Origin of the sequence: Sphingomonas sp. DG1-23, assembly GCF_030730875.1 — a bacterium.
Lineage (GTDB): Bacteria > Pseudomonadota > Alphaproteobacteria > Sphingomonadales > Sphingomonadaceae > Sphingomonas.
In genome coordinates this window covers 53770-276574 of sequence record NZ_JAVAMA010000002.1, presented here as the reverse complement: position 1 = coordinate 276574, position 222805 = coordinate 53770, and the positions used below count along the sequence as shown (strand labels likewise).

Sequence of the window (222805 nt, the reverse complement as noted above, 5' to 3'; positions counted from 1 at the left end):
TAGGGGCGTCTCCACGCTCGCCGAGCAATGCGCCAGCCTCGTCGGGCGCGTCGACGAAGCGGTGAAGGAGGTCACCGAGGAGCGTGAGAAGTTCGTCTACCTCGCCGGCATCGGCCTTATGACTGAATTCATCTTCCACGAGCTCGACCGATCCGTCGGACACACCCTGCGACTGCTGGGCGAGGCCAGGAAGGACGATAGCGGGGCGGCGCTGCGATCGCTCGAGGCGCAACTGCAGACGCTGCAGAAGCGAATATCGGCCTTCGACGAGCTGACCGGGGAGAAGCGCCAGTCGAAGACCATTTTCGAGCTGTCGGACGTTGTGAACGACGTGGTGGCGAGCCACCGCAACGAGTTCTCGCGCCACAACATCGACCTCGTCACCGACATCTCGCCTTGGCGCGTCAAGGCCAATCGGGGAATGGTGATTCAGATCCTCGAAAACCTGCTCGCGAACTCGGTTTATTGGCTGAAACAGCAGACAAAATACGAGACCGGCTTCAAGCCGCGCATATGGGTCCGCATCGATCCCCAGGAACAGGTTCTGACGGTTGAGGACAATGGGCCGGGCGTTGCCCCCGAACGCCGCGACCTCATTTTCCAGCCGTTCATCACCTCGCGCCCCGCGTCGCAGGGTCGCGGTCTCGGGCTCTACATCTCGCGCGAGCTCGCGCATCATCATGACTGGCAGCTCCAGCTCGACGCTGACGTGGGTCGGCAGAGGAAGGGACGCCTGAGCCGGTTTGTCTTGGACATGAGCGTCTAGCATGGATCAGGCGGCACGGATCGTCACGGCAATCAAGCAGGGTGGCATCAGTAAAGTGGTCGTGATCGACGATGCATTCGATCCGCCCGGCGTTGGTGACGACGATGCGGGTCCGCTGCTCGATCTCCTGACGAAGGACGACCACGCCTGGGCGCGAAAGCGGTCGAAGGTATCCGACGAGGAGGCAGCCGCCGCAGCCGATGCGCTGATGCGGACGGAATACAGCGAGGAAGCGCTGGTCGGGGTCGTTGCGAAACTCTATGCGCGCTTCGTCGAGAAGTTCGACAAGCGCTTCGACCCCGCTGGGCGCTTCGACGTCCTGAAGGGTTCGAACCTCAGTTATGTCCGGCCGCTGCTGAAGCTGCTCGGCCAGTGCCCGGGCCTGAGCGTCGTACGGATCGGGTCCAACGACCAGACCGCCGAACTGGCGGGCGACGATGCCCAAGTGGTGTTCATCGACTACTACCTGGACCGACGCTTTACGCCCGAATCCGATCCCGACGGCCCCGAAGGCGCCGAAGCGCGCGGCGCTTCGCTGCGCGCCCTACGAGCCGTGCTCGACGCGCAGCCTGGAGCCGGACCGTCGGTGATGCTTATGTCGTCCCACGCCGTTGCCGGCCGTGCGGACGACTTTCGACGCGAGGTGCGAGACGCGAAGCGCCCGATCTTCGCGAGCCGCTTCGCTTACATGGCCAAGGACGACCTCAAGGAGGACGACGGCGGAAAGATCGACGTTGAGCCGGCGGCGGCAGACGCGCTGCTCGACATGGCGCAGCGCCATCTCTTCGCCGGCGCCGTCGAGGATGCACTCACGCATTGGAAGGACGGTGTCGACGCGGCCATCGGAAGCGTGTGGCGGACCATCACCGAGCTCGAGCTGAAGGACTTCGCGTATCTGTCCCGCTTCCGGCTCGCTGAGGAGGGACAGCCCCTGAGTTCCTATCTGGAGTGGTTCTTCGGAGAGGTGCTCGTCGATGCCGTCGCCCGCAACGTCAAATGGGAAGAGGCGAGCTGGACGGTGTTGGACGACGCGGCGGCAAAGGGGAAGCCGGGAAGCCAAATCGAAGGCGCCTTCGACGGCGCGACGGAGGGCGTGGCGGAACTGTTCTACCGTGCCCGGGTCGACGCGCGACCAGAGCGCGAGGGACAGGACATGCGCGTCGGTGACATGTACGTCGGCGGTGACGCAGGCGAGGTGCTCGCGGTCATCACGCCCGAATGCGACCTAGTTGCGCGTCCGCCCCACGGACGCCGCTCCGCGCCGCGGCTGACACTTGTGGTCGGCAAGCTCAACCCCCTCTCCGGGCCTGACACCTCGGTTGCAGACTTCCTGATCCATGATGGCGCGATGTCGAATGTGACGTGGAACGTGAAGGACATCCGCACCGTCGAATACGGGGACGTCGGCAAGGAAAACGGCTATCGCTTAATAGGGACGCTGCGCCCGCTGTACGCATACGAACTTCAGCGCCGGGTGCTCAACGAGTTCGGGCGCGTCGGGCTCGCCGTCGCGCCGGCCATGGCCGTAAACGCCAAGGCGGTCGTGGTGGTGCGCGGCAAGGACGGACCGATCCGTCTGGAGCCCGGCGCGGACAACGATGCATCGTGCGCTGTGATACCAAAGCGCGGTGGCAGCGACCGGCCCCGAATTGTGTACCGGCGCAGCTTCGCAAACGAGATTCTCACCCTGCTGGCCTCCAGCGGCGCCAAGGTTCACGATAGCGCACAGGGTGAAATGAAGGCCCTCCTTAAACCGGAGCAGGAAATTGCCTTCTTGGAAAAGCTCTGCCGCGCCGGTCAACAGGACGGCGAACTGACCTACGGAGTACTGAGCACGCTTGGGCCTGAGGTCGCGGGAACGAAGGCCCCGTGGTGTCAAATAATTGTTTCCATGAAACAGCCGGTTGACGACGTTGTCGACAACCCTGGATAACCCGTGAGGCCATCGCCTCCGCTCTTCACCCAGTAGCTAATTCGTCGCCGGCATCAACGAGCGTCTGCTTTCGGCAGATCCTCAGCCGGGGTGAACGGCGGCTATGGGGCGCGAAGCGGTCGATCTCGCTCTAACGACGCTGCCCCTGCATTAATACCAGTATGGCGATTTGAACGAATGGTCGTCGTCATCGCCAAAGAGCCGCGCTTCCTCAAAACGGTGCTCCAACCCCTCCGCTGAGAATGCCTGCTCACGTGCTGCCAGTTCGTCGCGCGCCCAAGCCAAGAACACCGCGACGCGTCGCGATCCGCTATTGGTCTCGATCGCGTCGAGCCCGCGCAGCAGTCGGCGCAAGCGGTCGAGATCTGCTATGTCTGCCAAGACCGCTTCCAACCCCTCCCGCCGTCTGTCTTCGATGAACTTCGCCCGCAGCGGCTGCTCGCGGACGCGTTTCTCCTCCAGCCGCACACGCTCCGCTTCCTCCCGTCGCATGCGCTCCTCGCGCTTCGCGACAGCGAGCACGGCTAGCGCCACCGAGATATCCTCTGCTAAGCTGTCGAGCCGCTGCACCTTAGCGTCGCGGAAGGTGCTTCGAGGTCCCTGCCGGCCGAGAACGTGAACCGACTCCATCTCAAATCCGATCTGACCAGTGCAGACGTAATCCCATTCGTCGAATATCGGACGCATCTCGAACTCCCAGTGCCGGTGGGGATTCCGGTACCGACGCTCGGCCTTCCTCTCCCAGGCGTCCATTTCCTTCTGCTCGTTCGCCGTCAGCACGTGCTTTACGCGCTTTACCGTCTCCGTGACGCCCACCGAGATGGTCTCGCCATCTCCGAAGAAGCCCGCCCCTATCTTGGTTGCCTGCAGGATAAAGCCCTGCGCTGCCGCCGCTGCAACAATCCGCGAGAGGATTGTCTCCAGGCGATCGACAGAGGCGGGTCCGATCTCGCACCGGATCAAGCCTGCCCCGGAAACCTCGATGACACCCTTGGCTGACGGCTTAGCTTTGCGCAGAGTTGCGATTGTCTGCGCAACGATTGGATCGGGGACGGCATCGGCGTCAGCTTCAGTGGACAACCCGCTCACCCGCAACCGCGCCTCTTCGCGTATGGTTGCAATGGTGCTCGGTTCGGAACCCAGCACAGGAGCCGCGATCACGATACGGTCGGAGACTCCCGGGCCGCTGTCTGGAAGAGGTGTCTGTTTGACGGGCTTGCCCGCCTGCTTCTTGGCCCACCATCCGAGCGGCGGCGTTGGAATGTCGTGCTTACGGCAGATCTTGTGGACCGCGACGTCCGAAAGAGCGAAGTCCTTAGCAACATGCGTGATCGGCTTTGACCACACCAACTCGTAGAACGCCTGCCTGGTGAATACGCGCGCCACGACGTCCTCCTGCAAGTTTAGATTGGCTCGCGCAATTGGCTTCCAATCGTTCTCTAGGTCAGTCCGGCAAAGGCAACTTTTTGCCCGGTCCTAGCTGCCGTAATCGCAAACTTCGGCGCCGTCCCACCGGTCGATGCGAAGCAGACACGGAATAAACTGCCCCGCGTGAAAGCGGCGTGGACACACTCGCATTCACTGCAATGCGATAGGCTGATCCCAGGACGCATTGCCCAACCTTGTTAGCTTGGGCGGTCGGGGAACAGCCCGGGCATCCAGCGCGATGCGAGCGCTGCGGGAAAGGCGATGCGCAGCGGCGCGCGAGAACTTTCCGAAACCAGCACTCCCATGTCGACAAGCGTGGCGGCCACCCGGCGGGCCTGACGGTCGCCCGTACCGACGATCCCCTCGAGTTCGCCGCGCGGCAGCTCGCCGCGATACAGCACCGCGTCCAAGACATTCGCCGCTTTAGCCGGCAGGTTGCCGAGCGCCGCTTCCTCGCCCACCCATTGATGAATGCGCGCGCGCAGGCGGTCCGGTTCGACGAGGCGCGCCATGAACTCGACCTGGTCGATGCAGATCTGGAGGAAATAGGCGGTGAAGCGGGCAAGCTCCTCCTCGCTTAATGCGCCGCGGCCATCGAGATCGTTGCGACGCGGCAAGTCGCAGGCAGCGAGATGCTGTTTGTAGCGCTCGGCGGTGCGCCCCAGCCCGCGCGCCACCGACCAGACGCCGCCAGTATCAAGCGCGTCGAGCATCATCGCGTGCGACATCAGCCGAGCGACGCGGCCATTACCATCGAGAAAGGGGTGGATCCACACGAAGCGGTGATGCGCGGCCGCGACCGCGACGATGGCATCGCTGCGGCCGAGCCGGCCATAGGCCCATTCGAAATGCTCGACGAAGCGCGGCACAGCGCCGGGACTGACCGCGATATGGCGTCCGACCTTGACGTCACGCTCCCGCAAGCGCCCGGGCTCGACACGGACCCGCTCGCCATCGGGCATTTCGACCCAGAGGAGATCTTCCGGGAGTTCGGCGCAGAAGCGCCGATGCGTCTCTTCGAGTCCCGCGCGAGTATGTGCCCGGCCGGCAAGCCCGCCGTCGTCGATCCACTGCTGGACCGCAATGTGCGCGCGCGCCTCAATCTGCAGGTCTCGTTTGACCGGATCGGCGCTAAGATCGCCGCGCAGTGCGCGCTCGATGTCGATCGGGTGGGTGTCGTGCCCTTCGATCAGGTTGCTGTAATAGCAGTTCATCGCTCGCACGAGCTGGGCGAGCGCGGTCCGAACGCCGACCGGCAGGCTCGAGCGAAACGCGGCTGCTTTAAGCGCGAGGTCGACCGCAAGATCGCGCACCTCGCCGAGGCGCGGTGACCCATCGCCGATCCGCATCGGCTGCATCGAATCGATTGTTTCACCGCGATCCTGTGTCATTGAAATGTCCGCTTTGGAGTCCAGTTCAAAGAGTTTCACAAACCGCAGAATTTAGCCATATGGTGGCGAAACCAGCCTATACAACATCCTATCAAATGTCCGATTCAATGTCCGGTTAGTTCACCCCTAGGCTTCTCAATCGTACTTGACAAGTGCGCCCCAATGACCGCTGTCCTAAGGACAGCGGTCATTGGGGCGCAGGCTCGTAACGCAGCTTGACAGAATCGACGACTGGGGCGATGTCCTTAGGACATCGCCCCAGTCGTCGATAGTATTGGTATGAACCCCGCAGCATCGATCCTTGTGCAGATGGTGCGCGACACCGGCCGCGCCATTGCGTCCGAGTGGGATATCTTCCTACTGGCGCGGCAGCTCTTCCTCGAGCGGGGCTATCGCGGCACGCCGATCCCGCCGCGTAATCGCCACCTCTCCGCGCGCCGCGCGCGCAAATTGCTGTCGGAAGCGACCTGGGATCCCACCTATGCATTGGGCGGGCAGCCGCCGAGTGACCGGCTGATCCGCGACAAGGACTTCCAGTCGCTGCTCTACACGGTGTGTGACGGCGATGCCGCGCAAGTGATGCTCGACGCCGATCCCTTTTGCTATCTCTCGCATGCCAGCGCACTTGCCGTGCATCGCTTGGCTCCTGAAACGTCCAAATTGCAGGTTTCGACTCCAGAGCGCGGGCTTTGGTCGGCGCAAGCGCGTGCCGAAATGACTGCCGCGCTCGGCTTCGAACTCGAGGACGCCGACGAGGACGACCTGCCCTTCTCGCTCACCCGGCCACAACCTCACGCCCAGATCCGCGGCATGACGGTGCACCGTCACGAAACCCGCACTCCACTTTCCCGGGACCAGCTAGGGCCAGGCCCGATACGTGTCACGCCGATCGGCGTGAGTTTTCGTGACACACTCGCCGCGCCGGGCTGGTGCGGCGGAATGCCGGCCATGGTCGAGCTCTGGCGCACCCATGCGACCAGTCACCGTGACGCGATCATCGAGGCGATAGCCGCGAGCGACGAGAAGATCGTCCGTGTGCGGGCCGGATATCTGCTTCAGGAAATGCTCGGGATCGAGGATCCTCGGATCGACGCCTGGGTGTCCGACGCGCAGCGCGGCGGTTCGCGCAAGCTCGACCCTAGCGCACCCTATGCACCCCGTTTCTCGGCGCGCTGGATGCTCTCGATCAACGTCGACGATGCAGCTCTCCCCGCTACCACGCTCGGCTGAGCCAACTCGATGATGTCGAAGCCGAGCCAAGCGCTCGTCGATTGTTCTCGCAACTGCGCGCGTCCGACTATGACTCAGAGTTGGAGCGCGTTGTCGGCGCCCATGACCATCCCTCACGCGCGAGTGCGCCGCTGATCCAGGCAGCAACAATGCCCGGCTCGCCACTGCAGTACCATTCGATATAATTGCCTTCCTCTCGCACCCAAGTGACGAGATCGCCCGCCGCGCGAAAAGAATAGGAGACAATCTGGTCATCGGATCCGTGCCATTCGACATTGGTGAGCGCCGACCATAGGTCGACGCCGCAGGCTCCATCGGACCTCACCCGATCACCGATTGCCCGATCAACGACAGCTTCAAACTGCTTGCGGGCCCGATAAGCTCGGCTGCTGGGGATACCCTCGAAATCTTCTCTACTGAAAAAGGGAATATAGCCTCCATCGAACATTTGCTGGCAACCGCCCTGCTGTTTCGTCGAACCAACGCTCTCGAGATATCGGCGGCGTCGCCGAGCGGTTGCAACGATCAGGCGGCGAGCCTCGTCGCGGCGGACACCGGATCGATTGCAGATGTAGATCGGGGATCGCCCAACTTTCCATCTGTCCGACCGATCGCGTTATACCGTGCTATAAGCAACCGAATTTCCGGCGTCGCATGGTAGAAGGCGTCCGAAAGCTGCGTCATCAAGGGTGACCGCCCTCCCCTTGTAGCAGCCTCCGCCACGTAACCCGCAAGGATATTGAACGGCGAATTGAACTGCCCGGTCAGTTCCCCGTTCGCCCAGGAGCATCGCAGGAACACGAGACTCAACACTTGCTGCTTCATCTCATCGGGAAGGTTTGCGAGTTGCAAATGCGCCGTCCGACCCATGTCCAGCAAGGCAAGGCCATCGCGCAGCAAGGCGCCGGAGGTGCCTGGTGAAGGATCGCGCTGCCGAAGCGCTGTCACTCGACCGGCAGGCAACTCCTCCCCCGACCGAGCTTGCTCGAGCTCAGCACGGATGTCCTCGAATAGCGGCCTGTCGCACCGCAGCGTTCTCAGCAAATCGACGAAATGCTCCTCGAGCACCTCCTGTCGAACGAACCGCTCGGGGCATTTTCCGCGGAAACCCGAGCACCGATAGTAGATGTATTTCCCCTTCTGGATCTGCGCGACCAGCGCGCAACCGCAATGTCCGCACTTGACCAGACCTGTGAACGGGAAACGACGCGGTTTTGCTCGCGTATTGCTGGCACTCCGTCCATCAAGGGTCTGCTGAACCGCTTCCCAGGTGTCGGCCGAAACGAGCGGCTCGTGGATGCCCTGATAGGTTTCTCCGCGCCACTCGAACGAGCCCGCGTAAAGCCGGTTTCGCAGCATATGATGAACGGTGCTGACGCCGACGGGTCGGCCGCTCTTTCGGTAGCGCATGCCGGCGTCCCGGGCCTTGGCTGTGACGTCCTTCAGCGAATAGAGTCCCGTGGCATACCAATCGAATATGCGTGCTACGATCGGGCCGAGTTGCGGATCGGCGACAATGACGTTCCTCCCCTGCCCGTTTCTGATGTTGAGATAACCAATCGGCGCGAAGCTCGGCCAATGCCCCTGCTGCGCCTTCTCGATCATGCCTTTGCGCGTCTCTTCGGAAAGGTTGTCGATATAGGCCTTGGCCATCAGCACCTTGATGCCATGGACAAACTTCTCGGAAGACCGACAGCCCTCGGACATCACGACGTTCTCTTTGACGAAATGCACCTCGACGCCGAGATCGTCGATGATCGCCCAGTCCTTCAGGTTGCGATAAAGCCGATCGGTCTTCTCGACGAGAATGATCCGAACGTCCGGGTGCCGCTTGAGATAGCGGAGCATGTTGCCGAAAGCGGTCCGGCCACTCTTCCGAGCCGTTTCCACATCAACGTGGCTTGATACGACGACGATGCCGTTCAACGCCGCATAGTCCTCCAGCAGCTTGACCTGAGCAGGTATGGAATAGCCTTCGCGCTGCTGGTCGGGGGTCGAGACCCGGGCATAAAGGACCGCTTCGCGGACACTGAGGTTAGGGTTGTTCTTACGATGTTTGTAACGGCTAACTGCACTTCTCGGACGCGCCAACGTATACTCCTGTTGCGGTTTCCCTCCCTTTCCGAGGGACGCGCTCTTGAGCAGAAGCGTCCGTTTGATGCGATAGCGTAATGACCTTCAACGTCGCTGATGCTTCGCTTCGACGATGCTGACCGCGCCTGGCAGCGAATTGCCGTCCATTTCGTCCGAGATCAGCACAACCGGCACTTCAGTGCCCTTGCTGTTGAAGGTGAGCCGGAGCCGACGTAATCAGTGCGACGGATCGGAGAAAACCGGCGGTGCCGCGCTTTGATCGGGTTCTGAACTGCCGGTTTGACCGGATGTGCCACAGGCTCGATTGAAGCTACGCGGTTGGGACGACACTGGTCTCGGTCTCTGAGGATTTCAGAGCCCGGCTCTTTGAATGGTCGAGTCGATCAACCCGCCTTCGGAGTTGCCGCGCGATAACGGCCATAGCCGACCTTCACGAGCAAGCCCTCGTCGCACATGCGAGCTAAATAGCAGCGGTGAACGCCGATATCGGTGAGGTCCTTCGTGCGAACCTCACCTCGTTCTCGAGCGAGGGCGACAGCACGCTTTCTCAAAGAAAGCCTCGGCCCTCCCGCCAGTCTAATGCGCTCTGCCCGGTCACGATCACGCTTTCGTGTGCCTTGTGCCGGCTCTCGTGTAGATGAGATTGTGGCTTCGGAAGCAAATGCAACAGATTCATCGGCCAGTCCTGTTAATGAATTTCTTGCGACGGCGCGGTACCGCGATATGGTCTTTCTTGACTCTTCGGATGAAAATAGCAGAATTATTCGAAATGTATCCTGAATAGGGAGCCACTTCACATTCTATAGCGCCAGTGCTCCGATCGCGGCGCGCACCTCCGGCACCAGTTCCGCTTCGAACCAGCGATTGCGCACCAGCCAGGGCTGGTTGCGTGGCGACGGGTGCGGCAAGGGCAGGAAGCCGAGCGGCAGATAATCGCGCCACGCCCGAACGGTATCCTCCAACCGGGCTTTGCGCCCGTCGCGCAGATAATGGGCCTGCGCATAGCTGCCGATCAGCAGCGTCAGCCCGATCGCGGGCAATTGCGCCGCCATCCGATCGTGCCAGCGCGGCGCGCATTCCCGGCGCGGCGGATTGTCGCCCGATCGCCCCTTGCCGGGATAGCGAAAGCCGATCGGCAGGATCGCCACCCTGGCGGGGTCGTAGAACTGCGCGGCGGTCAGCCCCAGCCAATTGCGAAGCCGATCGCCCGAGGCGTCGTTCCACGGTATCCCCGTCTCGTGCACCTTGCGCCCGGGTGCCTGCCCGACGATCAGCAGGCGCGCAGCTTCGCCCGCCTGAACCACCGGACGCGGACCGCACGGCAAGTCGCCGCAACCGGTACAGGCGCGGATTTCCGCGAGCAGGTTCGCCAGTTCGCACATCGCCTAGAGCAAGCGTGGCTGTTCGGGCGGATAAGTGATGGCACTGCCCTGAACGCGCGCGAACGGCGTCAGCGCGTGCATCCGCCAGCTCGTCTCGGAAAGGATCTCGACCGCCGGCACATTGCGCACTTCGAGCGCGTCGGCGACCAGCGAGCGGTGACATCGCCATGGCACCGCTTCGGCGCACATGATCGCGGTGCGCTTTTTGCCGCCCATCTCGACCAGCGCATCGACGGTGGCGACGAAAGGCTCTGTCTGCATATAATCCGCATAACCGCGAAAGCTCTTGTTGCGCCAACCCGCGTTGGGGGAGTCGCGATGCGCGTGGCGCAGGCCGCCCAATGCCGGCATCGGCACATAATCGATGCCCGCCTCGGCGAGACTCGCGCCGAGCGCATCGGCGTTGAACTGAGGGTTGTGCCGCGACCGCGGCACGGTGCGAACGTCGCCCAAGGTCTCGATGCCATAGATTTTCAGCAGCGCGGTGAAGCGGTCGATCGGCAGCGTCGAATGCCCGACCGTGAAGATTGCGCCATGCGGGAACCCGGCGTCCCCGGGTGGCGATGGACCGCTCATGAGGTCAACTGGGTGAATGCGAAATGGTCGCGGATGCGGCGATTGAAATAGCTGCCTTTCGAGATCGCCTTGCGCATGCCTGCGGCGATCCGCTCGGGCACCTGGTGATAGGCGTAGCGCTTGCCGCTCACGAAGGTCACGTCGAGCCGCTGCTCGGCCTCGTCATAGTCCCATCTGCGGATCACGCTGGAAGGCATCCCCTTTGAACGCACGACGAGTCGCGGCGTTGCGCTCCGGGGCCGCCCCTGCGATGTTCGTCCGATGCGCGATCTCGACACTTTCATCGCCGGCCTGCCCAAAGCGGAGCTCCACCTCCATATCGAAGGCAGCCTCGAACCCGAGCAGATGTTTGCCTTTGCCCGGCGCAACGAGGTGACGATTCCTTATGCCTCGGTCGAGGAGGTGCGCGCCGCCTACGCCTTCTCCAACCTGCAGGATTTTCTCGACATCTATTATGCCGGCGCCGACGTGCTGCGCACCGAGGAGGATTTTCGCGACCTCGCATTGGCCTATTTCGATCGCGCCGCGGCGGACGGCGTCGTCCATGCCGAGATCTTCTTCGATCCCCAGACCCACACCCATCGCGGCATTCCCTTCGGCGTCGTCGCCAACGGCCTGCTCACCGGCATGGCCGAGGCCGAGGCGAAGCACGGTCTCACCTCGAAACTGATCCTCTGCTTCCTGCGCCATCTCGACGAGGAGGACGCGTTCAAGACGCTCGGCCAGGCCCAGCCGTGGATCGATCGCATCGCGGCGGTCGGGCTCGATTCGTCCGAAGTCGGCCACCCGCCCGCCAAGTTCGAGCGCGTCTTCGCCGCCGCCGCCGCGATGGGGCTCAAGCGCGTCGCGCATGCCGGTGAGGAAGGCCCGCCCGAATATGTTCAGGAAGCGCTCGATCTGCTCCATGTCGACCGGCTCGATCACGGCAATCGCAGCCTCGAGGATCCGGCGCTGATCGCGCGCCTCGCGCGTTCGGGGATGACGCTCACCGTCTGTCCGCTGTCGAACGTCAAGCTCTGCAACGTCGCCTCGATCGAGGCCCACCCGATCGATCGAATGCTGCGCCTCGGTCTGCGCGCAACGGTCAATTCGGACGATCCGGCCTATTTCGGCGGTTATGTCGGCGATAATTATCGCGCCATCGCGCACGGCCGGGCGCTCGACCGCGACGATCTCGTCACCTTGGCGCGCAACAGCTTCCTCGGCTCGTTCCTGCCCGATGACGCAGTGGCGGCGCACCTCGCCCGGCTCGACGCCTATGTCGAGGCGCAGGCGTGAGCGCGATCGTCTTCTCACCCTACAGCCATGACGACATGGTCGCGGGCATCGAGGCGCTCGCCGGCGCGATGGAGACCGAGGGCTGGCGTCCGGCCTTGCTCGTCGGAATCGGCCGCGGCGGGCTCGTCCCGGGCGTGTATCTTTCGCATCGCATGGACCTTCAACTCGTCTCGATCGACCATTCGGCCGGCATCGCCTCGTTCGGCGCGGCTTTGGTCGCCGTGCTCGCGGAGCGCACCCGCGCGGGCGACCAATTGCTGTTCGTCGAGGACATCAACGACAGCGGCAGGACGATCGGCGACATCCGCGCCGCGCTCGCCGCGCAGGGCGCGGTCGCCGCCAATATCCGTTTCGCCGTGCTGATCGACAACAAGGTCTCCGCGCAGCAAGTCGATTATCGTCATCGCGTGATCGACCGCAGCGTGAACAAGGACTGGTTCATTTTCCCTTGGGAAGCGATGGCGCCGCGGGAAAAGCTCGCCGAGGAAGCGATGGAAGTGCCGGAGCGAATCGCCTGATGCGTTCAGCCTCCGTCAATCGCCGCGGGCGCACCATTCACCGCATCTGCGCATGGGAGCCTTTCGCCGCCCATGCGCGTTCGAACTGACGATCGGCATCCCCGCCCCTCGCCATAACTACCGGAGGAACCATGCTAAAAAGCATAACGAGGCGCCCGCGCATCATCGCGCTGGCCGCAGCCCTGGCGGGCAGTGCCGCACTTGCGGGCTGCATGACCGCGACCCCGTATCAGCCCGCCACCAACGCGTCGCGCACCGGCTTCTCGGACGAGCAGATCGAGAGCAACCGCTTCCGCGTCAGCTTCGCGGGGAACAGCCTCACCGCGCGTGAGACGGTCGAGCGCTATCTGCTGTATCGCGCCGCCGAGCTGACCGTGCAGCGCGGCTTCGACCATTTCGTCCTCGTCACCCGCGATACCGAGACCCGGACCGATACCTATCGCACCCCGGGCGCCTTTGGCGGCGGTTTCTACGGTGGCGGTCCATGGGGCTATTGGAGCCCGTCATGGCGCTTCTATCGCGGCCCGCGCTGGGGCTGGCGCAGCTACGATCCGTTCTGGGACGACCCCTTCTGGCGCTCGCGCGACTGGGATTATCGCACTGTCCGCCAATATGAGGCGATGGCCGAGATCGTGACCGGCCGCGGACCCAAGCCGGGCGACAATGTCCGCGCCTTCGACGCCCGCGAAGTGCTCGAACGCCTCGGCCCGTCGATCAAGATGCCCGAAACGCGGTAGCCTTTAACTCCTCCCCGAGCTTGCTCGGGGAGGGGGACCGCGCCCGAAGGGCGTGGTGGAGGGGCGCCGCGAAGCGGCGTGTACTGCAACTCGAAGCGAGCCCGCGCCTGCGGCGCGGCCCCTCCACCAGCCTGTGGCTGGTCCCCCTCCCCGAGCAAGCTCGGGGAGGAATTTTATCTTAAGCCGTCAGCGCGCCGTGGCAGTGCTTGTACTTGCGTCCCGACCCGCACGGGCACGGCGCGTTGCGGCTGACCAGCCCTTCCCATTGCGCCGGATCGGTGCCGAGGTCCGCGCCCGAGGGCTGCGGAATCCCCATCTGCGGCAGCTGGTTGAACACCAGTCCCGCCGCACCCGCGTCATAGTCGCCGCTATCGTCCATGCCGGTCAGCGGATCGATATGGGTGGTCAGGAAGTCGGGCAATTCAGGCAGATCAGGCGGCGGCGCCATGCGGAACTGCGCGAAGGCGAGCGTCCGGGTAACGTCCTCGCGGATATTCGCCAACATCCGCTCGAACATCGCGAACGCCTCGTGCTTATATTCGTTGATCGGCGTCTTCTGGGCGTAGGCGCGCAGATGAACGACCTGGCGCAGCGCGTCGAGCATCGCGAGATGCTCCTTCCAATGGTGGTCGAGATTCTGCAGCAGGATCGATTTCTCGATCTGGGTCCATGTCTCGGGCTCGAGCTCGGCGGCCTTTGACTCGACCAGCTCGTCGGCCATCTGGCGAACGCGCTCCTCGACCGCTTCGGGCTCGAGACCGTCCTCGGCGGCGATCCATTGATCGATCGGCGCTTCGACCGCGAGCGTCCCCAGAACCTTTTCCTTGAGTCCCGCCACGTCCCACTGCTCGGGATAGGAGTTTGGCGGACATGCCTCGCCGACGATCGAATTGACCGTCTCGAGCCGCATGTCGGTCACCACGTCGCCCACCGTGTCGGCGTCCATGATGTCGGCGCGCTGCTCGTAGATCACCTTGCGCTGATCGTTCATCACATCGTCATATTCGACGACCTGCTTGCGGATGTCGTAGTTGCGCGCCTCGACCTTCTTCTGCGCGGTTTCGATCGCCTTCGACAGCCACTTGCTGCCGATCGCCTCGCCATCCTCGATATTGTTGCGCATCATCTTGGCGAACAACGTGTTCGAGCCGAAGATGCGCAGCAGATCGTCGTCGAGGCTGAGATAGAAGCGCGACAGGCCGGGATCGCCCTGGCGCCCCGAACGGCCGCGCAGCTGGTTGTCGATGCGGCGGCTCTCGTGGCGCTCGGTGCCGAGCACGAAGAGCCCGCCCGATTCGATCACCCGCGCCTTTTCGGCCGCGATCTCGGCCTTGATCTGCTCGATCGCGGCGTCGCGCGCCGGACCTTCCTCCAGGCCTTCCAGCTCGTCATGGATGCGGAATTCGAGATTGCCGCCCAGCTGGATGTCGGTGCCGCGGCCCGCCATGTTGGTCGCGATCGTCACTGCGCCGAGCCGGCCCGCCTGCGCGACGATGCCCGCCTCGAGCTCGTGGTGGCGGGCATTGAGCACGGCGTGCTCGACGCCTTCCTTTTTGAGGAATTCGGAGAGCAATTCGCTCTTCTCGATCGAGACCGTGCCGACCAGCACCGGCTGGCCCTTGGCGGCATGCTCGCGGATCTTCTTGGCGATCGCGGCGAACTTCTCTTCGGTGGTCTTGTAGAACTCGTCTTCCTCGTCGACCCGGCTGATCGGCAAATTGGTCGGGATGGTGACGACGTTCATCTTGTAGATGTCGTAGAATTCGGGGGCCTCGGTCGCGGCGGTGCCGGTCATGCCCGCGAGCTTGGGGTACATGCGGAAATAGTTCTGGAAGGTGATCGAGGCGAGCGTCTGGTTCTCGGGCTCGATCGGGACGCCTTCCTTGGCTTCCACCGCTTGGTGGAGCCCTTCCGACCAGCGCCGGCCGTCCATCATCCGGCCGGTGAACTCGTCGATGATGACGACCTTGTCTTCCTTGACGATGTAATCGATGTCGCGCTTGAACATCACGTTGGCGCGCAGCGCCTGGTTGAGGTGGTGGACCACCTGGGTGTTCTCGAAATCGTAGAGATTGGCGCCCTGGAGCAGCCCGGCGGTCTCCAGCATCCGCTCGACCTTCTCGGTGCCGTCCTCGGTCAATACCACGGTGCGCTGCTTCTCGTCCTTCTCGTAATCGATCGGAGCGAGCTGCTTCACGATGCCGTCGACGCCCATATAGAGCTCGCTGCGGTCGTCGGTCGGGCCCGAGATGATCAGCGGCGTACGCGCCTCGTCGATCAGCACCGAATCGACCTCGTCGACGATCGCCATCGCGAACGGCCGCTGCACCATCGATGCGCGGTCATACTTCATGTTGTCGCGCAGATAGTCGAAGCCGAACTCGTTGTTGGTGCCGTAGGTGATGTCGGCGGCATAGGCGTCGCGGCGCTGCTGGTCGGTCAGGTTCGGAATGATCACGCCGGTGGTCAGGCCGAGAAAGCCATAGACCTGCGCCATCCATTCGGCGTCGCGCTTGGCGAGATAGTCGTTGACCGTGATGACATGGACGCCCTCGCCGGGCAGCGCGTTGAGATAGGTCGCGAGCGTAGCGACCAAGGTCTTGCCTTCGCCGGTGCGCATCTCGGCGATCTCGCCGCGATGGAGCACGATGCCGCCGATCATCTGAACGTCATAATGCCGCTGACCCAGCGTCCGCTTCGCGGCCTCGCGCACCGTGGCGAAAGCCTCGGGCAGGATCGAATCGATTTTCTCGCCGTTCGCCAGCCGCTCGCGGAACTTGACGGTCTGCGCGGCGAGATCCGCGTCGGCCATCGCCGAGATCGCGGGTTCGAACGCGTTGATCTTCTGGACGATCGCGCCGAGCGACTTGACGTAGCGTTCGTTCGAGGAGCCGAAAAAGGTCTTGGCAAGGCCGCCGAGCATGACTGTTTCCCGTGTATATAAGGTGGTCGGGCGGACGCAGCACGCATGGCCGCACCCGCATCAAACGAAAATGGGGCAAGAGCGGTCCCTCGGGACCGCGCAGGGCTTATTCGAGCCGACGCTCGAAGCGCTGCTCCGCGCCCGGAAGCGCCGCCGCTTCCGAAACCGCCCAGAGCTGGCCTACCGTCGCGATGCCGTCGGCAAGCGGATGCACCGGGCGCGCCGCGCTGATGCGCTGGCCGACCGCCTGAACGACCTCGGCCGCCCGAACCACCGCGACGTCCTGAACCCCGCGCACGCCGCGATCGCCCGAACCGCTACCGGTCAGGCTCGCGAGCAACGCAGTCAGGAGAAGCAGCAGGTTCAAAGAAGCGGTCTCTAGCGACAGAAGGCTTGCGACATAGTGCGCCGAGTGCCGTTCGTCTAATCCAAATCGCGCACCTATCCGGGTTTGAAATCGGCGGCGAAGCCCACATTTACCATTCGGGTGTCCGGTTGAGTAACCAGCCCAGCACGATATGGTGGCTTGCTGACGTCGCGTCGCGCCTGCTCGCAACCGAGCTTGTCCAGCGCGTCGCTCCCGCTCGTGGTCTCGAGCGAGCACTCCACGACTGCGCCGTGGTCCCCGAAACGAACGCGCACGAGCGCCGGTTGCCGGTATGCGGCGGGAACCCGGTTCAATGAGATGGTCAATTCGAACGGGCGCTGCACCTCTTGAGCAAGCCGCAAATAGTCTCGGCTCGATTGGGGCAGGATCCAGAGAAAGCGGCTTTTGAACGTCGCCGGGATCGGGGTCCCTGCCGAGTCACGTGCCGGCCGGAACGCCGCACGCTTCCGGAGCAACTCGCAGCTCCGCTGATCGAGCGCCCAAAATCCCGACGAGATCAGGATCCGACACGCGATCACTTCACCCGTGACGTCAACGTCCAGGCGAAAGACGACCACGCCGAACTCCTTACGGGCGACGGAGGCCATCGGATAGTCCGTATCGGCGATCCATGTTCCGGGAGGGGTACGCGGCGACAAAGGCTTCGCCACGCGCGGCACTTGGCCCGATTGCAGCGCCGTCATCAGCGTCATCGCCAAAATCATTGATCTTTCCCCCTGCTTGCCCGAAGCAGCCGCACCCTATCAACAGGCCGCTTCATGTCCACCGAACGCTCCCCGCTCGCATTGCCCTTCCCCGATCTGCCGTCGATCGCCGGCGTCACGCCGCGTGTCGCCCGCGCACAGTACAAGAATTGGGATCGCTGCGACCTGACCTTCGTCACGCTCGATCCCGGCACCGCGGTGGCCGGGGTGCTGACCAACAGCAAATGCCCCTCGCCCGAAGTCGAATGGTGCCGCAAGGCGCTGGTGCTGGGGCAAGCCCGCGCCCTGGTGGTCAATGCCGGCAATTCGAACGCCTTTACCGGCAATCGCGGCCGCGCCGCGGTCGAGGCGATCGCCGCGCGCACCGCCGCGCATCTCGGCTGCGCGCCTTCGGACGTGTTCGTCGCCTCGACCGGGGTGATCGGCGTGCCGCTGCCGATCGACAGGGCCGAGGCGGGGCTCGACGCCGCTTTCGCCGCCGAGCCGTGCAGCTGGGAAGACGCGGCAGCGACGATCATGACCACCGACACTTTCGCCAAGGCGGCAATGACGACCGCTATGGTCAACGGGCGCACGGTCAACCTGGTCGGGATCATCAAGGGCTCGGGGATGATCGCGCCCGACATGGCGACGATGCTCGGCTTCGTCTTCACCGATGCCGCCGTGGCTCCCGAATTCCTGCAATCGGCGCTGAGCGCAGCGAACGGCGCGACCTTCTCGTGCATCACCGTCGACGGCGACACCTCGACCAGCGACACGATCCTCGCCTTTGCCACCGGCACGGCGGGTAACGCGCCGCTGCGCGATGACGACGACGCAGGCGCCGACGCTTTCCGCGCCGCGCTCGCCGATCTCTGCCACCAGCTCGCCTTGCTCGTCGTCCGCGACGGCGAAGGCGCGCAGAAATTGATCGAGGTCACCGTAGAAGGTGCCGAGAGCGACCGCAGCGCGCACCGCATCGCGATGTCGATCGCCAATTCGCCGCTGGTCAAGACCGCGATAGCCGGCGAGGACGCCAATTGGGGCCGTGTGGTCATGGCGGTCGGCAAGGCTGGCGAGCCTGCCGAGCGCGACAAGCTCGCGATCCGCTTCGGCGCGACGCAGGTGGCGCAAAGCGGCCTCGCGGTCGAGGGCTATGACGAGGCTCCGGTCGCCGCGCATCTCAAGGGCCGCGAAATCGAGATCGGCGTCGATCTCGGCCTCGGCGACGGGCGTGCCACCGTGTGGACCTGCGATCTCACCCACGGCTATATCTCGATCAACGCCGATTATCGCAGCTGATCATTGCCTCTCGGCGCGCGCCCGATCATAAGGCGCGCCGCCGCGCGGGCGGCCAATGACAGGAGGCCGATATGGCACATAAGACTCACCGCGATGACCTTCCTTGCTTTCGAGGTCACGAGTAAGCGCCGCAAGGGTTATCCCTCCGAGACGCATGTGAAGCGCGGGTTGCGTTTCGTGCATGGCGATATCGAGCTGATCGAGAAGCTCGGCCGAAAGGATCCCTGCCCCTGCGGATCCGGAAAAAGCTTTCAAGCGCTGTTGTCTGCGCTCATCCCGGTTTCGACGGGGCCGAGCGGCATGACTATTGGCGCGATTAGGCCTTGAACTCCGGTCCGGCCATTGCGCCGGACCGGATAACGGGCCTGCAGGAAGGGAGACGGCAATGGAAGGCGGATGCCTGTGCGGCGCGGTTCGTTACCGCCTCATGTCGACGCCCTATGATGCCGGCTGGTGTCATTGCCGCACCTGCCAGCTGAACTCGGGCAGCCCGGCAATGGCCTTCGCCACCGTGCCGGTCGGCGATCTGGTGTTCACGCAGGGCGCCGAGCTGGTCGGCAAGGTGGCGTCGAGCGATTTCGGCCATCGCCGCTTCTGCACCCGTTGCGGCACGCCGTTCCTGATGCAGGTCGATCACCAGCCCGAGACGGTGGATTTCAGCATCGCCACATTGGACGCGCCCGACGCGGTGACGCCGGGCTTCCACATCTTCTACGACGCGCGGATCGCATGGGCCGAAGCCGGCGACGATCTGCCGAGGCATGTGCGCTTCCGGCCTGACACGCGCGGGCTGCAGGGCTGAAGTTCCTCCCTCGCACGGCGGAGAGGATTCCAGCTTCGATTAGCGATCCGCTTTCGCCGCCACCTTCAGCGTCGACACGGGCTCGTCCTGCCGAACCGCCTCGCCGATCAAAATCAATGTCGGCTTGCCTTCGGTCACGGCCTGCACTGCGAGCGGGAGCAGATCGAGGCGGGTGCGCAGGCAGCGTTCGCTCGCCAGGCTGATATCGCAGGCGATCAGCACCGGCGTTTTCGGGTCGAGCCCCTGCGCGATCAGATGACGGCTGATGTCGGCCGCTGCGGATCGGCCCATATAGAATGCCGTGGTGCAGCCGGGATCGGCGAGTTGCGCCCAGTCGAGATCGAGCGGCTCGCCGGCGCGGGCGTGCGCGGTGACGAACTGCACGCGCCGCGCCAGTCCCCGAAGCGAAAGCGAGATGCCCGCCGAGGCGGCTGCGGCGCTGGCGGCGGTGACGCCGGGGCAGATCCGCGCACGCACGCCGATCTCGGCCAGCGCCGCGACTTCCTCCATCGAGCGGCCGAACATCGAAGGATCGCCGCCCTTCAGCCGCACCACGCGTTCCCCCGCGAGCGCAGCCTCGACGAGAAAAGCGTTGATCGATCCCTGATCCTTCGAATGCCGGCCCGAACGCTTGCCCACCGGCACCTTACGGACATGGGCGGGAATTAGCGCGAGCACGCCCTCGCCCACCAGCGCGTCGTAGAACACCACGCTCGCCGCGCGGATCAGGCGCTCCGCCTTGCGGGTGAGCAAATCGGGGTCGCCGGGCCCCGCGCCGACCAGCCATACTTCGCCCGGTTCGATCTCATGCATTGGCGGCGCTCCGGTTCTGCTCGATCAGCCGGCGGATCGCCGGGCGGCACGAGCCGCAATTGGTCCCCGCCGAAAGCGCGGTTCCGACGGCTTCGACGCTGGTCAGCTGTTGCGACACCACGGCCTGGACGATCGTCTTGAGGCCAACGTCGAAGCACAGGCAGACGATCGGTCCGCGATCCTCGCGCGCGCCGGGCGGGGCACCCGCCAGCACCGCCGGTCCCACCGCGGCCGCGCCGATCTGCGCGATCAGCCAGTCGCGCGACGGCAGCAGACCCTCACGTGTGACGAACAATGCCGCGGCGAGCTTGCCGTCCTGCAGCACGGCGAGGCGCCGCGATCCGCGCGCCCGGTCCAGCGCCTCGATGCGCTCGCCCTTGGGGAGCAATGCGTCGAGTTGGGCCGGATCGCCCTCGCCGGCGAGTTCGTAAAGCAGCCCGCCCGGCACACGCACTCGCGTCGCCCACAAGCATTCGGGCTGGCGTAGCTCGCCCGAAGCGAGCAGAAAGCCGCGCCACGCCACCGCGACCGGCGCGATCGCGGCGGGAGTCGATTTGAACCCGGGCTGTCCCGAGTGCGGATCGACCAATGGCCGCGGCAATAGTCCAGCGCGCCCGCCGGTCGATTGCTGGTCGGTCCAGTGGATCGGGACGAACAACTCGCCGCGCCGCTGTCCGGTGCTGAGAGCGACGCGAAACACACTGTCGCCCTGCGGAGTCGACACACGGGCCACCCCCCTATCCTCGAGACCCAGTCCGGCGGCATCCTCAGGATGCACCTCCACCAAAGGCTCGTCGCGATGCCGGGCGAGCTTGGGGCTGAGCCCGGTCCGCGTCATCGTGTGCCAGTGATCGCGGTAGCGCCCGGTGTTGAGCGTCAGCGGCCATTTGGGCAGCGGATCCTGCAACGCCATCTGGCGGACCGGCACCAGCCGCGCCTTGCCGTCGGCGGTCGGGAAGCGACCTTCCGCGAACGGCTCGCCGCCCCAGCGAAACGGATCGAGCGAATCATACGCGCCGTTGCCGATCGCCACCTGCGCGCGCAGGTCGAACAGCCGCGCACCGTCGTTCTGATAAGCCGAGAGCCGGGCATGCTCGCGAAAAATCTCGGCAGGCCGGTCATAGGGGAAGGCCGTCCGCCACCCCATCCGCCGCCCGACCTGGGTGACGATCCACCAGTCGGGTTTCGCCTCGCCGGGCAGATCGAGCATTGCGCGTTGCCGGCTGATCCGCCGCTCCGAATTGGTGACCGTGCCGTCCTTCTCGCCCCAGGCGGCCGCCGGCAGGCGGACATGCGCGAACTTGCTCGTGTCGGTCTCGGCGATCACGTCCGAGACCACTACGAACGGGCACGCCGCCAGCGCCTCACGCACCCGGCCCGCATCGGGCATCGACACTGCGGGGTTGGTCGCCATCACCCACAGCGCCTTGATCCGCCCCTCTCCGACCGCACGGAACAGGTCGACCGCCTTGAGCCCCGGCTTGCACGCCATGTTCGGCGCGGCCCAGAATCGCCCGACCCGCGCGACATCGTCCGGCGCGAAACCCATATGCGCCGCCAGCGTCGAGGCGAGCCCGCCGACCTCGCGCCCGCCCATCGCATTGGGCTGGCCAGTGATCGAGAAAGGCGCCGCGCCGGGCTTGCCGATCCGGCCGGTGGCGAGATGGACATTGATGATCGCATTGACCTGATCGGTGCCGCGCAGCGACTGGTTCACCCCTTGGCTGAACAAGGTGACGGTGCGCGGATGCGCGGCGAACAACTCGAAGAAGCGCCTGAGGTCGGCGGGCGGCAGATCACACGCCTTCGCCACCGACCACAGGTCGCTCCCCTCTCCAACCTTGTCCCAGAAGTCGTCGGGTACGCTGACGCTGCGGGACAGGAAGGTCTCGTCGATCAGTCCGTTGATGCGGCAATGCGCGAGCAGCCCGTTCATCAGCGCCACGTCGCTGCCGGGCTTTACGGCCAGATGCAGGTCGGCCTCGTCGGCGGTCTCGGTGCGGCGCGGATCGATCACCACCAGCTTCGCGCCCGCGTCGCAGCGCGCGCGGATGCGCTGATAGACCACCGGATGACACCACGCCGTATTCGAGCCGACCAGCACGAACAGGTCGGCCGCGTCGAGATCGTCGTAGCTCGCGGGCACGACGTCCTCGCCGAACGCGCGCATGTGCCCGGCGACTGCGCTCGACATGCACAGCCGCGAATTGGTGTCGATGTTCGCCGAGCCGATGAAGCCCTTCATCAATTTGTTGGCGACGTAATAATCCTCGGTGAGCAATTGCCCCGAGACGTAGAAAGCGACGCTGTCGGGGCCGTGCTCGGCGATCGTCTGGCGAAACCGCTTCGCCACCAGATCGAGCGCCTTGTCCCAGCTGGCCTGGCGTTTGCCGATCATCGGGTGGAGCAGCCGCCCCTCGAGCCCGACGGTCTCGCCGAGATGGGTGCCTTTGGAGCACAGCCGCCCGTGATTTGCCGGGTGTTCGGCATCGCCCTTGATCTCGACCGACCGCTCCCCGGTGCGCGTCGCGACAATGCCGCAGCCCACGCCGCAATAGGCGCAGGTGGTACGCACCTGTTCGCCGACCGGGAGGGGCTGCGGCACCGCGGGGGGACCTAGGCTGCGAGACTGGCGAGCGCTTCGCGGCGCCCGATCAGGATGCGGCCGCCATCGACCTTGACCGGGATCACCGGCGTGCAGCCTCGATCCTCGCCAAGCACTTCGCCGGTCAGCAGCGAGATGCGCCAATTGTGCAGCGGGCAGGTCACGCTGGTGCCGTGGATGATGCCCTGGCTCAGCGGCCCGTGCTTGTGCGGGCATTTATTGACCAGCGCATGGACATTGCCGTTGGCGGTGCGGAAGATCGCGATCTCGTCGCCGCCGCGCACCGGCAAGGTGCGCGCGCCCATCACCGGAAGCTGATCGACCGGGCCCACGTCGAGCCAGTCTGCGGTCGTGGTCATCAATCGGCTCCCAATATGGCGAAGGGCCGGATCTCGGCCAGGTGTTTATGCAGATGCGCGTCGGCGCCCGCGGCGCGCTCGGCCCAGGGGTCTTCCTGGCTGAAGCTCTGCGAATGGAGGAAGCGCGCGGCGAGCGCGTCGCGGTTGGCGGCATCGTCGACCACGCGTGCCTTGACATAGTCGACACCGACCCGCTCGATCCACGGCGCGGTGCGCTCGAGATAGCGGGCCTCCTCACGGTAGAGCTGGATGAAGGCCGCGCAATAATGCAACGCCTCTTCCTCGGTCGCGACCTTGCACAGGAAGTCGGTGGCACGGACCTTGATGCCGCCATTGCCGCCGACGCTGAGCTCGTAGCCGGAGTCGACGCAGACCACGCCGAAATCCTTGATCGTCGCCTCGGCGCAGTTGCGCGGGCAGCCGCTCACCGCGATCTTGAACTTGTGCGGCATCCAGCTGCCCCACGTCATTCGCTCGGTCTTGACGCCGAGCCCGGTCGAGTCTTGCGTGCCGAAGCGGCACCATTCGGAGCCCACGCACGTCTTCACCGTGCGCAGCGACTTGCCATAGGCGTGTCCCGAGACCATCCCCGCGGCGTTGAGGTCGGCCCAGACCGCGGGCAGATCCTCTTTCTTGATCCCGAAAATGTCGAGCCGCTGACCGCCGGTCACCTTGACCATCGGCGCGTCGTATTTCTCGACCACGTCGGCGATCGCGCGCAGCTCCTTGGGGCTGGTGATCCCTCCCCACATCCGCGGCACGACCGAATAGGTGCCGTCCTTCTGGATGTTGGCGTGCATCCGCTCGTTGACGAAGCGGCTCTGCTCGTCGTCCCGATATTCGCCCGGCAGCGCGCAGAGCAGATAGTAATTGAGCGCCGGACGGCAGCTCGAGCAGCCGTCCGGGGTCGACCAGTGCAGCTTCTGCATCACTTCGGGGATCGAGCGCATGTCCTGCGCGACGATCTCGCGGCGGACATCGTCATGGCCGAAGCTGGTGCATTTGCACATCGTCTTCGGGCCGGCCTCGACTTCATCGCCGAGCGTCAGCGCGAGCAGGGTCTCGACCAGTCCGGTGCACGATCCGCAGCTCGCCGAGGCCTTGCAGCCGCTGCGCACCGCGTCGAGGCTGCACGCCCCCTTTTCGATGCAGGCGATCACCTGCCCCTTGGAAACGCCGTTGCAGCCGCAGATCTCGGCATCGTCCGAGAGCGCCGCAACGGCCGCCTTAGGGTCCGCCTGCCCACCTCCGGAGGCGAAGGCCTGGCCGAAGATCAGCACGTCCCTGAGTTGGGACACGTCCTCCTGCTTCTTGAGCAGATCGAAATACCAGCTGCCGTCGCCGGTGTCGCCATAGAGCACCGCGCCGACCAGCCGGTCGTCCTTGATCACCACGCGCTTATAGACCCCACGGCTGGCGTCGCGCAGGACGATGTCCTCGGCGCCGTCGCCGCCCGAGAAATCGCCCGCTGAGAAGACGTCGATCCCCGAGACCTTGAGCTTGGTCGAGGTGACCGAGCCCTTGTACCCGCTGTGCCGCTCGACCAGCCCGTCGGCGAGCGCGCGGCACATCTCCCAGAGCGGCGCGACGAGGCCATAGACCTGCCCGGCATGCTCGACGCACTCGCCGACCGCGAGGACATTGGCGTCGCTGGTCACCATATGATCGTCGACCTGGATGCCGCGGCCGACTGCAAGCCCGGCTTCACGGGCCAGTGCGGTGCTCGGCCGGATGCCCACCGCCATCACCACCAGGCTGGCGGGGATCACCCGGCCATCCTTGAGCTTGACCCCCTCGACGGCGTCGGTGCCGAGGATCTCGGCAGTGTCGGCGCCGGTCAGGATCGTCTGGCCGCGTGCCTCGAGCGCCGATTTGAGCAGCCACCCTGCCGCCTCGTCGAGCTGGCGCTCCATCAAGGTCGGCATCAGATGGAGCACGGTGACCTTCATGCCGCGCAGCGTCAGCCCGTGTGCGGCCTCGAGTCCGAGCAAGCCCCCGCCGATCACTACGGCGTCGCCGCCCTTGCCGGCTGCGGCGAGCATCGCATCGACGTCGCTCATGTCGCGGAAGCTGATCACGCCGGGCAAATCCTTGCCCGGCACCGGGATGATGAACGGATCTGAGCCGGTGGCGATCAGCAATTTGTCGTAGCCGAGCGTACGGCCGCTGCGCGACGTGACCGTCCGGCCTGCGCGGTCGATCGCCACCACCGGATCGCTCGCGATCAGTTCGATGCCGTTGTCGCGGTACCAGTCGAGCCCGTTGATCACGATCTCGTCGAAGGTCTTCTCGCCGGCGAGCACCGGCGACAGCATGATCCGGTTGTAGTTCACATGCGGCTCGGCGCCGAAGATCGTCACCCGGTAACGCCCGGAGTCCCGCGCGAGCAGTTCCTCGACCGCGCGGCATCCCGCCATGCCGTTGCCGACCACCACCAGATGCTCGCGGCGCACGGGCACCTCGGGCGCCCCTTCCGCCGTTTCGCCGGTCCAGCCTTCGCCAATCAGCTCCATGCCCAAGCTCCAAAACGCAAAAAGGCCGCCATGCGGGTCGTCGGAGAGATCCGACGCCTGCATGGCGGCCTTGCCATTCACCCTGACCGGCGGTCGCCGGTCGATGCACCGCCGGTTCCCGACCCTGGGAGCGGCAGCTATGTCCCGTACGGACTACATTGCCCGTTCACCCGCATGATGCTGGTTTGCGTGCCGCACATCAAGTGCGAATTTTGCATCGCAGCAAATTCCGCTGTCCGCGACCGTCATCCCGGCCTTGGGCCCGGATCTACCGGGAGGCGAAAGAGAAGCAGGAGAATCCAGGACTTCCGGTTCGGTGACGTGGACCCCGGCCCAAGGCGGGGTGACGAAAAGGTCACAAAACCCAATCGAGCTGGAGCCAGAGCTTGCGCGTGTCGGTGAGCAGCCGGTCCGCCGCATAATCGGCATAGCGCACCGACAAGATGGTCTTGCCCAGTTTGCCGCTGACGAGCATGTCGATCTCGTCGCCATAACGCCGCACCAGCCGGTCGCTGTCGAAGCGGTGATACGCCGCCTGCAGCGTCACGCCCGTGAATGGGCCCAGCGCCTTCCAGCCATAGCCGATATTGGCATAAAGGTCGCGGATACCGTCGGGCGGCGTGACAGTGAATTTGTCCGCCCAGCCCTGGAATTTGAAAACCGACCCGAGCGGCGTCTGGAAGCTGGTCAGCGCCACGCCCTTGTCGGCGCCGAGCACTTCATAGCCCGCCCCCAGCTTCCAGCCGCGCAGCTCGAGCGACCCGTCGGCCAGCCAATAGCGCGCCGCATAGTCATTGGGGTTGCGGTGATAATCGGTTTGCCGCGCATGGCTGAGTTGCCATGCCGCCTTCACGCCGCCGCCGAGCGGCCGCGCGCCCGCCAGCCGCACGCCATAGCTCTGGCTCGACAGCCGATAGCCCTGCACCGCCGCTTCGTCCTGATCGACCAGATAGGCGAAGCCGGTGAGCGTGCCGACCGGTGTCGCATAGCTCAGATTAGCGAGGATGTTGTCGCCCCCCACGCCCTGCTGGCGCGCGCCATTCCCTTCGACGCCCCAGATCGTGCGGACATCCCAGACATAGCTGAGATCGAGCTTGAGCCCCTTCAGCGGAGTGATTTCGGCGCGCACCGCGTCGAAGGTCTGCGCGCTCTGGCGGATACCCGCATTGCCGACGAAGCGCTCGTCGTCGAGCATGATCCGCTGCCGCCCGGCCGTGAAGGTCAGCGGCCCCGAGCGATACTGGATCTGCGCGCGATAGAGCGCGACATTCTCCGGATCCGCGACCAGGGGCCGTGTCGCCGCGCCGTGGAGCCCGTCATAATAGGCATCACCCACCGCCATATTGCCCTGCGCCTCGGCGAGCGCGCTCCAGCCGCCTTTCGAGACTTGCACACCGGCACGAACGCGCACCGTGACCGCGTCGGAATCCTGTGCCAGTCCGTCCTGTTCGACATGCTCGTGACGTGCACGCACTTCGGCGAGCGGCTTGATCTCCTGCGCGCAAGCCGGCGCCGCAGCAGCCAATGCGGCCCCCGCCAACAATATCGACTTCATCTCGATCCCCCTCAACGGGACGGAGGCGAACCCCCGTCCCTCGCGGTTCAGATACGCGCGCCGCTGGTCCAGGTCGAGCGCCAGCGCGTCTTGACCAGATTGAGGCCGGCAAAGGCGACCAATGCCAGCGCCGCGAAGATCAGGAATCCGCTCGAAAAGCTTCCCGTGAGTTGCTTCGCGACGCCCAGCGACGAGGCGAGGTAGAAGCCGCCGATGCCGCCGGCCATGCCGACCAGTCCGGTCATCACGCCGATCTCGGCATGGAAGCGCTGCGGCACGAGCTGGAACACCGATCCGTTGCCGGTGCCGAGCGCGAGCATCGCGAGGACGAACAACGCCAGCGCGCTCGCCACGGTCTGCGCCATGCTGACCCCGGCCAGCGCCAGCGCTGCGACGACGAACACCGCCGACAGCGCCTTCACTCCGCCGATCCGGTCGGCCAGCGCCCCGCCCAGCGGCCGCACCAGCGATCCGGCGAACACGCAGGCCGCGGTGCAATATCCCGCGGTGATCGTAGTCAGCCCGAACCGGTCGGTGAAATAGATCGGCAGCGATGCCGCCAGCCCGACGAACCCGCCGAAAGTGACCGCGTAGAACCCCATCAGCCACCACGCATCGGGCAGCTTGAGTGGCTGGAAATAGGCCGTCAGCTTCTTGGGCGCAGGCGCATTGGGCGCGTCCTTCGCCATCAGCATATAGGCGACGAAGACCAGGGTCAGCGGAATGCAGGCGAGCCCGAGCACCGAATTCCACCCGAAGATCTTGGCGAGCGTCGGCGCGAACAGGGCGGCGAGCACCGTACCCGAATTGCCCATGCCCGCGAGCCCCATCGCCTTGCCCTGATGCTCGGGCGGATACCAGCGGCTGGCCAGCGGCAGCGCGATCGCGAAGCTCGCCCCGGCAAAGCCGAGGATCACCCCCAGCGCCAACGTGCCGGCAAAGCTGTTCACGCCCATCGCCCACGCCGTGAACAGTCCGACGATCACGATGATCTGACTGATCGCGCCGGCGCGCTTGGGCCCGATCCGGTCGACCAGCAGCCCGTTGACGACGCGCAGCAGCGCGCCCGCGAGGGTGGGCGTCGCCACCATCAGGCCCTTTTGCGCCGCGGTCAGCTGCAATGCTTTGGCGATGTCCGGCGCGAGCGGCCCGAGCAGCACCCAGACCATGAAGGCCAGATCGAAATAGAGGAATGCCGCGATCAATGTCGGCGTGTGACCCGATTGCCAGAAGCTCGACTTTGCCTGTGCCGGCCGCGGATCCACGTCCGCGCCGCCGCCCGCATAATCGAAGCCTTCGCGCATCAGTTCTGCAATCTTCATCGCCCGAACTCCCCGCGTGCCGGAGGCACGTCCTCAACGCTGTGCCAAAGGCACGAAAAAAGCCGCCTCCGGCCTCCCGCGCATGCAGGGACCGGACAGCGGCTTTGCTGATGGTTTTGCGAAAGGACCGGCCCGGCGCTGGGATGGCCTTCCATGGACGCGCTACGGCGCGCGTCAACCTATAGCTTCATCAACCGGAAACATTTCGCAAGTGCAAAAAACTTACCCGCGATTCCCGCGCAAGTGCAGCAAGTATCCCGGCAGATCGTCCGGATCGAACACCGCGCCGTCGAAGAAGCGGTCGGGGCCGAGAGTCAGCGCGCCCTGATGCGTCCCGACGCCGAGCGGCGCCGCGAGCGCGCCCTCCAGCTTCATGCTCGCGCCGGGCATCGGCAGCCCTGCTCCACCCAGCGCGCGCCGATAGATGTCGGGACGAAACACATCCGCCGCCTGGCGCTCGGTCGCAGGGTCGGCCTCGACCATCCCCCAGCGCACCAGTTGCGAATAGATCCACAGTGCCTGGCTGCGCCACGGAAACCCCGCAGCTTCGCGGTGGAACAACAGGAAGTCGGGGATGTCGACCGGAGCATCGCCGCGGCGCAGCACGAGCCGCCCGCCCAGCGCCGCCATGATCCATTCGGCGGGTTGGCCGACATGCTCGGGCCGTTCGAGCAAGTGCGCGAGTTCGTCGCGATTAGCCGGGTCGTCGCACCATGCCGCCGCCTGCGACACCGCCACCAGCAGCCGGTCGACCGTCTCGGGATTGGCCTCCATCCAGTCGGTGCGCATCGCCAGCACCTTCTCGACCCCGCGCCGCCAGATATCGACGCCGGCGGCGACGATTTCGCCAAGCCCTTCGGCCACTGCGGCGGTATTCCATGGCTCGCCGGCGATGAATCCGTCGATCTCGCCCAGCCGCAACGCCTCGACCATGAACGAAGGCGGCAGCACGCGCAGATTGACGTCGCGATCGGGATCGACCCCGGCAAAGCCGAGCCAGTAGCGCAACATCAACGCATGGCTGGAGAAGCGATGCACCACGCCGATCACCGGCTTGCGCCTGTACAGCCCGATCGCATTGGCGAAGTCATGCGCCACGGCTTCGGGATCGTGCACGCGCTTGGCCGGATCGGGATCGAGCGCCTCGGCGAATGCGCGCGCCATCACCAGCGCATTGCCGTTGACGTTGAGCTTGAACGGCGCCGAGAGCGCCGCCGGATGCTGGCTGAGCCCGAGATTCACCGCGATCGCCAGCGGCGCGAGCATGTGCGCCGCCTGCACCTGGCCATAGACCAGCCGGTCGCGGAGCGTCGCCCATGAGGTGGTGCGCACGAGGCTCAGGTCGATCCCCTGCGCCTCGGCGAAGCCCCTGGCGCGGGCAACCACCAGCGGGGCGCTGTCGGTCAGCGGCAGGAAGGCGATCGACAGCGGCGTCATTGCAGCCCTCCCAACAGGCCATGGGCGGTGATCAGCGCCTCGGCGACATCGGCGATGCGCTTGCTTTGGCTCATCGCGGTGGAGCGCAGCAGCGTGTAGGCCTCGGGCTCGGTCAGCCCGCGGGTCTGCATCAATATCGCCTTGGCGCGATCGATGACCTTCCGGTCGGCCAGCGCGGTGCGTGCCTCGTCGAGCTCGGTCTGCATCCGGGCAAAGGCATTGAAGCGGCGGATCGCGAGATCGAGGATCGGCTTGACCCGGTCTTTGCGAAGCCCGTCGACGACATAGGCCGAGACTCCCGCATCGATCGCCGCGCCGATCATCGTCTCGTCGGACTGATCGACGAACATCGCGATCGGCCGGGCCAGCGCGCGGCTCACCGCGAGCATTTCCTCCAGCGTGTCGCGGCTCGGGCTGCCGAGGTCCATCAACACCACGTCGGGCGCCATCCGCTCGATCTTGGCGACGAAGGCGCCCTGCGGCGGCACGACATGGATGTCGTCATAGCCCGCGTCCCGCAGCCCCTCTTCGAGCACGGTCGCGCGCAATCCGCTGTCGTCGACGATCACGATCCGCAAAGAAGCATTCCCCAGGAGCCGGGGTCTAATGCAGGCCCCCGGCGCCGCCGGTCAATCGTCGATCGAGCGCTTATGGGTCTCGGGCAGCAGGAACAGCCCGAGCACCAACGTCACCACTGCCGCGACCACCGGATACCACAGCCCGTAATAGATATCCCCGGTCGCCGCGACCATCGCGAACGCCGTCGCCGGCAGGAACCCGCCGAACCAGCCATTGCCGATATGATACGGCAGCGACATCGAGGTGTAGCGGATGCGGCTGGGGAACAGTTCGACCAGCATCGCCGCGATCGGCCCGTAGACCATGGTCACCAGCAGCACGAGCGCGGTCAGCACCGCCACCACCATCGGCTGGTTGATCGCCGCCGGATCGGCCCTGGCGGGATAGCCCGCTTCGGCCAACGCCGCCTTGGCGGCATCCTGGAAGTCGGCGATGCCGATCGTCGCCACGGCGTCCTCGGTCAGTTTTTCCTTGCGCGGATCATAGACCGGCACCTGCTGCGCTCCGATCTGGACCGTCGCGGTGGTCCCCGCCGGCGCTTCCACGTTGCGATAGGCGACGCCCTGTTTGGCGAGGAATGCCTTGGCGATGTCGCAGCTGCTGCGATCGAACTTGTTCTTGCCGATCGGATCGAACTGGAACGAACATTCGGCCGGATCGGCGGTCACCGACACCGGCGCGCTCCGCTGCGCGTGCGCCAGTGCGGGGTTGGCGGCTTCGGTGAGCAGCCCGAACAAGGGGAAATAGCTCGCGGCGGCGATCGCGCAGCCGGCGAGGATGATCGGCTTGCGCCCGATCCGGTCGCTCAGCCAGCCGAAGAATACGAAGAACGGCGTGCCGATCGCCAGCGCGATCGCGATCAGGATGTTGGTCGTCCAGCCATCGACCTTGAGCGTCTTCTCGAGGAAGAACAGAGCGTAGAATTGCCCGGTGTACCAGACCACTGCCTGCCCCACGACCGCGCCGAACAGGGCGATCAGCACGAGGCGCAGATTGTTCCACTGGCCGAACGCCTCGGTCAGCGGCGCCTTCGAGGTGGTGCCCTCGTCCTTCATTTTCTGGAACACCGGGCTCTCGTTGAGCTGGAGCCGGATCCACATCGATACGCCGAGCAGCACGATCGAGACGAGGAACGGCACGCGCCAGCCCCAATCGGCGAACGCCGATTCGCCGATGATCCAGCGCGTTCCGATCACCACCAGCAACGCCGCGAACAGCCCGAGAGTCGCAGTGGTCTGGATCCAGCTCGTATAGAGCCCGCGCTTGTTGTTGGGCGCGTGCTCGGCGACATAGGTCGCGGCACCGCCATATTCGCCTCCCAGCGCGAGCCCCTGCGCCAGCCTGAGGACGATCAGGATCACCGGTGCGGCGACGCCGATCGACGCGTAGCTCGGCAAGAGGCCGACCGTGAAGGTCGAGAGGCCCATGATCGCCATCGTGACGAGGAAAGTGTTCTTGCGCCCGACCAGATCGCCGATCCGCCCGAACACCAGCGCGCCGAACGGCCGTACCGCGAAGCCCGCCGCGAACGCCGCCAGTGCGAAGATGAACCCGGTGGTCTCGTTCACGCCTGAGAAGAATTTGGCCGAGATGATCGTCGCGAGGAGACCGTAGAGATAGAAATCATACCATTCGAACACCGTGCCCAGCGACGATGCCGCGATCACCAGTTTCTCGTTCTGCGTCGCCTGGTGGTGGTCGGGCTGCCCCGCGCTCTCGGCCATGAATCGCTCCCCTCTTGTTATCGTTACCCAACCACAAGCCGGCGCAGCTGCAAACCCCTTGCGCTTCACAGCGGCGGCGCATGCGCCTAAACGGGCGGGATGATCGATCGCTTCTTCCTCGCTCACCCGCGCAGCGTCGGTGAGAGCTATGGCGAGCACGCCGCCACTGCGTCGCGCTTCGGCATCACCATGATGATCGGGGGCGCCGCCTGCCTCGTCCACGCCGTGTTGCCCAACCTGTTCGTCCGCACCGCGAGCGACACGGTCAAGAAGCTCTACGCCCAGATGAAGGCGCGCCAGCCCGCTTTCTCGCAGGAACGCCCGGCGTTCCAGCAGCCCGAGTGGCAGATCGAATACGAAATCTAGCCGCGTGATCGAGCATGTCGCCATCATCGGCGCGGGGTTTTCGGGCACGCTGCAGGCGATCAACCTGCTCCGCCACAAGGGCCCGCGCGCGACGCTGATCGAGCGCGCGCCGGTCGCCGGCACCGGCCTCGCTTACGGCGCCGCGCATCCGAGCCATGTGCTCAACGTCCGCGCCGGCAATATGAGCGCCTTTCCCGACGATCCGTCGCACTTCGTCCGCTGGCTCGAGGCGCGCGGCGTGGCGGAAGCGCCCGCAGCGTTCATCCCGCGCGTCACCTACGGCGAATATCTCCGCGAATTGCTCGAAGCCGCGCTCAAGGATCCGGGCGGCCGGCTCACCCTGCTCCGCGATGAGGTGCAGGACGTCGAATTGAACGGCGGCGTGAAGGTCCGGGTGCGCGGCAGCACCCTCGAAGCCGACGCCGCGGTGCTCGCGGTCGGCAATCTCCCGCCGCACGACCCTCCCGGCCTCGACCCCGAAAAGCTGTCGGCGCAGCGCTACAAAGGCGATCCGTGGCACGCCTCGGTCCCCGAGAATCTCGCCGCCGACGACACCGTCCTCGTCATCGGCACCGGCCTGACGATGATCGACGTCGTGCTGCTGCTCGATGCGCGCGGCTTCCGCGGCAAGATCATCGCGCTCTCGCGCCGTGGCCTGCTCCCCCGCCCGCACGGCCCCGGCGCCGACTGGCGGAAGATCGACGAACGTCCGGCCATCACTGCCTCGCGCCTCCTCCAGTCGGTCCGCAGCCGCGGCGACTCGGTCGGCTGGCGCAACGCCGTCGACGAACTCCGCCCGTTCACCCAGGCGATGTGGGGCAATGCCAGCGAGGCCGAGCGCGGCCGCTTCCTGCGCCACCTCCGCCCATGGTGGGATGTCCATCGCCACCGCCTCGCGCCGGAGGTCTACGCCCGGCTGATGGCCGTGATCGAGCGCGGCCAGCTCGAGGTGATCGCCGGCAAGACCCTCGGCTTCGACGAGCGGCCCGACGGCATCCATGTCCAGCTCCGACGCCGGGGCGCGGACGCGGTCGAGACGCTGCTCGCCCAGCGCATCGTCAATTGCACCGGCCCGCTCGGCGACCTCGCCCGCACCGAGGAGCCTTTGCTCCAGAAGCTCGCGGCGCGCGGGCTGATCCGTCCCGACGCCGCGCATCTCGGCATCGACGTCGACAATCAGGGCCAGACGATCGCCGCCGACGGCCGCGCCAATCCGGACCTCTACGCGCTCGGCCCGATGACGCGCGGTGCTTTCTGGGAGATCGTCGCGGTCCCCGACATCCGCACCCAGACATGGAACGTCGCCCGCCGCCTGTCCAACGCGCACTGGGTGGGCGGCGAAGGGCTGTAATCTCCGGTGCTCCTGCCAAAGCAGGAGCCCAGGGTTACTGGCCGCATCGCCCGCGGCTCCGGTTCCTGCTTCGCAGAGCATCGATGGTATCAATTGACACTATCTACGCCACCGCGGTACAATCCCGTCATGACCGATCCCGCAAATCCGCCCCATAACCCTCTGGGCCTCAACGGCTTCGAGTTCGTCGAATTCACTTCGCCCGACCCCGAGGCGATGGCGCGCCAGTTCGAGCAGCTCGGCTTCGTGCCGACGCACCGGCACCTCAGCAAGAACATAACCCGGTTCAAGCAGGGCCGCATCAATCTGATGCTCAACCGCGATGCCGACGGCCGCGTCGCGCAGTTCCGCAACGAACATGGCGCCTCGGCCAGCGCGATGGCGTTCCGCGTCGCCGATCCGGCCAGGGCAATGGAATGGGCGCTCGCCCACGGCGCCCAGCCGACCGACGAGGACGACACCGTCATCACCGGCATCGGCGGCTCGTATCTCTATTTCATTCAGGACGGCACCGATCTCTACGCCGACTGGGCCGAGATCCCCGGCTGGCAGGAAGCCGAGGCGGAGAACAATGTCGGGCTCGACCTGCTCGACCATCTCACCCACAATGTCCGCCGCGGCCAGATGCGGGTGTGGTCGGAATTCTACAAGACGCTCTTCGGCTTCGAGGAGCAGAAATATTTCGACATCAAGGGGCAGGCCACCGGGCTGTTCAGCCAGGCGATGATCGCCCCCGACAAGGCGATCCGCATCCCCTTGAACGAGAGCCAGGACGATGCCAGCCAGATCGAGGAATTCATCCGCGAATATCATGGCGAGGGCATCCAGCATCTCGCGCTGACCACCCCCGACATCTACGACACCGTCGAGCGCCTCCGCGCCCGCGGCGTCCGCCTGCAGGACACGATCGAGACCTATTTCGAGCTGATCGACAAGCGCGTGCCCGGGCACGGCGAGGACGTCGAGCGGCTCCGCAAGAATCGCATCCTGATCGATGGCAGTGTAGAGAATGGCGAGGGCCTGCTGCTCCAGATCTTCACCGAGAACATGTTCGGGCCGATCTTCTTCGAAATCATCCAGCGCAAGGGCAATGAAGGCTTCGGCAACGGCAATTTCCAGGCGCTGTTCGAGAGCATCGAGCTCGACCAGATCCGTCGCGGCGTGATCAAGGTCGACGCGTAAATCCCTCTCCCAGCGGGAGAGGGAGGGCGCCGCGAAGCGGCGGAAGGGTGAGGGCGACGCGGTACGTCGCTCACCCTCAACCTCCCACCCGGCTGCGCCGAGCGGCCCCCTCCTTCTCCCGGAGGGAGAAGGGTTTTAGGATCACTTCTATGACCGACTATTTCCCCGGCTTCGGCAACCACGTCTCGACCGAAGCCGTCCCCGGCGCGCTCCCCGTCGGCCGCAACTCGCCCCAGAAACCCGCCTTCGGCCTCTATGCCGAGCAGCTCTCCGGCACTGCGTTCACCGCGCCGCGCCACGAGAATCGCCGCTCGTGGCTCTATCGCCTGCGCCCGAGCGCCGAGCATCCGCCTTATGTGCGCTACGACGGCGCGAAGCACTTCGCCCCCGGCACCGTGGCGGAGCCCCTCGCCCCCAACCGCCTGCGCTGGGACCCGATCGCCGATCCGGCCACACCCACCGACCTGATCGACGGCATGACCACCATGCTCGCCAACCGCGATCCCGCCGATCTCGAAGGCGTCGCGGTCCATCTCTACGCCGCCAACAGGGACATGGACGCGCGGATCTTCGTCGACGCCGACGGCGAATTGCTGTTCATCCCTCAGGCCGGACGCCTCCAGCTCCTCACCGAGCTCGGCCGGATCGACGTGGCCCCGGGACAGGTCGCGCTGATCCCCCGCGGCGTGAAGTTCCGCGCCCTCCTCCCCGACGGCGCGGCGCGTGGCTATGTCGCCGAAAATCATGGGAGCCTGCTCCGCCTTCCCGATCTCGGCCCGATCGGCGCCAATGGCCTCGCCAATCCGCGCGACTTCGAGACCCCGGCAGCCTGGTTCGAGGATCGCGACACGCCGTTCGAGATTGTGCAAAAGTCGTTGGGAAGCCTGTGGACGACCACGCTCGACCATAGCCCGCTCGATGTCGTCGCGTGGCACGGCAATCTCGCGCCGTGGCGCTATGATCTCGCCCGCTTCAACACTATCAACACGGTGAGCTTCGATCATCCCGATCCGTCTATCTTCACGGTGCTGACCTCCCCCAGCGACGTGCACGGCCGCGCCAATATGGATTTCGTGATCTTCCCGCCGCGCTGGATGGTCGCCGAGGACAGCTTCCGCCCGCCCTGGTTCCACCGCAACGTGATGAGCGAGGCGATGGGGCTGATCACCGGCGCCTATGACGCGAAGGCGGAGGGTTTCGCGCCGGGCGGGCTCTCGCTGCACAATCTGATGGCCGGCCACGGGCCGGACCTCGCCAGTTGGGAAAGCGCGAGCAACGCCGAACTCAAGCCGCACAAGATCGCGGGAACCATGGCATTCATGGTCGAGACCTGCTGGCCGTACCGGCCGACGCAATTCGCGCTGGATCGCGCCCAGCCCGATTACGACGCCGCGTGGAAGGGGTTTCCCAAGGCGGTATTGCCGAAGTGATGGGCTGCCCCCTCCAATTCCTCCCCGAGCAAAGCTCGGGGAGGAACTGATATGAGCCGCCTCACCGCCACGCCTGCCGGCGTCTCGCTCGGCCCGCTCGCCCTTGTCCCGGACAACAGCGCCCGCAATTTCGTCCTCGAACTCCGCGCCGGCCGCTTCCATGGCTTCGTCGTCCGCAAGGGCGATGTGGTCCATGGCTATGTCGATATCTGCGCGCACATGGCGCTGCCGCTCGCGCAGCAGCTCGACGACTATCTCACGCCGGATGCGAGCCTGATCCAGTGCAGCTGGCACGGCGCACTCTATCGGATCGAGGACGGCGTCTGCGTCGGCGGACCCTGTGTCGGGGCTCGCCTCCAGCCTTGGCCGGTGAAGCTGGAAGACGGAATGATCGTTACCGCCTGAAGCCTTGTGATCCACCGCGGAATCGGCGAAAAGCGCGGCAAATAGGACAGTATTACTGACACGTCCTCAAGGAGAGGCAGAATGGAACCCACGCTCGATTTCGGTCTCGGCGACACCGCCGACATGATCCGCGACACCACCGCGCGCTTCGCCAAAGAGCGGATCGAACCGCTCGCCTCGAAGATCGATGCCGAGGACTGGTTCCCGCGCGAGCTCTGGCCGGCGATGGGTGAACTCGGATTGCACGGCATCACCGTCGACGAGGAATATGGCGGGCTCGGGCTCGGCTATCTCGAGCATGTCATCGCGTGCGAGGAAGTCAGCCGCGCCTCGGCCTCGATCGGCCTTTCCTACGGCGCGCATTCGAACCTGTGCGTCAACCAGATCAGCCGCTGGGCGAGCCCCGAGCAGAAGGCGAAATATCTCCCCAAACTGATCTCGGGCGAGCATGTCGGCAGCCTCGCAATGTCCGAGGCGGGCGCAGGTTCGGACGTCGTCTCGATGAAGCTGCGCGCCGAGAAGACGGCGAACGGCTATGTCCTCAACGGCACCAAATTCTGGATCACCAACGCGGCCTATGCCGACACGCTCGTCGTCTACGCCAAGACCGGGGAGGGATCGCGCGGGATCACCACCTTCCTGATCGAGAAGCATATGCCCGGCTTCTCGATCGGTCAGAAGATCGACAAGATGGGAATGCGCGGCTCGCCCACCGCCGAGCTGGTGTTCAACGATTGCGAGGTGCCCGAAGAGAACGTCATGGGCCCGCTCAACGGCGGCGTCGGCGTGCTGATGTCGGGGCTCGATTACGAGCGTACCGTGCTCGCCGGGATCCAGCTAGGCATCATGCAGGCCTGCCTCGACGTGGTCCTCCCCTATCTGCGCGAGCGCAAGCAATTCGGCCAGCCGATCGGGCATTTCCAGCTGATGCAGGCCAAGGTCGCGGACATGTACGTCGCGCTCAACAGCGCCCGGGCCTATGTCTACACGGTGGCGAAGAATTGCGACGCCGGCCGCACCACCCGGTTCGACGCGGCGGGGGCGATCCTCCTGGCATCGGAGAACGCGGTGAAGGTCTCGCTCGAGGCGATCCAGGCGCTGGGCGGCGCGGGCTATACCAGGGACTGGCCGGTCGAACGCTTCGCCCGCGACGCCAAATTGCTCGACATCGGCGCAGGGACCAACGAGATCCGCCGGATGCTGATCGGCCGCGAATTGGTGGGGGGGTGATCCCCAATTTCCTCTCCCTTTGGGAGAGGAAGGGAGCCGCGCAGCGGCGGAAAGGTGAGGGCGACTCGCGCGGCTCGCCCCTTCACCCTCACCCTTCCCACCGCTTCGCGGCGGGCCCCTTCCCGCTCCCGGAGGGAGCGGGAGATTATTTGAACAACCCCAGATCGATCGCCTCGCCCATCCGCGTCTCGCCGCGGCCGTCGGGGTGGAGATTGTCCCCGCCCTGCAGTTCCGCCGCCAGCCGCGTCGGGTTCGCCGGATCGGCCACGACCTTCTCCATGTCGATTACCGCGTCGAACGCCTTCGCGCTGCGGATCCAGTCATTGACCTTCACGCGCATCGCCTCACCTGCCGGGGTCTGGTAGCCCGCGCCGACATAAGGCAGGATCGTCATCGCATAGATTTTGATCCCGCGCGCGTGCGCCCGCAGCGCGAGCTGCTTGTAGCCCGCGATGAGCTGGTCGGCGGTGATCGTCGGACGCGCTACGCCGTTCGCTTCGCGCCCCGAATTGCCGATGTCGTTGATCCCTTCGAGCAACACGACATGGCTGACGCCCGGCACCGCCAGCACGTCGCGGTCGAAGCGCGCCAGGGCGCTCGGGCCGGTGCCGTGCGCGAGGATGCGGTTGCCCGAGATCGCCTGGGTCACCACGACATGCGGCTTGCCCGCCGCCGCCAGTCGGCGGCCGAGCACGTCGCCCCAGCGGCACCGCGGCATCGCATCGTTGGCGCAGCCGACATTGTCGGTGATCGAATCGCCGAACGCGATCACCAACGGGCGCGGCCTGTCGCTCTGCACGTCGAGCCCGGCAATCAGCGGGCGCAGCCGCCACTTCTCGGCCGGCACGAAATCTTCGTCAGTATGGTCGCCCGGCTGCGAGATCAGAGTCTGTTCGCCGACCACGTCATGGACGGTGTTGGGTTGCGCCGCCTCGGGGAAGAACAGCGAGACCTCGACCACATCGAACGCCTTGACCGGCAATGCGACCGGATCGCTGACCAACGGCGCGCCTTCGGGCACGCGCACCGATCCCTGCCCGTCAAACGTCACTCGCACCGCCCTGCCCCCCGGGAGCCGCAGCGTCGCCGCGCCGATGGTCAGCGCCGATCCATAATCATTGGCCAGCCGCAGCCGGAGCTGCCCGCCGCCCACGCCGACGCGCACCGCCGAGCGGATCGTGACGTTATCGAGCGTCTTCACCTGATCGGCGGGCGCCTGCCACATGCTCGCGGTCCATGCCCGCGTCCAGCGATCGCCCGCCGGTGCTGCCGCGACCAGCACCAGCGCCGCCGCGGCTGCGACGATCTTCATCCCCCGCATCCCTCTCTCCCTTGTTACCAGACCTTCACCCGCTGCTCGGGCGTCAGGAACAATTTCTGTCCCGCGGCCACGCCGAACGCCGGATACCAGGCGTCGAGGTTGCGCACCGTCTGGGCGCGCCAGCGCGCCGGCGCATGGGCATCGGTGGCGATCCGCCCGCGCAATGCCTGCTCGCGCGATTTGTCGCGCCACGCCTGGGCATAAGCGAGGAAGAAGCGCTGGTCGCCGGTCAGCCCGCCGATCACCGGCGGCGCATTGCCGCCCAGCGACGCGCGGTACGCTTCGTACGCCGCAGTGAGCCCGGCGACGTCGGCGATGTTCTCGCTCAGCGTCTGCTGGCCCTTGAGGTGCAGCCCCGGCAGCGCCTCGTACGCGTCGTATTGGGCCGCCAGCGCCTTGCCGCTCGCCTTGAAGCGCGCGAGATCGGCGGGAGTCCACCAGTTGCGCAGGCTGCCGCTGGCGTCGAAATTCGCGCCGAGATCGTCGAAGCCATGGCTGATCTCGTGCCCGATCACCGCGCCGATCGCGCCGTAATTGGCCGCGGCGTCGGCGCCGGGATCGTAGAACGGCGCCTGCAGGATCGCCGCCGGGAAGTTGAGCGCGTTCTGCAACGGCAGATTGACGGCGTTGACCGTCTGCGGAGTCATCCACCATTCGCCGCGGTCGACCGGCTTGCCGAGCTTGGCGAGCTGGTGACGATATTCGGCGAGCTGGGCGCGGCGCAGATTGCCGACCGGATCGTCGGCCTTCACCTCGAGCGCGGCGTAGCTTCGCCACGTCTCGGGGTAGCCGATCCCGACCTGCATGCCCGCGATCTTCTTGCGCGCCTCGGCCTTGGTCGGCTCGGCCATCCATGGCAGCGCCGCGACGCGCTTGTCGAACGCGGCGAGGATGCCCTTCACCATGTTCTGGATGTCGGCCTTGGACGAGGCGGGGAAGAAATCCTTCACGTAGAGCTGGCCGACCGCGTCGCCGAGCCACGCGTTGACCGAAGCGATCGCGCGCTTGTCGCGCGGGCGCGGCCTGGGCTGGCCGTTGAGCGTATGGCTGAAGAATTCGAAATGCGCCTGGTCGAACGCGGCCGGCAGCACGTCGCTGACGTCGTCGAGCCGGTGGAAGGTCAGCCAGTCCTGCCACGACTGGAGTGGCTCGCTCGCGACCAGTTTCGCCATCGCCGTCACGGTCTGCGGGTGCCAGACGATGAAGTCCTGCTGCCCACCCAGCCCCGCCGCGGCCCAGAAGGCGTCCCAGTCGATCCCCGGCGCCTTCTTCGCAAAGTCGGCCTTCTTCCACGGATTGTTGGCCTTGTGGATGTCCTGGCTGGTGACGATGTCGGTATGCGCGCGGGCGATCTTGCTTTCGAGTTCGAACACGCGCTGCGCCCGGGCGTCCGGCTCGGTGATGTTGGCGAGGCTGAGCAGCTTGCCGATATAGGCGCGATACTGGTTGCGGATCGTCGCCATCTCGGGCTTGTCCGACAGATAATAATCGCGCTCGGGCAGGCCGAGCCCGCCCTGCAGCAGATAAGGCACATTGGTGTCGGGACGGTCGAGCGCCTGGCTGACGAACAGCCCGAACAAATTGCTCGTCTCGAAATTGGTCGCGTTGAGCGGATCGACATCGGCGCGGATATTGGCGCCGAGCATGGTCGACAGCGCCTTCTTGTCCTTGAGCGTGGCGATCGAATCCATCTCGGCGCCCAGCGGCGCCAGCCCGCGCTGCTCGATCGCGGCGGTGTCGGTCCAGGCATTGTACCAGTCGGCGATGCGGCGCTGATCGGTGCCCGGCGCGGCATTGGCCTTGAGCGCGGCCTGGACGATCGCGGCGTTGTTGGCCTCGGCCTTGTTGAACACTTCGAGAAAGGCGCCGGTGCTCGAACGGTCGGCGGGGATCTCGGTCCGCGCGCGCCAGCCGCCATTGGCATATTCGTCGAAATCGTCGCCGGGCTTCACATTCTTGTTGAGCCCCGCGACGTCGACTCCGATTCCCGCACCGGACTGTGCGGCATGGTTGCCGGGGTTGCTGCCGCCGGGAGTGCAGGCGGCGGTTGCGAGAAGCAATGCGAAAAAGGCCGCGCGAGTCGTCACCTTTAGGCTCTCCTGGTCAAGTCGAACGCCGTGGGTGCTACTCCGCCAGCGCCGCACGCGCCAGTCTTCCCAAGCGGCGGCACGCGGTGTAGGCAGGGCAAAACTAGGACAGGAAGGATGCCCTAATGAGCGCTCCGGTGCTCGACAGCAAGGTGTCGCGCGAAGGAGCGGAATTCGGCGCCCGCGCCGCGCATAACCGCGCATTGGCAGCACGTTTGCGCGCCGATGTCGCCAACGCCGCGCTCGGCGGCTCCGAAGCTTCGCGCGAACGTCACACCAGCCGCGGCAAGCTGCTCCCGCGCGAACGCGTCGAACGGTTGCTCGATCCGGGCAGCCCGTTTCTCGAGATCGGTCAGCTCGCCGCCTGCGACATGTACGACGGCGAGGTTCCCGGCGCGGGGATGATCGCCGGGATCGGCCGGGTCTCGGGCCGGACCTGCATGATCGTCTGCAACGACGCCACGGTGAAGGGCGGCACCTATTATCCGATGACGGTCAAGAAGCATCTCCGCGCGCAGGAGATCGCCGAGGCCAACCGGCTGCCGTGCATCTACCTCGTCGATTCGGGCGGCGCCAATCTGCCGCACCAGGCCGAGGTCTTCCCCGATCGCGATCATTTCGGCCGGATCTTCTTCAATCAGGCCAATATGTCGGCGCTCGGCATCCCGCAGATCGCCTGCGTGATGGGCAGCTGCACCGCCGGCGGCGCCTATGTCCCCGCGATGAGCGACGAGAGCGTCATCGTCCGCAACCAGGGCACGATCTTCCTCGCCGGCCCGCCTTTGGTGAAGGCGGCGACCGGCGAAGTGATCAGCGCCGAGGATCTCGGCGGCGGCGACCTGCACGGCCGCAGATCGGGCGTGGTCGATCACGTCGCCGAGAATGACGAGCATGCCCTGACGATCGTGCGCGACGTGGTCAGCCATCTGCCCGCCGATCGCACGCCGGACGTGAAGCTGCTCGATCCGCGCCCGCCGAAACATGCGCCCGAAGAGCTGTACGGCGTCGTCCCCGAAGATGTCCGCGCCCCCTATGACGTCCATGAGGTCATCGCCCGGCTGGTCGACGGCAGCGAGTTCCACGAGTTCAAGGCGCTCTACGGCACCTCGCTGGTCTGCGGCTTCGCGCATATCTGGGGAATCCCGGTCGGGATCATCGCCAATAACGGCATATTGTTCTCGGAGAGCGCGCAGAAGGGCGCGCACTTCATCGAGCTCGCCTGCCAGCGCCGCATCCCCCTGCTGTTCCTCCAGAACATCTCGGGCTTCATGGTCGGCGGCAAGTACGAGGCCGAGGGTATCGCCAAGCACGGCGCCAAACTGGTCACCGCCGTCGCCACCGCCACCGTTCCCAAGATCACCGTGCTGATCGGCGGCAGCTTCGGCGCGGGCAATTACGGCATGTGCGGCCGGGCCTATAGCCCACGCTTCCTGTTCAGCTGGCCCAACAGCCGGATCAGCGTGATGGGCGGCGAGCAGGCGGCGAGCGTGCTCGCGACGGTCCACCGCGACGCCGAGAAATGGACGCCCGAGGAGGCCGAAGCGTTCAAGGCGCCGATCCGCCAGCGCTACGAAGACGAAGGCAATCCGTGGCACGCCACTGCGCGGCTTTGGGACGACGGCATCATCGACCCCGCGCAGACCCGCGACGTGCTCGGGCTGGCGTTTGCGGCAACCTTAAACGCCCCCATCCCCGAACGCCCCGCCTTCGGCGTATTCCGGATGTGATGAAGAGCGATGCACCCCCAATTCCTCCCCGGAACGGGGAGGGGGACCGCTCGCCGCAGACGAGTGGTGGAGGGGGCCCACGTCAACCCAAAATCCTGCAAGCGCCGATCAAGGACGTGAAACGGGCTCGCGCAGACCGCAAACAGATGTCGTTTCCCGAAGTGCTGCTTTGGCAACAACTGCGCAAAGAGCCCGGCGGATATCGTTTTCGCCGCCAGAACCCGCAGCTCGGTTACCGCCTCGATTTCGCCTGCCTGGAAACGCGTCTCGCGATCGAAGTCGACGGGGAATTCCATGGCCGCGGTGATCGTCCGGAGCGCGATGCGACCCGCGACGCTCGCCTAGCCGAGATTGGCTTTGCCACCCTGCGTATCCCCGCTGCCGATATCCTTAAGGACATGGACTCGGTGGTCACCGGCATCGTTGTCGCCTGCCGAGAGCGGGGCCCCCTCCACCGTCCTTCGGACGGTCCCCCTCCCCGTTCCGGGGAGGAATTTTGATGTCTCGCCTGCACCAATTCCTCCCCGGAACGGGGAGGTGGCAGCGCGCAGCGCTGACGGAGGGGGCCTATCCCGCACCCTCCATAACCTTCACGATCATGAGAGTGCTTCCTATGCGCCATCTCACCAGCCTTGGCCTCGCCCTCCTCGCCCCCCTCCCCGCGCTCGCCCAGACCACCCCCGTCGCGCCGATCGTCAAGGGCACCGCTTTGCCCCCGCCCGGCACCGAGGAGGTCGCGGTGCTGGCCCCGATCAACGGCATCTTCGCCGCGATCGCCAGCCGCGACGGCCAGGCCGCTATGCCCTTCGTCCGGCCCGAGGGGCGCGCCACCGCCACCGGCAACAAGCCCGACGGAACGCCGGTGGTGAACAGCCGCAGCTGGGCCGATTTCGCCGCCGGCCTCACCGCCGGCCCCGAGCGCTACGAAGAGCGCATGCCGGCTCCCGCGATCGAAGTCGACGGCGACATTGCGATGGCATGGGGCGACTATGTCTTCCTGATCGACGGCAAGGTCGCGCATTGCGGCGTCAATCATTTCGATCTCGTCCGCGAGAGTGGCGCATGGAAAGTGCTCAACGTCACCTGGTCGCGCCGCACCACCGGATGCCCCGGCCAATGAGCCGCGACACCTTGTTCCTGCTCGATACCGAGTTCGCCGATCCCGCGTTCGGCGGCTCGCGCACCTTCTACTGCAAGGATTGCATGACGGTCGAAGGTCTGCTCGCCGCGTTCCCCGAGCGGATTGCCAACCTTTCGGTTGTCCGTGTGCCCTGGCCCCGCCCGCGCGCCGCCGTGATCGCCGCGATCGGCGAGGCCAATCAGAACCTTCCCGCGCTCGTCTGGGACGGCGGCTTCGCCAATGAGATCGAACCGCTGCTCGCCGCGCTCGCCGCGCGCCACGGCTTTCCGGAGCGGCATCCATGAAGGCTGGAAATGTAGGATTTCCTCTGCTTCGGTCGTCCGGCGCGGCAGGTTGTCAACCGCCCGGCCCACACGGGTATCGTGTCAAGCAGTGTCAGCCCAGGTGTCAATCTACCCGCAGCCGACCGGCCGGATTTTGGATGCAGAATTGATGATCGTTTCTCTCCTCATCGCCAATCGCGGCGAGATCGCCTGCCGGATCATCCGCACCGCGCGGGCGATGGGGGTGCGCACCGTCGCGGTCTATTCGGACGCCGACGCCAATGCGCTCCACGTCCGCCAGGCCGACGAAGCGGTGCATATCGGCCCCTCTCCGGCGCGCGAATCCTATCTGGTCGGCGACAAGATCCTCGCCGCGGCGAGGGCGACCGGCGCCGAAGCGATCCACCCCGGCTACGGCTTCCTCTCCGAGAATGCCGATTTCGCCGAAGCGGTTATTCAGGCCGGGCTGGTCTGGGTCGGGCCCCACCCCGACAGCATCCGCGCGATGGGGCTCAAGGACGCCGCCAAGGCGCGGATGATCGCCGCCGGTGTCCCGGTCACGCCCGGCTATCTCGGCGAGGACCAGACGCCCGAACGACTGCAGGCCGAGGCCGATGCGATCGGCTATCCGGTGCTGATCAAGGCGGTGGCGGGCGGCGGCGGCAAGGGCATGCGCCGCGTCGATGCTGCGCAGCAATTCGCCGAAATGCTGCAATCGTGCCAGCGCGAGGCCGCCTCGTCGTTCGGCGACGATCGCGTGCTGATCGAGAAATACGTCCTCAGCCCGCGCCACATCGAAGTGCAGGTGTTCGGCGACACGCACGGCAATGTCGTCCATCTGTTCGAGCGCGACTGCTCGCTCCAGCGACGCCACCAGAAGGTGATCGAGGAAGCCCCCGCCCCCGGCATGGACGAGGCGACTCGAGAGGCGATCTGCGCCGCCGCGGTGCGCGCGGCCAAAGCGGTCGACTATGTCGGCGCCGGCACGATCGAATTCATCGCCGACGCCAGCGAAGGCCTGCGCGCCGACCGCATCTGGTTCATGGAGATGAACACCCGGCTCCAGGTCGAGCATCCGGTGACCGAGGAGATCACCGGCCAGGATCTGGTCGAATGGCAGCTGCGCGTGGCAAGCGGCGAACCGCTGCCGAAGCGGCAGGACGAACTCGGCATCAACGGCTGGGCGATGGAGGCGCGGCTCTATGCCGAGGATCCGGCGAAGGGCTTCCTGCCGAGCACTGGAAAACTCGACTATCTCTATCTCACTGACGAAGCGCGAATCGAGACCGGAGTCGCCGAGGGTGACACCATCTCTCCCTTCTATGATCCGATGATCGCCAAGCTGGTCGTGCACGGCGACGACCGCGAAGACGCCCGGACGGCGCTGGCCGACACCTGCGCCACAACCTGCTGCGCGCCGGTCCGCACTAATGCGTGGTTTCTGCGTCGGCTCGCCGAGCATCCGATGTTCGCCGCGGGCGATATCTCGACCGGCTTCATCGGCCAGTTCGCCGATGATCTGACGGCGCCGCCGGAGCCCAGCCCGCTCCTGCTGCAGGAAGTCGCCGAGCGCCTCATCTTCGACAATTGGGACGAGCCTTCGCAATGGGTGCCCCGGACGCTTGACTTTGAGCGCGGCCTCATTGGCTTCCGTCTCAATCGCCCACCCGAGACGCGCGTCTCGCTCTACCTGAACGGCAAGCCGCTGCCCGTTTTCGCTTATGACCTTGCGCTCTACGACGGCGCTACGACTTACGAAGTCAGCACCGGCGCGTCGCACGGCCCGCGTGACGCGACCTATTTCGAGGGCGGCGCAGCCTTTATCTTTACGCGGTTCGCGGACGTGTCGGGCACCGCCGCTGCAGGCGACGGCGCCCTCCTCGCCCCGATGCCCGGCCGAGTCACCGCCGTCGATATCGCGATCGGCGACACCGTCGCCAAAGGCCAGCGCCTCGTAACGCTCGAGGCGATGAAGATGGAGCATGGCCTCACCGCCCCGTTCGACGGCGTGGTTGCCGAGCTCAATGCCGAGGCTGGTGCACAGGTTTCGGAAGGCAGCCTGCTCGTCCGTATCGAGAAGCCGGAATGACTCACCTCCCCGTTCGTGCTGAGCTTGTCGAAGCACCGCTCCCTTCGAGCGATCGGGATGACTCGCCCTTCGACACGCTCAGGGCGAATGGACGCGGAATGACCGACCTCATCCTCCGCGAAGCCACATCCGGCGACCTCCCGGCTATCCTCGCGCTGCTCGCCGAGGACACGATCCCCGCGGACCGCGAGACCGACCCTACCGACCAGCGCTACCGCGCTGCGTTCGACGCGATCGCCGCCGACCCCAATCAATTGCTCGTCGCTGCCGAGCTTGGCGGCCGCGTCGTCGGCACGCTCCAGCTCAGCTTCTTGCCCGGCCTGTCGTTCCGCGGGGCGTGGCGCGGCCAGATCGAGGCCGTGCGTATCGCCAGCGACGTTCGCGGGCGCCGCTATGGCGAGGAGCTCATCGCCTGGGCAGTCGAACGCTGCCGCGACCGCGATTGCTTCCTCGTCCAGCTCACCTCTTCCAACGCGCGCACCGACGCGCATCGCTTCTACGAGCGGCTAGGCTGGACGAAGAGCCACACCGGCTTCAAGCTTAAACTCAGGGAACCGCGCTGATGGCCGGACGCTTTTTCGACGAATGGCAAATCGGCGACCGGGTCGAGCACAGCCTGCGCCGCACGGTCACCGAGACCGACAACCTGCTATTCTCCACCCTCACCCACAACACCCAGCCGCTCCACATCGACGCCGAGGCCGCGCGCGCCAGCGAGTTCGGCCAGATCCTCGTCAACGGCACCTTCACCTTCAGCCTGATGGTCGGGATCACGGTGGGCGACACCACGGCGGGAACGCTCGTCGCCAATCTCGGTTACGACAGACTCGTGATGCCCAAACCCGTTTTCCTCGGCGACACGTTGCGCGCGTCGTCCGAAGTGACCGAACTTCGCCCGAGCAAATCGCGCCCGGGTCAGGGCATCGTCACGTGGCGGCATCAGATGCACAATCAACGCGACGAGCTGGTCTGCGAATGCCTGCGCTCGGCCTTGCTGCGGAGCCGGCCGGCAGCGTGAGGCACGAGGCCGACATCGTCGTGATCGGGGGCGGCGCGGCCGGAGTCGCGGCGCTGCGCACGCTTGCCGATGCCGGCCGCGATGCGCTGCTGCTCGAAGCCGGCAGCCGGCTCGGCGGACGCGCGCATACGGTGCACGTCGCGGGCCTGCCGCTCGATCTCGGCGCAGGCTGGCTGCATTCGGCACCCAAGAATCCGTGGGTCGCCATCGCCGAGGCGCGCGGCTTCACCGTCGACCGCTCGCGACCGCGCTGGGGCGAGCAATGGCGCGAACTGGGCTTCTCGCCGGCGGAGCAACAGGCGGCATGGTCCGCCTTCACTGCCTTCATGCAGGCGATGCGCAGCCCGCCACCGAGCGACCGCGCCGATGATCTGATTCCCGCCGGCAGCGAATGGGCGCCATGGCTCGATGCGCTGTCCGGCTTCATCAACGGCGCGCCGATGCGCGAAATGTCGGTCACCGACTGGCTGGCCTATGACGAGGCCTCGCTCGACACCGACTGGCGCGTCGCGGAGGGGTATGGCGCGCTGGTCGCGTCGCACGCAGCTGGCCTGCCGGTGGCGCTTGCCACGCCGGTCAGTGCGATCGACGTCTCGGGCAAGCAGCTCCGCATCGAGACCCCGCACGGCGCGATCATGGCCAATGCCGCGATCGTCACGGTTTCGACCAACGTCCTCGCCAGCGGCGCGATCGATCTGCCGGGCCATGATGCAATCCTCCACGCCGCGTCCCAACTCCCGCTCGGGCTCGCCGACAAATTGTTCTTCGCGCTCGACGGCGGCGAAGAGATCGACGCGAATGCGCATCTGCTCGGCAATCCGCGCAGCGCGGTCACGGGGACCTATACGCTGCGCGCGCTGGGCCGGCCGGTGGTCGAATGCATGCTCGGCGGCGAAGGCGCACGGGCGCTGGAGAAGGAAGGCCTCGACGGCGCGGCTGCCTTCGCGCTGGACGAGCTCATCAGTCTGCTGGGCAGTGACTGGCGCAAGCGGCTGCGCTTCGTCGCGGGCTCGGCCTGGGGCCGCGCCGATCATATCCTCGGCGGCTACAGCCATGCGCTGCCCGGCAAGGCCGAGGTGCGCGGGGTGCTCGCGACTCCGGTCGACCCGCGCATCCGCTTCGTCGGCGAGGCCTGCTCGCCGGGCGAATTCTCGACCGTCCACGGCGCCCACAACACCGGCGTCGCGGCAGCGCAGGCGCTGCTGGGCTAGGCGGCGCGGCGCCCGGCGGGCTCGGGATTGGAGAATTCCATCTCCTGATCGATCCCGCCATATTTGAGCGCCATCAGGTCGAGCGTGTAATTCTGATGCACCCGCCACGGCTTGCGGTTGCCCTGCCGCGGCAGCTGCGACGCGGCGCGCTGGACATAGCCCGAGGTGAATTCGAGGAACGGCGCTTCCTCGACCGGCGCCGACAGCCGCGGAGTCACCTGGCGCATCCCGCGCTTCTTCATCGCGTTGAGCAGGCGGGTGACGTAATTGGCGGTCAGGTCCGCCTTCAGCGTCCAGCTGGCATTGGTATAGCCGAACGAGATCGCGAAGTTCGGCACGTCGGAGAACATCATGCCCTTGTAGGTCATGTGCCTGGCCGGCTCGAACGGCGTGCCGTCAATGGTGATCGGCATCCCGCTCAACAGCTGGATCTCCAGCCCGGTGGCGGTGACCACCAGATCGGCCGCGAGTTCCTCGCCCGACGCCAGCCGGATCCCGGTTTCGGTGAGGCGATCGATCACATCGGTGACGACGCTCGCTCTGCCTTCGCGGATCGAGGCGAACAGATCCGCGTCGGGGATCAGGCACAGCCGCTGGTCCCATGGATTGTAGCGCGGAGTGAAATGAGTTTCCACGTCGTGCCCGGGCAATTCCTTGCGCACCATGTCGACCAGCGTCTTCTTGGCCTTGTCCGGATGCTTGCGCATGGCCCGGAAGAAATATTGCTGGAGCAGCACGTTCTTCCAGCGAGTCAGGCCGTACGCGGTCTTCGCGGGCAGCTTGCTGCGCAGCCAGTTTGCGACGCCGTCCTCGGATGGCCGTGCGACGATATAGGTGGGCGAGCGCTGAAGCATCGTTACCGACGCCGCCTGCCTGGCGAGCTCGGGGACCAGAGTCACTGCTGTCGCGCCGCTGCCGATCACGACGACGTGCTTGCCGGCATAATCGATGTCGTCGCTCCAGAATTGCGGATGGACGATGCGGCCCTTGAAATCCCCGACGCCGGGGAAATCGGGGGTGTAGCCGCGCGCGTAATTATAATAGCCGCTGCACATGAACAAGAAGTCGCAGGTGAAGCGGACTTCCTCGCCGTCGCGATCCGCGATCACCGTCCAGCGCGCATCCGCGCTCGACCAGTCGGCGCTCTTGACGCCGTGGCGATAGCGGATGTGGCGATCCACGCCATATTCGCGCGCGGTCTCGTCGAGATAGCGCAGGATCGCCGGGCCGTCGGCGATTGCCTTGGCCTCGGTCCACGGCTTGAACGAAAAGCCGAGCGTGTACATGTCCGAATCCGAGCGTATTCCGGGATAGCGGAACAGATCCCATGTCCCGCCGAGCCGATCGCGCCGCTCGAGGATCACATATTTGCGATCCGGGCTGTTCGCCTGCAGATGATAGCCCGCACCGATGCCGGAAATCCCGGCCCCCACCACCACGACGTCGAAATGCTCGCTCATCCGGTCCCCTCCGGCGAGTTGCTTACACCAATGTAAATAACCCTGCCAGCGTCAATAATCGCGCGAGTAACGCAGGCTGACGCTCGACCCGCCGAACGATCCGGTCTGCGAGAGCAGGCTCAATGCGCGGGTGAGCGCGATCTCGAGCTGGGTCGCCGTGAAACCGCGGGCATCGGTGATGATCTCGATATAGATGTCGTCGGTGATGTATTTGCCCGCGGCGAGCGACGTGCCCCGGCCGCTTGCATCGTCGGCGCCGAGGATCCGCAGCCGATCGATCCCGGTCGCCGATTTGAGCTTGCCCAGCGGATTGAGCCCGCCGCCGGTCCCGCTCAGCGAATTGACCGCCGCGGCGAGCTGGATCGCCTCGGTTGCCGAGAGATTGGTCACGTTGGTGCCGAAGAACAGCCGCGCCAGCACTTCCTCCTGCGGCAGGCTGGGGTTCGAGGTGAACGCGATCTGCGGGCGCTGCGCGGTTCCCGACACGTTGAGGATCGCAGTGACCCCCTCCGCGGTCGTGGTCGCCGCGATGTCGATCGTCGGGTTCGAGATCTGGCTTCCCTGGAAGCGGATCGTGCCGCGGGTGATGTCGAAGCGACGGCTGGCGAAGCTGTAGGTGCCGCGCTCGATCTCCATGGTCCCGCGTACCACCGGCGCCGCGGTGGTGCCGCCGACGACGATGCGCGCGCTCCATTCGGATTCGAGGCCCATTCCCGACACGAAGATCCGGTTGTCGGCATTGATCCGCAGATCGAGGTCGAACAGTCCGGCGGCGCGTGCCGGCGCCCTGGGCGCGGTCTGGCCGTTGTCGACCAGCTGGCTCTTGCGGCGGATGCCGGTGAGTTCGGGAATCTCCGCGGCGCCCTGACGGATGATCTCGTATTTCGCTTCGGGAATCGTCAGCCGGCCCTCGATCCTCGAAACCTGCGGATTCTTGGTGATCGTGATCTTGCCGGTCGCGGTGGCGCCCAGCGCGTCGCTGCGCGCCAGCCGGGCATTGTTGAAGTCGGCGGTGAGGCTCATCGGATAGCCGTTGGCGGCGGACAGGCCGATCCGTCCTTGCGCGGTCACCGTGCCGTCGCCGGCGCGGCCACTCGCTTGCTCGAGGATCAATTCGTCGTCGGAGAAACGCCCGTCGATCTTCAGATTGGTGATCTGGGTGCCATAGGTCTCGTTGCCGTAGGTCAGGTTCTCGCCGCGCACGACGCCGACGAGCCGCGGATCGTTGACCCGTCCCGAGAAATCGGCGGCGATGCCGATCGGCCCGGTCAGATGCTGGTTGCTCAGGCCGGCCAGCGAGAAAGGCACCGCAGCCGGGCCGTTGTAACGGATTCCGCCCGAGAGCGGCGCCTCGGTCAGCCGCGTCGTCCAGCTGCCGGCGCCCGGGCCCAGCGGCCGCATCGTCGCCACGACGCGACCGATCGTAGTGGTGCCGCGCCTGATCAGCGCACGCATGTCGCCGCCATCGGGCAGCAATTTGCCGACGAAATTGACGTCGACCGGAGTCGACACCGTCGCGAGGCTCGAGCGGGTGAAATCGTCGATGTCGAGCCGGGCATCGGCGCTCGGGAAAGCGCTCGCATTGGGCTGGGCGAAGTCGATGCTGCCGCTGGCGGTGCCGCCGACGCCGATCCCCGGCAGGAAGCCGTTGACCACCGCGAGGTCGAGCTTGTCGAGCCGCGCCTGCAGCGCGATGCCATTGCCATAGCTGCCGGCCAGCCGCGCGCTGCCCTGATCGAAGTCGATCCGGGTGGGCAGCAGGCGATAGGTGTCGCCGGCAATATCGATCCGCGCCGGATTGACGGTGTGGAACCTGATCCCGCTCCCCTGCCCCTGCAGCGCCACCAGCCATTGCTTCGGCGACAGCCGGACATTCGCGGCAATCTGGAACGGAACCCCCGACGATCCGGTCGCGACTGCCTGGGCGGTGCCACTGCCTCCCTTGTAATCGATCTTCGCGCGCGCGGTCTTGAGCACGAAATCGCCGCGCCGCAGATTGGCGATCTGGGCGTCGGCGAGGATTTCGGGCGTGTCGGTGAGGAGAATGCTGGCCGAGACCAGCGCGCGGCCGATGGTCAGCCCTGCGTCACCCGGAATCGTCGCATTGAGAGCGCGCGCCTGCAGGTCGGCACGCTGGAACTTGCCTTGCGCGGCGAGTTCGGCGCTGCCGGTGACGCCCGATCCGGCGAAGCGCAAAGTCCCCGCAAACGGCCCGGCGCGGGTCTGCTGGAGCTTGCCGCTGATGTCCATGCCGGCGAAGCGCGCGGTATTGACGTCGACCGCCAGCGTCGCGCCGTTGCGAACCAGCACGTCGGCGGTGAACGGCCCGTAATCGGTGCCGCCGCTGGCGATGATCGCATAGGCATTGCCGCGCCCGCGCACTCGCGCCTCGAGATTGACGAGCCCGACGCCCAATCCGGGCTTCGCGGCGCGCAGCAGCACTTGCGGCGCCAGCATCGTGCCGGTCACGCGGGCGCTGAGCGGGCCGTAGACGGTCGAGACCGCATCGGCGTTGATCAGGATCGGTCCCGCCGGATCGTAGCGGCCCGAGCCGCGCAGGATGCGGAATTGCGGCGCACGCATGCGGATGTCGTTGACCGCGATGATCCCCTTGGGATCGAGCGTCACCCGCGCCGACGCCGTCGCATTGCTGCCGAGGAAATCGCGCACGCTTTCATTGCTCAGCTTGCGCGTCTCGGCGGCGACGTGGCCGCGAATGCCCCAGCCGCCGCCGGGCGCCGCGAACAGCTCGGCATCGGTCTTGAGATTGACCACGCCGACGCCGTTGATCGCATAATCATTGATCCGGCCCTTGATCGCGCCGGTGTAGCGCCCGGTGCTCATGTCGGCGGCGATGATCGCCGTGGCGTCGACCCGGTCCGAGCGCAGCCGCAGATTGTCCGACAGGATCTGGCTGCCCGAGATGGCGAGATCGCCGGCCACGGTGAGGTTGGTGACCAGTCCGCCGGCCGCGGCATTGAGTCCGCTCACCCGTTTCGCGCGGGCGCGGACCGGCACGAGGATCCGGTCGGCGTCGACACGTGCGCGGCCTTCGGCATAAAGCTGCTCGACCACGGTCTCGCCGAAGCCCAGGGAGGCGGCGCTGATCTTGTAATCGACCACCGGCGCGTTGAATGCGCCGTCGAGCGCGAGCGACGCGCGCACCGAACGGCCGTTGAGATTGGGCGCGATCGCGCCGGGGGTGAGCAGCATCGCGTCGACATTGAGGTTGCCAAAGCGATTGCGGCCGAGATCGACGATCCCCTTGGCCTCGACCGAGAGCGCCTTCGAATGCAGCTTCAGCTCGCCGTTCGCGGCGCGATCGCGCCACACCGCGTCAAGCGCAACGTCGAGCTGGGGCGCGGCCAGCCGCTCGACCGGCCCCTGCATGTACACGCCGGGCCAGGTCGGACCGCGCACCTGGAAGCGACCATTCTGCGCGGCGACGACGAGATCGGCGAGGCGCCGCCCGCCGAGCGTGCCGGTCGCCTGTCCCCGCCAGTTCGCCCAGCTGCCGCGGCCGCCGACGGTAACCGCCAGCGGCCGGTCGAGCCCGGCAACGCCGGTGACGAACCCGCCCACCGGCCCGTTGAGCTGCATGTCGATATCGAACTTGTTCGCCTCGGGAACCGCGTCGAGCTTGACCACCAGAAGGTCGCCGCCCGGCACGCCCGGCGCCGAGATCGTCCCCCCGTCGAGCGCAAGCTGCGCGCGCCCGCCGGCGATATGCGCCGTGCCCTTCAGCCGGCCGATATGACGCTGGCCGGCCACCGCGGGCGCCATGTCGATCCGCGCCACGTCGAGACGGGCGATGTCGATGTCGAGATCGGGCAGCAGCGGTCCGCTCGGATCGGTCGAAGGCTTGAGCGCGGGAAGCCGCAACAGCTTCACCTCCGGGCTGGTCAGGCTGCGGATGTCGACATGGTTCTTCAGATAGGCGAACGGCCGCCAGTCGAGCGCGATTTCCTTCGACGTGGCGAACACGCCTTGGGTGTCGCGCACCTCGACGTCGCGCAGCACCAGCGCGCCGTAGAGCGAGCCGTCGATCCGGCCGATGCGGAAATTGAGCCCCGAGGCGAGCGTCAGCCTGCTCAATTGCTGTGCGACGAAATTACGGCCCGGCTGGGTGTTGATCCCGATCGCCAGCAGCCCGGCGAGCAGCGCCAGCGCGCCGATCGCGATCGCCCCCCATTTGGCCACGCGCTGCCAGACCGGCGGTCGCTCGACTACGACCTGCTCGACGGCGTCGACGGCTTCGGGTGCGGGGGGCTCGGTCGCCATCAGAACGCCTGCCCGATCGAGATGTAGAGCGCGATCTTCGATTCGCCCGGCTTGCGCGCGATCGGCGTCGCCACATCGACCCGCAGCGGGCCGAAATTGGTGTAGAGCCGTCCGCCGATCCCGGCGCCGAAGCGCATGTTCTGCCCGGTCGGGTACAGCCCTTCATAGACCTGGCCGGCATCGACGAACGGCACGATGCCGAAATTGCCGAAGCGATAGCGCGCCTCGAGCGCAAATTCGTTGAGGCTGCGCCCGCCGACCGGGCGCCCGTCGGGCGAGCGCGGCCCGAGCTCCTGATAGCCGAAGCCGCGGACCGATCCGCCGCCGCCGGCATAATAACGCCGCGAGGGCGGCAGATCGTTGCGCGCGATCCCGGGGATCGAGCCGACCCGGGCACGACCGGCGATCACGATGCTCGACGAAACGGGGTAATAGGCAGTTCCTTCGAGCATCAGCCGCGCATAAGGCCGCGCCGCGCCGCGCACCGAAGTCTCCGGGCTGACATTGGCCTTGATCCGGAAGCCGCGGGTAGGATTGAGCAGATTGTCCGACGTGTCATAGCCGACGAAGCTCGGCAGCGCCGCGATCAGCCAGGTGCCGCGGTCGCGCGCGCCCTTGTTGAAATTATACTGGTCCTCGTTCGAGCCGACCAGTTCGGCGCCGTAGAAATAGGTCCAGCGCTTCTGCCAGATCGGCGTCGAGTCGCGCGACCAGCGCACCGCCAGCGTGCCGGTATAGGATTCGAACGCGGCATAGTCCGAATGGTTGACGCCGGCCTGAATCTGGAAGGTGCGATCGCGCTGCCCCGCGTTCGAGCGGCGAAAGGTCCCCGAAACGCCCTGCTCCTGCGTGCCGAGCACCGCGCTGGCGATCAGCGCGCCTTCGGGCGGGAACAGATTGCGGTGGGTCCAGCTGCCTTCGGCGCGGAAGCCCTGCCCGGTGCTGTAGCCGATCTCGCCGGCGAGCGTGCGCGGCCGGCCGCGATTCTGGGTGACGCGCAGGTCGACGACTTCGGTGCCGTCGGGCCCGGACCGGCCGGTGCGGATCGGCTCGACCGCGACGGTCGAGAACAGGCTGGTGGCGATCAGCGCCTCGCGCAGATCGTCGACCTTGCGCGCGTCATAGATCTGGCCCGGCTTGTATCGCCGCAGAAGCTCGATGTGATCGACCTCGAACACCGGGCGACGCCCCTCGGTGACGATCGCGCCGAATACCGAACGCGGGCCGAGCTCGACCGGCAGGGTATAGTCGCCGCGCTGGGTTTCCTCGTCGAGCAAGATGTCGCGCTCGCCGAGCTTGATGAACGGATAGCCCTGTTGCGGGAGGCGCAGGCTGACATTGGCCTCGGCGCCCTGCACACGCTCGGCCTGGATCGGATCGCCCGGGTTGAGGTTGAGCTCCTTGTCGAGCAGCCCCGCGGGAACGGTGGGGTCGCTGACGATCTTCACTTCGCCCAGCCGATAGAGATTACCGGGGGTGGCGGTGATCGTGGCGCGAAGATTGCCCGAATTCTTCGGATTCTGCTCGACCGTCGAAACCGCGGTGCCGTCATAATAGCCGAGCGACTGCATCAGCCGGAGCGCGAGCTTCTCGTCCTCGCGCGCCCGCGCCGCGACCATCGTCGCGTTCGCCGCCTTGCCGTCGCCATCCTCGAGCGCCGAGAGATCGCGGAACCGATCCTCCAGCCCGATCTTGTCGAGGCCTTCCACCACCGTGGAATAGCGTATCGACGCGATCTTCTCTTCGTCCACGCCTTCGATTTTGACCGGCTCGACCTTGAACTGGGCGAGCGGGGTCAGCGGCTCGGCGAAAGCCGGATCCTCGGCGGCCGGCGGCGGAAAGCTCTCGATCTGGCTGGTCACCGCACCCGGGGTCGCGGGTTGGGTGACCGGCGGCTTGTTGCCGAAATCCTGCATCGGCTCGAGCGGCGCATTGATGTCGTCGCTCAATTTGGGGAGCGCGGCCTCGAACTCGGCATCGGGAACGATCGTCTCGTCCTGCGGCGCGGTCTGCACGGGTTCGGAGCTGGGCAGCGACGCCGGCGCGCCCTGTCCCGGCTTCGGATCCGATACCTGCGCGCACGCGAGGCCGGGCAGGAACGCACTCCCGGCCAGCGCGGCAATCCACACCGCTTTCACCCCTTTTCGCACGCGCCTCCTCGGGAGCCGCGATCCCCGGCCCTCTCGCATGCGTAACGACCGATTTGCGCTTTGGCTCCCCCTTTACGCGATTCGCCAGCAAATTCAGCGGCTAGCCGAGCTTTGCGCGGGCCCGGAAGCGGTGGAGCAACGGCTCGGTATAGCCATTGGGCTGTTCCACCCCTTCGAAAATCAGCGCGCGCGCCGCCTGAAAGGCCAGGCTTTCCGCCTCGCGGCCCGCCATCGGCCGGTAGAGCGAATCGTCGGCGTTCTGCGCGTCGACCTTCGCCGCCATTCGCCGTAGCGCCGCCTCGACATCGGACGTGCTCGCCACCTCGTGGAGCAGCCAGTTGGCGATGTGCTGCGACGAGATCCGCAGGGTCGCACGGTCCTCCATCAGCCCGACATCGTGCACGTCGGGGACCTTCGAGCAGCCGACACCCTGATCGATCCAGCGCACGACATAGCCGAGAAGGCCTTGCGCATTATTATCGAGCTCCTGCGCGACCTCCTCGGCCGACCAGTTGCGCCCCTGTGCCACCGGAATGGTCAGCAAAGGCGCGAGACCGGGCACCGGTTCTGCTGCGATCGTGCGTTGGCGGGCGAACACGTCGGTACGATGATAATGCAGCGCATGGAGCGTCGCGGCGGTCGGCGACGGCACCCACGCGGTGTTCGCTCCCGCTTCGGGGTGCGCGCCCTTCTGCGCGAGCATATCGGCCATCCGGTCGGGCGCGGCCCACATGCCCTTGCCGATCTGCGCCTTGCCCGACAGCCCGCAGGCGAGGCCGATTCGGACGTTGCGATCCTCATAGGCCTTGATCCAGCTGGTGGCCTTCATCTCCCCCTTGGGCACCATCGCGCCGGCGCGCATGCTGGTGTGGATCTCGTCGCCGGTGCGATCGAGGAAACCGGTGTTGATGAAGGCGATGCGATCCTTGACCGCGTGGATGCACGCCGCGAGATTGGTCGAGGTGCGCCGTTCCTCGTCCATCACCCCGACCTTGATCGTGTGCCGCGCCAGCCCGAGCAGATCCTCGACCGCGTCGAACAGCCGATTGGTGAACCCGCATTCCTCGGGCCCGTGCATCTTGGGCTTGACGATGTAGATCGATCCGGCGCGGCTGTTGCGGAAGGTGCCGAGCCCGCGCAGGTCGAACAAGGCGATCAGGCTGGTGACGATCGCGTCGAGAATGCCCTCGGGTGCCTCCTGCCCGTTCTCGAGCAGCACCGCCGGGGTGGTCATCAGGTGGCCGACGTTGCGGACGAACAGCAGCGAACGCCCGGGCAGGCCGCCGCGATCGGGGTTCAGCTGCCGGGTCACCGTCCGCCCGCCCTTGTCGAAGCGTTCCTCGAGGTCGCCGCGCATCAGGCCGAGCCAATTGGCATAGGCCGCGACCTTGTCCTCGGCGTCGACCGCTGCGATCGAATCCTCGAGATCGACGATCGTGGTGAGCGCCGCCTCGAGCAGCACGTCGGCGATGCCCGCAGGATCATCGCGCCCGATCGGATGGTCGCGATCGACCCCCACCTCGATATGCAGCCCATTGTGACGATACAGCCACGGCGCGACTTGCTGCGCGGGATCGCGAAGCACCGGCTCTCCCGTCAGATCGGCCCAGCTTCCTTCGGCGAGCGGTACCGCCTCGTCGAGAAACGCCTTGGCGGAAGCGATCACCTGTGCGCCGCGTTCGCGATCGTAACCGCCCGGTTTCGCCACCCCCGGCAGTGCGTCGGTGCCGTACAACGCGTCGTACAGGCTGCCCCAGCGGGCATTCGCCGCATTGAGAACGAACCGGGCATTGAGCGCAGGCACCACGAGCTGCGGCCCCGCCATCGTTGCGATCTCGGCATCGACATGGGTCGTGCCGATCGTGAACGGCGCCGGGTCGGGCACCAGATAGCCGATCTCGCGCAGGAATGCCTCTTGCGCCCGCGGATCGGCGGCACGGGCCGGATTCTCGGCCGACCAGCGGTCGATCTCGGCCTGAAGATCGTCGCGTCTCGCCAGCAACGCGCGGTTCTCCGGGGCGAAGCGCGCGAAGATGTCCGCTGCGCCCGTCCAGAACGCCCGCGCCTCGATCGCAAGATCGGGCAGCACGCGCGTCTCGACGAAGCGTGCGAGCGCCTCGCCGACCTTGAGCCCCGCGCGATCGAGATAGACGGACATGCAGATTCCTCCTGGCAGCTTCGCAACGCGCCTGGGGAGGGCAAGCGCGACCTATCGGGCGCGGCGTCGCTAATCAACCCCGCGATCGAGCGCGATCGCCGCGGCCTCGATCCGCTCGAGCATCGCGCGCAACTGTTCGCGCTCGGCGTCGGACAAGGTTTCGAAGATGCGCCGCTCGAATTCGAGCGCCTTGGGCGCCACCTGCTCGTAGAGCGCCCAGCCCTGCTGCGACAGCGTCAGCAGATGCGAACGCTGGTCGTCGGGATTGGCGCCGCGCTGGATCAGCCCGCGCTCGGCGAGCGCGATCGCGGCGCGGCTCACCGTCACCTTGTCCATCCGCGTCCGCCCGCACAAAGCCTGCTGGCTCATCGCGCCGCCCTCGGCGAGCACCGCGACCAGCCGCCATTCGGGAATGCGCAGCCCAAACAAGGTGCGATAGGCGCTGGCTACGGCGTCCGACACCGTGTTCGAGGCGATCGAGAGCCGATACGGCAGGAATTCATCGAGCTTGAGCGTCTGCGCCATCACCATACCGTGCTGCCAACATGCCGTCGCCGCAAGCGACAACGTTGTACGATTGCAATTTGTGCAATGATACCGGTATCACTTCGCACTTGCAACATAACCCGCTGCGCTGCAGAAAGATCGGGCCTTTCAGGCATCCTCTCCTAAAACTTTCAAACGGCCGCCCCTCGGGGCGGCCTTTTTTTTGCGCATTCCTCCCCGAGCTTGTCTCGGGGAGGGGGACCGCGCGAAGCGTGGTGGAGGGGCCGCGTCGCAGACGCGAGGCTGGGTCATCCGCGAGTACGTCACCACGGCGCCCCTCCACCAGCCTGCGGCTGGTCCCCCTCCCCGAGACAAGCTCGGAGAGGATTTCATTTCATCTGCCGCCTGATCGTCGCCCAAGTCGCCTTGCCGTATGGCGGCCTCATCCCCGCGAGCTTCGCCACGTCGAGCCGCGGCTGCCTGTAGATGCTGCGCGCATGGCTGAAGGTGCGGAAGCCCGCCTCGCCGTGATACGCCCCCGTCCCCGACGGGCCGATCCCGCCGAACGGCAACTCCTCCTGGCTGACATGGAAGATCACATCGTCGAGCGTCACCCCGCCCGAGATCGTCCGGTCGAGCACGCGCCGCCGCTCGTCGCCGTCGCTGCCGAAATAATAGAGCGCGAGCGGCCGGTCGCGCCGGTTCACTTCGGCCACTGCGTCGTCGATGTGCCGATAGCTGCGCACCGGCAGGACGGGGCCGAAAATCTCTTCCTGCATCACGATCATGTCGTCGGTCGCGCCGCGGATGATGTGGAGCGGCATTTTCCGCGAATTGGACGCGGCGAAATCCTCGCTCGCCGGATTGACCGCGATCACCTCGGCCCCCTTGGATCGCGCATCCTCGACCCATTGGTGCAGCCGTGCATGGTGCCGGTCGTTGATCACCGCCGTGTAATCGGGGTTGGCGAGCAGGCCCGGATACATCGCCGCGGCGGCGCGGGTCAGCCCCGCGACGACTGCATCCTCTTTCTCCTCGGGCACCAGCATGTAATCGGGGGCGAGACAGATCTGCCCGGCGTTGAGCATCTTGCCCATCACCACTCGCCCGGTCGCCTGCGCGATGTCCGCCGAGCGCCCGACCACCACCGGCGATTTGCCGCCGAGCTCGAGCGTCACCGGCACCAGATTGTCGGCGGCGGCATGCAGGATATGCTTCGCGATCCCCGTCGCGCCGGTGAACAGCAGATGGTCGAAGGGCAATTCGGCAAAGGCCTTGCCCACCTCCGGCCCGCCGCTGACAAAGGCGAGTTCCTCGGCGGCGAAATAACGCGGCGCCAGTTCCTCGAACAAGGCGGCGACAACCGGCGTGAACTCGCTGGTCTTGACCATCGCACGGTTGCCCGCGGCGAGCACCCCGGCAAGCGGGCTCATCACCAGATTCACCGGGAAATTCCACGGCGCGATGATCCCGACCACGCCCTTGGGCTGATATTCGATCCATGCGCGCCCGCCGAGCAGCCCCAACGGGAACATCGCGGCCTTGCGCTCCGACTTCGCCCATCGCGCGACATGCTTGCGCGCGTGGCGGAGCGGCCCGACCGACGCGGCGATGTCGGTGATCATCGATTGTTCGCGGCTGCGATGCCCGAAATCCTCCGAGAGCGCATCGCAGAGCCGCTCCGCATTGTCGGCGACCATCGCGACCGCGCGCGCGAGCCGGTCCCGGCGCATTTCGAGCGAAACCGGCAGCTCGGCCATGAACGCAGCACGCTGACGATCGAGCAATTCGCGCATCACCGGGGCTCCGTGAATTGGGTAGTCACGACAATCTCATCCGGCGCAGGGTGCGGCGTCAATGTCTGGCCGATCCATATCGTGAACGCGGCAGCGGCGAGCATCACCCCGAATGGCAATCGGTCGGTGGCGGTGACCCTGCGGCCGCCCAGATAAAGCCCGAGCACCGCTGCCAGCCCAATCAATGCGGCGGCGAGCAACACCAGGGGCAGCGCCTGCCAGCCGAGCCAGCAGCCGATCGCGCCGAACAATTTGGGATCGCCCCCGCCCAGTCCCTGCCGCCCGCGGATCAGCCGGTAACCCGCCGCGATCGCCGCCAGCGCCGCATAGCCGCCGATCCCGCCGATCAGCCGCACATCCATGGCCGGCGCGATTCCGAGCAGCCCGGTGGCCAGGCCCACCGCCGCCAATGCGCCAGTGAGCAGATTGGGTAGCCAGAACGCAGCGAGGTCGAGCGTCGCGAGCGCCAGCAACAGCCAGCCGAACACCGCGCCGGTGACGCCCTCCAGCCCCGGCGCGGCCAGCCCCGCCGCCACCCCGACCGCGCACCCGACGGCTTCGGTGGCGATATGGCCCGGATGGATCCCCGCACCGCAGTCCCGGCAGCGGCCGCGCTGGAGCACGAAGCTGATCACCGGCACCAGTTCGCGCGCGGCGAGGCCCTTGCCGCATCCGTCGCATTGCGAACGTCCCCGGAGCGCCGATCGCCCCTCCGGCCAACGAATCGCCACCGTCGCGATGAAGCTGCCGAAGACCAGCCCGAGCGCTCCGAGCAGCACCGGCCACAGCCAGGCGTCAATCGCCATCATGCGGCGGCCGCTTGCGGATCAGGTAGCGATAGACGCCGAAGACATTGATGCAGAACAGGACGAGGTTTTGCGTCCAGAGCGGCTCGTCGTCGGACAGGAAGGCGCCGCTGATCCAGCAAATGCTCGACGCGACGAACAAGGCGAAGCCCCAGCCGGTGACTCGCCGGCCGAAATCGAGCGACACCATGAAGGCGGCGATGATGCCGCTGATCGATGCTGCCCATTTGAGGATGTCGACGAGCGTCATGCGGTTGCTTCCTTGGGGCTGGGTCACGGCTTTTGCAAACGGCCGCGCGGATCACTAGATCGCCCCCAACAAATGAGAGGAAAACAATGTCCGCCGACGACATCGTCATCGCTTCCTATGCCCGCACCCCGATGGGCAGCTTCCAGGGCTGTCTGACCGGCGCGAGCGCCACCGATCTCGGTGCCACCGCAGTCGGCGCAGCGGTCGAGCGCGCCGGGCTCAAGGGCGACGCGATCGAGCGGATCTATATGGGCTGCGTGCTCCCCGCCGGCCTCGGCCAGGCGCCCGCGCGCCAGGCGGCGCTGGGTGCCGGGCTGCCGCATCACATCGAGGCGACGACGATCAACAAGATGTGCGGATCGGGGATGCAGGCCGCGATCATGGCCGCCGATGCGCTCGCCGCGGGCTCGGTCGACCTGCTCGTCGCCGGCGGCATGGAGAGCATGACCAACGCGCCCTATCTCTCGCTGCGCCACCGCGGCGGCGCGCGGATCGGGCATGACGTGCTCAAGGATCACATGTATCTCGACGGGCTCGAGGACGCCTATGAGCCGGGCCGTCTGATGGGCAGCTTCGCCGAGGAGACCGCGCAGGAATATCAGTTCACCCGCGCGGCGCAGGACGCCTTCGCGATCGCCTCGCTCGAACGCGCACAAAAGGCCCAGCGGTCGGGCGCGTTCGATCGCGAGATCGTCCCCGTGGAAGTGAAGGGCCGCAAGGGCACCGCCACGGTCACTTTCGACGAGCAGCCGGCCAAGGGCGATCTCGCCAAGATCCCGACGCTCAAGCCCGCTTTCTCGAAGGACGGCACGATCACCGCCGCCAACGCGTCTTCGATCTCGGACGGCGCCGCGGCGCTGGTGATGACGCGGCGGAGCGTCGCCGACCGGCTCGGGCTCAATCCGGTCGCCCGGATCGTCGCCCATGCCGCGCACGCCCATGCCCCCGCGCGCTTCACCACCGCGCCGGTGTTCGCGATGCGCAAGGCGCTGGAAAAAGCCGGCTGGCAGATCGGCGACGTCGACCTGTTCGAAGTCAACGAGGCATTCGCCTGTGTCGCGATGATCGCGATGCACGATCTCGGCATTTCGCACGACGTGCTCAACGTGCATGGCGGCGCCTGCGCGCTTGGCCACCCGATCGGCGCCAGCGGCGCGCGGGTGCTCGCGACCTTGCTGTCGGCACTGGAAACCAACGGCCAGAAGCGCGGACTCGCCTCGCTCTGCATCGGCGGCGGCGAGGCGACCGCGATGGCAGTGGAGTTGCTCGATTGAAGCCAGCACATTGGCTCGGCGCCGCCGCGATCTGCCTCGCCGCGCCGGCCTCGGCCGGCCCGGCCGGCTGGCCTGATCTCGCGCCGATCCGGCTGCGCGCCGGGATCAACCAGGTTCCCGACATTGCCGGCGACGGCAAGCCTGGGAGCATCCGTCTCGACTGGCACGACAATGGCAATGCGTGGAGCTACGACATCTTCACCGTCAAGGTGAACGGATCGGTCGCGACGGTCGAAGGCAAAGACCGTTTCACCGACAGTCCGCACACCGGCGAGGACGTCATCGCCTCGGTCCGCTTCGCCCGCGGCGCGCATCGCGGCCGCGCAACCACGTTCGCGCTCATCTCGCATCGCGACGTGGTCGAGAGCGTGCCCGATCCCGCAGTCACCACGATCACGCTCTATGCGCTCGAACGGAACAGCGGCGCGGGCGCGCGCTACGTCTTCACGAGGGTCGCGCAAATGACTCCGACGCGGCGCTATTGCCATGCCGATATGGCGCTCAATACCGAGCTCGGCTTTCCGCTGACCAAAAGCTATGACGGGCTGCCCTCGATCGACGGCTGCTGAGCGGACGGGGCCTTGAACCACCGTCATCCCGGAAGCCGATTTTCTTCAAATCTGGGATTTGATCAGAAAATCGAGCTGTCCGGGATCCACCGGGAGGCAAGCATCCAGCGTAGAGGTGGATCCCGGACTGAACGCTTTCCAGCGTAAAACCTGCGGTTTTCCGGGAAAGCCTAACATCCGGGATGACCAAATGGGCTGATGGATCGAGACCTCAGTCCACCACTTCGCCCGGCTCGACGCCCCAGATGTGCGACTGCTCGATATAGCCGGCGCGGCCGCCGACGTCGAAGCGGCACCAGTTGCTCGCGCATTTGCTGATCCGCCCGACCACGCCGGGCTCGACCCGCCAGTTGATGTGCGCGTCCGGCTGCGGCGCCGAGCGAAGCTCGGTCACCGTGCCAACGACGATCGCAGTGCGGCGCTCGTCGAGAAAGTTGCGCAGCATCCAGCCCTGGGTGCCGCCGGGGTCCTCGACCTTGCGCCACTCCCCATAGATGTCGAGCACCTTGAGCGGCAGATCGCGCCTTTTGTAGAGCCAGCTCGCCGGATAGTTGCGCCCGGGGCCCGAGCGCAGATGCGCCTTGTCGACGTCGATCGACACCCAATAAGGCGGCTTGCGCTGCGCGAACGCAGGCACTGCCAACGCCAGCGCCACGATCCCCGGCACTATCCAACCGCCCAGCCGCATTCGATCCCCCTTCATCGTTTCCGCTGATACTGCGGTGATGCCCCGCGCTTCAACCCGTTGACTGCGCGCGCCGCGAGCGCCAAGCCGCCCTGAATGGCACAGACTGCGCGCCCTTCCCGCCCCCGCGTGACCGTCACCCGGACGCTGCCCGATTCAGTCGAGACGCGGATGGCCGAATTGTTCGACGCAGCGCTCAATCCCGACGACCGGCCGATGGACCGCGCCGCGCTCGCCGCCGCGATGGCCGATACCGACGTGTTCGTCCCCACCGTCACCGACCGGATCGACGCCGAACTGATCGCCGCGGCGCCCGACCGGCTGCGGCTGATCGCCAATTACGGCAACGGCGTCGGCCATATCGATCTCAAGGCCGCGCGCGAACGCGGCATCACCGTCACCAACACGCCGGGGGTGCTGACCGAGGACACGGCCGACATGGCGATGGCGCTGATCCTCGCCGCGCCGCGCCGGCTGATCGAGGGCGACAAATTGGTCCGATCGGGCGAATGGACCGGCTGGCGGCCCACCGGCATGCGCGGGCACCGCATCGGCGGAAAGAAGCTCGGCATCCTCGGCATGGGCCGGATCGGCCAGGCCGTGGCGCAGCGCGCCCGCGCCTTCGGCCTCCAGATCCATTATCACAATCGCCACCGCATCCCCGAAGTCGCCGAGGCCCAGCTCGGCGCGATCTTCCATGCCGATCTCGATGCGATGCTCGAGGCGGTCGACATCTTGACCATCCACACCCCGCACACCGAAACCACCGGCGGATTGATCGACGCGCGGCGGCTCGACCTGCTCGGCCCCCAGGGCTGGCTGATCAACACCGCGCGCGGCGAGATCGTCGATCCCGCGGCGCTGGTCGCGGCGCTCGAGGGCCGGCGGATCGCCGGCGCCGGGCTCGACGTCTATGCGAACGAGCCCGCGGTCGATCCGCGGCTGGTCGCGCTCGACAATGTCGTGCTGCTTCCGCATCTCGGCTCGGCGACGTTCGAGGGCCGCGAGGCGATGGGCGTCAAGGTCATCGCCAATATCCGCTCGTGGGTCGACGGCCATCGCCCGCCCGACCAGATTCTCGACGGCTGGCTCTGATCTTCGGAACCGCCCGCTTCCTGGACCGGTTCTCCGCCGCAAAGGAGAATCGCGATGAAGAAATACGGCTACGCCTGGATCACCCTCGGCTTCTTCCTCGTGTCGCTGGCGCTGCACTGGGTGTTCGGATGGAGCAGCTATGTCGACGAAGCCCGCGAGCACGGCCAGGTCGCCGAGACGTCGGGCTATCTCCACGAGATGCTGCGCGACACGTTCGAGAACTGGCAGTCCGAATTCCTCCAGTTGCTCTGGCAGGTCGTCGGGCTGGCCTACTTCCTCTATGTCGGATCGCCCTCGTCGAAGGAGAATGACGACCGGATGGAGGCCAAGGTCGATGCCTTGCTCCGCCTGCAGGCCGGCACCGGCCGCGGCCAGGAGATCATCGACGAGCTCGACGATCGCTATCTGCGCGCCCATGGCCACGCCAAGCCGCATGCGCACGGAGCCGATCCGGTGGTGGGCAGCGGGAGGGAGTAAGGCGGCAGATCAAGTCCTCCCTCGCGCAGCGGGGGAGGTGGCAGGCGTAGCCTGACGGAGGGGGCTTGGCCGCACGCACCTCGCTGGTGGAGAGGCCCCCTCCCCCCACTTCGCGAGGGAGGATTAGAACCTCAATCCCCCGTCAAAATCCGGTCGACGAGCTGCTTCACCGTCGGCACGAAGCCGTTCGAATAGAATGGATCGCGCTTGAACTGGTACGCGCCATGGCCGGCGAACATCAAATTCTCGTGCACCGGGCCGCCATGCGCGATGTCCTGCAGCGTCTTCTGGATGCAGAAGCTGCGCGGATCGGCGAGGCGGCCGGTCGAATTGGTCTCCGTATCCGCCCAGGACGAGAATTGGCACTGGCTGAGACAGCCCATGCAATCGGCCTGGTCCTTGCGGATAATTCCCTTCTCCTCCTCGGTGACGAAGACGAGCGTGTTGTCGGGCGTCTTGAGCGCCGAGGTGAAGCCCAGCCCGAACCATTCGCGCGCGCGCAGCAGATCGTTGCGGGTCACCCAGAAATTCTTGCCCTTCACGCCGACGTCGAGCTGGAAGGTGTGATCGCCGGCATGCTCGGTCGAATAGGCGATCTGGCGCTCGCTGCGCGCCTCGAGACTGCGCAGGAACGGATTGCGCACCGCGGAAGAGTAGAAGCCGGTCGGCGAGAAGCGGTGGAGCAGGATGTCACCCTCCTCTAGCGTCATCAATTCGTTCTTCCACGCCTCGGGGATCGGGCTCTCCTTGGTGAGCAGCGGCCGCGTCCCGAACTGGAACGCGATCTTCCCCAGCTCGGGATTGTCGATCCAGTCGTTCCAGTCGCGCAGATACCAGACGCCGCCCGCCATCACGATCGGCACGTCGTCCGAAATGCCGCCCTCGCGCATCGTCGCGCGCAGGTCGCGGACGCGCGGATAGGGATCCTGCGGCACCAGCGGGTCCTCGGCGTTGCTGAGGCCATTATGGCCGCCGGCGAGCCACGGATCCTCATAGACCACCGCCGCCAGCCATTCCGCCGCCTTCGAATAAGCCCGCTTCCACAGGGCGCGGAAGGCGCGGCCCGAGCTGACGATCGGCAGATAGCTCACCCCGTAGGACGCAGTGATCTCGCTCAATTTGTACGGCATGCCCGCGCCGCAGGTCACCCCGGCGACCATCCCGCGGGTGCGCTCGAGCACCCCGTGCAGGATCCGCTGCGCGCCGCCCATCTCCCACAGCACGTTGATGTTCACCGCGCCCTTGCCGCCGGCGATCTCGAATGCCTTCTTCACCTGGGTGACGGCACCCTCGATCGCATATTCGACCAGTTCTTCATGCCGCTCGCGGCGGGTCAGTGCGCGATAGATTTGCGGGATGATCTTGCCCTCGGCGTCATAGCTGTCGGCGTTGACCGCGCTCACCGTGCCGATGCCGCCCGCCGCCGCCCAGGCGCCCGCGCTCGCATGGTTCGTCGCCGCGACACCCTTGCCACCCTCGACCAGCGGCCAGACTTCGCGGCCGTTATAGTTGATAGGTGTCAGACCCTTGAACAAATTGACCTCCGGTAGAAATTTTGGCGGGACGCTATACGCAACGGGGATCGGACGCGAGCGGCAATCATCACCCTAACACACCCGGCCGTCCCATCGCCGCACCATAGAGCCGGGCATAGCTGGCGACCATCTGGGCCTCGTCGAACAACGCACGGGCGCGCGCGCGGTTCTGTTCGCCGATATAACGCATCGAATCCGGATTGCGCACCAGGGTGTCGATCCGGTCGCGCAGGTCAACCTCGTGATGGCGCGGCGCGAGGAACGGCTCGTTCTCCGGCGACACCATCACCGGGATGTCGCCCACCCGGGTCGAAACCACCGCCAGCCCCGCCGCCATCGCCTCGAGCACCGAGATCGGCGCCTGCTCGCTCCTCGACGACATCGCATAGATGTCGAACAGCCCCATATAGCGATGCGGCTCGGGGACGAAGCCGGGAAGGATCAACTGATCCTCGATCGCCATCGCCTCGGCCTGGTCGATGATGTTCTGCCGCTCGGGCCCCTCGCCGAGGATCACCAGCTTGAACCGGGCATTGACCCCGGCGCAGGCGCGGACCAGCATCGGCAGGTCCTTGACCGGGCGCAGCCCCGCGACGCAGCCGATGATGAATTCGCCCTCGCGCTTGTTCTGGAGCTGCGGGATCAGCTTCGGATCAGGCTTGTTAGCATAAAGCGCCGTCGGCACGCCGTTGGCGATGCGGTGGATGCGCGCCGCCGGCTGGCGCCAATGCTTCAGCGCCACGCGCTCGAGCACATGGCTCGGCACGACGAGCGCGTTGGCGGCGGGGAGCGCGATCCGGCGATACATGTTGCGCACCGGATTGAGCCGCTCGGCCTCGTCCTGGTTGAACCCGTCCTCGTGATGGACGATCGGCGGCAGCCCCTTGCCGAACACCCGCGCCGCCATCACCCCGTCGATCGCGCCCCAATTATAGGTCAGCACCAGATCGAAGCGCCGCATGAACCGGGCGATCTCCTCGTAGCGCTTGACCGAGGGCCGGCCGGAAAGCGGCGGCGGATTCTGCGCGATCTCGTATTTGATGCCTTTGGCGATCGCATCGCGCGCGCCGAGCTGATCGGGCATCGCCGAGACGATCGTGTGCCGCGCGCGATCGCCGAACGCGTTCATCAGCCGGACGGCACGCGCTTCCTTGCCGCCATAGTTGAAGGTCGAATGGAGGTGGAGGATATGGATCGACATGCTCTAAATCTCCCCTCCCGCTTGCGGGAGGGGTCGGGGAAGGGGCTGATCGGAGGTCATGACGCGCGGCTTCATGCCCTCCCCTAACCCCTCCCGCAAGCGGGAGGGGAATTAGACGGCAATCTTCGCCAACAGACGCTCGATCCCCGCCACCGCCTCGGGTTCGTCGAGCGTCGGCGCATGGCCGACCCCCGCCACCGTGACCAGCTCCCCCTCGGGCAACCGCGCCAGCATCTTCTCCGCGGTCGCCGCGCTCAATATGTCGGAGCGCTCGCCGCGGACGATCAGCACCGGCTTGGCCTTCATCGCATCGATCGTCGGCCACATGTCCGGCCCGGTCTCGTTGCCCGGCACCCGGAACGGCTCGGCGATCTTCATGTCGTAATCGAGCACGATCCGCCCCGAGCTGTTCACCCGATACAGTCTTTTGGCCATGCGCAGCCAATCCTCGGTGCCGAAGCCCGGATAGACATCGGCATTGCTCTCGGCGACCGCGCGCGCGGCGTGCATCCAGGTCGGGTGCCAGATCGCCTTGCCGACATAGCTGCGGATCCGCGCCAGCCCGCCCGGATCGAGCTCGGGGCCGACATCGTTGAGCACCGCGCCGGCCAGCTTGGCGCCGTCGGTCGCCGCCAGCAGCATCGTGACCAGCCCGCCCAGCGACGTCCCCACCGCGACGAACCGGTCGATGGCCAGCTCGGCGAGCAGCGCCTCGACGTCCTGCAGATAAGTCAGCGGGACATAGGACATCGGGTCCTTGGCGTACGCGCTGTCGCCGCGCCCGCGAAACTCGACGAGCAGCACGCGCCGCGCACCCGCCAGCCGGATGGCGAGGCCCTCATAGTCGCGGGCGTTGCGGGTCAGGCCGGGAAAGCAGAGCACCGGCGGCTGGTCGTCCGCCCCGGCATAATCGCGGTAATGCAGCCTCAGGCCGTCTTTCGACCACCAATAGCCATCCACATAGTTGCGCCGCTCGCCCATCCGTCCCCATATCGCCGCATGGCTTTCACTCCGCAACAGGCGATCCTCGAACTTGGACCCGCCTTCTACGATCCGGTCACCGCCGCCCGCTTCCCCGAAACGATCCTGCGCTTTCGCAACGATCGCGCGGCGGCCGAAATCGGACTCCACGACCTGGGCGACGAACAATGGATCGCGCATTTCGGCCGGTTCGAGCCTTTGCCCGGCACCCTCGATCAGCCGCTGGCGCTGCGCTATCACGGCCACCAGTTCCGCGTGTACAATCCCGAGATCGGCGACGGCCGCGGCTTCCTGTTCGCGCAAATGACCGACGATCGCGGCCGATTGATGGATCTCGGCACCAAGGGTTCGGGCCAGACTCCGTACAGCCGCTTCGGCGACGGCCGGCTCACCCTCAAGGGCGGCGTCCGCGAGATCCTCGCCACCGAGATGCTCGAGGCGCTCGGCGTCGAGACCTCGCGCACCTTCTCGCTGATCGAGACCGGCGAGGCGCTCGAGCGCGGCGACGAACCTTCCCCGACGCGCTCGGCGGTGCTCGTCCGGCTCAACCACGGCCATATCCGCATCGGCACCTTCCAGCGGCTCGCGTACGGGCAGGACGTCGAGAATCTCGCGCGGCTGACCGACTATGTGCTGCGCCATTATTTCGGCGAGGAGCCCGGCGACGATGCCCCCCAACGGCTGCTCGGCCATGTCGCCGCGCGCACGGCGCGCATGGCGGGGCAGTTCATGGCGGCGGGCTTCGTCCATGGCGTGCTCAACAGCGACAATATCAACGTCACCGGCGAGAGCTTCGATTACGGCCCATGGCGCTTCGCGCCGAACTGGGCGCCGGGGTTCACCGCCGCTTATTTCGACCAGAGCGGTCTTTACGCCTTCGGCCGCCAGCCCGAGGCGATTTATTGGGATCTGATGCAGCTCGCCAGTTCGCTGCGGCTGATCGCCGAGGAAGCCCCGCTGATCGAGGCGATGGAGATCTTCCCCGAAATCTTCCAGCGCACGGTGGCCGAGGCGATGCTGTGGCGGCTCGGCGTGGTGCCGCGCGGCCCCGAACACGATCGCCCGCTGATCGGCGCGATCGAGCGCGCATTGGTCGAGACCGAAACCCCGATCGACCTTTTCTATTTCCATGGCTTCGGCGGCACCCTGCCGGAGCGCTTTGGCGCGCCCTTCGCCGAGCTTCGCGCCCAGCTCGCGCACTATGCGCCCCGCAAGCCGCGCGATCATCCTTATTGGTCCGATGCGGCGCCGTGCGCGATGCTGATCGACGAAGTCGAGGAAATATGGGCGCGGATCGCGCAAGGCGACGATTGGGCGCCGCTAAATGGCAAGGTCGCCGCGATCCGACGGATGGGCGAGGCTTTGGCCTGAATAATCTCCCTCGCGCAGCGGAGGAGGTGGCAGCGGAGCTGACATAGGGGGTGTCTCCGCGAATACAGCGCTCGCGGCAAGGCCCTCTCCACCACTTCGTGTTCCTCCTCCGCCCTTCGCGAGGGAGGATTTGTGCGGGACCGATCGGATCGCAGGGGGTTGGCAACCCTTCCCCCTTTCGGGCAAGAGCTAGCCATCATTCCGGGGATTCAAAGCACAACATAATGCCGGGAACGGAAATCATCTCGACCGAGCCGGCGACGGGCGCCGTGCTGTGGCGTCAGAAGATCGGCGATGTCGATGCCGAGGTCGCGCATGCGCGGCGCAGCTGGGCCGAATGGGCCGCGCGCCCGCTGGCCTATCGGATCGAGGCGCTGCGCCGCTTCGCCAATGTCGTCCGCCAGAAGGCCGACGCCTTCACCGATCTGCTCGCCCGCGAGACCGGCAAGCCGCTCTGGGAAGCGCGCACCGAAGTCGAGACGGTGATCGGCAAGGTCGACATCTCGATCACTGCCTATTCGGAGCGCACCGGCCAGCGCCGGATCGAGGCGCCGATGAACACGCGGCTCGCGCTGCGGCACAAGCCTCACGGCGTCCTCGCGGTGCTCGGGCCGTATAATTTCCCCGCGCATCTGCCCAACGGCCACATCGTGCCCGCGCTGCTCGCCGGCAATGCGGTGGTGTTCAAGCCGTCGGAAAAGACCCCGGCGAGCGGCGCGTTCCTCGTCGATTGCTTCCACGCCGCGGGAATTCCGGAGGGCTGCATCCGCCTGCTGATCGGCGGCCCCGATCAGGGCAAGGCGCTCGCCGGGCATCCCGATATCGACGGGCTGCTGTTCACCGGTTCTGCCAATACCGGCATCGCGCTCAACCGCCAGTTCGCCACCCGGCCCGAGAAGATCCTCGCGCTCGAAATGGGCGGCAACAATCCGATCGTGGTGTGGGACACGCCCGATCTCTATTCGGCGGCGGTGCTCGTCATCCAGTCGGCCTTCACCACCGCGGGCCAGCGCTGCACTGCCGCGCGCCGGCTGATTGTCGACCAGAATCTCTACGATCCGCTGATGGAGGAGCTCAACAAGCTGATCGGCCGGCTGATCATCGGCGAGCCGCACGCCGATCCCGCCCCGTTCATGGGACCGGTGATCGACAATGACAGCGCCGACATGCTCACCGAGAGCTTCCTTGCGCTGTCGACGATGGGCGGCCGCCCCTTGCGCCACATGGAGCGGCCGATCGAGAGCCGCCCCTTCCTCACCCCCGGCCTGATCGACATGACCCAGGCGAACGACAAGCCCGACGTCGAATTGTTCGGCCCGGTCCTTCAGATCTATCGCAAGGCGAGTTTCGAGGAGGCGATCGCCGAGGCCAACGACACGCGCTACGGCCTCTCGGCCTCGCTGGTCAGCCAGAATCCGCGGCTCTACGACCAGTTCTGGGCCAATATCCGCGCCGGCATCGTCAACTGGAACCGGCCGACCAACGGCGCGTCCTCGGCAGCGCCGTTCGGCGGCGTCGGCTGGTCGGGCAATCACCGCCCCAGTGCTTATTATGCCGCGGACTATTGCGCCTATCCTGTGGTCTCCTCCGAATCCGAACAGGCGCGGGCAGCAATTGGACTCGGGCTCAGGGACGCGTAATTAAATCCTCCCTCGCGCAGCGGGGGAGGTGGCGCCGAAGGCGACGGAGGGGGCACGTCCCCAAGGACGTCGCTTGCGGAGAGCCCCCCCTCCGTCAGCTTCGCTGCCACCTCCCCCGCTTCGCGAGGGAGGATTGATATAGACACCCCCGACCGCCCCTCGCTATCGCCCGCGCATGCCCGTCATCGCCACCATCATGAATTCCGCCACCGGCCAGCCCATCCAGCGGATGACCTTCGGCCGCATGCCCAAGCCCTGGGCTTCTTTCACTCTCGAAAGCGGCGAGCTGGTCACCGCCGACCGCGTCGATGTCGGCAAGCCCGCGCCTGGCAAGGTCGTCGTGCCGGTATCGGTGTGGGTGTCGCCGAAGAAAACGGTGGACCAGCCCTGACACCCTTTCCCTCTAAAGGTGGCGGAGGCCGGCGACGCGTCCCCGCCCCACATTTTCAGCAACATTTCGTTACAATCGCGCCACGCTCCGCGCATTGAATCCTTAACCCTGCCCCCCTAGATTCATCTCTGCGGGACCGGGCCCCTCTGGCGGCGGCTTCATCTGAAGCGCCGTGATGTCGGACCGCATCGAGCTAGCTCGGTGCAGGTTTGGCGGCTGTCCACCTCCTCACCGAAGACCCGGCTCGATCGATGTAACTGTCGATGGAGTGGCATGTGAGTAGTCTTGTCGAGCGGCTGATCGCCGCGCACCGCCTTCTCAACCGCGAGATCCGCCGCGAGCTCGCGCGGCGCTTTCCCGATCGCCTGCGCCTGATCCGGCTCAAGAAGGAACGGCTCGCGATCAAGGACCGGCTGTTCCGCCACATTCCCGATGCGGCCGAGATGCGCCGCATCGCCCGCGGCGCGATCCGCCGCGCGCGTCACGCCTAGGAGAATCTTCCAGTGGACAATCTTTCCGCCTTCAATCGCAGCGCCGCCAGCGCCGCGCAGGTCCGCTACGATGAGGGCCTGCGCCGGCACATGCTCGGCATCTATCGCAACATGGGCATCGGGCTCGCGATCACCGGGCTGGTCGCGCTCGCGGTGGCCAACACGCCTGCGCTCGTCGCGCTGATCTTCGGCACCCCGCTGAAGTGGGTGGCGATGCTCGCCCCCCTCGCCTTCGTGTTCTTCTTCACTTTCCGCATCGAGCGGATGACGACCGCGGGCGCCCGTACCGCCTTCTTCGCCTTCGCGGCGGTGATGGGCGTGTCGATGGCGAGCGTCTTCCTCGTCTTCACCGGCGCCAGCATCGCGATGGCCTTCTTCACCGCTTCGGCGATGTTCGCCGGCCTCAGCCTGTGGGGCTACACCACCAACCGTGACCTGACCGGCATGGGAACCTTCCTGATGGTCGGCCTGATCGCGGTGATCGGCGCCAGCCTCGTCAATCTGTTCCTCGGCTCGGGCCTGCTCCAGATGGCCCTCTCCGCCGTCGGCGTGATCGTCTTCGCCGGTCTCACCGCGTGGGACACCCAGCGCCTGAAGAGCGAATATATCGTCTATGGCAACAGCCAGGCGGTCGAGAAGCTCGCGATCATGGGGGCGCTGTCGCTCTATCTCAACCTGATCAACATGTTCCAGCTGCTGCTGGGGCTGATGGGCGAACGGGAGTAATCGCATGAGCGGCAATTTCACCTGCCCCGTCGACGGTACCAAATTGGTGCCGATGGAGCGCTCGGGCATCGAGATCGATCACTGCCCCAGCTGCCGCGGCGTCTGGCTCGATCGCGGCGAGCTCGACAAGATCATCGAGCGCAACGCCGCACCGGTGCAGCAGCAGTCGCAGTCGCAGTCGGCGCCATGGCCCGAGCCGCAGCGCCCGCGCTACGACGATCGTCACCAGCAGCATCATGGCGGCCATTACGGTCATCATGGCCATAAGCGGCGCAAGTCCTTCCTAGAAGAACTGTTCGACTAAGTCCCCCTGTCCCCGAACAGTTCGAACCTGCCCGTCGCCGATCGCTCGGCGGCGGGCTTTTCTTTGCCCCGCAGGCGCCGCTATCGTCGCGTGCGCAACAGGGAGAGAAGACATGGTCACGCGCAGGTCGCTCGTCGGCGGATCGGCGGCATTCGCGGCGACATTGGCCCTGCCTCTCCCCGCCGCAGCCGCGCCCGCCTTCGTCCGGCGCGAAGGCACGCGGCTGATGCTCGGCGCCCGGCCTTATCGCTTCGTCGGCGCGAATATGTGGTACGCCGCATGGCTCGGGGCGCCCGCGCGATATGGCGACCGCGCGCGGCTGATCCGCGAACTCGACGCGCTCGCCGCGATGGGCGTGACCAATCTTCGCATCCTCGCCTCGGCCGAAGAAGGGCCGCTCAAGAACTCGGTCCGCCCCGGCTTTCGCACCAAGGGGCAGAACTGGAACGATTCGCTGCTCGCCGGGCTCGATTTCTGCCTCGCCGAGATGGGCAAGCGCGGGATGAAGGCGGTGCTCTACCTCACCAATTTCTGGGAATGGTCCGGGGGCATGATGACCTATCTCAGCTATGTGAATGGCGGGAAGTTCGTCGACGCCAACGATCCGGCGCATCCCTGGCCCGAATTCCCCGACGCGACGGCGCAATTCTATGCCAGCAAGCCCGCGGTGGCGCTCTATCATGACTGGATTCGCGGGCTGGTCTCGCGGACCAATCCGATCACCGGCCTGGCCTATCGCGACGATCCGACGATCATGGCGTGGCAGCTCGCCAATGAACCGCGTCCCGGCGGCAGCCCGGCGAGCGCGGCGCCGTTGCTCCCGGCATATTATGCGTGGATCCGCGGCACCGCGAAGCTGGTCAAGGCGCTCGATTCGAACCATCTCGTCTCTACCGGAAGCGAGGGCCTGATGGGCAGCGTCCAGAGCGCGGAGATCTTCCGCGCCGCGCATGCCTTTCCCGAGATCGATTATCTCACTGCGCATATCTGGCCGCTCAACTGGAGCTGGGTCGATGCGAAGGACATTCCGGGCACCCATGCCGGCGCGACCGCGAAGGTCGCCGACTATCTCGACCAGCATCAGGCGCTGGCGAGGCAAATCGGCAAGCCGCTGGTGATCGAGGAATTCGGCTATCCGCGCGACGGCGGCGGCTATGATCCGCAAGCGAGCACGCGCTTCAAGGATCTCTATTACCAGCAGATCTACGATGCCGTCCTGACCAGCGCGCGCACCGGCGGCCCGATCATGGGGTCGAACTTCTGGGCATGGAACGGCAGCGGCCGCGCGCTTCACGGCGACCACCGCTTCAGGCCCGGCGACACCGCGTGGCTCGGCGACCCCCCGCACGAGCCGCAGGGCTGGTATGGCGTGTTCGACAGCGATGCGAGCACGCGCGCAGTGATCAAGGCGCATGCGAGCGCGCTGGCCACGGCAGGCGAACCGATCGCCGCGTAACCGTCACCCCGGCCTTGTGCCGGGGTCCACCGGTCGGCGGTCGAGAAGCTATCGCCTCAATCCCTTCCGTCGCGGCACAGTGGACCCCGGCCCAAGGCCGGGGTGACGAAGCGAACAAAGTTCACCTTCCGTCCGCCCAAACCATCCTCCGTTGCCCCTCGCTGCCTGCGCGCCCATCTGCTCCCCATGGCATCTCTGCTCGATCCCTCCGCGCGCGGGCGCGTGATCCTCGTCGGCGCGGGGCCCGGCGATCCGGGCCTGCTCACCGTGCGCGCCGTCGAGGCGCTGCGTCAGGCCGACGTCCTCGTCCATGACGGCCTCGTCGACTCGCGCGTGCTCGATCTCGCCCCGCAGGCGCATCGCATCTCGGTCGCCAAGCAGCGCGCCCGCCACACCTTGTCGCAGGACGCGATCAACGCGCTGATCGTCGCGCATGTGAAGACCGGCGCGATCGTCGTGCGGCTGAAGGGCGGCGATCCGTTCATCTTCGGCCGCGGCGGCGAGGAAGTCGAAGCCGTCCGCGCCGCCGGCCTGCCGGTCGAGGTCGTGCCCGGGGTCTCGGCGGCATTGGGCGCCGCCGCCGAAGCGATGCTGCCGCTCACCCATCGCGACTGGTCGAGCGCGGTCAGCTTCGTCGCCGGCCAGTGCAAGGGCCTTTCCGATCAGGACTGGTCGGGGCTCGCCGGCAAGGGCCGCACCCTCGTCATCTATATGGGCGTCGCCAATTGCCCCGCGATCGCCGACAAGTTGATGGCCGACGGCGTCGCCCCCGACATGCCGGTCGCAGTGCTCGAGCGCGCCACGCTCGAGGGGCATCGCGCGATCCGCACCCTGCTCGCCGATCTCGGCGACCTCGTCGAGCGCGAAAAGGTCAAGAGCCCCGCGATCATCGTGGTCGGCGAAGTCGTGCGCCTCTCCGATGCCGAGGACAAGCTCGTCCAATGGGCGCGGATGGCGGAGGCGGCGCAATGAAGATCCTGACCGGCAACGATCTCGCCACCGGCGACGTGACGTGGTGGACCGGCAGCGGCTGGTCGCGCCACATCGAGGACGCCAGCGACGTCGCCGATCAGGGCGAGGCGATCGCGCATGCCGAGGAAGGCGCCCGCCGGGTCAACGCGCCCTATTTGATCGACGCGACCGAAACCCCCGAGGGCCCGCGCCCCGCGCACATCAAGGACCGCATCCGCGCGCTCGGCCCGACGGTGCGCGCCGATCTCACGCTCAAGCCGGCGGACCCCGAAGCGGGGAGCTGGGTGATATGATTTTCACGCGAAGCCGCGAGGCCGCGAAGAGAAGAAGCTTGCTCGCGCAACGACGCGACGACGCGACGATCAGCCTTCGCCGCGCCGGCGGCCCTTCAATTCGCATCGCCCAAGCAGTGAATGCCGCTCACGCGGCGCTTTCGCATGCCGCAAGTGCCACCCTCGTCGCGTCGTCGCGTCGTTGCGCGAACCAATTCTTCGCGGCTTCGCGCCTTCGCGCGAACCTTCTTCAGGCCACCCGCTGATGTACAGATACGACCAATATGACCATTCGATCGTCGCGAGCCGCGTCGAGGAGTTCCGCGATCAGGTGAACCGCCGCCTCGCCGGCCAGATCACCGAGGACCAGTTCAAGCCGCTGCGCCTGATGAACGGTCTCTATCTTCAGCTCCACGCCTATATGCTGCGCGTCGCGGTGCCCTATGGCACGCTCGACAGCCGCCAGATGCACATGCTGGCGCACATTGCGCGCAAGTACGACCGCGGCTACGGCCATTTCACCACGCGCCAGAACCTCCAGTACAACTGGATCAAGCTCGAGGACGCGCCCGACATCCTCGCGGAACTCGCCACGGTCGAGATGCACGCGATCCAGACCAGCGGAAACTGCATCCGCAACATCAGCAGCGACCAGTTCGCCGGCGCCGCCGCCGACGAGATCACCGATCCGCGCCCCTGGGCCGAACTGCTCCGCCAGTGGAGCACGTTCCACCCCGAATTCAGCTATTTGCCTCGGAAATTCAAGATCGCGGTGATCGCCGCCGACGAGGATCGCGCGGCGATGCGCCTCCATGATATCGGCATCCAGATCGTCGCGCGGGACGGCGTCCACGGCGCGAAGATCTTCGTCGGCGGCGGCATGGGCCGCACCCCGATGGTCGCCCCCGAGGTCAAGGATTTCGTGCCGCTCGAGGACCTGCTCAGCTATCTCGAGGCCTGCCTGCGCGTCTACAATCGCTACGGCCGCCGCGACAATATCTACAAGGCGCGGATCAAGATCCTCGTCCATGAGATCGGCGCCGACGAATATCGGCGCCAGGTCGAGGAGGAGTTCGTCGCGGTCAAGGCGCTCGGCATCGATCCGCCGCGGGCCGAGTTCGACCGCATCGCCGCCTATTTCGCGCCGCCCGCCTGGGAAGCCGGTCTGTCGGACGATCTCGACCGTACCGACCCCGATTTCGCCCTGTGGCTCGATCAGAACGTCTCGGCGCACAAGGCGCCCGGCTATGCCGTGGTCACGATCAGCCTCAAGCCGGCCGGCGGCATCCCCGGCGACGCCTCGGCCGACCAGATCGACCTGATGGCCGATCTCGCCGAGCGCCTCAGCTTCGACGAGCTCCGCGTCACCCACGCGCAGAACATCGTCCTGCCGCATGTGCGCAAGGCCGATCTCTACGGCCTGTGGGAGCAGCTTCGCGACGCCGGCCTCGCCGAGGCCAATCTCGACCTGATCAGCGACATCATCGCCTGCCCCGGCCTCGATTATTGCAGCCTCGCCAATGCCCGCTCGATCCCGGTGGCGCAAAAGATCCACGCGCGTTTCGCCGATCTCGGCCGCCAGCGCGATCTCGGCGAACTCAAGCTCAAGATCAGCGGCTGCATCAACGCCTGCGGCCACCATCATGCCGGCCATATCGGCATCCTCGGCGTCGACCGCAAAGGCACCGAGAATTACCAGTTGCTGCTCGGCGGATCGGGCGCGGAGGACGTCAGCCTCGCCAAGATCACGGGCCCCGGCTTCTCCGAGGACGGCATCGTCGACGCGGTCGAGACCGCGACCAACGTCTATCTGCGCGAGCGCACCGAGGGCGAGCGCTTCCTCGACACCTATCGCCGCATCGGCATGGAGCCGTTCAAGGAGGCGCTTTATGGCTAAGCGCGACGCCGTTTTCCCGGCCAACCCGCACGCCTTGTACGCGGAGCATCGCTATTCGCCCGCGATCCGCGCCAACGGGCTGCTGTTCGTCTCGGGCCAGGTCGGCACGCGCGCCGATGGATCGCCCGAGCCCGATACCGAGGCGCAGATCCGCCTCGCCTTCGAGAACCTGCTCGGCATCCTCGCTGCCGCGGGCTGCACCTTCGACGATGTGGTCGACACGACCTTGTACCTCGTCGATCCCGAGGGCGATTTCGAGACATTGCTCAAAGTCATGCCCGACTATTGGGGCGAGGCGCCCTATCCGGCGCTGACCGGCATCGGCGTCAATTGGCTTGCCGGCTTCCGCTTCGAGATCAAGGTGATCGCGCGCCTTCCGGAGGCCCGGGCATGACCGACAACCTCCTCCGATTCCGCGACGACGAGGCGCATGAAGAGCCCGCCGTCACGCTCGACTCGTTCTTCGGCCAGTCCAACGCCACTGCCGTCCGGATCGAGGCCGGCGAGGACGCCCGCGTCCTGCTGCCGCATCTCGATCGCCTCGCTCTGGTCGAAGTCAGCTTCCCCAAATATCGCGACGGCCGCGGCTATTCGGCCGGGCGGATCCTCCGCGAAGCGGGCTATAAGGGCGAATTGCGCGCGCAGGGCGACGTGCTGGTCGATCAGATCCCGCTGATGCGCCGCTGCGGCTTCGACAGTTTCGCGCCCGAAGCCCCGGTCGATGCCGCGGTGCTCGAAGCCAGCCTCGCGCGCTACGACCAGGTCTATCAGCCCGCCGCCGACGCGCACGTGCCCGTCTGGAAACTGCGTCATGGCTAATGTCGCCGCGCGGAAGGTGGATCGCCTCGATCTCGCCCCGCGCTTCACCGAACAGGACGCGATCCGGCTCAACAACATGTTCCGCGGCAGCTCGACCGACGAGATGCTGCGCACCGTCCTCGGCGAGCAGATGATCGGCGATGTCGCTCTGGTCTCGTCGTTCGGCGCCGAGTCCGCGGCCTTGCTCCATCTCGTCGCCTCGATCGATCCGTCGGTGCCGGTCCTCTTTCTCGACACCGGCCGGCACTTTCCCGAGACGCTCGCCTATCGCGATCAACTCGTCGCCCGGCTGGGCCTCGAGGATTTCCGCAACCTCGAGCCCGACGCCGAGGTCCTCGCCGCGCGCGACGCCAACCAGCTGCGCTGGTCGTTCGATCCCGACGGTTGCTGCGAGATCCGCAAGGTCGTGCCGCTGGCCAAGGGTCTCGCCGGCTTCGACGCGACGATCACCGGCCGCAAGGCATTCCAGGCGAGCACCCGCAACGCCCTGCCCCGCTTCGAGATCGACACCTCGGACGCCGCCGGTCGGCTCAAGGTCAACCCGCTCGCCGACTGGACCAAGGCCGATCTCGACGCCTATTTCGTCGCGCACGATCTGCCGGTGCATCCTTTGGTCGCGCAGGGCTATCTCTCGATCGGCTGCGCGCCGTGCACCAGCGTGGTCAAGCCCGGCGAAGACCCGCGCGCCGGCCGCTGGCGTGGCTGGGACAAGACCGAATGCGGCATCCACACGATCCCCGACGGCGATCCCAACCAGCCGAGTTTCTGAGCCCAGCGCACGCGTTGTCATCCCGACCTTGTGCCGGCTCCACAGCGCCGATAGCGAGAAGCCTGCGAACGCGCGGGCACCATCGCCGCAAGCCGTTGATCATTCCCTGTTTGCACGGTGGACCCCGGCCCAAGGCCGGGGTGACGGATTGGAAACGCCGGGACCGCGTTTCCGCAGCCCCGGCGCTCTCCTGCTGACGAACTCAGAACCAGGCGGGCAATCTCGGTGCGACATGCCCGCGCACGCTGTCGCTGCTACGCGCCTCTACCCCGAGGCTGGCGAACAGCATCGCCCCGCCCAGGAACGCGCCGAGCAGGAAGCTCAGCCCGGCAAGCGTTTCGCCATCCGACGATCCCGGCCCGAAAATCTGTCCCGGCCGGGTCAGGTTGAGATCGGCCTGGGTCGCGACTTCGCCGGTATAGGCGGACCGCCAGCCGGTGCCGCTGTCATTCTCGTGAAGCACGAAACCGTCGGCATTCGCTCGGTCGAGCGCGCGGCCGTTGCTGCCCATCGTGATGCTCAGGTCGCCGAGCTCCTGCTGGCTCAGCCCGGTCACCTCGATCGCCTGATCGCCCTTGGTGATCGCCACCGAGCTGGCGAAATAGACGTCGGGATTGCCCTTGCCCTGTTCGGTGTTGATCGTGATCTTGGTGCCGTTGTCGAGCGTGAAGGTCGTCGTTCCCCAGAAATCGTAGACGTGCTTGCCGTTCACATCGACATGCGGGTCGCCCCAGATCCGGGTGGTCTCGCCGGTATTGGCATTGGTGATCGTCATCTCGCTGTTATTCTCGTTGAGCTGCAGGCTGTAGCCGTCGCCCAGATCAATATTGGCTTTGCCCTCGGCGCCGGTCTTGACCGTCCAATTGGCCTGGGTCTCGCCGCCGCAGCGCGCGTCGACGTTCCAGCCCTTGGGGAAGCAGGACGAGGCGAAGGGGCCGGCGCCGAGCGGGTTGAGCATTTTGCCCATGATCCCCGCGGCAAGCACGAAATTGGCCGAGGCCGAACCGGCGGCAAGCGCCTGGAACGCACCGAAGGAAGCAATATTGTTCGCAGCGATCGTCGTCATGGCGCGGTTTCCTGTCCCTGGTGAACGACAGATGGGTACGCCGTCGCGGCGAACCGCGCGCTCCGCATTCCGATTAGTAGGGCTAGTCGCTTCGATTAGTCGTGCGGGCGCCCCGGCCGGTCGCGCGCTTGCAATATAGGATTTCGCGTGCTCGCATGCCGTGCACGCTCTTTGAACCGTCCGGCCCCATTCCATTGCTACGCGCAATAAAGTGTCGCCGGCGCGAAACGAAATTGCCGATTGGCCGTGCAAACCGTGAAACTTGGTCGCGCCAATCCTATTTTTCGCGCGCTCAATAATCCTCGTGCGCGAGATCGCTGAACTTGGTGAACTGGCGGTCGAAGCGCATGTGCACCGATCCCGTGGCGCCGTGGCGCTGCTTGGCGATGATCACGGTCGCCTTGCCCGAAACCTCGAGCTGCTTGGCCTGCCAATTCTCATAGGCGATCCGCTCCTCGGCGGTCTCGGTGCCGTCGGGCGTCTTGGTCGGCGCCTTGAAGTCGTGATAATATTCGTCGCGATAGACGAACAAGACGATGTCGGCGTCCTGCTCGATCGACCCCGATTCGCGAAGGTCGGAGAGCTGCGGCCTCTTGTCCTCGCGGCTTTCGACGCCGCGGCTCAGCTGTGACAATGCCAGCACCGGTACGTTGAGTTCCTTGGCCAGCGTCTTCAATCCGCGGCTGATCTCCGAGATTTCCTGCACGCGCCCGTCGCCCGAAGCCTTGGCGCTGCCGGTCAGCAGCTGGAGATAGTCGACCACCACCATGCCGATCTTGTGCTGGCGCTTCATCCGCCGCGCGCGGGTGCGCAACGCCGCGATCGTCAGGCCCGGCGTGTCGTCGATGAACAAGGGCAGCCGCTCGAGATCGCCCGCCGCACGCGCGAATTTCTGGAACTCGCTATGGCTGATCTGCCCGGTGCGCAATTTCTCCGAGACGACTTCGGCCTGCTCGGAGAGAATGCGCATCGCCAGCTGGTCGGCCGACATTTCGAGGCTGAAGAACGCCACCGGCGCGCCGATCGACTTCTCCTCGGGGATGCCCGCTTCGAGATCGTCGGCCCAGCGCTTGGCGGCGTTGAACGCGATATTGGTCGCGAGCGAGGTCTTGCCCATGCCCGGGCGCCCGGCGAGGATCAGCAGGTCCGATCGGTTGAACCCGCCGGTCGAGGCGTTGAGGTCGGTCAGCCCGGTGGTGATGCCCGAGATGCCGCCGCCCGAGTTCATCGCCTTCTCGGCCTGCTTCACCGCCAGCGTTGCCGCGCGAATGAAGGATTTGAGCCCGCTGTCCGATTCGCCCTTTTCGGCGACTTCGTAGAGCTTCAGTTCGGCCTGTTCGATCTGCTTGGCCGGGTTGATGTCCTGGCTGGTGTCGAGCGCGCCCTCGACAAGGTCGCGCCCCACCGTCACCAGCGCGCGCAGCATCGCAAGGTCATAGATCTGGTCGGCGAACGAGCGCGCGCCGATCAGGCTCGCCGGATTGCCGGTAAGCTGCGCCAGATAGGCCGGGCCGCCCAATTCCTTCATCGCCGGATCGGCGGCGAACAGCGGGCGCAGCGTCACCGGCGTCGCCAGCCGGTTGTCGCCGACCATCGTCGCGATCGTGTCGTAGATCCGCCCGTGCAGCGGCTCGAAGAAATGCTCGGGGCGCAGTTTCTGGAGCACGTCTTCGGCGACGCGGTTGTCGATCATCATCGCGCCGAGCAACGCGGCCTCGGCCTCGACGTTCGCGGGCAGGCTGATGCCTTCGGGAGTCTCGGGAGCGGGAAAGGGAATCGGTTGTGCCATTTGCCCCCTAGTCGCGCAGCCGGGCCCCGGCATCAACTGCCCCCGCTTGTGGAAAACGGTAATACACCCCAAAGCTTCGCCGAATGGCCGATCCGCGCATCATGGAGGTAACGCTCGACGAGCGCACGATCCTGTGGCGCTCGGCCGATATCGAGCAGGAACGCCGCATCGCGATCTTCGACCTGCTCGAAGAAAACCGCTTCGCGCCGCAGCGCAAGCATGCCGATGGCTATGCCGGCCCCTACAAGCTCCATTTGCGCGTCGAGGAAGGCCGGCTCGCGCTGGAGATCCATCGCGCCGACGATTCGCATCTCGAGACCCTCGTGCTCGGCCTCGCCCGCTTCCGTCGCCCGATCCGCGACTATTTCGCGATCTGCGACTCTTATTACCAGGCGATCCGCGCCGCCTCGCCCGCCCAGATCGAGACGGTCGACATGGCCCGTCGCGGCGTCCACAATCAGGCGGCCGAGCTGCTGATGGAGCGGCTGGAGGGCAAGATAGACGTGGATTTCGACACTGCCCGCCGGCTGTTCACGCTGATCTGCGTGCTGCACATCAAGGGATGATGGTCGGGCTGATCCTCGCGCTGACTGCGCCCTGCGCGCATGCAGACCCGAAGGTCGCCGACCTGCTCGGGCGCTGGTGCCGCGCTATCGAGCAAGTCGAGCAGGCGGAGCCGGGTCCCGACGCCGATCTGCGCGCGAAAATGCTCCATCTGATTCGGCTCGACGAGGTGACTCGCCAGAATCTGTGGATGATCGAAGAACCATCGCTCGACACTGGCCAGCGACAGGTCGTCGGCGAAGCATTGGGCACGTCGCTCCGCGCGATCGACGCCCGCAACACGGCCGAAATCAAGAGGTTGCTTCCCAAATCCGGCTGGTTCGCCAATCGCGTACATGGCCGGCAGGTCACGCATGGCGCATGGCTCATCGCCCAGCATTCGCCCGACGATTCGTTCCGCGAATATGCCCTTGCCCAGATGTCCGCTCGCTTGAAGTCCGGCGATATCGATGCGCGCGACTATGCGCTGACCTTCGACCGGGTGCAGGTCCGCAAGGGCTTGCCGCAGCGTTATGGCAGTCAGGCGAGATGCCTGGATGGCCGCCTCATCCTCCAGCCGATCGAGGACGAGGCGGCGGTCAATGCTGCGCGCGAAGCGATAGGCTGGGCCCAGACGCTCGAAGAGACACGGGGCGATCTCGAGATCGGCAAGCCCTGCAATTCAGGATGACGCAAATGACCGACCAAGCCCGCACCTTGATCGAGGCGGCCCGCGACGCGGCGAAGAACGCCTACGCCCCCTATTCCAACTTCGCAGTCGGCGCGGCGGTGCTGCTGGGAGACGGGACCGTCGTCACCGGCGCCAATTTCGAGAATGCCAGCTATGGCCTGTCGCTGTGCGCGGAGACCGTGGCGCTGGCGACGGTCAATGCGCAGGGCCGCTTCCGCGACGTCGTCGCGATCGGCGTGATCGGCGGGCGGATCGGCCATGCCGACACCGCGCCGGTTAGCCCATGCGGGCGGTGCCGCCAGATCATCAACGAAGCGGCGCAGCTCGGCGGGTGCGACCTGCCGGTCTATTGCGGCGGCGCGACGGGCGATCGGATCGCGACGTACAAGCTCTCGGAGCTTCTCCCCCACGCCTTCGGCCCCGCCGATCTCGGGCTGGTCGATCGCTGATTGAACCAAATGGCGGCTCGGGCGTCGGTCGCGGACTTTCGCAACCGGAGCCACGCCCCATGCCTGTCCGCAAATTCGCTTTGTCCGACGCCGCTTTCGAGCGCTCCCCCGGACAGAATGGCGAGGTGTTCGCCGGAAATGTCGTCGATCAGCGCGACGGCGCCCCGATCACCATCGGCTATGGCCGCTACGGCCCCGATCAGAGCATCGACGAAACCCTCGCGGTCGACGACGTGATGATCGTGCTTGAGGGACAATTGTCGGTCTCGTCCGACGCGGGCACCGTCACTGCCGGTCCGGGCGAGATCGTCCACATGCCCAAAGGCGAAAAGGTCACCATCCGCTCGCACGCGCAGGGCGCGGTCACCGCCTATGTCACCTACCCGCACTGGCAGGAAGCGCGCGGCTAGGCACCGAAGTGCTCCTGCGAAAGCAGGAGCCCAGAGTCACCGGCGATCCGCTCGCGGTCCGTGTTCCTGCTTTCGTAGTGGCGCACGCATATGGCTGGGTGCCCCTTGCCACCCCGGCCTCATCTCTGCTCTGTTACCGCTAACGGAGGAGATGCCATGAAAATGCCGTGCCGGAGCGCGCTCGCGTTGCCGATCCTGCTCGCCGCGCCTGCACTCGCGCAGGATGCGCCGCCTTTGCTGCATCCGATGTTCCAGGATCATGGCGTGCTCCAGCGCGACCGGGCGATAGCAGTATGGGGCGACGCCCCGGCCGGCGAGAGCGTGCAGGTCAATCTCGGCGACAAGCGCTTGACGGCGCGGGCAGACAAGGACGGGCATTGGCGCGCCGAATTCCCGCCGATGCCGGCGGGCGGCCCCTATGCCCTCAGCGCCACCACCCAAAGCGGCAGGAACCAGCGCGCCGAGGATCTGCTGGTCGGCGATGTCTGGCTGTGCTCGGGCCAGTCGAACATGGAATATCCGGTCAGCGGCGTGCTCGGCGCCGCGGGCGAGATCGGCAAGGCCAATGATCCGGAGATGCGGCTGCTCACCGTGGAGAAGAAGACCAGCCTCACCCCTGAACGCCACTTCCCCACCCCCGTCCAGTGGCAGCCGGCCACCCCGCAGAACGTCCGCGACTTCTCCGCCGCCTGCTATTTCATGGCGCGCGACCTGCGAGCCTCGCAAAAGGTGCCGATCGGGCTGATCGACGCAACCTGGGGCGGCACGGCGATCGACGCATGGCGTCCCGAGACCGCGCTGGCGCAGGACCCGACCGCGCGCGAAGATCTCGCGCTGCTGCGCATCTATCGCCGCGATCCCGCCGCGGCGAGCCGCCGGTTCGGGGACCGCTGGATGGCCTGGTATCGCGGCAAGTCTGGCGATGCGGCAGGCGGCGAGCCGTGGCAGGCCACCGCGCCCGGCGACTGGGCTCCGCTGCCGTCGTTCGATCCGTGGGAGAAATGGGGCATCGCCGATCTCGCCCAATATAACGGCATGCTCTGGTACCGCACCGAAGTGACGCTGACGCCCGCGCAGGCCGCCAAAGGCGCGACGCTCGCGCTTGGCCCCGCCGATGATATGGACGCCAGCTTCGTCAACGGCGTGCCGGTCGGCGTCACCTATGCATGGGGCGTACCGCGGCTCTATCCGCTCGCGCCGAGCACCCTCGAGCCCGGCAAGAATTGGATCGCGGTTGGGGTGCTCGACACCTGGGGCGAAGGCGGGCTGCTCGGCACCGCGGACCAGCGCGCGATCCGCTTCGCCGACGGCACGAGCGTCCCGCTCGCCGGTCCCCAAGGCTGGCGCTGGCGCCGCGCCCCCGCCTCTATCGGCGATCCGCCGCATGCGCCCTGGGAAGCGATCGCCGGCTTTTCGGGCATCTACAATGCGATGATCGCGCCCATCGGGCCGTACGGGCTGCGCGGCGCGGCCTGGTATCAGGGCGAGGCCAATGCCGGATCGCCCGACGGCTATGCCGAGAAGCTCGCCAGCATGATGGCGGCGTGGCGCGGCCAGTTCGACAGCCCGAACCTGCCTTTCCTGATCGCCCAATTGTCGAGCTGGGGGCCGCGCGTGCCCAGACCGATCGAGAGCGGCTTCGCGCAGATCCGCGACGAGCAGCGGCAGGCGGTCGCCGCCGACGCCCACGCCGCGCTCGCCGTGACGATCGATCTCGGCGATGTGGTCGACATCCATCCGGCCAACAAGCAGGATGTCGGCCATCGCCTCGCCCGCGGCGCCGAGGCGCTGACCTATGGCGGCAAGGCCTCGCCGTCGGGACCGTGGCCGGTCGAGGCGCGCCGCGACGGAACCGCGATCCGCATCCGCTTCATCGGCGCCGACCAAGGCCTCGTCGCCTATAGCGCCTCCGAACCGATCGGCTTCGAGCTCTGCGGCACGGCCGGCGGCAGCTGCCGGTTCGTGACCGCGCGACTCGCCGGTACGGACGTGCTGATCGACCCCGGCACCGGTCCCGCCGATCGCGTCCGCTTCTGCTGGGGGGACAGCCCGATCTGCAATCTCTACGACGGTACCGGCCTGCCCGCGACTCCGTTCGAGCTGCTGGTCCGTTAGCCCTTGCGGAGCGCGGTTCTTCCCGCGAAACGAGGGACCACACTCGCCCGGAGCCCCGAATGATCCTTTCCGACCGCTGGATTCGCGAACACGCTCTCGCCACCGGCATGATCGAGCCATTCGTCGAGGCGCAGCGCCGCGAGGGCTGCATCAGCTACGGCCTGTCCTCCTACGGCTATGACGCGCGCGTCGCCGACGAGTTCAAGATCTTCACCAATGTCGATTCGGCGGTGGTCGATCCCAAGGATTTCGCCGCAAACAGCTTCGTCGATCGCAAGACCGACGTGTGCATCATCCCGCCCAACAGCTTCGCGCTGGCCCGCACCGTCGAATATTTCCGCATCCCGCGCGACGTGCTGGTGATCTGCCTCGGCAAATCGACCTATGCGCGCTGCGGCATCATCGTCAACGTGACGCCGCTCGAGCCCGAATGGGAAGGCCATGTCACGCTCGAATTCTCGAATACCACCCCGCTGCCGGCCAAGATCTACGCCAATGAAGGCGCGTGCCAGTTTCTGTTCCTCAAGGGCGATCAGCCCTGCGAGACGAGCTATGCCGACCGCGCCGGCAAATATATGGGCCAGCGCGGGGTGACGCTGCCGCGGCTTTGATCGGCCAAATCTGGACTCAATAGCCCTATCTGGGTCATCCCGGATGTCAGGCTTTCCCGGAAAACAGCAAGTTTTCCGCTGGAAAGTCTTCAGTCCGGATCCACCGCGCCGCTGAATATTTGCCCACGGTGGCCCCGGACAGCTCGCTTTTCTATCCAAATCAAAGATTTGAAGAAAATCGGCTTCCAGGATGACGATATCGAGTCCGGAACCCTGGATCGTCGCCGCGGCCTTGCCGGCTCCGCGATGGATTCGCCAAGGCGTAGCGACGCCCGCCGGCAGCCGCCGGCTATCGGATCAATGTAGCGAAAGCTCCGGCTTCGGCGCGCCGGTCAGCTCCGTCGAAAAGACGGCCGACCCTTATCAGCGAGCGCGACGGATAGCGCCCGATCCTCCGGCAATCCCCGCGGGCGTCAGCGCGCGCTGAACTGCACCGTATCGAGCCGGCGCAGGCCGCTTTGGGCCAGCGCGTGCGATCCCGCGGTCCGGTCGACGCTGAGGTCCATCAGCACGTCGTCGGTGCTGAGCACCTTGGTGTAGAGCCCGCGTGCCGCATCGACACGGCCGGTCTTCACATAGACCGCGGCGAGATTGAGCAGCAGTTCGGGTCGGCCGGGATGGATGCGCAGTTCGGCCAGAAGCTTCGATTCGGCCTGAGCGAAGTCGCCCTGCGCGATCTGCGTGCTGGCGACGGCGCTGTCCTGCGCCTGGGCCGGGAGTGCCGCGAGCAACGGCGCGGCGGCAAGGAGAACGATCGCGATACGCATGGCACCCTCCAGAGTTCATTGCATCACGGTGACTGTTCCGTGACATCTTGATGACTCTTGTGTGACACTTTCGTTGCATTCAATCAAGCGTTCCGATGCAAAAAGAAAGGCGGCCCCGCCGGGACCGCCTTTGCATAGTTTGCTCGGCTGCGCTCGCGCGCGGCCGGAATCAGAAGTCGTTGCGGTACTGCTCGTTGCCGACGAAGCCGAGCTTGCTCACGTTCGCGCGCTTGACGATCGCGAGCACCCGATCGACCACGTCGTACCGGGCGTTCGGATCGGGCTGGAAGTGCAGCTCGGGCTCCGGATCCTGCTGGAGCGACGCGTCGAGATACTGGCGCAGCGTCAGATCGTCGATCTGCACGCTGTTCCAGAACACGTTGTTGTTCGCGTCGATGTACAGCTTGTTCTTCTGCGGCTCCACGACGGGGGCCGGGTTGTTGCTGTTCTGCGGCAAATCGACCTTCACCGCATGCGTCTGGATGGGGATGGTGATGATGAACATGATGAGGAGCACGAGCATGACGTCGATCAACGGCGTCGTGTTCATCTCCATCATCGGCTCGCCATCATCGCGGCCAGCGCTCATTGCCATTGACGTAACTCCTTAACGCTGCGCGTCACATGCGGGTGACAGAGGAACCGGCTTCGGGCTCGGAGATGAAGCCGACCTTCACGAAACCTGCCATCTGCATGGTGTAGATGGTGCCGCCGATGCAGCGGTACGGGGTGTTCACGTCGCCGCGAATATGGACTTCGGGGAGTTCGAGACCAGCGGCGGTGGGACCGCCCTGACGATCGATCTCCGCCTTCAGCTTCGCCACGCCGCGATCGAGCAGTTCCTTGCTCGTGACCCGCGTCATGCCCCAATAGACCTGGCACTGACCGCCGGAACCGGTGATGGAGAGCGCCACATTCTCGGGTTTGGTGGTGGTCGGTTCGAACTGCACCTTGGGAAGCGACAGATCGATCGACTGGATCACCACCGGAACGGCGATCAGGAAGATGATCAGGAGCACCAGCATCACGTCCACGAGGGGCGTGGTGTTGATGTCCGACATCGGTGCGTCGTCGCCGCTGTCGCCTACGCTCATCGCCATTGGGCGTTATCCTATCCTTTATCTGCTTCCGGAAAGTCCGGGAGCAGGGTCGCACGCCGGGGCGTGCGACCCGATCCTGTTCTACGGGTTACGCGCGGGTCTGCACGCCACCGGCCTGGCCGGCAGTGGTGGTGGGCTTCGCAGCAGCCGGCGCAGCCTTGGCCGCAGGGCCAGCCTTCGGGCGGACGCGGCCGTCCGAAGCGAGGTAGCCGAGCACGTCGTTCGAGAACGCGTTGAGATTCTCGGAGATCGCCTTGTTGCGGCGCTGCAGGAAGTTGTACGCGAGCACCGCGGGAACCGCGACGACCAGACCGAGCGCGGTCATGATCAGTGCTTCACCGACCGGGCCGGCGACGGCGTCGATCGAAGCCTGACCGGCCGAACCGATCTTGATGAGTGCGCGGTAGATGCCGACCACGGTACCGAACAGACCGATGAACGGCGCAGTCGCGCCGGTCGTCGCGAGGAATGCGAGGCCGCCGTTGAGCTGCGAGTTGATCGACGCTTCCGAGCGCGCGAGCGAGCCGTGCAGCCAGTCATGCGCTTCGATGGGGTCGGTCAGTTCCTTGTACTGGTCCTGCGCCTGGATGCCGTCGTCGACGATCTGGCGATAGGCCGAGTTCTTCTCGAGCTTCGCCGCACCTTCGCGCAGGCTGTTCGAGGTCCAGAACTGGCCGCGAACACGCTTGTACTGGTTGATGATCTTCTGCTGCTCGAACAGCTTGGTGAACAGGATGTAGAGCGAGACGAAGAGCATCAGCACGAGGATGCCGAACACGGACTGGGCGATGATCCCGCCCTCGCGGAGAGCGGCTTCGAGGCCGTACGGATTGTCGCCCTTGGGCGCCGCAGCGGCGAGAATGGTGATGAACATTGTCGGTTCTTTCCTTCAAATAGAGAGCGCTGGTTCCACACTCCGGCGCGCCGGGGCGCGGCGCGCCGGCCACTCAATCAGTTTTTCGGCAGTTCCCAGCGGAAGCGGCTGGCAAAGGTCGCGGGGATCTTGTTGCCACCGGCATCTTCGGCTGGCGTGAAGCGCGCGCGGCGCCGCAGCAGCGAACATGCAGTGCTGTCGAGAACCGACGAACCGCTGGACGACGTCACCTGGCAGTCGGTGACCTTGCCGCTGGGATCGACCGAGAGACGGAAACCGGTGGTTCCCTGCTGCTCGGCGCGAATCGCGGCTGCCGGATAGTCGTCGTTGGTCACCCAGCTGCCCGGAGGCGTGCGGGGCTTCAGCGGCTTTGCGATCCGCGGCGGCGCCGGCGGCTGCGGCGGAGCCACAGGCGCTGGTGGTGCCGGCGGCGTGATCGGCGGCTGGGGTGGAATGGTCGCGGTGGTCTGCATCGGCGGCGACGGGACCTGAACCTGGACCTGAGCCGGCGGCGTCACGATCTGTGTCGGCGGCGGCGGTACAGGGCTGTCCGGCGGCGGCGGCGGCGGCGGAACCTCCTCGGGCGGGGGCGGCGGCTCTTCGACCTCGAAGGTCTTCAGCTCTTCCGCCTTCTTTTTGATATATTGGTATGCCAAGCCCGTGACGAAGGCATAACCCATGCCAGCCACGATAATTGCGACGATTACGATCGCAACGAACCGGCTGCCACTTACATTCCGGTCAGCGTAAGCCATTCGGCAACGTCACTCCTCTAATCCTGTGCGACCCTGGGCGCCGGAATGCTCCGCGCACAAGCCCGTCCGCCGTTCGCTTGGTTGCGTCGGTGCGGCAGAGCGTCGAGTCTCTATCGCGGGCTCTCTGGGTACGCAAACGCTTTGTCGGACAAACTGGTCCTACCGTTGCCCAATGACGGAATTATTTCTGTATAAGAAGGCCGCGATCCGGTAACGGAACCGCATGATCCGTGCTCCCCTGATGGCTTTTTGTTGCGCGATATCGTTAACGACATCTGCGCAATCCACCCCGCAAACCACGCAAAACCAAGCCTCCCGGCCTGCTGTATTACCCAGTTACACCACCACCGCAGGGCTTGTTCTTGGCGCGCCGCTGATCCTCGATGCGCGCATTCGCAGCGCCGTCAGGATAAAAGGCGCCGAAGCTGCGAATGTCGCTGCCGGACACGCCCGATTCTATATCGAGGCCGACGTGACCGCGCTGATTCGCGGCTCGAACGCCATCTCCACGAGAATCGGGTACGTCGCCGATCTGCCGCTGACCGAGCGCGGCCGCGAGCCCAAGCTCAAGAAGCAGCGCGTCCTCCTGTTCGCCCGTCCGGTGACCGGACGCTCCGATCAGATCCAGCTGAGCGGCACCGACGGCCAGCGCCCCTGGTCGCCCGAGCTGGACGCGCTGGTCCGCGCAATAGTGCGCGAGACGATCGCCGCGGATGCCCCGCCCGCGATCACCGGGGTGGGCAACGCCTTTCACGTCCCCGGCTCGCTGCCCGGCGAAGGCGAGACCCAGGTCTTCCTCCAGACCGCGAACGGCGCACCGGTTTCGCTCCAGATCCTGCGACGGCCGGGCGAGCAGCCGCGCTGGGCTGTCTCATTGGGGGACATTGTCGACGATTCGGCGGGGCCGCCCCGGGCGAACACCCTGTTGTGGTATCGCCTCGCCTGCGGCCTTCCGCGGACGCTGCCCCCCGCGAGCCTCGAATCGGCCGACCCCGCCAATGCGGCGACCGCGCGCGAGGATTACGCGCTGGTCCTCCGCGCATTGGGGCCCTGCACCTGAAATCAACTCCCCACCCTGCTTGCAGGGAGGGGAACTGGTGGATCGATCGATCCGACTATCGCCGGTGGCGCACCATGGTGATGCCGATCGATTCGCCCTGTTCGGCGATCGCCAGCTTGACGATCCGCACCTCGACGCGCTGCACTCTTTTGTCCGATATCAGCACCGTCTCGCAGACATGCTCGGCGACCGCTTCGATCAAGGTGAAGTGCACGTCCCTCGGCAGCCCGGCGGTCGCGGCATGCTTGAGGTCGATATAGCTCTTCGAGGCGCTGAGCGGCGTATCGGGCGCGAAGCGTTCGGGCATGTCCAGATCGGCGGTCACCGAGATGCGCAGCGGCTGCGGCAGATGCGTCTCTTCGGAATAGATCCCGGTCAGCACCTCGACTTCGAGGTCGTGCACCTGGAGCTGGAGCAAATCGCGCAATTAATCGCCTTTCGTGAAATCGGGGCTCCCTTAGCAGAAGCCGCGAGGCTGGGAAGTGCGCCGGTCAATCCCCATTAATCCTTGCGCGCGCCCCCATCGGCGCTAAAGCGCGCGCCCCGGCCGCTTCGCCGGGAAGGCTTTGCAAGGATCGTTGGCAAGGAATGGACGTGATCGCATTGGTGCCGCTGGCTGGTGTCGACCCCGAGGCCGTGGAGGCGCTGCTCGACCGCGCTTTCGGCCCGGACCGACGCACCCGCACCGCGTATCGCGTCCGCGGCGGCACCCTCCCCGTTCCCGAGCTGAGCTTCGCTGCGCTCGATTCGGAGCAAAACCTGCTCGGCGCGATCCAGTGCTGGCCGGTCGAACTCCAATGCGACGGCGGCGATGCCGTGCCATTGGTGATGGTCGGCCCGGTCGCGGTCGATCCGGAGCGCCAGCAGGGCGGCATCGGCCGCACGCTGATGGAGCGGATGCTCGAAGTCGCCGGAGACGCCCCGCTGATGCTGGTCGGCGATCCCGAATATTATGCGCGCTTCTTCGGTTTCACCGCCGATCGCACCCATGGCTGGCGCCTGCCCGGACCGTTCGAGCCGCGACGGCTGCTCGCCCGCGGCGACTGCGTGCCCGATTGCGCCGGGCTGCTCGGGCCGCGCGCGGCGCAGGCGGGTTGAGGGGGCGGGCGCGCTCGCCTAACGAGTCCCGATGCCCATGCCCCCGCTCCCGGATCTCGCCAGCCTGTCGCTCGCCGAGATCGCGCGTCTCGTCGAGGAGAATCGCCTGCCGCCGGTCGAGAGCTGGAACCCCGAGCATTGCGGCGACAGCGAGATGCGAATCGCCCGCGACGGCACCTGGTATCATCAGGGATCGCCGATCGGCCGTGCGGCGATGGTCCGTTTGTTCTCGACGATCCTCCGACGCGAGCCCGACGGGCGATTCGTCCTCGTCACCCCGGTCGAGAAGCTCGACATCCAGGTCGAGGACGCGCCGTTCGTCGCGGTGGAGATGAAGGCCGAGGGCGAAAGCGAAAGGATGAAGCTCGCTTTCCGGCTCAACACCGGCGACCTGCTCACCGCCGGCCCCGATCACGCGCTCCGCTTCGAAGATCGCGAGGACGGGCCCCGGCCCTATCTCCATGTCCGCCGCGGACTCGAGGCGCTGATCGCGCGCGCGGTCTATTACGAGCTCGCCGAGATCGCGCTCGCCAATGGCAGCGCCCCTCCGGGCGTATGGAGCAACCATGCCTTCTTCGCGCTGGAGCCGCGGGCATGAGCCTCGCGCAAAGGCTGCGCACCGCGCTCGACAGCGCGCATGAGACCATCCTGCTCGCCGGCGACCATTTCGAATACGACCCCGCCATCGCGGGCAATCCCGCCGCGGTGCTCATCGCCGTCACCGACCGTGACGAACCCGGGATCATCCTGACCCAGCGCACCGAGACGCTGCGCCGCCATCCCGGGCAGGTCGCCTTCCCCGGCGGCCGGGTCGATCCCGAGGATGACGGCCCGATCGGCGCCGCGCTGCGCGAGGCCGAGGAGGAAGTCGCGCTTCCCCGGGGACTGGTCGAGGTGATCGGCACCGCCGATCTGTACCGCACCGTAACAGGCTATGAAGTCACCCCTGTCATCGGCGTGGTCCCACCCGATCTCGCTTTGGTTCCTGCCGAGGCCGAGGTCGCCGCGGTGTTCGAAGTGCCGCTCGCCTTCCTGCTCGACAGTGCGAACCATGTCGAAGCCACCGCGCTCTATCAGGGTCGGGAACGGCATTATTACGAGATAGTGTGGGGCGATCGCCGCATCTGGGGCGCCACCGCAGCGATGATCGTCAATCTTTCCCGGAGGCTGCGTTGGACCGCCTGATCCTGCCCGCTGCCGAATGGCGCGATCGCGAAGGCCTCGACCGGCTGGTCGAGGTGCTCGGCACGGCGCGGTTCGTCGGAGGCTCGGTGCGCGACACCTTGCTCGGGATCCCCGTCTCGGACCTGGATCTCGCCACCCCCTTGCCGCCCGAGCGCGTCCTCGAATTACTCAAGGCCGCGCAGATCCGCGCTGTCCCGACCGGCCTCGCCCATGGCACGATCACGGCGGTTCTGCCGAGCGGCCCGGTCGAGGTCACCACCTTGCGGCGCGACGTCTCGACCGACGGCCGCCGCGCCACGGTCGCGTTCACCGACGATTGGCGCGAGGACGCCGCGCGCCGCGATTTCACGATAAACGCGCTCTACGCCGAGCCGCGGACCGGTGCGATCTTCGATTATTTCGGCGGCCTCGCCGATCTCGAGGCGCGCCATGTCCGCTTCATCGGCGATCCGATCCAGCGCATCGCCGAGGACCATCTCCGCATCCTCCGCTTCTTCCGCTTCCTCGCCCGATTCGGCGACCGCCCCGACGCGCAAGGCCTCGACGCCTGCACCGTGCGCGCGAAGGATTTGATGGCGCTGTCGCGCGAACGCATCCGCGACGAGTTGCTCAAGCTGCTGGTGGCGCGCGACGCGGTCCGTGTGGTCGAACTGATGCTCGCGCGCGGCATCTTCGCGCCGGTATTGCCCGAGATCGTCTCCGCAACCGCGCTGGCGCACCTCGTCGCGCGCGAGGCGGTCGCCGGGATAGCGCCCAACCCGATTCGCCGCTTCGCCGCGTTGATCCCGCGGGATGCGGACCTCGCCGACCAGATCGCCGCCCGCCTCAAGCTCTCCAAGGCCGAGCGCAGGCGCCTCGTCGCCGCCGTGCGGGCGCCCGATCATGCGCCGAAGCCGCTCGCCTATCGAATCGGAGTCGAGAGCGCCGTCGATCAGTTGCTGCTTTCCGATCGCCCGATCGACGAAGTGCCCGCGATCCACGCATGGCAGCCGCCGCAGCTTCCGCTGACCGGCGGCGCACTGGTCGCGCGCGGGCTCGCCAAAGGCCCCGACGTCGCGCGGGCGCTGCGCGCGGTGGAAGATCGCTGGGTTGCGGAAAATTTCCCCGGCGAGGAGCGCGTCGCCGCGCTCGCCGACGAAGTCGTCGCTCAGGCTCTGGCCGCGACCAGCAAGGAATAGGCGTCGGCCGGCGCGAGCGGCCGGGCATAGAGATAGCCCTGACCATAGGTGCAGCCGAGCGCGGCGAGCGTCTGGGCGAGCTCGTTGGTCTCGATGCCCTCGGCAGTGGTCTGCATTCCGAGCGCCTGGGCGAGGCTGAGCACTGCGCGGACGATCGCGATCTTGTCGCGGTCGGCGAGCATGCCCGAAATGAAGCTGCGGTCGATCTTGAGCAAGTCGATCGGCAGCTTCTGGAGGTAAGCGAGGTTCGAATAGCCGGTCCCGAAATCGTCCATTGCCAAGGTCGTACCGAGATCCTTCAAGGCCAGCATCGTCCGGCTGATCCGGTCGGGATCGCTGACGATCGCGCTTTCGGTCAGCTCGAGGGTGAGCCGCGAGCCGGCGATCCCCGCCTGATCGAGCGCCGCCTGGACCATCTCGGGAATGCGGTCGCGCTGGAGCTGGATCGCCGACAGATTGACTGCGACCTTGACTCCGCAATCGCCCCCCGCGGCCCGGTCCCATGCCGCCAACGTGCGCGCCGCTTCCTCCATCGCCCAGCGGCCGAGCGGCACGATCAGCCCCGATTCCTCGGCGACCGGGATGAAGTCGTTGGGCGACAGCGCGACGCCGCGCTCGTTGGTCCAGCGCGCCAGTGCCTCGAACGAGACGATCCGGCCGGAACCGAGGTCGCAGATCGGCTGGAAGCTCAGGGTCATTTCGCCATTCTCGATCGCGCGGCGCAGCTCGGTCTCGACGCTGAACTGCTCGCGGGCGATATCGAAGGCACGAGTATGATAGAGTTCGGTGCGCCCGCTGGTCTTGGCGCGCTTCACCGCGAATTGCGCGTGGCGAATCAGATCCTCGGGCTCGCCGAGATCGTCCGAGCCAAGCGCGATGCCGATCGAGCACTCGACCCGGATCTCGAAGTCGGAAAGGCGGAACGGCGTGGCGAGCGCCGCCTGGATCCGCTTGGCGACATGCAGCGCGTCGCCGGGTCCGTCGTCGAGCGTCAGCAGCACCCCGAACTCGTCGCCGCCCATCCGCGCGAGGATGTCGCGGCCGCGCAACGCGCCCTTGAGCCGGCGCGCCACCGAAATCAGCAATTCGTCCCCGGCGAGGCCGCCCATACAGGCATTGACCCGGCTGAACCGGTCGAGATTGACCACCAGCACCGCGAAGTTCTCGGCATTGTCGGCGCTGATCAGCGTCTCGAGCTGGTCGCTGAACCCGGCACGGTTGGGCAGCCCGGTGAGGCTGTCGGTCGCCATTTCGCGGCGCAGGCTGTGCTCGGTGCGCAACTCGGAGGTCTGGTCGACCAGGGTCACGAGACAGCGTCCCGCCCCGCGCTGCGATTCGCGGCGTGCGAAAGTGACCCGGAAATAGCGGCAATCGACTTCCTCGCCGAACTGCCACGCGATCTCCTGATGCGTCTCGTCCGATTCGAGGAAGCGGCGAAGCTGGCTGCCGAGCAGCCGGACCAGCGGCGATTCGGTCGCTGCGGTACCCAGTCCGGCCATGCGAAACGGCCGGTTGAGCGCGCGGAAATGGAACTTGCCGTCCTCGAGCGCCACCGCCACCGCCGGCACCGGAAGCAGATCGAGCATCAACCCGGTCTCGAACGGATCGGGCGCACAGCTCCCCCCGCCTCGCGGCGCAAGTTCCGCGACCGCGGCCGAGCTGGACCTGAGCTTACCGAATGCCATTGCCTCCCGGGGGTAGCCGCAAATGGTTAAACCCCGCTGAAGCAGGGAGGAAGCGTCGGCCCAGTGTCCTGACGCGCGTCCAACTTTCTTCCCTCGCCCCTGAAAAGGGGGAGAGGGTTGCGGAGACTTGGGTTCAGCGTAGCTGGCCCCTAGTCGGAGCTAGGTGAGGGGGTGCGGCCCCAAAGCGGCCGCGCGGCGCTGCGCGCCGCTCTACCCCTCACCAAGCTGCGCTAGCCAGCAAGCTTCGCTATCCTCTCCCCTATCAAGGGGAGAGGGGATCGAGGCTAAAACCGGTTGTCCCGCGGGAATCCCGTCGGCGGCATCCGTCCCGCCGCGCCGCGCGCCGCGCGCCATGGCGAAAGATCGGTTTCGCTGCGCGTCCGCCCGGTTTCGCCGCCCATCGCCCAGCTGAGCCCTTCGGCCATCTTGAAGGTCCGGGCGTCCGCGAGCCCGCCGTCGCGATAGCGCTGGAGCTGCACGCCCTGCCCGCGCCCGAGCTCGGCGACTTCCGAAAGCGGGAAGACCAGCAGCTTGCGATTGTCGCCGATCACCGCGACGGCGTCGTCGTCGCCGGGAATCGGCCGCACCAATTTGAGTTGCGCGCCCGCGCGCGGCGTCACCACCTGCTTGCCCTTGCGCGTCTCGGCGATCACGTCGCTCACATTGACCACGAAACCGCGCCCGTCGCTCGCCGCGACCAGCAATTTGCTCGCCGCGCTCGCCGGCAGCAAGGCGACGATCTGACGCTCGCCCTCCAGATCGACCATCAGCCGCACCGGCTCGCCGAACCCGCGCCCCCCGGGCAATTTGTCGCCCCCGAGCGTGTAGAAACGGCCATTGTCGGCAGCGAGCAGCAATTTGTCGGTGGTCTGGGCGTGGAACGCGAACAGCGGGCCGTCGCCTTCCTTGAACTTTAGCGTCTCGGCGGACGCCAGCTCGACATGCCCGCGCATCGCCCGGATCCAGCCGCGCTGCGACAGGATCACGGTGATCGGCTCGCGCTCGATCATCGCCTCGAGCGGGATCTCGCGCGCCGGCGCGGCCTCCTCGATCCTGGTCCGCCGTGCGCCGAGCGGCGTATCCAGCCCATAGCGCTCGATCATCTTGCCGAGATCGCGCTTCATCCGGGTGCGCTGGCGCGCGTCGGACGACAACAAGGTCTCCAGCTCGGCTTTCTCCTTGAGCAGCGCCGCTTCCTCGCGCTTGAGCTCCATCTCCTCGAGCCGGCGCAGGCTGCGCAGCCGCATGTTGAGGATCGCCTCCGCCTGGCGGTCGGTCAGTTCGAATTCGGCCATCATCACGGCCTTGGGCTCGTCCTCGGTGCGGATGATCTCGATCACCCGGTCGAGGTTGAGGAAGGCGATGATATAGCCGCCGACCAGTTCGAGCCGGTCGGCGATCTTGTTCAGCCGATGCTCGGAGCGCCGGCGCAGCACCACGAACTGATGCTCGACCCATGCCGCGATCGCCTCGTGCAGACTCATCACCCGCGGCGTGCGGTTCTTGTCGAGCACGTTGAGGTTGAGCGGCACCCGCACTTCGAGGTCGGTGAGCCGGTAGAGGCTGTGGATCAGATCCTCCGAGCTCACCGTCCGGCTGCGCGGCTCGAGCACGATGCGGATGTCCTCCGCCGATTCGTCGCGCACGTCGCCGAGGATCGGCAATTTCTTCTCGTTGATCAGCTCGGCGATGCCCTCGATCAGCTTGCCCTTCTGGACGCCGTAGGGAATCTCGGTGACGACGAGGTGCCAGCCGCCGCCTTTCTCGTTCACCCGATCGACCTTGGCGCGCACCCGGAAGCCGCCACGCCCGGTGGCATAGCTCTCGGCGATCGCCGCGGGGCTGTCGACGACGACGCCGCCGGTAGGGAAATCGGGGCCGCTGACATAGTCGAGCACGTTCGCCTGCGGATTGTCGATCAGCGCCACCGCGGCGTTCATCAATTCGGCGGCGTTGTGCGGCGGGATCGCGGTCGCCATGCCCACTGCGATGCCCGCGGCGCCGTTGGCGAGCAGATTGGGAAACAGCCCCGGGAACAGTTCGGGCTCTTCCTCCTCGCCATTATAGGTCGCGCGGAAATCGACCGCATTCTCGTCGAGCCCGGCCATCAGATCGATCGCGACCTGGGTCAGCCGCGCCTCGGTGTAGCGATAGGCCGCGGCGTTATCGCCGTCGATATTGCCGAAATTGCCCTGCCCGTCGACGAGCGGATAGCGGAGCGCGAAGGTCTGGGCGAGGCGGACCATCGCGTCATAGACCGACTGGTCGCCATGCGGATGATATTTGCCGATCACATCGCCGACGACGCGCGCGCACTTCTTGTACCCGCTCGCCGGATCGAGCCTCAGCAGCCGCATCGCCCAGAGCAGCCGCCGGTGCACCGGCTTCAGCCCGTCGCGGACGTCGGGCAGCGAACGCGCGGTGATGGTCGACAGCGCATAGACGAGATAACGCTCCGACAGCGCACTGTCGAAAGGGACATCGGTGGGGCCGGAGGAATCGACGGAGTCGGTATCGAGAGTCATCGCAGCGACGGATAGCAGGCGGAACCCCGCCCCGCCAAGCCGGTGTTCACAAGGCGTTCCCCGCCGTCACGCCGTCTCCGGCGCGACGAACGCGCCGAGCGGATCGTCCCGCGCCGCCGCGGCGATCTCGGCGAGCAGCCAGTCGCGAAAGGCGCGGATCTTGGGCAGGTTGCGCTTGCCCTCGGCATACATCAGCCAGAAGCTGTTGCGGTACATCGCAGCGTGCGGGAGCGGCTGGACCAGCAGCCCCGCGTCGATCGCCGGCTGCCACATCGGCGGGCTGAGGATCGCGACGCCGTGTCCGGCGATCGCGGCATTGCCGTCGAGCACCTGCGAATCGAAGCGGATACCCGACGCCTGGCTGCGATCCACTTCGTCGCCCAGCGCGCCGCAGAACCACAGGTCCCACCAATCGTCCCCGGGGGTGATCCGCGGCAGCCGCAGCATGTCGGCGGGCGTCTCGACCGGCGGGTGTTTGGCGAGCAGGGCCGGGCTCGCCAGCGGTGTCACCGGCATCCGCATCAGGAAATGCGCGCAGAGCCCGGCAATCGGCCCGGCGCAGCCGCGCAGCCCGACATCGGCGTCGCCCGCCGCCAGATCCACGATCTCGTCGCTGACCAGCAGGCGCACCGCCAGCTCGGGCCGCAACAGCTGAAACGCGCCGAGCCGTCCCGCCAGCCAGTTGGTGGCGAGCGTGCGCGGCGCCGAGATCGTCAACACGCTCTCCGATTCGACCCGTACCGACGCGAACGCCTCGCCCAGCGTGTCGAAGGCCCCGGTGATCTGCGGCGCGATCCTGCGACCCAGATCGCTGAGCATCACCGCGCGCCCGTTGCGCGCGAACAAGGCCGCGCCGAGCCGTTCCTCGAGCAACTTGATCTGATAGCTGACTGCCGCCTGCGTCATGCCGAGCTCTTCGGCGGCGCGGGTGAAATTGCAATGGCGAGCGGCGGCCTCGAAGACGCGGACGGCGGCGAGCGGCGGGATCTGACGCATGCCGTCTATATAAGCCGAGCTTATTACGTTCGTCCAACGATTTGTTGGCGCATCGGCAGCAACAGGCCCAGATAGACGGGGCTGCCGCAGATGGCACGACATAAGGAAACGAGCCATGCTGAACCTACTGACTTTCGTCGCTTTTCTCGCTGCCCCCTCCCCTCAGGCGGTCCCGGCCGAGGCCCCCGCAACCCTCCGCGTCCGCCATGTGGACCTCGATCTTTCGCGGTCCGCCGACCGCGCCGAACTGGACCGCAGGATCGCCCGTGCGGTGGAAAAGGTCTGTCCGACCCGGCAACCCGGCGATCGGATGCCGTCGCTGGCCGGCCTGCGTTGCCGCGCCGAGACCGAGGCGCGCGTCGCCCCCCAGCGCGGCCGCGTCGTCGCCCAGGCGAACAGCCCGGTCCAATTGTCGAGCACCGGCCGCTGACCGCCTCAGAAAACCCGCCAGCTCCCGATAAAACTCGCTCGGCGGTCCCTGCGAGCGGCGCGTCGCCGCTCGCCTTTTTCACAAGTCCTGCTGATGGAACCGATAAGGAGAAGTCACATGTCGAACGATTATGAAGGCGCCGCCTGGGCCGATCGCCACCATGCCGTGAGCAATGCGCTCACCCATCTGTTCCGCCAGATGGCACATGCCTTCGAGCGGCTGAACGCCATCAAATATGACGCGCCATGGGAACGGGTACACTGCTAACCGACTGGTTTCGCCCGATGATTTACACATCGCCACAATTTGGCCTTGATTATGGCCAAATTGTGGCTTGACGCTTTCCCACGCATGTGATGGCATATCATCCTCATTGCAGGAGATATGCCCATGCGCCTTATCGCCACTGTCGCAACCGCCGCGATGCTCGCCGCCTGCTCCCCCGCCGGAACCGACGATTCCGCGCGGGAAAGCCCGTCTTCCGCTTCGCCCGCCGCCGAAGCGCTCGACACCGCCGCACCCACCGAAGCCCGCGTGACCACCCCGGGGAGGCCCGGCGCGGACACGCCGCCCAAACTCCCGGTCTCGCTCCCCCAGCTGACCTATTCCTATGTCCTTTCTTATGTTCTGCCCGGCGACAAAATCGCCGCAGCGCAGAATGCGCACCGCGATATGTGCGAAGATATGGGCCCGGCGCGCTGCCAGTTGCTCGCGCTCGAACGGGGTATCGGCGAAGAACAGTCCAACAATGCAAAACTGCGGCTCCGCGTCGCCACCGCCGATGCACGCCGCTTCCAGGTGCTGCTCGATCACGAGGTGAGCGAAGCCGGCGGCCGTGCCGAAAGCGCCAAGATCGCCACCGACGAGGTGTCGAAGCAGATCGTCGACACCGAAGCCCGGATCCGCCAGCGCGAATTGCTCGTCGCCCGGCTCACCGAACTGCTGCGCAAGCGCCAGGGCCGCGTCGCCGATCTGCTCGAGGCCGAGCGCAACGTCACCCAGGCGCAGGAAGAGCTCGATCAGGCGCGCGGCTGGCTGGGCGAACTCAAGGGTCGCGTCGCGATGTCCGAATTCGAGATAGGCTATGCCGCGATCGCGCCCTCGGCCTCGTCGCAGACGCTCGGCACCTATCTGGGCGAAGCTGCGCAGGGTTCGGGCGTGGTGTTCGAGGTCGGACTGCGCGCCTTGCTGTCGCTGGCGATCTATCTGCTGCCGTGGCTCCTGCTTCTCGGCCTGCCGCTGCTCGCGCTGCGCACCCTGCGCAAGCGCCGCGTCGCGATCGAACGCGCCTGACCCGGGCCGATCTCCGCGGTCGCGCGACCGCGGAGACCGAAGGCCGCGATCGCGAAACCCACGCCTTGTTCCAATCTCAACCATCCCGATCAATCCGCCCCATTGCACCCCACCCATAAATGTGATGTTGTATCATTACAAAGAAAGGGAGGAATCGATGCCACGGCGACTCATCATGATGATCTCGGGCGGTAGCGCGGCGCTGGTGGTGCTCGCGACCTGCCTGTTGCTGATTCAGTCGGGCAACCGGCGCGAAATCGTGCCGACGCCCGCAAACCCCGCGTCGATAGTGGCGGAGGCATCGGGCCCGGCTGCCTTGCGGGTGCCCCCGCCCGCTTATGCAGCCGCGTCGCCCGCATCCCCGCAGACCACCGACATCACCTCCCCAGCGGCGCCGATCCAGGTCAGCGTGCCCCAGCTCGCTTATGCCTATCTGCTCGGCTACCGCCTCCCCGGCCCCGCGATCGCCGACGCCCAACAGGCGCATCTCGCGCTCTGCCAGCGCCTCGGCACCGCGCGTTGCCAGCTGGTGTCGATGCGCCACGGCAATTCGGACGAAGCCTATGCCAACGCCAATCTCGAGCTCCGCGTCGCGAGCGACGTGGCCCAGAGCTTCCGGGCGGAGCTGACCAGGGCCGTCGCCACGGCCGGCGGGCGCCCGACCGAGACCAGCATCACCGCGGAAGACGTCTCGAAGGACCTGGTCGACACCGAGGCGCGGATCCGCCAGCGCGAGATCCTTGTCGCCCGGCTCACCGACATGCTGCGCAATCGCCAGGGCCGCGTCTCCGAGCTGGTCGAGGCCGAACGCAGCGTCGCCGGCGCGCAGGAGGAGCTCGATCAGGCCAAAGGATGGCTGCGCCAGCTGCGCACCCGGGTCGCCCTCTCGCAATTCCGGATCAACTACGTCCCCGCGGTCGCGGTCGAACCTTCTCCGCGCGCACAGACCGGGCGGCTGAGCGACGCGGTCATGGCATCGGCCGGAATGGTGCTCGCCATCGGGCGCAATCTGCTGATCCTGCTGATCTTCCTGACCCCCTGGGCGCTGATCGGGCTGGCGGGGACCCTGTTCGCCCGGCGCTGGTTCCGGCGCCGATCGCGCATCGCGGCGGAAGCGTGATTGCACGGCAACACCGCGTGCTTTATAGCGCCGGGCTCTTCCAGAGCCCCGGCTGCCGTGCGGTCCTTTCCGCGCCGCCGGGGCGACGCTTTTCAGGGGTAAGAGCCAAGATGGCACGCCGCCGGCAGATCTACGAAGGCAAGGCAAAGATCCTCTACGAGGGTCCCGAGCCGGGCACGCTGATCCAGTATTTCAAGGATGACGCAACTGCGTTCAACGCGCAGAAAAAGGGCACGATCAGCGGCAAGGGCGTGCTCAACAATCGCATTTCCGAGCATGTCTTCACCCTGCTCGGCGGGATCGGCATCCCTACTCACTTCATCCGCCGGCTCAACATGCGCGAGCAGTTGATCCGCCAGGTCGAGATCGTCCCGATCGAGGTCGTGGTGCGCAACGTCGTCGCCGGCAGCCTCGCCAAGCGCCTCGGCATCGAGGAAGGCACGCCCCTGCCGCGCACGATCGTCGAATATTATTTCAAGGATGACGCGCTCGGCGATCCGATGGTCACCGACGAGCACATCCTCGCTTTCGGCTGGGCCGCGCAGGAAGAGCTGCACGACATGGCCGACATGGCGATCCGGGTGAACGATTTCCTCTCGGGCCTGTTCGCCGGGATCGGCATCCGGCTGGTCGACTTCAAGCTCGAATTCGGCCGGATCTGGGACAATGACTATGCCCGGATCATCCTCGCCGACGAGATCAGCCCCGACGGCTGCCGGCTGTGGGACATCGCGACCAACGAGAAGCTCGACAAGGATCGCTTCCGCCGCGATCTCGGCGGCGAAGTCGAAGCCTATCAGGAAGTCGCCCGCCGCCTCGGCCTGTTCCCCGAAGGCGCCGATTCGGCGGTCCTCGACCTCGAAAGCCACCGCAAGCGCCGCGGCAAGTAACGCAACGGCGGCAAATGGGGCGCGGAGGACATCCTCCGCGCCCCTTTCGATTCCCGCACGCCGCATTTCCGATTGCGAGACTCGGCGCGCGCGGCCATAGGCTCCCCCCATGAAGCTCCGCATCATCGTCACCTTGAAGAACGGCGTGCTCGACCCCCAGGGCAAGGCCATCCAGCATGCGCTCGCCGGCCTCGGCTTCGACGGCGTCGAAGACGTCCGCGCCGGCAAGATCTTCGAGCTCGAGGTCGCCGAGGGCACCAGCGATGCAGCGATCGACGAGATGTGCCGCAAGCTGCTCGCCAACACCGTGATCGAGAATTACCGGATCGAGCGGGCATGAAGACCGCGGTCATCGTCTTCCCCGGCTCCAATTGCGATCGCGACATCGCGACTGCGCTCGAGGACGTGACCGGCACTGCCCCGGCTATGGTCTGGCACGGCGAGAGCGCGCTGCCTTCGGGCGTCGGCCTGATCGCCCTGCCGGGCGGCTTCTCCTATGGCGACTATCTCCGCTGCGGCGCGATCTCGGCGCGCTCGCCGGTGGTCCGCGCGGTGGTCGAGGCGGCGGAGCGCGGCGTGCCGGTGATCGGCATCTGCAACGGCTTCCAGATCCTCACCGAAGCCGGGCTGCTGCCCGGCGCGCTGATGCGCAATTCGGGACTCAACTTCGTCTGCCGCAACGTCGCGCTGACCGTCGACAACAGCCAGTCGATCTTCACCAGCGCCTATCAGAGCGGCGAGACGATCACCGTCCCCGTCGCGCACCATGACGGCAATTACTTCGCCGATGCCGAGACGCTCGACCGGATCGAAGGCGAAGGCCGCGTCGCCTTCCGCTATGCCGAGGACGTCAACGGCTCGGCCCGCAACATTGCCGGCCTGCTCAACAAATCGGGCAACGTACTCGGCATGATGCCCCATCCCGAGCGCCGCATCGAAGCCGCGCACGGCGGCACCGACGGCCGCCGCCTGTTCGAGGGACTGCTCGAAGCCGTCGCCTGATCCGCGCCGCTCGGCCGCAGATTATCGCGGCGGAAGCTGACGGCCCAGAATGACTCCGCTGAGCAACTGCCCCGCCGGGCCTTCCAGCCGATAGGCTAGCCCTGCCTCGACGCCGGCCGGCCCAAATACGTTTCCGATGATGCGCCCCGAATAGCCGCCGCCCGAAGCGGTGCCGATGATCTGATTGTCGATCGCCACCACGACGTTCCCGGACAGCTCCAGCGTGAACGGCGCGAATTGCACGTCCGAGCCCAATTGCTCGACGAGGATGGTCGCGGTCACCCGCCGGGTCGGCCAGTCGATCGTGAAACTCTTGTCGGTCGAATTGACCGAATTCATCATTCGCCCCATCGGATCCAGAATCGACAGCTGACTCCGCGCGAGATAGCTCGACACCCCCGTAGCCGGGAAATCGCTGGGCCGGGTCTTCGCCCCGAATATCAGTTTGCGCTCGATCGAGCCGGGCAAGACCGTGTTGCGCCACGATGCATAGCCGGCATAGTTCATGCCCGCGGCATATTGCGAGCGGTTGAAGCCGAGATCGCCCGTGCTGAAATAATCATTGGCATAGCCGAAATTGGCGAGCGGCACCGGGACCGTCACGAAGTCCATTTTCTCGTCGAAATAGAAGACATGATAGCCGCGATTGGCCACCTGGTAATCGAACCCGATCGCCGGGGATTCGCTGTCGAGCGTGACGGTCGCCGCACTGGCCGTAGTCACGGTTCGCAACCCGAAGGCGTCGAATGAACGATCGCGGCTGAAATCGAGAACTTCATAGGACGGCGCAGGCGCCGCGGTTGGCGTCGGAGTCGGAGTCGGCGCGGCGGTCGTCGGCGGGGCGGTCACGCTTCCCGATGCTCCGCCCGATCCACCGCAGCCGGAAAGACCCAGCACGGCAATCGCCGCAACCAACCCATGTCTGGCCACTATTTCCCCCTGAACCCTGCCCCACCGCGACCTATGTTTACGATAAGAGTTCAGTGCAAGCCTTTGTGTTTGCAAATCGAAACAGGCTGATCCGGCGCGGGACCACAATTCGCCTTGCGTCCGATGCGTCGGTGATCGCAGCTACGTTAGCGGACCTTGGCCGGATCGGCCGGCCAAGCGCCCGCCCGCACGATATCGGCCAATCCCTCGATCGTGACCGGCCGCTTCGGCTTTCCCGGAAATAATCGGCCGAGCCCGGCGGAGGACGCGAAGAAGGTCACCACCCCGATGGCGGGAGCCGCGGCATCCGGCAAGTCGAAGGCTGCTGCGACCCATAGCGTGAGGGCAATTGACGGGATCAGCAGCAGCAAGCCGCACAGGACCGCGCGCGGCGATGTGCCCTCGACGTGGAAGAACTCGGTCCACTGTTCCTCGAGGGCGGAGAAATCGGTGCCGAACGCTTCATGAAGGCGCTGCAACAGCTCGGAGGCGTCGTCTCCGTCCACTCCAAGATCCGGCCCCAGCCGTGCCCAGGGCTGCAGCCTGGCCGAAGGAATGCCGTGCTCTTCTCGCAGCAGATCGGTGATGGCCTGTAGCGGGTCGGTCATGGCCGCGATGATAGCGATTTGACGAACGGCGGCCATTACCTTGCATCGGAAGGGAAGCCGCTGCCTGACGCTTGCAAAATAGGATTTCGTCTGCTCGCCTCGGACGGTCCGGATTGCCGGCCGCTCCTTGACCTCGTCGAACCGATCGCCGTGCGCCGGGCCTGTCCCCGAAGTGCATTTGGCGCGGCGAACGCGTGGCCCGGGTGCCGCGCCGGCGTCGCGTCGGCGTCGCGCCACGGCCGCGAAGGCGTGGCGCGAGTGGCGCACGGGTGGTGCGCTACTGTCGCGCCGGTGTCGCGTGGCGGGCGCGTCGCGGCCGCGTCGCACTACGCTTCCGAGGGGGATCCGGCGAAAACCGCGCCAGACCCTCAACTTTCGCAACTTTGGCGCGCCAGATCAGCCCGCACCGTCATCCCGGCGCAAGCCGGGACCTCGGGCGAGGCGCGGGACAGAGCCGCACGAGATCCCGGTCAGAGCCGGGTCGACATGAATCGCTACAGCCGCGCCTCGAGCCACGCCTTGATGTCGCCCATCACTTCCTCCTTGCCCAGGTCGGCGAGCAGGTCGTGATAATGATCCTGGTAGATCTTGAGCGTCTTGTCGGCCGATCCGGCGGTCTCGTAGAAGAACTCGCTCCCCTTGCACACCGTCGCCTTGTCGGCGCTGCCGTGCAGGATCAGCACCGGCAGCGTGATCGTCGAGAATTCCTCGCGCAGCCGCTCGTCGGCGCGGACCAGCGCCGCGACGGTGGCCGCGGGCTGGGTCTCGTCCTGCGTCAGCGGATCGGCGTTGAGTTCGGCGACCTTTGCCGGATCGCGCGAGAAATCCTCGTTCTTGAGCTTGAGCACGCCCAGTCGCGGGGCGATGTGGCTCAGCCCCTTGATCGCGGCGAGCGCGAAGCCCGGCGCGGGGACCTGGAACGCGAAGCTCTCGCAGATGAATCCGTCGATCTCGGCCTGATGATCGAGCACATAGCTCGCCGAGGTCACCCCGCCGGCGCTGTGCCCGAGCAGGAAGACCTTCGATCCCGGATAGCGTGCCTTGGCGATCTCGATCGTGCCCGCGACATCCGCGACATAATCCGCCACGTCCTCGACATAGAAACGCTCGCCCTCCGAACGCCCGCGCCCGCGCAGATCGAGCGCCAGCACCGCATAACCGCTCTCGATCAGCCGCTCCGCCGCCCATGCGTGCTGCCCGCCGTGCGAGTTGACGCCGTGGCAGATCACCACCACCGCGCGGGGCGCATCCGCCGGCTGCCACACGCGATAAAAGATGTTGAGTCCGCCCGCGCTGGTGAAATTCGCTTCCTCGGCAGTCATGGAACGCTCCCCCTTCCGGCTTCGGGGCGAGATTGTTCCGACACTGCAACAATATGCAAGTGCGCAGTTTGCATGCCTAGCCGCGAGGCGTCCGTTCTCCGAGAAGCGCGGTGGTCCGCGCCAGCACCACGAGCAGGCTCGGCCAGAGCATCGTGTTCCACAAATCGTGCAAATTTGCCCAGAGATCGATCGGCGTACGCGCGGTCACGCTGTCGCGCAGATCCCATCCCTCGCCGAGCAGCGTCGCGGCGAGAGCGACCGCCCAAGGCTTCCAGCTGCGGATCGGCCAGCGGAAGACGAGCGCGCTGCCGACGAACAGCAGCAGTCCGATATGGATGTGCAGCGCGTCCTTGGCGAGGCCGAGATGCTGGACCAGCCAGAATTTGGCCGTCTGGAGCAAGCTCATCAGACCCGCGTGGCGAAGGGCGTGAAGTCGGTCCCCTCGTCATAGACGTCGACGCCTTCGCGGCGCTTGAGAAAACCGACGATCGCATAGGTCGCCGGGGTCAGCAGCACTTCCCAGCCGACCTTCAATGCCCATTGGGTGAACATCACCTTGATCACGAGCTCGGTGGTCCAGCCTTCGGCGCCGAGAAAAGCGAGCGGATAGAAGATCAGGCTGTCGATCGCCTGCCCGGCAAAGGTCGATCCGATCGTGCGCGTCCAGAGCATGCGCCCTTTGGTCCACAATTTCATCCGCGCCAGCACATAGGAATTGACAAACTCGCCCGCCCAGAACGCGCAAACCGAGGCGAGCACGATCCGCGGCACCTGTCCGAAGATCGTCTCGTATGCGGCCTGATTGCCCCAGCTCGGCGCCGGCGGCAGCATCACCACCACCCACGACATGAAGGCCATGAACAACACGGCGCCGGTGCCCGCCCAGATCACCCGCCGGGCACGGGCATAGCCATAGACCTCGGTCAGCACGTCGCCGATCACATAGGAGAGCGGGAAGAACAGGATGCCCGCGCCGAACGGCCAATAGCCGATCCCGGGCAGCCAGACCTGCGCGACCTTGCCCGCACCGAGCACGTTCGACAGCAGCAAGATCGCAACGAACGCCGCCATGACGAAGTCGTAATAGCGGAAATGCCCGCCGCGCACGTCGCGTGCGGCGACCTGCGCCGGTCTCTCTGCCCCCTCGGTCATGACGGCGGTTATGATGGCGGTTTCACCGGCACGCAATCCGTGGCAGAGGCTGTCGCCGCGCGCGCCCGTAGCTCAGCTGGATAGAGCACATGCCTTCTAAGCCTGTGGTCGTTGGTTCGAATCCAACCGGGCGCGCCAAATTCCGCGATTCCGCGGAATCAGGTCGCGAGATGCAGCAGCGCCCGAACACTTTTCAGGATACATGCTGCAGCGACCGAGCATGAAGTTCGCCCATATCGCAAGGCGGGTTCCCTACCGCATCTTCGTCAATTTCTCGATTTCAATCCGCATCAGATTATCGACTTCCGGATTACTTCCCACAGGAATTAAAACGATTTCGTCCACTGGCCCCGACTCACAATCTATATCGTTAAATTCCAGCCAGTCAGTTTCCAGCCCCCCGCGAAAGAAAGCCGTTATCGCATAAGGAAGGTCCCTGGCGAGAATCTCATCGTCGAATTCATCGTGAACTTTCTCGGAATCATCGCCAGAAAAACCGACCAGGCATGGAGATCTGTTCATAATGAAATCGAATAATGCATGCAGCCGCTCTTCGGGTGCGGATCTTATCCAGGCAAATACGGCCAGATGCGTTCCGCTTCGCCGAAAATGCCTTCCTTCATCCAACGTCATGATTTTAAGCGTGGCACACATCATCGTATTGCATCCGCTTTTCGACGTAGCGCCTCCGCCTGCCGCAGCTTCTCTGCTGCCTGACGTTCGAAATTCTCAGCATCACGCAGGTTCTTTTTCGCGCGGACGGCGCGTTGCGCTGCCTGGGCCTCGGGAGACATTTTCTCCATTCCCGGCTTTACGGTTGGATTGCGCGTTTCCTGTATGACTTTTTGGCGATGCTCCGCAGCCCGACGAAGCAACGAGCGCGCGCCCCTCACCAGTTCGTTGGCTTGTCGTTGCAAAGCCGCGATCTCGAAACGGTAAAAATATCTAATGACCGGAGTCGCCATGCCGCGCGTCAAGATAAGCGCACCGCCGACGCTCATGACTGTCATGGCGGTGCCGGCCCTTTGCTCGCGACGCGCAGTTTCGGGATCGCTACGATCGCCCCAGCAGCCGGTTTGAAGCGTGATGCACCCGAGCTCCATTCCCGTGGGATCTGTCCGGTTTACGGGATCATTTGCGACGTACGCATAGAGGTTTACCTGATCCTCGTATCCGATCGGATCGACCTGCAGGAACCGCCCGAGAATGGGCGAATAGATGCGGGCCTTATAGTGGTACATGCCGATCTCGGGGATCCAGGCCTGCCCGGTATACTGGAACCGCCCCATATTCGCGGCGCTCGGAATTCCGTACTCGTCATAGCTGTTGATCTCGAGGACGGAGCCGCCGATGCCGTCTGCAACCGACACGATCGAACCCTGATGATCGGATTGCAGCGTCCGCATGTCCGCAAGCGTGCTGCCTTCATACCAGATCTGCGGGTCGTCGTCGGCGACGCCGTGAACGTAGCGCCGAAGCCACGCCCCTGAGCCGTCCTTCTCGGCGAGCAATTCGTCGCCATCATAGAGAAAGCGCGTGACGACGCTGCCGTCCGAAGTTTCGAAAAGCCTGCCCAGCGGATCATAGGTCAGACTGGCGACCAGCGGGCCGGCATAGTTCGTCGCCGGGCACTCGGCGGACAGTTGCTTCCGCACTTCGACCAGCCGGTTCTCGACGTCATATTTATAGACCCGGGCCCCTTCCGCGGTCAGGTTTCCGTTCTTGTCATAGCAGAATGCCGACCCTCCCGCGGCCGTATATTGGTTGAGACCGTTGGTCGTGTAGCCGCGGTTGACGTTGGCATCGCCGCCGAACACGTAGCGATCGTTCGACCGCGTCCGCGAGACGATCTGGTCCGAGGGATTATATGCGAAGCCCAGCGTGACGTCGTGGGTCGTTCCCGCTCCGTCGAGATCGTCGGCCATGCTCGCGAGGCGGCCGGCACTGTCGCGCCCGTAGCTGGTGACGACCGCGCCGCGCGTCACCCTCTCGACGTCGCCGCCGGGTGTGTAGGCATAGTCGACGATCGTCGCTGCCGAAGGGTTCTTGATCGTATCCAGCCGGTCGAGCCCGTCATAGGCGTAGGAGAAGGTCAGCTCGCCCGGGTATTTTACGCTCGCGCGATTGCCGTTGGCATCCCAGGTGTAGGCAATTGTGGGGCCGGCCGGATCCTGATTGGTCTGGGTCGACAGGAGCCGACCGAACCCATCATAGCTATTGGTGATGCCGGGACCGCTCGCAGACCCGAAACGCGCGAAGAGCGGCAGCCCCTGCAGATCATAGCCATAATGGACGTCGGCCGCGGCACCTCCGGGGACATCTTTGAAGACCATCCTGTCGAGCGCGTCGTAACTATAGCCGATTACCTGGCCGTCGCGCCTCGTCAACGAGGTGCGATTGCCGTTCGCGTCGTAGGTATAGGCTTCGTAGTCGTCCGAACTGACCTGCCCGGGCACGGTTGCCGAAGGGAAGCTCCATTTCGTGATGTGATTGAAGATCGACCCACCATATTCCATGGTGGCCAGGTTACCGTTGGCGTCCTTGATCGAGATCGGCTTGCCATAGGCGGACCGGCCGCCACCATAGGTATAGGTCGCATAATCTTGCTGCAGCGTATTGGGAAAACCGTTGGCTGCGGTTATGCCCAGCGCCTTGGTTATCTTCAGCAACTGGCCGATTTCATCGTAGAAGTTGCGGGTGATCCGATCAGGGCCGAAATTTCCTTGAAGACCGAGCGCGCAGGCGCTCGTCGGAAGGTTGGCGAAGGCGGCCGGGTTCATCCGCTCCGCGGTGCAATCGAGCCGATGATAGGCGTCGTAGCTCATCTGCGTGACCGCATAGGCCGTGCCGATCGTGCCGTCGGCGCTCTCTACGGTCCGGGTCCGGCCTCCCCAATCGTCATAGAGATGCTCGACGACCTTGAAGACCGTGAAACCAGTCCAGTCGACCGGCGCGACGCTCTCCGGCTGCCAATACGCGAGTTCGCCCCTTTCTTCCCGGGTGAGATGGCCGGCCCCATTATAGGTCCGGCGCACCGCGGCGAAGCGGAGCGGCCCTGGCCCGTCGGGATCCGGCGAGATCACGCCGGTCTCGCGTCCGCCGACGTCGTACCGATAGCCGGTCGTGTAAGGGGAGGCCGACGCCTGAGCATGCGCGAGGCCAGGGAGCGCGCTCGCTCCCGCGACGATCATGGCCAGGATGCCGGACCAGAACGCCCGGTGGCGGACGAGGCGGGTCATGCGCACACCGTCAATCCGGCCTTGGGCTCGGTCTCGCTGATCTTGTTGGCATATTGATCGTAACCGTAGCAGGTTCGCAGCGAGACGCCGTCCGCCGTCATCACCTTGCCGCGCGTCAGCAAATTGTTGGGACCGCTATCCGGCCCATAGTCATAGGTGGTCAGCACCTCGTCATTGCCCGCGCAGGGGGCGGCCGGATTGCCGGTCGCGGCGCTGTTGCGACAGAAGCTTTCACTGGCGAGCTTCCAGATGGGATCGGCCGAGCGCGTCATCACCCCCGCCGCATTCCTGAACCAGGCATAGCGCTGGACATAGTCGAAGCGCTTCTGCGGCCGGATATTGTTCACCATCGGACCGGTCTCGGTCCGCACACCGCCATGATCATAATAAGTATACGAAGTCTCGTTCTGCGCCGGGTCCTTCACCGAAACCGGCTTGTTGCAGGTATTGATGTTCGCGCAGGTCGCAGCGAAGTCGGCGCTGGTGATGCCGTCCGAAAGCATATTGCCGCGCGCATCGTAGCTATAGGTCTCGAGCGGCCCCCCGCGAAGCTGCGCACTCGTCATGCGATTCCGCGAGCTATTCTCGAAATTCGCGACTTTCTCGCTCGAGCCGACGACGAGCAGCGCGCCAGTTCCAAGGATGGTGGAGAGCGCCATTCGCGTCTCGCCATTGGGCGCGACCGAGTCGTACTTCAGATAATAATAGCCGTACATTCCGGACGGGAAATTATAGGTCCAGACGAGACCGTCCCGAGTGACCTTCCGCGTCCGGTCATGGACATTCGTGATATTGATGCCCGGGGTACTCCCTCCCAATACGAAGGTGGTCACCGAACACATCTGGGCCTGCTCCGCCGGAGTCGGCTCCAGCCAGACTCCTCCGGGGCCGAAATGCGGCGGCCGCGCGCAATATTCGTAATTGACCTTGTCGACCGCGCTCGTCGGCGGCTTCACGCCGACCACCCGGTCGAACCGGTCGAGCGTGAAGCGCGTGGCTCCGCCGCCCTGGTTCGTCACCGTCAGCGATTTCGCGCCCGTAGTCCATGCATAGGAGGATTGGCGGCGAATGCCGGGAAGCGCGCAGGTGTCGGCCATGGGGTCGCACGTTTCGAACGCGTTGTTGACGGCGACCACACTCTGGAGCTCGAGAAATCCGACGTCGTCGACTGCGTTTGCGACATAATTGTATTTGAGCTGAAACCCGTCGTTCCGCGTGACCGATTGTATCCGGGAATACCTGTCATTTCGGCTCTTGACGTTGATGTCCACGATCAGCCCGTTCGGATAGGTGATCTTGGTCGCCACGCCGCAGAAGCCGGGGGCCACGCTTCGCGGGCCACCACTCAGACCGACATGACCCTTGCTCGTGTCGATCTTCATGATTGCCCCGTCGCCGGCCGTGTAGGTCCAGATCCCGGTGTTACCGCAGGACGCGAGGCTACCAATATTCACGCCGGGGGTATCGGCGACGAGAGAGCCTCCTTTCGTCGCTTCGAGCGTACCGTTGGGATTGATGAAGAAGGTTTCGCCGCCGCCGCCCATCCCGACTACCCAGCTTGGCCGGTAATCCCATTGCCCGCCGCCGGGTATGGGCGAATAATATCCCAGGCCGCCATGGAAGGAATCACCCATTGCGCCCTTGGGAAACCCCATAACATAGTTTCCGTGGATACTGCGGATGCTGTGTCGCAGTCCGGCCAGTTCGACATCGTCGACGCTGAAATGGGTGAAGCCCGAGGCGACGTCGACGCCGTTCTCGTCTTCCATCTTGATTTCGAGGGGCTCCGGCATGAGCGGCGCCTGTGCGAAGGAGGCTCCGCAGATCGCCGCATTCGTTGCCAGTGCCGTGATGCACAATGATCTGACCCGGCGAGCAAAAAGGACCATTCGACTCTCCGTCATTCGAAGCGGATCTCAAGCCGGAAAGCGTGGCGTATCCGCATCATTTGTCGCTGTTGCGCTGGCGATATCAGCAAGGAAAATGTCGTACCCGAGGAGGGACGAGCGCTATCGGTTCGGCCAATCAAGGCCCGGCCCCGACAAATAGACAGATATGGCGGGCTCTCCGGGGACATGGCTTAAATCATGATCCGGCGGCCGGATTCTCAGATCGCGCAGCAGAACAATTTCCACGCCGCCCCCTATCATGTGCCCCGACGCTCTTCTCCGAAGAAGAGGCCAATCTCGTCATGATGACTGCGTAAAGACGCTTGCGCAACCTCTCAAACCGTCTCGCTGAGCATCCGTGAATGCGCGCCTTCGCCCGCTCGCCATCGACCGGCGGGTGCATCTCGGCGCAAGCATGCGCATGCCCCCTTCCGCTTGCCGAAACCCACCCCACATTGACCCAAACGACCGAGAGGGTGAGGAAGGTGACGGGGAGTTCCAGTTCGCTGTTCGCGGCGGAGGTCGTCGAATGCGTGGCCGAAGGCCGCGCGCCCACCAACCGCGAGCTGCACGCGGTCGCCGAGCGGATCGGACGCGACAGCGGCCTGGGCCCGATCTTCGCCTGGGGCGATGCGGCGGCCGGCAGCGCGGAGGAACGCTATCTGCTCCGCGCCGCGCAAGCCGCCTTGCAGGGCACCGACGCCCGGCCCTGAAGTCGTCGCCTCAGGGTTTCGCCGGCGCCGTCTGCCGATCGAGGAAATCGAGGATCGTCGTCCACAGATGCTCGCTGACTCCCGGCCCGCCCACCTTATGGGTGTGGCCGGGATAGAGCATCATCTCGAACGGCACCTTCTGCTGCTGCAGCGTCGCCGCCATAGCGGTGGTGTGCTCGAGTACGACATTGTCGTCGGCCATGCCGTGGATGAGCAGCAGCGGATCCGCGATCTTGCTGGCGTCGCCGATCGTGTCGGAGCGCTTGTACGCCGCGGCCACCTTGGTCGGGTCGCCCATATAGCGCTCGGTATAATGGGTGTCGTAGAGTTCCCATTTGCTCACCGGCGCCCCCGCCACGCCCGCTGCGAACACGCCCGGCGCCGCCTCGAGCATCTTGAGCGTCATATAGCCGCCATAGGACCAGCCATACGTGACGATCTTCGCCGGATCGACGAAGTCGAGCGACTTCACGTAATTGGCGCCGGCGATCTGGTCCTCGACCTCGACCGACCCCATCGCGTGCCAGATCGCATCCTCGAACGCCTTGCCGCGATTGGCCGAGCCGCGATTGTCGATCTGGAACCAGATATAGCCGCGGTCGACGATATATTGCTGGAGCGCCCCGCCCCACGCCTTGCTCACCGTCTGCGAATGCGGCCCGCCATAATGCTGGAAGAATACCGGGTAGCGTTTGCCGGGTTCGCGCTTCGGCGAGACCATCTCCCAGTGCAGATCGCTGCCGTCCGGCCCCTTGATCGTCCCGAAGCTGCGCTCGTGGTGATTGGCGAGATATGGGTGGTACGGATGATCGGCGGCGGTGACTGCATTCTCGTTCACCCACGCGATCCGCTTGCCCGAGGCATCGGCGAGATAGACTTGCGACGGCTGATCAGGGCTCGATCGCGTGACGATCGCGCGGGTTCCCGCCGGATCCATCACGACGCCGTTCCACCAGCCGGCTTCGGTCAACCGCGTCACTGCGCCCGACTTGCGATAGCTCGTCGCATAGAGATGCCGTTCGAGCACGCCGTCCTTGTTGCCGAGGAAGAACACCTGCCCCCTCGCCTGATCGACTCCGACCACGTCGGGCGTCACTTCCCAATCGCCTTTGGTAAGCTGAGTCCATTTGCCCCTGGCGAAGCGATAGAGATGGCCGTGGCCCTCGCGCTCGGACCACCAGAGCAGGCTGCCATCGTCGAGCGGCGTCAGCGCGTTCGACAAGTTCACCCAGCTCTTCGCCCCCGATTTCTCGCTGAACAACACGCTCGACGTGCCCGTCGCCGGATCGACCGCGAGCAGGTCGAGCACGGTCTGGTCGCGGTTCTGGCGCTGGACGTAGAGCGTCTTGCCGTCGCGCGACCAGTCGACGCGTGCGAGGTAGATGTCGGTCTCCGCGCCGAGATCGACCTTTACCTTCGCGCTGCCGTCTGGCCGCATGACATAGAGTTCGACCAGCGCGTTCGCCGTCCCCGCTTTGGGGTAGCGCTGCTGGTAGATATTGGTCCCCTCGGCGCCGATCGCCGCGCGGGTGACCACGCCCACCGGCGCCTCGTCGAAACGCTCGACCGCCACGCGGCTGTCGTCGCGCGACCACCAATAGCCGGTCGAACGGTCCATTTCCTCCTGCGCGACGAACTCGGCCTCGCCCCAATGGACGGTGCCCGCGCCATCCTCGGTCACTCGCTTCGGCGTGCCGCTGGCGAGATCCATCACCACCAGATTCTGATCCTGGACATAGCTGGCGAAGCGGCCGGACGGGCTGATCACGGCATTGAGCTTGGGCCCTGCTGCGGCGGCGAGCTTGTGCACGCGCCCGTCGAGTCGGGCGAGGTAGAGCTCGCCTTCGAGCGGGACGAGCACCGATTGCGAATCGGCCGACCAGTCATAGGAAACGATGCCCCGCGTCCCGCCGATCCGCGCGCGCTCGCGCTGCATCTTCTCGGCCTCGGAAAGCGCCGCGCCCGTGCCGAGCTTCTTCGAATCGACCAGCATCCGCCATTGCCCGGTGCGGGTGTCCATCGCCCAGAGGTCGAAGCGCTCCTTCTCGTCGGCACGGTTGCGGAGCAGGGTGACGAACTTGCCGTCGGGCGAGAGCGTCAGCTTGCGCGGCGTGGTGCCGGCGAGATCGGGGCTGGCAAAGAGGCGCTCGAGCGTGAGTTCCTTGGCCTGCGCCGCCGCGTCATCGATCATCAGCGGTGCTCCCAGCGCAATCAAAGCCAGTCCCAGCAACCATTCCCGCATTCCCGTCTCTCCGGAGATCGCGCACCGCGAGCGCGGGCGAACGCGCCTTATCGCGACCGCGGGTGGCGCGGTAAAGGGCCTGTCCTCGCCGGCTTGCTCCATGGCCCCGCGCGACTTATCCCGGTACGATGCAGGTGATCGGCGACTATCAGCGGAACGGCTATGCCCTTGTCGAAGGGCTGCTCGCCCGCGAGGTCTGCAATGCCTTTCTCGACCAGTTCCAGCGCGCAGTCGCCAAAAGCGGCGCGGAGCTGAGCGCGTTCAACAATCTTTCGGATGTGCTGAAGCGCGAAGCCGTGGAGATGTACTCCTATCATTTCCCGCCGATGCTGACCCTGCTCTGGGGGCTCACGCCGATCGCCGAGCAAGTCAGCGGCAGGACTTTGCTGCCGAGCTACAGCTATTTCCGGATATATCGCGAAGGCGACATCCTCCGGGTGCACAGCGACCGGCCGTCGTGCGAGCACAGCATGTCGCTGACGCTCGACTATAGCGACGGCGTGCCATGGGATCTCGAACTGGCGCGCGGCGATCATGCGCCGTCGCTGCGGATCGAGGAGGATTTCGGTCCGGAAGCGCCTGCCGCGCTGACCATGCAGCCCGGCGACGCCGTGGTCTATCGCGGCGTTCAGCGGCGCCATGGGCGCACCGTGCCCAATCCCAATGGCTGGTCGGCGCATCTTTTCCTGCATTGGGTCGAGCGGGACGGTCCCTATGCCGACCACGCCTTCGACAAGCAGGCCGAGATCGCCCGGCCGGTCAATTTCAGCTTCCGTTAGTCCAGCCCCATCGCGACCTTGCGCGACACGAGGATGAAGCGCGGCCCGGCACCATTTTGCGCCGCGCGGTCGTCGGGATTGTAGAGCGCGCATTTGCGCAAGCTCAGACAGCCGCAGCCGATACAGCCGTCGAGATCGTCGAGCGTGCGCTGGAGCTGGGCGACGCGGGTCTCGATCACCTGACGAAAGCCGCGGCTGATCCGCTTCCAGTCGGCCGCGCTCGGAGCAGTTCCTTCGGGCAATGTGGCGAGCTCCGCGGCGATTTGCGGGAGCGTGAAGCCGAGTTGCTGGGCGATCAGCGCGAACGAGATGCGCCGGATGTCCGCGCGCAGGAAACGCCGCTGGTTGCCGCTGGTACGGATCGGATGGACTAGCCCCTTGCCCTCGTAGAAGCGCACTGCCGATACCGACAATCCGGTGCGCGCGGCCAGCTCGCCGATCGTCAGCAATTCGTTTCCGCGGTTCACCGTGCCTCCGATTTTTGCGCTTGACCTCAACTTAGGTTGAGGTTGTAGCTGCCTTTGGCATGGCCTCCAATCCGGAAAGGAAACCCATGCCGGCACCCTATATCGAGCACGTCAATCTCACGGTCCGCAGCCCTGAACGCACCGCGCAATTGCTCGCAGATCTGTTCGACTGGCACATCCGCTGGGAAGGACCGGCGCGCGACAATGGCCGCACCATCCATGTCGGCGACGAACGCACCTATCTCGCGGTCTATTCGCCGCCCGAAGCGCCTGAAGACGCCATTTTCGGCAAGGGCCAGCCGCTCAATCATGTCGGAATTCTCGTCGACGATCTCGACGATGTGGAGCGCCGCGTCCTGGCCGCGGGGCTCGTCCCTTTCGCGCATGCCGATTACGATCCCGGCCGGCGCTTTTATTTCCTCGATCACGACGGGACCGAGTTCGAGATCGTCAGCTACGCGTGAAAAGCTCAGTGGCGGGGCATGGGCTGATGCCCCACCGGCAGGTGATGCATCACGGCATGGATATCGCGCCGGTCGACGGCCTGGCCGCACATCGGGCAGAGTTCGAAATGGGCAAGCTCGTTGCGCAGCGGCGCCGTCCGGGCGGGGCGCTGGCCGAGAAAACGGGGCTGTGACATCGTCGCGTCGAACACGGGTTCGCCTTTCGTTAGCATCTTCTTTACCATTATAGGTGCAATTACGGATGCAGGTGTATCGGGCGGCAATTTCTTTGCACGCCACCGGCTGGATCGCAGATCAGCCCATCCGCCTTCCCCCACATGCCCGCGGCCCCTCCTCCGCGCAGGGGCCGTCAGACGCGAAAAAGGGCGCGGTGGCCATCGCCACCGCGCCCTTTCTCTGTGTCGAAAAGCCGAAGCTTATTCTGCGGCGGCGACCTCGGTCGGGCGCACGTCGCGGCGCTCGGCGATACGTGCCGACTTGCCGGTGCGGCCACGCAGATAATAGAGCTTGGCGCGACGCACCACGCCGCGGCGGACGACTTCGATCGAATCGATGTTCGGCGAATAGAGCGGGAAGACGCGCTCGACGCCCTCGCCGAACGAAATCTTGCGGACGGTGAAGCTGCTGCCCATGCCGCGATTGGCGCGCGCGATGCACACGCCTTCATAGTTCTGCACGCGGGTGCGCTCGCCTTCGACGACCTTCACGCCGACGCGGAGGGTGTCGCCCGGGCGGAATTCCGGAATCTTCTTGGTCTCGTTGAACTTGGCGATCTGCTCGGCTTCGAGCGTCTGGATGACGTTCATGACTTGTCGTTCCTGTTTCGTCGCTGCGCGCCAGAGGGAGGACTGACCCGAGCGCCCTCATGGCGCTCCCAAAGGTCCGGCCTCCTTAGCCGTGTATCGGTCTCCGCCCGGGCATTTCGCCAGGCGAGGATCCTCGCATGATCCCCCGATCGCAGCACTTCGGGGATCGTGCGCCCTTCCCATAGTGCAGGTCGGGTATATTGCGGATATTCGAGCAGCCCCGTTTCGAAGCTCTCGTCCATGCCGCTGGAAGCCGCGCCCATTACGCCGGGAAGCAGCCGAATGCAAGCGTCGAGCAAGGTCAAGGCCGCCATCTCGCCGCCCGAGAGAATATAGTCGCCGATCGACACCTGTTCGATCGCGCGCGCTTCGAACAACCGCTCGTCGATTCCCTCGAACCGGCCGCACAGGATCGTGACTCCCGGACCCTCGGCGAGCGCCCGTACCCGCTCCTGCGTCAGCGGCGCACCGCGCGGCGTCATCGCCAGCACCGGGCGGCCGGGCGCGACGCTGTCCAGCGCCGCGGCGAGCACGTCGGCACGCATCACCATCCCGGCCCCGCCCCCGGCCGGCGTGTGATCGACCGAGCGGTGCTTGTCGGTGGCGAAGTCGCGGATCTGCACCGGCTCGAGGCTCCACAGCCCTTCGCGCAATGCGCGCCCGGCGAGCGAAACGCCGAGCGGTCCGGGAAACATCTCGGGATAAAGCGTCAATATGGTGGCAGCGAAAGTCACAGGGTCCAGTTCTCGATCTTCAGGCCGGGGATATCGGCGAAATCCTTCTCGTTGTTGGTCACCAGGGTCAGCCCGAGGGCCAGCGCATGTGCGGCGATCAGGCGGTCGAAACGCGCGCGACGGAAAGGCAGACGTGCATAACGCTCGGCCGCCGCAATATCGAAGGGCAACGGGCGCACGAGCTTGAAGAAAGCCGCAGCCTTGGCGATGGCCGCGGTTTCGTCCTGTGGAATGCCACGCATCACTTCCGCAAACCCGATGCTCGATGTGACCACCGTGCCCTCATCCTGCGACTGGACCGCGCGCGTTGCCGGACCATGCGGGTCGGCGAGGACGTAGATGCAGATGTTGGCGTCGAGCAGGAAAACAGGCTCAATCACGCTTGAGCCGCTTTCCTTCCCAGTCCAGTTCGCGCTCTTCGAAAATGCGATCCTCGGGCGGAATAGGCTTCAGCCACGGAATCGACCCGGCAATTCCGCTCAAATCGATCTTCTTCGGCTGGTCGGGCAAAGGTTCGACGCTGAAGCCGGTCCGCTCCTCGCGCAATACCACCTCGGCGCCCTCCTTGAAGCCCAGCGCCTTCGGCAAACGCAGCGCCAGCGAGTTGCCCGACTTGAATATCTTGGCGCGATATTCCTCGCCCATGATCGCCTCCGTATATACGGGATGTATATACGAGCCTGAAGGGCGTCAAGGAGCATCCTCGGCCACGCCGGCATTCGCTCAGGTCGCGACGCCCTCGAAATGCGCCTTCATGGCCGCCAGTCCCTGCGCCATCATCGGCGAGACCGTGCCGGCGAGTGCATCGGGAAGAAGATCCGCGGTCCAGCGCACCCGGACGCCGCCCTCCGCCTCCTCGACCGTCAGCACGCCATTGTGATGTTCCAGCTGCCTGACGGTCCAGACCAGCCGGCGGCGCGCGTCGTCGACCGATACGATTGCTTCGTCCACCACCTGGCCGCTCGCGAAAGTGACGCGACGTACCGGCGCGCTTTCCCCTTTCACCATCTCGGTGGCAACGACGAAGCCGGGAACCAGCAGGTCGTGCAACCGGTCGACCGTGCGAGCCGCACGCCATACCGCTTCGGGCGATGCAGCGATGAAGATGTCGTGGTGAATCGATGCCATAGTGCGTCTCCTGTCGGCGTCTGTCTCGGAATAGCGCTGCCGGGGACTCGCCGCTGGCAGCATTCGGACGTGGTCACCGGTCCGGGAGGACAGAAGCGCCGCTCACCGCTATGATCCGTCTCCGATGACGCCGCCCGACGCCACGGAGACCGAGCTCGACTTCGCCGCGTGCGAGCGGATCCGCTACGCGCGCGATCCGGCGTTCGACGGCGTGATCTTCATCGGGGTCAAATCGACCGGCATCTACTGCCGGCCGATCTGCCCGGTTCGGCAGCCCTTGCCGCGCAACGTCCGCTATTTCCCCAGCGCCGCCGCGGCCGAAGCCGCCGGGCTCCGCCCCTGCCTGCGCTGCCGGCCCGAAGCGGCGCCGCATTCGCCGGCCTGGAAGGGCACGCGCGCCACCGTCGATCGGGCGCTGCGACTGATCGAGCAAGGCGCGCTCGACCAGGCCCGGGTCGAGGCACTCGCCGTCCGGCTCGGCATCGGCGCGCGGCATTTGTCGCGGCTGTTCCAGCATCATCTCGGCACCACGCCATTGGCCGCAGCCCGCACGGCGAGGATCCAGCGGGCCAAACGCATGCTCGACACCACCGATCTCGGCATGACCGAGATCGCGCTGGCGGCGGGGTTCGGCAGCGTGCGATCGTTCAACGCCGCCTTCCGCCAGGTCTATCGCCGCCCGCCGAGTGCACTGAAACGGCGCGGCGTGCGTTAGGGCGCGATGGACGACTGCATCATCATCGGCGCAGGCCCCGCGGGACTGACCGCCGCAATCTATCTCGCCCGCTTCCACCTCAAGATCCGGCTGTTCGATTGCGGATCGAGCCGCGCCGCGCTGATCCCGTGCACGCACAACCATGCCGGCTATCCCGACGGCATCTCGGGCAAGGAATTGCTCGCGCGGATGGCCGAGCAGGCCGAAAAATACGGCGCCGAGCGCGAACTTGCCGAAGTCACCGCGCTGCGCACCGCCGAGACCGGCTTCATCGCGCGGGTCGGCGAACGCGATTATTCCGCCCGGTCAGTGCTGCTCGCCACCGGCGTGGTCAATCATCGCCCCGAGATGGACGACGCGCTCCACGCCGAGGCGCTCCGGCGAGGGCTGCTGCGTTATTGCCCGATCTGCGACGGCTATGAAGTCACCGACAAGCGGGTGGGCGTGATCGGCACCGGCGATCGCGGCACCAACGAAGCGCTGTTCCTGCGCGGCTATTCGCCCGACGTGACCTTGATCGCGCCCGAGAGCCACGATCTTCCCGAAGGCCGCGCCGCCGAGCTCGACGCCGCCGGGATCGCCCGGATCGAGGGGCCCTGCGGCAATTATGCCATCGAAGGCGAGCGGATCGCGCTCGACACTGCCGAGGGCCGGCTATCGTTCGACAGCATCTATCCCGCATTGGGCTCGCGCATCCGCTCAGGTCTTGCGATCCAGGCCGGCGCGCGCGCGGCAGAGGACGGATGTCTCGAAGTCGACGATCACCAGCGCACTTCGGTCCCCGGCCTGTTCGCCGCCGGGGACGTCGCCAAGGGGCTCGACCAGATCAGCCACGCAATGGGCGAGGCCGGGGTCGCCGCGACGACGATCCGCAACATGCTCGCCGAGCAACGCCCACTGCGGCGCTGATCAGCCGCCGCCGCAGCCGCCGCAGCCGCCACCACCACAGCCGCCTCCGTCGCCGCCGCCGCTACTGCTGCCGCCATCGCCACCCGAGCCGCCACCGTCGCTCGCCCGCATCCGGTGGAAATCGCCCCATTCCGACCCAACCAGCACGGTCGTGCCGAACAGCGCCACCGCCAGGCCCGCCTCGCCGCTTGCGGGCGCCCGACGGAGCCGGTCGGAGCGTTCCCGCGCTTCGCTCAGCATCTCGTTTCCGGCGCGAGTCCGCCGGTCGAGCGCGGCGAAGCGGATCAGCGCGAACACCGCGGTGATCACCAGCAAGAGAGTGAGATAGCCGGTCGGCTTCCCGCGCGCCTCGCCGATCTGGAGCTTGGTCCAGCCGAAGGCGAGCAGCAGGAGATAGGGCGAGGTTTGCCAGAAGCGCAGCTGGAGCGCGGTCCAGCCGTCCATCAGCAGCCCGTCGGCGATCAGCCGCTCGCGGATCGGATCGACGTGGCGGCCCGCCGCGCCGGCGACCGCGCTCCAGTCCGCCGGTTGCGGCAATGCAAGCACGCTGCGCTCCGCGGGGGTGGCGGCACCGAACCCGCCGGCGAGAAACTTCTTCCCGTCCATCACCAATTGCTTCGTCGACAGCAGTCGGGCGGTCACCGTCTCGGCAAACCGGGACGCGCCGCCGGCGAGAAAGGCGAGATGATCCATGTCGGTGTTGCGCGGCATCCGGCCCTCGGGCCTGAGCCAGCGCGGGATGATCAGGCCGGCGATGATGGTCAATACCAGCAGCGCGCCGTAAAGCTGGAGAAACGGCCCGCCGGTTAGGTCGAAGGGTCCGAGCGACATAAAGTCCTAGCTCCTCTGCAAGAGAACCCCCAGCGCGAATATGGTCAGCACTGCGACGATGAGCAGCAGTGCCATCCGGATCGCGTTTCGGGGCACTATGATCGCGTCGCGCGGATGCACGCGGCGCGCTTTCGGGTCCTCGTTCAGCCGCCGCGCCGCGTCGGGCCACAAATCCGCGGGCGGCGAGCCGAAGACGCGCTCGTAACTGCGCAGCGTCTCGGCATATTGGGTGAAATAGCGGTGCTGTTCGTCGCTGCCGCCCGCAGTCGGGCCGTGATGCAGCGGCCGCCCGAGCACATCGGGGCAGAAGCGCTCCCAATAATCGCGGCTATAGGTGAGATGCAGATGCCAGGCCTGATCGACCTGATCCGACGGCGTCACCGGATGGCCGGCGGTGACCGCGAGGAAGCAGAAGCGCCTATATTCCTCGATCACCCGCCCGGCCTCGGCCCGGCTCCAGCCATTCTCGCGCGCCAAGCGCTCGACAAAGGACAGCGCGGCATCGTCGGGACCGATGGTGTAACGGGAGAGCGCAGACCAGATGGGGTGGTCCGGGAGTTCAGCGGTAAGACCGATGGCCTTTCGCATCCGTATTCCCACTACCATGATGGGCTTAAAATGTCAAGTTTTGGGCCTCAGGGCCTTCCCGTCGTCAGCGCCTGCGCCCAATCCTCGCGGCCCTCGCGCGCTGCCTTGGCGGCGGCAGTCACATGGTCATACTCGACCGTGTGAAAAGCGATCCCGGCGGCTTCGACGATGGCGTAACGCGCGCGGGGGTCGTCGCCCGCAACGGTGTAAGGATAGGGACGATCGTCGTGGAAGCCTTGCAGCCCGACGCTGCCGGGATTGGCGACGCAACACCGGTCGGCAAGCCGCAGCAGCCCGGCGATATGCGAGTGGCCGCACAGAGTCAGCGGTTCCGGACGCGCGCCCAGCCGCGCCGCGACTTCGCTCTCGGTGGCGCGGCGGAGCCCCACGGGCTCGACCGTCTCGAGGAAATGCTCGACGTCGCTCGTCGGGGTGCCGTGGCACAGGAACAGGTCGTCCAGCGCCAGCGTCGCCGGCAGCCCCGCCATCCAGCCGAGTTGGGCCTGTGACAGCAGCGGCCGGGTAAAGGCGTCGCTGGCGTTCATCCGCTCGGGCGCGAGCCGGAGGACTTGCCGCTCATGGTTTCCCGCGATCGTCGGCCAGTCGCGCGCCATCAGGAAGTCGGCAGTCTCGGCGGGCCAGAGCGGCCCCGACAGCAAATCGCCCAGATTGAGAAAATGGCGGCAGCCCCGCGCCTCGGCATCGGCGACGACCGCCTCGAGCGCGGGCAGATTTCCGTGGATGTCGGAGAGAACCGCAATGCGGCTCATTCGGCGAAGCCGGCGTGGATCACCAGCCGCTCGGCATCCCATTCGGGTACCGCCTCGGGCCGCATCGGCACCATGAAACGCTTGCCGTCGGGGCGCTCGATCTCGAGCACGTCGCCCGCGCCGTAATTGTCGATCGCGACCACCTTGCCTAGCGCATCCCCGGTATCGGAGACCGCGGAGAGCCCGAGCAGGTCGACATGATAATATTCGCCCTCTTCGAGCGGCGGCAGCGCCGAACGCGGGACGGTGAGCTGGGTGCCGCGCAATGCTTCGGCGGCGTTGCGGTCGGCGACCTCGGCGAACCGCGCAATCGCGCCGTTCGAGCCGGCACGCAGGTTCCTGAGGGTCAGCGCCCCCTTGTTGAAGCTCTTGTAGCTGGCGAGATCGCTGGCGAAGACCTTGAGGCGAACTTCGCCGGCAACGCCATGCGCGCCGATCACGGCTGCGAGCGTAACGGGGCGGTCGGCGCTCATGCCGCCCGCCCCGTCAGTACGCGCCGGGCGTCACCCCTCAGGGGAGCCCGGCTGCTCCGGCGGCGTATCGTCGCCACCTTCCGCGGGCGCATCGGCGGACGCGCCTGCGGGATTGGTCTGGGTGCCACCCGGATTCTCACGATCCCCGGTATCCGGACCTGTTTCGGGTTTGCTGGCCATCCTGCACTCCTTGGGACGTATCTCGCCCTTCGAAACGCACGATGGCCGGCAAATGCCTCAGCCTTCCGACTTTTCTTCGGCCGAAGCGTCGGCGGCGGGCGCCTGCTCGGCAACCGCCTCGGCGACCTGCTCGGCCTCGGGGGCCGGTTCCGCAGTTGCGGCTTCGACTTCGGCAGCGACGACTGCCTCAGCCTCGGCCTGGGTGTCTTCGGCCGCGGGAGCTTCTTCAGCAACCGGTTCGGGCGCCGGGGTTGCTGCTGCCGCGGCAGCGGCTTCCTCGGCGGCCTTGGCCTTCTCGGCGCGCTCCTCGGCGCGCTCGACGGCCTTCTCGCCCGGCTTGCCCTTGTTCGGGTTGTTCTTCGCGGTGCGCTCCTTGATGCCGATGACGTCGAGGAAGCGGGCGACGCGGTCGGTCGGCTGCGCGCCGACGCTCAGCCAATGCTTCGCGCGGTCGCCGTCGAGCACGACGCGCTTCTCGTCATCCTTGGCGAGCAGCGGATTATAGGTGCCGATCTTCTCGATGAACTTGCCGTCGCGCGGGCTGCGCGCATCGGCGATCACGATCCGGTAATAAGGGCGCTTCTTCGAGCCACCGCGCGAAAGACGCATAGAGAGTGCCATTACAAATCTTCCTTCTTTCCACTTTCGTCATCCCGGCGCACGCCGGGATCTGATGGTTGTAGTGCCTGCCGCCTGAGGCCCCGGCGTTCGCCGGGAAGACGGCTATTTCTTCTTCAAAAAATTTTCGAAGCCGGGCGGCAGGTTGGGCGTGCCGGGAAGGCCGGGAAGCCCGCCGCCCATCTTGCCCATCATCTCACCCATTTCGGGCCCGCCGAGCGCATTGCCGATCCCGCTCATCCCGCCGCCGGGGCCGCCTTTGCCGAGCATGCCGAGCATGCCCTTCAATCCGCCCATCTTCTTGAGCCGCTTCATCGCGGTCTGCATCTCCTGATGCATCTTCAGGAGCTTGTTGACGTCCTGCACGGTGGTGCCGCTGCCCTTGGCGATGCGGATCTTGCGCTTGGCGTTGAGCAATTCGGGCTTGGCGCGCTCCTTGGGAGTCATCGACGTGATCATCGCGTCGAAGCGGAGCAGCACCTTGTCGCCGCCCGCCTGATCGGCCGCGGCCTGCGCCTTCTTCATTCCCGGGATCATGCCGGCCAACGCGCCGATGCCGCCCATCCGGCGCATCTGCTGGAGCTGGCTGCGCAGGTCGTTCATGTCGAACTGGCCCTTGGCGAGCCGGTTCGCCATCCGTTCGGCGTCTTCCTGCTGGATCGACTCGGCAGCGCGCTCGACGAGGCTGACCACGTCGCCCATGCCGAGGATGCGGCCGGCGACGCGCTTGGGATGGAACGGCTCGATCTGGTCGAGCTTCTCGCCCATGCCGGCGAACTTGATCGGCTTGCCGGTGACCGCGCGCATCGACAGCGCCGCACCGCCGCGGGCATCGCCGTCCATGCGGGTCAGGATGACGCCGGTCAGCGGCACCTGCTCCGAGAAGCTCGAAGCAACGTTGACCGCGTCCTGGCCGGTCAGGCTGTCGACGACCAGCAGGATCTCGGCCGGCTTCGCGATGTCGGCGACCGCCTTCATCTCGTCCATCAGCGCCTGATCGACGTGGAGCCGGCCCGCAGTATCGAGCATCAGCACGTCGAAGCCCTGCAGCTTCGCCGCGCTCAGCGCGCGCTTCGCGATCTCGACCGGCGACTGGCCGGCGACGATCGGCAAGGTCGACACTTCGGTCTGGGTGCCGAGCACCGCGAGCTGCTCCTGCGCGGCCGGGCGATTGACGTCGAGCGACGCCATCATCACCTTCTTGCCCTGCGCCTTGGTCAGCAGCTTCGCCAGCTTGGCGGTCGTGGTGGTCTTGCCCGAGCCCTGCAGGCCGACCAGCATGATCACCGCGGGCGGGGTGACCGCGAGATCGAGCTCGGCGGTGTCGCTGCCGAGCATGTCGACCAGCGCGTCATGGACGATCTTGACGACCTGCTGGCCCGGGGTGACCGAGCGCAGGACCTGATGGCCGATCGCCTGTTCGGTGACCTTGTCGACGAAGTCGCGCGCGACCGGAAGCGCGACGTCGGCCTCCAGCAACGCGATCCGCACTTCGCGCATCGCCGTGCGGACGTCGGCCTCGCCCAGCGCACCACGCCCGCGCAGACGCTCGAAGACGCCGCCTAGCCGATCGCTCAGACTGTCGAACATGGGACCAAGATTACTCCAAAATCACGATCGTCCCGCCAAACGCAAAACACGCCGGCGGACGAAACCTCGTCGGCCGGCGTCACCCCTCGGGGCGCACGATGTTCGCGTTCCACGGGAACGGTCGGAGGCGCACATAGCGACAGATGCCGACGAGCGCAACCTCGCACCGCAGGCGCAGACGGCCGTTCGCCCGGTAACCTTTCGGAAAGCGCGCCACTTAACCCGATCTACACCGTGACGGTGCAGTCTCGCCCCTTATCGTTCAAGGGGCACGTGCCGGCAATGTCGCTGGATATCGAGGAAGACACGATGCAAGGCCGGGCGCCACGCCCCAGCCTGCTCACCGGCGCGATCAGCGTCTCGGCGATCCTGTTGTTCGTCGGGATCGGCAGCGCGGTACTGTCGAAATCGGTTCAATTTTATTTCCAGGGCGGCGAACCCGTCGCGCAGCCGCTGGTGATCGCGCTGCTGCTCAACGTCGCGTTGATCCTGCTCGGCTGGCGCCGCCATGCCTCGCTCAGCCACGAACTCCAGATCCGCGCTGCCGCGGAGGAACGCGCCCAACAGCTCGCCAGCCGCGACCCGCTCACCGGCTTCCTCAATCGCCGCAGCCTCGCCGAGGAAGGCGCCGCGATGTTCGTTCGCGCCCAGCGCCGCCGCAAGGGCATGGCGCTGGTGATGCTCGATCTCGACCACTTCAAGACGATCAACGACATGCACGGCCACGCCGTGGGCGACGCCTTGCTCCGCGCGGTGGCGAGCGAGATCGCGCATTTCATGCCGCCGATCGCGCTCACTGCGCGGCTGGGCGGCGACGAATTCGCCTGCGGCTTCCTGTTCGATCCGGCCGAACCCGCCACGGTAGAGCGCATCGCCGAGAAACTGGTCAGCCGCCTCGCCCAGCCGTTCGAAGCCGAGGGGCTGCGGCTCCACATCAGCTGTTCGCTCGGCATCGCCCGCTCGGACTTCGATTGCGCCGGGATCGACGCGCTGATGCGCGCCGCCGACATCGCGATGTACCAGGCCAAAAAGGCCGGCCGCAACCGCTTCGCATGGTTCGACCAGTCGATGGAACGCGAGCTCCAGGTGCGCAACGAGCTCGAATCGGGCCTTCGTCTCGCCATCCCGCGGCAGGAAGTCGTCCCCTATTTCGAGCAGCAGATCGATCTCGCCACCGGCCGCCTGCACGGCTTCGAGGTGCTCGCGCGCTGGGAGCACCCGACCCGCGGCACGATCAGCCCCGAGCTGTTCATCCCGATCGCCGAGGAAACCGGCATGATCGGCGATCTTTCGCTGTCGATCATGCGTCAGGCGCTTCTCGCCGCGCGCGACTGGGATCCGTCGCTCAGCGTCTCGATCAACATCTCGCCATGGCAGCTGCGCGATGCGTGGCTGGCGCAGAAGATCATCAAGGTGCTCACCGAGACCGGCTTCCCCGCCAACCGGCTCGAGGTCGAGATCACCGAAAGCGCCTTGTTCGACAATCTCGCGCTGGCGCAATCGATCGTCGGCAGCCTCAAGAATCAGGGGGTGCGCCTCGCGCTCGACGATTTCGGTACCGGCTATTCGTCGCTCGCGCACCTGCGCGCGCTGCCGTTCGACCGGATCAAGATCGACAAGAGCTTCATCATGTCGCTGAACGAGAGCGCCGATTCGGCGGCTATCGTCAATGCCATCATCAGCCTCGGCGAGAGCCTGAACCTGCCGATCACCGCCGAGGGCGTCGAGGATGCCGAGATCGAGGCGCGGCTCCGCGCGCTCGGCTGCGCCAAGGCGCAGGGCTGGTATTACAGCAAACCGCTGTCGATCGCCAATGTCCGCCGCCTCCTCGCCGAACGCCGCCTGCTCCGCCGCGCGGCATCGGTCGAGGTGCCGACTCCGGTCACCAGCCAGCGCCTCGCCGGTTGAGCGTCCCCCCCGGCGAACGCCGGGACCTCAGGTCGCGAGCGAATGGGCGGTGCGAAACCCCGGCCTTCGCCGGGGTGACGATAAATGCATCACCACCCCGCTCCCGGCCGGCTGAGATATTCCTCTTCCGCCGGAGTCGAAATCCGCCCGAGCGCCGCGTTCCGGCTCGGGAACCGCCCGTAGCGGGCGATCACCTCGGCATGCTGCCGGGCATATTCGAGCACTTCGCCCGGCCCCAGCGTCTCGAAACAGCTCAGGCTCACCGCCTGCAGTTCGCGGCTCTCGGCATGCTCGAAGGGTAGATAGAGGAACTGGCGCTGCTGCGGAGTCATGGCGCGGTCCCAGCCGCGCTCGACCGCGAGGCTCGCCAGCTCCTGTGCCAGCGGATCGGCGGCGAAGGCCTGCGCAGTACCGCGATGGACGTTGCGGCTGAACTGGTCGAGCAGGATCACTGCGGCGAGCAGGGTCTCGGGGCTGTCGCACCATCCCGCCGCCTCGCTCTCGAGCACCGCGATGCGCAGTGCCTCGAACCGCTCGCCGATCTCGCGATCGAGCCCGTCGGATTTGGCGAACCATTGCTCGGGCATCAGCGCCTCGAACCAGAAGGCAAGGACTTCGCCCGCCTTCGCGTGGACTTCCGACGCCGCCATGCCTAGATCGCTCGCCAATGCCGTGCTCCTCACCCCAGATCATCAATATGGGTTGCCGTCTCAACCTTGCCGAGGGCGAGTCGATCCGTGCGCTGCTGACGGGGCGTGACACGATCGTGGTCAACAGCTGCGCGGTCACCAATGAAGCCGTCAAGCAGACCCGGCAAGCGATCCGCCGTGCCCGGCGCGAAAGCCCCGGCGCCGAACTGGTGGTGACCGGGTGCGCCGCGCAGATCGATCCCGCCGGTTTCGCGGCGATGCCCGAAGTGAACCGGGTGATCGGCAATGCCGAGAAGCTCCGGCCGGAAGCTTGGGAAGCTTACGACCGGGTCCTCGTCCAGGACATCATGGCGGTACGCGAGACAGCGCCGCATCTTGCCGCGAGCTTCTCGACTCACGCCCGCGCCTTTGTCGAGGTCCAGAACGGTTGCGACCATCGCTGCACGTTCTGCGCAATCCCCCATGGCCGCGGCAACAGCCGCTCGGTCCCTGCCGGCGCGGTGATCGATCGCATCGCCGCGCTCGCCGAAAGCCATGCCGAGATCGTCCTCACCGGAGTCGACCTGACCAGCTACGGCCCCGACCTTCCCGGCAGCCCGAGCCTCGGTCAATTGGTCGAGCGCATTCTCACGCACGTTCCGCAGCTTCGCCGCCTGCGCCTCTCCTCGCTCGACGGCGTCGAGATCGACGACCGGCTGTTCGCCTTGCTCACCCAGGAGCCGCGCCTTCAGCCGCATGTCCATCTCTCGCTCCAGGCCGGCGACGACATGGTGCTCAAGCGGATGAAGCGCCGACACAGCCGCGCCGAGAGCGTCGCGCTGGTCCAACGCCTCAAGGCCGCCCGCCCCGACGTGGCGATCGGCGCCGATCTGATCGCCGGCTTCCCCACCGAGGACGCGGCGATGTTCGCCAACACGCTCGCGCTGATCGAGGACTGCGACGTGGTCCACCCCCACATCTTCCCGTACAGCCCGCGCGCCGGCACCCCCGCCGCGCGCATGCCGCAGGTCGCGCCCGCAATCGTCAAGGCTCGCGCCGCGCGCCTGCGCGAGGCGGCCGCTGCCCATCGTTCGCGCTGGCTGCAAAGCCTGATAGGCAGCAAGCAGCAAATATTGGTAGAGCGCCCCGGCGACCGCGGCCATGCCGGCAATTTCGCCGAGGTGCGGCTCGCCCCTGCCCGAGTTGGAGATATCGTGACCGTGACCATCAAGGCCATCGAGGACGGGAAGCTGATCGCATGAGCAGCAGTCCCTCGTGGCACAACAAATTGCTCGGCGGTTTCAAGAAGACCTCGGACCGGTTGCTCGGCAATCTCGCCGGCCTCTCGGGCGCGCGGCTCGACGACGCCACGCTCGACGATATCGAGGAAGCGCTGATCGCCTCCGATCTCGGCCCCGGCACCGCCGCCAAGGTCCGCGCCCGCCTTGCCGAGGGGCAGTATGAGCGCAACATGGAGGAGCTCGGCATCCGCCTCGTCGTCGCCGAGGAGATCGAGAAGGCGCTCGCCCCGGTCGCGAAGCATCTCGAGATCGAGGCCTTTCCGCGCCCGCAGGTGATCCTCGTCATCGGCGTCAATGGCAGCGGCAAAACCACCACGATCGCCAAGCTCGCCAATCTCCTTGTCGAGCAGGATTACGGCGTGATGCTCGCCGCCGGCGACACTTTCCGCGCCGCCGCGATCGGTCAGCTCAAGACCTGGGCCGAGCGGATCGGCGTGCCGATCGTCACCGGCCCCGAAGGCGGCGACGCGGCGGGGATCGTCTTCGAAGCGGTCAAGCAGGCAACCGCGACCGGCATCGACGTGCTCATCGTCGACACCGCCGGCCGGCTCCAGAACAAGCGCGAGCTGATGGACGAGCTCGCCAAGATCCGCCGCGTGCTCGGCCGGCTCAACCCCGCGGCGCCGCACGACGTCGTCCTCGTCCTCGACGCCACTACCGGACAGAACGCATTGAGCCAGATCGAGGTGTTCAAGGAAGTCGCCGGAGTCACCGGCCTCGTCATGACCAAGCTCGACGGCACCGCCCGCGGCGGCGTGCTCGTCGCCGCCGCCGAGAAATACGGCCTCCCCATCCACGCGATCGGCGTCGGCGAGAAGGTCGACGACCTCCGCCCGTTCGACGCCAACGAAGTCGCCCGCATCATCGCCGGCGTGGAGGCGCTCACCCATGGCTGAACCCCGCACTCCGCTCTCGCCGGGCATGCGCATGCTGATCGATTTCGGTCCGCTCGCGATCTTCTTCCTTGTCAACAGCTATGCGCCGGGCCTGCAGATCCAGCGCATCATCACCGCCACCGCCGCCTTCATGGTCGCGATGGTCGCCGCTATGCTGCTGTCGTGGTGGAAAGCGAAGCACGTCTCGCCGATGCTGTGGATCACTGCGGCGCTGGTGCTACCGTTCGGCGCGCTGACCATCTATTTCCACGATCAGAGCTTCATCCAGATGAAGCCGACGATCGTCTACACGATGTTTGCGGTGATCCTCGGCTACGGCCTGATCGCGAAGAAGCCCTTGCTCCAGCTCCTGCTCGAGACCGCTTATCCGGGACTGTCGGCCAAGGGCTGGCGGCTGCTGACGATCAACTGGACCGGATTCTTCCTCGCGATGGCGGTGCTCAACGAAGCGATGCGCCACGCGCTGAACTGGGATCAATGGGTCACCTTCAAGACCTGGGCGGTGATCCCGATGACTCTGGTGTTCGCGATGCTCAACATCCCGATGCTGCTCAAGCACGGCCTCCAGCTCGAAAAGCCCGAAGACGCGCCGCTGCCCCCCGAGGGGTGAGAAATTCCTTCTCCCCTTGTGGGAGAAGGAAGGCGCCCGCTCGCGAGCGAGTGGGAAGGATGAGGGGGACATGAGTCTCACCCCCCTCACCCTTCCGCCGATTTCATCGGCTCCCTCCCTCTCCCACAAGGGGAGAGGGAAATTCGGCTCAGCCCTGATCCGCCCGGCGCACGCCTGCGCCGTCGAGATTCTGCGCGACGAATTCCCAGTTGATCAGATTCGCCGAGACCGCGTCGAGATAGGCCGGACGCGCATTGCGGTAATCGACGTAATAAGCATGCTCCCACACGTCGATCGTCAGCAGCGGCTGCATGCCTTCATACACCACCGGCGTGTCGGCATCGTGCAGCGACGTTACCTTGAGCTTGCCGCCGTCGAGCACCAGCCAGCCCCAGCCGCTGGCGAAATGGTTGGTCGATTCGGTCACCAGCTGCTTGACCAGCGCGTCGGCCGAGCCGAAGCCGTCGTTGATCAGATCGGCGAGCTTGCCGGTCGGCGCCTGCTTCTCGGGGCTCAGGCACTGCCAGAAGAAGCTGTGGTTCCACACCTGCGCGGAGTTGTTGAACAGGCCCTTGTCGCCGGTCTCCTTGGCCTTCTGGATCACCTCGGAAAGCTTGAGGCCCTCGAGACCCTTCTCGACCACGAAGCCGTTGGTCTTGTCGACATAGGCCTTGTGATGCTTGCCGTGATGGAATTCGAGCGTCTCCGCCGACATGTGCGGAGCAAGCGCATCCTTGGCATAAGGCAGCGCGGGAAGTTCGAAAGCCATGGGGGATACTCCGTGTTCGGTTCACCCGCACAACGATCCGCGGCGGGAAGCGGTCCTCCCCTAGCTCCGAAAAACCCCTTCTGTCCCGCAAATTTCGTTGCGTGTGACAAACGAAAATTCCGATCTTAAGCTGCCTTCCGCAGGCGCCGGGGGCAATCGGCGCCGCAGAACGAGGGGAGCAATCGCATGGACAAGTTTTTCGGCAATCTGCACGCGGTGCTGGCGGTCAGCCTCGTGCTCGCGATCGGGTTGATGTTCGCACCCTATTTCGCGCCGCCGCTGGGCCTGTGGAACGGCGTGTTCCAATGGCTCCACGTCTTCTTCGGCATCACATGGATCGGGCTGCTCTACTATTTCAACTTCGTCCAGATACCGACGATGCCCAGGATCCCCGCCGAACTGAAGCCGGGCATATCGAAATTCATCGCACCCAAGGCCTTGTTCTTCTTCCGTTGGGCCGCCTTGCTCACCGTGATCACCGGGCTGATCCTCGCCTGGCTCTACGACGAACTCGAGGATGCGCTGCTGCTGCGCGACAATGCCCGGTTGATCGGCATCGGCATGTGGCTTGCGCTGTTCATGGCGGCCAATGTTTGGTTCGTCATCTGGCCGAACCAGAAAAAGGCGCTCGGCCTGGTCGAGGCCGACGACGCCGTCAAGGCGAGGGCGGCAAGGACCGCGATGATCGCCTCGCGTCTCAACGTGCTGCTGTCGCTGCCGATGTTGCTGGCGATGACCAATTATCATTGATCTCTCCCTCTCCCGCAGGCGGGAGAGGGCTTTTTAGGCCCCCGCTCCCAGCAATTCGTGCCGCTTCAAGGCATGCCGCAACTGGTCATAGGTCAGCCCCAGCGCTTCGGCGGTCGATCGCTGATTGTAGCGATGCTCGGCCAGCGCCCGCGACAGCACTTGCCGCTCGAACGCGTTCACGCGCGATTTGAAGTCGGTCCCGCCGTCGAACGCCGTCGCCGGCTCGGCTTCGGCTATGGGAACCGGCGCCGCTTCGGCCGGTGCCGCGGCCTGCGCCGGAACCGGGACCCGAGGCCGGAACGGAGACTTGAACGGATCGATCTCGATCGAATCCACCGGCCCTTCGCGCTCCCAGCGATAGACTGCGCGCTCGACGACATTGCGCAATTCGCGGACATTGCCCGGCCAGTCATAGGTCAGCATCGCGTCGAGCGCATTCGGGCCCCAGCCCGGCCAGTCGGCCAGGCCGATCTCCGACGCCATCCGCCGCCCGAAGAAATCGGCGAGCACTTCGATGTCGCCCCGCCGCGCGCGCAGGGGCGGCAAGGTCACCACCTCGAACGACAGCCGGTCGAGCAGATCGGCGCGGAACGTTCCCTTGTCGACCTTGTCGGGCAGATGCTCGTTGGTCGCCGCGACGATGCGCACGTCGACATGCAGCGGCCGCGACGAGCCGATCCGCGTCACTTCGCCATATTCGACCGCGCGCAGCAGCCGGTCCTGCGCCGCCATCGACAGCGTCCCCAACTCGTCGAGGAACAAGGTGCCGCGATGCGCCTCTTCGAAGCGTCCCGCGCGCGCCTTGGTCGCGCCGGTGAACGCCCCCGATTCATGCCCGAACAATTCGGCCTCGATCAGAGTCTCGGGCAAGGCCGCGCAATTCATGATGACCAGCGGCTGGTCCCAGCGCGGGCTCAGCCGGTGGAGGCGTTCGGCGACCAGTTCCTTGCCGGTCCCGCGCTCGCCGATGACGAGCACCGGACGGTCGAGCGCCGCGGCGCGACTGGCGCGTTCGAGCGCGTCGAGAAAGGCTCCGGATTGGCCGATGACCTGGGTTGCGCGCTCCATGCCGAACCTTTGGCGAATTTTCCCAACTCTTGGCAAGCCCTATTTAGCCACTGAACGTCAGATGAATGGCAAAAATGGCTGATTTCTGCGGTTCTGGCGATTTGGCACGCCTCCTGCAAAGCTATTGGCAAGCCCGCCAACGGGCGGACCAAAACACAGGTTCAGGGAAACGAGATCATGACTTACGAAGCAAAGAATGTTCGCAACGCCTTCTTCGCCGTCACCGTCGCCTTCTTCGCCAGCGCCATCCTGATGGCCAGCGCAGTCGGCCCGGCGATCGCCTGAGGCACGAGGTCGCTCCGCTCGCATTGCCCCGCGAGCGGAAACCCGCCGGGAGGGACACCCCCTAGTCTCTCCCGGCGGATCCCAAAAACGAAGGAGTTCTGGAATGGGTATCTTCTCGCGAACCCGCGATATCATCGCCGCCAACGTCACCGACCTTCTCGACAAGGCCGAAGACCCGGCCAAGATGATCCGCATGATCATCCTCGAGATGGAGGAGACCTTGGTCGAGGTTCGCGCCTCCGCCGCGCGCACCATCGCCGATCAGAAGGAAATGCGCCGCCACATCGCCAAGCTCGAAAAGCTCCAGGAGAGCTGGACCGAGAAGGCCGAGCTGGCGCTCAGCAAGGGCCGCGAGGACCTCGCCAAGGCAGCGCTCGTCGAAAAACAGAAGGCCGCCGACATGTGCGAGCAGCTTTCGACCGAGATCGGCGTGCTCGACGAGGCGCTCAAGGCTTCGGAGGAAGACATCACCAAGCTCCAGAACAAGCTGCGCGAGGCGCGGGTCCGTCAGAACTCGATCGTCGCCCGGCTGGAGAGCGCCAACAACCGCACGCGCCTGCGCGAGATGACCAACGGCTCGAAGATGCACGACGCCTTCTCGCGCTTCGACGTCCTCGAACGCCGGGTCGATTTCGCCGAGGGTCGCGCCGAGGCAGCCGGTCTGGGCGGCGCTCCCAAGAGCCTCGAGGAAGAGATCGCCGAGTTGCGCTCGTCCGAGAAGGTGGATGCCGAGCTCGAAGCGCTGAAGGCCCGCCTGAACAAGGGAGCGTAAGCGATGGAAGAGGTTTTCCTGCCCATCGTCATCGTCGGGATGCTCTTCGTCGGCCTTCCCTGGGTGATCATGCACTATATCACCCGGTGGAAGACGGCAGCGACGATCACCGGCGAGGACGAGAAGCTTCTCGACGAGCTCTATTACACTGCCAAGCAGCTCGAGGAGCGCCTGCTCACCGTCGAACGCATCATTGCCGCCGACAACCCCGATTTCCGCCCGCTCTCGGCCTCGCGCCAGGAACCGAGCCCCTTCGATATCTCGAGGAGGAACTGAGATGTCCGCCCGTACGAAATTCTACCTCGACAAGTCCAACGGCAAGGTCCTCGGCGTCTGTGCCGGGCTGGCGGACTACACCGGCATCGAAGCGATCTGGCTTCGCCTCGGCATGGTTTTCCTCGCCTTCGCGACCAGCGGCACGTCGATCCTCTTCTACTTCCTGATCGCCTGGCTCGCGCCGAACAAGCCGGCCGGCCTCTATCAGGGGCCCGAGGAAGAGAAGTTCTGGCAGGGCGTCCGCTCGAATCCGAGCCGCTCGACCGCGCAGGTCCGCTCGACCTTCCGCGACATCGACCGCCGGCTCGCCGATATCGAGATGTACTATACCAGCCGCAACACCCGGCTCGCCGACGAGATCGACAGCCTGCGCTGAGGCGGGGCTGTCAACAGGGAGGAAAGTCAATGCAGGACGGCATGATCTTCGTGCTCCTGATCATCGGGATCTCGACCGCCGGCTGGCTGATCAATAACATGATCCGCGCAAAGCACGGTTACCCGCTCGAGAATGAATGGAAGGGCACCACCGCGAAGGGCGACCCGGAAGCGGACCGCAAGATCGAGCTCCTCTCCACGGAGAATGAGCGCCTCACCGGCCAGATCTCGCGGCTCGAAGACCGGATCGCAGTGCTCGAACGGATCGCCACCGACCCCGCCGAGCGCACCGCCCGCGAAATCGACAGCCTGCGCTGAGCGAAGGAACACGAGATGAGTGAAGCAATCGTCATGAGCAACCTTCCCTGGATCATCGGCAGCGCGATGCTGCTCGGAGGCTTCGGGATCATCGGGTGGATCTTCACCACCTGGCTGCGGATCAAGAACGGCTACCCGCTGGAGAATAGCTGGGGCAAGGCGATCTACCCGCAGAAGAATGACGAGGCGATGGAGCGGATCAAGCTGCTCAGCCAGGAAAACGCCCAGCTCCGCGCCGAGCTCGGCTCGGTCAAGGACCGGCTGATCAACGTCGAGCGGATCGTCACCGACAGTTCGCACAGTCTCGACCGCGAGATCGAGCAGCTGCGCGGCACCAAGAGCAATTGAGGAGGCTTTGATGATCAACCCGCTGCTCATCCCGATCCTGGGCATTTCCTGCGGCCTGCTGGCCATCCTGGGCGGGGTGTTCGTCAAGCCCTGGTTCAAGCTCAAGGAGCGCCAGATGGAGATCGAATCGCAGATGGTCGCCGAGAAAGCCGCCCAATATGCCGCCCAGACCGAGCGGCTCGAACAGAGGGTCCGGGTTCTCGAACGGATCGTCACCGACCGCGGCATCGCCGTCGCGGATGAAATCGAACAGCTGCGCGACGCGCCGCTCAACTAAGCCCGCTGCGCGAGACGCAGCCCAATCTGAGGACCACAAAATGATCATCGTCGTGTTCGCAGTGCTGACGGCACTGTGCGGGGGAGCTATTGCCCTCGCCGAAGCCCGGGATCGCCCCGTCCGCCGCGCGGAAAAGCTCGCCCGGCAGCAGCAACAGGGCGCCTGAGGCGCCGCACAAGGAGTAAATGGGATGAACCCGTTCGAAATGGTTGTCGCCATCATCGTCATCGTGACGATCGGCAGCGTCCTCAAGGCGCGCTTCGGCATCCACAAGGACAAGCACGGCAACGAAGTCTTCCGCGGCAGCGACACGGCATCCGACGCCGCAAGGCTCCGCGACGAGGTCCGTGCGCTCAAGGAGCGCGTCCAGGTCCTCGAACGGGTCATTACCGACAGCGAAGCCAGCAGCCTGCGTCTCGACCGCGAGATCGAGGCGCTGCGCGACAAGAAAAACCCCTAGATCAGGGAGACATGCAATGACCGTCGACCCCAATCTCTACATCACGCTTTCGGTCTCGGGCCTCGCCGGCGTGGCGATGGTGACCGCGGCGGGGCTCTCGGGCTGGCGCGGCTGGCTCGCGCTCAAGCGCCAGGAACTCGCCGAGCACCGCGCGTCCGGGGTGCAGGCCGAACCGGCAATGCCCTCCGCCGCCTCGCGCATCGAGATCGCCGACCTCAAGGAACGCATCCGCAAGCTCGAGGCGATCGCCGCCGGGGTGGACCTCTAGGGTCCACCCGGCTAGCGGGGCCCGCATGACCAGCCTCGCCGACCTTCGCGAAGAATATGAGTTCCTCGACGCCGACGACCGCTATCGCCTGTTGATCGATCTGGGCCGCGCGCTCGAGCCGATGCCCGACCCCCTCAAGACCGACGCCACGCTCGTCCGCGGCTGCTCGGCCTCGGTATGGGTCTATCCCACCCGCAAGGACGACGGCGCGCTCCACTTCCTCGCCGATTCGAATGCCGCGATCACCAAGGGCATCATCGCATTGGTGCTGCTCACGGTGCAGGACCGCAGCCCCGCGGAGATTCTCGCCACCGATATCGAAGCGGCGCTCGCCCCGTTCGACCTGCGCAACCAGCTCAGCTCGAACCGCACTCAAGGCATCCCCAACATGATCGCGCTGATCCGCGAGACCGCGACAAGGTACGCGGGCTAATCTCCCCGCCACCCCGGCCTTGTGCCGGGGTCCACCAAGCCGCACGGGCCGAGCCAGGCCGCTTGCCTTTCCGTTGCTTCCCGGTGGACCCCGGCACAAGGCCGGGGTGACGATATCAATCGTTCAACCCAAGGTCCCCGGCCACCGCATCGAGGTTCGCCCCTGCGGGCACCAGCAGCCACTCCCGCGCCTGCGCCCCGTTGACCACCGTCACCGCCCCGCGCGGGCACACCCCGAGGCACTTGACCTCGACGATTCCCGCCGCGCCCTTGCGGCCCTTCTTCAGTCCGAGATGTTTCCGAAGCGCCTTGGCCAGCGGCGTCCTGCCCCTCGGTCCGAATCCGCCGTCGAGCTTCCTGGAGCATTTCGAGCAGACCAGAACCGCGTTCGACCAGTTCGAGCGAATGCCAGCCTTCAATCGGGCTTCCACGTCCGGCGTTCTTCGGCGGCCTTGAGCACTTCATATGCCGCCTGGATCGCCTGAAAGCGCTTCGCCGCCTCGGCGTCGCCGGGCTTGACGTCGGGATGGTTCGATTTGGCCAGCCGCCGCCACGCCATCCGCACCGCCTCGAAATCCGCATCGACCTCGAGATCGAGCACCTCCAGCGCGCGGATCTCGTCGCGCGAGCGGCTGCCGTCGCCGGGCCCGGCCCAGCTATTGTGCTTCGATTCGGCGAAGCCGCCCGCGTCGCGCCGTTCCTCGGCCTCGCGCGCCGCGGCTTCCTCGGCGGTCAGCCCCTCGAAATAATTCCAGTTGCGGTTGTACTCGCCGGCATGCGTCTCGCAGAAATACCAGCGTTCGGGGCTGTTGGGCGATTTCGGCGCAGGCCGGTCGCCGGGTTCGTCGCAGCCGTGGCGGTCGCACAGCCGCACCTTCACCGCCTCGCGCTCGGCGCCATATTCGCGCCAGCGGGGGAAGCCCCAGTCGGAGGATCGTGTCGCGCGTGCCATCGAGGGGCAGATAGGGTGGCTGCCGGGCAAAGGCCACCCTTGGAAACAACTTCGTGCTCCTGCGAAAGCAGGAGCCCAGGGTCGCGGGCGATACGCTCGAACCCTGGGCTCCGGCTTTCGCAGGAGCGCTGATGCCAGAGGGTCTATAAGCCGGGTTCTGTCCTCGCGCCCCAAGGAGACCCTCGGCGCGCGATGTGCGACCATTCCTCTAGGCGACGGATTGCTCCGCCGCTCAAGCAACCAACCCGGGCGACGGGCCGGAACCAGGCCCATATGCCGCCCCTATTCGGTCTTGCTCCCGGTGGGGTTTGCCGTGCCGCTTCCGTTGCCGGTCGCGCGGTGCGCTCTTGCCGCACCCTTTCACCCTTGCCCCTGGTTCCGGAGAACCGGTGGGCGGTCTGCTCTCTGTGGCACTTTCCCTGAGCCGGCAAGCCGGCCCGCCGGGCGTTACCCGGCACCGTGGTTCCGTGGAGCCCGGACTTTCCTCGGCGATGCTTGCGCATCGACGCGGCCGCCCGACCCTCTGGCCCGACCGCTCTAGCGCCACCTGCGCGGCGCGCAAGGCCTATGCCGCGTCGGGCTCCGGCGGCGCCCCGGACTCCTCTGCCGCGATCTCGGCCTGCTTCACCGCCGTTCCCCACGCCTGTACCGCGATCAGCGTCTGGGTCGAAAGCGGCCCGCGCCCGATCGCGATCCGGCGATAGTCCGAGCCGACCTCGATCACGCCGTCGGCGCCGTTCACCCGCGCGCTGCGGTCGAGCAACGCCGTCGCCTCGGCCACGGTCGGCGTGTTCACCGCCGGAACTTCCTTGTCGTCCTCGTCGACCTTGATCACGCCGCTGAGCCGCACCTGCACCGGGCCCATGCGGGCCATTCCGCTACCGTTTAGCATTCGTTCTGCCTCCGACCGTGCACGGTAGAAGCCTCGGCGCTGCCATGGAATTGCCGGAAACGGTGAATCCGCCGCATACCTTCTTTTTCGTGCAGCTATCTCAATCGTCGCCCTGCGGCTTGGGCAGCAGCAGTGCCAGCAGGATGCAGCGGCACTCCATGTCGATCTCGCCGTCGATCAGTTCGGGGCGGAAGCGCCGCTGGAACGCCGTCACCGCCGCCTCGCCGTCGCGCACGTCATAGCCGAACCGTTCGAGCGCGAGCATGAAGCCGGCGTCGGGCCAGCCCGGATCAACCAGATTCTTGGTCGGCCGCGGCAGCGCGAGCCGCAGTCGCGCCAGCGCATGCCAGTTGAACAATTCGCCCGGATCCTGCTTGCGCGCCGGCGCGACGTCCGAATGCCCGACGACATTGCCGCGGGTGATGCCATGGCGCTCCTTGATCTCGGCGACCAGGGGAATCAGGGCGCTCATCTGGGCGTCGGGAAAGGGACGATAGCCGAATTCGTGCCCCGGATTGACGATCTCGATTCCGATCGACGCCGAATTGACGTCGGTCACCCCGCGCCAGTGCGAGCGCCCGGCGTGCCACGCGCGATGCCGCTCGTCGACCAGTCGCAGGATCGTGCCGTCCTCGTCGACCAGATAGTGCGCCGAGACCTTTGCCTCGGGATCGCGCAGCCGGTCGATCGCCGCCTGCCCGCTCTCCATGCCGGTATAATGGAGCACGAGCATCGACACCGGCAACTCGCGCGCGTCGAAATTGGGCGACGGCATGTCGGTGATCGTCAGGTCGCTGGTCATCGCCGACGACGTTACGAGCGCGAACCGGTCCCGGGCAAGAGCCCGATCAGCCGAAAGCGGCGTGCTTGACCGGCACCGTCTCGACCGCGCGGTAGAAGCCGCGATACTGGTCACAGGGCCGGAAGCGGTCGGTCAGCCCGATCACCGTCTCGCCCGCGCCGAGCACGAGCAGCCCGCCCGGGCGGATCGCCGCGGCGAGGATCTCGAAAACGTCGCGGCGCACGTCCTGCGAGAAATAGAGCATCACGTTGCGACACAATACGACGTCGAATTTGCCCGGCGGCGGCGCGTCGGCGGTCAGGTTGTGCTGGCGGAACTGGATACGGCGTAGCAGTTCGGGCTTGGCCGCCCAATCGCCCCCGGCGCTGTCGAACCATGTCATCATCCGCCGGACCGGAAGCCCGCGCTGGATCTCGAATTGCGAAAAATGGCCGGCGCGCGCGCGGGTCAGCGCGGCGGGCGACACGTCGGTCGCGACGATCTCGGGCGCGCTCGCGCCTTCGCCCATGCCGCGCTCGTCGAACAGCATCGCGAGGCTCAGCGGCTCCTGCCCGGTCGAGCAGCCCGACGACCAGATGCGGGTTTTCCGGCCGCCCAGCTCGGCCTGCATCGCCTTGGTGGCATCGGCGATCATGTCGAGCACCGCCGCATCGCGGAAGAAGCTCGTCTCCTGGTTCAACAGCGCATCCACGACCTGATCCCCTAAATCCCCTGTCCGCGTCGCGACGAGCTGGGCGACCAGCTGATCGAGCGATGCGAGTCCCTTTTCGCGCAGCAGCGGCTTGAGCGCCGTCTCGATGCGCCACGCCCGGTTCGCGGCGATCTGTTGCCCGGTGCGCTGCTCGAGCAGCGCCGAGATGATGTTCATCGCGCTCGACGAAGCCGCCGGCGTGGTTCCCGGGAAGTGCATCATGCCCTCCCCTGCCATGCGACCAGCCGGCCGATCTCGTCGGGCGGCAAGATCGCGCTCGCATGGCCCGCATTGGCCACCGCGCCGGGCATCCCCCAGATCGTCGAGCTCTCGCGGTCCTGCACGAGGATGCGTGCACCGGCCTCGACGAGATGCCGCGCGCCCTCGGCGCCGTCGCGTCCCATCCCGCTCAGCACGACGCCGAGCGCGCGCTTGCCGAACACGTCGGCGATCGATTCGAACATCGGATCGACCGAGGGCATGCAGCCGCTCAACGAGCGCTCGTCGCTCAGCCGGACCGCCCAGCCATCGGACATCTTGACCACGCGCATATGCGCGTCGCCCGGCGCGACGATGATCCGGCCGGGCCGCACGCGCATGCGATCGCTCGCGACTTCGCACGGCCGCCCGCCGAGCACTGCGAGCTGCGCGGCGAAATAGCCCATGAACGAAATCGGCAGATGCTGGGTGACGAGGATCGGGATCTGGAAGCTGGCCGGGATCGCGCGGAGGAACTGGCTCAGCGCGTGGATGCCCCCGGTCGAGGCGCCGACCGCGACGATGTCGAAGTCGTGCGGCGCAGCAACCGGTCCGGCGCTGGGCTTCGCATGCGGCAACGGCTCGGCATGGCCGTCCATCAGCCGCGACAGCCGCTCCTCGAGCACTTCGGCGAAGCGCCCGCCGAAGGTGCCGATCCCGGGCTTCACCAGCGTATCGGCCGCGCCGAGCGCGAGTGCCTGAACGGTTACGGCGGCGCCTTCGTCGGCGGAAGAGGAAACGATCAGCACCTTGGCACCCTTGCCGGCGGCAATCACGTCGGGCAGCGCGGTCAGCCCGTCGATCCCCGGCATGTCGATGTCGAGCAGGACGATGTCGACATGATGGGTATCGAGATAATCGAGCGCCCCGCGCACGTCGCCCAGCGCCGCCGCGACGCGGAAGCGCCGCGTGCCGTCCACCATCCGGCCGAGCACCGATCGCGCGACGACCGAATCGTCGACGATCAGCACCTGTGCCGGAGGCACGGTCCCACGCGAATCCGGGAGGATGGAACTGAGTGCGACGGCCATTTCCGGCTCTCGGCGCTCAGGCGACGCCGACGATCTGCAGCTTGCTCTCGAGCGTCTCGCGATCGAACGGCTTCATGACATATTCGTCGGCACCCGCCTCGATCGCGGCGCGGATATAGGCCATGCCGTTCTCGGTGGTGCAGAACACCACTTTGGGGCGCTGGGGCAGCCCCGAATCCTTGAGCGCGCGCAGGAAATCCATCCCGCTCATCACCGGCATGTTCCAGTCGAGCAGGATCACGTCGGGCGCGGCCGCCATGCACGAATCGAGCGCCTCACGGCCGTCGCCGGCCTCGCGCACTTCAAAATCGAGCGTCTCGAGGATGTGCCGCGCGACCTTGCGGATCACCTTGGAGTCGTCGACGACAAGACAAGTCTTCATGTTTCCCTGTTCCCCGATAGGCAGGCGTCTGTTTCATCATAGTGCGGCAGAGATGTGAGGACCGGGTTAACCGGCCAAATTCAGTTGAGCGCCGCCGAATAGCCCGGCACCAGCGCGGCCAGATCAATCGCGAGGATCGGCTCGCCGTCGCGTTCGACGATCCCGCGTCCCGCGCGCTGCCACGCGCTGCCCAGCGCGACGCCGCCGGCCAGCGGCAGCAACTCGAACGGCGCGACGTCGTCGAGCGCGTCGACCAGCAGCGCGTAGTGATGGCCGTCGACATGGGTGATCACCGCACGTCGCGCCTCGCGTGAGCTGTCGAGACCCAATGCAGTGTGGGTGTCGACCACGGTCACCACCCGGCTGCGCAACGCCGCCAGTCCGCGGACGTGCTGCGAGGCGAGCGGCACTTGCGTGACCTCGCCGATATCGACCACCGATTCGACCTGGTCCGAATCGATCGCGACCGCGCGGCCGGCGAGCTGGGCGATGAGATAGAGATGTGTCATCAGCGGCCTTTCCCGGCCATGCGGGCCTCGAGCGCGGAGAGCAGCCCCGCACGGTCGTAACGATAGACGCTGTCGTCGCCAGCACCCGCCGCGGCGCGGCGGCTGCGCAGCCGTACCACCGGCGCCTTCGGAGCGAGTTCGACGGGCACCTCGTCGGCAGAAAGCACCACTGCCGGCGTTTCGCCCGGCGAAAGCTGGGTGGCGACACGGTAGCCCGCCGTCTCGAGCAACGGCCGCACGAACGAGGCCATCCAGCCGTCCTTGTCGCCGGCGATCAGGCAGAGCGGCGCATGTTCCTCGCTCTCGCGATCGGCATGCTCGTCGAACACCCACAGGATATCGAGCAGTTCGACTTGCTCGTCGTCGATCAATGCGACGCCGGCGATCGGCCCCGGCGCATGCGCGGGCACCAGCTCTTCGGGAAGCGTGATGATGTCGAGCGCCTCGTCGATCGCATAGCTGACTTCGTTGGCGCCGTCCTTGAGCCGCAGCACGTTGAGCCGGTCGCGTCCGGCGATCTCGCCCTGCGCGGCGAGCGGCAGGATGCGCCCGTCGATGGTCACCCGGTGGCGGCCGGCGGCGAAGCGCACGCTTTCGCCCTCGACCTGCTCGACCCGGTCGACCGCCGCCAGCGGCACCGCGCGGCGCGCGCCGTCGAGGTCGATGAACAGCAAGGCCGGGATGCCCGCATCCGCTTCGGCCACCTCGTCCTCGTCCTCGACCCGGTCGTCGTCGCGGCCGAAATCGAGCCCGGCGACATGGGCGATCCCGGCGCAGTCGAGCAGCAGCATCGGCAGCCCCGAATCGGGCAGGGTCTGGCCGGCATAGACTCCGGTCGACATCACTGCCGGCGATGCCGGCTTGATCACCAGTTCCTCGTTATCGAGCACCATGTCGGCGGCGAGCGCGTAGCTGCCTTCGCCGATATTGACGATCGAGATCATCCGGGGCCCGCTATGCGCCGCGCGGGTCAGCCCGAGCACTTCGCACAGGTTGAGCAACGGCATCCGCCGGCCGCGCACGCTCAGCACCTGCGCGCCGCCGATCGTGTCGATCCGGATCGCCTCGCCATGATCGGTGACGATCTCCTCTATCGCCTGACGCGAGATCGCGAAACGCTGTCCGCCCGCGCCGACGACGATCGCGGAGATGATCGACAGGGTCAGCGGCACGTGAATGGCGAGCTTGAGCCCCTTGCCGGGTGTGCTGTCGAGGTCGACGCGCCCGCCGATCTGCTCGATCGAGGCGCGGACGATGTCCATTCCCACGCCGCGACCCGAGACCTCGCTGACCACGTCCTTGCTCGACAGGCCGGGCTCGAACACCAGATCGAGCTTCGCCCGCTCGGGCAGCGCCCGCAGCTTCGCCTCGTCGCGGCCATTGGCGACGAGCTTGCGGATCAGCTTCTCGCTGTCGATCCCGCGCCCGTCGTCGCTGATCTCGATGATGATCTGGTTGCCCGACTGGCGCGCCGAGACGGTCAGCCGGCCATTTTCGCGCTTTCCCGCGGCGCGGCGCTCGACCGGCGATTCGACGCCGTGGTCGATCGAATTGCGGATGATGTGGACCAAGGGATCGCGCATCATCTCGATCATCTCGCGGTCGAGCTCGACGTCCGATCCCTCGACCTGGAGCAGAACCGATTTGCCCAGCCCCGCCGCAGTATCGCGCACCATTCGCGGCAAAGCCGAGAACAATGCATCGATCTTCTGCATCCGGGTGCGGGTCACCGTGTCGCGCATCTCGCCGACGGTGAGCGACAGCCGCTCGAGCGCCGCCTCGATCGTCGGATCGATATCGCCGCCGCGCAGCCGCCGCGCCAGTTCGTTGCGCGCCAGCACCATGTCGGACATTCCCGACATCATCCGATCGAGCAGATCGACGTTCAGCCGCACGCTGCGCGCCGGCGCGCGCTGCAGACCTGGCAGGTTCGCCTGCACGACTTCCTCGGCGCCTTCCGCCAATGCGCCGATCAGCAATTCGTCGCCCTGGTCGGGCAGGCTGGTCCCCGAATCGATCGCCTCGACCAGTTCGCCGATCCGGTCGACGATCGCCAGCACCGAATTGACCAGCGCCCGATCCGGCCGGCGCACGCCTTCGCGGACCTGCGCGAGCACGTCCTCGGCGGCGTGGCTGAGCCGGCCGAGGCGCGGCAGATCGAGAAAGCCGCAGCTGCCTTTGACGGTGTGCACGAAGCGGAAGATCGCATCGAGCCGCGCGCGATCCTCGGGATGCGCTTCCCACGCGACGATCTCGCCCGAAAGCGCTTCGAGCGTCTCGCGCGTCTCGGCGATGAATTCCTGAATCAGGTCGTCCATGGGGCCCCGGAGCAAATTTGCCGGGTCACCTTGGGCTAGCGGTGGTTAAGGCCGGGTTAGTAGCCTGTCAGCCGACCCGGAAGCTCGCCCCGAACAGCAGCACGTCCGAATCCGGCGGCGAGACCTGCAGCGTGCCGCCGCCCTGCGCGACCAGCGCGTGCGCGAGGAACGCCGCCGCCGCGCGCGGGGTGACCGGCATGTCGTCCTGCCCGCCCGCCAATGCGCCGCGCAACTCGGAATCGAGCACGATCCGAGGCCCGTCGGCGCGCACGACGATCTCGATCGAGCCGTCGATGATCTCGGCGCCGATGTCGAGCTGGCCGCCGCGAATCAGCGCGTCGCCGCCGATCAGGGCGAGGTTGAGCAGCACCTTGATCGCGTGCTTGGGCAGCACCGGATCCTCGACCATCCAGCCGATCTTGACCCGGTGATTGTCGCCGAACAGCCCCTCGAGCGCCGCCTGGGCCTCGCGCGTGTCGACGGTCTCGCCGAAACCGCCCGCCGCGCCGAACGCCAGCCGGAAGAATTTCAGCTTGTTGGCGCTCGCCTTGGCGCTCTCGCTGAGCAGCTCGAGGCAGCGCGCGCGCATCTCGGGGTCATGCTCGTCGGCGAGCAGTTCCAGCCCGTTGTTGAGCGCGCCCACCGGGCTCAGCAAATCGTGGCAGAGCCTCGAACATAAAAGGCTCGCGAAATCGGTCGGGCTGATGTTCAACGATGTGGCTCCGGTTTACCCCAAGCCTCTTTGGCGCAGCCGCGAAGCCGCTGCAAGCTGCGCCCTCTCCCGCAGCTAGACGACGCGTCGGCCCGAGAAGAGCTGGATAAGCCCGACGATGATCGCGATCACCAGCAGGATGTGGATCAGTCCGCTGCCGACATGGAAGGCGAAGCCCAGCAGCCACAGGATGATCAGGATGACGGCGATGGTCCAGAGCATCGAAAGCACTCCCTTTTCGTTATGAAGGGCAAACGTGGCACGGAGCCGAAACGTTCCGCGCGATCGCGTTGGAAGCCGCACGAAGCGGCCGAACGTGGATTCTGCACGCAAGGCGGCCGATGCGGGGCAACGGCTCTGGTCTCCGGCGCGCGCGCCCGGCATCATCGGCCCCGTCTGCCACAGGATCGGAATATTCGATGCGACATGCGTTGACCGCTCTATCCCTCGTCGTGATGGCTTCGGCGGCCCCTGCATCGGCGCAGGATTTCTCGAGCATCGCCAGCCAATATACGGATTTCGGCGCGTCGATGATGGCGGTCGGCCAGATGAACAATGTCATCGGCAATACGGTGCGCAGCCGGAGCCCCGACCGCGCCGTCCGTGCACCCCGCCCCGTCCCCCCGCGCGCCGCCGTCATCGGCACCGGCTATCGCGCGTCGCCCGCGATCTCGAAGCGCGTCCGCACCCGGTTCGCCGATTTCGTCGCCCGCGCCGACCCGCCCAACGCCGATCGCCTGCGCAATTTCGTCGCGCAGAACGACTTGCTCGGCGCTTGGGCGAAGCACGTCGCGGTCGACGGCCTGCAGCGCGGCGACGTCGCCGATGCGATGACCGCTTATTGGGTGCAGAACTGGCAGATCGCCAATAAGGTGCCCTTCGCCAGCCGCGCCCAGGTTCAGGCCGTCCGCACCCAAATCGCCGCTGCGCTCGGCACCAGCCCCGCCTTTGCGCAGCTCGGCGATGCCGCGCGGCAGGAAATGGCCGAAACCTTCATGCTCAATTTCGTCGCGCAAGGTTCGGCCTTTTCGGACGCGATGACGCGGCGCGACGCCGGCGCGACCAGCCGCCTGTCCGACGCGGCCGCCGCGCGCTTCCGCAAGGATATGAATCTCGACCTGCGCCGGCTCCGCTTGACCGAGGCCGGCCTCGCCGGCTGATTCGGCGGGGGGCGCGACAAGAGGCGGGGATTGTCGTCCCCGCCTCCCTTCGTCGGACCTCAGCCGAATTCGTAGATCGTCACCAGACCTGCGCCACCCGCGCCGCCCGGCCGGGCGGGCGCACCGCCGATCGAGCTCGCACCGCCGCCGCCCGCGCCGGGAGCGAGCCCCGCGAGGCCGGGGCCGTTGCCGCCGCCTGCGCCGCTGCCGCCATAATAAGAGTTCCCGCCATTGCCGCCGAGCACGACATATTGCGACAGGACGAACCCCGACGTGCCCGCTCCGCCCGAGGCGGCGATGAGATTGGCCCCGGTCGGAAGCGCATTGCCCGGCGAGCCCCCGACAATGGCCGGCGCCGTGTAGGCGGGGGCGGAAAGGCCGGCGATGCCGCCCGGCGCCGAGACGAGCGTACCGAAGCCCGAGGCAGCGCCGGGATTGCCCGGATTGGCGCCGCTCGCCGGTGCCGCACCGCCGCTGCCGACGGTCACCGCCACACCGGCAAAGCCGCTCGTGAACCGCGCACGCGCGAACGATCCCGCGCTGCCGCCGGCGCCGACCGCGCCTTGCGATCCCCCCGGCGCGGCACATCCGCCGCCACTGGCGCCGCCGCCGATGAGTTCGACGATCACCCCCGTCGTCCCCGGCGTCGGGGTATAGGTTCCGCTCGCGGTGAAGCGCTGCACCGTCATCGCCGTGGCCTGCGCCTGGGCCAGCCCGGAAAAGTCGCGCTCATCCGTGATTCGATCGTTGGTGATCGCAGTGACATCGGGAGTCAGCCGCACCTGCGCGACCGGCGCGAACCCGGCTTCCAGCGCCGGGGGCACCGGCGTCGGATCTTCCGCGCCGGGCAGCACCGAGGCGACGCCGCTGGCAAGGCTGATCACGATGCGATCGATCCGCGGATCGGTCACCGGCGGCGTAAAATCGTCCACCAATTGGGCATCGGTTTCGATCAGGGTGCCGCCCACCATCAGGTGACCGGGATCGACCACCACCGCCAATGACAGCGGGTCGCTCGAATGCGGCGCGAAGATCGCGGCAATCCGTGCGAGCACGGACAGGTCGCCGTCCACGGCGTTCGAAGGAAGAATGAATTTTGATACGGACACGTCGGTCTCCTCGACAGATACGCTGTTCGTTCCGCTCCAGCAGCGGAACAAAGCAAGAACTGAAGGTCGAAATCCTATTTGTCCATTCAAAGAATATCGTTATCTTATAATGGCTTGCCATCTATGCGCTACGCAACGCTTCGGTCGATCCACGCTCATCCGCAAGCCGCCGCCCGACCCAGCAAAAAGGCGCGCTCACGGGCATTCTGACTGAGTCCGGCAGCCGCTTCGAACTGCGGTTTCGCCTCGGCGAGCCGGCCGGCGCGGAACAGGAAATCGCCCCGCGCCGCAGGCAAGGGCGCATAATTGCGCAACGCCGCCGCCTCGGCGATTTCGTCGACCAGCCTCAGCCCCACTTCGGGGCCATACGCCATGCTGTGCGCCACTGCGCGATTGAGATCGATCACCGGTGAGGGCGCGACTGCCCGCAACCGATCATAGAGCGCCGCGATCCGGCGCCAGTCGGTTTCCTCGATGCTGCGGGCGCGGGCGTGGCACGCGGCCAACGCCGCCTGCAGCACATATACCCCGTCCGCCCCGCCCAGCGCCTCGGCACGCGCCAGTCCGGTCAGGCCGCGGCGGATCAGCAATTGATCCCAGCGCGCGCGATTCTGTTCGGTGAGCGGCACCGCAGCGCCATCGGGGCCGGTGCGCGCCGCCAGCCGCGACGCCTGGAGCTCCATCAAGGCGAGCAGCCCGAGCAGTTCGGGTTCGGCAGGCATCCGTGCCGCGAGCATCCGTCCGAGCCGCTGCGCCTCGGCGCACAGCGAAGGCCGAATCAGATCCTCGCCCGCAGTCGCGGCATAGCCTTCGTTGAAGATCAGGTAGAGCACCTCGAGCACCGAGGCGAGCCGCACGCCGAGTTCGGCGCCGTGCGGCACTTCGAATGCAAGCCCGGCATTCCCGATCGCCTTTTTAGCACGCACGATGCGCTGGGCGATCGTCGCTGCGTTCGACAGGAAGGCGCGCGCAATCTCCTCGGTGGTCAGCCCGGCGATCAGCCGGAGCGTCAGCGCCGCGCGTGCCTCGGCGGAGAGCAGGGGATGGCACGCCGTGAAGATCAGCCCGAGCAATTCGTCGCCGATATCGTCGTCCATGGCCGCCTCGATCTCCGCCATCGCGGTGTCGCTCGCTTCCTCGCTCTCGCGCGCCATCGCTTCATGGTTGCGTGCCAGCATCTTGTCGCGGCGAATGCCGTCGATGGCGCGACGCTTCGCCGCCGCCATCAGCCACGCGCCGGGCTTGTCGGGGATCCCCAATTTCGGCCATTCGCCGAGCGCGATCAGCAGTGCGTCCTGCGCCAGCTCCTCGGCCCGGTCCATGTCGCGAACCATCCGCGCGAGGCTCGCGATGAGCTGCGCGCGTTCGATCCGGAACACTGCCTCTATCGCCCGATGGGCCTCCGCTTCTGCCGCCGCCATGCCGCCTCCCCGGGCTTCCTGCCCGAAAGAGGCGGACGGCGGACACCGTCAGCGGCCGCTCAGCTTCTCGCGGGTCCGGTCGTGGAGTTCGACGACCGCCTCGGGCAGGTTCTCGCCAAAATCGGCCATCTCGTAAAGCGGGCGGATCTCGATCTCACTGGGTCCGGGCATCGGGTTGGGGCAACGCTTCACCCACGCGACCGCCTCGTCCATGTCCTTGACTTCCCACAGCCAATAGCCGGCGACCAGCTCGCGGGTCTCGGCGAACGGGCCGTCGATCACGGTGCGGCCGGGGCCGTCGAACGCGATGCGCTTGCCTTCGGACGAGGGCTTGAGGCCGTCGCCGGCCAGCATGATCCCGGCATTGACCAGTTCCTCGTTATATTTGCCCATCGCCTCGAACAGTTCGTTCATCTCGGCGGACTCCTTCAGGCCCTGCTCGCTGTCCTCGGTCGCCTTCACAAAAACCATCACGCGCATCGATCGTCTCCTGTCCTCGAGCGGAACCCGTTCCGGCTCGTACCCTGACGACGAACCAGCTTCGCGAGATTCGACAGCCTGGGAAAATTATTTTTTTGAAGCCCACGATCGTCCGGCCCCGACAGATCCCCCTCCCTGCAAGGGAGGGGTCAGGGTGGGGAGCGTCGGCGGGGCTAGATGCCCTGCCGGACGCTTCGGTGCCAGGCGAAGTGTCTTGAGGCGCGCAGCCCCAACCCCCAGCACCTCTCTGCAACCAGGGAGAGGAGCAGATTACTCGACAATCTCCACCGCATCGAACCGCCCATGCACCGCCCCCGCTTCGACCGCGCGCCACAAGGTCGCCGCCTCCCCCGCAACGATCAGCCACAGCCTGCCATCCGGCGCCGCCATCGCCGCGTCGGTCGCCGATGGCGTCGCATCGCCGCCCGGATGCGAATGCCAATATCCGACGATGTTGGGACCGCCTGCCCGCTCCGCCCGCAGCGCGGCGAACAGGGCCGCCGGGTCGATCTCGAACCGCAGCTCGGGATCTTCGGCCACATTCTCAACCGCTTGCATCGCAGTGATCGCGTGCGCCGTTCCGAACAGCAATCCGCACGCCTCGCGCGGCGCGCAATCGGCGGAAATCTGCCGCGTACCGATCAGTACAGATCTTGAAACCCGCGTCGCCATTCCCATCTAGGCGTACAGAATGGAACGGGGGGTTACTACACTCGAAGCGCGGATTGCCGATGCCGCGGATGGCTGGCGGCTCGACCGTGCGCTTGCCGATGCGATTCCCACGCTTTCGCGCGAGCGGCTCAAGGCGCTGATCGCGAGCGGTGCGGTGACCGGACCCGACGGCCTGGCCCGCGATCCGGCGAAGAAGGCGCCGGGCGGCGCATTGTTCAGCATCGCGGTCCCCGATCCCACGCCCGCGCACAACGAAGCGCAGGACATCGCGCTCGAGGTCGTGTTCGAGGACGAGTATCTGATCGTGATCGACAAGCCCGCCGGGCTCGTCGTTCATCCCGCCGCAGGCAATCTCGACGGCACGCTCGTCAACGCCTTGCTCCACCATTGCGCGGGGCAGCTCTCGGGGATTGGTGGCGTCGCCCGGCCGGGGATCGTCCACCGGATCGACAAGGATACTTCGGGGCTGATGGTCGCCGCCAAGACCGATCGTGCGCATGAGGGGCTGGCGCGCCAGTTCAAGGCGCACAGCATCGATCGGCGCTACAAGGCGATCGTCGCCGGCACGGTCAAGGCAGGCGAAGGTACCATCGACGCACGGCTCGGACGTTCGTCGACCAATCGCAAGAAGATGGCGATCGTCCGCGAAGGTCAGGGCAAGCACGCGATCACGCATTGGCGACAAATTCGACGACTTCGGGAGGCGTCGCTGGTCGAATGCCGGCTCGAAACCGGACGCACGCATCAGGTCCGCGTCCATATGGCTTCGATCGGTCATCCGTTGCTCGGAGACCCGGTCTATGGTAGCACGCGGGCGACGCATCGTGCACTTTTGGCAACGCTGGATTTCCGGCGACAGGCCTTGCATGCGGCTCATCTGGGGTTCATTCACCCCGTGAAAAGCCACGCTTTGGCATTCGATAGCGAAATGCCTGCGGATATGCAGGAACTGTTCAATAAGCTCATCGTATGATTTTCGTGGCGCAACCCATGCGGTATTGCGCCCAGTGAAGGGAGATTGATCATGGCAAATGGCAGCAACGTCCCCGCGACGATTCCTGCGCTCGGCGGAGAGGCGAGCCTCAACCGCTATCTGTCCGAGATCAAGAAGTTTCCGATCCTCGCGCCCGAGCAGGAATATATGCTCGCCAAGCGCTTCGAGGAGCATGGCGACGCCGATGCGGCGGCGCAGCTGGTCACGTCGCACCTGCGACTCGTGGCCAAGATCGCCATGGGCTATCGCGGCTACGGCCTGCCCGTCTCCGAGCTGATCTCGGAAGGCAATATCGGCCTGATGCAGGGCGTGAAGAAGTTCGAGGCCGATCGCGGCTTCCGCCTGGCGACCTATGCGATGTGGTGGATCCGCGCGTCGATCCAGGAATTCATCCTGCGCTCGTGGAGCCTCGTGAAGATGGGCACCACCGCGGCGCAGAAGAAATTGTTCTTCAACCTGCGCCGGATGAAGGCCAAGCTCGACGCGTTCGAGGATGGCGACCTCTCGCCCGAGCATCTCGCCAAGATCGCCACCGATCTCGGCGTGACCGAGGAAGAGGTCACGTCGATGAACCGCCGCATGGCGATGGGCGGAGATACCTCGCTCAACGTGCCGATGCGCGAGGACGGCGAGGGCCAGTGGCAGGATTGGCTGCAGGACGACAGCCAGCTTCAGGACGAGGCGGTCGCCGAGGCGCAGGAGGCGGACGTCCGCCACGAGATGCTCGTCGATGCGATGGACGATCTCAACGAACGCGAGAAGCACATCCTCACCGAGCGTCGTCTGACCGACGATCCCAAGACGCTCGAGGAGCTCTCGCAGGTCTATGGCGTCAGCCGTGAACGCGTCCGCCAGATCGAGGTCCGCGCCTTCGAGAAGCTGCAAAAGGCGATGATGCGGCTCGCCGGCGAGAAGCGGCTGCTCGCGGCCTATTGACGACGAAGCGGTTGCGTTGCGCGACCGGCGCCGCCAATCGTGCCCCTATGGGCGATGAACGTTACGATCCGATCCGGGAACCCGCGCCGCAGGTGACGACGCGCATCGACGCGCCGGAGCCTGTGCCGCCGCGTCGACGCAAATCGTTCAAGCGCCGGCTGCTCGGCTGGATCGTCAAGGCGATCCTGATCTTCTTCCTCGGTTCGGTCCTCTGGGTCGCGGCGCTGCGCTTCATCAACCCGCCGATCACCTTCACGATGATCGGCGACGTGGTCGGCGGCCACGGCGTCACCAAAAGCTGGATGAGTCTCGACCGGATCGACCCGAGCATGGCGCGCGCCGCGATCGCCGCGGAGGACGGGCGCTTCTGCGCGCATAATGGCTTCGACTACAAGGCGATCGCCGCCGCCGCGGCGCGCAACGCCACCGGCAAGAAGCGTATCCGCGGCGGATCGACGATCAGCCAGCAGACCGCCAAGAACGTTTTCCTGTGGCAAGGCGGCGGCTATTTCCGCAAAGGCCTCGAGGCCTATTTCACGCTGCTCATCGAGAATATCTGGGGCAAGCGCCGGATCATGGAGGTCTATCTCAACGTCGCCGAGACCGGGATCGGCACCTACGGGGTCAATGCCGGCGCGATGCGCTATTTCAAGCACGACGCCTCGCGCCTGTCCCAGCGCGAAGCCGCCTTGATCGCCGCGGTGCTGCCGCTGCCAAAGAAACGCGCCGCGATCGACCCGAGGGGCTTCACGCGGCGCTATGGCAATTCGATCAATCGGCGGATCACCGTCGTGCGCGGCGGCGGGCTCGACGCCTGCCTGCGCTGATTATTCTACCTTCTTCGCGGCATCCTTCGCGGCACCGCCAACGTCCTTCGCAGCATCGCCGACGCTCTTGGCGGCATCGGTCACTGCGTCGGTCTTGATATTCTCGCGACTGTTCTGATTGATCAGATACAGCGCGCCGACCACGACGAGGATCAGCACCGCCAGCCCGATCAACAGCCCTGCGCCGCCCCCGCCGCGCCGCTCGACGACGACCGTGTTCGACCCGCTATCGGTCTCGGTGACGCGCTCGGCGGTCACGCCGTCGGTACGCTCAACGATTCGATCGACCATGGATTCCACTCCTCGATTGTGTGCGGCAGCAACCGAGGAGCGGCGAGGATGGTTCCGCGTTAACCCTGATCCGGATCAGAAGGGCAGCTTGAAGCCCGGCGGCAGCGGCAACCCGCTGCTCATCTTGGACATTTCGGCCTGCGACACGGTGTCGGCCTTGGCCCGCGCATCGTTGAACGCCGCCGCGACGAGATCCTCGAGCATGCCCTTCTCGGAAGGCGCGAGCAAAGATTCGTCGATGTCGACGCCGATGATCCGGCCCTTCGCGCTCGCCCTGACCTTGACCAGTCCGCCGCCCGACGCGCCCTCGACCTCGATCGCGTCGAGGCTGGCCTGCGCCTTGGTGAGCTCGGCCTGGACGTTCTGCGCCATGGCCATGATGTCTTCGAGGCTCTTCATGCCTGATTACTCCGTATTTTGGTCCAGCCGATCAGCTCGGCTTCGGGGAAAGCTTCGATCGCTGCGGCGACCACCGGCGAGGCGAGCACCGCCGCGCGTTCGGCGGCCTCGTTTGCCGCTGCTGCCTCGCGCAGCGTCGGCGCGGCTGCGGTCTCAACGCATGTCAGACGCCAATTGACCCCGGTCGATTCGCGCAACGCCGCGCCCAACTCGCGGATAAAGTCCTGCGGCAGCTCGCGCGCCGCGCCGAACTCGAATTCGGAGCCATCGAACCGCACCGGCCGCAGGTAATCGCGCACCTGCTGCGCCAGCTGGAAGCGCTTGCTGGTCTCGAGATGCGTCACCAGCTCGCCCATATTGGCCGGCATCGCCGACGCCGCAGGCGCGCCCGGCGGCGCGGAAACGCTCACGCTGCCATTGGCGATTTGCCGCGCCAGCTCGCCCGGATCGGGAAGCTGCGAGGCGTGGATCACCCGCAGCAGCGCCATTTCGCACGCCTCGATCGGCAGCGCCGCCTTGGCGACTTCGTCATGCCCGCGCAGCAGCAATTGCCACAGCCGGTGCAGCGCCGGAAAGGACAGCCCCGCCGCCCAATCCTCGAGCGCTTTCGCCTCCTCGGCCGATTGGCCGGCGGTAGCATCGCTGCCCAATTTGGCCAGGGTCACTCCGTGAACGGTCTCCAGCAGGGTGCGCAGCACCGCCTGCGGATCGACGCCGAGATCATATTGCCCGCGCAACGCCGCCAGCGCGCCCGGCGCGTCGCCGGCGAGCAGCAGCCCGAACAGCGCGCGGATCGCGCCCCGGTCCGACAATCCGAGCATCTGGCGCACCGCTTCGGCACGCACCCCGCCGCCTTCGAGTCCGGCGTGCGCGATCGCCTGATCGAGAATCGAAAGCCCGTCGCGCGCCGAACCCTCGGCCGCGCGCGCGATCAGCGACAGCGCCTCGGGCTCGGCCTCGACGCCCTCCGCCTCCGACACGCGCGCGAAATGCCCCGCGAGCATCTCCGCCGGAATCCGCCGCAGATCGAAGCGCTGGCACCGCGACAGCACCGTCACCGGAACCTTGTTCACCTCGGTGGTGGCGAACAGGAACTTCACATGCGCCGGCGGCTCTTCGAGCGTCTTGAGCAGGCCGTTGAACGCGGCCTTGGAGAGCATGTGGACTTCGTCGATGATGTAGATCTTGTAGCGCGCCGACACCGCCGAATAGCGCGACGCCTCGATGATCTCGCGGATATCGTCGATGCCGGTATGGCTGGCGGCGTCCATCTCGATCACGTCGATATGGCGCCCCTCGGCGATCGCCCGGCACGGCTCGCAGACACCGCACGGATCGATCGTCGGTCCACCCTGCCCGTCCGGCCCGACGCAGTTGAGCGCCTTGGCGATCAGCCGCGCGGTCGAGGTCTTGCCGACTCCGCGAACCCCGGTGAGCAGGAAGGCATGCGCCAGCCGATCGCGCTTGATCGCATTGCCCAAGGTGGTGACCATCGCATCCTGCCCGATCAGCTCGGAAAAGGTCTGCGGCCGGTATTTGCGCGCAAGGACGCGATACGCCTCCTGCCTGGGCTGAGGCGGTTCGTCGAGGCCAAGGAGGGAATCGGACATATCGGGAACTATCTAGGCGCGCCGACGGCCTTTGTCGAAGCCGCGCGTGCGGCTTCGCCGTTCAGGCCGACCGAATTGCCCCATTGCGAATTGGGCAAGGCATTGGTCGCGACGAGCAGATATTGCAGCAGCAGGAAAGCGAGCAGGAGAATGTTGGCGCGGCGCGACCGGATGAACAGCAACAGCAACAGCGGGGTCCAATACATGCCCTGCCAGACGAAGAACCACAGGTCGTTCCATCCAGGAAGCAGGATAGACAGCTGCAACAGCAGTCCCGGAAGATTGGCGAGGACGACACCTGTCACGACGAGGCGCTTCTGCTTGAAATAATAATCGTCGAGCGCCGGCCAGACGCCCTCCCGGCGCGGGAACACGCTGGCCGCGGCGAAGAAATAGGCCAGCGCGACGACCAGCGCGGCGAACATGGTCGGCCAGTCGATGTGGATCAACTCGCGCACCGACCACGTCCACATCCAGTAACTGGCGAGATCGAGCAGCACGAATATCGCCAGCATCGGCGTCAGCACGCCCAGCTTCACGGAATCGCGCGCGGCGATCGCGTCGGTGAATTTGAGTGCGATCTCGGCCAGGGTCAGGCCGAGCAGCAACCCGAACAAGGTGAAGAAGAATTCGAATTCGCTCATGCCCGTCCCCCCGGGGACGATGTGCCAGCTTCAGGGCATTTGGCAAAGGCTTAGGTGGGAGCCGGAACGACCCGATACGAAATCGTTGCGGCTGCTTCCTTCCGGATCTGACCGGGTTGGCGACGGCATCGTCCGCCCGACTCCCGCGGCGCATATGGGCGAACTACCGCCGCGAGGCAAGGGCGGGAGCGCCCGATTTACGCGCTCCCGCCCCCGAAGAGTGGATGCCTCAGCGATAGTAGCGAACCCTGCGGCACACGCGGGTGCGATGCCCGTTGCGCCATTTGCGCGTGCAGACGCTGCGATAATATGCACGCCGATGATGGCGGCGGCGCTCGATGCGGCGCTCGCGACGCTCCCAGCGGCGTCCATCCTGCGGAAGCGCGGTAGCGGCGCTCGCGGCAAAGGCCGCAGCCGTGATGGTGGCGGGCGTCGTGGCCGCGCTGGCGGACGCAGCGGGCACCGCCAGCACCGCCGCGGCGGCCGCTGCGACAAGCGTGAGTATCTTCATGCTCTTGTTCTCCCGATCGAGGATCAACCCTGCATCCGTTGCAATTCCGAAACGGGGCATAGGTTCCGCAACGACACCACGCGGCCGTTCAGCCTCGGGCGGCGAAATCGCCATGCGACGCGATTTGATGCACTGTGCGAATGGCGTCGACGAAGGCATTTGGGTTCTCCTGCGGGAGATTGTGGCCCGAATCGATCGTGCGATGGTCGTGGAAGCCCGCGAACATCGCGGCATGATTCGCCGTCCCTCCCGGCTTCAGCGGATCGTCCGCGCCATCCAGCGTCACCGCCGGAACCACGATTTGCGGTCTGGTCCGCAATCTACGCTCCAGTGCGTCAAAGGCGGGGTCGCCGGCAGCCAACCCGAAATCGAACCGATAGGAATGTATCACGACGTCGACGAAATCGGGATTGTCGAAGGACGACGCGGTTCTCTCGAACGTGGCATCGTCGAAGCGCCAGTTGGGAGACCATTGCCGCCACAGGAGTCTGCACAACTCACGCCGGTTCGAGGCGAGGCACCCCCTCCCTCGCTCGGTCTGGAACAGATGTTGATACCACATCACGGCTTCGAGGCTCGGCGTGAAGGGATGCGCCATGCGCTCGACATCGATCACATCATAGCCGGCAAGCGATACGAGCCCTTGGACGCGCGCGGGCCATAGCGCCGTCGCGACGCAGGATGCGAGGCCGCCCCAATCGTATCCGGCGAGAACGGCGCGATCGATACCCAAGCCGTCCAGCAGACCGATCAGATCCGAGCCGAGCGCCGCTTGCTGGCCGGAACGCATGGTGTCGGCGCTTCGGAAGCGGGTAGGTCCGAAGCCCCGTAAATAGGGAATGATTACTCTCGCCCCCGCAGCGGCGAGAGCCGGCGCGACATCGTCATACGCGTGAACGTCATAAGGAAAGCCATGTGACAATATGACTGGCCAGCCATCCGGCGCGCCGAGTTCGACGTAGGAGATCAGAAGCGCGTCTGTCCGGGCGACTTTCATCGCGCCTCACTAACGGGTATTCTGTAACTGCAGTACCGATCTCGATTGGTCTCGATCGGGCCGTATGGGGGCGTGACCGCGCTGGCCGTCACGGCTCGCGCCGGCTGGCGCCGTTGGCCTCGGTCGTCACCACGCTCTTGCCGCGCCGCTGCGCCAGCTCCTCCTCGGCGATGTCGCCGGTGATTCGCAGCGCCTCGAGCTCGGCCTCGCTCTTGCTCTCGACTCCCATGACTTCATCGCGCGCGCCCTTCATGGCGTGGATGAGTTCGTCAATCTTGAGGTGCAGCGCGACCTCGTGCCTCTTCTGCTGATTGAGTACCATCTGGGTCAGCGTGATCGCCAGCACCGACAGCACCAGCGTCAGTACCGCCGTGGCATCCTGCCCCAGCGGCAACAGGAACCAGGCGAAGCAAAAGACCACCAGCGCGATCTGCGCCATCGGATGACCGGCGACGTTCGCCCCGGCATCCGAGAAACGGCAGCCGATCACATAGAGAGTCTGGCGAATCGTATGCTTCGGCACGGAAGGGAAACGACGCAGCGCAGCGCCCGTTCCGAAATCTCGATCTGGCGAGTCAACGTCCCTGCATGTCGCGATGCTCGGGCGGCATCCGGACGGTCAGTCCGTCGAGGTCCGCGACGAGAACGATCTGACAGGCGAGCCGGCTGGTCCGCGTCGCGCCGATCGCGAGATCGAGCATGTCCTCTTCCTCCTCGCTCGCGCGCGGCAGCCGGGCGAAATCCTCCGCAGCGACGATGACGTGGCAGGTCGAGCACGACATCTGCCCCTCGCAGGTGCCTTCCAGCGGCTGGCCGGCATTCTGCGCCACCTCGAGCAGCACCGCGCCCTCGTCCGCCTCGACTTCGCAGGTCTCGCTCTGGTCGGCACTGACGAAGCGGACGCGGATCATGCCGCCACCTTTTGCGCGCGCGCCGCGGCGGTGATCCGGTCGAGCGCCGCGATCAGTTCCTCCTCGCTGGTATAGCGGCCGAAGCCGAGGCGGATGCTCGATCGCGCCTCGGCATCACTCAGTCCGATCGCCTGCAGCACATGGCTCGGCCGACCCGATCCGCTCGCGCAGGCCGATCCCGCCGAAAAAGCGAGGTCGCGCAGGTCCGACATCAGTCGGGCGACGTCGAGCCCCTCGCGGCGCAAGTTGAGATTGCCGTGATAACGCTCGTCGCGCGAACCGTTGAGCGTCCAGTCTGCGCCGATATGGGCCAGGCCTGCGCGGAACAATTGTTCGGCATGGGCATGGTCCGCGCCGAAACGCTGTTTCGCCAGCCGCGCAGCCGCGCCGAACCCCGCGCACAAGGCCGGCGACAGAGTTCCCGATCGTCCGCCCGGCTCCTGGCCGCCGCCGTGGAGCAAGGGCTCGAGCGTCACCCCGTCGCGTATCCACAGGGCGCCGACGCCCTTGGGCCCATGGATCTTGTGGGCAGAGACCGCGACCAGATCGCATTCGTCCGGGATCAGCACCCGGCCGAAACCCTGCACCGCGTCGCACAGGAGCAGCGCGCCCGCGGCCTTTGCCAGCGCGGCCAGCTGCGCGACCGGCTGGATCACCCCGATCTCGTTGTTGACCAACATCACGGCGACCAGCCCGGTCCCCGGCCCGATCGCCGCACGTGCCGCCGCGAAATCGACCAGCCCGTCATCGCCCGCCGGCAGCACCGTCACGTCGCGTCCCTTGCGCGCCTCTGCGGCGACGGTGTCGAGCACCGCGGCATGCTCGGTCGCGAGGGTGACGATCCCGCCGCTCGTCCCCTTGATCGCCCAGTTGAGCGCCTCGGTCGCGCCGCTGGTGAAGCTCAGCTTTCCGCCCTCGGGCATCAGCCCCGCGACATCGTCGCGCGCGACTTCGACCGCCGCCTTCGCCTTGCGTCCTGCAGCATGCACCGAATGCGGATTGGCGTGCTGGCTCTCCAGCCAGGGTAGCATCGTGGCCAGCGCCTCGGGCGCGAGCGGCGTGGTCGCCTGATAATCGAGATAGGTCATGCCGCGCGCGCCCGGGCTTCGTCGGCGATCTCGCGCCAGACCGCAGCGAAGGCATCCATCTCCGCCTCGCTGGTCGCGCGCCCGAAGCTCACCCGCACCACTTCGCGCAGGGCCGGCTCGGCCCAGCCCATCGCGGTCAGCACATGGCTCGGCCGCAAGCTTCCCGACGCGCAGGCGCTCCCGGCAGAGACCGATATCCCGGCCATGTCGAAGCGGATCAACTGGGCGGCTGCCGACACGCCCGGCATTCGGTACGCACCGATCAGCGGAGACCGCGCGCTCTGCGCGCCGACGATCTCCGCGCCCTCTAGTGCCGCTTCCAGCCGAGCCCGCAAGGCTGCGGCCCGGGCCAAATCCTCGGGCGTCTCGACTGCCGCGGCAAACCCCAATGCCCCCGGCAAATTCTCGGTGCCGGCGCGGTAGCCCTTTTCCTGCCCGCCCATCGGCATCAGCGTGGCGAAGTCGCGGACGAACAGCGCGCCGATTCCCGGCGGCCCGCCCCTTTTGTGCGCCGAGACGACGAGCAGATCGGCGTGGCGCAGCGCGGCCGCCGAGGCCCGCGCCGGCATCTGCGCCGCATCGACCATCAATATTCCACCCGCCGCGCGCACGATTTCGGCGATCGCCTCGATCGGCTGGATGATCCCGGTCTCGCTGTTGGTCCGCTGCACGCAGAGCAGCACGCGCGGCCCCATCGCGGCGCGAAGCGCATCCAGATCGAGCGTCCCGTCGGCCCGCACCGGCAGCACTTGCGCGCCTTCGGCGTGCCGCAGCACCGAATCATGCTCGACCGCAGTGATCAGCACGCGCTCCGCCATCGAGCGCCGCAACCCGATCCACAGCGATTCGCTCGCGCCGCTGGTCAGGATCGTCTCATGCGCCCAGCCATAGGCCGCGGCGATCCGTGCGCGCGCATTCTCCAGCGCCGCCCGCGCCGCGCGGCCCTCGGCATGCGGCGAAGAGGGGTTCGCCCAGCGCGCCATCCCCTCGATCACCGCCGCCTTGGCGGCCTCGATCATCGGTGTCGTCGCGGCGTGATCCAGATAGATACGGTCGGCCAAGTGGGTTCCAATTGCGTGAAGGGCGGCGCTGCCTATATAGCGCGCAACTTCCCGCGCTCCACAGCGCCCCCCATTTTCAAGGCAGGCTCCATTGCCCGAAGTCATCTTTCCCGGTCCCGAAGGCCGCCTCGAAGGGCGTTTCGCCCCCGCTCCCAAGCCGCGCGCGCCGGTGGCGATGATCCTCCATCCGCACCCCAATGCGGGCGGCACGATGAACAACCGCATCGTCCAGGAGCTCTACAAGACCTTCCAGCGCCGCGGCTTCGCCACCCTGCGCTTCAATTTCCGCGGGGTCGGCAAGAGCCAGGGCACGTTCGACAACGGCATCGGCGAGCTCTCGGACGCCGCCTCGGCGCTCGACTGGGTGCAGAGCTTCCACCCCGAAGCCTCGACCACGTGGATCGCCGGCGTGAGCTTCGGCGCGTGGATCGGCATGCAGCTGCTGATGCGCCGCCCCGAGATCCGCGGCTTCATCTCGGTCGCGCCGCCGGCGAACATGTACGATTTCAGCTTCCTCGCGCCCTGCCCGTCCTCGGGCATCATCGTCCAGGGCGAGGCCGACGAAGTCGCGACTCCCGCCGCGACCCAGAAATTGGTCGACAAGCTCCGCACCCAGAAGCACATCACCATCCACCACGACACGATTCCCGGCGCCAACCATTTCTTCCAGGACGAGATGGAGCAATTGATGGGTTCGGTGGACCGCTATCTCGACATGCGGCTCGACCCCAATTCGCCGATCCGGTGAGCAGGTCATCCCGGCGAATGCCGGGACCTCAGGCGGCAGGCGAATAGCGCGCGGCATGAGGTCCCGGCGTTCGCCGGGATGACGGTCAGATCGACCAGATCAGCAGATTCCCCAGCAACACCAGCGCGCAGAGCACCATCAGCACGCCTTTCTGCCGCTCGCCGCCGCGCCACGTGCGCACCCCGCCCCAGACCAATGCGAACATCGCCACCACGGCGATGCTCAGCAGCAACGGATTGAGCGCCGGATCCATCATCGCACGATCAGCCAGATGAGCAGCGCGATCGCCAGCCCGGCCCCGGCGAACCCCGCGACCACCTTGGGCTCGCCGCGATAGATCAGCCGCAGGAAATACCACAGGAACAGCCCGAGCCCGCGCGCACCGACGCTCATCACATTGGCGATCACCGCGCCGAACCGTGTGTCCTTCATCAGTCCTTCGATCCCAGCACCGCCGCATAGGCGTCCGGATCGGCATTGCCGCCGGAAAGGATCACGAGCAATCCCGGTTCCACGTCGACCTTGCCCGCCAGCACCGCCGCCAGCCCCGCAGTGCCGCCCGGTTCGAGCACGAGCCGCAGCTTCGCCGCCGCCCAGCGCTGCGCCTCGCGGATCTCGCGCTCGCTGACGGCGATTCCCTTCGCGTCGCGCCGGCTGAGCACGTCGAAGGTCAAAGGCGACACTTCCTTCGTCTGCAGCGCATCGCATGCCGTCGGCGGCGGATTGTCGCCCACCGGCTCGATCCACCCCGCCTCGAGGCTGCGCCGCATATCGTCCCAGCCCTCGGGCTCGACCACGGTGATCCCGGCATCGGGCAGCGCCAGCGCGAGCCCCGCCGCGAGCCCGCCGCCGCCGCAAGGCACCAAAATACGCGAAGGATCGGGCAGCTTCGCCTCGACCATCTGGGTCATCGCCTCGATTCCCGCGCTGCCCTGCCCCTCGATGATCCACGGATCGTCGAAGCTCGGCACCAAAGCCGCGCCGCGCGCATGCGCGAGATGCGCGGCGATCTTCTCGCGGCTCTCGGTCGCGCGGTCATATTTCACCACCTCGGCGCCCATCGCCAAGGTGGCGTCGAGCTTCACCCTCGGCGCGTCGGCCGGCATCACGATCACCGCCGGTATGCCGAGCTTCTTCGCCGCCCATGCGATTCCCTGCGCGTGATTCCCCGACGAGAAAGCGACGACTCCGCGCTCGCGCGCCGCCGCGTCCAGCGCGGTCAGCCGATGCCACGCGCCGCGGATCTTGAACGCCCCGATCGGCTGCAGCGATTCGGCCTTGAAGCACACCGGTACTCCCCGAATTTCCGCTCTCAGCAAAGGGGTTTGCGGCAAGATCGCCGCGACCTTTGCCGCCGCGTCGCGCACCCCTGCCCTGGTCGGCTGTCGCACAATCGTCACACTTCACCCCCGCCGTACATTTCCGGATATCGAATCGCTTTACATGGGGGGACCTCGTCCCTAAATGCCGCCTTCCGCTGCCCCATGGGACTTCCAACCGCAAGGCAGCTTTTCGTCAATGTTTGCCGCAAGGCATTTGGAGGTCCCTTGAGTTGCACAAGCATCATAGCGCGCTGGGGTTAGCGTCTCCCCATTCGAACGCCGTTCGCGGCATCGACATCGCCAGCCAGCGACCGGTACAGCCGGTCACGCTGACTCGTCCGCATGCCGCATCGCGTGCCGCCCGCTTCTTCGCCGAGAAGTTCCCGGGTCGCTCGATGTATGCCGTGAAGGCGAATCCGTCTCCCGAGCTGCTGCAGATCCTGTGGGATAGCGGCATCACGCATTACGACGTCGCCTCGATCGCCGAGGTTCGGCTCGTTGCGCGCACGCTCCCTGAGGCGACTTTGTGCTTCATGCACCCGGTCAAGGCCGAGGAAGCGATCGAAGAGGCGTATTTCACGCACGGCGTCCGCGTGTTCAGCCTCGATTCGCTCGAAGAGCTCGACAAGATCGTCGCCGCGACCCGCGGCGCCGAGGACCTCACGCTGTGCGTCCGGCTGCGCGTCTCGTCGGATCTGTCGAAGCTCAGCCTTGCCTCGAAGTTCGGCGCGCTGCCGGGCGAGACCAAGGACCTGCTGATGGCCACCCGCCAGGTCGCCGATGCCCTGGGCATCTGCTTCCATGTCGGCAGCCAGGCGATGTCGCCCGATGCCTATGCCAATGCGATGGAGCGCGTCCGCGCCGCGATCGTCGAGGCTGCCGTCACCGTCGACGTGATCGATGTCGGCGGCGGGTTCCCCTCGTCCTATCCGGGCATGGAGCCTCCGCCGCTCGAGCATTATTTCGCGACGATCCACCGCGCGTTCGAGAGCCTGCCGATCTCCTATTCGGCCGAGCTCTGGGCCGAGCCGGGCCGTGCGCTGTGCGCCGAGTACAGCTCGATCATCGTCCGCGTCGAAAAGCGCCGCGGCGACGAGCTCTACATCAACGACGGCGCGTACGGCGCGCTGTTCGATGCGGCGCATATCGGCTGGCGTTTCCCCGTCCGTCTCCTCCGCGAGCCGGATTCGAACGCCCGCGACGTCGAGTTCAGCTTCTACGGCCCGACCTGCGACGATATGGATCACATGGCGGGCCCGTTCCCGTTGCCGGCGGACATCCGCGCGGGCGACTATATCGAGATCGGCATGCTCGGCGCTTATGGTTCGGCCATGCGCACTGCGTTCAACGGCTTCGGATCGGACCAGACGGTGATCGTCGGCGACGAGCCGATGACCTCGCTCTATCTCGAGCAGGACGAGGAACGCGCGCGTCCCTCGAACGTCGTCAAGCTGTAACGGCTGAACGCTAGCCGCCTTCGCTCTCCTCCCGCTTGCGGGAGGGGCCGGGGGAGGGCATTGGCTTTCGAAAGGGTTGGCTCAGCCTCTCCCCTGCCCCCTCCCGCAAGCGGGAGGGGAACGTAACGGGTTTCCGCGTCCCCTGAACGACGGCGGCACTGCAAATGGGAGCTCCCATGACCGATACCCTCACCAAGACCGCAGCGGCGAACCCGCCGATCAACGACACTCGCAAGGCGGAATTGCTGTCGAAGCAGGTCAAGCATATCGACATCACCAGGTTCGACGCGCGTCCGATCGTCGACGCGATGGCCGATATGAGCTTCACCAGCCGCGACCTCGGCCGCGCGACCAACATCTACAACCAGATGCTGGCCGACAAGGATTGCACGATCTTCCTCGTCATCGCGGGCTCGACCTCGGCCGGCGGCTGCATGGACCTCTATGCCGAGCTGGTGCGCAACAACATGGTCGACGGCATCGTCGCGACCGGCGCGACGATCGTCGACATGGATTTCTTCGAGGGCCTCGGCCACAAGCATTATCAGGCGCTCGAGATCCCCGACGACGACACGCTGCGCTCGCTCTATATCGACCGCATCTACGACACCTATATCGACGAGGAAGATCTCCAGAACGTCGACCACACGATCTTCGAGATCGCCGAGAGCCTCGAGCCCAAGGCCTATTCTTCGCGCGCGTTCATCCGCGAGATGGGCAAGTATCTCGTCGAGCACGGCAAGAAGGAGAACAGCCTCGTCAAGCTCGCCTATGAGCATGATGTGCCGATCTTCTGCCCGGCCTTCGTCGACAGCTCGGCCGGCTTCGGCCTCGTCAAGCATCAGGTCGACGCAGCCAAGGAAGGCCGTCCCTATCTGATGATCGACGCCGTCGCGGACTTCCGCGAGCTGACCGACATCAAGATCGCGGCGGGCACCACCGGCCTGCTGATGATCGGCGGCGGCGTGCCCAAGAACTTCATCCAGGACACCGTCGTCTGCGCCGAGATCCTCGGCCATGAGGATGTCGCCGTGCACAAATACGCGGTCCAGATCACCGTCGCCGACGTGCGCGACGGCGCCTGCTCCTCCTCGACGCTGCAGGAGGCGGCATCGTGGGGCAAGGTCAACACCGGTATCGAGCAGATGGTGTTCGCCGAGGCCGGCAGCGTGATGCCGCTCCTCGCCAGCGACGCATATCATCGCGGCCATTGGAAAGATCGCGCCAAGCGCGGTTGGGCTAAGCTGTTCGCCTGACGAGCCCAAGTAAAGCACAAGAAGTCGGTCGGATTTCGGATCCGGCCGACTTTCTTTTTGGCGTCGTCAACGCTCGGCTTGCCCGTTTCGGACAAGATCGCGCGCGCCGCGATGCGTGGATCAAGCGTTTCTCTCTTCTCGCGGATCGCAGCCGTTTTACGGCGCCGTCTGCAACCTGAGGAGAGAACAGATGTCTGAATCCTGCACCGTCATCGTCACCAACAATTCTGGCCGATCGCTGGATGCTGTGGCGATCTGGTATGCCCCCGATGGCGGCGTGCCGGACGACATGAGCGCCATTCCGCCCACCGTCGCCGCCCAGAATCTGGCGGCCGGCGCCTCGATTCGCGGCACCACTCCAATCATGTCCTTCTCGCCGGTCGACTATTGGATCGGCGGGGTGCTGTTCGAGGGCGACGGCACCAATTACGTGTTGTGCGGCATCGACGGCGAGACGGGCAAGGAATTCGAAGTGTCGGACGGCAGCACGATCACTTTCGTGATCAACGCCTATACCGCCGGCACCACCAACCAGAAGAATGACGTCACCATCCAATATAGCGAGGGCAGCGACGGCAGCGCCCAGTTGCTTCACGAAGGCCTCGGCCGGCTCGCCGACTTCACCGCGGGCGCCTTGCGCGAGATTGCCGAGCACACGGTCGGCGAACTGCTCGCCGCCTGACGTCCGATCGCCGGGCCGCGCGGCGGCCCGGCGATCCTGGCTCAGCCTTCCGCCGCGCGGGCGTTGCGAACCATCTCGCTCAACTGCGCCACCGCGGCGTCGAAACGCCCTTCGCGCTCGGCGAAGCGCAGTCCTTTCACCCGCTCCACCAGGATCTCCGCAGGCGTCGGCTGTTGCCCGAACAGCGCGATCACCTCGTCGATGAATTCGTCGAGCGGCTGATAGCCCGGCCGATTTTCCTGCCCCGGGGTCAACCCGGTCTGCAGCGCGGGCGGCGCGAGCTCGATCACCTCGATTTTGCCCCGAAGCGCGTCGCGCAGCGCCACCGTATAGCTGTGAATCGCCGCCTTGGTCGCCGAATAAGTCGGCGCGAGGGCGATCGGCACGAAGGCCAGGCCCGACGAGACGTTGACGATCGTCGCATCCCCGCGCGCGGCGAGATGGTCGATCAGGGCATTGGTCAGCCGGATCGGGCCGAGCAGATTGGTGGTGATCGTCGCTTCGGCGTCGGCGAGGTCGCGTCGCGCATCGAGCGCCTCGTAGCGCATGATCCCGGCATTGTTGATCAGCACGTTGAGCGACGGATGCTCGGCGATCACCCGCGCCGCGAACTCTTCTACGCCCTCGGCACTCTCGACGTCGAGCGTCATCGCGAACATGCCGTCGCGCCCGGCGACCACCGCGTCGAGCGCCTCGCGCCGGCGTCCGGCGACGATCACGCGATTGCCTTGGTCATGGAAACGCCGCGCCAGCGCGGCGCCGATGCCCGATCCGCCGCCGGTGATGAGAATGGTGTTGCCGCTGGTGTTCATCGCAATTGCTCCTTCCGGGTTGCCGCGAACGATCTAGGCCGATACTCTCCGCAGGTAAGAAGGCACCGAAAAGATTTATACATACCGTACGGAGAGTGTAATTTGGCGAAATCCGCTTCCTTGCCCCCGGTCCGGCAAAAACCATGGCCCGAGGCAAGCGATCCCCGCGTGGACGCGCTCGTCACCGACGTGATCGGCCGCATAGCCGACAAATGGACGATGCTGATCCTCGAGGAACTCGCCGGCTATGAGCATTTGCGCTTCACCCAGATCGGCAGGCTCGTCGCGGGGATCAGCCAGAAGATGCTCACCCAGACGTTGCGCCAGATGGAGCGGGACGGGCTGGTCGAGCGCACGGTGCATCCGGTGATCCCGCCGCACGTGGAGTATCGCCTCACCGAGCTGGGCGTGACCCTCGCCGCCGCCTTTTGCGGCGTCTGGCTCTGGGCCGAGGCCAATATACAGCGGATCGAGGCCGCACGCAGCGTATTTGACGGACGTGCTTCTGGCTGACTGCACCGTGCCGCTTCTTCGTCCCACGCGCGCGCTGTCCTACAAGTCGGAAACCCGCTATGCTCGAGGCGAGGTTCGATGGCATTTGTAGGAAGCCGAATCCGCCTCGCGACGACACAAAGTTTCGGGAGGACGAAACGGAATTTCACGTTCGCCGTGAAAATAGTGAAATTTGCGGGCGCGAATCCAACCGGGGGGTAGGATCAGCCCGACTAAAAGGGAGAGGATTGGAATGCCGATCGACCGCCGCACCCTGATCGGGGGCGCAATCGGACTCACGCTCGCGACCGGCGCAAAAGCCCAGGACGCCACCCCCTATGTCCTCGGCACCGGCACTGCCGCCTGGCCGCCGCGCGAGCATTTCAAGCTATGGCCCGGCACGCCCCCCGGCGCACCGACCCCGCTCCCGAAGAACGATTTCACGATCAACGGCAGCTTCAAGGAGTTGTGGTTGCGCGGCGTCTCGGAGCCGATGGTCGGAGTCTACCGTCCGGCCAAGCCCGATGGCCGCGCGGTGCTGTCGATCCCCGGCGGCGGCTATGGCTTCGTCTCGGTCGAGAATGAAGGGATCGACGTCGCTAGGGCGCTGACGCCGCATGGCATCACCGTCTTCGTCCTCGCCTATCGCCTGCCCGGCGAAGGCTGGGCCAACCGCGCCGACGTGCCGTTGCAGGACGCGCAACGCGCGATGCGGCTGATCCGCGCCAACGCCGGCAAATATGGCGTGGATCCGGCAAAGCTCGGCATTTGCGGCTTCTCCGCCGGCGGACATCTCGGCGCCTCGCTGGCGGTCGGCCATGACGATCGCGTCTACGCACCGGTCGATGCCGCCGACCGGCAGAGCGCGCGTCCGTCTTATGCCGGGCTGGTCTATCCGGTCGTCTCGTTCAGCACCGCCGGCCTGAACAGCCGCTCGGCGGGAATGCTGCTCGGCGACAGCCAGGATCCCGCGCTCCTCGCCCGCTACGAGACCAGCGACCGGATCACCGCCGGGACGCCGCCGATCTTCCTCGTCCACGCCGTCGACGACGGCACCGTGCCGGTCGCGCAAACGCTGTTGACGATCGAGAAGTGCCGCGCCGCGAACGTGCCGGTCGAGGCGCATATCTTCGAGAAAGGCGGACACGGCTTCGGCACGCTCCATCTGCCCGCGGACTCGCCCGGCCGCCTGTGGCCCGACGTCTTCGCGCGCTGGACCGCCAAGCACTAGGTCCGTTGCATTTCCGAACCAATTGCGGCAGCCTTGCGCCACAATCGGAGGGGACCCCGAATGCACAGCCAGATTCTCGCGCCCGTCGTGGCGCTCGTCGCTTGGTCGCTCGTCATGCTCGTGTGGATGATGCTGACTCGTCTTCCCGCGATGCGCGCGGCAGGCGTCGACCTTACCAAGCTGACCGGCACCAAGGCCAGCGATGCCGACAGGGTGCTGCCGCCGCAGGTGCAGTGGAAGGCGCACAATTACATCCATCTGATGGAACAGCCGACCTTGTTCTACGCGATCTGCCTCACGCACGCGCTGCTCGGCAGCGGCGACGGGGTCAACGCGTGGATCGCATGGGCCTATGTCGGGCTGCGGGTGCTCCACAGCCTCGTCCAGGCGACCTTCAACAAGGTCGCGGTGCGCTTCGTCCTGTTCGTGCTGTCGACGCTCGCTCTGGTGGCGCTGACCCTGCATGCGGGAATGGCGATCTGGCACTAGATCTCAGGGCGTCTGGAACCCCAGCGCCCTGAGCGCGAGCGGCTGCGCGCGCGGATCGTGCCTGAAGAACAGCCCGCCCTGCCCGCGCGCATTGCCCGCGACATAATCGAGCGTCGCGCTGCTGGTCTCGACCGGGCGCGCCTCCGGGCCGAGCTGCCCCTCGATCGCCACCGCCGCCGCGGTCCCGCTCGCATGGTTGACCACTTCGAACTCGACCACGAATCCCGCGGCGTTGGGCACGATGCGCGTGGCATGCACTTCCAGCGAGGGAAGCTGGTCCGGCTCGCCGGTCAGCGCTTCGCGCCCGATCACCACGCCGACGAACAGGATCGCTGCCAGCCCAAGCCCGGCCGCGATCCACTCGAGCGCCGGCGTCGATACCGGCTGCTTCTTGTTGGGTGCCATGAATGCGCTCCTAAACCACCAGCCGCGCGATCGCCGCGCCGATCGCAGCCGGGAAGCCCAGCACGACCATCGTTCCCGCGACGGCGGACAACGCGTTCCCGTCCACCCGGCCGAAGGTCCACAGCACGTACAGGCTCACCGCCAGCGCGATCGCATAGCCGGGCACGGTGAAGACGAGGAATCGCCGCAGCACGCCATAGCCTTCGGGAGCGTCCTCCTGACCGGCAAAGCCCACCGCGAACACCAGCAAATGGAGCAGCAGCATCGACGCCAGCATCAGCATCAGAGTCTGCCACGGCCCCATCTTGTAACCGATCAGGATCATCTCCTCGGTCGGCGCGACGTTGAAGGCGAGGAACAGCGCCCCCGCCAGCATCAGGAACAATTGCCCGGCATAGCCCGCCGAGCGCGCCGCTTTCTCCTCGTCTTCATCCTCTTCCGGATCGCCCCCGGTCAATTGCTTGCGCGCGATCATAGCGCCGAAGCTGCCGGGCACCGCCTGGATCGCGATCATCCCGACCAGCTCGTCGAGTGCCATATCGGCGGAGAGCAGCCCGAATATTCCGAGGATCGCCGCCGACGAGATCATCCCCACCGCATAAGCGGCAAACGCATCGAGCAAATCCTCGCGAAGGTTCGAGGTCCGCTCGAATCCGCCGAAGCGCGACAGCAAGACCAGCACGAGGAAATTTGCGGCGATGAACAGCAGCAGGCGCAGCGGATGGACGTAGAGCCCGATCGACCACATCTCCATCGTCATCAACAACGGCAACGCGAAGATGATCGCGCCGCCGAACGCCCGCGCGAGGCTATAGGCATAATCGTAATTGGGGCGGGCTGCGGTCATTCGACCTACTCTCACACGCACGCCCGCGGTTCGCAACGGCGCCGTCGAAAGGTCATCCGAACAGCCGCTCGAGGCTGCGTTCGAGCATCAGCAGCTGCCACAAGGTCCGGCCGTGTTCCGCGCGTCCAGCCTTGTGCTCGGCCGCCAGCTTCTCGATCGCCGCCGGTTCGAACCAGCCGGTGCCGGCGAGCACGCGTGATCGCGCCAGCCCGGCCGCCTCGTCGGCCAGCGCGTTGCGGAACCACGCGCTGATCGGCGTCACGAACCCCATTTTGGGGCGATAGAGGATCTCCTTCGGCAGATACGGCTCGAGCGCCTTCTTCATCAGCCACTTGCCCTGCCCCGCCTTGATCCGCAGCGACGGCGGCAAGGTCGCCGCGAACTCGACCAGCCGATAGTCGAGCAACGGCTCGCGCGCCTCGAGGCTCACCGCCATGCTGGTACGATCGACCTTGGTCAGGATGTCGCCGGGAAGCCAGTGCTGGATATCGGCATATTGCGCCCGATCGAGGCCGTCGCGCGCCGGCGCCCGGCGCATCGCGTCGACATAGCGCTGCTCGGCGCTGTGGCCCGCCAGAATATGCTTCGCCGCGCTGGTGTAGAGCCGATCGCGCAGTTCGGGCGTGGTGACGCCGACCGCCCGGGGATAGGCGAACTCGCCATTCTCGGCAAGCGCGAGCAAGGTGGTCTTCGCCCGGAACGCCCGCGGCGCCCAATCCGCCTTGGGATAGATACGGCCCAGGGATCCGAACACATTGGCACGAAACTTCTCGGGCAGCAGCCCACGCATCCGTTCTTCGGCGGCGAAGAATTTGTAGCGGCGATACCCCGCCAGCGCCTCGTCCGCGCCATCGCCCGAGAGCGCCACCGTCACCGTCTCGCGCGCCAGCTCGCACACCCGATAGGTAGGAAGCGCCGAGGCATCGGCGAAAGGCTCGTCGAATGCCGTGACCAAGGTATCGATCAACGCGAAGTCGTCGGCACCCACCCGCCGGGTGCGATGGCTGGTGGCGAAACGCTCGGCGATCAGCGCGGCATGGCTGGTCTCGTCATGCCCCGCCTCGTCGAAACCGATCGTGCAGGTCTTGACCGCAGCCTTGCTCGCCTCGGCCATCAGCGCGACCACCGCGCTGCTGTCGACGCCGCCCGAGAGGAACGCGCCCAACGGCACGTCGGCGATCATCCGCGCGCGCACCGCGGCACGCATCCGCTCGATCAGCTCGACCTCGAGATCTCGGACCTTGCCGGCGGCGCGGTTGGAGAAATCCACGTCCCACCAGCGCACCGGCTGCGGCATGCGCTTGCCGCGCTGGAGCAGCAGGAAATGCCCCGCGGGCAGTTTCTTGACTCCCACCAACAGCGAAGAATCGTCGGGTACATAGCCGAGGCCGAGATAATCCTCGACCGCACGGAAATCCGGCCGCCGCCGGAACAGGGGATGCGCCAACAGGCCTTTGATCTCCGACGCGAACGCCACCGCCCCGTCGGCGAGCTTGGTATAGACCAAAGGCTTCACCCCGAACCGGTCGCGCGCAAGGAACAGGCTCTGCTTGTCGCCATCGTAGAGCGCGAAGGCGAACATCCCGTTCAGCTTTTCGAGCATCCCCGGGCCCCAGGCCCGCCAGCCGTGAAGCAAGACCTCGGTGTCGCTCTCGGTCTGGAACCGTGCGCCCTTCGCCTCCAGCTCGGCGCGCACCTCGCGGAAATTGTAGATCTCGCCATTATAGGTGACGACCACGCTCTGGTCCGGCGTCGCCATCGGCTGGACGCCGCCTTCGAGATCGATGATCGACAGCCGGCGATGGCCGAGCCCCACCCCGGGCGCAGTCCATACCCCTGCCCCGTCGGGCCCGCGATGCGCGAGCGCGTCGCGCATCTGGACGATGCGCGCCGGATCGACAGGTTTCGCTATGGCGGGGTAATAGAGCCCCGCGATGCCGCACATGTCAGCGGCCGGCCATGCGGTCGGCGAACGCGTCCACGGGCCCGAGCGCGCGCAGGAAATCCTCGATCGCCACCGGAGCACCGTCCGGCCCTTGCTCGGCCGATACCAGAACGGCCACCGCGGCCTGATTTCCCCCCAGCAACTTGGTTTTCAGCGTCTCGATCTTCACGCGTTTGTCGCTCCCGGTCAGCGTTCCGCCGACGCGGTACCAACTAACCGTCACGCGTTCCACCCGCGCGGGACCGGTCATGCGCAGCGCGTGACCGCCGGAGAGATCGGGCAGGTCGGCGATGCGCACCCAGCGGTCGTTCTCGCGGATCGCGCCGATGCCGAAGCCGACCAGTTCCTTGCCTTCGTGCTGGCTCGCATAGACCGCCACCGCAAGGTCCACGGCGCGGCCTTGCGCGTCGGCATAGTGGCCGATCAACAAGTGGTCGGCGCCCGGATAATGGGGCGACCATGGCGCGATCGTGCTGCCGCCGACGCGGTGCCAGCCGGCAAGCTCGGGCAGTTCGACTTTCGCCGGCAGCGGAGCCGTGCGCGCGGCGATCAGCCCCGACCAGCCGAGGAACAGGCTCGCCACGGTGAGCGCGAGCAGCGTCATAACCAGGGCATCGGCGCGCCGCCGCACCGGCGTCTGCAGCCGCAGCGGGTCGAACCACGCGGCATCGGGATCGCGGTCGAACCCTTTCCAGCCGATCGCCAGCACCGCCGCCATCACTGCGGCGAAGAACACCCAGCCATAGACGATATGGTCCATCCCCGTCGCCGCCTCGACCGAGGTCCACCATGCGGCATAGATCGTCCCGAAAGCGCGCAGCCCGTTGGCGAGCACCGGCACGACCAACGCCACCGCGAGGAACGCGGCCCGACGACTCCACGAGACGTAGCAGACATTGGCGACGAGCGTGCCGAAGGCGATCATTGCGATCACGAACTTGGCGCCCGAACACGCCTCGGCCACTTCGAAATAGCCGTTCGACGTCGTGATCAGCACACCGTCGACACTGGCCGGCACCCCGAACAGATGGAGCAATGGCATTACCATCGCCACGGTGATCGTCTGCAACGGCGCTTCGAGAAAATCGCCGAACGGTACCAGAAAGACCATGTACGCGATCGGGAAGAGCAGCGCCCGGCTCACATTCGGGCCGAGCACGCTCACGACGGCGCCCTGCACCATCAGCACCAGTCCGGCATGGCGAAACAAAGCGACTCCCGCGGCATCGCCGAGCAACCAGCCGAGCCCGCCGGCGGCGACCACAGCCAGCCCCGGCCACCAGCCCTGCGGCGCCACCAGCGCCAGCCCGCTGCGCCGCTGCCAGACCAGCCAGCCGATCACCGGCGCGATGAACAGGCAATGCCCGAAAGTGGTGTTGGTCCAATAGATCGTCGCGAGATCGCGTGCGTCTTGACGAAAGAGCAGCAACAGCACCGCCCAGGCGCCGGCGAGGATCGCCGCGTGACGCTTCCAGCGCGCGTCGAACTTCGCCGCGCCGCGGGCAAAATCGCTTTGCGGTACCGCCACGGTCATGCGGCCTCTCCGAGGCGCGGCGGGAAACCGACAAACGCATCGAGCGGCGCCAGCCGCGCGTCCCAGCCATAGCGCGCGATCACCCGCGCGCGCGCATCCCGCCCAAGTTCGAGCGCGCTCTGCGGGTCGCCGAGCAGCAAGGTCACTGCCTCGATCATCCCCGCCTCGGTCTCGCCGACGGCAATCGTGCCCTTATGGTCGATACCTTCCGCCGCCGCCGCCGAGGCGACCACCGGCCGCGCCATCGCCATCGCCTCGAGCACCTTGTTCTGGATGCCGCGTGCCAGCTTGAGCGGCGCCACCACCAATGCGGCCGCGGCGAGCCAGCCGCGCACATCGTCGACTTCGCCGGTCACCACCACGCCGTCGCGGCGGGCGAGCGCGCGCACCGCATCGGTGGGGTTGCGTCCGACGATCGCGAACTGCGCACGGGGATGCGCCGCCTGCACCCGCGGCAGGATCGCGTCGACAAACCACGTCACCGCCTCGACATTGGGCCGATAGTCCATCTGTCCGGTGAAGACGATCAGCCCCGGCCCCGCCTCCACCTGCGCGAACGGCGCCGAGGGGTCGAAATGCGCCGTGTCGATGCCGTTCTCGATCGCGTGCGCCTCGGCTCCGGTCGATCGGCGGAACAGCCCGGCTTCGGCCTCGCTCACGAACAGGCTGGCGTCGGCGCGCGCCGCGATCGCCGCCTCGGCCGCCATCAGCAGCCGGGCCTCACGCGCATAGATCCAGCGCATCGGGCCCTTCGCCGCGGTCGCATAGGCAGCGAACTTGGCCGAATCCATGTCGACGAAATCCATGATCACGCGCTGCCCGCCCTCGGCAGGCAGATATTGCGCCATCTGGCTCGAGAAGACGAAGATCGTATCGATCGCCTCGCGTGCCAGCATCTCCGCCACCGCCCGCCGCATCGCCGCGTGGTCGAACGCCGTCAGCGACAGCGGGCGCCCCGACGCCAGCGCCTGCAGTCCCGCCACCGCCTGCGATTTCGACCGCCGCACGATCGCCCGGCTGGCGGTGACCGCCGCCAGCTCGGGACGGTCCATGTCGCGCGGATCGTCGGCAAAGGCGGCGAGATGGACGCGCCGCCGTGCGGCCAGATGCCGGAGCATGTGGAAGCTGCGGATCTTATCGCCGCGATCGGGCGGATACGGCACGCGGTGCGCGAGGAAAAGTATGTCCCCCATCAGCCGAGCCCCTGCGCGATCCACGGGCCGAGCCGGTTCGCCGCCCAGAGCGGCATGCGCTTCCACGCGCGCACCTGCAGGCTGAACCTCGGATCGAGCGGATTGATCTTGCGCGCCGCCACGCCGTCCGGCGCGCGGGTGAAATAGCGGAGCGGCCGGGGCTCGAACCCCCAATTCTTCTTGAACGCCGCCGCGCCCGTCCCCGCCTTGGACCGGCCGAAATCGAAGCGGGTGCACCCGCGTTCGCGCGCGTGGCGCATCAGCGCAAAATACATCGCATCATTGGCGCGCAAGCCCCGCGCCGCATCGGTCCCGCCGCCCCAATAGGGATAGACGGTCCCTTTCCAATACAGGCTCAGCACGCTCGCCACCGCCTCGTCCCGATGCCGCACGGTCAGCAGATCGGCCGCCTCGCCGAACTCGCGCAGCACTTCGGCGAACAATGCGCGCGGAAATACCGGCGTGCCGAGATTGCGCACCGATTCGGCATAGATGGCGTAATGCGCCGTCGCATCGGCGCTGCCCGCATGGATTTCGAGGTCGTTGCCCATCGACCGACGTACCTCGGCGCGCTGCTTGCGCGGGATCGCGAGCAATTCGGCCTCGTCGTCGGCCGCCAGATCGCGCGTGAAACCCAGATAAGTGTCCTCGTCGGCATACCATGCGTTGCCCGGATGCGCGCCCCCGCGCAGCTCGACCGTCGGACAACTCAGCCGACCCGCCAGCGCCCAGGCCGCTTCGGCCAGTTCGGCTACGACAGCGTCATTGTCGGCAAGAATCCCTCCACCGACACCGAACCCCGAAGAGACCAGCGCCCGGCCGAACAGCGGCGAGTGCATCTCGGTCAGCGGCAGCAATCCGGCCAGATCGCCATTGCCGTGCTCGGCGAGCAGATAATGGCTCTTCTGGCCGCAACCGCGCGCCACCGCGACGCTCCACGCCGGCAGATGAAACGGCGAGCCCTCGGGATGCTCCTGCACCCAGGCGGCGATCCGCGCGCACTCGTTCGCGTCCCCCAGGTCGGCGACGCGCAGTCCGATCGGCCGCGCCAGCAGCGGCGCGTTCACTGCAGCCGCTCCGCCTCGCGCGCGGCGATCGCGTCGTACCGCCCCCAATCGTGAGTCGCGATCAAGCGCTCCAGCTTGCCCGCCATCGCGCCCAATCGGGCATAGTGCCTGAGTTTCGACTTGAGCGGCGCATTGGCCACGCGCGGCTGGCCGGGATCGACTTCCCAGGGATGGAAATAGAAAGCCGCCGGCGTCCCCGCCGCGTTGGCGGCACGCACCGCGCGATCGGTCACGCCGTTCGGCAGCAGCCGGAAGAACCCGCCCCCCGCAGTGATCTCGCGCCCCGCGACCTTGGCGATGGTGATCGGCAACTCGACCAGCCCGGCCCCGGCGATCGGCCGGAATGCCGCGCGCGGCGCCTCGGGCCAGCCATAATGATCGTGGCGGATCGGCGCGATGCTCGACGAATAGGAATAGCCCGCCTCGGCGAGTTCGGCATGCGCCCAGGGCGTGCGCTTGTCGATCGAGAAGCTCGGCGCGCGATAGCCGGTCACCCGGGTGCCGCTGGCATCCTCAAGCGCCGCCCGCGCGTCGGCAAGATCGGTCCGGAACGCCTTCGCATCCATCGTGAACACGCGTTGGTGCGCCCAGCCATGACTGGCGACTTCATGCCCCGCTTCGGCGATGCGGCGGATCAGCGCCGGATAGCGCTTCGCCACCCAGCCGAGGGTGAAGAAGGTGCCGTGCACGCCGGCCGCGCCAAACAGCGCCAGCACGCGATCGGTGTTGGCCTCGACGCGATGCTCGAGCCCGTCCCAGTCGTCGCGCGCGATCGTCTTCTCGAACGCCCCGACCTGGAACCAGTCCTCGACATCTACCGAGAGGCCATTGACCAGCATCCGGTCAGGCCGCGTGCCCGCGCAGGCTCGACAGATCGGGCCGGCGCTCGCCGTCGCCGCTCTCGACCCAGTCGACGAGCAGGGTCAGCACCCGGCGCAGCGCCGCATCCTGCTCCTGCAGCTGCTTCTCGAGCTCTGCGATCCGCCGGTCGAGCGCCGCCTCCGCGACTGGTTCCGGCGTCTCCGCAACGGCTTCGACCCGGAGCGACCGCGCCGCGACGGGTTCGGACGGGGTCGGCGTGCCCATCGCCATCGGCGCGATGTCGCGCAGTTCGAGCGGCTCGGCGAACGCAGGGCTGCGCTTCGCCGCCGGTCCGGCCGAATCATTGTCGAGATCGGCGATCACCGCCGCCAGTTCGGGCGCGCCGAAGGTGTCGAGCTGCTCGATCGCGCCGAACAACAGCACCCGGCCGGCGAGCTGGTTGACCCGGCGCGGGATCCCGCCCGACCAGCGATGCATCGCCGCTAGCGCATCGTTGGTGAAGCGCGGCTTGCCGCGCCAGCCGACCAGCGACAGGCGGTGGAGCAGATAGGGCTCGACTTCATTGGCATCCATCGGGGCGAGATGGTGCATCGCGATCACCCGCTGGCGCAACTGCTCGAGCTTGCCGTCCTGCAGCGTCAGCCGGAATTCGGGCTGGCCGAGCAGGAAGATCTGGAGCAGCGGATAACCGCCGGCCTGGAAGTTGGAGAGCATGCGCAACTCCTCCAGGCTTTCCGCCGGCAAGGCCTGCGACTCGTCGATGATCAGCAAGGTGCGGCGACCGTCACGTGCTACTGCATGCAGGCCGTGCTCCACCGCCGCCAGCATCGCCGCCTTGCTCGCGCCGGTCGCGTCGATCTCGAGCCCGGCGCACACTGTCTGGAGCAGATCCTCCGGGCGCAGCTGGGTCGAGACGATCTTGATCACGTTGAGGCGCTGCTCGTCGATCTCGCCGAGCAGATGCCCCATCAGGGTGGTCTTGCCGACGCCGGGATCGCCGGTGATCACCACGAAGCCCTCGCCCTGGCTCAGGCCATAGCCGAGATAGGCCATCGCCTTGCGATGCGTCGCGGTGTCGAACCAGAAGCGCGGGTCCGGCGTGAGCTGGAACGGCCTGCCGCTCAGTCCATAATGATCGTCGTGCATCTGCATGCGTCCCTCAGAAACCGTAGCGAAGACCGACCAATGCCTGCGCCTGCGCGGAAGCATTGTTGTCGCCTTCCCTGTCGAAACCGAACAGCCCGAGCGACGCAGTCGCCCCGAGCGGTCCGAACATGTGCGTGTAGGCCGTATTCGCGCCCCAGCCGAGAATGCCGCCGGCGTTGGCGAGATCGCTGTCATAATAGCTGCCGAACACGCTGGTGCTGATCGATCCGTTGCGGCCGACGTCGCTCGACGCGAACATCTGGGCATAGACACTCTCGTCCGAGGTGCCGTCGATGCTGACCCCGCCCACGCTCTGCGGCGTCAGGAAGGTGCGGCGCGCATAGCCGCCGCCCACGCCGATACGGGTGCCGCCGCGGTTGAGCACCGCCACCCCGGTCACGCCGCGGGCGCGATAGGCCGAAGTGACGGTCGATGCGAAGACCTGGTTGAGGCAGCCGCCTGCCGCGGCGCCGGTGGTGCCGTAGATGCAGCCGCCGAACTGATTGCCGAACGGATCGGTGGTGGTGAGGAACGCCGTCGGCAGCTTGGTGAGCTGGCCGTTCAGTTCCTGTCCGAAGGTCTCGACGCTGTCATAGACGCCGATCTGCACGCCGCTGCCGGGCCCGATCTGATAGCTCGCCGATCCGGTATAGCTCATCGAGCCATAGCGGCGGCCGGCGCGCGCCTCGAGGAAGGTGCGGCGGCTCGGGCGCCAGATTACCCCTGCGTCCCAGAAGGTGCCGTCGAAATTATAGGCGAGCCGGCGCGGCGAGGCGGGATCGGTGACGAAGCGGCCATTGCCGTCGATCACCGGGCGTCCGCCCGCCATCAGCGCATCGCGCTGGCTGACTTCGATCTTCTCATATCCGACGCCCGCGGTGAGCGCGACGCCGCGGCCGACCGGAACCACCACATCGCCGCGGGCGAACTTGCCTTCGAAGCGCTGGTCGAGCTGCCCGGCATCTTCGCGGGTGAACGAACCGCTGGCGGTGACGCCGACCGGGAGGCCCTTGCCCGATTTCACGCCGACGCTGGCGGTCGCGACATGCACCGTCGAATCGTCATAGCGATCGAGCGGCGGCGCACCCGCGGGAACACCCGTGCCGGCATTGGGCGCCTCGACCTTGGTGTAGCCGAAGCGATAGGCGGCGTTGACGAAGGCCGGCCCGGCATGCGTCGCGAGGCTCGGCCCGGCATAGGCCGAATAGACCTGGCTGCTGTTGCGCACATTGCCCTGCGCCGTGCCCAGCGCATCGCCGCGAATGTCGGCGCGGCCGCGCGCGGCGATCGCGCCGCCTTCGATGGTCAGCTCGGGGGTGATCTTGGCGCGCGCCTGGACGAGGCCGCTGTGCATCGAATCGTCCGCCAGATCCTTGTCGTACGAAAAGCGGTGTTCGTATTGGTAGCTGACCTGCACCTCGACGCGGCGGCTGGTGACCTGCGCATCGATGCCGGCGCCGACCGTCGAATAGGTCAGCAGGTCGCCACCCTGGTTGAGGTCGGCGACGAGCACCTGGCTCGCTTCGATATAGGGTGTTACGCGCGTGCGTTGCGCATGCGCCGGTGCCGTCGCGCAGACCAGCGCAACCGCCGCAGTCAGAACAAGCCGGGTCACTCGCCCGCCTCCCCATAATAGTTCCCGAACCGGCGTCCGCCGGGCTGGAACGAAACCGAATTGAGCAGCAGCTGGATCTGTTCGCAGCCGTCGAGGACATTGACCGCCTCGCGCAGATCGCTCTCGCTGGTGCGATCGGCGCGGACGACGAGCATCGCCTGCCCGGCGTGCATCGCCAGCACCGAAGCGGGCGAAGCCGCGAGCGCCGGCGGCGAATCGAAGATCACGATGCGGCGCGGATTGGCCTTGGCCAGTCCGTCGAGAATCGCCCGCGCGCGGTCGCTCGCCAGCAATTCGGTATCGCCATTGGTCCGCGTCCCCGCCGGCAGCACCGAAAGCTGCGGCACGTCGGTGTCGATGATGCAGTCCTCGACATCGTCCACGGCACCGGCGAGCGCGTCGAGCAGTCCCGGTCCTTCGGCCAGCCCCAGCCGCCCCAGCACGTCGGGCTTGGCGAAATCGGCGTCGACGAGCAGGATTTCCATGTCCTTCTCGGCCGCCATCGACAGCGCGAGATTGATCGCGCAGAAAGTCTTGCCCTCGTCGGGATGCGCCGAGCAGACGAGAATCATGCGGGCATGATCCGCCGCCTTGGCACCGTCCTTCGCCGACACCGCGCGCGCGGTGAGCAGCAACTGGCGCTTCACCATGCGGAATTCTTCCGCCAGCGCCGTGACGCGGTCGCCGGGTACGAGCATCCCGCCTTCGCGCAGCGCGATGCGGTCGATCTGCGCCTGCCTGCGGCGGGTGCGCGGCGCCGAGTTGGCGGGCTGCGTCGCGGCAATCTCGACCACGGGCGCGGCTTCGGCAACGGGCGCGACCTCGATCGCAGGCACAGCCTCGACCGGCGGCAGTTCGGGCGCCAGCTCGGTGAGCGTCAGCGGCTCCTCCTCGGGCACCACGATCGGCACCGCCGGCGTCGCCGGGCGCAGATAGCCATATTGCTCGGCTGCCCGCTCGAGCAGCGAGCCACGATAGCGGCGCGGGGTTTCGTCGTTCATGTCAGGCCCCCATTCCGCGCTGGACCATCTCGAGCCCGAGCAGCCCGACAAAGGCGACCGCCAGCCCGGCCAGCGCTCCCGCGAACAGCCGCAACTTCCGCCGCCGCATCTCGATCTGCGCCGCGCTCAGCACTTCGGAGATCGAGCCGATCACCGGCATGCCGCTGGCTTTCTCGAGCCGCGCCGCAGTCGGGAAGGTCGTCGTCAATTTGTCGAGCCCGAACGCCGCGGCGACGCCCGCGCCCAAGCCCGCGACCAGCACCGCGACCAGCAGCAACGGCCGGTTGGGCTTGGTCGGCGCGCGCGGCAGCGTCGGCGGATCGACGACGTTGAACTTGACGGCATCGGTCTCGGTCTGCGCCTGACTGCGGATGCGCACCTGCTCGCGATCCGAGAGCAATTTGTCGTACTGGTCCTTGAGCACCTGATATTCGCGGTCGATCTGCCCCTGCTCGGCGGCGAGGCCGGGCGCCTGCGCCATCTTGCCCTCGAACTGGGCCAGATCGTCCTCGATCCGATCCTTGCGCTGGGTCAGCGCCGCGACGGTCGCGGCCTTGTCGGCTCGCATCGACTGAAGGCTCAGATAGAGCGGGTTCGAAGCCCCGGCCGCGCCGCTCGCCACCGGCTCGGCGCGTGCGGCGGCCTGCGCGGCGGCAAGCTGGCTGCGCAGCGCGATCATGTCGGGATGGCTGTCGGTCCAGCCGCGGCTGCGGCCTTCGGCAAGCTGGCCCTGGATCGCCGCGAGCCGCGCCCGCGCCGGTCCGGTGACTGCGCCGCCCTGCCCGGCCACGTTCGCCGGCGTTCCCGCCATCTGGCCGTTGACCGCGCTCAGCCCGCTCTGCGCCGCCGCGAGGTCCGACTGCACCTGCGCCAGCTGCGTCCGCGCCGCGCCGATCCGGTCGTTGAGCGATCCGGTGCCCGGCAGCGAGCCGAGATAGCGCGCCTGGAAATCGGCCTTTTTGGCCTCGGCTTCCTGCAGCGCCTTCTGGCGCACGTCGAGCTGCTGATCGAGGAAGCGCAGCGATTGCCCGCTGGCGTCGCGGCCGTCGGCGAGGTTTTCCTCGACGAAGATGTCGATCAGTTTCTGCGCGATCTGCTGCGCCAGCTTGCCGCTCGGCGCAGTGACGGTGATTTCGAACAGATTGTCCTGCTGCGCGGTCAGCTTGATCGCCTTTTGCAGCCCGGCGATCCGGTCGGCCACGTCGGTCGGGCTCGATACCGTGCGCGAAAGGTCGGTGCCGCGAACTACCTTGTCGAGATTGACCGCCGAGGTCAGCGTCTGGCGGACGCGATCGATGTCGCGCTGCTGCTGCGCCGCCGAGGCGGCGCCGTCGGTCGGCAGGATCTGGCGCAACTGGACGAAGATTCGCGCGCGCGATTCATAGCTGTTCGGCATTTGCGACACGACCAGCCAGCCGGCGAGGCACAGCCCCCACGCCACTGCCAGCGCGATCCAGCGCCGCATCCAGATCGCGTGAAGCGCTGCGCGCACTTCGTCGAAGAGACTTCCCATGCCCCGCCGCCCTCAGAACATGCTCTCGGGGATGATCAGCACATCACCCGGTTCGAGGCGGACATTGGCGGAGATGTCGCCATTCTTGAGCAGATCGCCGAGGCGGACCTTGTACTCGCGCTGCTTGCCGGTCGCCTTGTCGTAGCGCACCAGCCGCGCGCGATTGCCCGAGGCGAATTCGCTCAGGCCTCCGACCGCGATCATCGCATCGAGCGCGGTCATGTTGGCGCGGTACGGGATCGACGCCGGCTTCTCGGTCGCGCCGACGACGCGGATCTGCTGGCTGTAGGTGCCCGAGAAATTCTCGACGATCACCGAAACGATCGGGTCCTTGATATACTCGCCGAGCGCGTATTTGAGGTCGTCCGCGAGCATCGCCGGGGTCTTGCCCACCGCGGGCATGTCGCTGATCAGCGGGGTGGTGATCCGGCCGTCGGGACGCACCTGCACCTTGGCCGACAGCTCGGGATTGCGCCACACGAAGACGTTGAGCTGGTCCATCGGGCCGATGACATATTCATCGCTCGGCGCCTCGCGGGTCGCGACGCTGCCTGCGGGCGGCAGTTCGGGCCGGCTCCCCCCGGAGCACCCTGACAGCAAGGTGGCGATGACGCCAACCCCCGCCAAAACCCTGCCAAACGACTTGAAAACCATGTTCGAGCTCCCTCCCCGGCGAGGTCGAGCACGGCCGACGTCTCGGCCGCTCCCCCGCCTGGATCGGGGTCAGCTATGGTCTTCAGAGGTAAATATAGCGTTAGGCGTCGCCCGTACCGACCAGCAGCTCGCGCGCCGGGGGGTGGCCGAGGAACGCCGAAGGGCTCGCGCTGGCGCCATAGGCCCCCGAGGCGAAGATCGCGATGACGTCACCCACATCGGCCTTCGGAAGCGACACGCGGTCGGCGAGCCTGTCGAGCGGCGTGCACAAGGGTCCGACGATCGTCACGATCTCCTCGGGCGGATCCTGCATCCGATGCGCAACCGCGACCGGATAGTTGCGGCGAACCACCGTCCCGAAATTGCCGGTGGCGGCGAGATGGTGGTTGAGTCCGCCGTCGAGGATCAGGAAGGTCTCCCCCTGGCTCACCTTCCGGTCGATCACCCGCGCCAGATACACGCCCGCCTCTCCGATCAGCCAACGCCCGAGCTCGATCGCATAATGTGTGTCGAGCTTGTCGAGCTCGCCCGCCAGCGCCGCGCCGATCGCCTCGACGTCGAGCGCCACGTCGCCCGGGAAATAGGGAATCCCGAACCCGCCTCCGAGATTGACGAGAGGCGGCGCGCGGCGCGCTTCCTCGGCGATCCGCGCGGCCAGCAGCACCGTTGCTGCCTGGGTCTCGATCACTGCCTGGGTGTCGAGCGACTGCGATCCGGCGAAGATATGCAGCCCGCGCCACTCGGCCCCGCCGATGATCAGCCGCTTGACCAGCCCCGCGACATGCTTCGCCTCGACTCCGAAAGGCGAGGCGCGCCCGCCCATCTTCATCCCCGATCCGCGCAACTCGAAATCGGGATTCACCCGCACCGCGAGCTTCGGCCGCATCCCCAGCATCTCGCCGATCGCCAGCGCGCGCCGGCCCTCGTTTTCGGATTCGACATTGAGCGTCACGCCGGCACGGATCGCCAGCTCGATCTCGGCATCGCGCTTGCCCGGCCCCGCAAAGCTGATCGTCCCCGCCGCCATGACGTCGAGCGCTCTGTCCATCTCGCCCGCCGAGGCGACGTCGAGCCCGTCGACCAACGGCGCGATCGCCTTGAGCAAGGCGGGGAGCGGATTGGCCTTGATCGCATAATGCACCGCCACCCGCGCCGGAAGCGCTGCCCGCAACCGCGCGATCCGCGCGGAAACCACGCCGAAGTCATAGACATAGGCCGGCGTGGCCTCGCTCAACCAAGGCAGCGCGTCGAGATCCCGGAATTCGGCCGGGATCGGGCCGAAGGGCTTGGGAGTCATGCCAGCCCCGCCTTCAACGCCGTCCGATCGAGCTTGCCATTGGCATTCCTCGGCAATTCCTCCCGCCAGTCATATCGCGCCGGCTGCATGAAGCTCGGCAATTCGCGCCGCAGCCGCGCGCGCAGATCGTCCTCGCGCGAACGGTCGCCGCGCACCACCACGACGATCGCTTGTCCGAGCCGTTCGTCCGCGACTCCGAACGCCGCCGCCTCGGCGACCTCGCCGCCGCGCAGCACCGTTTCCTCGATCTCGCTCGGGCTGATCCGGTTACCGGCGCTCTTGATCATCTCGTCGTCGCGCCCGACGAAACGGAGCAGTCCCTCCGCATCCTCGATCACCTTGTCCCCCGACCACACCGCAACGCCGCCGCTTGTGGCGAATTCGGGGGCCGGACGGAAGCGTTGTGCGGTGCGCGCCGCATCCCGCCAATAGCCCTGCGCCACCAGCGGCCCGGCATGGACCAGTTCGCCCGCCTCGCCCGGCGCCGCCCGGCTGCCGTCGGATCGTACCACGACGACCTCGGCAAAGGGAATCGCCCGCCCGATCGACTCGGGATGCGCATCGACCAGCGACGGCTCCAGAAACGTCGATCGGAACGCCTCGGTCAGCCCGTACATCGGATAAAGATCCGCGTTCGGGAACCGGTCGCGCAACCCGCGCACCAGCCGCGGCGTCAGCGCCCCACCCGAATTGGTCAGCCGCTTCAGCCGCATTGCTGTCTCCACCGGCCATTCGGCCTCGAGCAATTGCACCCAGAGCGGCGGCACCCCGGCAAGGCTGGTGACGGCATGACGCTCGACTGCCTTCACCACGTCGCGCGCGGTCAGATAATCGAGCGGGATCACCCGTCCGCCCGCCGCCCATGTCGAGAAGAGCTGGTTCTGCCCATAATCGAAGCTCAGCGGCAGCACTCCGAGCACACGATCTTCAGAAACGATCTGAAGATAATGCGCCACACTGATGGCCCCGAGCCATAAATTGGCATGGCTGAGCATCACCCCCTTCGGCCGTCCGGTCGACCCCGAAGTATAGAGGATCGCCGCCAAGGCATCGGTATCGGCGCTCGAGGGCGACAACGCATCGTCCGCGACCAGCTCTTCCTCAATGACGACCCGACAATCCGACGGTACGTCCCCCGGCTCCAGCGCCGCGATCCGCGCGGCTTGCGTCACCAATATCCGCGCGCCGCTATCGGCGAGGATATGCGCCACCTGCGCGCGCTTGAGCACGGGATTGATCGGCACGTGCACCAATCCCGCGCGCGGCGCCGCCAGCGGCATCAGGCATGCCATGCGCGTCTTCGGCAGCCAGACGGCGACGCGTTCGCCCGCGACCAGCCCCTGCCCCGCGAGCCAATGCGCGATGCCGCCGATCCGCGCTTCAAGTTCGGCGTAGCTGAGCGTCCCCGCGCGATCCTCCAGCGCCACGGCATCCGCTTCGCCGCGCAACGGCAGCGTGTCGATCGGTTTCGGGACGGGATCGAGGGCAATCATCGCGACCGACCTTAGCCTTGGCAGCGCACCCGCCAAGCCTTACGGAAGCGAAAAATCGCTGGCAGGGGATAAGCATTGCAGCGCGAAGGGTTCGCAGAGGTTGAAGAAGCCGTGCGCGGGGTGCTGCGCGACGTGCTGGGATTGAGCGCGGAGCGCGCCGCGGCGTTTCATGAGGACACGCCGTTGTTCGGCGCGCTGCCCGAACTCGATTCGCTCGCGGTCGCGGGCGTGCTCACCGAGATCGAGGACCGGCTCGGCATCCTGATCGAGGATGACGAGGTCGATGGCGAGATGCTCGAGAGCTTCGGCGCGCTCACCCGCTTCGCTGCCGACAAGGCGCTCGGTTGATCGACCATTACGACTGGGCCGGCGGCGGCGAGGCGATGCTTCGCTTCGGCCCCGATATCGGCCCGGTCGTCATCGCGGCGCTGCCTTTGTTCGAGGAAGCCAATCGCACCCGGGCATTCGCGATGACGATCCTGCGCGCGCTGGCGGAGCGCGGGATTGCGGGTGCGCTGCCCGATCTGCCAGGCCAAAGCGAAAGCCTCGTCCCCACCGACGCCGTGCGCCTTGCCCATCTGCGTGACGCATTCGCCGCCGCCGCCCGCCACACCGGGCGCACCGCTTATGCGCTCGGCATCCGCAGCGGCGCGCTGCTCGATGCCACCGCGATGCTCGGCGGACGCTGGCATCTCGCGCCGAGCACCGGCCCCGAGCTGCTCCGCGAGCTCGAACGGCTGCGTCAGGCCGGCGGCGGTGCCGACTATGGCGGCAACTCCGTCTCCCCGGTATTGCTCGGCGAACTCCCCGCGGCCGGCGTCGCGGCGCAGAGCCGCACGGTCCGCCTCGAGAACGACGCGCGCCCTGCCGACCACCGCGTTCCCGGCGCGCCGCTCTGGCGCCGCGCCGAGCCCGACAACGACCCTGCGCTCGCCGCAGCGCTCGCCGATGACCTCGCCGCATGGGTGCGCGCATGCGAAGGCTGATCGAATTTCCCTGCGCCGGCGAGACACTGCTCGGCACGCTGGATGAAGCCGCCGGCACCACCGGTCTGCTGATCGTCTCGGGCGGCAACGAGATCCGCATCGGCGCGCACCGCGGCATGGCGCTGCTCGCCCGGCGCGTCGCCGAGGCTGGCCACCCGGTGTTCCGCTTCGATCGCCGCGGCATCGGCGATTCGACCGGCGGGAATCAGGGATTCGAGCACAGCGCCGACGACATCGCCGCCGCCGTCACGGCCTTTCGCGCCGAAAGCGGCGTCACCCGGATTGTCGCGTTCGGCAATTGCGACGCCGCCACCGCGCTCGCTTTCTTCCACGCGCAAGCCGGCGTGGATGCGCTCGTCCTCGCCAATCCGTGGGTGATCGAGGCGACCGACGATCTGCCCCCCGCCGCCGCGATTCGCGCGCGCTATGCCGAGCGGCTGCGCGATCCCGGGGAGTGGCTGCGACTATTGCGTGGCGGCGTGAATATTTCGAAATTGGCCAGCGGCTTGATCAAGGCTTCTCGAATACAATCTCAGCAAGGCGATGGCCTGCCGGGTCGGCTCGCATCCGCGCTGGCCGAAAGTCGCGTCCCAATCGCGGTCCTGCTTGCCAGGGGCGACAACACTGCGATCGCATTCGAGGATGCCTTGCGCGGCCCGGCCTTTGAAACTGCGCGTCTCAAGATCAAGATCGAACAGCTGGACAGCGCCAGCCACAGCTTCGCCTCGGCAGCCGACAAGGACTGGTTGTTCGAACGGGTAGTAGCGGCGCTCTGAACCGTCATCCCGGCGCAAGCCGGTACCTCAGGCGGTGGCCACGAGATCCCGGCTTCCGCCGGGATGACGGCTATTCCGCCGCTTCGGCGACCTGCTCGAAGTCCGCCTCGGCCAGAAACCGCTCGGCGTCGAGCGCGGCCATGCAGCCGGTGCCCGCGGCGGTGATCGCCTGGCGGTAATGCTTGTCCATCACGTCGCCGCACGCGAACACGCCGGGGACGTTGGTCCGCGTCGTTCCCTTGTCGACGATGATGTAGCCGTCGTCGTCGAGCGCGATATGGCCGCGGAACAATTCGGTCGCCGGGTGGTGTCCGATCGCGACGAACCCGCCATCCACGTCGAGCGTCGAAAGCTCGCCGGTCTCCATGTCCTTCAATTCGATCCCGACCAGCCCCGAAACGCCGCCGCCATCGATGAAACGCTCGACCTTCTTGTTCCACAAAGTGGTGATCTTGTCGTTGGCGAACAGCCGCTGCTGGAGGATCTTCTCGGCGCGCAGGCTGTCGCGGCGGTGGATCAGGGTCACGTCGCGGCTGTGGTTGGTGAGGTACAGCGCTTCCTCGACCGCGGTGTTGCCGCCGCCGATCACCGCGACCTTCTTGCCGCGGAAGAAGAAGCCGTCGCAGGTCGCGCAGGCGCTGACGCCCTTGCCTTTGAGCAATTCCTCCGAATCGAGCCCGAGCCATTTGGCCTGCGCGCCGGTGGCGATCACCAGGGTATCGCCGACATAGACGGTGCCGCTGTCGCCGATCATGCGGAACGGCCGCTGGCTCACATCGACTTCGACGATCGTGTCCCACAGCATCTGCGCGCCGACATGCTCGGCCTGGGCCTGCATCTCCTGCATCAGCCACGGCCCCTGGATCACTTCGCGGAAGCCGGGATAATTCTCGACATCGGTAGTGGTCATCAATTGACCGCCCGGCTGGATGCCCTGCACCACGATCGGCGCGAGCCCGGCGCGCGCGCCGTAAATGGCGGCGGAGAGCCCGGCGGGGCCCGAACCGAGGATGAGCATGCGAGTCGAGTGGGTGGCAGTCATTGTGTCTTCCGGAATCGGTGAGGGCCGCATCTAGGGGTAGCACGTCCCCCCACGCAACATGGGCACGCGCCGTGGGCGCACAATACTGTGGGCAAACAGCTTTGCCTTGCGCGTCGCTGATCCCGGGAAAACCAGGTTCTCTTGTCGGTCATTTCGCCGGGGTCGGTGCGAGCAGTCCGGCAAGTGCGCCGATCGCCGCAGAGCCGATAGCGATCAGTCCGTCGGGGATTTCTGCCTGCGATTTTTCCAGTGCGAGCCACAGCTGGGCGACAATGACTGCAAGTACGCTGATTCCGAGCACGACCACAGTTGCCTGATACACGAACGTATCAGGTATCGTCGTACGATGGATAGCTTCCCGCTCCGCATCTTTCACGATGGTCTTGACACCCTCGGGCGTGCCGGCTGCGGCCAGATCGGGTGCTCGCTCTTGCAGGATGTCGGCGAAGTTTGTGGTGAAGCTGGCCATACCGAATCTCCTTTTCATGCATTTCAGCCACTCGCGAACTCGGAGCCTAAGCATCCCGACTCTCATCGGCTCGCGGCGATCCAGCTCGCTGTCGCGCCATATATTGCCGTGGTGCACCAGGTCGTGAAGGCGTAGTTGAAGCCTCGCTTGTCGATCGAGGTGACAGAGACCTGCAGCCGGTGCGTATCCATCGGATTGGCACCCCCGATGTCTATGTTGCTCAATGCAATGGCAACCTTGGGAGTCACCTCGAAAGGATGTTCGAATTCGATGCGGCCGTTGGGCTGGCCGCGGGATGCGTCCGGTCCTTCCGGACAGCGCGTCATATCGAGAAGCGGGCGCGTGCCTGACGCTGCAATGGATATGACACCTGCCTGTACGCCAATCCGATCGAGACCCTCGGCCGTCGCCCGCCGCCGCACATCGACTTCCGCAATCCGCGCGGACAGCTCAGCCATTGTGGCAACGGGCACGCCATCCCGATTATATGCCTGCCATGGCAGCGTGATCTGATCGCCGCCGTCGTCCCGAACGATCGCCACAAAAGATCGCCGCGAGGAATCGGTCCGTCGGCAATTCAGGGTCGCCTGCGATGCTCCAAAGAGAGCGTAACGGATACCGCGTACGCCATTCCAGGAACAATTGACGTCGCTCGAGGACGAGTAGCTCAGATTTGCCGTGTTGCCGGACGCTTGCGGACGAAAATAGGCGATCACAACGAATTGCCCCGGAAGGACAGATGCCGGGTCGACACGAAAATGAACTTCGTGCCGGCTCATTATCACGCATTGCTCGTAGGCCGGGAATGCACCCGGCGCGATCGACTCGACATAGGATTGATACGCTGTACTCAAACGACTGAAACTGCTGTCGGCCGAGCAATAACGGCTCGCCACTTCCTCCGCCGAAGCGGATGACGAGTTGAAGGTTCCCGACAGAAACCTGTAGCTGGCGCTCAGCCCGATCGCCCGATTTGACGAACGCGCGTTACGATATTCGTTGCAGAAGTTCGCCGCGTGCTGCTCGACCTGATCGCGAGCCTGGACCATATCCGATCGAACCCGTGCAAGCGAGATGACACTGGTGCAATTATCCTGCGCAGCGGCCTGGCTCGCGTAACATACGGCCAATATCGACAAGAACAGCTTCATGGGGGCTCCCTCCTGCGTTTGATCCGGTCGCGAGCAGCGCCCGCGTCAGAGATATCGGCTCCGAACCTCCCTCGCCGGGAAACTCCCTCTGACGATGCCGGCGCGATGCTCGCAAGCGCCGCCTTGGACCGCTTTAGCAGGCGTTGGCCAACGACAGCCGTGACGGCGGTCACGCCTTTCCGCAGCCCGGTGCGCCGACATGGTACAGCAGTCGATTTTCAACTAACGTTTCGGATGGAGGACGCGGGGGCGTCGCAATGGCGGGGAGCAGTGACGACGATGATGTGGCTGGGCCGTCCGCCAGGCTCGCGCCCTTTCGCGCATTCATCAGCTACAGCCACGCCGATGGCAGGATCGCGCGCAATTTGCAGCGTCGCCTCGAAACCTACCGCGTGCCGCGCCGGCTCGCTGATCGGGTCGCGCCCCTCGGCAAGACTCGTGGGGCGGTCGGGCCGCTTTTCCGGGACCGGGAGGATCTGCCTGCCAGTGTGGATTTGAGCGAGGCGGTCAAGCAGGCAATCGCCCGCTCGCGGACGCTGATCGTGCTATGTTCGCCGGCAGCAGCGCAATCGCCCTGGGTGGCGCGCGAGATCGCTCTGTTTCGTTCTATTCATCCAGACCGGAAGATACTCGCTGCGCTGATCGCAGGCGCGCCTTCCGAGGCGTTTCCGCCCGCTCTATTTGTGGATGGCACAGAGCCGGTGGCGGCTGATTTTCGTCGGTCCGGCGATGGCTCGCGCCTTGCATTTCTCAAATTGGTCGCCGGCATGCTCGAGCTTCCGCTGGACGCGCTGATCCAGCGGGACGCGCACCGGCGGCAGCGACGCGTGACCGCCGTCACGGTCGCTGCGCTGGCGGTGGTGCTAGTGCTCGCAGCCATGACGATCCTCGCCATCTCCGAACGTCGCGAAGCCGAGCGCCGGCGCGCAGATGCCGAGGGGTTGGTCGAATTCATGCTGAGCGACCTGCGACCGAGGCTGGAGGGGGTCGGCAGGCTCGAAATCATGCGCGAGGTGAACCGGCGGGCGATCGGATATTACGAGGATCAGGGGGATCCGGAATCGCTACCGGACGACAGCCTCGAGCGGCGCGCCCGGGTAATCGGGGCAATGGGGCAGGACGACGAGAATGGCGGCCATCTCGACCTGGCGGAAGCGCGCTACCAGATCCTGCATCGCACCACCGAAGCGCTGCTCGCCAAACATCCTGGCGATCCCGCACGGACACTCGCGCATGCGCGTAGCGTGAACCGGCTCGCCCTCCTCGCGCTGACCCGCGGCCGCCTTGCCGAAGGCGACGCCCGCTTCCACCAGGTGCAACAGATGCTCGGCTCCATCGCCGCCTGGGGTCATACCCGGCCCGAATGGCTACGGCTGTCGGCGTTCGCGCATGGCAACCGCTGCGCGACGATGCTGAAGCGCGGCGTACGCGGGTCCGGCATCCTGGTCGACTGCCAGGCGGCGGTAGCTTTCACCGAGCAGCTCGCGACGATGCCACCTGCTGATCCGAGCGCATTCTATGATCTCGTTTTCCATTATCTCTGGCTCGCCAGAGCGCAGTTCGCCGCGGGTCGGCCGGTTTCCGCGCGCCGCTCGGAGACGCGCTACCTCGCCCTTGTGCGCACATTGGCCGCACGCGATCCGGACAACATGTTGTGGCGCGAGCAGCAGATGGAGCTGTACGTCCACCACGCCAGGATCCTTCGCGCCCGGGACGAGACCGCCGCGGCGCGCGTCTTTCTTCTCGAAGCCCGGAAAATCAACACCGCACTCGTTGCGCGTGACCGCAGCAATGCAGTCTGGAGCCGATATCGCAGTCGGATCGCACGTTTACTCGAAGGGGAGACTGACGATGGAGACGAATGAAGCAAGCGCTACCGCGGCAACCGGAACGCTACGTTATCTTCAGATCGGAGGCGACGATCTCGGAATCGCCACGGTTACGGAGGATCTGAAAAGAGCAGTGGTCGCAGGCGACATCGCCGCCGAACTGGAAAAGCTCGCCAAATCGGGACAGAAACCGGCCGGCAGCGAATGGTCGCGCGGGTGTTCAGCCGGCGGGAAGGAGTTCGCCGGCATTCACATCGCGATCGACCTGGAGGAATCCGGTCCATATGCGATCATGCTGCGACTCGAAGCTTCGTGGGGCGAATTTCCGGGCCTCAGATTCATCAAGGCCACGCCGTTCGTGGAGCTGCCCGTGAACGAACCGCATACAGAGATCTTTCTGGCCGCCTCAAAATGCTATGAAAACGACACGATGCCCGACGAACATCTGCGCTGGGCCTCGTTCACCTGCGACTTGACGAGAGCGCGTCAATCGTCGCTGGCCGACAAGATCACAAGCCTGCCCCCCAAATCGCACAACAACGCGCTCAGGGTGCCTTTCACCTACAACGCCGTCGACCCGGGCCTGGGATTTTCGCCATGGGTGCTCGGGGAACATGGAAGGCCGATCGTCACCCACGGCGGGGTGCATCCGCATGTCGCCAACTACCTGGTGATCGAACTGGATCCGAAGTCATGAAAGCCGCAGATCCACGCTGATTTGTCCAGGCTGGTCGAGGCGCCAGGAAACGAGGCAGGAGCACAAGCTGACCAACATCAGAATTCGAACAGGGGCAACGCAAATTGCAGATGGGCGAGCTTCAACCGTTTTCCCTTCAGCCCTTTTCGAAATCATGGCCCGGTGCGCGAGGATGCCCGACATGCTGAACGGCAGCTAGCCACCCAATCTCGGACATTTAAGCGCCGAACCGAGAGCGGACGTTTATGAGTTCACGACCTAGTTGCGGACGCGCGCTACCGCAACAGACTGCAACGCGCCGCGTCAGACCACGAGACTGACCCTCTGGGTCCGGCTCGTTCAATGCAACAAGTTCGACCCAAAAGCCCCGCAGGCGAGGCGCGGGGGCAAGCGCGGCGCTCGACGGCGAAACTTCATCTTCCCCCGCCGACCTTCGCCAGCAGGCAGCTGTCTCACGGTTTAGGGTTATGTAGTGGGTCGATCGCGAACGTTCTCAGCGCCCAATCGCCAATGGAGCCGGAGGCTACGAATGCAAGAATTCGTGTGCGCCTTGGCCCGGTATGGGGTAAAAAAAGGGGAAGTGGATCAGGCCCGGGGCTGTCCGGTCGCTGACGTTCGATCGTAAAGCCGACAGCTATTGCTGGCGCGTAAAGCTGCAAAGACAGCGTGGAGAGAGGAAGAGCATGGTAAAACTGCTCGGCATTCAGGGGACAGGCCCCAAGATTGTCCACAATCGGACGCTCACCTACACGGTCACCTTCTCCGAACCGGTCACCGGGGTTACCGCAAGTGACTTCGTGGTGAAGTCGACCGGCACCATCACGGGCTCCACTGTGACGGGCGTGACAGCCGTGCCGGGCACCGGCGGCTCGTCGTACACGGTCACCGTCCAGGCCGGCGTGGGCCTGGGCGACGTCTCGCTGGGCATATCGGGCACGCTGTTCAACGGATCCGACGTCCGGGGTTTCGTACCTGCCTTCACGGCTCCTGCATTTACCGCGACCCCCCTCGGGGCCCGTGAGGTCTCGGTCGGAGACCTCGACGGAGATGGCAAGCTCGACCTGATCGTGAGCTTTGCGGAATATGCGTCGCCCCATTTCGGGCAGGTGGCTTATTTCAAGGGCAAGGGAGATGGTACCTTCGGGCCGCTGACCAACATCATCCAGAGCAATACCACCGGCACCCAGATCGACATCGGCGACGTGAATGGCGACGGCAAACTCGACATCGCCATCCAGCTTTTCGACGGAAACCAGTTTTCAAATGGTACAAGCTATCTCAAGATCCTCCTGGGAGACGGCGCCGGCGGCCTCCTGCTGACGAATTCGTTCACCATGGCGAATTCCAATTACCAGAATCTCATGCTTCGCGACCTCAACCACGACGGCCGCGCGGACTTGGTTTCGCTCCGACTCACGTTTGAGGGTGGCCAGGTCAATTCTTCGGTGCTTTCGGTGCGGCTCTCGGATGCGGGCGGCGCACCCGGATCGGAAACGGTCTACAACCTGCCCGGCCGCGGCAACGCGCTGGCAATGGCCGACGTAAATGGCGACGGCAAGCTCGATGCGGTGGTGGGGACTTGGGGAGGATATTCGGTCCTATTCGGCAACGGTAACGGCACATTCCAGCCCACGATCAGCGAGTTCGTCCTGGGTGGCGTCAGAGCGCTCGCGGTAGGCGATGTGAACGGCGACGGCCTGATCGATCTCGTTTATTATGCCAATGACGAAAGCGGGAAGCTCCGGGTCCTGCTCGGCAATGGAAACGGGCCCTTCGCCCTTTCGCAGACGCTGACGGCCAACAAGGTTCCGACGGAACTCATCCTGCGCGACATGAACGGAGACGGGACGTCGGACCTTATCGCCAGCGGCTTCCAGGGTATCTCTCTGTTCGTGAATTCCGGGACCAGCTTCGAAGCGCGAGCGGATCTTCCCTTGAGCACGACCGGATGGCTCGGGATCGGTGATCTGGATGGCAACGGGACGCCGGATTTCGCGTTCTCCAATCCCAATGACCGCGGCATCGCTCCCAGCCTTCAGGTCACCGGTAGCTACCATGTCTACACGCCGAACGACTTCGATGGCGACGGCCGGGCCGATATCCTGTGGCGCGGCAGCACCGGCGCCACCGAGGTGTGGGAGATGAATGGCGTCAACAAGATCGGCGGCGGCAATACACATTCTCAGGCCCCCAACGCCTGGGCGATTCAGGCCTCCGGCGACTTCAATGGCGACGGCAAAGCCGACATACTGTGGCGCAACGATGCGGGCTCGAACGCCATCTGGCTGATGGATGGTGCACACGACATCGACCAAACCTTCTCAGCCACGGCTACCGACTGGAAAGTACAGGGGGCCGGCGATTTCAACGGCGACGGCACCACCGACATATTGTGGCGCAACAGTGCCACCAATTCGACAGAGATCTGGCTGATGAGAAACGGCGTCAATGTCGGCGGCACGACCACAAGCGCGCAGGCCGACGCCAGCTGGAAGATGCTCGCGACCGACGATTTCGATGGCGACGGCAAGGCCGACGTGCTGCTGCGCAAAACCGACGGTACGACGCGGCTCTGGTTCATGGACGGCACCGCGGTGAAGGGCACGAGCGGCAATACCGGTCCGCAGCTCGACAACAGCTGGACCTTTCAGAGCGCGGGCGATTTCAACGGCGACAGCAAAGCCGATATCCTGTGGCGGAACACAGACGGCCGAACGCAGATCCTGTTCATGGATGGCAAGAACACGGTCGGTGGCGGCGACACCTATTCGCAAACCGGCAATGCCTGGCAGGTCGAGAAGACCGACGACTATAACGGCGACGGCAAGGCCGACATCCTGTGGCGGAACACAGATGGATCCACCTTTGTCTGGCTGATGGACGGGACCAACGATATCGGCGGGGGCTTTACCGGCGCGCAGCACAGCAACGACTGGTTCGTGTACTGATCCGGTTGGGACCAAATGCCCGGATTGCGGGACCTTCGAAGCGGAGGGCCCGGCCAGGTTCAGCGCCGCCGGCCGTAAATCCTGACGAAGAGGGTAAGTTCGCCTGGAAACATCGCGCGCGCCTTCGCCGAAAGCACGGTCACGTGACCACAGTTCACGCCCGCGCTCAGGTCGATGCCGTCATAGGCCCAGATCTCCGGCCTGATCCGCGCGCGAAACCCTCACCTTCAATCAGCACGAGCACCGGTGCAGGTTTGCATAGCGCGCGACGGTCGACGCGACGCTTTCGACGCGAACGTTCCCGATCGCCGAAGCGGCCTCGCCCCGCGAATCGAAACTGGCAGGCACCAGCGGCCCAACCTGCCGTTGGCGGCGCGTCTGTCCTTGCACAGAAGAGGGTCGGACCTCGAAGGCCCAGCGATGCTGCAGCCAGTCGATGTCCGCGATAGACGACTCGAAATCGCGGGGCATGCGCGGAACATGATGAGAACATTCAGCGGAGTCCATCCCCGCGCGGGCTATTTGGCCGCGACTAGGCTGCCTTCTCGCCGTCCGTATCGTTGGCCGCCGCACCGACGGTCTGGCGCTCGCCGTGCCCGTCCTCGCCCAGCACCAGACGAGTGACATGGCGCTACTGCGCCGCCTCGGCCGCGAACACGACGCCGCCGCCACCGTCAAGCGCGGCCGACTGATTTTCTCCCGGATCGGCAAGGGCGCCACCGCCGCCGGCCGCGAGCTCCCCGGACTCACGCTTCGGCGCAGCGATGTCGGCCGCTATTCCTTTCGGCTAACCGCTTCTGCGTCCAGTCGCGTTGCCGGTTGCCCAACTAACGTCCGCTTCGCATACACGCCGCCCAGAACCTGCCTGTCCGCAACCGGCCCGAAAGCCGACCTAAACGGGCGGCGTAATCAACCTACATACCGATGAGCGCAACTGCAGGCGCCAGGGCATGCCACGGCGTTCCATCAAAGCCGGGAATAATTGTGGGACGAGATGTGGAGGTCAATTCGCCTTCATCGTCGAAAGTGGCGGAAATCTACCGATTTCCGCTTGACGATGGGGACCCCTACGGAAGCCAAACGGCAGGAATTGGGCCGTTAACCGCCTGTCCGCTGTCGGGTCGCGAGGTTGGGAAAGCCGCCATTCTTTAGCCAGCTGACATATCCGGAAAGACCTGCATGCGGACTTTGGCCGCTGCTTCCCAGAAACGGACGTTGGTTCATGTCCCGAACTTCAGCTCGATCCGAACCGACAGCGGCGCGTGGCTTCGGGCGCAATGAGATGATAGCTGCTCGTTCGGCCCCGTGCGCGGCGCCCCTCTGCGCATAGAAACTCCGTCATGCAGTTTCGGCTTCTGAGCCTTCAGCTCGTCGCGAATCACGCGTCAAGCCCGGTTATCGGGAACTTCCGCCTTGGCATCTCAGTATAGGTGTCTCATTATCGGACGTTTGTAGCGTAAGGTGGCGTATCGCGTGGCGCATATTCTGATTGCCGACGACGACGACCTTCTGGGCGAGTTGCTTCGCTTCAAGCTCGAAGGCGCAGGGCACCGGGTCACGGTCATCGGCGATGGCCGCTCGGCGCTCGATGCGGCGCTATCGGGCGGGTACGATTTGATCGTTCTCGACGCGATGATGCCGGTCCTGTCGGGGCCCGAAGTGTTGCGCGCGCTGGTTCAGCAGGGATCGCGTCTGCCGGTGGTGATGCTCACTGCCCGCAAAGGGCAGGACGACGTGCTCGACGCCTTGTCCGCAGGCGCCCGCGACTATCTCACCAAGCCTTTCATTCCCGATGAGCTCGTAGCGCGGGTCAACGCAATCCTGAAAAGCGAGAGCGCGCGTGTTTCGACGGACGGCTGAGGGAGCCGCCCTCCTTGCGCTGCTGGCGAGTTCGGCGACGGCGTTCGCGCAGATCGGAGCAGATCGCGAGACGACGATCTCCGAGGCACGCGCGGCCATAGCGCGCGGCGACAAGGCCGCGGCAATCGCGCGGCTCGAAGCGGCGAGCATCGCCTGGCCGAACGATCCGGAGGTCCTGCGGCTGCTTGGCAGCGCCTATGCCTATGCGCAGCGCTACCGCGAAGCGATCGCGACGTTGCGCGCGGCGCAGGTGCTGGCGCCCGAGGATCTCGACATCCGCGCCGCGCTTGCCCGGGCCCATCTCTGGTCGGGCGACCGAGATGCGGCGCGGCGCGAACTCGCCGCGATCGAGGCGCGCGATCCGGGCAATGCCGACCTCGCGGCCATCCGCAACCAGCTCGCGCTGCCGCAAGGAGAGCGCGCGACCACGCGGCGCGGAGTCTTCGCCAGTCAGAGCGTTGCCCGTGTGACCCCGGACAACCGGCCCGACCGAACATGGTGGACGACGACCCTCGGCGCCTTCGGTCCAATCGCCCGCGGCACGACATTGTCCGTGGAAGCCGAGCGCGAAGACCGCGGTGTCGCAGTGGACACCCATTTGCTCGCACGCGTCGACCATCAATTCTCGCCGGGCTGGCGCGGCTACCTCACCGCGGCGGCGACTCCGGAGGCGGATTTTCGGGAGCAGTGGAGCATCCGCGGTGGCATCGAGGCCGATATGAGTCGGCGCGTCACGTTGCTCGCCGATGTCCGGCACGCCGATTATGGCCAGACGCAGGTCACTGCAGTCGAGCCCGGGATACGCTTCGGCGTGCCCGCGTTGCGGAGCAGCGCGACGCTGCGGATGATCAATCTGTGGGACGAGCGGGGAGAGCATCGCAGCGGCTGGTCTGCACGCGTCGATACCGGGACGCGGAGCGGCGCAGGATTGTTCGCCGGCGTCGCGAGCTATCCGGATACCGAAGCGGGCATCACCCGGCGCGTTCGCTCCGTCTTCGCGGGCGCAGCAATCCCGGTGAGCGCGGATGTAACGATCCGCGCGACCGGCGAATATGAGAGACGCGTCGACACCTATACCCGCAAGGGGCTGTCCGTCGGCCTGCAGCTTCGCCTCTGATCGTGACGCTCCCGGGCATCGCCGATCACGTCGCCCGGCTGGCGATCCTGATCTCGCTATGGGGAACGTTGGCGATGGCGGCGCTGCTTCTCGTGCTGGTGATGCGGCGTGACCGCAAGGAGCGGAGCCGGGCGGCCACGGAGACCAACAACCGATCGCTGACGCGCGAGATACTTGCGGCGCTGCCGGGCGTCGAGCGCCCGGGCGAAGCCTATCGGCACGCTTCCCCCGAGCAGCGGCTCGCGGCAGTGTCGCATCTCCGCCGGCTGGTGCGAGGCGAGGACCGCGTGCGGCTTACTGCGTTCGTGGAGCGCCATCACCTCGTTGACCGCGTGCTCGCCAAGGCGCGGCGCCGCCGTATTTCCCGCCGGGTCGATGCGGTGCGCGCGCTCGGCGGCGTGGGCGGAAGCCAGGCAGTAGCTGCCCTCGACGCGATGCTGCGGCACGACAAGGCTTTGTCCGTGCGGCTCGAGGCGGCGGCGATGCTGGCCCGGCTCGACGCACTGCCCATGGCGGACGTTCTGATCGCGGCGCTGGCACTCGAGAAGGTTCCGGTGACGCCGCTCCATCATGCCCTGTTCCGCGCGCTCGCCCCGCACCGGGCAGAAGAACTGCTGGCGTTGTCGTGGCGAAACTTTCCTCCCGGACTACATGCGCTCGTCGTCGATGCGCTCGGCTGGACCGAAGACTATTCCACGCTCGAAATGCTCAGCGAGGCGGCGCGCGCCGGAGACGCAGAGGTTCGTTCGGCGGCGCTCGCGGCGGCAGTCCGTCTGAACCATCCGGCAGCCGGCAAATGGGTGTTGCCTCTGCTCGAAGACCCCGACCAGAACGTTCGTGCACAGGCCGCACGCGCCTGCGCGGCGATGGGGCTGCGCACGGCGCTGCCATTGCTCGAGCGGATGCGGCAAGATCCTTCGCGCTGGGTCAGGCTTCGCGCGGGCGAGGCGGTAACGACGTTGGGCGGGGGAGCATGACCTGGCCGCTCATCGCCGAATGGACCGGGCGCATCGGCACCGGCCTGCTGATCAGCATGAGTTTGCTCTGCTTCCTGGTCGTGAGCATCCGCAACCTCGTCTCGATCGTCCAGCTCCTCCTCGCCGCGCACGTATTCTACGTCCGCGTCCGCCCGGCCGCGCGCTCGTACGAGCTGTGGACGCGTTATGCCGATCTCGCGCCGCCGGTCTCGGTGATCGCGCCTTGCTACAACGAGGAGCTCTCGATCGCCGACAGCGTGCGGGCATTGCTCGCGCTCGAATATCCCGATCACGAAGTTGTCGTGGTCAATGACGGCTCGCGCGACGCCACGCTCGCGCGGCTGATCGGCGAGTTCGACATGCATCTGATCGAGCGTGAGCAACTCGCGGTGCTCCAGAAGACCCGCATACTTGGCGTCTACGCCTCCGCAAAACACCCCAATCTTCTGCTCGTCGACAAGGAGAATGGCCGCAAGGCGGATGCCGTGAACGCCGGTATCGGCTTCGCCACCGCGCCTCTGGTCTGCGTCATCGATGCCGATTCGATCATCGAGCCCGACGGGCTGCTGCGCGGCACCGAGCCGTTCATGGCCGACGATGGCAGCCTCGTCGCGATCGGGGGGACGATCCGCATCGCCAACGGCTCGGCGGTGCAGGGCGGGCATGTGCGGCAGGTACGGCTGCCCGCCGGCTGGCTGCCGCGCTATCAGATCCTCGAATACCTCCGCGCCTTCCTGACCGCGCGGATCGCCAACGCACAGCTCGGTACGCTGCTGCTGATCTCGGGTGCGTTCGGTATCTTCCGCCGCTCGGTACTGGTCGAGATCGGCGGCTATCGGCACGATACTGTCGGCGAGGATCTCGAGATCGTCACCCGGATACACCGCTATATGCGCGAGCAGCGCCGCCCCTATCGGGTCGCCTTCGTTCCAGAAGTGATCTGCTGGACGGAGGCGCCGTACGACTGGGAGGGGCTGCGCAATCAGCGCTCTCGCTGGGAGCAGGGCGCACTGGAGACGCTCGTCCGGCATCGTCGCATGATCTTGAATCCGCGCTACGGGCGGGTCGGGATGATCGGGATGCCGTTGCTGGTGATCGAGGACGTGCTCGGTCCGCCCTGCGAAATCTTCGGTTATCTGCTGGTGCCGCTCCTCTATTTGCTGGGACTGACCAGCGGCACGGTGGTGATCGCCTTCTTCTCGCTGACGGTGCTGTTCGGCACCGCGATCAGTCTCGGCACCCTCGCGTTGGAGGAACTGCAACTTCGGCGCACGCCCCGTGCGCGCGACCTGTTCCTCATCGCGGTCGCCGCGCTCATCGAGAATTTCGGATACCGTCAGGCCAATCTGGTGTACAGGCTGCGCGGCATGTGGCGCTATTTCCGCAAGGACAATAGCTGGGCCTCGGCGACCCGCGCCGGCTTCGCGAAGGAGTGACGGAGTGGCGGGCCGAAGTCTCGCTTGGGTACGCGCCGTCGCCCTCGCGTCGTCAGGCGCGATTGTGCCCGCCGCTATTGCCCAGACGCCCGCTCGGGTCTGGAGCCTGCCAGCCGAGCCGCAATGGGCGGACGCAGAGACGCTCGTGCTGCAAGGGACAGAGCGTGACGGAAATTTCGTGCCGAAGAGTCTGAGCCTTCCCGAGCGGGAGACGGACTCGCCTGGAAGGCCCCGACTGTTGCCGCTCACAGGCGAGCTCCTGCCCTTGCTGCGTCCGCGCATTTTCGGTGTCGAGGAGCGGGTCGCGGCCACTGCGGAAGCTGGCGGGCTGCACATTCGCTGCGGTGCCGGATCGCGGCCTGCGGGCGTCGTTCTCGAACCCACCGGCTACCGCTTTCCCCGGAACATGGCCGGCGATCTGGTGCTGAATGGCGAAGCGAGCGTGCCTGTCGGTCTATCGCTGGTCGCGCCTGGCGGCGACGCCCCCGCGCCTCCACAGACCAGCTTCAGCGGCGGCCGGGCGGCGCTGCCGCTTGGGCCGGACGCATCGGCACTGGTGGTCAGCTGTCCTTTCTCGGCGAACGAAATCATCTTTCGGGGAGCGCGGATCGAGCCTGCTGGCGGGCCCGCGGTGCGCTACGGCAGCTGGGTGTGGGATGCGGCAGAGGCGATCCGCAACCCCGCCGCCTTTGTGGACCACCTAGCCGCGCTTGGCCTGGGGGACATCGCCATCCAGCCGCCGGCCGACCCGGGCGACATCCTTCCGGTCGCGCGCGCGCTGTCGGCGTCCGGAATCGCAGCGCACTTCGTTGAGGGCGACCCGGACATGATCGAGCCCGACGGTCTGGCGCGCGCGCTCGAACGCGTCGGCCGCCTGCGCCGCGCGGCGCAGCGCCTGCGATCGGCTCATCCGCCGGTGCGGCTCGAGCTCGACATCGAACCCTATGGCCGTGCGGATTATGGTCGCGACCCCACCGCCGCGTGGCGGCGCTGGGCCTCGGCGGTCGAAGCGATTGCTCGCAGCTGGGGCGAACCTGTGGACGTCGATGTGCCGTGGTGGATGCTTGGGGCGCCGGGCGGTGTCGCGGCGCTGACGAGTGCCCGTGCCTCGATCGATACGATCGTCGTGATGGCGTACCGGACGGAGCCGCAGCTGATCCTCGATGCCGCGGAGCCGTGGCTCGCGCTCGGCATGCCGGTGAAGATTGCCGTCGAGGCCGGCGAAGTCGCGACCGAGGTCCAGCGAACCTATCGGCGTGCCCCGGCCGGCGAGCTTGTGATCAGCGATGGCCGCGCCGTGCTGCAACCCGCGCCGGTCGCCCGAGCCAGGGGCGCGGCGACATTTTCGCTGACCCGCGAAACCCGCACGCGACCTGACCGCGTCAGCTTCTATGGTCGCGATGCCGAACGCGGCGCGGCCGAGCGGACGATCCTGCCGTTTTTGAAGGGGTGGTCCAATTTCCGGGGCTTTCGCGTCCACGGTTTTTCGGGGCTGCGGTCGCAGATCGCCAGTCGCCCCGCGGACGTTCCCCCGAAGCAGCAATAGGCGACTGACGATTCCCAACCCGTCATGCTCAACGCGGCAGCACTCGAACGAACGACCACTCTCAGGCTTTCCTGGAGCACATATCATGGTGGCGATTGTGCGCTTTGGCAGGATGAACGGTGCGTAGCCCCCGGCACCCTCACCCCCTCGGCAACGACCTCGCCGGTCGCGCTCGCGCGGCGGGGTGATGCAGGCCCGGAACGACAGTGGAGGAGCCGGGCGTCAGCCGGCTTGCCGGGCCACGCGGGCGGGCCTGGCAGGGCGCGCCGCCCGGTCCCGCGCCACCGGGAGAGGCCACAGCAAACGCCGCCGCGCGAGCGCCCGCGGGGCCGCGATCAGGCGCCACACCCTGCTCGGGCAGGTGCAGCGCCCTACAGTGTGCGTCACTGCCCCGCGCCATTCTTTTGCGGCAGCCACCCTCGACAAAGGCGCCGATGTGCCGGGCTGCCGGCCTTGCGACCGGCTTTCTGGATCAGGGGGTCATCTTGTCATCCTCGATGCGATGCTTCATTTCGGTGCCGCAATCGAGGACGATCATGGCCGAGCTACAAAGCTTCGATACCGAAGTCGGGACCTGGCTCCTGATCGAGGAGCTTGGTGCAACGCTGCGTGCCCTCGTGCATGCCGGCGAGAGCCAGGCAGAACCCGGCTTCACACTTTTCTGGCCGGGCCGTTTCGATGCCCGGAATATGATGCGTTTTCACCGGGTCGCCGGAACACAGGTGAACGAACATCGACCCTTCGAGCGGCAGAAATCGCGCATCCTCGTCTATGACCGTCGGTCCGGCGAACCCGTGTCCGTCACAATCGGTAATGGCATTTCCTTCCCCGAATTTGCGGACGCAGATTTCGCGCGATTCGAACATGTGCGCAGTATGCAGTACGCAGGCATACGCGTCCGAGAGGAAAGCCCGGTCCTCATTCTATGGACCCATATCACCGAAGAAATCGAGGATCTCCCGGACGACGCAACCGGGATCCTGATGCAACCGCGGCATCTGCCGGGTCTTCGCTACGCTCTCGCCGAGCTCATTGCGGCTACGTCGGCGAAACCCATGAATCTCTTCGATGTGGCATCGATGCTGGACGAGCTAGATCATTATCTGCGGCCGGACACGGCTCCGATTGCGATGGCGGTGTGAGGGGGAAATGGTCAGGATCTCACTGGGGCGTTTCGATATCGACACGCAATGCGAGCAAGGCGGCGCTGCGGTTGCAAACCTCACCGTCGGCAATGCCGGACAACACAAGGTGACCTTCCGCAACCGCACGACGCTACCCTATGATGTCCGCGCAACCTGCATGTTTCCCGACCCGAATCCGCCGCGCGGCCTCTCCTACAACAGCGCCACGCCGTCGCAGGACGTGATCGGAGTCGCCTCCCTGACGGGAAGCGCGTCTGCCGTCGCCGGACAGGCGCTCGATGTCCACGGTCCCGCGGGCCAGCATCAGCGTCTGCAGATCACGGTGGTCGAGTATCGGCTGACCACGGCAGGCGTGGGTCTCAACATGGGCAGTTTGTGGAAGGCAATCGCCACCTCCGCACTGCCGTTCACCGACACGGTGGATGTGGTCTGAAATGGATTGGAAGGACCTCGCCCTCGCGATCATTCCGCCGTTGCTGGCGATCATCATCGAGCGACTCAATCCTTACGACACGGCCTTTTTCGAACGACAGGCCGAGAATATCGTCAAGGCGGAGATCGGCGACCCGGCGGACGCGAGCCTGCCGGTCGAGGCGAAGCAGGCGATCTCCAATGCCATCCGGATCCTGGCCGGATCGACGGAAGGTGCGGCGAGCCAGGTCGGTGTCGCGCCCACGTTCGTCAGCTTCCTGGCAAGCGGTATCGCGCTGGTCATGATCCTGCATGCGCCGGCCTGGTGGCTGGTCGCCTTGTGCCTCGTCGTTCTGGTAGCGGCACTGACGATCTGGCGTTTGCTCTCCAGTCGCAACCTCCTCGCGGTGCGGACGCTGACCGTGAGACTTCCCCTGTTTGGCGACAAGCCCGTCTCTAAAATCTGCTCCTGGGCGATCTACTTCACGAATGCCGCGCTCGTCGCGATCGCAATGATCATTTTTGTCGCAGGTGCGGTTTCGACTACCGCTACGCCGGCGGGGGGCGCTTCGCCGGGCGTCGTCGCCGACGGTCCGACGGAGCCGCGCTGAACGTTCCGGGGCCGGCGGAAGCGGTCCGGCGAAGTCCGACAACGGTCGTGCGCCGACGCGTGGTTTGCCATGCTGCGAGATTCGGAGACGGGAACACTGCGGAGAGCGACGGCACAGTCCCCGGCATCGAGCCATGGCCGCCGAGAAATGGCACCGGCGTACAAACGCAAACTCGCCAGGCGCTCCTTGCGGCCCAGCCGGTCGGAGGCGATGCCGAGAACGGGCGCGGACAGGAACTGGCAAGCGAGACGCTCCCGAGCAACAGGCCGATCACAGCGGCGAGGCACCAAAGCTGCGCGCATAGAGCGGAAGCAGGGCAATAAGATTCCGGCTCCGGTGGCATCGATCGCGACGAAGGCGAATAGTGGCAGAAGGAGACGCAACTCGCGCCTCCGGCGACGGGCTGCGCCTGCGGCATCACAACGCCCTCAGGAATGACCGGAGGGGAAAACCCTCGTCAGATAGCCGTCTATATCGTCGATCTTCGGCGCATCGAAGGTCGCGGCGACATAACCGTCGGGCCGAATGAGGATACAATTGCCGTCCGCCAGTTCGAGTTGGCGGGACGGATCGCGCATCTCCGCCTCGTCGCCGACCGTAACGACGCGCAAACCCTCACGGGACACCGCGACCGGGCGATAGACCGGGTTCGACAGCAGCAGAGTCCAATGCGGGCCTGTCAGCACATCGAACAGGCGCCGCGGCTGTCCGGCCGCGCCAGCCAAAATCGCGTCCGGCATGCGGTCGCCGGCCGCTGGACCGTTCGGCCGCCGACCTTCGTCATGCGAAAGCGACGACTCCCGATAATTCAGATCGAGCTGATGCGTGTCGCGGCCGCGCTGCATGGCGCCTTGCTCACGCTGGCGCTCGAGCAGCCTGGTCGAGAGACCCAGCACATCGGCCGCGATCGGTCGCCGCTCCTCCTCATAGGTGTCGAGCAGCGTATCGGGTGCGCCCTTCAAGACCGAGGCGATCTTCCAGCCCAGATTATAGGCATCCTGAACACTGGTGTTCAGCCCCTGCCCGCCCGTTGGCGGATGAATGTGCGCCGCATCGCCCACCAGGAATATTCTTCCGACACGGTAGCGATCCGCCAGCCGGGCATTCATCGCATAGGCTGATGACCAGGACACGGAGTGCACCGCGATATCGGTCCTGCCGGTGCGTTCGGCGATCAACCGCTCCAGTCCTTCGGGGGAAAGATCAGGTGCACCCGTCAGCGGAATGGGTGCCTGTACCTGGAAGAGATCGGTTCCAGCCAGCGGGCACACCATGACGAGCCGCTCCATGTCGCCGTCGTTGAACTGATGCCACGCATCGCGATCTAGCCCGGTCAAGCGGACGTCCGCCACGATTGCGCGAGCCCCCAGGGTCTTGCCCGGAAAGTCCACACCGAGGGCGCCACGGACCAGGCTGCGTCCGCCATCGGCGCCGACGAGGAACCGCGCATCGATCGATGCCTCGCCATGCGGCGTGGTGACGCACGCCCGGACGTCGCCCGCGCCCTGCTCGAAATCGACGAGTGCAGTGCCGAACTCGACACGATGCCCAAGCTCGGCAAGGCGCTCGCGCATCACGGCTTCGGTGAGGAACTGGGGGATCATCAGCGGAATGAAGTACGGCACGTCAGGCGAAGGTTCGGGCGCCTCGAATCTATTTTCTGCATAGCTGCCGTCTTCACGATACGTTCGCATCGGCGGATAGACGCCGCCTGCGGCCATGATGCGGTCGATGATCCCCAGATCCTCGAACACTTCCTGGGTACGCGGCTGCAATCCCTTGCCTCGCGAGCCTCCGAACGGCTCCTCCAGCTTCTCGATGATCCGAAAGGAAATGCCGCGCCGGGCGAGATCGATAGCCAGCGTCAATCCCGCGGCACCGGCACCGCAGATCAGCACGTCAATCTCGTTTTGCGCTTTCATTTGACCGCTCCAATGTGTATAATACACATATTTCAACGGAGCCAGACGTGTCAATGGAAAAAGTGCAAAATGCACATATTAAGGCAATATTGCCGGAATTGCATCGATCACTGATAGACATCGTGAGCGTCATGAACCTCCCCGAGCGCGACGCCGAGTTGCTCGCCAGGGCGGGGCTCTCCCTCGAACGGGCTCTGTTTCCGTTGCTTGTGCTGGTCGAACGGCTTGGCCCGATCGGCGTGGTCGATCTCGCGGGCCGGGTCGGTCGCGACTACACCACCGTAAGCCGCCAGATTGCCAGGCTGGAGGAACTCGGACTGGTGACCCGACGAGGAGGTGCGACCGACAAGCGGGTTCGCGAGGCCGTCATTACACCGGTGGGCAAGCAGGCAACGGACGCGCTGGATGCGGCGCGTGAAGAGATGGCGCTTGTGATGTTCGAGGACTGGACGCGGAAGGATTTTGACGACCTGGCGCGGCTCATGCGCAGGCTTGCCAAGGCGATGTCCGACTAGGCTGTGTGCCGATCGTGGCTCAGGCCCCTCCAGGTCGAACCTGACCGCCATCGGCGCGATCGCCACCCTCCGCGTCTGGTCATTGGCGACACGTGCTGCGCAGGAGGCATTCGGCACCGTCCGTGTGCGGGACAGACCGCCGCGTTCGCAAATGTCCTCCGCCACGCTGCGCGAACCGGCGCTGTCGCGTCCTTTCGGCGATCTGGGCCGCGGTGACCGGCCGCCGCCGCTCGCGCAGTACCTGCAGGATCGCGAGCAGACGCTCGGTCCGCGTCATGCCGCGCCTCGCCCGGCTGCGTTCAGGGCTCCTTCAACGGCTTGGGCCAGCACGGCGATGCTGGGCTCGATCCCGCTTTCCGCTATGCGGCCGTATCCGATGAAGAGACGACGTGGGCCACCGTGAGAGGCGCTGTATCGGCCCGTCCCCTCGGTCGCGATCCCGCGCGTGCGAAGGTAATCGACGATACCGGCCTCGCCAGCAGCGTCGATCGCATCGGGCAACCGCAGCGTGACGTGGAGGCCCGCGGCGGCCCCTTCGATCGATAGGTCCGGGACCAGTCGAGACAGTGCGGCGAGCAGCTGGTTGCGACGCTCGCGGTAATGTCGTCGCATTTTCCTGAGCTGCCGATCATAGGCGCCGGAGCGCAGCAATTCCGCCAAGGCGTCCTGATCGATACGGGGCGGCCCCTCGCTCCACCGCCGCAGTTCGGCAGTCATTGTCGGCACCAGTGCCGGCGGCACGACGAGCCAACCCAGTCTTAATGCCGGCGCCAGGGTCTTGCTCGCGGTACCCGCGTAGACAACATTGTCACGAGCCAGCCCCTGAAGCGCGCCAACGGGCGACTGGTCGTAACGGAACTCGGCGTCATAATCGTCCTCGAGGGCCAATGCGTCGGCCTCCTGTAGCCAGCCGATGAGCTTCTGCCTGCGTGCCGCGCTGAGAACTCCGCCGACCGGGAATTGGTGGGCTGGTGTGACAAACGCTGCGTCGGCGCCCAAGCTCACTAACCGATCCACGTCGACACCATTCTCGTCGACTTGCACGGGGACGCGGCGCAGGCCTGCCTTATCGACGGCGACCCAGTCGCTGTAGCCAGGATCCTCGACCGCGACCCGCCGGATACCGCGCGCATGGAAGGCCGCGCAGACGAGCGCTCGCCCCTCTGCGAAACCGCTGGTGACGAAGATGGAAGCCGGATCAGCGACAACGCCGCGCACCCGGCCCAGATAGTCGGCCAAGGCCGCACGAAGGACGGGACTGCCCCGTAGGTCGCCATAGCCAAGTTCAGCGGCGGGCAGCGTGCCAAGTACCGCGCGGATGGCCCGGAGCCAGTCCCTTCGCGGGAACATACCGACATCCGGCATGGCAGGCCGAAGGTCGAAGCGGACAGCTTCCACTTGTCCCGCTTCTTCCACGCGCCGCTCCACCGATGTGACGCCTGGCGCGACGACCGGGCGGGCCCCTTGTCGCAGCTTGAGATAGCCTTCAGCAGCCAGCTGCCCATAAGCCTCGACGATCAAGGGCCGCGATATACGCAACTGCGCTGCGAGCGCCCGGGTCGAGGGTAGCGAAACCCCTGGCCTCAGCACCCCTCGACGGATCGCATCGAGAAGCCCCCGCCGCAACTGCGCTCCGAGGGTCTCACTGGAATTGCGATCGATCGCCAGCGGCAGGTCGCAAAGCGAACTGGTCAACAATTATACCCCGTAACTGGCCATGTTTTGTCACCCAGTAACATAGTAGCTCGGGTTCAGCACGATCAAGGAGAATGCCGATGGCTACGATCGCACCAATATCGGGAACACCGAATGCAGGGATCGTCCAACCAATCGTTACGGCGCCGATGCTGGCACTGGCATCGACCATGGTCACCTCGATGAGCAGCTTCTATCTGCTTCTCGCTGCCGTTCCTGCGCATGCGGACGCACTCGCGGGGCACTCCGCCGCGGGACTCGCCACCGGGATCCTCATGGCGGCAACCATCGCGGGCGAGATTGTCGCGCCTCGAGTAATACGGCGGTGCGGTCGTCGCTCCACTCTCGCCCTCGCGCTGATCGCGATGGCGCTGCCGTGCGGCGCGGCCTTTGCCGACACCCTCGCGCTGGTGCTGCTCGGTTGTGCCATGAGGGGCCTCGGCCTCGGCATCCTGCTCGTAGCTGCCTGTGGCCTCGCCGCCCGATTGGCACCGGAGGAACGACGGGCGGAGGCCCTGGGTCTGTACGGGCTCGCTTCGGCAATCCCGGCGATTATCTGCGTGCCGATCGGACCTTGGGCGCTCGCCGCGGTTGGGGAGCAGGGTGTCGCCGTAGCTGCGACGGTCGCCGCCCTCGCAGCATTGGCGGGCGTGCGGCTGCTCCCTCGCGACGCGTTGTCCGGCGCGCCGAATGGCAAGGCGGCTTCCCTCCCGAAGCTTCGCGATGCCGCCTGGCCCGCAGTCACGCTGGGCATCGGTGCTGTCGTCGTCGGCGCAACGGTTACGTTCCTTCCAGTCGCCCATCCGGAGATCGGCACGAACCTGATCGCGGCCGGCCTGCTGCTCCAGGGGTTGGCGAGCGCCGTGGCGCGCTGGGCCAGCGGCCGATCGATCGACCGACACGGCCCCCAAAGCGCCATCGTTGGCGGCGTCGCCGCGTCGATCGCAGGAGCAATGTGTCTCGCGGCGCCCGGCAGCTTTGCCGTCCTCGGCGGCATGGCGATCAGCGGGATAGGCTTCGGAGTATTGCAGGGTGCCACGCTCACCCTGCTGCTGCGTCGGGCATCGCAGGCGCAGACGGACGGCGCCAGCGCGCTATGGAACGGTGCCTATGATGCGGGCCTCGGCGTTGGGGGCCTCGCCGTCGGTGCGGTAGCCACTTCGACGGGGTTCGCGACCGCGTTCATCGTAACCGGCGTCGCCCTCGCGACAGTCGCCTTTGTGACATTCCGCGGCATCGAATCTGCGAGGCCGTCATGTTGAGGCGGCACTTCTTGCAAGGCGCGAGCGCCCTTTCCCTCACCCCGGCACTGAGCACCTTTCTGGCTGCGGAGACGAACGCGATGACCACGGCCCAGGGACGCCATGCGACCGTAAACGGAATCCAGCTCTATTATGAACGCCATGGAAGCGGCGAGCCGCTGATATTGTTGCGCGGCGGGCTTGGTACCATCGCGGAGATATTCGGCAGGCTGATGCCAGCGCTCGCGGCGCACTGCGAAGTGATCGCCGTCGAATTGCAGGGGCACGGCCACACCGCCGACAACGGCCGGCCAATGGCAGCCTCGCGTTTCTGGCGCGCGGTGGCAAGGCTCACACCGGGATATTTGCCGAAGCTGAGCAGCTTCTCCCTGGCGCCGAAACGGTGTTTCAACCGCCACAGCTTCGCCCCGTTGGGCTGGACAAGAAGGTGCAGGCCCCCGCCGTCCGACAGTTTGAAGGGTCGCTGCCGGCGCCGGGTATATTTGACCTCGAGTTCCTTCAACGGCACGTGGGGGTATCGCCTGATTTCTGAACAAGCGGAAACTACCCCAAAAAATACCCCCCAGTTCAAATCGACGTGACGGGATCGGGCGGGACTCACACGGACGACGCCGATCGCCATCGGACGCGATAAATATTTGATTGCGTTTAAGAAAAAGGCACCCTGGGATGCTGCGGGACAGAGTTGGACTCTGTCCCTCGTCCGGGCCTTGGTAGCGGAGGAGGGACTTGAACCCCCGACCCCAGGATTATGATTCCCGTGCTCTAACCAACTGAGCTACTCCGCCCTACCAAGGGCCGCCCCCTTGAGGCGAGGGCGCGACATAGGTCCGGCTTTTCGTCCGGTCAACCCAACATCTTCAGGCGAACATGTGCCGCGAATGCGCTTCCCACGGGCCGCCGCGATACCACCAGCTCGCCAGTCCGGCGATCTCGACCTCGCGCGACCGGAAATCGCGCGACAAGGCGCCCAGCACCACCTTGGCGAGCGAGGGCGTCACCTTGTTCTGGACGGTGACGTGCGGCCGCCAGCGCCCGGCATCCTGCGGCATCAGCATGCCGGCAAAGGCATCGGAAAGCCGCTCGCGAATCGCGTCGAGCTCGGGCGCCTCGATCCGATAGGCCACTCCCCCGCCCAGCGACATCAGCCCGGTCACCCTGGCACGCGGCGCCCGGATGCCGCGGGTCTCGCCCGAAAGCCGCTGCTTCAGCTCCTCGCCGGCGCTCGGCGGCAAATGGTGGAACAGGGTCAGATGCGCGTCGAGCAAATTACGCCCGGGCGGATAATGCGCGCGCCGCAGTACGTCGAACCACGCCTGGTCCTGCCGCCCGAACAAGGCCGTCACGATCAGCGGCGCGGGTGCGCTCAAATCTCGACCTGGCTTCCCAGCTCGACGACGCGGTTGGTCGGCAGGCGGAAGAATTCCATCGCGCTTTCGGCGTTGCGCAGCATCCACGCGAACAATTTTTCACGCCACACCATCATCCCCGGCTTGGACGAGGGCAGCAGAGTCTGGCGCGCGAGGAAGAAGCTGGTGTCCATCATCTTGAACTCGGCCCCGCACGCGCTGACCTGCTTCAACGCCGCGGGCACGTCGGCCTCCTGCATGAAGCCGTAGAACAGGATCATGCGGTGGAAGCCCTTGCCGAGATCGTCGATCTTCATGCGCTTCTCGTCGGGAACATAGGGCACGTCGGCGATCTTCACCGTCAGCAGGATCACCCGCTCGTGAAGCACCTTGTTGTGCTTGAGGTTGTGGAGCAGCGCGTGCGGCACCCCGTCGGGAGTCGAGGTCATGAACACTGCAGTCCCCGGCACCCGCGCCGCAGCGATCGCCGCCGATTCGATGAAGATCTTGATCGGCATCGCGCTCTCGCGCAGCCGCTCGATCATCAGCTTGCGCCCCTTGGCCCAGGTGGTGAGCAGGGTGAACACCACGAAGCCCACCAGGAGCGGGAACCAGCCGCCATCGGGCACCTTGGTCAGGTTCGCCGCGAAATAAGCGAGATCGACGGTGAAGAAGAGCGCGAGCAGCGGCAGCGCATAGCGCTTCTTCCAGTTCCACAGCCCGAACAGCACCACCGCGAGCAGGCAATTGTCGATCAGCATCGCGCCGGTGACCGCGATGCCATAGGCCGCGGTAAGGTTCGACGAGGTCTGGAAGGAGAGGACCAGCAGGATGACCATGATCATCAGCGCCCAGTTGATCGTCGGGATGTAGATCTGCCCCGCGGTCGATGCGCTGGTATGCTCGATCCGCAGCCGCGGCACGAAGCCGAGCTGGATCGCCTGCTGGGTCACCGAGAAGGCGCCCGAGATCACTGCCTGCGACGCGATGATCGCCGCCATCGTCGCGAGGATCACCAGCGGCAGCTGCAGTCCGTCGGGGGCGAGCATGTAGAACGGGCTGGTCAGTGCAGAACTGCCCTCGCGCATCAGCAGCGCGCCCTGTCCCATATAATTGAGGATCAGCGCCGGCAGCACGAACCACAGCCACGAGACGCGGATCGGCTTGCGTCCGAAATGCCCCATATCGGCATAGAGCGCCTCGGCGCCGGTCACCGCCAGCACCACCGAACCCAGTGCGAGAAAGGCGGCAAGCGGATCGAGCAGGAAGAATTCCACGGCATGCGTCGGCAGCAGCGCCCAGAGAATCTCCGGGGTGTGCACGAAGCTGAGCACGCCCAGCGTCGCGATCACGAGGAAATAGAGCATCATGATCGGACCGAAGAACGCCCCCACCCGCGCCGTCCCGGTCCGCTGGATCGAGAACAGCATGACGAGGATCACCACCGCGATCGGGACCACGAGATTGGCGAAGCCCGGCGCGGCGATCGCGATGCCCTCCACCGCGGAGAGCACCGAAACCGCCGGCGTGATCATCGAATCGCCATAGAATAGCGCGGTGGCGAACACCCCGAGCAGCACGATCCCCTGCGTCCAGCGCTTCTGGTTGGCGCTGCGCGAGATCAAGGCGAGCAAGGCGAGGCTGCCCCCCTCGCCCTTATTGTCGGCGCGCATGATCACGGTGACGTATTTGAGCGTCACCACCACCATCATCGACCAGAACATCAGACTGATCACGCCCATGATGTGGACGTCGTCGAGCGCCAGCTTGTGGTGCCCGGCGAAGGTCTCGCGAAAGGCGTAGAGCGGGCTGGTGCCGATATCGCCGAAGACGATGCCGATCGCGCCGAGCGCGAGCTTCCACGTCGCGTCGGCGGCATGGCCGTGCGCCCCGTGCGGTTCGTCCGGAGCCGGGAGCGTTTCCGCTTGCCCGCTTGCGTTGATGTTCACTGTCGCGACTGTCGCGTGGTGGAAGGAACGGACCTGGTCATGCGACCTGTGTTCTCGTCTGGAAAAGTGCGCGGGCCGTTAGCACGTGCAGCATAGGCTGGCAACGGCCCGACCCGCACAGATGGTTACGCCCTCGGAGACGCGCAAGGGGGGCGTGCGGTTCCGCTCAGCCGCCGGCGAACAATGCGTCGGCCTCGCTGCGAGTCGGCACCGCGCGCAGCACGAAGCTCGAATTGATCGTCACCACGCCGGGCAGCCGTCCGAGGTGCTCGCGGTGAAGTCGTTCATAATCATCGAGATCCTGCGCGAGGATCTTGAGCCGATAGTCCTGCCCGCCTGAAACCAGCGCGCATTCCACCACTCCGTCGATCTCCGCCACCGCACGCTCGAACCGCGCCAGATCCTCCTCGACCTGCGTTCCCAGCGTGATGTCGACCAATGCCGTAATCCGGAAGCCGAGCTTTCTATGTCCCAGTCTGGCACCATAGCCAGTGATGTGGCCCGAGGATTCGAGCGCCTGGATCCGCCGCGAGCATGCCGATTGCGACAGGCCGGCATCGGCGGCGATCTGGCTGACCGGTGCCCGTGCGTCTGCGGCGAGAAGCTGGAGGATTTTGGTGTCGATCCGGTCCATTGCGCATGAATCTCCAGTGGGAGGCGATATTAGCGCATATCCATGCACGCAATCCAGCTCCTCGCGGCGAAATTTGCAGAGATTCGCAGCAGTAACTTGCGATACCATCGCGCCACGATCCGACTCACTGGAGAGATGCCATGCGCATTGGTGTGCCCAAGGAAATCAAGAATCACGAATATCGCGTCGGCCTGACTCCCGCGTCCGCCGCGGAACTGGTCGCCGCCGGCCATGAGGTGCTGGTCGAGACGCAGGCCGGCATGGGAATCGACTTCGCCGACGAGGCCTATACCAGGGTCGGCGCGAAGATCGCCCCCGACGCCGCCGCGGTATTCGCCGGCAGCGATATGATCGTGAAGGTCAAGGAGCCCCAGAAGCAAGAAATCGCGCTGCTCGAGGCTCGCCATACCCTGTTCACCTATCTTCACCTCGCCGCCGACAAGCCGCAGGCCGAGGGGCTGATGAAGTCGGGCGCGACCTGCATCGCCTATGAGACGGTGACCTCGAACTCGGGCGCGCTTCCGCTGCTCAAGCCGATGTCCGAAGTCGCCGGCCGCATGTCGGTCCAGGTCGCCTCGCACTATCTCGAGAAGGAGCAAGGCGGCCGCGGCGAATTGCTCGGCGGCGTCCCCGGCGTCGCTCCGTGCAAGGTCGCGATCCTCGGCGGCGGCGTCTCGGGAATCAACGCCGCGCAGATGGCGACCGGCCAGCGCGCCGACGTCACCATCTACGACATCAGCAACGAGCGGCTTGCCGAGCTCGACATGCATTTCGGCAGCCAGATCAAGACCGCCTATGCCAGCAAGGCGGCGATCGCCGAGGCGGTCCGCACTTCGCAGGTCGTGATCGGCGCGGTGCTCGTCCCCGGCGCGGCGGCGCCCAAGCTGGTCACCCGCGACATGCTCAAGACGATGATGCGCGGCTCGGTGCTGGTCGACATCGCGATCGATCAGGGCGGCTGCTTCGAGACCAGCCATGCGACCACGCACGACAACCCGGTCTACGAAGTCGACGGCATCATCCATTATTGCGTCGCCAACATGCCCGGCGCGGTCGCCCGCACCTCGGCCTTCGCGCTCAACAACGCGACTCTGCCGTTCGTGCTCAAGCTCGCCAATCTCGGTGCGGAGGCGGCGATGCGCGCCGACAAGCACCTCGCCAACGGCCTCAACGTCTACAAGGGCAAGATCGCGTTCAAGGCCGTCGCCGACGATCTCGACCTGCCTTTCGAAGCCTGGGCGGGCTGATCCGACCTTAAAATCCCCCTCCCTTCCAGGGGGGTTAGGGGTGGGTTTGGAAAAGGTCGAGGCTCGATGCCCCGGCCTTTTCCTTTGTCGGGACGTGAGGCTCGCTGCGCTCGCCACCCCCCTGCCCCTTCCTTTCAGGGAGGGGAGTCTTCAGGGAGCAGGCTTCTCCTCCGCCGCCTTGGCCTCCAGCAACCGGTCGAGCAGCATCAGCCGCGCCGCCAGTGCCGCGCGATAGCTCGCTTTCTCCGGCGTAAGTGCCACCGCCTTCGCCCAATACGGCCGCGCCTCGGCGAACTTGCCCTCGCGGATCAGCGCCAGTCCATAGAAAAAGGGCGGCCCGGGGTGCTGCGGCGCCAGCTGGATTCCGCGCTCGAAAGCGAATTTCGACGCCGGCGAGATCTGGTTGCCGTCATTCTCGGCCAGCTTGATCCCCAGCCACGTCCAGGCCCCGCCATCGCCCGGCGCCTGCCGGGTGGTCAGGATCATCGCGCGCACCGCGGTATCGGGCGCCCCGGCGCGGGTCATCGCGTCGGCGCGCATGAACGAGGCCCAGGTGAAGTTGAACCGGCCGAACATCGCGTCGCGGATCGCCACGATCTCGGGATCGATCTCGCCTTTCTCCGCAACCGACGTCACCGGGTGCCCCGCCAGACCCGGGCTGCCCTGCCACGCATAGCCCGCCGCGCCGAGCATCAGCGCCGTCGCCGCTACCGTCCACAGCTTGCGGGGGAAACCGCTCAGCCACAGCAATAGCCCCGCGCCGATCGCGATCGCGAGCAGGATCAGCCAGCCCCCCATCACGGCTTCCGCCTGGCGAAGTTTCGCCGGGCGATGAAGATCCCGAGCCCGAGCAGCACCAGCGGCGCGAGCCAGAGCGGCGCGGTCACCCAGCTCAGCGGCGGATCGTAGGTGACATAGTCGCCGTAGCGCTGGACCAGCCATTTCCGGACCTCGCCCGGACTTTCCCCCGCGGCGATCCGCTGGCGCACCAATGCGCGCATGTCGCCCGCCATATCGGCGTCGCTGTCGGCGATCGACTGGCCCTGGCAGACGAGGCAGCGCAGCGTGTCCATCAGCGCCTTGGCCTGCGCCTCCTGCGCCGGATCGGCGAGCTGGGTGTAAGCCAGGCCGGCGGGGGGGAGGCCCGAGTCGGCGAACGACGGCGCCGCCAAAAGCACCAACGTCACCCCCAATGCCACCGTCACCCCGGCCCTGTGCCAAGGTCCACCACGCGGCCTGGCGACAGCCAGGAGGCGAGAAGCCATCGCATGCGGCACCGTGGATCCCGGAACCAGTCCGGGATGACGAAGGGACAAGAACGGCCTCACTTCGCCTTCTCCAGCTGCGCCAGCAGCACCGGCACGTCGTCGGCGCGGACATCGCCGATATGCTGATAGGCGATCCGCCCGGCGCCATCGATCACGAAGGTCTCTGGCACCCCCGCCGAGCCGAACGCGAATTGGGTCGCACGGTTGCGATCGTCGCCGATCCGCACGAAGGGATCGCCGTTGCGCGACAGGAACGTCTGCATGCCCTCGGCCGTGTCCGCGGTCGCGACGCCGTCGATCGCCACCCCCGCCTGTTTGAGCTTCATCAGCTGCGGCGCCTCGGCGATGCACGGTGGGCACCAGCTGGCGAACACGTTGACCAGTCTCGGCTTGCCCGTAGCGAAGCTCTTGATCCCGGGCTTGTTCGGGACGAGCGGCGCCAGCGGTGTGACGGGCGCGAGCTTGCCGATCATCGCCGAATGGACCGTGCGATCGCCCGGCCGGATCAGCCCGCTCGCCACCAGCCCAAACACCAATGCGAACAAGGCGAGCGGCGCCCAGATCAGCACCCGCTTCATGCCCAGGCCTCCGTGTCCGCACGGCGCTCGCGCCGCACCCGGCCGATCAATGCGAGCAGCCCGCCGAGCGCGATCAGCCCGCCGCCCAGCCAGATCAGGGTCACGAAGGGCTTCCACCACAGCCGCAGCTGCCAGCGCCCCTGCTCGTCGCCTTGCCCGAGCACGGTATAGAGCTGCCCGTCGAGCAAGGTGCTGATCGCGGCTTCGTTGGTGTTGGTCGGCGGCGTGCTGAAGAAGCGTTGCTGCGGAAACAGCTCGAACATCTTGCCGTCGCCGCGCCGCACCTGCAGCCGCGCCTCGAGCGCCGACCAGTTCGGCCCCACCGTCGGGTGCACGTCGGCCAGAGTCACCCGGAACGGCCCGACCGTGACGTTCTGCCCGACCTCGATCGCCGCGAGCCGCTCGGTCTTGAACGCGCTGTCCGCCGCCATCCCGGCGATGCTCACTGCGACACCCAGATGCGCGATCACCATGCCCCAGACATGGAGCGGCGTGCGGCGCAAATTTCGCCGTATCACCGGCGCCACGCTCGCCACGCCCAGCCCGACGGCAAAGGCGATGCCAAGCACCGGCACGACATGCGCGCCGCCTGCCAATGCGAAGAGTATCGCGAACGTCACCCCCGCCGCTGCGGTCGGGATCAGCACGCGCTTCGCCAGCGCGTTCCAGTTGTCGCGCCGCCATCGGAGCAGCGGCCCGGCCGCGGTTGCCGCG

Annotated in this window: 231 protein-coding genes, 2 tRNA genes, 2 other RNA genes and 1 pseudogene (2 of these 236 running past the window's edge); 107 read left to right on the top strand and 129 right to left on the bottom strand. The window is 66.2% G+C overall.

What is annotated here, in order from left to right:
• Both Q9Q95_RS04405 and Q9Q95_RS04400 read left to right on the top strand, forming a co-directional pair.
• Window positions 1–766 carry the end of a sensor histidine kinase gene (locus Q9Q95_RS04405; RefSeq protein ID WP_306094209.1) on the top strand. It extends 1619 nt beyond the left edge of the window, so 766 of the gene's 2385 nt are visible here — the last part of the coding sequence; its start codon lies off the left edge, out of view; the stop codon is at window positions 764–766.
• Window position 767: 1 nt separating this feature from the next.
• Window positions 768–2699: a hypothetical protein gene (locus tag Q9Q95_RS04400; RefSeq protein ID WP_306094208.1), complete on the top strand. Its 1932-nt coding sequence runs from the start codon at window positions 768–770 to the stop codon at window positions 2697–2699.
• Window positions 2700–2849: 150 nt separating this feature from the next.
• Here the strand turns inward: Q9Q95_RS04400 and Q9Q95_RS04395 are convergent, their stop codons facing one another.
• Window positions 2850–4085, bottom strand: coding sequence for a hypothetical protein (locus Q9Q95_RS04395; RefSeq protein WP_306094206.1), 1236 nt, complete (start codon window positions 4083–4085; stop codon window positions 2850–2852).
• A gap of 239 nt (window positions 4086–4324) precedes the next feature.
• Window positions 4325–5518: a Fic family protein gene (locus Q9Q95_RS04390; protein WP_306094204.1), complete on the bottom strand. Its 1194-nt coding sequence runs from the start codon at window positions 5516–5518 to the stop codon at window positions 4325–4327.
• Between the two features lie 279 nt (window positions 5519–5797).
• Between Q9Q95_RS04390 and Q9Q95_RS04385 the strand changes: the two genes are divergently transcribed.
• Window positions 5798–6748, top strand: a complete 951-nt coding sequence (locus tag Q9Q95_RS04385; RefSeq protein WP_306094201.1) for a hypothetical protein — start codon at window positions 5798–5800, stop codon at window positions 6746–6748.
• 67 nt (window positions 6749–6815) lie between these two features.
• On the opposite strand, the gene Q9Q95_RS04380 is transcribed toward Q9Q95_RS04385, so the two are convergent.
• From Q9Q95_RS04380 to Q9Q95_RS04360, 5 genes are all read right to left on the bottom strand, one after another.
• Window positions 6816–7196, bottom strand: a complete 381-nt coding sequence (locus Q9Q95_RS04380; protein ID WP_306094200.1) for a hypothetical protein — start codon at window positions 7194–7196, stop codon at window positions 6816–6818.
• Window positions 7197–7273: 77 nt separating this feature from the next.
• Window positions 7274–8839, bottom strand: a complete 1566-nt coding sequence (locus Q9Q95_RS04375) for a recombinase family protein (protein WP_306094199.1) — start codon at window positions 8837–8839, stop codon at window positions 7274–7276.
• Window positions 8840–9642: 803 nt separating this feature from the next.
• A complete protein-coding gene (locus Q9Q95_RS04370; protein ID WP_306094197.1) occupies window positions 9643–10224 on the bottom strand; it encodes a uracil-DNA glycosylase family protein in 582 nt (193 codons plus the stop codon).
• A 3-nt stretch (window positions 10225–10227) separates the two neighbouring features.
• Complete coding sequence (locus Q9Q95_RS04365) at window positions 10228–10800, bottom strand: DUF488 family protein (RefSeq protein WP_306094195.1); 573 nt, start codon at window positions 10798–10800, stop codon at window positions 10228–10230.
• Window positions 10797–10985, bottom strand: a complete 189-nt coding sequence (locus Q9Q95_RS04360; RefSeq protein WP_306094193.1) for a KTSC domain-containing protein — start codon at window positions 10983–10985, stop codon at window positions 10797–10799. Before Q9Q95_RS04360 ends, Q9Q95_RS04365 begins: the two co-directional genes overlap by 4 nt.
• 76 nt (window positions 10986–11061) lie before the next feature.
• On the opposite strand from Q9Q95_RS04360, the gene Q9Q95_RS04355 reads away from it, so the two are divergent.
• The 3 genes from Q9Q95_RS04355 to Q9Q95_RS04345 all read left to right on the top strand — a co-directional run bounded on the left by Q9Q95_RS04355 (window position 11062) and on the right by Q9Q95_RS04345 (window position 13333).
• Window positions 11062–12078, top strand: a complete 1017-nt coding sequence (locus Q9Q95_RS04355; RefSeq protein ID WP_306094191.1) for an adenosine deaminase — start codon at window positions 11062–11064, stop codon at window positions 12076–12078.
• Entirely contained in the window at window positions 12075–12596 is a 522-nt protein-coding gene (locus Q9Q95_RS04350; RefSeq protein WP_306094190.1) for a phosphoribosyltransferase, read from the top strand. The genes Q9Q95_RS04355 and Q9Q95_RS04350 overlap by 4 nt, the downstream gene beginning before the upstream one ends.
• A 212-nt stretch (window positions 12597–12808) precedes the next feature.
• Window positions 12809–13333, top strand: a complete 525-nt coding sequence (locus tag Q9Q95_RS04345) for a hypothetical protein (RefSeq protein ID WP_306094189.1) — start codon at window positions 12809–12811, stop codon at window positions 13331–13333.
• 178 nt (window positions 13334–13511) lie between these two features.
• Here Q9Q95_RS04345 and secA read toward each other — a convergent pair whose 3' ends face one another.
• The 3 genes from secA to Q9Q95_RS04330 all read right to left on the bottom strand — a co-directional run bounded on the left by secA (window position 13512) and on the right by Q9Q95_RS04330 (window position 17336).
• Window positions 13512–16256 carry a preprotein translocase subunit SecA gene (secA, locus tag Q9Q95_RS04340; protein WP_306094188.1) on the bottom strand — a complete coding sequence of 915 codons (2745 nt, stop codon included), beginning with the start codon at window positions 16254–16256 and terminating at the stop codon, window positions 13512–13514.
• Window positions 16257–16362: 106 nt separating this feature from the next.
• Entirely contained in the window at window positions 16363–16623 is a 261-nt protein-coding gene (locus tag Q9Q95_RS04335) for a hypothetical protein (protein WP_306094186.1), read from the bottom strand.
• A 74-nt stretch (window positions 16624–16697) separates the two neighbouring features.
• Window positions 16698–17336: a TonB family protein gene (locus tag Q9Q95_RS04330; protein ID WP_306094184.1), complete on the bottom strand. Its 639-nt coding sequence runs from the start codon at window positions 17334–17336 to the stop codon at window positions 16698–16700.
• Window positions 17337–17402: 66 nt separating this feature from the next.
• Between Q9Q95_RS04330 and argJ the strand changes: the two genes are divergently transcribed.
• From argJ to Q9Q95_RS04315, 3 genes are all read left to right on the top strand, one after another.
• Window positions 17403–18629 (top strand): bifunctional glutamate N-acetyltransferase/amino-acid acetyltransferase ArgJ, encoded by a 1227-nt coding sequence (argJ, locus tag Q9Q95_RS04325; RefSeq protein WP_306094182.1) that lies wholly within the window; start codon window positions 17403–17405, stop codon window positions 18627–18629.
• A 93-nt stretch (window positions 18630–18722) separates the two neighbouring features.
• Window positions 18723–18956 (top strand): YecA family protein, encoded by a 234-nt coding sequence (locus Q9Q95_RS04320; RefSeq protein ID WP_306094180.1) that lies wholly within the window; start codon window positions 18723–18725, stop codon window positions 18954–18956.
• A gap of 58 nt (window positions 18957–19014) precedes the next feature.
• Window positions 19015–19431 (top strand): GFA family protein, encoded by a 417-nt coding sequence (locus Q9Q95_RS04315; RefSeq protein WP_306094178.1) that lies wholly within the window; start codon window positions 19015–19017, stop codon window positions 19429–19431.
• A gap of 39 nt (window positions 19432–19470) precedes the next feature.
• On the opposite strand, the gene cobA (Q9Q95_RS04310) is transcribed toward Q9Q95_RS04315, so the two are convergent.
• The 9 genes from cobA (Q9Q95_RS04310) to Q9Q95_RS04270 form a co-directional block, all read right to left on the bottom strand.
• Window positions 19471–20244, bottom strand: coding sequence for a uroporphyrinogen-III C-methyltransferase (gene cobA / locus Q9Q95_RS04310; protein ID WP_306094176.1), 774 nt, complete (start codon window positions 20242–20244; stop codon window positions 19471–19473).
• Window positions 20237–22819, bottom strand: a complete 2583-nt coding sequence (locus Q9Q95_RS04305) for a nitrate reductase (RefSeq protein ID WP_306094175.1) — start codon at window positions 22817–22819, stop codon at window positions 20237–20239. The genes cobA (Q9Q95_RS04310) and Q9Q95_RS04305 overlap by 8 nt, the downstream gene beginning before the upstream one ends.
• Window positions 22820–22860: 41 nt before the next feature.
• On the bottom strand, window positions 22861–23208 hold the full coding sequence (gene nirD / locus Q9Q95_RS04300) for a nitrite reductase small subunit NirD (RefSeq protein ID WP_306094173.1): 348 nt from the start codon (window positions 23206–23208) through the stop codon (window positions 22861–22863).
• Window positions 23208–25721: a nitrite reductase large subunit NirB gene (gene nirB / locus Q9Q95_RS04295; RefSeq protein WP_306094171.1), complete on the bottom strand. Its 2514-nt coding sequence runs from the start codon at window positions 25719–25721 to the stop codon at window positions 23208–23210. The genes nirD and nirB overlap by 1 nt, the downstream gene beginning before the upstream one ends.
• 355 nt (window positions 25722–26076) lie before the next feature.
• A complete protein-coding gene (locus Q9Q95_RS04290; RefSeq protein ID WP_306094169.1) occupies window positions 26077–27276 on the bottom strand; it encodes an alginate export family protein in 1200 nt (399 codons plus the stop codon).
• A gap of 47 nt (window positions 27277–27323) precedes the next feature.
• Complete coding sequence (locus Q9Q95_RS04285) at window positions 27324–28580, bottom strand: NarK/NasA family nitrate transporter (RefSeq protein WP_306094689.1); 1257 nt, start codon at window positions 28578–28580, stop codon at window positions 27324–27326.
• Between the two features lie 240 nt (window positions 28581–28820).
• The gene (locus tag Q9Q95_RS04280; RefSeq protein ID WP_306094167.1) at window positions 28821–30035 is read right to left on the bottom strand and encodes a CmpA/NrtA family ABC transporter substrate-binding protein; all 1215 of its coding nucleotides are present in this window, start codon (window positions 30033–30035) and stop codon (window positions 28821–28823) included.
• Entirely contained in the window at window positions 30032–30613 is a 582-nt protein-coding gene (locus Q9Q95_RS04275) for an ANTAR domain-containing response regulator (protein WP_306094164.1), read from the bottom strand. The genes Q9Q95_RS04280 and Q9Q95_RS04275 overlap by 4 nt, the downstream gene beginning before the upstream one ends.
• Before the next feature lie 51 nt (window positions 30614–30664).
• Window positions 30665–32338, bottom strand: coding sequence for an MFS transporter (locus tag Q9Q95_RS04270; protein WP_306094162.1), 1674 nt, complete (start codon window positions 32336–32338; stop codon window positions 30665–30667).
• Window positions 32339–32437: 99 nt separating this feature from the next.
• Between Q9Q95_RS04270 and Q9Q95_RS04265 the strand changes: the two genes are divergently transcribed.
• From Q9Q95_RS04265 to Q9Q95_RS04240, 6 genes are all read left to right on the top strand, one after another.
• Window positions 32438–32704 (top strand): DUF6356 family protein, encoded by a 267-nt coding sequence (locus tag Q9Q95_RS04265; RefSeq protein ID WP_306094158.1) that lies wholly within the window; start codon window positions 32438–32440, stop codon window positions 32702–32704.
• A gap of 4 nt (window positions 32705–32708) precedes the next feature.
• The gene (locus Q9Q95_RS04260; protein WP_306094157.1) at window positions 32709–34055 is read left to right on the top strand and encodes an FAD/NAD(P)-binding protein; all 1347 of its coding nucleotides are present in this window, start codon (window positions 32709–32711) and stop codon (window positions 34053–34055) included.
• A gap of 129 nt (window positions 34056–34184) precedes the next feature.
• Window positions 34185–35237: a 4-hydroxyphenylpyruvate dioxygenase gene (gene hppD, locus Q9Q95_RS04255; protein ID WP_306094155.1), complete on the top strand. Its 1053-nt coding sequence runs from the start codon at window positions 34185–34187 to the stop codon at window positions 35235–35237.
• A 149-nt stretch (window positions 35238–35386) separates the two neighbouring features.
• A complete protein-coding gene (hmgA, locus tag Q9Q95_RS04250; protein WP_306094153.1) occupies window positions 35387–36667 on the top strand; it encodes a homogentisate 1,2-dioxygenase in 1281 nt (426 codons plus the stop codon).
• Window positions 36668–36718: 51 nt separating this feature from the next.
• The gene (locus Q9Q95_RS04245) at window positions 36719–37072 is read left to right on the top strand and encodes a Rieske (2Fe-2S) protein (RefSeq protein ID WP_306094151.1); all 354 of its coding nucleotides are present in this window, start codon (window positions 36719–36721) and stop codon (window positions 37070–37072) included.
• Window positions 37073–37153: 81 nt separating this feature from the next.
• The gene (locus Q9Q95_RS04240; protein ID WP_306094149.1) at window positions 37154–38302 is read left to right on the top strand and encodes an isovaleryl-CoA dehydrogenase; all 1149 of its coding nucleotides are present in this window, start codon (window positions 37154–37156) and stop codon (window positions 38300–38302) included.
• Between the two features lie 145 nt (window positions 38303–38447).
• Here the strand turns inward: Q9Q95_RS04240 and Q9Q95_RS04235 are convergent, their stop codons facing one another.
• Complete coding sequence (locus Q9Q95_RS04235) at window positions 38448–39614, bottom strand: SGNH/GDSL hydrolase family protein (protein WP_306094147.1); 1167 nt, start codon at window positions 39612–39614, stop codon at window positions 38448–38450.
• A gap of 23 nt (window positions 39615–39637) precedes the next feature.
• On the bottom strand, window positions 39638–41710 hold the full coding sequence (locus Q9Q95_RS04230; RefSeq protein WP_306094145.1) for a M13 family metallopeptidase: 2073 nt from the start codon (window positions 41708–41710) through the stop codon (window positions 39638–39640).
• A gap of 125 nt (window positions 41711–41835) precedes the next feature.
• On the opposite strand from Q9Q95_RS04230, the gene Q9Q95_RS04225 reads away from it, so the two are divergent.
• From Q9Q95_RS04225 to Q9Q95_RS04190, 8 genes are all read left to right on the top strand, one after another.
• On the top strand, window positions 41836–43437 hold the full coding sequence (locus tag Q9Q95_RS04225) for a carboxyl transferase domain-containing protein (protein ID WP_306094143.1): 1602 nt from the start codon (window positions 41836–41838) through the stop codon (window positions 43435–43437).
• Window positions 43438–43583: 146 nt separating this feature from the next.
• Complete coding sequence (locus Q9Q95_RS04220) at window positions 43584–43937, top strand: endonuclease domain-containing protein (protein ID WP_371876679.1); 354 nt, start codon at window positions 43584–43586, stop codon at window positions 43935–43937.
• Between the two features lie 113 nt (window positions 43938–44050).
• Entirely contained in the window at window positions 44051–44557 is a 507-nt protein-coding gene (locus tag Q9Q95_RS04215; protein WP_306094141.1) for a hypothetical protein, read from the top strand.
• Window positions 44554–44862 carry a DUF3088 family protein gene (locus tag Q9Q95_RS04210; protein WP_306094140.1) on the top strand — a complete coding sequence of 103 codons (309 nt, stop codon included), beginning with the start codon at window positions 44554–44556 and terminating at the stop codon, window positions 44860–44862. The genes Q9Q95_RS04215 and Q9Q95_RS04210 overlap by 4 nt, the downstream gene beginning before the upstream one ends.
• A gap of 148 nt (window positions 44863–45010) precedes the next feature.
• Window positions 45011–46930 carry an acetyl/propionyl/methylcrotonyl-CoA carboxylase subunit alpha gene (locus Q9Q95_RS04205; RefSeq protein WP_306094138.1) on the top strand — a complete coding sequence of 640 codons (1920 nt, stop codon included), beginning with the start codon at window positions 45011–45013 and terminating at the stop codon, window positions 46928–46930.
• A 98-nt stretch (window positions 46931–47028) separates the two neighbouring features.
• Window positions 47029–47493, top strand: a complete 465-nt coding sequence (locus tag Q9Q95_RS04200) for a GNAT family N-acetyltransferase (protein ID WP_306094136.1) — start codon at window positions 47029–47031, stop codon at window positions 47491–47493.
• Entirely contained in the window at window positions 47493–47948 is a 456-nt protein-coding gene (locus Q9Q95_RS04195; protein WP_306094134.1) for a MaoC family dehydratase, read from the top strand. The genes Q9Q95_RS04200 and Q9Q95_RS04195 overlap by 1 nt, the downstream gene beginning before the upstream one ends.
• Window positions 47945–49159 (top strand): NAD(P)/FAD-dependent oxidoreductase, encoded by a 1215-nt coding sequence (locus Q9Q95_RS04190; protein ID WP_306094132.1) that lies wholly within the window; start codon window positions 47945–47947, stop codon window positions 49157–49159. The genes Q9Q95_RS04195 and Q9Q95_RS04190 overlap by 4 nt, the downstream gene beginning before the upstream one ends.
• Here Q9Q95_RS04190 and Q9Q95_RS04185 read toward each other — a convergent pair.
• The 8 genes from Q9Q95_RS04185 to Q9Q95_RS04150 form a co-directional block, all read right to left on the bottom strand.
• Window positions 49156–50619: an NAD(P)/FAD-dependent oxidoreductase gene (locus tag Q9Q95_RS04185; protein WP_306094130.1), complete on the bottom strand. Its 1464-nt coding sequence runs from the start codon at window positions 50617–50619 to the stop codon at window positions 49156–49158. The two genes, Q9Q95_RS04190 and Q9Q95_RS04185, sit on opposite strands and share 4 nt — an antisense overlap.
• Before the next feature lie 51 nt (window positions 50620–50670).
• Window positions 50671–54900, bottom strand: coding sequence for a translocation/assembly module TamB domain-containing protein (locus Q9Q95_RS04180; RefSeq protein WP_306094128.1), 4230 nt, complete (start codon window positions 54898–54900; stop codon window positions 50671–50673).
• Complete coding sequence (locus Q9Q95_RS04175; protein WP_371876689.1) at window positions 54900–56996, bottom strand: autotransporter assembly complex family protein; 2097 nt, start codon at window positions 56994–56996, stop codon at window positions 54900–54902. Before Q9Q95_RS04175 ends, Q9Q95_RS04180 begins: the two co-directional genes overlap by 1 nt.
• Before the next feature lie 154 nt (window positions 56997–57150).
• Window positions 57151–59208, bottom strand: a complete 2058-nt coding sequence (locus Q9Q95_RS04170; RefSeq protein ID WP_306094124.1) for a malate synthase G — start codon at window positions 59206–59208, stop codon at window positions 57151–57153.
• 69 nt (window positions 59209–59277) lie between these two features.
• The gene (locus Q9Q95_RS04165) at window positions 59278–59739 is read right to left on the bottom strand and encodes a MarR family winged helix-turn-helix transcriptional regulator (protein ID WP_306094122.1); all 462 of its coding nucleotides are present in this window, start codon (window positions 59737–59739) and stop codon (window positions 59278–59280) included.
• 344 nt (window positions 59740–60083) lie between these two features.
• Window positions 60084–61490: a coniferyl aldehyde dehydrogenase gene (locus Q9Q95_RS04160; RefSeq protein WP_306094120.1), complete on the bottom strand. Its 1407-nt coding sequence runs from the start codon at window positions 61488–61490 to the stop codon at window positions 60084–60086.
• Window positions 61490–62299 carry an A24 family peptidase gene (locus Q9Q95_RS04155; RefSeq protein WP_306094118.1) on the bottom strand — a complete coding sequence of 270 codons (810 nt, stop codon included), beginning with the start codon at window positions 62297–62299 and terminating at the stop codon, window positions 61490–61492. Before Q9Q95_RS04155 ends, Q9Q95_RS04160 begins: the two co-directional genes overlap by 1 nt.
• Complete coding sequence (locus Q9Q95_RS04150; protein WP_306094116.1) at window positions 62286–62546, bottom strand: hypothetical protein; 261 nt, start codon at window positions 62544–62546, stop codon at window positions 62286–62288. Before Q9Q95_RS04150 ends, Q9Q95_RS04155 begins: the two co-directional genes overlap by 14 nt.
• An 86-nt stretch (window positions 62547–62632) precedes the next feature.
• Here Q9Q95_RS04150 and Q9Q95_RS04145 point away from each other — a divergent pair, with 86 nt between their 5' ends.
• A complete protein-coding gene (locus Q9Q95_RS04145; protein ID WP_306094113.1) occupies window positions 62633–63820 on the top strand; it encodes an acetyl-CoA C-acyltransferase in 1188 nt (395 codons plus the stop codon).
• On the top strand, window positions 63817–64389 hold the full coding sequence (locus Q9Q95_RS04140) for a hypothetical protein (protein WP_306094111.1): 573 nt from the start codon (window positions 63817–63819) through the stop codon (window positions 64387–64389). Before Q9Q95_RS04145 ends, Q9Q95_RS04140 begins: the two co-directional genes overlap by 4 nt.
• Before the next feature lie 211 nt (window positions 64390–64600).
• Here the strand turns inward: Q9Q95_RS04140 and Q9Q95_RS04135 are convergent, their stop codons facing one another.
• Window positions 64601–65077, bottom strand: a complete 477-nt coding sequence (locus tag Q9Q95_RS04135; RefSeq protein WP_306094110.1) for an SH3 domain-containing protein — start codon at window positions 65075–65077, stop codon at window positions 64601–64603.
• Window positions 65078–65170: 93 nt separating this feature from the next.
• Here Q9Q95_RS04135 and Q9Q95_RS04130 point away from each other — a divergent pair, with 93 nt between their 5' ends.
• On the top strand, window positions 65171–66169 hold the full coding sequence (locus Q9Q95_RS04130; RefSeq protein ID WP_306094108.1) for a D-glycerate dehydrogenase: 999 nt from the start codon (window positions 65171–65173) through the stop codon (window positions 66167–66169).
• Between the two features lie 54 nt (window positions 66170–66223).
• Window positions 66224–66646, top strand: a complete 423-nt coding sequence (locus Q9Q95_RS04125; protein ID WP_306094106.1) for a DUF6766 family protein — start codon at window positions 66224–66226, stop codon at window positions 66644–66646.
• A gap of 131 nt (window positions 66647–66777) precedes the next feature.
• Here the strand turns inward: Q9Q95_RS04125 and Q9Q95_RS04120 are convergent, their stop codons facing one another.
• From Q9Q95_RS04120 to Q9Q95_RS04110, 3 genes are all read right to left on the bottom strand, one after another.
• The gene (locus Q9Q95_RS04120) at window positions 66778–68181 is read right to left on the bottom strand and encodes a nitronate monooxygenase family protein (RefSeq protein ID WP_306094104.1); all 1404 of its coding nucleotides are present in this window, start codon (window positions 68179–68181) and stop codon (window positions 66778–66780) included.
• 67 nt (window positions 68182–68248) lie between these two features.
• Window positions 68249–69382, bottom strand: a complete 1134-nt coding sequence (locus Q9Q95_RS04115; RefSeq protein WP_306094100.1) for a glycosyltransferase family 4 protein — start codon at window positions 69380–69382, stop codon at window positions 68249–68251.
• Window positions 69383–69493: 111 nt separating this feature from the next.
• Window positions 69494–70363, bottom strand: coding sequence for an alpha/beta fold hydrolase (locus tag Q9Q95_RS04110; RefSeq protein ID WP_306094687.1), 870 nt, complete (start codon window positions 70361–70363; stop codon window positions 69494–69496).
• 18 nt (window positions 70364–70381) lie between these two features.
• Here Q9Q95_RS04110 and Q9Q95_RS04105 point away from each other — a divergent pair, with 18 nt between their 5' ends.
• The 13 genes from Q9Q95_RS04105 to Q9Q95_RS04045 all read left to right on the top strand — a co-directional run bounded on the left by Q9Q95_RS04105 (window position 70382) and on the right by Q9Q95_RS04045 (window position 81471).
• Window positions 70382–71734, top strand: a complete 1353-nt coding sequence (locus Q9Q95_RS04105) for a protein adenylyltransferase SelO family protein (RefSeq protein ID WP_306094097.1) — start codon at window positions 70382–70384, stop codon at window positions 71732–71734.
• Window positions 71735–71958: 224 nt separating this feature from the next.
• Complete coding sequence (astD, locus tag Q9Q95_RS04100) at window positions 71959–73374, top strand: succinylglutamate-semialdehyde dehydrogenase (protein WP_306094094.1); 1416 nt, start codon at window positions 71959–71961, stop codon at window positions 73372–73374.
• A 175-nt stretch (window positions 73375–73549) separates the two neighbouring features.
• The gene (locus Q9Q95_RS04095; RefSeq protein ID WP_306094092.1) at window positions 73550–73765 is read left to right on the top strand and encodes a hypothetical protein; all 216 of its coding nucleotides are present in this window, start codon (window positions 73550–73552) and stop codon (window positions 73763–73765) included.
• Between the two features lie 275 nt (window positions 73766–74040).
• Entirely contained in the window at window positions 74041–74256 is a 216-nt protein-coding gene (locus Q9Q95_RS04090; RefSeq protein ID WP_306094090.1) for a YdcH family protein, read from the top strand.
• A gap of 90 nt (window positions 74257–74346) precedes the next feature.
• A complete protein-coding gene (locus Q9Q95_RS04085) occupies window positions 74347–74982 on the top strand; it encodes a Bax inhibitor-1/YccA family protein (protein ID WP_306094685.1) in 636 nt (211 codons plus the stop codon).
• A 4-nt stretch (window positions 74983–74986) separates the two neighbouring features.
• Entirely contained in the window at window positions 74987–75286 is a 300-nt protein-coding gene (locus tag Q9Q95_RS04080; protein WP_306094089.1) for a zf-TFIIB domain-containing protein, read from the top strand.
• 112 nt (window positions 75287–75398) lie between these two features.
• Complete coding sequence (locus Q9Q95_RS04075) at window positions 75399–76742, top strand: mannanase (RefSeq protein ID WP_306094087.1); 1344 nt, start codon at window positions 75399–75401, stop codon at window positions 76740–76742.
• 186 nt (window positions 76743–76928) lie between these two features.
• Window positions 76929–77714 carry a uroporphyrinogen-III C-methyltransferase gene (gene cobA / locus Q9Q95_RS04070; protein ID WP_306094085.1) on the top strand — a complete coding sequence of 262 codons (786 nt, stop codon included), beginning with the start codon at window positions 76929–76931 and terminating at the stop codon, window positions 77712–77714.
• The gene (locus tag Q9Q95_RS04065) at window positions 77711–78007 is read left to right on the top strand and encodes a DUF2849 domain-containing protein (RefSeq protein WP_306094084.1); all 297 of its coding nucleotides are present in this window, start codon (window positions 77711–77713) and stop codon (window positions 78005–78007) included. The genes cobA (Q9Q95_RS04070) and Q9Q95_RS04065 overlap by 4 nt, the downstream gene beginning before the upstream one ends.
• Window positions 78008–78251: 244 nt before the next feature.
• Complete coding sequence (locus Q9Q95_RS04060) at window positions 78252–79883, top strand: nitrite/sulfite reductase (RefSeq protein WP_306094083.1); 1632 nt, start codon at window positions 78252–78254, stop codon at window positions 79881–79883.
• Entirely contained in the window at window positions 79876–80277 is a 402-nt protein-coding gene (locus tag Q9Q95_RS04055) for a RidA family protein (protein WP_306094081.1), read from the top strand. Before Q9Q95_RS04060 ends, Q9Q95_RS04055 begins: the two co-directional genes overlap by 8 nt.
• Window positions 80274–80702 (top strand): DUF934 domain-containing protein, encoded by a 429-nt coding sequence (locus Q9Q95_RS04050; protein WP_306094079.1) that lies wholly within the window; start codon window positions 80274–80276, stop codon window positions 80700–80702. Before Q9Q95_RS04055 ends, Q9Q95_RS04050 begins: the two co-directional genes overlap by 4 nt.
• Window positions 80695–81471 carry a phosphoadenylyl-sulfate reductase gene (locus tag Q9Q95_RS04045; protein ID WP_306094076.1) on the top strand — a complete coding sequence of 259 codons (777 nt, stop codon included), beginning with the start codon at window positions 80695–80697 and terminating at the stop codon, window positions 81469–81471. The genes Q9Q95_RS04050 and Q9Q95_RS04045 overlap by 8 nt, the downstream gene beginning before the upstream one ends.
• Before the next feature lie 202 nt (window positions 81472–81673).
• Here the strand turns inward: Q9Q95_RS04045 and Q9Q95_RS04040 are convergent, their stop codons facing one another.
• Together Q9Q95_RS04040 and Q9Q95_RS04035 are read right to left on the bottom strand one after the other, a co-directional pair.
• Window positions 81674–82537, bottom strand: a complete 864-nt coding sequence (locus Q9Q95_RS04040; RefSeq protein ID WP_306094074.1) for a DUF1521 domain-containing protein — start codon at window positions 82535–82537, stop codon at window positions 81674–81676.
• A 292-nt stretch (window positions 82538–82829) separates the two neighbouring features.
• Window positions 82830–84326 carry a replicative DNA helicase gene (locus Q9Q95_RS04035; protein WP_306094072.1) on the bottom strand — a complete coding sequence of 499 codons (1497 nt, stop codon included), beginning with the start codon at window positions 84324–84326 and terminating at the stop codon, window positions 82830–82832.
• Between the two features lie 83 nt (window positions 84327–84409).
• On the opposite strand from Q9Q95_RS04035, the gene Q9Q95_RS04030 reads away from it, so the two are divergent.
• The 6 genes from Q9Q95_RS04030 to dcd all read left to right on the top strand — a co-directional run bounded on the left by Q9Q95_RS04030 (window position 84410) and on the right by dcd (window position 89145).
• On the top strand, window positions 84410–84892 hold the full coding sequence (locus Q9Q95_RS04030) for a UPF0262 family protein (protein WP_306094070.1): 483 nt from the start codon (window positions 84410–84412) through the stop codon (window positions 84890–84892).
• Entirely contained in the window at window positions 84889–85560 is a 672-nt protein-coding gene (locus Q9Q95_RS04025; protein WP_306094068.1) for a DUF6624 domain-containing protein, read from the top strand. Before Q9Q95_RS04030 ends, Q9Q95_RS04025 begins: the two co-directional genes overlap by 4 nt.
• Window positions 85561–85565: 5 nt before the next feature.
• Window positions 85566–86009 carry a cytidine deaminase gene (locus Q9Q95_RS04020; protein WP_306094066.1) on the top strand — a complete coding sequence of 148 codons (444 nt, stop codon included), beginning with the start codon at window positions 85566–85568 and terminating at the stop codon, window positions 86007–86009.
• 59 nt (window positions 86010–86068) lie between these two features.
• Complete coding sequence (locus Q9Q95_RS04015) at window positions 86069–86419, top strand: AraC family ligand binding domain-containing protein (protein WP_306094064.1); 351 nt, start codon at window positions 86069–86071, stop codon at window positions 86417–86419.
• Between the two features lie 156 nt (window positions 86420–86575).
• Window positions 86576–88534: a sialate O-acetylesterase gene (locus Q9Q95_RS04010; RefSeq protein WP_306094063.1), complete on the top strand. Its 1959-nt coding sequence runs from the start codon at window positions 86576–86578 to the stop codon at window positions 88532–88534.
• A 59-nt stretch (window positions 88535–88593) separates the two neighbouring features.
• Window positions 88594–89145 carry a dCTP deaminase gene (dcd, locus tag Q9Q95_RS04005; protein ID WP_056613665.1) on the top strand — a complete coding sequence of 184 codons (552 nt, stop codon included), beginning with the start codon at window positions 88594–88596 and terminating at the stop codon, window positions 89143–89145.
• 413 nt (window positions 89146–89558) lie between these two features.
• Here dcd and Q9Q95_RS04000 read toward each other — a convergent pair whose 3' ends face one another.
• From Q9Q95_RS04000 to Q9Q95_RS03980, 5 genes are all read right to left on the bottom strand, one after another.
• Window positions 89559–89912 (bottom strand): tetratricopeptide repeat protein, encoded by a 354-nt coding sequence (locus Q9Q95_RS04000; RefSeq protein ID WP_306094058.1) that lies wholly within the window; start codon window positions 89910–89912, stop codon window positions 89559–89561.
• Between the two features lie 169 nt (window positions 89913–90081).
• Window positions 90082–90507, bottom strand: coding sequence for a biopolymer transporter ExbD (locus tag Q9Q95_RS03995; RefSeq protein ID WP_306094056.1), 426 nt, complete (start codon window positions 90505–90507; stop codon window positions 90082–90084).
• 25 nt (window positions 90508–90532) lie between these two features.
• Window positions 90533–91012, bottom strand: coding sequence for a biopolymer transporter ExbD (locus tag Q9Q95_RS03990; RefSeq protein WP_306094054.1), 480 nt, complete (start codon window positions 91010–91012; stop codon window positions 90533–90535).
• 88 nt (window positions 91013–91100) lie between these two features.
• Complete coding sequence (locus Q9Q95_RS03985; RefSeq protein ID WP_306094052.1) at window positions 91101–91886, bottom strand: MotA/TolQ/ExbB proton channel family protein; 786 nt, start codon at window positions 91884–91886, stop codon at window positions 91101–91103.
• Between the two features lie 77 nt (window positions 91887–91963).
• Complete coding sequence (locus Q9Q95_RS03980; RefSeq protein WP_306094050.1) at window positions 91964–92641, bottom strand: energy transducer TonB; 678 nt, start codon at window positions 92639–92641, stop codon at window positions 91964–91966.
• A gap of 472 nt (window positions 92642–93113) precedes the next feature.
• On the opposite strand from Q9Q95_RS03980, the gene Q9Q95_RS03975 reads away from it, so the two are divergent.
• Window positions 93114–93701 (top strand): hypothetical protein, encoded by a 588-nt coding sequence (locus tag Q9Q95_RS03975; protein WP_306094048.1) that lies wholly within the window; start codon window positions 93114–93116, stop codon window positions 93699–93701.
• A 55-nt stretch (window positions 93702–93756) separates the two neighbouring features.
• On the opposite strand, the gene Q9Q95_RS03970 is transcribed toward Q9Q95_RS03975, so the two are convergent.
• Window positions 93757–94128, bottom strand: a complete 372-nt coding sequence (locus Q9Q95_RS03970) for a dihydroneopterin aldolase (protein ID WP_306094045.1) — start codon at window positions 94126–94128, stop codon at window positions 93757–93759.
• Between the two features lie 167 nt (window positions 94129–94295).
• Between Q9Q95_RS03970 and Q9Q95_RS03965 the strand changes: the two genes are divergently transcribed.
• From Q9Q95_RS03965 to Q9Q95_RS03950, 4 genes are read left to right on the top strand one after another with little or no spacing between them, the layout of a single operon-like run.
• Window positions 94296–94799, top strand: a complete 504-nt coding sequence (locus tag Q9Q95_RS03965; protein ID WP_306094683.1) for a GNAT family N-acetyltransferase — start codon at window positions 94296–94298, stop codon at window positions 94797–94799.
• Between the two features lie 31 nt (window positions 94800–94830).
• A complete protein-coding gene (locus tag Q9Q95_RS03960) occupies window positions 94831–95397 on the top strand; it encodes a DUF1285 domain-containing protein (protein ID WP_306094043.1) in 567 nt (188 codons plus the stop codon).
• Window positions 95394–95984 carry a CoA pyrophosphatase gene (locus tag Q9Q95_RS03955; protein ID WP_306094041.1) on the top strand — a complete coding sequence of 197 codons (591 nt, stop codon included), beginning with the start codon at window positions 95394–95396 and terminating at the stop codon, window positions 95982–95984. Before Q9Q95_RS03960 ends, Q9Q95_RS03955 begins: the two co-directional genes overlap by 4 nt.
• Window positions 95972–97162 (top strand): CCA tRNA nucleotidyltransferase, encoded by a 1191-nt coding sequence (locus Q9Q95_RS03950; RefSeq protein WP_306094039.1) that lies wholly within the window; start codon window positions 95972–95974, stop codon window positions 97160–97162. The genes Q9Q95_RS03955 and Q9Q95_RS03950 overlap by 13 nt, the downstream gene beginning before the upstream one ends.
• On the opposite strand, the gene Q9Q95_RS03945 is transcribed toward Q9Q95_RS03950, so the two are convergent.
• The 3 genes from Q9Q95_RS03945 to Q9Q95_RS03935 form a co-directional block, all read right to left on the bottom strand.
• Window positions 97132–98748, bottom strand: coding sequence for a bifunctional diguanylate cyclase/phosphodiesterase (locus Q9Q95_RS03945; RefSeq protein WP_306094037.1), 1617 nt, complete (start codon window positions 98746–98748; stop codon window positions 97132–97134). The genes Q9Q95_RS03950 and Q9Q95_RS03945 overlap by 31 nt on opposite strands.
• Before the next feature lie 383 nt (window positions 98749–99131).
• Window positions 99132–101372 (bottom strand): DNA topoisomerase IV subunit A, encoded by a 2241-nt coding sequence (gene parC / locus Q9Q95_RS03940; RefSeq protein ID WP_306094035.1) that lies wholly within the window; start codon window positions 101370–101372, stop codon window positions 99132–99134.
• Window positions 101373–101438: 66 nt separating this feature from the next.
• A complete protein-coding gene (locus Q9Q95_RS03935) occupies window positions 101439–102368 on the bottom strand; it encodes a LysR substrate-binding domain-containing protein (RefSeq protein ID WP_306094032.1) in 930 nt (309 codons plus the stop codon).
• A gap of 115 nt (window positions 102369–102483) precedes the next feature.
• On the opposite strand from Q9Q95_RS03935, the gene Q9Q95_RS03930 reads away from it, so the two are divergent.
• The 7 genes from Q9Q95_RS03930 (at window position 102484) to purQ (ending at window position 107103) form a co-directional block, all read left to right on the top strand.
• On the top strand, window positions 102484–102798 hold the full coding sequence (locus Q9Q95_RS03930) for a UrcA family protein (RefSeq protein WP_306094030.1): 315 nt from the start codon (window positions 102484–102486) through the stop codon (window positions 102796–102798).
• 117 nt (window positions 102799–102915) lie between these two features.
• Window positions 102916–103065 carry a hypothetical protein gene (locus Q9Q95_RS03925; protein WP_306094028.1) on the top strand — a complete coding sequence of 50 codons (150 nt, stop codon included), beginning with the start codon at window positions 102916–102918 and terminating at the stop codon, window positions 103063–103065.
• Between the two features lie 123 nt (window positions 103066–103188).
• Window positions 103189–104091, top strand: coding sequence for a DUF4349 domain-containing protein (locus Q9Q95_RS03920; RefSeq protein ID WP_306094026.1), 903 nt, complete (start codon window positions 103189–103191; stop codon window positions 104089–104091).
• 157 nt (window positions 104092–104248) lie between these two features.
• Window positions 104249–105211 (top strand): DUF4349 domain-containing protein, encoded by a 963-nt coding sequence (locus Q9Q95_RS03915; protein ID WP_306094024.1) that lies wholly within the window; start codon window positions 104249–104251, stop codon window positions 105209–105211.
• A gap of 110 nt (window positions 105212–105321) precedes the next feature.
• A complete protein-coding gene (purC, locus tag Q9Q95_RS03910) occupies window positions 105322–106101 on the top strand; it encodes a phosphoribosylaminoimidazolesuccinocarboxamide synthase (protein ID WP_306094023.1) in 780 nt (259 codons plus the stop codon).
• A 109-nt stretch (window positions 106102–106210) separates the two neighbouring features.
• A complete protein-coding gene (purS, locus tag Q9Q95_RS03905) occupies window positions 106211–106441 on the top strand; it encodes a phosphoribosylformylglycinamidine synthase subunit PurS (RefSeq protein ID WP_306094020.1) in 231 nt (76 codons plus the stop codon).
• Window positions 106438–107103: a phosphoribosylformylglycinamidine synthase subunit PurQ gene (purQ, locus tag Q9Q95_RS03900; protein ID WP_306094018.1), complete on the top strand. Its 666-nt coding sequence runs from the start codon at window positions 106438–106440 to the stop codon at window positions 107101–107103. The genes purS and purQ overlap by 4 nt, the downstream gene beginning before the upstream one ends.
• Before the next feature lie 21 nt (window positions 107104–107124).
• Here purQ and Q9Q95_RS03895 read toward each other — a convergent pair whose 3' ends face one another.
• From Q9Q95_RS03895 to Q9Q95_RS03875, 5 genes are all read right to left on the bottom strand, one after another.
• Complete coding sequence (locus Q9Q95_RS03895; protein ID WP_306094016.1) at window positions 107125–107952, bottom strand: hypothetical protein; 828 nt, start codon at window positions 107950–107952, stop codon at window positions 107125–107127.
• A 227-nt stretch (window positions 107953–108179) separates the two neighbouring features.
• Window positions 108180–108677, bottom strand: coding sequence for an acyl carrier protein (locus Q9Q95_RS03890; RefSeq protein ID WP_306094014.1), 498 nt, complete (start codon window positions 108675–108677; stop codon window positions 108180–108182).
• A 458-nt stretch (window positions 108678–109135) separates the two neighbouring features.
• Window positions 109136–109963: an alpha/beta hydrolase gene (locus Q9Q95_RS03885; protein WP_306094012.1), complete on the bottom strand. Its 828-nt coding sequence runs from the start codon at window positions 109961–109963 to the stop codon at window positions 109136–109138.
• A 76-nt stretch (window positions 109964–110039) separates the two neighbouring features.
• Entirely contained in the window at window positions 110040–110369 is a 330-nt protein-coding gene (locus Q9Q95_RS03880; RefSeq protein WP_306094010.1) for a hypothetical protein, read from the bottom strand.
• A complete protein-coding gene (locus Q9Q95_RS03875) occupies window positions 110369–111115 on the bottom strand; it encodes a queuosine precursor transporter (protein WP_306094008.1) in 747 nt (248 codons plus the stop codon). The genes Q9Q95_RS03880 and Q9Q95_RS03875 overlap by 1 nt, the downstream gene beginning before the upstream one ends.
• Window positions 111116–111176: 61 nt before the next feature.
• On the opposite strand from Q9Q95_RS03875, the gene Q9Q95_RS03870 reads away from it, so the two are divergent.
• Window positions 111177–111253: transfer RNA gene (locus Q9Q95_RS03870), tRNA-Arg, on the top strand.
• A 114-nt stretch (window positions 111254–111367) separates the two neighbouring features.
• Here the strand turns inward: Q9Q95_RS03870 and Q9Q95_RS03865 are convergent.
• From Q9Q95_RS03865 to Q9Q95_RS03855, 3 genes are all read right to left on the bottom strand, one after another.
• Window positions 111368–111772, bottom strand: a complete 405-nt coding sequence (locus Q9Q95_RS03865) for a hypothetical protein (RefSeq protein ID WP_306094006.1) — start codon at window positions 111770–111772, stop codon at window positions 111368–111370.
• Complete coding sequence (locus Q9Q95_RS03860; RefSeq protein ID WP_306094004.1) at window positions 111769–113940, bottom strand: RHS repeat domain-containing protein; 2172 nt, start codon at window positions 113938–113940, stop codon at window positions 111769–111771. Before Q9Q95_RS03860 ends, Q9Q95_RS03865 begins: the two co-directional genes overlap by 4 nt.
• Before the next feature lie 410 nt (window positions 113941–114350).
• Complete coding sequence (locus tag Q9Q95_RS03855; protein WP_306094002.1) at window positions 114351–116147, bottom strand: hypothetical protein; 1797 nt, start codon at window positions 116145–116147, stop codon at window positions 114351–114353.
• Window positions 116148–116728: 581 nt separating this feature from the next.
• Between Q9Q95_RS03855 and Q9Q95_RS03850 the strand changes: the two genes are divergently transcribed.
• Complete coding sequence (locus Q9Q95_RS03850; RefSeq protein ID WP_306093999.1) at window positions 116729–116956, top strand: hypothetical protein; 228 nt, start codon at window positions 116729–116731, stop codon at window positions 116954–116956.
• Window positions 116957–116966: 10 nt separating this feature from the next.
• On the opposite strand, the gene Q9Q95_RS03845 is transcribed toward Q9Q95_RS03850, so the two are convergent.
• Entirely contained in the window at window positions 116967–119147 is a 2181-nt protein-coding gene (locus Q9Q95_RS03845; protein ID WP_306093996.1) for a S9 family peptidase, read from the bottom strand.
• Between the two features lie 179 nt (window positions 119148–119326).
• On the opposite strand from Q9Q95_RS03845, the gene Q9Q95_RS03840 reads away from it, so the two are divergent.
• Window positions 119327–119977 (top strand): hypothetical protein, encoded by a 651-nt coding sequence (locus tag Q9Q95_RS03840; protein WP_306093994.1) that lies wholly within the window; start codon window positions 119327–119329, stop codon window positions 119975–119977.
• Here the strand turns inward: Q9Q95_RS03840 and soxR are convergent.
• Complete coding sequence (soxR, locus tag Q9Q95_RS03835) at window positions 119974–120444, bottom strand: redox-sensitive transcriptional activator SoxR (RefSeq protein WP_306093992.1); 471 nt, start codon at window positions 120442–120444, stop codon at window positions 119974–119976. The genes Q9Q95_RS03840 and soxR overlap by 4 nt on opposite strands.
• An 86-nt stretch (window positions 120445–120530) precedes the next feature.
• On the opposite strand from soxR, the gene Q9Q95_RS03830 reads away from it, so the two are divergent.
• Complete coding sequence (locus tag Q9Q95_RS03830) at window positions 120531–120908, top strand: VOC family protein (protein ID WP_306093989.1); 378 nt, start codon at window positions 120531–120533, stop codon at window positions 120906–120908.
• 5 nt (window positions 120909–120913) lie between these two features.
• Here the strand turns inward: Q9Q95_RS03830 and Q9Q95_RS03825 are convergent, their stop codons facing one another.
• The 6 genes from Q9Q95_RS03825 to Q9Q95_RS03800 form a co-directional block, all read right to left on the bottom strand.
• Entirely contained in the window at window positions 120914–121099 is a 186-nt protein-coding gene (locus Q9Q95_RS03825; protein ID WP_306093987.1) for a hypothetical protein, read from the bottom strand.
• Window positions 121100–121324: 225 nt separating this feature from the next.
• Window positions 121325–121714: a 50S ribosomal protein L19 gene (gene rplS, locus Q9Q95_RS03820; protein ID WP_306093985.1), complete on the bottom strand. Its 390-nt coding sequence runs from the start codon at window positions 121712–121714 to the stop codon at window positions 121325–121327.
• The gene (trmD, locus tag Q9Q95_RS03815) at window positions 121711–122448 is read right to left on the bottom strand and encodes a tRNA (guanosine(37)-N1)-methyltransferase TrmD (protein ID WP_306093983.1); all 738 of its coding nucleotides are present in this window, start codon (window positions 122446–122448) and stop codon (window positions 121711–121713) included. Before trmD ends, rplS begins: the two co-directional genes overlap by 4 nt.
• A complete protein-coding gene (locus Q9Q95_RS03810; protein ID WP_306093981.1) occupies window positions 122445–122828 on the bottom strand; it encodes a type II toxin-antitoxin system VapC family toxin in 384 nt (127 codons plus the stop codon). The genes trmD and Q9Q95_RS03810 overlap by 4 nt, the downstream gene beginning before the upstream one ends.
• Window positions 122821–123093, bottom strand: coding sequence for an AbrB/MazE/SpoVT family DNA-binding domain-containing protein (locus tag Q9Q95_RS03805; protein ID WP_306093980.1), 273 nt, complete (start codon window positions 123091–123093; stop codon window positions 122821–122823). The genes Q9Q95_RS03810 and Q9Q95_RS03805 overlap by 8 nt, the downstream gene beginning before the upstream one ends.
• Window positions 123094–123171: 78 nt before the next feature.
• Complete coding sequence (locus Q9Q95_RS03800; RefSeq protein ID WP_306093979.1) at window positions 123172–123576, bottom strand: SRPBCC family protein; 405 nt, start codon at window positions 123574–123576, stop codon at window positions 123172–123174.
• A 124-nt stretch (window positions 123577–123700) separates the two neighbouring features.
• Here Q9Q95_RS03800 and Q9Q95_RS03795 point away from each other — a divergent pair, with 124 nt between their 5' ends.
• Window positions 123701–124291: a bifunctional transcriptional activator/DNA repair enzyme AdaA gene (locus Q9Q95_RS03795; RefSeq protein ID WP_306093978.1), complete on the top strand. Its 591-nt coding sequence runs from the start codon at window positions 123701–123703 to the stop codon at window positions 124289–124291.
• Between the two features lie 6 nt (window positions 124292–124297).
• The gene (locus Q9Q95_RS03790; protein WP_306093977.1) at window positions 124298–125200 is read left to right on the top strand and encodes an NAD(P)/FAD-dependent oxidoreductase; all 903 of its coding nucleotides are present in this window, start codon (window positions 124298–124300) and stop codon (window positions 125198–125200) included.
• Here the strand turns inward: Q9Q95_RS03790 and Q9Q95_RS03785 are convergent, their stop codons facing one another.
• From Q9Q95_RS03785 to ffh, 7 genes are all read right to left on the bottom strand, one after another.
• Window positions 125201–126031: a TIGR04222 domain-containing membrane protein gene (locus Q9Q95_RS03785; protein WP_306093976.1), complete on the bottom strand. Its 831-nt coding sequence runs from the start codon at window positions 126029–126031 to the stop codon at window positions 125201–125203.
• A gap of 6 nt (window positions 126032–126037) precedes the next feature.
• Entirely contained in the window at window positions 126038–126619 is a 582-nt protein-coding gene (locus Q9Q95_RS03780; protein ID WP_306093975.1) for a hypothetical protein, read from the bottom strand.
• Between the two features lie 47 nt (window positions 126620–126666).
• On the bottom strand, window positions 126667–127389 hold the full coding sequence (locus Q9Q95_RS03775; protein ID WP_306093974.1) for a metallophosphoesterase: 723 nt from the start codon (window positions 127387–127389) through the stop codon (window positions 126667–126669).
• Window positions 127386–127862 carry a ribosome maturation factor RimM gene (gene rimM, locus Q9Q95_RS03770; protein ID WP_306093973.1) on the bottom strand — a complete coding sequence of 159 codons (477 nt, stop codon included), beginning with the start codon at window positions 127860–127862 and terminating at the stop codon, window positions 127386–127388. Before rimM ends, Q9Q95_RS03775 begins: the two co-directional genes overlap by 4 nt.
• 30 nt (window positions 127863–127892) lie before the next feature.
• Window positions 127893–128042, bottom strand: a complete 150-nt coding sequence (locus Q9Q95_RS03765; protein ID WP_306093972.1) for a hypothetical protein — start codon at window positions 128040–128042, stop codon at window positions 127893–127895.
• A 57-nt stretch (window positions 128043–128099) separates the two neighbouring features.
• Entirely contained in the window at window positions 128100–128663 is a 564-nt protein-coding gene (gene rpsP / locus Q9Q95_RS03760) for a 30S ribosomal protein S16 (RefSeq protein WP_306093971.1), read from the bottom strand.
• 102 nt (window positions 128664–128765) lie between these two features.
• Entirely contained in the window at window positions 128766–130250 is a 1485-nt protein-coding gene (ffh, locus tag Q9Q95_RS03755; RefSeq protein WP_306093970.1) for a signal recognition particle protein, read from the bottom strand.
• A gap of 282 nt (window positions 130251–130532) precedes the next feature.
• Between ffh and Q9Q95_RS03750 the strand changes: the two genes are divergently transcribed.
• A complete protein-coding gene (locus Q9Q95_RS03750; RefSeq protein WP_306093969.1) occupies window positions 130533–132158 on the top strand; it encodes a bifunctional diguanylate cyclase/phosphodiesterase in 1626 nt (541 codons plus the stop codon).
• An 89-nt stretch (window positions 132159–132247) separates the two neighbouring features.
• Here Q9Q95_RS03750 and Q9Q95_RS03745 read toward each other — a convergent pair whose 3' ends face one another.
• Entirely contained in the window at window positions 132248–132826 is a 579-nt protein-coding gene (locus Q9Q95_RS03745; RefSeq protein ID WP_306093968.1) for a DUF924 family protein, read from the bottom strand.
• A gap of 29 nt (window positions 132827–132855) precedes the next feature.
• On the opposite strand from Q9Q95_RS03745, the gene mtaB reads away from it, so the two are divergent.
• The 3 genes from mtaB to ispZ are packed head-to-tail and all read left to right on the top strand — an operon-like array spanning window position 132856 to window position 135594.
• A complete protein-coding gene (mtaB, locus tag Q9Q95_RS03740; protein ID WP_371876678.1) occupies window positions 132856–134049 on the top strand; it encodes a tRNA (N(6)-L-threonylcarbamoyladenosine(37)-C(2))-methylthiotransferase MtaB in 1194 nt (397 codons plus the stop codon).
• Window positions 134046–134984, top strand: a complete 939-nt coding sequence (gene ftsY, locus Q9Q95_RS03735; protein WP_306093965.1) for a signal recognition particle-docking protein FtsY — start codon at window positions 134046–134048, stop codon at window positions 134982–134984. Before mtaB ends, ftsY begins: the two co-directional genes overlap by 4 nt.
• Window positions 134977–135594, top strand: coding sequence for a septation protein IspZ (ispZ, locus tag Q9Q95_RS03730; RefSeq protein WP_306093964.1), 618 nt, complete (start codon window positions 134977–134979; stop codon window positions 135592–135594). The genes ftsY and ispZ overlap by 8 nt, the downstream gene beginning before the upstream one ends.
• A 148-nt stretch (window positions 135595–135742) precedes the next feature.
• On the opposite strand, the gene Q9Q95_RS03725 is transcribed toward ispZ, so the two are convergent.
• Window positions 135743–136363 (bottom strand): superoxide dismutase, encoded by a 621-nt coding sequence (locus Q9Q95_RS03725; protein WP_306093963.1) that lies wholly within the window; start codon window positions 136361–136363, stop codon window positions 135743–135745.
• A gap of 186 nt (window positions 136364–136549) precedes the next feature.
• On the opposite strand from Q9Q95_RS03725, the gene Q9Q95_RS03720 reads away from it, so the two are divergent.
• Window positions 136550–137113 (top strand): urate hydroxylase PuuD, encoded by a 564-nt coding sequence (locus Q9Q95_RS03720; RefSeq protein ID WP_306093962.1) that lies wholly within the window; start codon window positions 136550–136552, stop codon window positions 137111–137113.
• Window positions 137114–137146: 33 nt separating this feature from the next.
• Here Q9Q95_RS03720 and pspF read toward each other — a convergent pair whose 3' ends face one another.
• The gene (gene pspF / locus Q9Q95_RS03715) at window positions 137147–138181 is read right to left on the bottom strand and encodes a phage shock protein operon transcriptional activator (protein WP_306093961.1); all 1035 of its coding nucleotides are present in this window, start codon (window positions 138179–138181) and stop codon (window positions 137147–137149) included.
• Between the two features lie 388 nt (window positions 138182–138569).
• Between pspF and pspA the strand changes: the two genes are divergently transcribed.
• Genes pspA through Q9Q95_RS03665 form a run of 10 tightly spaced genes read left to right on the top strand, consistent with a single transcriptional unit; the run spans window position 138570 to window position 141993 of the window.
• The gene (gene pspA, locus Q9Q95_RS03710) at window positions 138570–139238 is read left to right on the top strand and encodes a phage shock protein PspA (RefSeq protein WP_306093960.1); all 669 of its coding nucleotides are present in this window, start codon (window positions 138570–138572) and stop codon (window positions 139236–139238) included.
• Between the two features lie 3 nt (window positions 139239–139241).
• Window positions 139242–139514 carry an envelope stress response membrane protein PspB gene (pspB, locus tag Q9Q95_RS03705; RefSeq protein WP_306093957.1) on the top strand — a complete coding sequence of 91 codons (273 nt, stop codon included), beginning with the start codon at window positions 139242–139244 and terminating at the stop codon, window positions 139512–139514.
• Window position 139515: 1 nt separating this feature from the next.
• Window positions 139516–139890 (top strand): envelope stress response membrane protein PspC, encoded by a 375-nt coding sequence (gene pspC / locus Q9Q95_RS03700; protein WP_306093956.1) that lies wholly within the window; start codon window positions 139516–139518, stop codon window positions 139888–139890.
• Window positions 139891–139931: 41 nt separating this feature from the next.
• On the top strand, window positions 139932–140207 hold the full coding sequence (locus Q9Q95_RS03695) for a hypothetical protein (protein ID WP_306093954.1): 276 nt from the start codon (window positions 139932–139934) through the stop codon (window positions 140205–140207).
• Between the two features lie 15 nt (window positions 140208–140222).
• Complete coding sequence (locus Q9Q95_RS03690) at window positions 140223–140555, top strand: hypothetical protein (RefSeq protein WP_371876677.1); 333 nt, start codon at window positions 140223–140225, stop codon at window positions 140553–140555.
• 10 nt (window positions 140556–140565) lie between these two features.
• Entirely contained in the window at window positions 140566–140832 is a 267-nt protein-coding gene (locus tag Q9Q95_RS03685; RefSeq protein WP_306093953.1) for a hypothetical protein, read from the top strand.
• Window positions 140833–140872: 40 nt separating this feature from the next.
• Complete coding sequence (locus Q9Q95_RS03680; protein WP_290439636.1) at window positions 140873–140998, top strand: hypothetical protein; 126 nt, start codon at window positions 140873–140875, stop codon at window positions 140996–140998.
• Window positions 140999–141022: 24 nt separating this feature from the next.
• Entirely contained in the window at window positions 141023–141292 is a 270-nt protein-coding gene (locus Q9Q95_RS03675) for a hypothetical protein (protein WP_306093949.1), read from the top strand.
• Between the two features lie 16 nt (window positions 141293–141308).
• Entirely contained in the window at window positions 141309–141560 is a 252-nt protein-coding gene (locus Q9Q95_RS03670) for a hypothetical protein (RefSeq protein WP_306093947.1), read from the top strand.
• A gap of 25 nt (window positions 141561–141585) precedes the next feature.
• Window positions 141586–141993: a SufE family protein gene (locus Q9Q95_RS03665; RefSeq protein WP_306093942.1), complete on the top strand. Its 408-nt coding sequence runs from the start codon at window positions 141586–141588 to the stop codon at window positions 141991–141993.
• 115 nt (window positions 141994–142108) lie between these two features.
• Here the strand turns inward: Q9Q95_RS03665 and Q9Q95_RS03660 are convergent, their stop codons facing one another.
• The 12 genes from Q9Q95_RS03660 to Q9Q95_RS03605 form a co-directional block, all read right to left on the bottom strand.
• Entirely contained in the window at window positions 142109–142411 is a 303-nt protein-coding gene (locus Q9Q95_RS03660) for a (2Fe-2S) ferredoxin domain-containing protein (protein WP_306093940.1), read from the bottom strand.
• Window positions 142408–142944, bottom strand: coding sequence for a J domain-containing protein (locus tag Q9Q95_RS03655; RefSeq protein ID WP_306093939.1), 537 nt, complete (start codon window positions 142942–142944; stop codon window positions 142408–142410). Before Q9Q95_RS03655 ends, Q9Q95_RS03660 begins: the two co-directional genes overlap by 4 nt.
• A gap of 130 nt (window positions 142945–143074) precedes the next feature.
• An RNA gene (gene rnpB / locus Q9Q95_RS03650) (RNase P RNA component class A) lies at window positions 143075–143471 on the bottom strand.
• 38 nt (window positions 143472–143509) lie between these two features.
• Complete coding sequence (locus tag Q9Q95_RS03645; RefSeq protein WP_306093936.1) at window positions 143510–143818, bottom strand: hypothetical protein; 309 nt, start codon at window positions 143816–143818, stop codon at window positions 143510–143512.
• Between the two features lie 118 nt (window positions 143819–143936).
• On the bottom strand, window positions 143937–144638 hold the full coding sequence (locus tag Q9Q95_RS03640; protein WP_306093935.1) for an N-acetylmuramoyl-L-alanine amidase: 702 nt from the start codon (window positions 144636–144638) through the stop codon (window positions 143937–143939).
• Window positions 144639–144684: 46 nt separating this feature from the next.
• The gene (locus Q9Q95_RS03635; protein ID WP_306093933.1) at window positions 144685–145551 is read right to left on the bottom strand and encodes a protein-glutamate O-methyltransferase CheR; all 867 of its coding nucleotides are present in this window, start codon (window positions 145549–145551) and stop codon (window positions 144685–144687) included.
• On the bottom strand, window positions 145548–146618 hold the full coding sequence (locus Q9Q95_RS03630) for a chemotaxis protein CheB (RefSeq protein ID WP_306093931.1): 1071 nt from the start codon (window positions 146616–146618) through the stop codon (window positions 145548–145550). The genes Q9Q95_RS03635 and Q9Q95_RS03630 overlap by 4 nt, the downstream gene beginning before the upstream one ends.
• A gap of 16 nt (window positions 146619–146634) precedes the next feature.
• Window positions 146635–147000, bottom strand: coding sequence for a response regulator (locus Q9Q95_RS03625; protein ID WP_306093930.1), 366 nt, complete (start codon window positions 146998–147000; stop codon window positions 146635–146637).
• 80 nt (window positions 147001–147080) lie between these two features.
• Window positions 147081–147509, bottom strand: coding sequence for a chemotaxis protein CheW (locus Q9Q95_RS03620; protein WP_306093929.1), 429 nt, complete (start codon window positions 147507–147509; stop codon window positions 147081–147083).
• Window positions 147509–149827: a chemotaxis protein CheA gene (locus Q9Q95_RS03615; RefSeq protein ID WP_306093927.1), complete on the bottom strand. Its 2319-nt coding sequence runs from the start codon at window positions 149825–149827 to the stop codon at window positions 147509–147511. Before Q9Q95_RS03615 ends, Q9Q95_RS03620 begins: the two co-directional genes overlap by 1 nt.
• Window positions 149828–149894: 67 nt before the next feature.
• Window positions 149895–150539 carry a histidine phosphotransferase family protein gene (locus Q9Q95_RS03610; protein ID WP_306093924.1) on the bottom strand — a complete coding sequence of 215 codons (645 nt, stop codon included), beginning with the start codon at window positions 150537–150539 and terminating at the stop codon, window positions 149895–149897.
• A gap of 75 nt (window positions 150540–150614) precedes the next feature.
• Window positions 150615–150761, bottom strand: a complete 147-nt coding sequence (locus tag Q9Q95_RS03605) for a lmo0937 family membrane protein (protein ID WP_306093922.1) — start codon at window positions 150759–150761, stop codon at window positions 150615–150617.
• A 197-nt stretch (window positions 150762–150958) separates the two neighbouring features.
• On the opposite strand from Q9Q95_RS03605, the gene Q9Q95_RS03600 reads away from it, so the two are divergent.
• On the top strand, window positions 150959–151699 hold the full coding sequence (locus tag Q9Q95_RS03600; protein WP_306093919.1) for a DUF6683 family protein: 741 nt from the start codon (window positions 150959–150961) through the stop codon (window positions 151697–151699).
• A gap of 59 nt (window positions 151700–151758) precedes the next feature.
• On the opposite strand, the gene Q9Q95_RS03595 is transcribed toward Q9Q95_RS03600, so the two are convergent.
• From Q9Q95_RS03595 to Q9Q95_RS03580, 4 genes and pseudogenes are all read right to left on the bottom strand, one after another.
• Window positions 151759–152808, bottom strand: coding sequence for a hypothetical protein (locus Q9Q95_RS03595; RefSeq protein WP_306093917.1), 1050 nt, complete (start codon window positions 152806–152808; stop codon window positions 151759–151761).
• 155 nt (window positions 152809–152963) lie between these two features.
• Window positions 152964–154229 (bottom strand): RNA polymerase sigma factor, encoded by a 1266-nt coding sequence (locus Q9Q95_RS03590; protein ID WP_306093916.1) that lies wholly within the window; start codon window positions 154227–154229, stop codon window positions 152964–152966.
• Window positions 154230–154349: 120 nt separating this feature from the next.
• A pseudogene (locus Q9Q95_RS03585) lies at window positions 154350–154709 on the bottom strand (YciI family protein); the annotation flags it as partial.
• Window positions 154710–154979: 270 nt separating this feature from the next.
• Window positions 154980–155381, bottom strand: a complete 402-nt coding sequence (locus Q9Q95_RS03580) for a M67 family metallopeptidase (RefSeq protein ID WP_306093913.1) — start codon at window positions 155379–155381, stop codon at window positions 154980–154982.
• Window positions 155382–155400: 19 nt separating this feature from the next.
• Here Q9Q95_RS03580 and Q9Q95_RS03575 point away from each other — a divergent pair, with 19 nt between their 5' ends.
• From Q9Q95_RS03575 to mtgA, 3 genes are read left to right on the top strand one after another with little or no spacing between them, the layout of a single operon-like run.
• Window positions 155401–156354, top strand: coding sequence for an RluA family pseudouridine synthase (locus tag Q9Q95_RS03575; protein ID WP_306093911.1), 954 nt, complete (start codon window positions 155401–155403; stop codon window positions 156352–156354).
• A gap of 51 nt (window positions 156355–156405) precedes the next feature.
• Window positions 156406–157311, top strand: coding sequence for an RNA polymerase sigma factor RpoH (gene rpoH, locus Q9Q95_RS03570; protein WP_306093909.1), 906 nt, complete (start codon window positions 156406–156408; stop codon window positions 157309–157311).
• A gap of 47 nt (window positions 157312–157358) precedes the next feature.
• Window positions 157359–158138, top strand: coding sequence for a monofunctional biosynthetic peptidoglycan transglycosylase (mtgA, locus tag Q9Q95_RS03565; protein ID WP_306093907.1), 780 nt, complete (start codon window positions 157359–157361; stop codon window positions 158136–158138).
• Here the strand turns inward: mtgA and Q9Q95_RS03560 are convergent, their stop codons facing one another.
• From Q9Q95_RS03560 to Q9Q95_RS03510, 11 genes are all read right to left on the bottom strand, one after another.
• Window positions 158139–158429, bottom strand: a complete 291-nt coding sequence (locus tag Q9Q95_RS03560; protein ID WP_306093905.1) for a hypothetical protein — start codon at window positions 158427–158429, stop codon at window positions 158139–158141.
• Window positions 158430–158504: 75 nt separating this feature from the next.
• A complete protein-coding gene (locus Q9Q95_RS03555) occupies window positions 158505–158828 on the bottom strand; it encodes a YbaB/EbfC family nucleoid-associated protein (protein WP_306093903.1) in 324 nt (107 codons plus the stop codon).
• On the bottom strand, window positions 158825–160438 hold the full coding sequence (locus Q9Q95_RS03550) for a DNA polymerase III subunit gamma/tau (protein ID WP_306093900.1): 1614 nt from the start codon (window positions 160436–160438) through the stop codon (window positions 158825–158827). The genes Q9Q95_RS03555 and Q9Q95_RS03550 overlap by 4 nt, the downstream gene beginning before the upstream one ends.
• Window positions 160439–160446: 8 nt before the next feature.
• On the bottom strand, window positions 160447–161082 hold the full coding sequence (locus Q9Q95_RS03545; RefSeq protein ID WP_306093898.1) for a hypothetical protein: 636 nt from the start codon (window positions 161080–161082) through the stop codon (window positions 160447–160449).
• A 50-nt stretch (window positions 161083–161132) separates the two neighbouring features.
• Window positions 161133–161230: signal recognition particle sRNA small type (gene ffs / locus Q9Q95_RS03540), an RNA gene on the bottom strand.
• 81 nt (window positions 161231–161311) lie between these two features.
• Entirely contained in the window at window positions 161312–161593 is a 282-nt protein-coding gene (locus Q9Q95_RS03535) for a hypothetical protein (RefSeq protein ID WP_306093896.1), read from the bottom strand.
• Between the two features lie 88 nt (window positions 161594–161681).
• The gene (locus Q9Q95_RS03530) at window positions 161682–162590 is read right to left on the bottom strand and encodes an alpha/beta fold hydrolase (protein ID WP_306093894.1); all 909 of its coding nucleotides are present in this window, start codon (window positions 162588–162590) and stop codon (window positions 161682–161684) included.
• A gap of 88 nt (window positions 162591–162678) precedes the next feature.
• A complete protein-coding gene (locus Q9Q95_RS03525; protein WP_306093892.1) occupies window positions 162679–163113 on the bottom strand; it encodes a low affinity iron permease family protein in 435 nt (144 codons plus the stop codon).
• Between the two features lie 52 nt (window positions 163114–163165).
• Window positions 163166–163501 carry a 2Fe-2S iron-sulfur cluster-binding protein gene (locus tag Q9Q95_RS03520; protein WP_306093890.1) on the bottom strand — a complete coding sequence of 112 codons (336 nt, stop codon included), beginning with the start codon at window positions 163499–163501 and terminating at the stop codon, window positions 163166–163168.
• Window positions 163498–164589 (bottom strand): cysteine desulfurase family protein, encoded by a 1092-nt coding sequence (locus Q9Q95_RS03515; RefSeq protein WP_306093888.1) that lies wholly within the window; start codon window positions 164587–164589, stop codon window positions 163498–163500. The genes Q9Q95_RS03520 and Q9Q95_RS03515 overlap by 4 nt, the downstream gene beginning before the upstream one ends.
• Complete coding sequence (locus tag Q9Q95_RS03510; protein ID WP_306093886.1) at window positions 164586–165650, bottom strand: cysteine desulfurase family protein; 1065 nt, start codon at window positions 165648–165650, stop codon at window positions 164586–164588. Before Q9Q95_RS03510 ends, Q9Q95_RS03515 begins: the two co-directional genes overlap by 4 nt.
• 91 nt (window positions 165651–165741) lie before the next feature.
• Between Q9Q95_RS03510 and Q9Q95_RS03505 the strand changes: the two genes are divergently transcribed.
• Window positions 165742–166398: an alpha/beta hydrolase gene (locus Q9Q95_RS03505; RefSeq protein ID WP_306093884.1), complete on the top strand. Its 657-nt coding sequence runs from the start codon at window positions 165742–165744 to the stop codon at window positions 166396–166398.
• 85 nt (window positions 166399–166483) lie between these two features.
• On the opposite strand, the gene Q9Q95_RS03500 is transcribed toward Q9Q95_RS03505, so the two are convergent.
• From Q9Q95_RS03500 to Q9Q95_RS03490, 3 genes are read right to left on the bottom strand one after another with little or no spacing between them, the layout of a single operon-like run.
• Window positions 166484–166654, bottom strand: a complete 171-nt coding sequence (locus tag Q9Q95_RS03500) for a hypothetical protein (protein ID WP_306093882.1) — start codon at window positions 166652–166654, stop codon at window positions 166484–166486.
• Entirely contained in the window at window positions 166651–166830 is a 180-nt protein-coding gene (locus tag Q9Q95_RS03495; protein WP_306093880.1) for a hypothetical protein, read from the bottom strand. The genes Q9Q95_RS03500 and Q9Q95_RS03495 overlap by 4 nt, the downstream gene beginning before the upstream one ends.
• The gene (locus Q9Q95_RS03490; protein WP_306093878.1) at window positions 166830–167798 is read right to left on the bottom strand and encodes a threonine/serine dehydratase; all 969 of its coding nucleotides are present in this window, start codon (window positions 167796–167798) and stop codon (window positions 166830–166832) included. The genes Q9Q95_RS03495 and Q9Q95_RS03490 overlap by 1 nt, the downstream gene beginning before the upstream one ends.
• Window positions 167799–167950: 152 nt before the next feature.
• Here Q9Q95_RS03490 and Q9Q95_RS03485 point away from each other — a divergent pair, with 152 nt between their 5' ends.
• The 3 genes from Q9Q95_RS03485 (at window position 167951) to Q9Q95_RS03475 (ending at window position 171115) form a co-directional block, all read left to right on the top strand.
• The gene (locus tag Q9Q95_RS03485) at window positions 167951–169177 is read left to right on the top strand and encodes a type III PLP-dependent enzyme (protein WP_306093875.1); all 1227 of its coding nucleotides are present in this window, start codon (window positions 167951–167953) and stop codon (window positions 169175–169177) included.
• A 176-nt stretch (window positions 169178–169353) separates the two neighbouring features.
• Window positions 169354–170433, top strand: coding sequence for a deoxyhypusine synthase (locus Q9Q95_RS03480; RefSeq protein ID WP_306093873.1), 1080 nt, complete (start codon window positions 169354–169356; stop codon window positions 170431–170433).
• 190 nt (window positions 170434–170623) lie between these two features.
• Window positions 170624–171115: a hypothetical protein gene (locus Q9Q95_RS03475; RefSeq protein WP_306093871.1), complete on the top strand. Its 492-nt coding sequence runs from the start codon at window positions 170624–170626 to the stop codon at window positions 171113–171115.
• Between the two features lie 41 nt (window positions 171116–171156).
• Here Q9Q95_RS03475 and Q9Q95_RS03470 read toward each other — a convergent pair whose 3' ends face one another.
• On the bottom strand, window positions 171157–171927 hold the full coding sequence (locus tag Q9Q95_RS03470) for an SDR family oxidoreductase (protein ID WP_306093869.1): 771 nt from the start codon (window positions 171925–171927) through the stop codon (window positions 171157–171159).
• A 102-nt stretch (window positions 171928–172029) separates the two neighbouring features.
• Between Q9Q95_RS03470 and Q9Q95_RS03465 the strand changes: the two genes are divergently transcribed.
• From Q9Q95_RS03465 to Q9Q95_RS03455, 3 genes are all read left to right on the top strand, one after another.
• Window positions 172030–172440, top strand: a complete 411-nt coding sequence (locus tag Q9Q95_RS03465) for a helix-turn-helix domain-containing protein (RefSeq protein ID WP_306093867.1) — start codon at window positions 172030–172032, stop codon at window positions 172438–172440.
• A gap of 232 nt (window positions 172441–172672) precedes the next feature.
• Entirely contained in the window at window positions 172673–173650 is a 978-nt protein-coding gene (locus Q9Q95_RS03460; protein ID WP_306093866.1) for an alpha/beta hydrolase, read from the top strand.
• A 60-nt stretch (window positions 173651–173710) separates the two neighbouring features.
• Window positions 173711–174139: an MAPEG family protein gene (locus Q9Q95_RS03455; protein WP_306093865.1), complete on the top strand. Its 429-nt coding sequence runs from the start codon at window positions 173711–173713 to the stop codon at window positions 174137–174139.
• A gap of 3 nt (window positions 174140–174142) precedes the next feature.
• On the opposite strand, the gene Q9Q95_RS03450 is transcribed toward Q9Q95_RS03455, so the two are convergent.
• The 14 genes from Q9Q95_RS03450 to Q9Q95_RS03385 form a co-directional block, all read right to left on the bottom strand.
• Entirely contained in the window at window positions 174143–174544 is a 402-nt protein-coding gene (locus tag Q9Q95_RS03450) for a hypothetical protein (protein WP_306093862.1), read from the bottom strand.
• A 10-nt stretch (window positions 174545–174554) separates the two neighbouring features.
• A complete protein-coding gene (locus Q9Q95_RS03445) occupies window positions 174555–175391 on the bottom strand; it encodes a TIGR02587 family membrane protein (protein ID WP_306093860.1) in 837 nt (278 codons plus the stop codon).
• Window positions 175392–175443: 52 nt separating this feature from the next.
• On the bottom strand, window positions 175444–177336 hold the full coding sequence (locus Q9Q95_RS03440) for an XrtA/PEP-CTERM system amidotransferase (protein ID WP_306093858.1): 1893 nt from the start codon (window positions 177334–177336) through the stop codon (window positions 175444–175446).
• A gap of 1 nt (window position 177337) precedes the next feature.
• A complete protein-coding gene (xrtA, locus tag Q9Q95_RS03435) occupies window positions 177338–178870 on the bottom strand; it encodes an exosortase A (protein WP_306093857.1) in 1533 nt (510 codons plus the stop codon).
• On the bottom strand, window positions 178867–180063 hold the full coding sequence (locus Q9Q95_RS03430; protein WP_306093855.1) for a TIGR03087 family PEP-CTERM/XrtA system glycosyltransferase: 1197 nt from the start codon (window positions 180061–180063) through the stop codon (window positions 178867–178869). Before Q9Q95_RS03430 ends, xrtA begins: the two co-directional genes overlap by 4 nt.
• A complete protein-coding gene (locus Q9Q95_RS03425) occupies window positions 180063–181130 on the bottom strand; it encodes a FemAB family XrtA/PEP-CTERM system-associated protein (protein ID WP_306093853.1) in 1068 nt (355 codons plus the stop codon). The genes Q9Q95_RS03430 and Q9Q95_RS03425 overlap by 1 nt, the downstream gene beginning before the upstream one ends.
• Window positions 181127–181969: an XrtA system polysaccharide deacetylase gene (locus tag Q9Q95_RS03420; RefSeq protein ID WP_371876674.1), complete on the bottom strand. Its 843-nt coding sequence runs from the start codon at window positions 181967–181969 to the stop codon at window positions 181127–181129. The genes Q9Q95_RS03425 and Q9Q95_RS03420 overlap by 4 nt, the downstream gene beginning before the upstream one ends.
• Before the next feature lie 4 nt (window positions 181970–181973).
• Entirely contained in the window at window positions 181974–183098 is a 1125-nt protein-coding gene (locus Q9Q95_RS03415) for an AAA family ATPase (protein ID WP_306094677.1), read from the bottom strand.
• Window positions 183099–183111: 13 nt separating this feature from the next.
• Complete coding sequence (locus Q9Q95_RS03410; protein ID WP_306093851.1) at window positions 183112–184713, bottom strand: hypothetical protein; 1602 nt, start codon at window positions 184711–184713, stop codon at window positions 183112–183114.
• Window positions 184710–185714 carry an AAA family ATPase gene (locus tag Q9Q95_RS03405; protein ID WP_306093849.1) on the bottom strand — a complete coding sequence of 335 codons (1005 nt, stop codon included), beginning with the start codon at window positions 185712–185714 and terminating at the stop codon, window positions 184710–184712. The genes Q9Q95_RS03410 and Q9Q95_RS03405 overlap by 4 nt, the downstream gene beginning before the upstream one ends.
• 1 nt (window position 185715) lies before the next feature.
• Complete coding sequence (locus tag Q9Q95_RS03400) at window positions 185716–187227, bottom strand: XrtA system polysaccharide chain length determinant (protein ID WP_306093846.1); 1512 nt, start codon at window positions 187225–187227, stop codon at window positions 185716–185718.
• Between the two features lie 12 nt (window positions 187228–187239).
• On the bottom strand, window positions 187240–187881 hold the full coding sequence (locus tag Q9Q95_RS03395; RefSeq protein ID WP_306093844.1) for an XrtA/PEP-CTERM system exopolysaccharide export protein: 642 nt from the start codon (window positions 187879–187881) through the stop codon (window positions 187240–187242).
• A 100-nt stretch (window positions 187882–187981) separates the two neighbouring features.
• Window positions 187982–189178, bottom strand: a complete 1197-nt coding sequence (locus tag Q9Q95_RS03390) for a pyridoxal-dependent decarboxylase, exosortase A system-associated (protein ID WP_306093842.1) — start codon at window positions 189176–189178, stop codon at window positions 187982–187984.
• Window positions 189175–190671 carry an acyl-CoA ligase (AMP-forming), exosortase A system-associated gene (locus Q9Q95_RS03385; RefSeq protein WP_306093841.1) on the bottom strand — a complete coding sequence of 499 codons (1497 nt, stop codon included), beginning with the start codon at window positions 190669–190671 and terminating at the stop codon, window positions 189175–189177. The genes Q9Q95_RS03390 and Q9Q95_RS03385 overlap by 4 nt, the downstream gene beginning before the upstream one ends.
• A gap of 75 nt (window positions 190672–190746) precedes the next feature.
• Here Q9Q95_RS03385 and Q9Q95_RS03380 point away from each other — a divergent pair, with 75 nt between their 5' ends.
• Genes Q9Q95_RS03380 through Q9Q95_RS03370 form a run of 3 tightly spaced genes read left to right on the top strand, consistent with a single transcriptional unit; the run spans window position 190747 to window position 192433 of the window.
• Window positions 190747–191019, top strand: coding sequence for an acyl carrier protein (locus Q9Q95_RS03380; protein WP_306093840.1), 273 nt, complete (start codon window positions 190747–190749; stop codon window positions 191017–191019).
• Window positions 191016–191657 carry a hypothetical protein gene (locus tag Q9Q95_RS03375; RefSeq protein ID WP_306093838.1) on the top strand — a complete coding sequence of 214 codons (642 nt, stop codon included), beginning with the start codon at window positions 191016–191018 and terminating at the stop codon, window positions 191655–191657. Before Q9Q95_RS03380 ends, Q9Q95_RS03375 begins: the two co-directional genes overlap by 4 nt.
• On the top strand, window positions 191645–192433 hold the full coding sequence (locus Q9Q95_RS03370) for a hydrolase 1, exosortase A system-associated (RefSeq protein WP_306093836.1): 789 nt from the start codon (window positions 191645–191647) through the stop codon (window positions 192431–192433). Before Q9Q95_RS03375 ends, Q9Q95_RS03370 begins: the two co-directional genes overlap by 13 nt.
• A 70-nt stretch (window positions 192434–192503) precedes the next feature.
• Here Q9Q95_RS03370 and trxB read toward each other — a convergent pair whose 3' ends face one another.
• From trxB to Q9Q95_RS03355, 3 genes are all read right to left on the bottom strand, one after another.
• Complete coding sequence (gene trxB / locus Q9Q95_RS03365) at window positions 192504–193475, bottom strand: thioredoxin-disulfide reductase (protein WP_306093833.1); 972 nt, start codon at window positions 193473–193475, stop codon at window positions 192504–192506.
• Window positions 193476–193623: 148 nt separating this feature from the next.
• Window positions 193624–193944: a hypothetical protein gene (locus tag Q9Q95_RS03360; protein ID WP_306093831.1), complete on the bottom strand. Its 321-nt coding sequence runs from the start codon at window positions 193942–193944 to the stop codon at window positions 193624–193626.
• A gap of 62 nt (window positions 193945–194006) precedes the next feature.
• On the bottom strand, window positions 194007–195095 hold the full coding sequence (locus Q9Q95_RS03355) for an H-type lectin domain-containing protein (RefSeq protein WP_306093829.1): 1089 nt from the start codon (window positions 195093–195095) through the stop codon (window positions 194007–194009).
• Window positions 195096–195352: 257 nt separating this feature from the next.
• On the opposite strand from Q9Q95_RS03355, the gene Q9Q95_RS03350 reads away from it, so the two are divergent.
• From Q9Q95_RS03350 to Q9Q95_RS03300, 11 genes are all read left to right on the top strand, one after another.
• Window positions 195353–196960: a toll/interleukin-1 receptor domain-containing protein gene (locus Q9Q95_RS03350; protein ID WP_306093827.1), complete on the top strand. Its 1608-nt coding sequence runs from the start codon at window positions 195353–195355 to the stop codon at window positions 196958–196960.
• Window positions 196947–197621 carry a hypothetical protein gene (locus Q9Q95_RS03345; protein ID WP_306093825.1) on the top strand — a complete coding sequence of 225 codons (675 nt, stop codon included), beginning with the start codon at window positions 196947–196949 and terminating at the stop codon, window positions 197619–197621. The genes Q9Q95_RS03350 and Q9Q95_RS03345 overlap by 14 nt, the downstream gene beginning before the upstream one ends.
• Before the next feature lie 683 nt (window positions 197622–198304).
• Complete coding sequence (locus Q9Q95_RS03340; RefSeq protein ID WP_306093823.1) at window positions 198305–200569, top strand: VCBS repeat-containing protein; 2265 nt, start codon at window positions 198305–198307, stop codon at window positions 200567–200569.
• Window positions 200570–202042: 1473 nt separating this feature from the next.
• Complete coding sequence (locus Q9Q95_RS03335) at window positions 202043–202429, top strand: response regulator transcription factor (RefSeq protein WP_306093821.1); 387 nt, start codon at window positions 202043–202045, stop codon at window positions 202427–202429.
• A complete protein-coding gene (locus tag Q9Q95_RS03330; RefSeq protein WP_306093820.1) occupies window positions 202410–203546 on the top strand; it encodes a YaiO family outer membrane beta-barrel protein in 1137 nt (378 codons plus the stop codon). The genes Q9Q95_RS03335 and Q9Q95_RS03330 overlap by 20 nt, the downstream gene beginning before the upstream one ends.
• A gap of 2 nt (window positions 203547–203548) precedes the next feature.
• Window positions 203549–204523 (top strand): HEAT repeat domain-containing protein, encoded by a 975-nt coding sequence (locus tag Q9Q95_RS03325; protein ID WP_306093818.1) that lies wholly within the window; start codon window positions 203549–203551, stop codon window positions 204521–204523.
• Window positions 204520–205959, top strand: a complete 1440-nt coding sequence (locus tag Q9Q95_RS03320) for a glycosyltransferase (protein WP_306093816.1) — start codon at window positions 204520–204522, stop codon at window positions 205957–205959. The genes Q9Q95_RS03325 and Q9Q95_RS03320 overlap by 4 nt, the downstream gene beginning before the upstream one ends.
• 4 nt (window positions 205960–205963) lie before the next feature.
• The gene (locus Q9Q95_RS03315) at window positions 205964–207505 is read left to right on the top strand and encodes a hypothetical protein (protein ID WP_306093815.1); all 1542 of its coding nucleotides are present in this window, start codon (window positions 205964–205966) and stop codon (window positions 207503–207505) included.
• A 536-nt stretch (window positions 207506–208041) separates the two neighbouring features.
• Complete coding sequence (locus Q9Q95_RS03310) at window positions 208042–208647, top strand: hypothetical protein (RefSeq protein WP_306093812.1); 606 nt, start codon at window positions 208042–208044, stop codon at window positions 208645–208647.
• A gap of 7 nt (window positions 208648–208654) precedes the next feature.
• On the top strand, window positions 208655–209083 hold the full coding sequence (locus Q9Q95_RS03305) for a hypothetical protein (protein ID WP_306093811.1): 429 nt from the start codon (window positions 208655–208657) through the stop codon (window positions 209081–209083).
• Window position 209084: 1 nt separating this feature from the next.
• Window positions 209085–209672 (top strand): hypothetical protein, encoded by a 588-nt coding sequence (locus tag Q9Q95_RS03300; RefSeq protein ID WP_306093809.1) that lies wholly within the window; start codon window positions 209085–209087, stop codon window positions 209670–209672.
• Between the two features lie 428 nt (window positions 209673–210100).
• Here Q9Q95_RS03300 and Q9Q95_RS03295 read toward each other — a convergent pair whose 3' ends face one another.
• Window positions 210101–211594, bottom strand: a complete 1494-nt coding sequence (locus tag Q9Q95_RS03295) for an FAD-dependent oxidoreductase (RefSeq protein WP_306093807.1) — start codon at window positions 211592–211594, stop codon at window positions 210101–210103.
• Window positions 211595–211647: 53 nt separating this feature from the next.
• Between Q9Q95_RS03295 and Q9Q95_RS03290 the strand changes: the two genes are divergently transcribed.
• Window positions 211648–212109: a MarR family winged helix-turn-helix transcriptional regulator gene (locus Q9Q95_RS03290; protein WP_306093805.1), complete on the top strand. Its 462-nt coding sequence runs from the start codon at window positions 211648–211650 to the stop codon at window positions 212107–212109.
• Between the two features lie 273 nt (window positions 212110–212382).
• On the opposite strand, the gene Q9Q95_RS03285 is transcribed toward Q9Q95_RS03290, so the two are convergent.
• Entirely contained in the window at window positions 212383–213804 is a 1422-nt protein-coding gene (locus tag Q9Q95_RS03285; protein ID WP_306093803.1) for a PLP-dependent aminotransferase family protein, read from the bottom strand.
• 80 nt (window positions 213805–213884) lie between these two features.
• Between Q9Q95_RS03285 and Q9Q95_RS03280 the strand changes: the two genes are divergently transcribed.
• A complete protein-coding gene (locus Q9Q95_RS03280) occupies window positions 213885–215066 on the top strand; it encodes an MFS transporter (protein WP_306093801.1) in 1182 nt (393 codons plus the stop codon).
• A 130-nt stretch (window positions 215067–215196) separates the two neighbouring features.
• Here Q9Q95_RS03280 and Q9Q95_RS03275 read toward each other — a convergent pair whose 3' ends face one another.
• From Q9Q95_RS03275 to Q9Q95_RS03255, 5 genes are all read right to left on the bottom strand, one after another.
• Window positions 215197–215688 (bottom strand): Arm DNA-binding domain-containing protein, encoded by a 492-nt coding sequence (locus Q9Q95_RS03275; protein WP_306093799.1) that lies wholly within the window; start codon window positions 215686–215688, stop codon window positions 215197–215199.
• An 89-nt stretch (window positions 215689–215777) separates the two neighbouring features.
• A tRNA-Met gene (locus Q9Q95_RS03270) sits at window positions 215778–215854 on the bottom strand.
• Between the two features lie 72 nt (window positions 215855–215926).
• Window positions 215927–216436, bottom strand: coding sequence for a 2'-5' RNA ligase family protein (locus Q9Q95_RS03265; protein WP_306093796.1), 510 nt, complete (start codon window positions 216434–216436; stop codon window positions 215927–215929).
• Window positions 216433–218358 (bottom strand): potassium transporter Kup, encoded by a 1926-nt coding sequence (locus Q9Q95_RS03260; RefSeq protein ID WP_306094675.1) that lies wholly within the window; start codon window positions 218356–218358, stop codon window positions 216433–216435. The genes Q9Q95_RS03265 and Q9Q95_RS03260 overlap by 4 nt, the downstream gene beginning before the upstream one ends.
• Window positions 218359–218530: 172 nt before the next feature.
• Complete coding sequence (locus Q9Q95_RS03255) at window positions 218531–218998, bottom strand: Lrp/AsnC family transcriptional regulator (RefSeq protein WP_306093795.1); 468 nt, start codon at window positions 218996–218998, stop codon at window positions 218531–218533.
• A 140-nt stretch (window positions 218999–219138) separates the two neighbouring features.
• Between Q9Q95_RS03255 and ald the strand changes: the two genes are divergently transcribed.
• Window positions 219139–220245, top strand: coding sequence for an alanine dehydrogenase (gene ald / locus Q9Q95_RS03250; RefSeq protein ID WP_306093793.1), 1107 nt, complete (start codon window positions 219139–219141; stop codon window positions 220243–220245).
• 150 nt (window positions 220246–220395) lie between these two features.
• On the opposite strand, the gene Q9Q95_RS03245 is transcribed toward ald, so the two are convergent.
• The 4 genes in view from Q9Q95_RS03245 to Q9Q95_RS03230 are tightly spaced (at most 59 nt apart) and all read right to left on the bottom strand, a layout consistent with a single transcriptional unit that may run on beyond the window.
• Window positions 220396–221043, bottom strand: coding sequence for a cytochrome c biogenesis factor-like protein (locus tag Q9Q95_RS03245; RefSeq protein ID WP_306093791.1), 648 nt, complete (start codon window positions 221041–221043; stop codon window positions 220396–220398).
• Entirely contained in the window at window positions 221043–221510 is a 468-nt protein-coding gene (locus tag Q9Q95_RS03240; protein ID WP_306093788.1) for a cytochrome c-type biogenesis protein, read from the bottom strand. Before Q9Q95_RS03240 ends, Q9Q95_RS03245 begins: the two co-directional genes overlap by 1 nt.
• Before the next feature lie 59 nt (window positions 221511–221569).
• A complete protein-coding gene (locus tag Q9Q95_RS03235; RefSeq protein ID WP_306093786.1) occupies window positions 221570–222091 on the bottom strand; it encodes a redoxin family protein in 522 nt (173 codons plus the stop codon).
• Window positions 222088–222805 carry the 3' end of a heme lyase CcmF/NrfE family subunit gene (locus Q9Q95_RS03230; protein ID WP_306093783.1) on the bottom strand. The gene runs 1304 nt beyond the window's last position, so 718 of the gene's 2022 nt are visible here — the last part of the coding sequence; the start codon falls outside the window, past its right edge — the gene reads right to left on this strand; its stop codon occupies window positions 222088–222090. The genes Q9Q95_RS03235 and Q9Q95_RS03230 overlap by 4 nt, the downstream gene beginning before the upstream one ends.

Coding starts and splice junctions, on each gene's coding strand:
- Q9Q95_RS03240 (WP_306093788.1), bottom strand. CDS start 221,510: ATGGCTTCTCGCCTCCTGGCTGTCGCCAGGCCGCGTGGTGGACCTTGG.
- Q9Q95_RS03865 (WP_306094006.1), bottom strand. CDS start 111,772: ATGATGTGTGCCACGCTTAAAATCATGACGTTGGATGAAGGAAGGCAT.
- Q9Q95_RS04170 (WP_306094124.1), bottom strand. CDS start 59,208: ATGTCCGTCTATCTCGATCGCGCGGGGCTCAAGGTCGGCGAGGCGCTC.
- Q9Q95_RS03985 (WP_306094052.1), bottom strand. CDS start 91,886: ATGTTCATCACCATTCTCGCCGCTGCGGCGCCCAAGGGCGACAATCCG.
- Q9Q95_RS03385 (WP_306093841.1), bottom strand. CDS start 190,671: ATGATTGCCCTCGATCCCGTCCCGAAACCGATCGACACGCTGCCGTTG.
- Q9Q95_RS04095 (WP_306094092.1), top strand. CDS start 73,550: ATGCCCGTCATCGCCACCATCATGAATTCCGCCACCGGCCAGCCCATC.
- Q9Q95_RS03980 (WP_306094050.1), bottom strand. CDS start 92,641: ATGGCTTACGCTGACCGGAATGTAAGTGGCAGCCGGTTCGTTGCGATC.
- Q9Q95_RS03830 (WP_306093989.1), top strand. CDS start 120,531: ATGCCGGCACCCTATATCGAGCACGTCAATCTCACGGTCCGCAGCCCT.
- ispZ (WP_306093964.1), top strand. CDS start 134,977: ATGGCTGAACCCCGCACTCCGCTCTCGCCGGGCATGCGCATGCTGATC.
- Q9Q95_RS04060 (WP_306094083.1), top strand. CDS start 78,252: ATGTACAGATACGACCAATATGACCATTCGATCGTCGCGAGCCGCGTC.
- Q9Q95_RS04155 (WP_306094118.1), bottom strand. CDS start 62,299: ATGATGGCGATTGACGCCTGGCTGTGGCCGGTGCTGCTCGGAGCGCTC.
- Q9Q95_RS03455 (WP_306093865.1), top strand. CDS start 173,711: ATGCACAGCCAGATTCTCGCGCCCGTCGTGGCGCTCGTCGCTTGGTCG.
- Q9Q95_RS03840 (WP_306093994.1), top strand. CDS start 119,327: ATGCAGGTGATCGGCGACTATCAGCGGAACGGCTATGCCCTTGTCGAA.
- ald (WP_306093793.1), top strand. CDS start 219,139: ATGCGCATTGGTGTGCCCAAGGAAATCAAGAATCACGAATATCGCGTC.
- Q9Q95_RS04045 (WP_306094076.1), top strand. CDS start 80,695: ATGGCTAATGTCGCCGCGCGGAAGGTGGATCGCCTCGATCTCGCCCCG.
- purS (WP_306094020.1), top strand. CDS start 106,211: ATGAAGCTCCGCATCATCGTCACCTTGAAGAACGGCGTGCTCGACCCC.
- Q9Q95_RS03750 (WP_306093969.1), top strand. CDS start 130,533: ATGTCGCTGGATATCGAGGAAGACACGATGCAAGGCCGGGCGCCACGC.
- Q9Q95_RS03295 (WP_306093807.1), bottom strand. CDS start 211,594: ATGAAAGCGCAAAACGAGATTGACGTGCTGATCTGCGGTGCCGGTGCC.
- Q9Q95_RS04235 (WP_306094147.1), bottom strand. CDS start 39,614: ATGAAGATCGTCGCAGCCGCGGCGGCGCTGGTGCTGGTCGCGGCAGCA.
- Q9Q95_RS04220 (WP_371876679.1), top strand. CDS start 43,584: ATGTCGTTTCCCGAAGTGCTGCTTTGGCAACAACTGCGCAAAGAGCCC.
- Q9Q95_RS03445 (WP_306093860.1), bottom strand. CDS start 175,391: ATGACCGCAGCCCGCCCCAATTACGATTATGCCTATAGCCTCGCGCGG.
- Q9Q95_RS04055 (WP_306094081.1), top strand. CDS start 79,876: ATGGCTAAGCGCGACGCCGTTTTCCCGGCCAACCCGCACGCCTTGTAC.
- Q9Q95_RS03450 (WP_306093862.1), bottom strand. CDS start 174,544: ATGGCACCCAACAAGAAGCAGCCGGTATCGACGCCGGCGCTCGAGTGG.
- Q9Q95_RS03600 (WP_306093919.1), top strand. CDS start 150,959: ATGCGACATGCGTTGACCGCTCTATCCCTCGTCGTGATGGCTTCGGCG.
- Q9Q95_RS03935 (WP_306094032.1), bottom strand. CDS start 102,368: ATGCGTCAGATCCCGCCGCTCGCCGCCGTCCGCGTCTTCGAGGCCGCC.
- Q9Q95_RS03370 (WP_306093836.1), top strand. CDS start 191,645: ATGCGAAGGCTGATCGAATTTCCCTGCGCCGGCGAGACACTGCTCGGC.
- Q9Q95_RS04265 (WP_306094158.1), top strand. CDS start 32,438: ATGATCGATCGCTTCTTCCTCGCTCACCCGCGCAGCGTCGGTGAGAGC.
- Q9Q95_RS03800 (WP_306093979.1), bottom strand. CDS start 123,576: ATGGCATCGATTCACCACGACATCTTCATCGCTGCATCGCCCGAAGCG.
- dcd (WP_056613665.1), top strand. CDS start 88,594: ATGATCCTTTCCGACCGCTGGATTCGCGAACACGCTCTCGCCACCGGC.
- Q9Q95_RS03290 (WP_306093805.1), top strand. CDS start 211,648: ATGGAAAAAGTGCAAAATGCACATATTAAGGCAATATTGCCGGAATTG.
- Q9Q95_RS03685 (WP_306093953.1), top strand. CDS start 140,566: ATGATCAACCCGCTGCTCATCCCGATCCTGGGCATTTCCTGCGGCCTG.
- Q9Q95_RS04105 (WP_306094097.1), top strand. CDS start 70,382: ATGGCTTTCACTCCGCAACAGGCGATCCTCGAACTTGGACCCGCCTTC.
- Q9Q95_RS04050 (WP_306094079.1), top strand. CDS start 80,274: ATGACCGACAACCTCCTCCGATTCCGCGACGACGAGGCGCATGAAGAG.
- Q9Q95_RS04210 (WP_306094140.1), top strand. CDS start 44,554: ATGAGCCGCGACACCTTGTTCCTGCTCGATACCGAGTTCGCCGATCCC.
- Q9Q95_RS03655 (WP_306093939.1), bottom strand. CDS start 142,944: ATGGCACGCGCGACACGATCCTCCGACTGGGGCTTCCCCCGCTGGCGC.
- Q9Q95_RS04145 (WP_306094113.1), top strand. CDS start 62,633: ATGTCCGCCGACGACATCGTCATCGCTTCCTATGCCCGCACCCCGATG.
- Q9Q95_RS03345 (WP_306093825.1), top strand. CDS start 196,947: ATGGAGACGAATGAAGCAAGCGCTACCGCGGCAACCGGAACGCTACGT.
- Q9Q95_RS04115 (WP_306094100.1), bottom strand. CDS start 69,382: ATGTCGATCCATATCCTCCACCTCCATTCGACCTTCAACTATGGCGGC.
- Q9Q95_RS03475 (WP_306093871.1), top strand. CDS start 170,624: ATGTCTGAATCCTGCACCGTCATCGTCACCAACAATTCTGGCCGATCG.
- astD (WP_306094094.1), top strand. CDS start 71,959: ATGCCGGGAACGGAAATCATCTCGACCGAGCCGGCGACGGGCGCCGTG.
- Q9Q95_RS04180 (WP_306094128.1), bottom strand. CDS start 54,900: ATGGCGACCGAGCCCCCCGCACCCGAAGCCGTCGACGCCGTCGAGCAG.
- pspA (WP_306093960.1), top strand. CDS start 138,570: ATGGGTATCTTCTCGCGAACCCGCGATATCATCGCCGCCAACGTCACC.
- Q9Q95_RS03560 (WP_306093905.1), bottom strand. CDS start 158,429: ATGGTCGATCGAATCGTTGAGCGTACCGACGGCGTGACCGCCGAGCGC.
- Q9Q95_RS03395 (WP_306093844.1), bottom strand. CDS start 187,881: ATGGTTTTCAAGTCGTTTGGCAGGGTTTTGGCGGGGGTTGGCGTCATC.
- Q9Q95_RS03320 (WP_306093816.1), top strand. CDS start 204,520: ATGACCTGGCCGCTCATCGCCGAATGGACCGGGCGCATCGGCACCGGC.
- Q9Q95_RS03765 (WP_306093972.1), bottom strand. CDS start 128,042: ATGGCCAGCAAACCCGAAACAGGTCCGGATACCGGGGATCGTGAGAAT.
- Q9Q95_RS03500 (WP_306093882.1), bottom strand. CDS start 166,654: ATGATGGATCCGGCGCTCAATCCGTTGCTGCTGAGCATCGCCGTGGTG.
- Q9Q95_RS04075 (WP_306094087.1), top strand. CDS start 75,399: ATGGTCACGCGCAGGTCGCTCGTCGGCGGATCGGCGGCATTCGCGGCG.
- Q9Q95_RS03580 (WP_306093913.1), bottom strand. CDS start 155,381: ATGGCGACGCGGGTTTCAAGATCTGTACTGATCGGTACGCGGCAGATT.
- Q9Q95_RS04270 (WP_306094162.1), bottom strand. CDS start 32,338: ATGGCCGAGAGCGCGGGGCAGCCCGACCACCACCAGGCGACGCAGAAC.
- Q9Q95_RS03645 (WP_306093936.1), bottom strand. CDS start 143,818: ATGGCCCGCATGGGCCCGGTGCAGGTGCGGCTCAGCGGCGTGATCAAG.
- Q9Q95_RS04365 (WP_306094195.1), bottom strand. CDS start 10,800: ATGAGCGGTCCATCGCCACCCGGGGACGCCGGGTTCCCGCATGGCGCA.
- cobA (WP_306094085.1), top strand. CDS start 76,929: ATGGCATCTCTGCTCGATCCCTCCGCGCGCGGGCGCGTGATCCTCGTC.
- Q9Q95_RS03235 (WP_306093786.1), bottom strand. CDS start 222,091: ATGAAGCGGGTGCTGATCTGGGCGCCGCTCGCCTTGTTCGCATTGGTG.
- Q9Q95_RS04290 (WP_306094169.1), bottom strand. CDS start 27,276: ATGAAGTCGATATTGTTGGCGGGGGCCGCATTGGCTGCTGCGGCGCCG.
- Q9Q95_RS03245 (WP_306093791.1), bottom strand. CDS start 221,043: ATGGGGGGCTGGCTGATCCTGCTCGCGATCGCGATCGGCGCGGGGCTA.
- Q9Q95_RS03360 (WP_306093831.1), bottom strand. CDS start 193,944: ATGGCCAGCTTCACCACAAACTTCGCCGACATCCTGCAAGAGCGAGCA.
- Q9Q95_RS03305 (WP_306093811.1), top strand. CDS start 208,655: ATGGTCAGGATCTCACTGGGGCGTTTCGATATCGACACGCAATGCGAG.
- Q9Q95_RS03590 (WP_306093916.1), bottom strand. CDS start 154,229: ATGGCGGCGGCAGAAGCGGAGGCCCATCGGGCGATAGAGGCAGTGTTC.
- rpsP (WP_306093971.1), bottom strand. CDS start 128,663: ATGGCACTCTCTATGCGTCTTTCGCGCGGTGGCTCGAAGAAGCGCCCT.
- Q9Q95_RS03550 (WP_306093900.1), bottom strand. CDS start 160,438: ATGTCCGATTCCCTCCTTGGCCTCGACGAACCGCCTCAGCCCAGGCAG.
- rplS (WP_306093985.1), bottom strand. CDS start 121,714: ATGAACGTCATCCAGACGCTCGAAGCCGAGCAGATCGCCAAGTTCAAC.
- Q9Q95_RS04205 (WP_306094138.1), top strand. CDS start 45,011: ATGATCGTTTCTCTCCTCATCGCCAATCGCGGCGAGATCGCCTGCCGG.
- Q9Q95_RS03885 (WP_306094012.1), bottom strand. CDS start 109,963: ATGACTGCCGAGGAAGCGAATTTCACCAGCGCGGGCGGACTCAACATC.
- argJ (WP_306094182.1), top strand. CDS start 17,403: ATGTCCACCGAACGCTCCCCGCTCGCATTGCCCTTCCCCGATCTGCCG.
- Q9Q95_RS03530 (WP_306093894.1), bottom strand. CDS start 162,590: ATGAAAGTCGCCCGGACAGACGCGCTTCTGATCTCCTACGTCGAACTC.
- Q9Q95_RS03670 (WP_306093947.1), top strand. CDS start 141,309: ATGACCGTCGACCCCAATCTCTACATCACGCTTTCGGTCTCGGGCCTC.
- Q9Q95_RS03995 (WP_306094056.1), bottom strand. CDS start 90,507: ATGGCAATGAGCGCTGGCCGCGATGATGGCGAGCCGATGATGGAGATG.
- cobA (WP_306094176.1), bottom strand. CDS start 20,244: ATGCATGAGATCGAACCGGGCGAAGTATGGCTGGTCGGCGCGGGGCCC.
- Q9Q95_RS04280 (WP_306094167.1), bottom strand. CDS start 30,035: ATGACGCCGCTGTCGATCGCCTTCCTGCCGCTGACCGACAGCGCCCCG.
- Q9Q95_RS03880 (WP_306094010.1), bottom strand. CDS start 110,369: ATGAGCTTGCTCCAGACGGCCAAATTCTGGCTGGTCCAGCATCTCGGC.
- mtaB (WP_371876678.1), top strand. CDS start 132,856: ATGGGTTGCCGTCTCAACCTTGCCGAGGGCGAGTCGATCCGTGCGCTG.
- Q9Q95_RS03620 (WP_306093929.1), bottom strand. CDS start 147,509: ATGACACATCTCTATCTCATCGCCCAGCTCGCCGGCCGCGCGGTCGCG.
- pspB (WP_306093957.1), top strand. CDS start 139,242: ATGGAAGAGGTTTTCCTGCCCATCGTCATCGTCGGGATGCTCTTCGTC.
- rimM (WP_306093973.1), bottom strand. CDS start 127,862: ATGAGCGCCGACCGCCCCGTTACGCTCGCAGCCGTGATCGGCGCGCAT.
- Q9Q95_RS03775 (WP_306093974.1), bottom strand. CDS start 127,389: ATGAGCCGCATTGCGGTTCTCTCCGACATCCACGGAAATCTGCCCGCG.
- Q9Q95_RS03665 (WP_306093942.1), top strand. CDS start 141,586: ATGACCAGCCTCGCCGACCTTCGCGAAGAATATGAGTTCCTCGACGCC.
- Q9Q95_RS04080 (WP_306094089.1), top strand. CDS start 74,987: ATGAGCGGCAATTTCACCTGCCCCGTCGACGGTACCAAATTGGTGCCG.
- pspC (WP_306093956.1), top strand. CDS start 139,516: ATGTCCGCCCGTACGAAATTCTACCTCGACAAGTCCAACGGCAAGGTC.
- Q9Q95_RS03960 (WP_306094043.1), top strand. CDS start 94,831: ATGCCCATGCCCCCGCTCCCGGATCTCGCCAGCCTGTCGCTCGCCGAG.
- hppD (WP_306094155.1), top strand. CDS start 34,185: ATGACCGATCCCGCAAATCCGCCCCATAACCCTCTGGGCCTCAACGGC.
- purC (WP_306094023.1), top strand. CDS start 105,322: ATGGCACGCCGCCGGCAGATCTACGAAGGCAAGGCAAAGATCCTCTAC.
- Q9Q95_RS04320 (WP_306094180.1), top strand. CDS start 18,723: ATGACCTTCCTTGCTTTCGAGGTCACGAGTAAGCGCCGCAAGGGTTAT.
- Q9Q95_RS03640 (WP_306093935.1), bottom strand. CDS start 144,638: ATGACCAGCGACCTGACGATCACCGACATGCCGTCGCCCAATTTCGAC.
- Q9Q95_RS03780 (WP_306093975.1), bottom strand. CDS start 126,619: ATGCGAAAGGCCATCGGTCTTACCGCTGAACTCCCGGACCACCCCATC.
- Q9Q95_RS04315 (WP_306094178.1), top strand. CDS start 19,015: ATGGAAGGCGGATGCCTGTGCGGCGCGGTTCGTTACCGCCTCATGTCG.
- Q9Q95_RS03575 (WP_306093911.1), top strand. CDS start 155,401: ATGGAACGGGGGGTTACTACACTCGAAGCGCGGATTGCCGATGCCGCG.
- Q9Q95_RS03805 (WP_306093980.1), bottom strand. CDS start 123,093: ATGGGCGAGGAATATCGCGCCAAGATATTCAAGTCGGGCAACTCGCTG.
- Q9Q95_RS03480 (WP_306093873.1), top strand. CDS start 169,354: ATGACCGATACCCTCACCAAGACCGCAGCGGCGAACCCGCCGATCAAC.
- ftsY (WP_306093965.1), top strand. CDS start 134,046: ATGAGCAGCAGTCCCTCGTGGCACAACAAATTGCTCGGCGGTTTCAAG.
- Q9Q95_RS04355 (WP_306094191.1), top strand. CDS start 11,062: ATGCGCGATCTCGACACTTTCATCGCCGGCCTGCCCAAAGCGGAGCTC.
- Q9Q95_RS03630 (WP_306093931.1), bottom strand. CDS start 146,618: ATGGCCGTCGCACTCAGTTCCATCCTCCCGGATTCGCGTGGGACCGTG.
- Q9Q95_RS03615 (WP_306093927.1), bottom strand. CDS start 149,827: ATGGACGACCTGATTCAGGAATTCATCGCCGAGACGCGCGAGACGCTC.
- Q9Q95_RS03495 (WP_306093880.1), bottom strand. CDS start 166,830: ATGAAGGACACACGGTTCGGCGCGGTGATCGCCAATGTGATGAGCGTC.
- Q9Q95_RS04065 (WP_306094084.1), top strand. CDS start 77,711: ATGAAGATCCTGACCGGCAACGATCTCGCCACCGGCGACGTGACGTGG.
- Q9Q95_RS04000 (WP_306094058.1), bottom strand. CDS start 89,912: ATGCGTATCGCGATCGTTCTCCTTGCCGCCGCGCCGTTGCTCGCGGCA.
- Q9Q95_RS03955 (WP_306094041.1), top strand. CDS start 95,394: ATGAGCCTCGCGCAAAGGCTGCGCACCGCGCTCGACAGCGCGCATGAG.
- Q9Q95_RS03415 (WP_306094677.1), bottom strand. CDS start 183,098: ATGCACGACGATCATTATGGACTGAGCGGCAGGCCGTTCCAGCTCACG.
- Q9Q95_RS03310 (WP_306093812.1), top strand. CDS start 208,042: ATGGCCGAGCTACAAAGCTTCGATACCGAAGTCGGGACCTGGCTCCTG.
- Q9Q95_RS04020 (WP_306094066.1), top strand. CDS start 85,566: ATGACCGACCAAGCCCGCACCTTGATCGAGGCGGCCCGCGACGCGGCG.
- Q9Q95_RS04285 (WP_306094689.1), bottom strand. CDS start 28,580: ATGCGCGAAGGCTTCGATTATGCGGGCGGCGGCGCGGACGTGGATCCG.
- Q9Q95_RS03690 (WP_371876677.1), top strand. CDS start 140,223: ATGAGTGAAGCAATCGTCATGAGCAACCTTCCCTGGATCATCGGCAGC.
- Q9Q95_RS03990 (WP_306094054.1), bottom strand. CDS start 91,012: ATGGCGATGAGCGTAGGCGACAGCGGCGACGACGCACCGATGTCGGAC.
- Q9Q95_RS03795 (WP_306093978.1), top strand. CDS start 123,701: ATGACGCCGCCCGACGCCACGGAGACCGAGCTCGACTTCGCCGCGTGC.
- Q9Q95_RS04135 (WP_306094110.1), bottom strand. CDS start 65,077: ATGCGGCTGGGCGGTTGGATAGTGCCGGGGATCGTGGCGCTGGCGTTG.
- Q9Q95_RS03520 (WP_306093890.1), bottom strand. CDS start 163,501: ATGATCCGCGTCCGCTTCGTCAGTGCCGACCAGAGCGAGACCTGCGAA.
- Q9Q95_RS04400 (WP_306094208.1), top strand. CDS start 768: ATGGATCAGGCGGCACGGATCGTCACGGCAATCAAGCAGGGTGGCATC.
- Q9Q95_RS03675 (WP_306093949.1), top strand. CDS start 141,023: ATGAACCCGTTCGAAATGGTTGTCGCCATCATCGTCATCGTGACGATC.
- Q9Q95_RS03355 (WP_306093829.1), bottom strand. CDS start 195,095: ATGAAGCTGTTCTTGTCGATATTGGCCGTATGTTACGCGAGCCAGGCC.
- Q9Q95_RS04030 (WP_306094070.1), top strand. CDS start 84,410: ATGGCCGATCCGCGCATCATGGAGGTAACGCTCGACGAGCGCACGATC.
- hmgA (WP_306094153.1), top strand. CDS start 35,387: ATGACCGACTATTTCCCCGGCTTCGGCAACCACGTCTCGACCGAAGCC.
- Q9Q95_RS03405 (WP_306093849.1), bottom strand. CDS start 185,714: ATGAACGACGAAACCCCGCGCCGCTATCGTGGCTCGCTGCTCGAGCGG.
- Q9Q95_RS03535 (WP_306093896.1), bottom strand. CDS start 161,593: ATGAAGATACTCACGCTTGTCGCAGCGGCCGCCGCGGCGGTGCTGGCG.
- Q9Q95_RS03350 (WP_306093827.1), top strand. CDS start 195,353: ATGGCGGGGAGCAGTGACGACGATGATGTGGCTGGGCCGTCCGCCAGG.
- Q9Q95_RS04015 (WP_306094064.1), top strand. CDS start 86,069: ATGCCTGTCCGCAAATTCGCTTTGTCCGACGCCGCTTTCGAGCGCTCC.
- pspF (WP_306093961.1), bottom strand. CDS start 138,181: ATGGAGCGCGCAACCCAGGTCATCGGCCAATCCGGAGCCTTTCTCGAC.
- Q9Q95_RS03545 (WP_306093898.1), bottom strand. CDS start 161,082: ATGAGCGAATTCGAATTCTTCTTCACCTTGTTCGGGTTGCTGCTCGGC.
- Q9Q95_RS03635 (WP_306093933.1), bottom strand. CDS start 145,551: ATGATGCACTTCCCGGGAACCACGCCGGCGGCTTCGTCGAGCGCGATG.
- nirB (WP_306094171.1), bottom strand. CDS start 25,721: ATGGAGCTGATTGGCGAAGGCTGGACCGGCGAAACGGCGGAAGGGGCG.
- Q9Q95_RS03725 (WP_306093963.1), bottom strand. CDS start 136,363: ATGGCTTTCGAACTTCCCGCGCTGCCTTATGCCAAGGATGCGCTTGCT.
- Q9Q95_RS04390 (WP_306094204.1), bottom strand. CDS start 5,518: ATGACACAGGATCGCGGTGAAACAATCGATTCGATGCAGCCGATGCGG.
- parC (WP_306094035.1), bottom strand. CDS start 101,372: ATGACTCTCGATACCGACTCCGTCGATTCCTCCGGCCCCACCGATGTC.
- purQ (WP_306094018.1), top strand. CDS start 106,438: ATGAAGACCGCGGTCATCGTCTTCCCCGGCTCCAATTGCGATCGCGAC.
- Q9Q95_RS03920 (WP_306094026.1), top strand. CDS start 103,189: ATGCGCCTTATCGCCACTGTCGCAACCGCCGCGATGCTCGCCGCCTGC.
- Q9Q95_RS04385 (WP_306094201.1), top strand. CDS start 5,798: ATGAACCCCGCAGCATCGATCCTTGTGCAGATGGTGCGCGACACCGGC.
- Q9Q95_RS04240 (WP_306094149.1), top strand. CDS start 37,154: ATGGAACCCACGCTCGATTTCGGTCTCGGCGACACCGCCGACATGATC.
- Q9Q95_RS03720 (WP_306093962.1), top strand. CDS start 136,550: ATGGACAAGTTTTTCGGCAATCTGCACGCGGTGCTGGCGGTCAGCCTC.
- mtgA (WP_306093907.1), top strand. CDS start 157,359: ATGGGCGATGAACGTTACGATCCGATCCGGGAACCCGCGCCGCAGGTG.
- Q9Q95_RS03300 (WP_306093809.1), top strand. CDS start 209,085: ATGGATTGGAAGGACCTCGCCCTCGCGATCATTCCGCCGTTGCTGGCG.
- Q9Q95_RS04215 (WP_306094141.1), top strand. CDS start 44,051: ATGCGCCATCTCACCAGCCTTGGCCTCGCCCTCCTCGCCCCCCTCCCC.
- Q9Q95_RS03470 (WP_306093869.1), bottom strand. CDS start 171,927: ATGAACACCAGCGGCAACACCATTCTCATCACCGGCGGCGGATCGGGC.
- Q9Q95_RS04345 (WP_306094189.1), top strand. CDS start 12,809: ATGACCGCGACCCCGTATCAGCCCGCCACCAACGCGTCGCGCACCGGC.
- xrtA (WP_306093857.1), bottom strand. CDS start 178,870: ATGACCGTGGCGGTACCGCAAAGCGATTTTGCCCGCGGCGCGGCGAAG.
- Q9Q95_RS03440 (WP_306093858.1), bottom strand. CDS start 177,336: ATGTGCGGCATCGCGGGGCTCTATTACCCCGCCATAGCGAAACCTGTC.
- Q9Q95_RS04035 (WP_306094072.1), bottom strand. CDS start 84,326: ATGGCACAACCGATTCCCTTTCCCGCTCCCGAGACTCCCGAAGGCATC.
- Q9Q95_RS03855 (WP_306094002.1), bottom strand. CDS start 116,147: ATGCCGGAGCCCCTCGAAATCAAGATGGAAGACGAGAACGGCGTCGAC.
- Q9Q95_RS04330 (WP_306094184.1), bottom strand. CDS start 17,336: ATGACGCTGATGACGGCGCTGCAATCGGGCCAAGTGCCGCGCGTGGCG.
- Q9Q95_RS04165 (WP_306094122.1), bottom strand. CDS start 59,739: ATGGTGATGGCGCAGACGCTCAAGCTCGATGAATTCCTGCCGTATCGG.
- Q9Q95_RS03280 (WP_306093801.1), top strand. CDS start 213,885: ATGGCTACGATCGCACCAATATCGGGAACACCGAATGCAGGGATCGTC.
- Q9Q95_RS03420 (WP_371876674.1), bottom strand. CDS start 181,969: ATGCTGGTCAATGGCCTCTCGGTAGATGTCGAGGACTGGTTCCAGGTC.
- Q9Q95_RS03515 (WP_306093888.1), bottom strand. CDS start 164,589: ATGACCTATCTCGATTATCAGGCGACCACGCCGCTCGCGCCCGAGGCG.
- nirD (WP_306094173.1), bottom strand. CDS start 23,208: ATGACCACGACCGCAGACTGGCTCGACGTGGGCCCGGTCGATCAGCTT.
- Q9Q95_RS03625 (WP_306093930.1), bottom strand. CDS start 147,000: ATGAAGACTTGTCTTGTCGTCGACGACTCCAAGGTGATCCGCAAGGTC.
- Q9Q95_RS03875 (WP_306094008.1), bottom strand. CDS start 111,115: ATGACCGAGGGGGCAGAGAGACCGGCGCAGGTCGCCGCACGCGACGTG.
- Q9Q95_RS04150 (WP_306094116.1), bottom strand. CDS start 62,546: ATGACGCTCGTCGACATCCTCAAATGGGCAGCATCGATCAGCGGCATC.
- Q9Q95_RS03845 (WP_306093996.1), bottom strand. CDS start 119,147: ATGATCGATGACGCGGCGGCGCAGGCCAAGGAACTCACGCTCGAGCGC.
- Q9Q95_RS04185 (WP_306094130.1), bottom strand. CDS start 50,619: ATGAGCGAGCATTTCGACGTCGTGGTGGTGGGGGCCGGGATTTCCGGC.
- Q9Q95_RS03945 (WP_306094037.1), bottom strand. CDS start 98,748: ATGCTCGATCTGCTTCCGGTGCCGGCGGTGGCGGTGGCGCTCGAGGAC.
- Q9Q95_RS04370 (WP_306094197.1), bottom strand. CDS start 10,224: ATGTGCGAACTGGCGAACCTGCTCGCGGAAATCCGCGCCTGTACCGGT.
- Q9Q95_RS04160 (WP_306094120.1), bottom strand. CDS start 61,490: ATGCGCGAATTGCTCGATCGTCAGCGTGCTGCGTTCATGGCCGAGCTG.
- Q9Q95_RS03400 (WP_306093846.1), bottom strand. CDS start 187,227: ATGGGAAGTCTCTTCGACGAAGTGCGCGCAGCGCTTCACGCGATCTGG.
- rpoH (WP_306093909.1), top strand. CDS start 156,406: ATGGCAAATGGCAGCAACGTCCCCGCGACGATTCCTGCGCTCGGCGGA.
- Q9Q95_RS04125 (WP_306094106.1), top strand. CDS start 66,224: ATGAAGAAATACGGCTACGCCTGGATCACCCTCGGCTTCTTCCTCGTG.
- Q9Q95_RS04245 (WP_306094151.1), top strand. CDS start 36,719: ATGAGCCGCCTCACCGCCACGCCTGCCGGCGTCTCGCTCGGCCCGCTC.
- Q9Q95_RS03860 (WP_306094004.1), bottom strand. CDS start 113,940: ATGAGCTACGACGCCTATCATCGGCTCGATTGCACCGCGGAGCGGATG.
- Q9Q95_RS03930 (WP_306094030.1), top strand. CDS start 102,484: ATGCTGAACCTACTGACTTTCGTCGCTTTTCTCGCTGCCCCCTCCCCT.
- Q9Q95_RS03460 (WP_306093866.1), top strand. CDS start 172,673: ATGCCGATCGACCGCCGCACCCTGATCGGGGGCGCAATCGGACTCACG.
- Q9Q95_RS04085 (WP_306094685.1), top strand. CDS start 74,347: ATGCTCGGCATCTATCGCAACATGGGCATCGGGCTCGCGATCACCGGG.
- Q9Q95_RS04110 (WP_306094687.1), bottom strand. CDS start 70,363: ATGGGCGAGCGGCGCAACTATGTGGATGGCTATTGGTGGTCGAAAGAC.
- Q9Q95_RS03390 (WP_306093842.1), bottom strand. CDS start 189,178: ATGACTCCCAAGCCCTTCGGCCCGATCCCGGCCGAATTCCGGGATCTC.
- Q9Q95_RS04195 (WP_306094134.1), top strand. CDS start 47,493: ATGGCCGGACGCTTTTTCGACGAATGGCAAATCGGCGACCGGGTCGAG.
- trxB (WP_306093833.1), bottom strand. CDS start 193,475: ATGACTGCCACCCACTCGACTCGCATGCTCATCCTCGGTTCGGGCCCC.
- ffh (WP_306093970.1), bottom strand. CDS start 130,250: ATGTTCGACAGTCTGAGCGATCGGCTAGGCGGCGTCTTCGAGCGTCTG.
- Q9Q95_RS03340 (WP_306093823.1), top strand. CDS start 198,305: ATGGTAAAACTGCTCGGCATTCAGGGGACAGGCCCCAAGATTGTCCAC.
- Q9Q95_RS03605 (WP_306093922.1), bottom strand. CDS start 150,761: ATGCTCTGGACCATCGCCGTCATCCTGATCATCCTGTGGCTGCTGGGC.
- Q9Q95_RS03785 (WP_306093976.1), bottom strand. CDS start 126,031: ATGTCGCTCGGACCCTTCGACCTAACCGGCGGGCCGTTTCTCCAGCTT.
- Q9Q95_RS04040 (WP_306094074.1), bottom strand. CDS start 82,537: ATGACGACGATCGCTGCGAACAATATTGCTTCCTTCGGTGCGTTCCAG.
- Q9Q95_RS03275 (WP_306093799.1), bottom strand. CDS start 215,688: ATGGCGATCGGCGTCGTCCGTGTGAGTCCCGCCCGATCCCGTCACGTC.
- Q9Q95_RS04130 (WP_306094108.1), top strand. CDS start 65,171: ATGGCACAGACTGCGCGCCCTTCCCGCCCCCGCGTGACCGTCACCCGG.
- Q9Q95_RS03430 (WP_306093855.1), bottom strand. CDS start 180,063: ATGGGGGACATACTTTTCCTCGCGCACCGCGTGCCGTATCCGCCCGAT.
- Q9Q95_RS03680 (WP_290439636.1), top strand. CDS start 140,873: ATGATCATCGTCGTGTTCGCAGTGCTGACGGCACTGTGCGGGGGAGCT.
- Q9Q95_RS04010 (WP_306094063.1), top strand. CDS start 86,576: ATGAAAATGCCGTGCCGGAGCGCGCTCGCGTTGCCGATCCTGCTCGCC.
- Q9Q95_RS03695 (WP_306093954.1), top strand. CDS start 139,932: ATGATCTTCGTGCTCCTGATCATCGGGATCTCGACCGCCGGCTGGCTG.
- Q9Q95_RS04025 (WP_306094068.1), top strand. CDS start 84,889: ATGATGGTCGGGCTGATCCTCGCGCTGACTGCGCCCTGCGCGCATGCA.
- Q9Q95_RS03255 (WP_306093795.1), bottom strand. CDS start 218,998: ATGGACCGGATCGACACCAAAATCCTCCAGCTTCTCGCCGCAGACGCA.
- Q9Q95_RS03890 (WP_306094014.1), bottom strand. CDS start 108,677: ATGGCCGCCGTTCGTCAAATCGCTATCATCGCGGCCATGACCGACCCG.
- Q9Q95_RS04200 (WP_306094136.1), top strand. CDS start 47,029: ATGACCGACCTCATCCTCCGCGAAGCCACATCCGGCGACCTCCCGGCT.
- Q9Q95_RS03925 (WP_306094028.1), top strand. CDS start 102,916: ATGTCGAACGATTATGAAGGCGCCGCCTGGGCCGATCGCCACCATGCC.
- secA (WP_306094188.1), bottom strand. CDS start 16,256: ATGCTCGGCGGCCTTGCCAAGACCTTTTTCGGCTCCTCGAACGAACGC.
- Q9Q95_RS03555 (WP_306093903.1), bottom strand. CDS start 158,828: ATGAAGAGCCTCGAAGACATCATGGCCATGGCGCAGAACGTCCAGGCC.
- Q9Q95_RS03915 (WP_306094024.1), top strand. CDS start 104,249: ATGCCACGGCGACTCATCATGATGATCTCGGGCGGTAGCGCGGCGCTG.
- Q9Q95_RS03790 (WP_306093977.1), top strand. CDS start 124,298: ATGGACGACTGCATCATCATCGGCGCAGGCCCCGCGGGACTGACCGCC.
- Q9Q95_RS04225 (WP_306094143.1), top strand. CDS start 41,836: ATGAGCGCTCCGGTGCTCGACAGCAAGGTGTCGCGCGAAGGAGCGGAA.
- Q9Q95_RS04380 (WP_306094200.1), bottom strand. CDS start 7,196: ATGTTCGATGGAGGCTATATTCCCTTTTTCAGTAGAGAAGATTTCGAG.